Raw genomic sequence first — 223,108 nt, 5'->3', positions numbered from 1 at the left:
CCGGCACTTGGAACAGGGTCCCATCATCACCGGGGCGCGCAGAGACAACGTTTAGCACGCGGGGTTTGATCCCCGTCCGTATCCGCTTGGCGGTACCGCCATTCTTAACTCTGACCAGACGACATATTATCTACACTGATCATCAACAACGATGACAACCGACAGGCAGCGGCCTTGTCGGTGTGAACCCACGTGCTTTGCCATGTGGGGATTTCTTTGCTTGGGGTTTGGGGCGGTTTTGATCTAGGCTCAGTCAAACTCGGTTTAGAGGTCTGGGATGGATTACGAAAAACTGATTGATGCCGAAACCTGGGCCTTTATTCGCAGGACCTGCGAAAGCTACCCGGATGACGCGGTTGATCTGAGCATCGACGAGCAACGCGTGGTCTATGACGCCATGTGCCGCGACTTTCATGCTGCACACCCAGCCGGGGTGGAAACCGAAGACCTGTCAGCAAACGGCGTTCCGGTGCGTCATTACTGGGCAGGTGATCCCACCCGGACAATTATGTATTTTCATGGCGGCGGCCTGGTCGTTGGCGGATTGGAGAGCCACGATGATGTCTGCGCTGAAATTTGTGCGCAGACCGGTTATCGCGTGATCTCGGTTGATTACCGGTTGGTTCCCGAACACAAACACCCGGCCAACTTTAATGACTCCTGGACTGCAACCCAGTGGGCGCAGGATCGGTTTGAACAGGGCCTTGTTCTGGTTGGCGACAGTGGCGGCGGGAATTTGGCCGCAGCAGTTGCCCATCACGCACGTGGAAAACTCCAGCGGGTGATGGGAATGGTGCTGATTTATCCGGGATTGGGAAGTGACTGTAACACTGGATCCTTCATCGAGCATTCGCATGCTCCAATGCTGACCCGCGAAGAATGTCTGTATTACCATGAACTGAGATTTGAGGGCTCACCACCGGAAGCAGACCCAACCAGCGCGCCGTTGAAGGATCGCGATTTCTCAGATCTCCCACCCACGGTGCTGGTCACCGCCGACTGCGACCCGGTACGTGATGATTCAAAGGTCTATGCCGAGAAGATTCACGAGGCCGGAGGTCAGGCGCACTGGATCAATGAACCCGGATTGGTGCATGGCTATCTGCGCGCGCGTCACACGGTGACCCGTGCCAGAAACAGCTTTGAACGGATTTCGGTCGCAATCGAGGCGCTGGGGCAGGAGCTGTGGCCCTACGACTAACCGCTACTGATAATAGCTCTGCAGCCGTTTAAACACCACGGTCTGACCGTTTCGGGTATCGGTGCTGGTCAGCGGCCAGCCGTAAGGGTCATCGGTTCTGTAGGTCTGTGAAATCAGCGCACCATCATCGGTATATGTGGTGATTTGATAGCCTTGGTCCTGAGCCTGCATGCTCTGCACACGGTCTTCGCGTCGCCCATCCGAATAGACCACTGTATAGCTGCATTGCCCCATCACGTTGGTACAGCCATGAGGCTTGTACTTTTGACTTCCACCATTCGCCTTGGTGGCCTTGATCAACTGGCCATCGCGATTGAACTGAAACCGGGCAAACTCGGTTTTCTGCCCGTCGGCAACTTCGAACACCGTCACGATGTTCTTGCCCAACCGGCCCTTGCTGAACACATGTTCCAGCACCAGCCCGGTATCGCTGCCAACCACCACAAAGGATCCCGGCGCAATACTGTCAAAGCGGTAACCCGGTTCCTGAGCCTGCACCATCGAGGCACAGCCCAGCAAAAGGAGGGGAAGGCAATACTTCATGAAACGGCTCCGCACTGATGACAGCTAAGAGCAGGCTAGGGCGCGCTCACCCTCAGGTCCAGCAACGATTGAAAAGCAGACCCCTAGCGTTGGGGCCTGTTGTTCGCTGGTTTCACCACAAAAACGGCTCAGCCTTCATGGTATCGGCAATTGGCGCGCCCATTCGCGACAGGATAGTGGGGGCCAGTTGCAGCTGGTTGATCACGGTATCCGCATCCGGGCCTTCTGCCGCGCCAAAGTAATACAGCGCGGTTTCCTGCTGCAGCGGGCTGCGCCCGCCGTGGTGGCCGCGTTCGTCCTGACCGTGGTCGGCGGTGACAATCACCTCATACCCCATCTGCCGCCAGCGCGGAATAAACGGCGCCAGCATCTCGTCCATCACAAAACAGGCGTGATCCATTTCCTCGCAGTCGTGGTAGAACCGGTGCCCCATGCTGTCGAGCGTGCAGGTGTGCAGCATGCCATAATCCAGCCCATGTCGCAGGCACAGGTTGGTCAGACTGGCAAACAGATCCACATCCGATGGCGTCATCTGGTTGACCTTGCCATAGCCGGTCATGCTGTGGAACCGACCGTGGTTGATGGTGGCGCTGTCCGGCTCGTCATATTCCACATCGCGCACATGGTCGAAGGGGGAGCGGTTGAAGAATTCCGACCAGAAGCTGTGCGCCACACCACCGGTCACGCCGCCGCCCTTGCGGACTTGGCTGAACACGTCATCCTCTTTCAGCCGAAACACATTGGCATTGCCAGTGCAGCCATGTTCTTGCGGCGTCACGCCGGTGTGGATCGAGGCATAACAGCTGGCCGAGGTCGAGGGCAGCACGGCGCGGTGTTTCCACACCCGTGCCTCACCACTGTCGACCCAGCCTTCCAGATTGCCGAACAGGCGGCGGAAATTGCGATACGGTACGCCGTCCAGAATGATGAGGAGAAGTTTACGGTCCATCGCGAGCTCCATTTTTCGCGGTCATGGTTTTGGCCCAACCTAGGGGTTGGCAGCAAGTAGGCTGGTCAGTTTGCGGCCAAGATGTAAGAAACCCGACAGGAATACGCCTGCGGAATAAAAGCGTCCTAACTAGGCGGTCTGAAATTACAGCGATCTCTTGCTTCCCGGTGCCGAGCCTGAAAGATTGCGCGTAAATTCCGGCCGTTACAATGCCAAGCTGGGCTGGACCATAAGGGGCAGGGCATGAGCGATCAGAAAATGAAGTGGAAGCTGGGCGGTACCACCTATCTGCGTGAGGTGCCCGATGGTCAGGTGAAACGCGATGCCTGCCTGTATGTGATGTATACTAATTCTATAGAGGGGTTTATCGGGCCAAAAAAAGTAACCAAGACTAAAATGTTTGGCGCTGGCCGAACTGGCTGGGCGCAAGACGGAGCGTTTCGGAAACGCCAAGACATGCCGGAAATCCCGTTTTGGCACTACGAGCATTTTGACTGTGATGCCAATGGTGCGTCTGAAATGCTGACGGACTATTTGATCACCGATGAGCGTGCCGATTGGATGACCGATATTTTTGCATGGAATCCCTTTAGCATCGTGCGGGAGAAGGTGCGGGATTTTCTGGAGGACACGGATCCGGGTGGGAACCTGTTTTTTCCAGTCCAGTTGATCGCTGAGACTTCGGGCAAAAAACTACCCGGAACATTTTATCGCTGGCTATCAAAGCGACGGTTATTTTTGTCACTGGATTTCCCGACAGATCATCAGAAAGAACGGGCATGGACCCCCTTTAGCCTAGAATTCGGCACCCGTAATGTCACTGCGGAATTCACCCATAACCAGCGCCTTCGTGAGTTTGCAGGTAGCCTGCCTTCGTTTGGATTGATTTTTGGTTTTCAAACAGCCTTTAACCCGGCCATGTTCCGGGCGCTGAAGGCTGAAAAATTCACAGGATTGGTTGAGCGGGAACACTATGAGCAGTTCAAGAAAGACAACAAGAACTGGAACGTCGGACATTTTGCATAGGGCAGGCGGGCGACCGCACGAGCGCTATTTTCAGATGGGCTGAGAAATGAAAATCCCGACCTTGATCACGAAGATCGAGGCCGGGATGAAGAGTGTCTCGATCAGCCAATCTTGGGGCCGGTCGAAAGGCCGGGCCGCGCCTGACCTTCCCCCCGGGAAGGCGCATTCGCACCTCCCCAAGGTCAGGCGCGACCCTTGTTTGTATTAGGCGAAGATCAGTTCCCCGCGCTCTCCATTTTGCGGTGGGCGATCACCTCTTCCAGCCAGCCCAGTTTCATCTCGGGGACCGAGCTGAGCAGCAGGTCGGTGTAGTCGTCAAACGGCGGGGTCAACACCTCGGTCTTGCCGCCATAACGCTGCACCTTGCCCTGATACATCACCGCTATATTGTCCGAGATCGCTTTGACTGTGGCCAGATCGTGGGTGATGAACAGATAGGCCACATCCTCGATTTTTTGCAGATCCAGCAGCAGCTTCAGAATGCCATCCGCCACCAATGGGTCCAGCGCCGAGGTGACCTCGTCGCAGATGATCAGCTTTGGCTTAGCGGCCAGCGAGCGGGCAATACAAACACGCTGTTTTTGACCACCGGACAGTTCCGCCGGATAGCGATCCAGGAACTCTGGTCCCAGCTCGATTTCCTCTAGCAGTTCCAGAATACGCTTACGCTTCTCAGCGCCGCGCATACCAAAATAGAACTCCAGTGGGCGACCGATGATAGTACCAACGGTCTGACGTGGATTCATCGCTACATCTGCCATCTGATAGATCATCTGCAACTCGCGCAGATCCTCTAACGAGCGGCCATCTAGATCAGATGACAGCTTGCGCCCAGCAAAGGTGATCTCACCCTCACGTGGAGGCAGCAACCCGGTGATGACGCGGGCGAGGGTGGATTTGCCCGAGCCGGACTCGCCTACTACGGCCAGCGTTTGACCGGGGTACAGATCGACGCTCACGTCATGCAGAACATCAAATTTGGTGCCCTTGTAGCGAGCGGTGATGTTCTTGACGCTGAGCACTGGTTCAGCTGTAGGGGCCTTCTCCTCGTGCTCGATCGAGCGCACCGAAACTAGCGCCTTGGTGTAGTCTTCCTGCGGGTTGTTGATGATCTGGTCGACATTGCCGTATTCCACGGTGTCGCCCATCCGCAGCACCATGATGTCATCACTGACCTGTGCCACAACGGCCAGATCGTGGGTGATATACAGGGCTGCGACACCGGTGTCTTGAATGGCCTCTTTGATGGCTTTCAGAACGTCGATTTGCGTGGTCACATCCAGCGCGGTGGTCGGCTCGTCAAACACCACCAGATCCGGTTCAGGACACAGGGCCAGCGCTGTCATGCAGCGTTGCAACTGACCGCCCGACACCTGGTGCGGATAGCGTTCACCAATATTGTCCGGATCGGGCAGACCCAGCTTGGCAAACAATTCACGCGCGCGGGCCTCGGCCTCTTTGCGCGAGAATTTACCCTGCACAATGGCGGCTTCGGTCACCTGCTCCATGATCTTCTTGGCCGGGTTGAACGATGCGGCGGCGGATTGCGAGACATATGTCACCTCGCCACCGCGCAGCTTGCGCACATCACCAAGGCCAGACTTCAGGATATCGCGCCCGTTGATCCAGACCTCGCCACCGGTGATCCTGACACCACCGCGGCCATAGGCCATCGCGGCCAGACCGATGGTCGACTTACCAGCCCCGGATTCACCAATCAGACCCAGCACCTTGCCAGCCGCCAGATCAAAGCTGATCCCATGTACAATCTCGATGTCATGGGGCTTTTCACCGGGCGGATAGACGGTTGCGCCGATCTTGAGGTCGCGGACTTTTACAAGTGTCTCAGACATTATCCACGTCCTCCTTTCAGGCTGGTGGTGCGGTTCAACACCCAGTCAGCAACCAGGTTCACCGAGATCGCCAGCGTGGCGATGGCAAAGGCCGGGATCAGCGCGGCAGGGATGCCATAGATGATACCATCCTTGTTCTCTTTCACGATGCCACCCCAGTCAGCCTCGGGCGGTTGCACGCCTAGGCCCAGGAAGGACAGGGTCGAGACAAACAGCACCGCAAAGATAAACCGCAGGCCCATCTCGGCGACCAGTGGCGACAGCGCGTTGGGCAGGATTTCGCGGAACACGATCCAGGCAAGTTTTTCACCGCGAAGGCGGGCAGCCTCGACATAGTCCATCACCGAGATATCAACAGCAACGGCACGGGCGAGGCGATAAACCCGGGTTGAATCCAACAGACCCATAACCAGGATCAGGGTTGGGATTGTCACCGGCATCACCGACAAAACCACAAGGGCAAAGATCAGCGTTGGGATCGACATGATCAGATCAACAAACCGCGACATCACCTGATCAAACCAGCCACCCAGTACAGCGGCGACAAAGCCCAGGATCGAACCGGTTGTGAAGGAAATGATCGTCGCAGCGGTGGCGATAAAGATGGTGGTACGCCCACCATAGATCATCCGGCTTAGCAGATCGCGGCCGATATTGTCGGTGCCAAGCCAGTAGTCAGACTCGGTAAAACCTTCTGGCGCGATCCCAAGCATGATTTCAATCTTGGACGGCTCCCAGACATCACCGACAACTTCGGCCATGCCATAGGGGGCGAGCAACGGCGCAAACAGCGCGGTGAGGAAATACAGGGCAGTGAAGAACAGCCCGATCATTGCAGCAAGGGGAATGTTCTTCATTTTGGATGCCTCAGACGCGGATTGGCCAGAATGGCAATGATGTCAGCGGTCATGTTCAAGCCGATATAGACGGCGGCAAAGATCAAACCACAGGCCTGCACCACTGGCACGTCACGTTTGACCACGTGGTCCACCAGATATTGGCCCATGCCTGGATAAACAAACACCACCTCGACCACTACAACGCCGACAACCAGATAGGCCAGGTTCAGCATCACCACATTGACGATGGGCGAAATGGCATTGGGAAAGGCGTGTTTGCGGATCACGGTAAAGGTGCTCAGGCCCTTTAGCTCAGCCGTTTCGATATAGGCCGATTGCATCACGTTCAAGATTGCCGCACGGGTCATCCGCATCATGTGGGCGAGCACCACCAAGGTCAGCACGATAATGGGCAGGGCGATTGAGTGCAGTTTCTCCAACAGGGTCATCGAGTCTGAAATCATCGCAACGGATGGGAACCAGCCCAGTTTCACCGCCACAACATACATCAGCACATAGCCGATCAGAAATTCAGGGATCGAGATCGAGGCAAGGCTGACGGCCGAGATCATTTTGTCGGGCCAGCGGTCTTTGTAGCGGACTGATAACAGCCCAAGGAAAATAGAAAGGGGGACAGCGACCACTGCGGCCCAGAACGCCAGGAACAGGGTGTTGCCTAGTCGGCCCTTCAGGCTGTCGGCGATATCGCGGCCATTGGTCAGGGCAGTGCCCAGATCGCCTTGCAAGGCGTTGAACAGCCAGCTGAAATAGCGTTGAAGCGCGGGTTCGTTCAGGCCCAGCTCTTCTCGTAGGTTGGCAAGGTTCTCAGGCGTCGCAGCTTGGCCAAGAAGGGATTGTGCTACATCGCCGGGGAGGATCATGGTGCCTGCAAAGATCAAGCCCGAAGCGGCGAACAGCAGGAGGATGCCCAGCGCAAAGCGCTGAGCAACAAGTTTAACAATAGGGTGCATCTATGCTGCCCCTATGCGTCCAGCCAGCAACGTACGCCGGCCATGCAGTTCATCAAGGTCAGGTTTGGATCTTCGACCCAGCCACCAACACTCTTCGACACACCTTCGACAGAGTCGTTGAACATTGGACAGATCAGGCCGCCTTCGTCACGCAGGATATTGGCCATCTGCGAGTAGATCGCCTTGCGATTGCCTTGGTCCAGCTCGTCACGGCCCGCGTACAGCAGCTCGTCGAACTTCTCGTTCTTGAAGCGGGTGTCGTTCCAGTCTGCAGTCGACAGGTACGCTGTGGTGTACATCTGATCCTGAACAGGACGGCCACTCCAGTAGGACGCACAGAACGGCTGCTTGTTCCAGACTTCCGACCAGTAACCATCGTTTGGCTCACGCTTGATTTCCAGTGGAATGCCAGCCGCCTGGGCCGACTGCTGGAACAGCGCTGCTGCATCAACCGCACCTGGGAAGGCGCCATCTGCAACGCGCAGAATGATCGGGCTGCCGTCGTGGCCAGACTTCTTGTAGTACTCGGCAGCCATAGCGGCGTCATACTCACGCTGAGGAATGGTCTCGTCAAACAGCGGGTAGGCTTTGTTGATTGGGAAGTCGTTGCCAACCGAACCATAGCCACGCAGGATTTTTTCGACCATTTCCGAACGGTTGATCGACAGTTTCAGCGCCATGCGCAGATCGTTGTTGTCGAACGGGCCGGTGTCGGCGTGCATGATGAACACGTAGTGGCCGGGGCCAGATACGGTTTTGACGTCCAGGTTGGGCGCGCGTGCTAGCAGTTTGGCGATCTTTGGCTCAACACGGTCGATCATGTGCACCTGACCGGACTGCAGCGCAGCGGTACGTGCTGTGGAATCGTTCAGCGCAATCACTTCGATCTCATCGGCGTGGCCGCGCGAGTCATCCCAGTAGTTGGCAAACTTCTTGAAACCGTGGCGGATGCCAGGCTCGTTGACTTCTACAGTATAGGCACCTGTACCGATACCCGCTGCCGGATCGTCAAAGCCACCATCGGGCTGGATCTGCAGGTGATAGTCAGCCATCAGGTATGGAAGGTCAGCGTTGCCGCCTTTCAGAGTGACCGAGAAGTAATCGCCATCAACCTTCATCGACTCGATGCCCTGCATGATGCCCAGGGCACCCGAGGTTGCATCTTCGTTCGAGTGACGCTGCATGGTTTTTAGCACGTCTTCTGGTGTCAGCGATTTGCCGTTGTGGAATTCAACGCCTTTGCGGATCTTGAAGTTCCAGGTCTTGGCGTCAGCCGAGGCTTCAACGCTTTCCGCCAGGCGGTGCTCGATGCTGCCATCGGCGCCCACGTTGACCAGACAGTCACCATAGTTACGCAGGTTGACGGTTGGAACGGTCGATGCCGCCAGTGCCGGATCCAGCGAGTTGGTGCTTTCGCCGCCCTGAACACCCATCTTCAGCGTGCCACCTTTGACTGGGCCCGATGCGCGAGCCGCATCGGCAAACATGCTGCTGGCGACAACGGCGCTGACACCCAGTGCCGCGGCCTTGCCCATAAATTCGCGGCGGGTCATCTTGCCGGCCGTCACACGGCTGGTCATGTGATCAAGTTGGTTATTCATAAAGGTCTCCCAGTTGAGTGAAACGCTGTGCGCGTCTTATTTTTTTGTTTGATGGTACAAGATTTGCGTATTTCTGGCACCCGGGCAAGAAATTTCGAAGACAGGCCCAGCGTTGTTTCAGACGCTAACACGTACTCTATCGGTTTAAGAGTCGTGTTCGTGAGGTATGGAGTCGTTTTTTAAGCGCAAACCGGGGTTTAGGACGGTGGATACGACCTGTTTATCCACTATCTGATACTCAACTTTTTTCTGAGCCGACCGAAATTGCTAAGCTGAAAGACAGCAAACTGTCTGCTTTTGCCCAAAAAAGCAGCAGATCATGTGAATCGTCTGACATTTAATGCCATTGGACTTAACTGATGATCGGTCGAGCTGATTCAGCTTCCGCAGCGTTGCCTTCGAGGGTTTAAAAGCGACATCATGACAAGCTCGTGGTGGCTTGGATCAGCTGTCTTCGGTATCCATCCAGATGGTCACCGGGCCATCATTCAACAGTCGCACCTTCATATCCGCGCCAAATTGTCCGGTGGCGACTGGCAGCTCCAATGCACCCAGTTTGGCTGCGAAATACTGATAGAGTTCCTCGCCAAGCGCGGGGCTGGCTGCGGTGGAAAATCCTGGTCGATTGCCGCGCCGGGTGTCGGCCGCCAGCGTGAACTGGCTAACCACCAGCACGCTGCCGCCAATATCCGCGACCGAGCGGTTCATCTTGTCATTGTCATCCTTGAAGATCCGCAGCTTTGCGATCTTGGCAGCCAGGTAATCGGCTTTCGCTTCGGTATCACCCTCCATAGCGCAGATCAGCACTAACAGGCCGGCCTCAATCTCACCAAATAACTGTCCATCCACGGTGACCGAAGCTTCGCTGACCCGTTGAACCAATGCGCGCATTTTGAAGGCATCCCTGTTTGATGATAAATTGCTTTAGGAGCTAAAGCACTTATGGGCCTGCTGGGCAATGGCGCACGAACTTGCCGGGATAGGCCCAAGCTACGTGAGGCAGCTCGGGCCTTGGGGGTTATGCCGGGGTCAGAACCTTTTCCCAGCTTTTGATATGGTCCTCGACCGAGGTCAGCGTCACGCCAAAGGTCTCTTCGATCTTGGCCAGATCGATCACCATATCGTCGTCTCCCATCTGGGCCAGGGCCCCATACAGGTCGCTTAAAGCAAAACCCGCGCCGGGGTTGTGGATGGCCTGCGCCACACGGTCGCCAAAATCAGTTGGCGACATCGGCTGGTATGTGACCAGCTTGCCAACCCAGCCCGACAAGAGCTCTGCCAGTTCATCGCCTGTCAGCGCTGCCGGGGTGCCGATCTCATAGCTGTTGCCAGCCAGATCAGGGCGCGACAGGGCGGCAACGGCCACCTTGGCTTGATCCAGATGTGAGGTCCAGGTGACCTTGATCGAGTTTGGCAGCGGCGGATAGTCTAGAATCCCGTCACTCTTCAACTGCGGCAGGAACAGATCCGGCTGCAGGTTTTCCAGATAGACGGTTGGCTGCAACACGATGGATGGAATGCCGCTGCCCAGCACCGCCTGCATCCCGGCGGTAGACCCGTCAATCATCGCAGATGAGGGGTAGCGTGACCCGGCGGTGCCGCTGGTGGAATAGACCAGCAAGGGCAGGGACACCTTGTGTGCGGCTGTAAACAGGGCTGTCATCCACTTTTGCGGGTCGTCTGGCGACTGCGGCATGGGCAAGTGGACAAAGGCAGCCTCAACCCCGTTCAGCGCAGAAATCAGTGCGTCTTGATCGTCGAGAGTGGCCGCAACGGCTTGCGCCTCGGGGTGCATCGCTTGGATCTTGGCGGCATCGCGCGCCACGGCGCGTACGGTCAGCCCCTTGGCAATGGCTTCGCGGACAACGGGGGCGCCCTGTGCGCCGGTGGCTCCAAAAATGGCTACTGTCTGGCTCATCGTGGTTCCTCATGATATGATGGTTACTGTTAGGAACCACACATAGGAGACCTGCTTTGACCGCAAAAGGAGGCATGATTTCATCTGATGGGCACACCGAAGTAACCACCTGCTCGGTGGATCAGGTCATTGATGGCGCTAATCAGTGGATCAAGAACGAGTTCAGCGGACCATGCCCGGTGCGCGATGTGTTGGACCGGGTTGGCGACAAATGGAGCGCCCTGGTGGTGCTGCGGCTGGGCCGACAGCCCGAACGATTCCGCGCCTTGCTACGCGCCGTCGAAGGCATCTCGCAGCGTATGCTCACCGTGACCTTGCGTGGGCTGGAACGCGACGGGCTGGTGCACCGCGAGGTGTTTGGCACAAGACCGCCATCGGTTGAATACAGTCTGACACCACTGGGTGTTTCCTTGTTGGATCACATCTCGGGGTTGGCGCATTGGGCGATGGCACACACAGATGAGATCAAGATCGCGCAGGCCGATTATGAGCAGAGGAACGGACAGCGTTAGCTTGATGTACGTGGCCCGCCTTGGGCCTGTAATATGACCTGTTGTTCTATTAAATAAGACCTGTTCGGAGCAGGTCTTGCGTCAGATCAAGGCGCAAATTGCCAGTCTATCCTATAATCAAGCCTGTAACGAAAGGAGGATAGACCATGGTAGAAAAAACCGAAACCGGAGGCTTCTGGCCATCTCTCTACGATCCGTTTCGCGGGTTTGGTTCCCGACTGGCGGATTGGCTCAGCCCGGCGACCGAAGCTTCGTCAGGTGAGGAATCCTATGACATTGCGATGGAGTTGCCAGGGGTCGGGCAGGAGGATATCGACCTGTCAGTGGACAACGGCGTGTTGACCATTCGCGGCGAGAAAAAGACCCAGTCCGAGAAGTCAGGCGATACATGGTTCTTTAGCGAACGCCAGTATGGCGCTTTTCGGCGGTCGTTCCGCCTGCCGGACGACGCAGATGGAGCAGCGGCATCGGCGCAGATGACCGAGGGAGTTCTGCATGTGATGGTTCCCAAAAAGGCGCTTGAGACACCGGAAACAGCCAAGAAAATCGAAATCGCGCAGAACTAGGCCTTGAAGATCAAGGTTCGGTAGAGTGGCCCGTGTTTGCCTGCACGGGCCGTTTCTTATTGTTGCGCCGCCAGATAGCCGATGCCTGCGGCAACAATCAGCCCCACAACCACAGCCCCTGCAATCTTCCATGCGGAATAGGGGCGTTCCCCCTGCACCCGTCCAGATTGGCCGTTGACCACAAACCGATAGGTCTTGCCGCGGTATTTGTAGGCCGCCAGCCAGACCGGAAGCAGCACATGCTTGAACGTCACATCGGTCACCGTAGTGCTGATGTCATGAATGCGCTGTCGGTCTCCGCCGATGTCAAATCGCACATCCCGTTCGATTACCCTGTCCATCTTGGAGCGGGCCTCGGTGTATCCGTCCTCTAGCTCCACCGCATAGGCCTCGGCCCGGAACCCGGCCAGATACTGTGGCTGATAGGGTTCCATTGACGACAGATCCCAGGGCTCCAGCGCTTCGGTGTATTTTTTGGGCAGGCTTTTAGAAGCCAGCACCAGCACATCATCAAACCAGCGCTTCACCCGGCCTGAGGCGGGCGTCCAGCGCACCTTGGCGACCTGCTGGCTGACGGTCTTGCCATCCACCTGCCGGGTTTCGGTGACGTAATAGACGGTACCACGTTGGCCCGAGTAACTGGATTTTGTATCAGCATCAAAGGTCCAGTAGGGCACATAGATGCCCTGCATCTTGCGGCCCTTGCGCGCATATTCCTTTAGTCCGTTCGGGGCGAACCACAACCGCCCCAACCAACTGGCCATTTCTTTATGGGCGCTGCGTTCATCGACGCCAAAGGGCAGCACGCCTTTGGGTTTGATATGCCGGTTTTCACCAGTGTCCACCACTACAGGCGTCGCGCAGAACGGACATTCCTTGGCGTGGGTTTGCGGGTCAAACTCTACCTGTGCTGCACAGCTGGGACAGGCCGAAACTCTTGTAACTTCGATCTCAGCCTCAGGCAGCTGGTGGGCAATGGCCGCCTCGAAATCCAGCTCACGCAGGCCTGCGCCTTCCCACGGCCCGCCCCCAATCTGATCCGTATGCCCACAATGATCGCAGGTCAGAGTGCGGTTTTGGGGGTCATACCGGTAGTCGCTGCCGCACTGCTCGCAAGGGAAAAGATGCCGCTCATCCGGAGCGGCGGGGCTGTCTGGTGATGCGGGTGGCGGTGGAGGTGTGGTCACGGCAGGTCTCGGATTTGCAAAGGTTCAAAAAATGAGGGTCACCCGCCGCCAAATGGACGTCGGGTGCTGACGTGGTGTTATCCAGCCGGGGGGGGCGGAGGTGGTGGCATGATGGTGAACAGCTGCGCCAGTTCGGCGACATCACCAGCGCGTTTCCAACCGTCCTGACCGGGGGTCCAGACATGGGTTTCGCGGGTCAATCCACCCTCAACAGCCATACGCCCAAGCCGGGCTTTGGAAAACGGTCCGGTGGTCTGGCCGTTTTCTGCTAGGTGCCAGACATGTTCCACGGGAGGTGGTGGTGGGGCAATTGGCGCAGCCGCAGGTGCCGGTTGCGCTGCCGGTGCGGCAGCAGCTGGGGCAGAGCGGGCGCCCCATGGACCAGCGGCCTGACCCGCTGCCATCTGTTGCGCCATGCCCATACCCATGCCCATGCCAAGACCGGCACCCATGCCACCATTTGGGTTTTGCGCTGCGGCGGTCATCGCCTCGGCGGCTGAAAATTGCGTGTAGCGGCCCAGGTCGCCAACAATGCCCATCTGGGTGCGCTTATCCATCGCTGCCTCAACCGCAGGTGGCAGCGAGATATTTTCGATATACAGCTCGGGGATCGACAGCCCGTACTCGCTGATGGTGCTGGAAATCTCGGCGGCAACCAGCTTGCCCAGATCTGCGGTATTCGCAGCCATGTCCAGCACTGGTAGGCCAGAGCCCGCCACCACGCGTGAAAATTCCTGCACGATGATATTGCGCACCTGGAACGAGATTTCATCCATGGTGAACTCACCATCGGTGCCAACAATCTCGGTCAGGAAGCGGGCGGCGTCGGCCACCTTGACCGAATAGGTGCCAAAGGCACGCAGGCGGATCGGGCCAAACTCGGGGTCGCGGCAGATGATCGGGTTCTTGGTGCCCCATTTCAGATCATTAAACCGGGTGGTGTTGACGTAATAGATCTCGGATTTGAACGGTGACTGAAACCCGTGATCCCAGTGCTGCAGCGTGGTCATCACCGGCATATTGTTGGTCTCGAGCATATAGAGACCGGGGGTGAAGACATCGGCCAACTGACCTTCGTGGACAAACACAGCGGCCTGACCTTCGCGCACGGTTAGTTTGGCACCATATTTGATTTCATGGTCTTCGCGTTCAAACCGCCAGACCATGGTGTCGCGGGTGTCGTCGGTCCAATGGATGACGTCGATGAATTCACCGGTCAGAAAATCAAAAATTCCCATAGTCAGGTCCTCTTATTAATAGGCACGGGGCATCGCTTCTGCGGGCACCCCCATCAATTCATTTGCAATGATACGGGCGATTGGGCGGGCCTGCTCGGCGCTCATCCCCGGTTGCAGCCGTCTGTCATATAACATGGATAGCAGTTTTTCGTCATGGCTGGTCAGCAGCGCAAATTCGTCGTCGTCGTTAAAGATAGACGGACGCGCGCGCGGGCTGTCATTACGCAGGCCCAGCCCCTGCGCCACTTCCTCGTGCACGCAGCTTTGCCGGACCAGATCCGGGTGCTCATCCCGGATCAGCGCCACCCCACGGGTATAGGACAGTGGATCTTGTTGCGGACCACCAGCCAGCACCAGACAGTAAAAACTGCGTGGCGGATTGGCAAAGACCTCAAGGTTCTCGGCACTGATGTTGGGCAAAATTTCCCGCACCCGCTTGCGGATGAATTCACCGTCATCCTTGCCCGCATAGATAACGTGGAAATTGCCGCGGGTTGATGAGGTGCTGACCGAATGCTCGGTAATCCGTGCTAGGCGTGCGGCGTAATTGGTCAGGAACTCGCGGTCTTGTTGTCGTCGATCTGCGGCAACCGACGGCCCGAATTCTGCCTGCAGCCGCACCGGCCCCGGCCAGCGGCTTAGCCCACCTGCGCCACCACTGCCACTGCCGGCGTATTCGTCATAAAAGGCGATGGCCTCAAAATTGCGAACCAGCTTGTCAGAGTCATAAGGCGTATCCGGCCCGCCGCCATCAGTACGCAACAAGCCGCGGGTCAGTAGATCGCGTTGCAGCACAGAATAGTAGCTCACCAATTGCTCGCTCTCAGCCGAACGCGGCGGTGGTGCCAAATCCTCAGGCCGCTCGCGCGGTGTAAGTGGCGGATTGTCTTGGGGAAAGAACGGCGTGCAGGCCACCAGAGCTGTCAGTCCGATCAGACTAACAGCACTACGTGGCAGATTGCGCAGCGTATCCAGCCCCCCGGCCTTCATTGCTTAAGCAGGCACCGAAGAAGAAGCAGTATCGCCGACACCATCCTTGCGGGCCTTGGCCGAGGCCAAGGTGTCGCGCAGCTCGCTCTCCATCTTCTTCAGTTCTTCTTCGGCAGCCGCACGTTTGGCTTTGCCTTCGTCGGCGATGGCCAGACTGTCTTGGATGGTGCCAATCAGATCAGCATTGGCCTGTTTCACCGCTTCGATGTCGAACACACCGCGTTCCATTTCTTCGCGCACCATTTTGTTGCTGGACCGCAGGTTGGCGGCATTGGCGGTCAGCAGCTCGTTGGTCAGGTCGTTGGCTTCGCGCACGGCTTTGGCTGCCTCGGCGCTGCGCTGGATGGTCACCGCCTGGGCCAGCTGGGTTTCCCACAGCGGCACGGTATTCACCAGAGTCGAGTTGATCTTGGTGACCAGCGACTTGTCGTTTTCCTGCACCAAACGGATCGAGGGCAGCGACTGCATGGTGACCTGACGGGTCAGTTTCAGATCATGCATCCGGCGTTCCAGATCATCGCGAGCAGCGCGGATGTCGCGCAGTTCCTGCGCCTGCATCACCTGCTCGCCTTCTGGTGCGGCGTTTACTTCGGCCTCTTTGGCGGGGATGGTGGTGCCATCCAGCTCAGTAAGCTTTTCCTGACCAGCGGCAATATACAGGCCCAGCTCGTCATAGAATTCCAGCGTTTTGGCATAGAGCACATCCAGCGATTTGATGTCCTTTAGCAGCGTGTGTTCATGACCCAGCAGGTTGTCGGTGATCTTGTCGATCTGGCCCTGTACGGTTTCAAAGCGGGCAGTGAACTTGGCAAATGGGGCAGCCTTGCCAAGGATACGCTCCCAAAAACTTGGCTTGCGGCGCACATCCAGTTCCGAGACAGAAAAGCCGCGAATGGTGGTGACAATATCGCGCAAGCTATCGCCCGCAGGGCCCACATCCTTGTTGCGCACATCTGCCAGCATCGCCTGCGAGATAACCTGCAGCTCTGCCTGAGCAGCTGATCCGAACTCGATGATCGAGTTGGTGTCTGCCATGTTCAGCTGATCCATGCGAACACGGATTGCTTCGCTTTGTGGCGCGTCAGCCTGTTCCAGCGTCTGGATCTCGGCCACGGGCTCAGGCAGTACAATCGCGGTGGTTTCCTTGACCAGAGTTTCTGCTTCGACGGCTTTCTGTTTTACAATCTCGGACATAAAGTCATTCCTTATATTAATCAGGTCAGATCCAGATGGACCCCTTCGCGCTGCAAACGATCGCGCAGCACGTCAATTTCAATGGTCAGATCGCTGCGATCTTCGAGCAGCATCTTGCGGTTGCGGGCGGCAAAGTTCTGTTCCAGATCATCCAGCAGTGACAGATAGTCGGTACGGGCCTGAGCGTCACCGCTGCGGCCATAGATATCGGCAAATTTCACCGTCGCATCACGCGCACCCTGCAAATACACGGTCATGTACTTGCGCGCGGCGGTCAGGTCACGCGGGTCTTCCTCAACCGTACGGAACAGGTCGCGGGCGACGGATTGGAATTGCTCAATGCGGGCCTCGACCTGACGGTCCTGGGCGCGCAGGGCGGCGTCCTTCATTTCAGCCAGATACTCTTCGGCATCATCCACCACACGGGCCACGCGGGATTGCTGAAAATCGTCAATGCCCTCAACACCTTTGTCTTGCATTGGGTCCAGACCAAACGACGCCATATGCAAACCCAGAGCCGCAGCTCCATAGGTGGCGGCGATCAAAATGCCGGGTTCGGCTTTCCAGGCGGCAATTGCGCCGCCAAGTCCGGTTAGGACGGAGGCGATGATCTTACGCGGCAGGGCCGGGCGTTTGGCCACGCGTCGGGCGTTATAGGCCGTTTCGGCACGCAGGCCTTCGCGCAACATCCAGGCAGCGGCGGTCCAGACGCCAGCGCCAACCAAACCTAACGCAAGGCCGCTGGCCCCATCCAGCAGGGAAAACAGCAGCAACACCGCAGGTGGCACAAACATCAGATTTGAGCGCAGGCCAATTGGGTCTGTTTGCGCATTTTTATAAGAGTTCTGCACAGGTGAATTCGCCTCGGCAGAGGTTCCATCGGGGCTGAATTGTCCGCCAAATCGTTTGGCCATGTGATTAAGCTCCCACAATCCAGCCGGTGCTCAGACCGAACATCAAGATCAATAGGGCCACAAAGGCAATTTTCCGCACGCGGGTTCTCCCGAAGACACTGTTCTGCCAAAGAAACTAAGGGATAGCAGGTCGTGTTGCTAGGGGGAACTCGCGCGCAATGCGATCATCTGCGGGGATTCTTGCCGACGGGTGTTGTTCATTGGCTGCAAAGAAGCAGCAGCAAAAATGCTAGATGTCTTCGTGCCGAAGGCACGGAAAAGCGATGCTAAGCCCGTGTTGGTTTGGGTATCGCTCCACCAAGTGGTCACACTCCGCCAAAGACGTTTCGGCAGGGAGGCAGACTGAAAGAAGAAAATATTTGCGTAGCCCTTCGAAGGTGCAGCTGAGGTTGGTCAACTGTTTCGAAAGGCTGTCAAATGCAGCATCATCTTTTACAGCCATCCAAATTGTCGTGTTTCCTGAGTGGCTAACAGGGGTGTGTCCGACAACTTCGCCATCAGCACTTTTCTGCAATTTCACGGCATCCGAGATGGCAGCCCCTTTTATGAAAAAGGGCGATGACAGAACACGAAAGACATTTTCTGTGCCGGTGCTTTCAACCCAAACATGTTCAATGTTGATGGGAGGCCAGCCCTCATCAACATCCAGAAGAGACGGAATTTGCAGCACAGAAACGTCCTTGAATGGGGCCGATCAGCGCGTACGGGGATTCTTGCCAACGGGCTTGCCACCTGAGCGCCCGCCAGAACGCCCATCGGGGCGTCGGCCGGGTTTACCCGTAGGCTTTCCACCGGATCGGCCACTGGGTTTTCCGCCGTCAGACCGACCCTGACCCTTGTTGGCAAAACGACGACCATAGGGCCGTTCATCCTCTTCGGGTGGCTTGGGTCGGCCAGGTCTGCCTGCCATGGTGCTGGGCTTCTTGCGCACCACGCGTCTGGCGTTCTTGGGCTTTTCCGGTTCCGGCTCAGCCTCAAGCCCCAGTTGGTCGCGCATCACTTTGCGGCGGATTTCTTCAACCGCGCCCAGTTTCAGCTGGCCCAGCTGGAACGGACCATAAGACACCCGCAACAGCCGGTTCACGGTAAAGCCGATGTCTTCGATGGCGCGGCGGATCTCGCGGTTTTTGCCTTCGCGGATACCGATGGTCAGCCAAGCGTTCGCACCTTGCTGACGGTCTAGCGCCACTTCCATCGGCTGGAAGCGTTCTCCGTCAATCACCATGCCCTTTCGCAGCGGCTCGAAGTCTTTTTCTTGCGGGCGACCATTGATCCGCACCCGATACTTGCGCAACCACCCGGTTGAGGGCAGTTCCAGCTGGCGCTTGATGCCGCCATCGTTGGTCAGCAATAGCAGGCCTTCGGAATTCAAATCCAACCGGCCCACCGTCATCACCCGTGGCAGATCCTCGGGTAGCTCGTCAAAAATGGTTCGCCGACCTTTTTCGTCGCTGTTGGTTGTCACCAGACCCGAAGGCTTGTGATACAACCACAGCCGCGCTGGTTCCGGATCACCCACGGGTTTGCCGTCGACGGTGATTTTATCCTGAGGCGTGACGTTCAGCGCTGGGCTATCGATCTGCTTGCCATTGACGGTCACAAGGCCAGCATTGATCATGCGTTCCGCCTCACGGCGTGAGGCAATACCGGCACGGGCCAGCACTTTGGCGATACGATCACCAGTTGGGGTGGCGCCGGCGGGAGGGGTCTGAGATTGGGTCATAACCCGCCCTTAGACCATTCTGAGCGGTTGCGAAAGCATACTTTCCAAGGCAATTAGAGGCATGGTTTTCAAATCTCATATGGAACAGGCGCTTAGCGAGGCGCGCGCGGCGGCGGATCGGGGGGAAGTTCCGGTGGGGGCGGTGCTGATCGACCCGCAGGGGCAGGTGGTGGCCGTGGCGGGTAATCGGACCCGTGAGCACTGTGATCCCACCGCCCATGCCGAAATTCTAAGCATCCGCGAAGCTTGCGCTGCTACTGGCTCGGAAAGACTGACGGGCTATGACCTGTATGTGACGCTAGAGCCCTGCGCTATGTGCGCCGCCGCCATTGCCGCCGCGCGAATTGGGCGGGTGTATTACGGTGCGTCTGATCCCAAGTCTGGTGGCGTGGCCCATGGGGCGCGGGTGTTCTCACACCCGCAAGCACATCACTCTCCTGAAGTTTATGACGGCATTGCTGAAGATGAAGCAGAGAAAATGCTGAAGGATTTCTTTGCTGCCAAGCGCTGAATTGCCCCTTTTCTGATAAGCCTAAATCTAAGTCGAGATGCGCATTAGGTCGATTGTCCTAATTTTGCCTTTTCATGTTAGGTCAATTGTCCTAGTTTGCGTGGAATCACTTTGGAGGGACATCTGGTGCCCAAGACCAGTACGCGGGATAAAATCGTCGAAGCTGCCGACCTGCTGTTTTATCAGCGCGGGTTTGAGCATACATCATTTGCTGACATTTCTGGCTCGGTTGGGATTTCGCGGGGCAACTTTTATCACCACTTCAAAACCAAGGATGAGATCCTGACGGCGGTGATTGATCTGCGGTTGGCCAAGACGCGCGCGATGCTGCGGGACTGGCAAGCAGAGGGGCAGGGCCCGGCAGAGCGCATCGGCTGTTTTATCCAAATCCTGATTGCCAATCAGGCCAAGATTGTCTTGTACGGCTGCCCGGTTGGCACGTTGGTGTCCGAGCTGGCCAAGCTGGATCATGCCTCGCAAGATCACGCAAACGCCGTGTTCACCTTGTTTCGGGACTGGCTACGAGCGCAGTTTACGCAACTGGGGCAGGGCGAAGAGGCTGATGCCTTGGCGATGCAGCTCTTGGCACGCAGCCAAGGCGTTGCCACTATGGCGACGGCCTTTCGGGATGCCGACTTTATCGAAGCAGAAGTCAGCCAGATGCGGGGCTGGGTACAGTCTTTGGCTGCGGCATAGATCTACAGAACAACAAAAATATAAGGAGTGCACCGATGTTCATCGTGCTGTTGAGATTCTCAAACAACAAAGACCGCGCCAGCGAATTGATGGAGGGGCATAAGGCCTGGATCCAGCGTGGGTTTGAGGCCGGGGTGTTTTTGCTGGTCGGCAGCATGAAGCCCATGGCGGGTGGCGGTGTGCTGGCACATAACATCTCGCTGGAAGAGCTACAGGTTCTGGTTGCCGAAGATCCCTTTGTTGTTGAGGGTGTGGTAACGTCTGAGATCATCGAGATCTCACCAGCGCGCGCTGACGAGCGCCTGAAGTTTTTGATGGATTAAGCAGGGAAAGCGCATTTTATGAGCAATATTACCACAGGCCCCGATGGTCTGGATCGTTGCAGTTGGAGCGGTTCGGTGCCGGAGTTTCTGCCGTATCACGACAATGAATGGGGCTATCCGGTTAGCGACAATATCCGTTTGTTTGAGAAGGTGTGTCTGGAGAGTTTTCAGTCGGGCCTCAGCTGGCGGACAATCCTGAACAAGCGCGAGAATTTTCGCGCGGCGTTTGATGGGTTTGACTACGGCAAGGTGGCGAAATACACCGAGGATGACGTGGAGCGGTTGTTGCAAGATGCGGGCATCATCCGCCATCGCGGCAAAATCAATGCCGTGGTCAACAATGCCAAACGCGCGCTGGAGCTGGAGGCCGAGGCCGGTTCATTGGCGGCGTTTTTCTGGAGCTTTGAGCCGGATCCCAAAGATTTGCCAGAGCCACAGACCCAGACCACCAGCCCCGAATCTGTGTCGCTGTCGAAAGCACTGAAAAAACGCGGCTGGAAATTTGTCGGCCCCACCACCGCCTTTGCTTTCATGCAGGCGATGGGGCTTGTGAATGATCACGCCCGGGGTTGTGTGTGTCGAAATAAGGCCCAGAAGGCGCGGCAGGCGTTTGTGCGGCCTGAGTGAAATGAACTAGTTATCATTGATGATTTTCAATGCCTGTTCGTGAGCCTTTTCAGTCAGCTCATATGGGAATAGGCATTCGCTGAGAGCATCAATGATCTCTTTTTACGTGGTGGCCAGCCCGGCATCTTTTATGTCCTTGGCGGCGAGGATGGCGGGGAAGAGTGGTTCAAGCTCCCAGCGTTCGGGTTCCTTGAAGCGATTGAAGACGGATTTTACACCGGGATCAGTTACTGGGGCCTCAAGGCAATGTTTGATTACTTTGTTGATTACTTCTATCCCGCAGAGGTCTCGTGACTTCTCAGATTGAAATTTCGCAGTAAGTAAAGTTGAAACGAGTTGCCATCGTTCCAAGTCGTTCAATTCAAGCATTTTATCACTCTATTTGTGCTGAGGGCAGCATTTGTTTGTGTCTCAATCGTTCGGGCAATTGGCCCGGACCGCGCCTGAACTTCGCCCCGGGAAGGCGCTTTGCACCTCCCAAAGGTCAGGCGCGGTCCTGCTCTTTAGATCTCGATCGCTTGCATCACTTCTGGCTCGATCACGTCAACATCTGGCAGGGCTTTGGTAAGAGTCTCGGCGCTTTGCTCCAGAATGGGGAAGCTTTTGTAATGGCAGGGGATCACGGTTTTGAAGTTGAAATACTTCTTGGCGGCAAAGGCTGCGCCGCGCATATCCATGGTGAAATGACCGCCGGCACATAGGATGCCAATATCGGGCTGATAGTATTCGCCCATCCAATCCATATCCGCCATGATGTCGGTGTCACCTGAGACATAGATCATGTGCCCCTCGGCGGCGATCATATAGCCGCATTCGCTGCCGCCAGCGCGAGGACCGTCTTCGGTTGCAAAGGTAGATGAGTGTGTGGCGTTGACCATCGAAACCTTAACCCCACCCAGATCAACCGTGCCGCCCTTGTTGAAGCCAATTGTTTTGATCTCTTGGGTTTCGGACCAATAGCCAATCAGGTCGTACTGACCGACCACTGTAAGACCCAGCTTCTTGGCCAGCGGCAGAACATCCACCACATGGTCAAAATGCACATGGGTCAGCAGGATATGCGTAGCCCCTTCGATGGCCTTGTCATGGGCGACCTCGGGTAGCACCGGGTTACCGGTGAGCCAGGGGTCGATCAACAGCACCTTGTCGCCGGTCTCAATTCGGAAAGAGCCATGGCCGAGCCAGATGATTTTCATGTCTAATTCTCCCGTTCACCGCTCTGGGTGGTTTTGTCCCAAACAACTGAGTGTGTTTGAGATCAAAGTGACCGCAGATCCGGCTTCCCGACAAGCCATTTTTGCTCAAAGGTCGATATCCGTTCGACCTAGGCTTGCAGCAGCGCGCCCAGAGCGGTAAATGCCAAGGCAACGTATATGAGGTTCCCATGTCGATTGACCAAAGCACCGCCGCCAAAGTGGCCAAACTGGCCCGGATTAAGGTAGAAGATGACGCGCTGCCTGCGCTGGCAGACGAGTTCAACACCATCCTTGGCTTTATCGAGCAACTGAACGAAGTTGACGTCGAAGGCGTTGAGCCGATGACTTCGGTCACGCCGCAGCGTCTGAAACGCCGCGAGGATGTGGTCAACGATGGCAATCAACAGCCCAAAGTGCTGGCCAATGCCCCCGACGCCCGCGAGGGTTTCTTTGCTGTGCCTAAGGTAATGGAATAAGAGCATGACTGATCTGAACAAACTGGGCCTGGCCGAGGCCCGCGACCTGCTGCGTAAAGGCGAAACCACTTCTGTTGAGCTGACCCAGTCCTGCCTGACGGCCATTGATGCTGCTGGCGCACTGAATGCTTTTGTCCACAAAACACCTGAGCTGGCACTGGAACGCGCTAGAGCAGCAGATGAACGCCTGAAGGGCGACGATGCGCCTGCCATGTGTGGCCTGCCGATTGGCATCAAAGATCTGTTCTGCACCAAAGGTGTCGACACCCAGGCTGGCAGTCGCATTCTTGAAGGTTTCAAGCCCGAGTATGAATCGACTGTATCGCAGAACCTGATCGACAATGGCGCGGTGATGCTGGGCAAGCTGAACATGGACGAATTCGCCATGGGCTCGTCTAACGAGACCTCAGTTTACGGCAATGCTGTCAGCCCCTGGCGTCGTGACGGCAGTGAATCTGAGCTGACACCGGGTGGTTCATCCGGTGGGTCTGCTTCGGCTGTGGCCGCTGATTTGTGTTTGGCCGCAACCGGCACCGACACTGGTGGCTCGATCCGCCAGCCTGCAGCCTTCACCGGCACTGTTGGCATCAAACCCACCTATGGTCGTTGCTCGCGCTGGGGCACTGTTGCCTTTGCCTCGTCGCTGGATCAGGCTGGCCCGATGACCAAGTCGGTGCGTGATGCTGCCATCATGTTGGAAGCCATGTGTGGCCATGACGCCAAGGATTCGACTTCGGCTGATCTGGCGGTGCCGAATTTTGAGGCGATGCTGACTGGCGACATTAAGGGCAAGAAAATCGGTATCCCCAAGGAATACCGCATGGACGGTATGCCCGGTGAAATCGAACAGCTCTGGGCCGATGGCACCGCGATGCTGAAAGCTGCTGGCGCCGAGATCGTTGATATCTCGCTGCCGCACACCAAATACGCGTTGCCTGCCTATTATGTGATTGCGCCAGCTGAGGCCTCGTCCAATCTGGCCCGTTATGACGGCGTGCGCTATGGCCACCGTGCCACGCTTGAGGCGGGTGACGGCATTACCGAGATGTACGAGAAAACCCGCGCCGAGGGCTTTGGCCACGAGGTGCAGCGCCGGGTGATGATCGGGACTTATGTTCTGTCGGCTGGTTTCTATGACGCCTATTACAACCGCGCCCGTCGCGTGCGTACGCTGATCAAGAAAGATTTTGAGGATGTCTTTGCTGCGGGTGTGGATGCGATCCTGACCCCTGCGACACCTTCGGCGGCCTTTGGTCTGGGTGAGATGACAGATGCGGATCCGGTACAGATGTATCTGAACGATGTCTTCACCGTGACTGTGAACCTGGCAGGTCTGCCGGGGATCTCGGTTCCGACTGGTCTGGATGCGCAGGGTCTGCCGCTTGGTCTGCAGCTGATTGGTAAGCCATGGGACGAGGGTGATTTGCTGAACACCGCCTATGCGCTAGAGAACGCAGCCGGGTTTGTAGCCAAACCGGGCAAATGGTGGTAAGCATCCGCGCAAACACGAGCAGAACCGGCAGGTAATAAATATGCGTAACTTTGTATCCCTCATCACTGTGGGCAGTGTACTGGCCTTGGCTGCCTGTACGCCGCCTATTCCCGATAGCGGGGCCGAAGCCGGTTTTGACACCAGTCCCTTTGACGCGCCGCTGCCAGCGGGGAGCACCATCACGGGTGAACCGTTGGTGCCGCCGATCAAGGTGGACAGCACACCGCTGACCACACCCACGGCTGCACCACGTAGCCCAGCCACAACAACTTCGGCTGGTACTCTTAGCGGTGCGGATATCGCCAACGAAACCGCAGCGGCGCTGTCGGCTGCGCAATCCAATTCCGGTCAGGCTCCGGTTGAGGCCAGCCCATCAAATCCGGCGCCAGTTGTGGTCGGCAATGCTGGCATTTCGGATGAAAATAGTTTTGACGCTGTTTCAGCTCGGCAAACCATTGAAAGTGATGCCGACAGGATTGAGCAAAACCGTTCACAGTATCAAGTGATCGAACCGACACCGGTTCCTGTTCGTCAGGGCACTGCTGGCCCCAACGTTGTAAGTTACGCGCTGAGTGCGACCAATCCGCTGGGCAATCGTATTTATACGCGTGCGGGTATCAATCTGCGGACCAAGGCCGAGCGCAATTGTGCCGGTTATCGGTCAGCCGACATGGCGCAACAGGCGTTTCTTGAAAATGGCGGCCCGCGCCGGGATCGTCTGACCCTTGATCCCGATGGCGATGGCTATGCTTGTGGCTGGGATCCATTGTTGTTCCAGCACGCGGTGCAGAACTGAGCGGCGCGGCAGATACCGCTGCAGCTTGCTGGCATCCAAGTCCGAATTTCGGGCCGCGCCGCGATGGGCTGACGCCCAAACTGATCGTGATCCACTATACTGCGATGGACAGCGCCGAGGCGGCGTTGCAACGGCTGTGCGCCCCTTCTGTCGAGGTCTCGGCCCATTATCTGATTGGTGCTGACGGGACTTGCTGGCAGATGGTGGCCGAAGATCAGCGCGCCTGGCACGCCGGTGCCGGGGAGTGGTGTAGGCTGGACGACATTAACTCTCGCTCCATTGGCATTGAGTTGGACAATCGCGGCGATCATCCCTTTGCCGAGCCGCAGATGGCAATGCTGGAACAGCTGCTGTCAGAGATCATGACACGCTGGGCGATCCCAAGCCAGAATGTGATTGGTCATTCCGACATGGCACCGGGGCGCAAGTTTGATCCGGGGGCTCGGTTTGACTGGTCTCGGCTGGCGCGTCGCGGTCTGGCACGACCAACACCAGCTGGCATTTCCGGGGCAGACCTGCCGTTTGTAGATTTGGCTTTGGCAGCTGGATATAGCTGCGCAGCCAGCGAAACAGAGCTATTGCGTGCTATTCGTGATCGTTACCGGCCCTGGGCCAAAGGGGAACCGTGTGAGGCGGATAAGTCGCTGGCACGTGCGCTGGCCCTTGACCCGCCCATCACTTCGACCTAACCACGCCCTGCGCAGAGGGCTGGATGGCCGCGGGGGGCGTAAGCCCCGCGAGGAAAGTCCGGACTCCATAAGGCATTGGTGCCGGGTAACGCCCGGGCAGGGCAACCTGACGGATAGCGCCACAGAAAACAGACCGCCGCGGCGTGTCAGAGGTTCGCCTTTGGCAAAACGCGGTAAGGGTGAAACGGTGGAGTAAGAGACCACCGCGCTGCTGGCAACAGGAGCGGCACGGCAAGCCCCACCAGGAGCAATGCCAAATAGGACCCCCGCGTGGGCTGATCCCGGCAACGGGATATCGCCGCTAGGTACGCTTTAACCGAGAGGGGTCGGGTTGGCAGCTTGAGGTTCGCAGCAATGCGCGCCCTAGAGGAATGGTCATCGAAGGGGGTAACCCCGGAACAAAATCCGGCTTATAGGCCCTCTGCGCAAATATCCCCACCGAATCCTATTGACTTGGGGGCTGGGGAGGGTACAAGCCGACCTCGAATAGAGATTTACCGGAAGGCCCCTGCCTTTTCGGACGCAGGAGAAGCACAATGGCGAAGCCTACCACAATCAAAATCCGCCTGAACTCGACCGCGGGCACCGGCCACTTCTATGTGACCAAGAAGAACGCACGGACAATGACCGAGAAAATGGTCATCCGTAAGTATGACCCGGTTGTACGCAAGCACGTCGAGTACAAAGAAGGCAAAATCAAGTAAGCCTTTTTTGTCAGGATTGACAGACAACAGGGTCTCGCAATTGCGGGGCCCTGTTTCGTTTTGCAGGAGCCCATCATGAGTTTTACCGTTCGTGCCTCGACCAGAGCCGATTTTGCTGCGGTTGATGCGCTATTGGCCCGTAGCTATCCGATCCTTCTTAAGCCAGACTATCCACCATCGGTGCTGGTAACGGCGTTGCCTATCATTAGCCGGGCCCGGCCCGAGCTGATTGAATGTGGCAGCTATTACGTTGCCGTGGAGGACAGTGATATTCTGGGGGCTGGCGGATGGACTCGGGATCGCCAGAGGGCGGACAAGGGGCATATTCGCCATGTGGTAACCGATGACCGGGCGCTGCGCCGCGGGGTAGGACGTGCGATCCTTGGGCATAGTATCAAAACGGCGCGTCAGTCGGGGTTGCAAGAGTTGGAATGTGCTTCGACGCTGACCGCGGTTGCGTTTTACCAGTCGGTGGGATTTGAGGTTGAAAAGCAAATTGATATTCAACTAGCCCCTGGTATTCATTTTCCTGCCGTTACGATGCGGCAGTTCCTTAGCTGAGCCAATTGCCCCACTCATGCCCCATTTGTCGCGTAGGCCTGCTGCATATGCTTGCTGCCAAACAGGATCGCCATGACACGTATATTTGCTCTGACTTCGCTAACTGTTCTTGTTCTGACATCTTGCGGCCCGGCGCCGCAGGGGGCAGGATTTACCGGGATTGGCAGTGAACCTGTTGGTCTGTCCTCTTCTGCGCCAAGTGCTGACGCGCGGCTGATGGCCTCGCAGTCCGGCTCTGCATCGACGTCGCTACCGCGCTACCAGGTTAGCAGTTCCTCGTATAATCAGGCTGAGCTGGCAAATCTGGCGATGGCTGCAGGGGGGGGCAGTGCCTCGTCTGCCAATTCGGTGCAACTTGCCGGGCACAAAATTATGGTTAGCATTGCCGAAGTTGGAGGTGAAGCCTTTCTGGTGGGGCGTGGGCCAAGATCTCTGGGGGCGGATGTGCTGGAGCCGGGTGCTGACAAAGCCCTGCTGGGCGGCGTGACACAGCTGACCGGCTGTCACCATCAGGGCAAGGTCTATCGCACGGGCCGGTCACAGGTCCAGCCCGAGGCCTTGGCGATCCCTCTGTCCTGCGGTTAAGCAGAAACACGGTCCTGACTAGAGTCAATTCCAGCTAAATTGCTGATAGAAACAGCGTTACCGTTAAAAGAATGGCATGGTCTTGCCGCAATCATCGCACAGCCTATCCTTGAGATGGAGGTGCGAGATGCAAGTTTGTTTGCGAGTGATGCGTGTATTGGGGCTGGCGATGCTGGCCCTGGTGATTGGCGCAATGCGATTTGATCCGGCCAATGCGCCCCAGCATGTAAGCGCCCCGCCTGCTGTGATCACACAGGACTTGGGGCCGCAGGGGTAATTGGCTGAGCTGGCGACCTTGTCAGGCGCGCCATTCCGCTATGGTCAGAATCGGGGCAAGCCCCATGCCTGCCATCAGCGCTGCTGAGGCTGCGTTGAAGGGCGCATAGGTGGTGGCAATGATCTCGATCCCCTTAGCTCGGACCTGGGCTTTCATCTCTGTCATCAACGCTTTGCCCACACCCATGCGCTGCCAGGGGGCCTGTACACTAATTTGATGCAACATGGCCCGTGTCTCGGCGGCCCGTACGGGCAGGGCGGGGCGGTGTTCAACTTGATAGATCAGATATCCAAGCAGGGCGCCAGTGGGGCTTTCAGCACCAAGCGCATATGTCTCATCGCTGCTGAGCCGGTCCTGCAGCCAGCTTGCCAGTTCTGGGTCGCTGGGATTGGCAGCAAAGCGGTTGGGCTGGTGTTCCACGTGCAGGGAATGCACGTCTTGCAGCAAGGGCACCAGACGCGCGGCTTCGGTTGCGGGGATATCGATGATCTTCATGACAGGTCTCACTGGTTCTAAAACGAGAAGGGGCGGATCACTGTGATCCGCCCCTTGCTAAACTTGGTATGGGTGGTGCGGTTATTCGCGGTTACCAAACAGCTGGAGCAGGAACATGAACATGTTGATGAAGTCCAGATAGAGGTTCAACGCGCCCATGATCGCGGCCTTGCCCAACCACTCCTGATCTCCTGAGTGGGCCATCTGCAGGTAAGTGGTTTTGATTTTTTGGGTGTCATAGGCGGTCAGGCCAGCAAAGATCAGCACGCCGATCGCCGAGATGGCAAACATCACGGCTGTAGATTGCAAGAAGATGTTTACGATCATTGCAACGATCAGACCAATTAAACCCATGATCAAGAAAGTGCCCATAGCGGACAGGTCTTTCTTGGTTGTGTAGCCATACAGGGACAGGCCCGCAAAAGCGATTGAGGTGATCAGGAATACCTGAGCAATAGAGAAACCGGTGAAGGCGACAAAAATCCAGCTAAGTGACAGGCCCATTACCGAGGCGAATACATAGAAGAACGTTTGAGCGCCTGCCGCGGACAATTTATTGATCATGCCGCTAAACAGGAAGATCATGCCAAGGGGGGCAAACATCACGATATAACCCAGGATATTGGGCTGCAGCGTCATAGGATCGCGGAAGATGCTCAACAGCTGAGGGTTGGAGCCAACAGCCCAAGCAACCGCAAAGGTGATCAGCATGCCGACGGACATGGTGCCGTAGACTTTGTTCATGTGGGCGCGAAGGCCCGCGTCGATCTCGGCAGCGCGGGAACCCGCGGCGGATCGGATAGTGTCAAATTGTGACATTTGTCTTGGTCTCCGTTAAAATCACTTGCATCGCCACGAATGGCTGCGCTCCCGCTAAATATCGGGTGAACGCAGTATATATTCAAGTATTTCGTAGTCAATTTGACGGAAAAACGCGAAAGGACGGGGCCATTCTGGGCTCCCGTCCTTTTCATCATGTATTTAGGCGGTGTTTTACCGGCTTAGCAGCGCCATGTCTGTGGTGCATCCCAGAAGGCACGGCGGGCTTCAGTGTTGGCTTCGCGGCGAGTCAGGCCGATGTCTTCCAGCGCGCTGTCATCCAGAGCTTTCAGGGCACGACGCTGTTTCCAAGCGTCCAAACGCGCAGTCAGGCCTGAGATCAGGGATGGGCGAGTTGCTGTCGGGGCGCAGGTGTTTGTGATATAGGTCATTGTCTTTGTCCTTTCCGGCGATTTTGATGTTTAGCGATCTGTTGATCAATTCTGTTGATGTATATGGCGGAATGTGATTGATATTGGAAACGAATGTTTTTGAACTGACTCATCAAGGATTGTGATCATGCGGAATCTCGACATCACCACCCTGCGATCTTTTGTAGCCGTGGCCGACAATGGCGGTGTGACACGTGCAGCTGGATTTCTGCATTTGACCCAATCGGCGGTGTCGATGCAGCTGAAGCGGCTTGAGGAACTGCTGGGGCTACAGCTGCTGGATCGCTCGGGCCGGACCATTGCGCTGACGGCCTCGGGCGAGCAGTTGCTGGCCTATGCGCGCCGTATGGTAGCGCTGAATGACGAGGTGATTGGACGGCTGACCGACCAGGTCTATGAGGGGGAGATCGTGCTGGGGGTACCGTATGACATCGTCTATCCGGCGATCCCCAAGGTGCTGCAACGGTTCAATGCCGCCTATCCCCGCGTGCGGGTGCAGATGGTCGCCAGCAATACCCGGCAGCTGAAAGAGCAGTTTGCCAAGGGGGAGTGTGACCTGATCCTGACCACCGAAAGTACCAGCAATGATGAAAGCGAAACCCTGGCCGAGCGTCCGCTGCGCTGGATTGGCGCGCCCGGTGGGGCAGCCTGGCGACAGCGCCCACTGCCGATGGCGTTTTGCCGCTATTGCACCTTTCGCCCCAAGGCGGTGGAACGGCTGGATAAGGCGGGGATCTCGTGGGATATGGTTGTCGAGACCGAGAGCGACCGCACCATTGAGGTGACCGTTGCAGCGGATCTGGCGGTGCAAACGATGATTGATGGCACCGAACCACAGCACCTGGTGCAGATCGACCATGGTGGCAGCCTGCCGGACCTGCCGGTACAAAAGATCAACCTGTACGGCGCCGAAGTAACCGGTTCTCATATCGTGGGTGAGATGTCTGAGTTCCTGCGGCAGGCCTTTAGCAGTGTGTCTACGCCACTTGCGCCTGCCCAGTGGCATGCGGCCTAGGGGTGATGGTCACGGCTGGTAGAAAAGCTCTGATGATCAGGGGCTGTGTTGAATAGTTGATTATTGGTGAGGTTATCTAACGCGTGCATACAACGGCAGCATTTCGGACTTTGCTGATATTTGGATTTGTTATTCAGAGGTCCGTTTTTCGTCGGCATTTCAATTTTCAAGAATACAAACTGGTGGATCCCGGAGTACCTTGACTAAGTCAAATACCGGGCTTCTTTTAAGCCGTTTTTGATGTACAAAACTACAAGCCAGCTAAGTGCCGAATGGAAGCCAAACAGATCTTCGCTCCTCTCTATTTCGTCGTCGCTTAGCCAAACACCAAAGCGCCAGCGGTTTGCGAACCATCCTTCTAAGGAAAGTGATCCGCTTTTTAGGCTGGCTAGAACATGATTTTGGTCGGCTTGGGAAGCTGTTCGCCAAGTGTCTTCTGCAACCTCTTCCAAAAACGCCTTCACTTCGATGGATGGCTCGTTGGTCTCCCGATCAAAAAAGTGCCATCTATCGATTGCATCAAGAAGTAAGGGCCTAGTAGGCATACCATCTGAATCAAGCAACTCCAATTCTCGGAGAATGGGTTCTAGCCTCGGATCAAAGACCATTGGATCAGATAGTGTTTTGCGCCAATTCCGTGGAAATGGTTGTTCATACTAAGTGCCACATCCAAGAAGACTTCGATGGAAGGAAGCGAGGTCAAACTCATTACATCTATCGCATGCTGGGCTTGAGAACACGTCACTGTTGGGCTGTAGCCCAACTCTGTCTTGCCTTGCGGATCGAAATGCAAAAGAAATTGGCATGCATGTTCCCACGTCGAGTCGAAATGATGGTTTAACGTACCCGAGCTTTCTACCGCTTTGGAATGAATGTAGCCAAAAAGACTGTTCATCGACCTGCGTTCTTCGGTTTCGGTAAGTCGAAATAGGGCCACTTGGAAATCTCACATAGTTTTTTTGGGGCGTACAAAGAGCAAGGGTGGTATCCCTCACCTCAAAGTTCAACCAGTTAGAATGGACACTAGCTACGGCGCAGCGTGGGTGACTTTGGGCGCCAAGCAGACATTGGCCAGTTTTGGAGGTTGATGAGCATGAGCGCAATACAGCCCCGCTCGCCAACACTAAACCAAACCCACTATCCCCCCATCGTAATCACCACCTTGCCAGTCGATTTGCGGCTGCGCAGCAGCTCCATGCCCTGTTCTACCTGTTCCAATGGCAGGGAATGACTGATGTGAGGGGTGATCCGGCCCTGAGTATACCAATCGAGTAAGGTGCTCATAGATTTGTGCACCACGGCGGGGTGGGACTTCAGATAGCCGCCCAGATAGAAGCCGATCACCGACAGGTTTTTAACCAACAGATGATTGGCCGGGATTTTGGGGACTTCGCCACCGGCAAATCCAATGGGCAGCAACCGGCCGCCGGGATTGGTGGCGCGAAAGGCGGATTTCCAGACGTCCCCACCAATCACGTCATAGACCACATCCGCCCCACCTAGCGCCTTGACCGTCTCGCGGAGATCTTCGCTGGCGTCCACCAGATGATCCGCCCCGGCAGCCTGCGCGACCTCGAGTTTTTCCGGGCCGCGGGCCTGGGCAATGACCCGTGCCCCCATCAACTTGCCAATTTCAACCGCCGTAAGACCCACACCGCCAGCGGCGCCGGTGACCAAGAGGGTCTCGCCGGGTTGCAGCCTGGCGCAGTGATCCAGTGCCAAGTGGGCGGTGCCGTAGGTAATCTGAAAGGCGGCGGCATGCTCAAAACTCATGTGATCGGGGATTTTCATCACGCGGGCGACGTCAAAACAGCCGAACTCAGCCAGGCCACCTTGGCCGCCAAAAACAGCGACACGATCACCAACAGCGAAGGTCGAAACCTGCTCGCCCAGAGCGGTGACCACCCCGGCCGGTTCCATTCCGAGCGTAAAGGGAAGGGGCGGTGTGTCTTGGTAGGTCATATTTTGCATTAGTAGATCTGCAAAGTTCAATCCACAGGCGAGTATCTTTATCTGAATTTGCCCCTTCTGCGGGTCACTGCAATTAATTTTAGCAAGCTGGGCTGGAGAACCTGAGGCAGGCATATGATAGGCAAGCATATTATAAATCCATATTTTTTCTTAGTTAGGGGGAATTTAGCGTTTCCTGTCAAATGAGAATCACGCTAATTCTGCCCTCGCTATTTTTGGGGAGGAGCGAATGCGCCGAATCTCGCCAGAAACGTGAAAAAAAAGACTGTTCAAATCAGTTATTTGGAATATTGGCACCGGAAACCGGGTGGTCTTGGGCTTGAATTCAACCTCGAAGAGCGTAGAGTTAAGAACAGTGGTTGGGTTCGGTTGATTGGATGGGGATGAAGCAGAGACAGAACGGTTTAGAATAGACCGGTTTTTGTTTCGATTTGGTCTCCCGAACACAAGACCCATTGATTATTATAAGGAGAGAAGCATGGCTCATCCCGTGGACGTGCATGTGGGAAAGCGGATAAGACACCGCCGTTGGTTGACTGGCATGACGCAGCAGCAGCTCGCCGAGCAGGTTGGCATCAAGTTCCAGCAAATTCAGAAATATGAGACCGGTGCGAACCGTGTCAGCGCTTCTCGGTTGTGGGATATCGCCGACTCGTTAACAGTTCCGGTGAGTTTCTTCTTTGAAGGCCTGGATGGCGAAGACAAGGACAGCGCTGAGGCTTCGGCGGTTCCAGCTGATCTGATGGGTGACAAAGAAGCACTCGATCTGGTTCGGTCTTACTACGCAATTCCGGAAAACCAGCGCCGTCGCCTGTTTGAACTGGCACGCGTGCTGAGTGACGTCGCCTGATACGCGACCTGCCTTAGGGCTTGCAATAAGCGCGGTTGAGTGGCAACCGATGGGGATGACCTTAACCGCGTTTACTGATCTTGAGATTGCCCACAAGCTGGCGGATGCCGCCCGTAGTGCAATCCTGCCCCATTTCCGCCGTTCCGACCTGAGTGCCGAGAACAAACTGGCGGATGGATTTGACCCCGTAACAATCGCTGACCGCGCCGCTGAGCAGGCGATGCGAAGCGTTTTGGCAGAACACCGCCCAGATGATGGCATTTGGGGCGAAGAATTTGGCCAATCGTCAGGGGTATCGGGGCGCACTTGGGTTTTGGACCCAATCGACGGCACCCGTGGTTTTATCAGTGGCACCCCAACCTGGGGCGTATTGATTGCGCTGTCTGATGACAACGGCCCGTTTCTGGGCATCGTTGATCAGCCTTATACCGGTGAGCGGTTTGTTGGCAGTGAAGATGTTGCTGAAATGACGGGTCCACTGGGGCGTTGTGCATTGAAAACGCGTACAACGGCGGACTTGGGTCAGGCAGTGTTGTTTACGACATTCCCCGAAGTTGGCACGCCTTCGGATCGCGCTGGGTTTGAGCGGGTTTCCAAGCAGGTCAAGCTGACCCGCTATGGTATGGACTGTTATGCCTATGCCTTGCTGGCTGCCGGGCAGGTGGATCTGGTGATCGAAGCCGGGTTGAACGCCTATGATATCCAAGGACCAATTGCGGTGATCCAGGCGGCGGGTGGCATTGTTACCGATTGGCAAGGCGGCCCGGCACATGACGGTGGACGGGCGCTGGCAGCGGCCAATGCGCAGATACATGCCGCGGCACTCGATCTTTTGAAAGACGCTTGAGCGGATCAAGGCTCTGCGCTATTTTGAAATGGCGCCGAGTCCTTTGCCCCTTCTGTCGGCCATAATCACACTTCGTACCGAAGCGGGCCTAAATGAAGTGTGAGGGGCCTATGCCAGAAATCCTTATTCAAAACGCCGATACAATTCTGACCATGGATGATGATGGTCGGGTGTTGCACGGTGCTGACTTGTTGATCCGTGACGGGGTTGTTGCCCAAGTCGGGCAAGGGCTGCAAGCCACGGGCGAGGTGGTCTCGGGGGCGGGCTGTGTGGTCACGCCCGGCTTGGTCAACACCCACCACCATCTGTATCAGAACCTGACCCGCGCAGTGCCAGGGGCGCAAGACGCACTGCTATTTGGCTGGTTGCAGCGGCTGTATCCGATTTGGGGCCGTTTTGGCCCGGACGAGATGTTTGTCTCGGCCCAGTTGGGGCTGGTTGAGCTTGCATTGTCAGGCTGCACGCTGAGCTCGGATCACCTGTATCTGTATCCCAACGGATCGAGGCTGGAAGATACCATTCACGCGGCAGCTAGTGTTGGATTGCGCTTTCAACCGACACGCGGCGCCATGAGCATTGGCGAGAGTGAAGGAGGCCTGCCACCGGATGCGCTGGTGGAGCGGGAGGAATACATTCTGAACGATATGATCCGGGTGGTGGATGCGTTCCATGATCCAAGTGAAGGCTCGATGTGCCGGGTTGGCCTAGCGCCCTGTTCGCCGTTCTCGGTCAGCCGCGACTTGATGCGCGATGCGGCGCTACTGGCGCGGGACAAGGGTGTGATGCTGCACACCCATCTGGCTGAGAATGACGAGGACATCGCCTATTCGGAAGCGCAGTTTGGTTGCCGCCCCGGCCAATATGCCGAAGAGCTGGGATGGACCGGTGATGATGTCTGGCACGCGCACTGTGTGAAGCTGGATGTCACCGAGATTGACCTGTTTGCCCGCACCCGAACTGGTGTGTCCCATTGTCCCTGTTCCAATTGCCGACTTGGCAGTGGCATCGCCCCAGTGCGGCAGATGCGCGACGCTGGGGTGCCGGTGGGGCTGGGGGTTGATGGATCAGCCAGCAATGACTCCGCCAACCTGATATCCGAAGCGCGCCAGACCATGTTGCTGCAACGTGTGGCCAACGGGGCTGACGCGATGAGCGGCTATGAGGCGTTGGAAATTGCCACTCGGGGCGGGGCGGATATTCTGGGCCGTCCGGACTGTGGACGATTGGCCGCTGGCAAACGGGCAGATATCGCGGTTTGGGATACCACTGGGGTGGCTTCGAGTGGCAGCTGGGACCCGGCGGCGTTGTTGCTTTCCGGTCCTACTCAGGTGAAACATTTGTTCGTTGAAGGGCGCCAGATTGTGCGAAGTGGTGAAATCACTACGTTGGAGCTACCGCAATTGCTGCATCGCCATGCAGCGTTGGCGCGGCGTCTGATGGAGAACTGATACATGATGCAGTTGAAGGCCCTGGTGCTTGGAACAATAATCTGGGCACTGCCCCTTTCGGGTGCCTCTGCCTTTGACCGCACTGCTGCAATCAACAGCCTTAATGCGTTGCGCGCCGACAAGAGATTGTCGGCGCTCACCTATTCTCCGCAGCTTGAAAAAGTGGCCCAACGCCATGCAAATGACATGCTGCGCAATGATTTTCGTTCACATACCGGCAGTGATGGCTCGACCATCGGCTCCCGGTTGAACGAAGGCGGTTATGGCTGGTGCGCGGCTGCCGAGAATATTGCCTGGGGACAGCGAAACCTGAACGAGGTGATGAACGGCTGGAACCAGTCTCGGGGGCACCGCAAGAACCTGCTGAACCGAAAAGTCAGCGAGTTTGCGCTGGTGCGGGTGGCGGGAGATATCTGGGTTATGGTGCTGGCCAAACCCGGCTGCTAGGCCTTGGTTTGCGTCATGCGATCTGGATAGGATTTGCCAAAAGCTTCAAATTGTATCGGCTTTACAGATGAGAAATCGGGGCAAATTTGCTACATTGGCCCGGTTGCTCTGGCCGTGGTCGCAATGATCACCTTGGCGCATAGGGCAGAAAACCAAGGGATCGTTATATGAAGCTGTTTTGTAGTCTGGCACTCTCTCTGATCCTCACGGGTTTGCCTTTGTCTGCGGCAAGTGTGGACCGTTCTGCGGCGCTCAGCAGCCTTAATAACTTGCGGGAAGACCGCAATCTAGCCTCGCTGCGCTATTCGCGTGCGCTGGAAAAGACTGCACTTCGACACGCCGAAGATATGGCCCGAAACGGGTTTGTCTCGCATACGGGCAGCGATGGGTCTGACGTGCCGACCCGACTGGCGCGCAGCGGCTATAACTGGTGCGCCTATGCCGAGAATATCGCAGCAGGTATCGACAGCCAGCGTGAGGTTATGAAAGCTTGGTACAAATCCCGCGGCCATCGTAAGAACTTGCTCAACCGGCATGTCAGTGAATTTGCGCTGGTAAAGACGGCAGGGGACATCTGGGTGATGGTACTGGCGCGACCGGGTTGCTAACCGGCACGTAAAACGCGCCATCCAGCGGATGACGCGTTTGATTTTCTTGTCAAAACGACTTCGGCAGGCGTGTTACGCGGCTTTGTTACCACCAATCCAGACCTCGGAAATGGCGCGGTCGTCGCCCATCATGATGGTTGGGAACAGGGCCTCCCACAGATCCTTGGCGCGGGTTGACCGCTGGGCAATGGCCGGGGTGGAGGCCAGATCCAGCACTACCAGATCAGCCTCCATGCCCGGTGCGATGTTACCGATCTTATCGTCCATGCGTAGTGAAGCAGCGGAGCCTTGGGTCGCCAGCCAGATCAGTTGCGCCGCATGCAGAGGCGTGCCGCGCAGCTGGCCAACCTCGTAAGCCGCCGCCATGGTGCGCAGCATCGAAAAGGACGAACCACCACCGGTGTCGGTGGCCAGACCAATGCGATGACCCTCAGCCATCAGGCCCGCCATGTCGAACAGGCCAGAGCCGATAAAGGTGTTTGAGGTGGGGCAATGGATCAGCGAGGACCCGTGTTCGCGCAGCCGATCCCGTTCACGCTCTTCCAGATAGATCGCATGACCATAGAGGCCGCGCGCGCCAAGCAAGCCAAATTCCTCGTAGGTATCCAGATAGTCGCGCGCCTGTGGGAACAGGGATTTCACCCATACGATCTCATCCGTCTGCTCGCTGAGGTGGGTCTGCATCAGACAGTCAGGGTTTTCGGCCCAAAGCGCGCCCATCGCCTGAAGCTGTTCTGGGGTCGAGGTCGGCGAGAAGCGCGGGGTGATGGCGTAAGACAGGCGGTCCACCCCATGCCATTTCTCTAGCAGGCGCTTGCTGTCGTCATATCCCGATTGTGCGGTATCACGCAGGCCCTCGGGCGCGTTGCGGTCCATGCAGGTTTTACCGGCCACCACGCGCTGGCCACGAGATTGGGCAGCGGTGAAAAAGGCGTCGACGCTTTCGGGGTGGATGGTGCAGTAGCTGCACACAGAGGTGGTGCCATTGGCGATGGTCAGATCCAGATAGCGGTTGGCGATCTCATCCGCATAGGCGCGATCCCCAAACTGCATTTCCTCGGGGAAGGTATAGGAGTTGAGCCAGTCAATCAGCCGCTTGCCCCAGCTGGCGATCATTGCGGTCTGCGGATAGTGGACATGGGCGTCGACAAAGCCAGCGGTAATCAACTTGTCGCCGTGATCCACCACTTGGGACGTGGGTTGCAGGGCGCGCATCTCTTCAAGTGTTCCAGTGCCAGCGACTTTGCCGTCACAGATCGCCACAGCCTCGGACACTTGGGCCGCATCCTGTGGATCGCCTTCACCAAAAGGCGAGCGGCCAAAGGAGAGTATTTGCCCTTTGAGGATGATTTCTGTGGTCATGGCGCGCGTCCTTTTGTTGCCAAACTGCATGACACAGGATAGCGGCCACAACAGTTTCGGTAAATTCAACCATTGTCATTGTTTTCCGGTAGCAGCTTCTTCTAGTTTGCGAACAATCAAGCGGAGGCAGCCCATGAACCCAGGTAGCGACCAAAGGAGCGGTGATCTGACCCGCGACGATGGATATGAGCTGGACCGCAGTGCGGTTGCGGCGATCCTTTATGCTGTCGACGTGGAAGATAAGGATCAGCTGACCAAGCTGATGGAGCCTTTGCATGCGGCCGACATCGCTGACCTGTTGGAGCAGATCAACTCAAACGACCGGGAACGGCTGATCCATCTGTATGGGCGCGAGTTCGATGGCGAGATCCTGACCGAGCTGGAAGAATCCGTTCGTGAAGATGTGATCCCCATCCTCAACCCGCAAGTTTTGGCCGAAGCGGTGCGGGATTTGGAAACCGATGATGTGGTCGATCTGGTTGAAGACCTGGAAGAGCCGCAGCAGGAAGCCATTCTTGAGGTGCTGGAAGACGCTGACCGGGTCGCGGTCGAACAGTCGCTGGCTTATCCGGAAAGTTCCGCTGGGCGATTGATGCAGCGCGAGGTGGTGATGGCGCCCGAGCACTGGAATGTGGGTCAGACCATCGATTTCCTGCGCGAGTCTGATGACTTGCCCGAGCAGTTCTATCACGTCATCTTGGTTGATCCACGGATGAAGCCGATTGGCAATGTCACCCTGGGTAAACTGATGGGCGCGCGCCGCGAGGTGCCTTTGGTTGATCTGCAGGAAGAGGTGTTTGAGGTAATCCCTGCCGACCAGGACGAAGAAGAGGTGGCCTATGCGTTCAACCAGTACCATCTGATCTCCGCCCCTGTTGTGGACGGCGATGACCGGTTGGTTGGGGTCATTACCATTGATGATGCCATGGTGGTGTTGGATGAAGAACACGAAGAGGATATTCTGCGTCTGGCAGGGGTTGGGGAAAGTGCCCTGTCGGACAGTGTAGCAGAGACCTCGAAGAAACGTCTGCCGTGGTTGGGGGTGAACCTGTTCACCGCAATCTGTGCCTCGCTGGTGATTTCTCAGTTTGAGGCCACCATTGCCGAGCTGGTGTCGCTGGCCATTCTGATGCCCATTGTCGCCTCGATGGGTGGCAATGCAGGCACCCAGTCGCTGACCGTGGCTGTGCGGGCCCTGGCGACTAAGGATTTGACCGGGGCAAACGTCTGGCGGGTGATCCGGCGAGAGCTGATGGTGGGGATGCTGAATGGGTTGTGTTTTGCGGTGGTGCTGGGTTTGGTTGGCATGCTCTGGTTCAGTTCACCCATGTTGGGTGCGGTGATCGGCACCGCCTTAGTGTTCAACATGATTATCGCGGGCTTTGCTGGTACGGTGGTGCCGGTGACACTAGACAAGCTGGGGATTGACCCGGCGCTGGCTTCGGGCACTTTTGTGACCACCACAACCGATGTCATGGGCTTTTTCATTTTCCTTGGGTTGGCGTCAAAGGTGTTGCTATGAGTGAGATTGATCTGACTGCAATAAAGGCGCAGGCCCGCAAAGAGGGGTTTGCCCGCCGTAAAGAGGCGTACGCGATGCACAAACCGGGCGTTGCGGGGCATCTGTCCGAGGTGCTGGCCGGCTATCGCGGTGTGCCGCTGTCGGGCTATATGCCGATCCGAACCGAGATTGACCCGCTGCCCGCCATGGCCGAGGCGACGGCGCATGGCAGGGTTGGTGTGCCAGTGATCCAAAGCGCGGGGCTGCCGCTGAAGTTCAGCCGCTGGCTGCCGGAGGCACCGCTGCGCGATGGACCCTTCGGGGCCCAGGTACCGCAAGTGGATGATTTCTTTGAACCGGAGATCCTGATTGTGCCGCTGGTGGCCTTTGACGCCCGAGGTGGGCGGTTGGGCTATGGCGGCGGTTTTTATGATCGTACGCTAGAAGGCCTGCGCGCCAAGCGTTCGACGCTGGCCATTGGGTTTGCCTTTGATGCGCAAGAAGCGGAAGATCTGCCATTGGAGGAGACGGATCAGCCGCTGGATATGCTGATTACGGAAAGCCGGGTGTTGCAGTTTGAGCGCTGAGCGTGCGCTCCCGCCCGTCGTTGACCTGCCGAGGCAGGTCTGCCGCCCGTTGGGCGTGGCGCCGTGCTGACGCACGGCGAAGGGAAGAGTTGCTGAGAGGCTCTGAGGAGCAAGTTTGCCCCACAGGAGCCATGTCGAGTGTTCTGTCCGTCACTTTGGCCTCAAGGGCGAGCCGCGCTTGCGCGCGGTCGCTATGCGACCCTTGACCCCAATGTGACGAACGGTTTGCAGTAGGGGGTTGTCCTAGCCTCCTACAGTGGCCTAAGGACTGAGATATGAGAATTCTGTTTCTAGGCGATGTGATGGGCCGCGCTGGGCGTAAGGCCATCACCGAGAACCTGCCGCGTTTGCGTGACGAATGGCGGTTGGATTTTGTTGTGGTAAATGGTGAAAATGCCAGCAATGGCATGGGGCTAAGTGGTGATCACGCCAAGGCCCTGCTGGAGGCTGGGGTGGATTGTCTGACCCTGGGCGACCATGCGTTTGACCAAAAGGACATGCTGCAGTTCATCGAGAAAGAACCGCGCATCATCCGCCCCTTGAACTATGCCAAGGGTGCGCCGGGCAAGGGGTATCGTTTGTTCAACGCACCGGGTGGGCGCAAGGTTCTGGTGCTGCAGGCACTGGGGCAGGTGTTTATGAAGCGCGCCTTTGATGATCCGTTTTCGGCCGTTGAAACCGTGCTTAAGGCGCATCCGCGTGGCGGGCTGGCGCAGGCGGTGATTGTTGACATGCACTGCGAAGCCACATCCGAGAAAATGGCGATGGGCCATTTCTGTAATGGTAAGGCGTCTCTGGTGGTGGGAACCCACACCCATGTGCCCACCGGCGATGCGCAGATTCTGGAGGGTGGCACTGGCTATCTGACCGATGCGGGTATGTGTGGCGATTACAATTCGGTGATTGGTATGGAAAAGGCCGAACCGATGCGCCGGTTTATCACCGGTATGCCCAAAAGCCGATTTACCCCGGCCAATGGCGAGGCGACCCTGTCGGGCGTATTTGTGAATACCGATGATCGCACCGGTGCTGCGAAAGAGATCCGCATGATTCGGGCGGGCGGGTTGCTGCAGGCAGCAGCACCATAAACCACAGCGTTCCCGCTGTCTGGGCGCTTGCACCAATTGGCAAAGCGGGTCAGGATAAAGTGCAATGAAGATGACGGACGGTGGCATGAATTTATTGAGTTTTTCGGACACCGGCAGCGCGGTTGCGACCCTTGTCGTTGTTGTTGTTATGTTCATCCTGTTCATGCGCGAGTCCTATCCGGCCGAAGTGGTTGCGATTGGCGGTGCTGCGACGATGCTGGCATTGGGCCTGTTGCCCTATGACGATGCCCTGCATGTGTTGTCGAACCCGGCCCCCTGGACCATTGTGGCGATGTTCATTGTGATGGGCGCGCTGGTGCGCACCGGAGCCTTGCAATGGTTTACCCAATTGGCCGAAGCCCAGGCTGACGCAAGGCCGGCGGTTGCCATTGGCGCACTGATGCTGTTTGTGGTGATTGCCTCGGCTTTTGTGAATAACACGCCAGTTGTTGTGGTGATGATCCCGGTGTTTGTGCAGCTATCGCGAAAACTGAACATCTCGGCCAGTAAGATGCTGATCCCGCTAAGCTATGCGGCTATCTTGGGCGGGACACTGACCCTGATTGGCACCTCGACCAACCTGCTGGTGGATGGTGTGGCACGGGCGCAAGGTCTGCGACCTTTTACCATTTTTGAGATCACACCACTGGCGATCATCCTGGTGATCTGGGGCGCGATCTATCTGCGCTATGTTGCGCCACGCCTGCTGCCGGATCGTTCCAGCATGGCAACGATGTTGTCTGGCAAGCACTCGATGAAGTTTTTTACCGAGGCGGTGATCCCGCCCGAAAGCAACCTGATTGGCCGCGAGGTGACTGGGGTGCAGCTGTTCAAACGCGCTGGCGTGCGCCTTGTTGATGTGATCCGCGGTGATGCCTCGCTGCGGCGCAATCTTGAGGGCGTTGAATTGCAGGTTGGCGATCGGGTTGTTTTACGAACAAAAATGACCGAATTGCTGAGCCTGCAGCGCAACAAGGAATTGAAGCGGGTTGATCAGGTTTCCGCCGTGGAGACATCGACCGTTGAGGTGCTGATTACTCCGGGATGCCGCATGGTGGGCCGGTCGCTGGGCGCACTGCGTCTGCGTCGTCGTTATGGCGTGTATGTCTTGGCGGTACATCGGCGTAACCAAAATATTGGTCAACAGCTAGATGATCTGGTGGTGCGGGTTGGCGACACCCTGCTGCTGGAGGGAGCCGAAAGCGATATTCAACGGCTGGCGGCTGATATGGACATGGTTGATGTCACCAAGCCGTCGGAACGTGCTTATCGCCGCAGCCATGCGCCCATCGCCATTGCCGCGATTGCGGGCATTGTGATCTTGGCTGCACTTGGTGTTGCGCCAATCCTGTTGTTGGCGGTGCTGGCGATGGCGACCGTTTTCCTAACCCGTTGTATCGACAGTGAAGAGGCGTTCTCATTCATTGATGGACGTCTGTTGGCGTTGATCTTTGCCATGCTGGCGGTGGCCACGGCGCTTGAAACCTCGGGTGCAATTGAATTGATTGTGCATGCTTTGGCACCGCTGATTGGAGATTTGCCGCCGTTCTTTATTGTCTGGGCGGTTTACCTGCTGACCTCAGTCTTGTCCGAGCTGATCAACCACGCGGTGGCGGTGGTGCTGACACCGGTAGCGATTGGTCTGGCGTTATCGATGGGGGTTGATCCACGGCCGCTGGTAATTGCCGTGATGGTGGCGGCCAGTGCCACCTTTGCCACTCCGATCAGCTATCAGACCAATATGATGGTCTATGGTCCAGGCGGCTATCGCTTTACTGACTTCATGAGGGTTGGCATCCCATTGAACCTGAGTGTTGGATTGCTGGCATCAGCCCTGATCCCGGTGTTCTGGCCACTGAACTAGCGCGGTCACGCGGCGTATTTATGCCGATCAAATCCGGCGCCTGATGTAATCTCTAATTCAATCCTTAGATGTCTGGGGATTGAGTTTGTTACGAGGCACAGACAATGGATTTCAAAACCGGTTTCATGACCCTGGTGCTTGCGGCGTCCACGGCAATTGCAGGGGTTTCAATGGCTAAGGCTGGAACAGTGGACGGCAGCGTTACCTATTTGCAGCGCATTGCGGTTCCGCCGGGGGCCGATCTTGTGGTTGAGTTGCGCGACGTGTCTCTAGCTGATGTACCCTCCAGATTGCTCGCATCTCAGACCTATGACCTGTCGGGTGTGCCGACTGACTATTCGCTCAGCTTTGACGACGGTGATATCGTTGAAAATCACAGCTATGCTGTGTCGGCTCGGATCACGCTGGATGGAGAACTCCTCTATATTACCGACACCAACTATCCGGTGCTGACCCGGGGTGCCGATGATACCGCAGATATGATTGTCAGACCGATCTCTGCATTGGCACCTGAGAGTGCTGACATGAAACTGGACAATACCAGCTGGACCCTGTTCGAACTAAACGGCACTGCCGTTGAGCTGGGGCGTGATCCTGGGTTTTCTTTCTCAGAAAATGGACAGTTTTCTGCTTCGGGCGGATGTAACCGGTTCATGGGACAAGCCGAGCTGGACGGCAACAAGATCAGCTTCCCGGACAAGATGGCTGGCACAATGATGGCCTGTGTGCCGGGGTTGGATCAGCAGGAACAAGATTTCCTGGCGACCTTGCCATTGGTCAAAACGATTGAGCGACAGGGACCGGTGCTGAAATTGCTGGCTGAAGACGGAACTGTTTTGATAGGGCTGACGCTGAAAGCCTAGGCCCCGCACAAGCCGCAGTTGTTGCTACATGGATTAACCGCCCGCCAACAGGCTGGGCGGTTACTTTGTCTAAGCAATCTCAACTGAGCGCCCAGCGTTGCGCCCCGAGAATATGCACCCGCCCAGAAACGAGCCCTCGAGCGCGTTGTATCCATGATAACCACCGCCGCCAAACCCGGCGGCTTCGCCAACCGCAAACAGACCAGGCACCACTGCGCCATCTTCACCAACTATCTGGCTATCCAGATTGGTCTGCAAACCGCCTAGTGTTTTGCGGGTCAGGATGTTCAGGCGTACCGCGATTAGTGGGCCGTTTCGTGGATCAAGAATGCGGTGTGGCTTGGCGGTGCGGATCAGCCGGTCGCCGCGGTAATTGCGCGCAGCGTGAATGGCGATGATCTGGGCGTCTTTGGCAAAGGGATTGTCGACTTGGCTATCCCGCGCCTCAATCTGTTGGCGCAGGTGGGGCTCGTCCAATGGGACCTCGGCAATCTGATTCATGCCCGCCACCAGTTCGCTCAGGTTATTCGCCACCACAAAATCGGCACCATGCTCTTTGAAGGCCTCGACCGGGCCCGGTGCCCGCCCACGCGACAGCAGGCGCGAGCGGATCACCTCTAGCCATTTGCCCGAGGTCAGGTCCGGGTTTTGCTCGGATCCGGACAGGGCGAATTCCTTTTCGATGATCTTTTGGCTTAGCACAAACCAGCTGTAGCCATGTCCAGTTTTCAGGATCTCTTTAAGCGTCGCCAGCGTATCAAAGCCCGGCAGGCAAGGGGCGGGCAGGCGGTCGCCCTTGGCATCGAACCACATGGATGACGGACCGGGCAGAATGCGAATGCCGTGGTTGGGCCAGATCGGATCCCAGTTACGCAGGCCTTCGCAGTAATGCCACATGCGATCGCCATTGATGACATGGCCGCCGGCGTCTTCCGCGATGGGGATCATGCGGCCATCGACGTGGAACGGGACACCTGACACCATATCCTTGGGCGGGTCACCCAAACGGTCGCGCGGCCAGTTCTTGCGCACCCGCTCCAGATTGCCACCAATCCCGCCCGAGGCCACAATGACCGAGGGCGCATGGGCTTCGAACTCTCCAATGATGTCTCGGTTGGTCTTGGCACCCTGAACCGCATTGTCATCCGCAAGAACTTTCCCAGCTACTCCGGTGGCTGCTCCATTCTGCATCAGAATGCGACTGGCACGATGACGGCTGCGTAGTTCGATTAACCCTGCCTCGATATATGCGCGGACCCGGTTGGCAAAGGGAGAAACCACACCGGGGCCGGTGCCCCAGGTGATATGGAAACGCGGCACCGAGTTGCCGTGACCCTCGGCACTACTGCCGCCACGTTCGGCCCAGCCCACCACTGGGAACCAGCGAAATCCCATGTCATGCAGCCAGGGGCGCATGTCTCCGGCCGCAAATTGCAGATAAGCCTCGGCCCATTTGCGGGGGTAGTGGTCTTCGGGCCGGTCAAATTGCGCGCTGCCCATCCAGTCGCGCCGGGCCAGATCAAGGCTGTCGCGGATGCCCATGCGGCGTTGCTCGGGGGTGTCGACCATGAACAATCCACCCAGGCTCCAATGGGCTTGGCCACCTAGAAAATGCGTGGGCTCCTGGTCCAGCAGGATCACCCGTTTGCCCCGGTCGCCCAATTCAGCGGCGGCCGCCAGACCGGCTAACCCGCTGCCTATGATAATCACATCTGCGCTGTCGCCCATTTCGTGCCCCTCTGATCCGGTTTCAGCCAGCCTAGAGCTGGGCATGGCGTTGGGGCAATCGTTTCGCGAGGTGTCGTCGCGGCAACCGTGGCTACATTGGCCAAAACACCAGGATCGCTGGGATGCTGACTGCCACAATCAAAACCTCTAGGGGCAGGCCAATCCGCCAGTAGTCACCAAACTGATAGCCGCCGGGCCCCAGGATCAGGGTGTTGTTCTTGTGCCCGATGGGGGTGAGGAAGGCCGCCGAGGCCGCAACTGCCACTGCCATCAGAAACGGATCGGCCGAGACCTGCAACGTATTGGCCATCTGGATACCGACCGGTGCTGCCACAATTGTGGTGGCGGTGTTGTTCAGCACATCTGACAGGGACATGGTCACCACCATCAGTACCGTCAAAATGGCCCAGGCGGGCAGGCCCTGGGTCAGCCCGATCAGGGCATCGGCAATTAGCGCAGTACCACCAGAACTTTCCAGCGCGGCGCCCAGTGGGATCATGGACCCCAGCAAAACCACCACCGGCCACTCAATGTGATCATAGATCTCGGCCACCGGCAGGATTTTGGTCAGCACATAGCCTATCACCACCAGACCCAACGCCACAGGCAGATACAGCAGTCCAACCGAGGCCGCCAATACGGCGGCAGCAAACATGGCAATGGCCAGCCAAGTCTTGTCATTGGCGGTAACAGCGAGGCCACGTTGGGCCAAGGGCAGGCAACCCAGCCATTCGGTGACATCTGTCGCTTGGTTGCGGGGGCAGAGCAGCAGCAGGATATCACCTGCCTCAATCTCGGTCTGGCGGATGTGGTGGGTGATCTGGCGACCTTGGCGCGACAGGCCCATCAGCACCGTGCTTTGCCGCCAGGCCAGCCCCATGGATTGGGCTGTGCGCCCGGTAATGCGGGCGGTTTCTGGCACCACAACCTCGACAATTTCCAGGCCTTCTCCTTCAGCGGTTAGCTTTTCCTGCCGGGCTTGATCGGAAAAATCCAGCGACAGCGCGGTGCGGAACTCGTCTAGTGCTTCGGGGGTTGCTTCAAGAACCAGCGCGTCTCCGGCCAGCAGGTGAGAGCCTGCGGCCCGGCCATACCGCCGCCGCCCCTCACGGATCAGGCCAAGAATGGCCACATCCGCCTTCTCGGCTTCATCGTCCAGCTCTCCCAGCCGTTGACCGATCAGGGTCGAGCCGTCTGGCACTGTCAGCTCGGCAATGTACTGCGCCAGTTGCGCCTCGGCAGATCCTGCGTCATCGCGGGACGGGATCAAACGCCAGCCAACCAGCGCAACAAAGGCTAGCCCAGCAATCGCAGCGATACCGCCCACCGGGGCAAAATCGAACATGTGAAACGGCTCACCAAAATTTTCGGCACGGATGGCGGCGATGATGATATTGGGAGGCGTGCCGATCAGCGTCACCATGCCGCCCAGGATGGTGGCAAATGACAGCGGCATCAGGCTAAGCCCCGGTGAGCGGCCCGCCTTGCGGGCGGTTTGGATGTCCACCGGCATCAGCAGGGCCAGCGCAGCAACGTTGTTCATAAACGCCGACAACACCGCGCCGATCCCACCCATCAGTGCGATGTGGCTGCCCAGCCCGCGCGAGGCATCCACAAGTGTGCGGGTGATCAGGAACACGGCGCCGGACCGGACCAAGCCAGCCGAGACAATCAGCACCAGTGCCACCACCAGAGTGGCCGGGTGGCCAAAGCCCGAAAAGGCATCTTTGGTTGGCACCACGCCCAGCACCACGCCAGCCATCAGCGCAGCAAAGGCCACAAGATCATAGCGATACCGCCCCCAGACCAGCAGAGCAAATACGGTGGCGAAGAGCGAAAATAATATGGTTTGATCTAATGTCATAGGGGCACTTTAGACGCTGGAGGGGCTGGAACAAGCACGGATCGCCCAGCAGTGCTTGAAAGCCATGCCCTGTCGGGGCTATATGTGCGCCAAACATGTAATCAGCATAGGGATGGACCATGGCAGGCCACTCAAAATGGGCAAACATCCAGCACCGTAAAGGTCGCCAGGACGCCGTTCGCTCGAAACTGTTCTCGAAACTCTCGAAAGAAATCACCGTAGCCGCCAAAATGGGCGACCCGGATCCTGAGAAAAACCCACGTCTGCGTATGGCTGTCAAAGAAGCCAAGTCGCAATCCGTGCCCAAGGATGTGATCGACCGCGCGATCAAGAAATCAGCCGCCGGTGAAGGCGACGATTACGAAGAAGTGCGCTATGAGGGCTATGGCCCGAACGGCGTTGCTGTCATCGTTGAGGCAATGACCGACAATCGCAACCGCACCGCATCTACCGTGCGTTCCACCTTCTCTAAGAACGGTGGCAATCTGGGCGAAACCGGCTCGGTTGGTTTCATGTTCGACCGCAAGGGCGAAGTGACCTATGGCGCTTCGGTGGGCGATGCGGATGCTGTTTTTGAAGCCGCTATCGAAGCGGGTGCCGAAGATGTGGAAAGCTCGGACGAGGGCCACACCATCTATTGCGAAGACACCGATCTGAACGAGGTGTCAAACGCGCTGGAAGCAGCTTTGGGCGAATCTGAAAGCACCAAGCTGGTGTGGAAGCCAACCACCACCACCGAGATGGATCTGGTTGCGATGGAAAAGCTGATGAAGCTGGTGGATGCATTGGAAGATGACGATGACATTCAGCGTGTCACCACCAACTTCGAGGCCTCGGACGAGGTGATGGAGCAGCTGTAAAAGCCGCTTCATGTAAATGATTTAAGGCCTGCCAATTGGCGGGCCTTTTTTATGCGCAAGTGAGTTGCCTTTAGGGGCTGTATGCGGGCTGCGAGGCGGAACCGTCAAATCTCAGATACTCGGGCGAGATCAGTGCACGGGCGACTGGATCTGATATGGACTCCCCCTGAAACACCGGCCTATTGAAATCAAAGCCCTTCAATAGCCGAAACAGCATGCGCCGCCGCAAAGCGACCTCTTCGTACTCTAGTCCGTCTAGCATTGTGTCGGGTCCCCACGTCTTCGCAAGACGTTAAGGTGCCAGACAAGTGCAAAGATTAGGTTTCAGAATTCATCTGCATGGTTCTAAAAATTTACGATATTTTATTGGGAAAAATGGCGCGTTTGGCTCGGCTCGACAGCTATTGCGTTAGCAATCCGGCCTCTAAGGCCTCTTGGCGGCTGGGGTGCCACAGTTCATTGCTGGGTTCATCAAACATCTTTGCCAAAAAGGCTTCACTCACGCCTTGGCCGCGGAAGAAACTGCGGTCTTTGTCCTGTTCCTTTTGCAGGTCAAGGTTTGGCAGGGCTGATCCAAATTCAAGCGCATAGCTGTGGAAGCCTAGTTGGGCGCCAGCAGCCAGCTGTCTGTCTTGTCCGGCGATGAACAATAGGGTGCAGGCTGAACTGCAGTCCTCGGTTGCAATGGTGTTCAGGCCTGTGTTGCGGATCAACTGGGCAAAGCCGCGTGCCTCATAGATGTGGCCACCGGCACCGGCTAAGCTGACCGCGACCAATTGGGGATTTGTGGCTAGCAAGGCCTGTGTCCGTTTGGTCAGGCCAAAGGTGATGGTACCGCTGAAGTGCAGGATCTGTTTGTCTTCGGACAGTGAAAGCTCATAGCTGGCGGCGTGTTCGCGGTCCATGCGGTCGGTGAACAGTTCCGGGTTGTCAGGCTGGCTGGCAAATAGAAATGCCCCCCACCACAGCGAGAGCGACGCAAAGCCGCCAACAAGGACCGCCAGATAGCCGCCCCAAACCGGGGCCATATTGCCGGTGCTGCGCAGATGATCATCAGCGCTGGCCTGAAATCGCAGGAACTGCCAGATGAATAGCGCAGCATCTGCCGCCAGCAGGGTGTAGAGCAGCGGGACCGGGGTTTTGAGTAAAGAGCCGAGGGCCGCCAATAGCGCCAACACCATAAGGCGTGGCAGAACAAGGTGCAGACAGAAGCTGCTAAATAGGGGGCGCACGGTTTGGGTGGTCATGCCGCAGCTTGGCGGATCTGGTGCTGTGGATCAAGCCTGCACCAATTGCCGTCGCCCCGAGGCCAGTACCGCACGGGTGACTTCGGCCAGCGCCGGGGCCATGACCCGGCTGACTTGCCAGGTGAGCGGCACGGATAGCTCGGTTTTTGGTAGCAGCGGCACCAGTTCACCACTCTGCAACAAGGGGGCAACCAGATGCAGCGGGTTCATACCCCAGCCCATCCCAGCCAGCGCCGCATCCACAAAGGCATGGGTAGAGGGGATAAAATGCGCAGGCGGCGACAGGTTGGGCGCGACATTGAGATCCAGCCACCGACGTTGCAGAGCGTCCTTGGCATTGAAGACCAGACAGGGGGCTTGCCTAGCGGTGTTTGGTGTCACACCATCTGGGAAGTAGCGCGCCACGTAGGCCGGACTGGCGCAGGCGACATATTGAAAGGCTCCCAAGGTGTGGGCATCGCAGCCGGTGACAGGCCGGTCATGGGCGGTGATCGCCGCTGAAACCTCGCCGCGTTTCAACCAATTGGCGCTGTGGTCCTGATCGTCGATCACCAAATCGAACATGACGCCGTCCACCGCCGCCATCGCCTCGACAAACCAAGTGGCCAGACTGTCGGCGTTCACCGCCACCTTGAGCCGCGCAGTGCTGCCCGATGTGTCCAGCGACAGGGTTCGGGTCAGTTGCGCCTCAAGCAGGCCAATGTCCTCGGCATGTTTGGCAATACGGACCCCGGCCTCAGTCCCGGTACAGGGCGGGCCGCGCCGTATCAGTGTGGTGCCGGTTTGGTCCTCTAGTGCCTTGACCCGTTGCGATATGGCCGAAGGTGTCACCGACAGCGCCGCTGCGGCCCCCTCAAAACTGCCAAGGCGCAGAACCTGTGACAGGGCCTCTAGCTGATTGGGGTGAAAGTGCATTAGCAAAACTTAATCTGGGTTATGATCTTTAATTGGATTACGCTGATGCAGCGGTGTAGTCAAACCTCAACACGAAAAGAGGACCAGACATGCCGCCTAGTTTATTCGCCGGATTTGCCCTTGGCTTTAGCCTGATCATGGCCATCGGCTCACAAAATGCCTTTGTTCTGCGGCAGGGGCTGCGGCGGCAACATGTGTTCTGGATCTGTCTGACCTGCGCCACGTCGGACGCGATACTGATTACAGCGGGTGTGATGGGGTTTGGCGCGCTGATCTCGGCCAATGAATGGGTGTTGACCCTGGTGCTTTATGCCGGAGCAGCGTTCTTGTTTGTCTATGGTGCGATGAACTTCAAGGCGGCTTTTACAGGGGGCGGCAAGCTGGAGGATAAGGGGCGCACAGCAGGCAGCCTGGTAGCGGCCTTTACAACCTGTTTGCTGCTGACCTGGGCCAATCCGCATGTCTATTTGGATACGGTGATCCTGCTGGGCGGGATTTCGGCGCAATATGATCCGTCTTGGGCCTTTGGTCTTGGCGCGGCCATCGCAAGTTTTACATTTTTCTTCAGCCTCGGCTTTGGCGCGCAACTGTTGCAACCGTTGTTCACCAGCCCACGGGCCTGGCAGGCTCTGGACGGTTTGGTTGGCTTGACTATGTGGGCTATCGCGCTCAGTTTGTTGTTGAAAGTTTGATTGAGACGGGGCTGAGAATGCTAAAGAAATTACTGGCAACTATCGCCGCGATGACCCTTCCTGCAAGTGTTTGGGCAGATTGCACACCGTTTGAATCCGATGCGTCGATTGCGGAGAACCAATGGCTGGTCATCTGGCAGGATGACGAACCATATGCGGTGAGCAAAACGCACACCTCTGCAAAACTGCCTCTGTTCATGCACTCGCCGTCCAAGCCGCAGTTGCTGCATTTTGATCTACCCGTCGCAGGCAAGCCAAACGTGGCGAGGCTGGTCTATTACGCGGGCTCGCCTGGCACCTCGGTCTTGGTGCCGATTGTAGAGCAAGTGGTTTTTGATCTTGCCAATGGTGGCAAAGAGATCCTGCGCGGCATCTATAGTGAAGACTGCGAGCGCGTGGAGTGGAGCTGGAGCAAGGACATGATTGCGGTGGATGACCCTATTATGGGGTATCAGGAAGCCAAGCTTCCGTGAGCCTGCGCACATGAGATGTGATTGCGTGATGGGTTTGTGCATCAGCTAAAAGCTCATATCTTCTTGGTAGCAAAGCAAGGAGACCATCATGAGCTGGAACCCAAGCCTGGAACCGCAATGCCCGGATGCGGGCAATCTGGATGATATCGAGACGGTGATTATCCCACGCGCCCGCGATCTTGGCGGGTTTGAAGTGCGCCGCGCCCTGCCAGCGCCACGCAGACAAATGGTGGGGCCCTTTATCTTCTTTGATCAGGCGGGCCCGGCTGAATTTCTGACCGGGCAGGGGATTGATGTGCGACCGCACCCCCATATCGGGCTGGGCACTGTGACCTATCTATACGACGGCGAGTTTGAGCATCGCGACAGTCTGGGCACCCATCAGATGATCTATCCGGGTGAGGTGAACTGGATGGTGGCGGGCCAAGGTGTGACCCATTCCGAGCGTACTTCGGCGGCAACCCGGCGCGGTGAAAGCAAACTGTTTGGCATCCAGACCTGGATTGCGCTGCCCGACAGCCACGAGGACACACCGGCCAGCTTTGAACATCACGGCAAAGGAGCGCTGCCGCTGCTGGAAGGTGAAGGCAAAGAGGTGCGGCTGATCTTGGGCACGGCTTGGGGAGAGACAGCGCCTGCGACGATGTATTCGGAAACCTTCTATGCAGATGTGGTCTTACAGCCCGGCGCCAAGCTGCCGCTCCCTGATGATCACGAGGATCGCGGACTGTATATCACCCAGGGTTCGGTAGAAATTGCAGGGGACACCTTTGAAGCCGGTCGGATGATGGTGTTTCGCCCCGGTGATGCGATCACGGTGACGGCAGGACCACAGGGTGCGCGTTTGATGGCGCTGGGCGGTGAGACGATGAATGGGCCGCGCCATATCTGGTGGAACTTCGTTGCCTCCTCCAAGGAGAAGATCGAAGAGGCCAAAGCGGCCTGGGCTGCTGGAGACTGGGAGCAGGGGCGGTTTCAACTGCCGCCGGGTGACGATCAGGAGTTTATTCCACTGCCCTGAGCAAAAGGCTTTGCAGGGTAAAACAGCACCGCCGCCCACCCCTGTTCCGCCCTGCAAAGCCGGGTGGTGCGTGGTTTCGAAAATGATTGCCATGTGAAGGGTTGTCACGTCGGCTGTTTGGGTGTTGGGTCCGGATATGACACAGAATCCCCAATATCAGCCTGTGATGGGCGTTGTCTGGATGCTGCTGACGGGGTTGTGCTTTGTCGCGGTGACGGCCTTGGTGAAATATCTCGGTACCCGTATTCCGCCCGCTGAATCCGCCTTTTTGCGCTATCTGCTGGGGCTGGTTTTTCTGGTGCCGATGCTGGGCGCGGTGCGCCGCACCAATCTGACACCTAAACTGTGGGGGCTGTTTGCCGGTCGCGGCTTGGTGCACTCATTGGGTGTGATCTTGTGGTTTTACGCGATGACCCAGATCCCGTTGGCCGAGGTCACGGCGATGAATTACCTGTCACCGGTCTATGTGACGCTGGGTGCAGCCCTGTTTCTGGGCGAACGTCTGGCCCTGCGCCGGGTTGGTGCGATTGTGGCGGCTTTGATCGGCGCGCTGATCATCCTGCGGCCTGGATTTCGCGAAGTCTCACCGGGGCACATCGCCATGTTGTTTACTGCCATGGCCTTTGGTGCGTCATATCTGCTGGCCAAATTCACCGTGGATGGCACCAACCCCACGGTGGTGGTGGCGATGTTGTCGATCTGGGTGACGGTTGGGCTGACGCCTTTTGCCATTGCGGTCTGGGTGACGCCGACACTGGGTGAGGTTGCGATCCTGTTTGGCGTGGCCTGTTTTGCCACAGCGGGGCATTATGCGATGACGCTGGCCTTTGCTGCAGCCCCGATGACGGTGACCCAACCGGTGACGTTTCTGCAACTGGTCTGGGCTACGGCGCTGGGCGCACTGGTTTTTGCCGAGCCGGTGGATATCTGGGTTGTTTGTGGAGGCGGGCTAATTTTGGCGGCGGTGAGTTTTATAACCTGGCGCGAAGCTGTGCTGAAACGCCGTGCCATCACACCACCGGATATGGCGACCAAAGTTTAGAACCTGTTGAACAGGGCTTGAAACACTAAGGGCAGTGCCGGCCGAGGTGGGGGCAAAGCACCCGCCGTGGGGGCGGGCGGGTGCTGCCCGGCGTTCCGCCGGACGAAACAGTTCTAGGAAACGAACCAAGTCAAGATAACACCAGGTCCACAACCCGGTGCGCCGCCGTTCGTGCAATTCGTGGATCCAACGGGCGCTCAGACAAGGCGGCCTGCAACCAGGCCCCGTCCATATAGCTTTGCAGGGCTTGGCGCGCGGTTTCGATTTCTTCGGCAGGCAGTAGGCGACGCAATTCAGCGCGGAAATGGCTGCGTACGCGCGCGCGGTTCAGGTGGTGCAGACGGGCGAGATGCTTGGAGTAGGGCGCATTGGCCCAGAATTGCATCCAGATGCTGCATTGCTCGACCGTGAACAGCTGATCCGAAAAATTGGCATCCATCACCGCATAAAGACGCTCGGTTGGAGTTTCGGCCCGGCCATAGCCGTTGATCATTGCGGCCTGCAGTTTACGCAAAAGATGGCGCATGGTGGCTTCCATCAGGCCTTCTTTGGAGCCAAAATAATAATTGATTGAGGCCGCCGAAGCCCCGGCCACCTGGGCAATATCTGCCATGGTTACAGCGCCATAGCCGTGTTTATGCACGGCGATGATGGTGGCCTCAATCAGCTCTTCATTACGAATATCACGAATACGTTTTCTGCTCATGCCGCATGATTGCCGAGCTGGCCCGGGGTTGCAACTCTTGTTGTTTGGAACAAGAAAAACTTGTATAGCCATTTAAAAAACGGTTTTAGTAGTCAATAAGCGCTTCGAAGCGGGCATGATGGGCTGTCTGCGATTAGGCTGAGCGCGGCTGGAGAGACAAGATGAACGCGGATTATGTGGTTGTTGGGGCCGGTTCGGCTGGCTGTGCGCTGGCCTATCGGCTGAGCGAGGCTGGTCATCAGGTGCAGGTGATCGAGCACGGCGGCAGTGATGTCGGGCCGTTTATCCAAATGCCGGCGGCCCTGAGCTACCCGATGAATATGGGGATGTACGACTGGGGATACAAAACACTGCCCGAGCCACATCTGGGTGGGCGGCAACTGGTGACGCCGCGCGGCAAGGTGGTTGGCGGATCGTCTTCTATCAACGGCATGGTTTATGTGCGTGGTCACGCGGGCGACTATGACCACTGGGCCAAAAGCGGCGCGCAGGGCTGGAGCTATGCCGATGTACTGCCCTATTTCAAACGGATGGAAACCTGGCACGACGGCGGCCACGGGGGCGATTCTGACTGGCGCGGCGGCGACGGCCCGCTGCATGTGTCGCGTGGTCCGCGTAACAATCCGCTGCACAACGCCTTTGTCGAGGCTGGGCGTCAGGCCGGGTATCCGGTGACGGATGACTACAACGGTCACCAGCAAGAGGGTTTTGGCCCGATGGAGCAGACGGTCTACAAGGGCCGTCGTTGGTCTGCGGCCAATGCCTATTTGAAGCCCGCACTTAAACGGGAAAACTGCTCGCTGACCCGTGCCTTTGTGCGCCGCGTGGTGATCGAGGAAGGCCGTGCTGTTGGGGTTGAGGTTGAGAAGGGCGGTAAGATTGAGGTGATCCGTGCCAACCGCGAGGTCATTATCTCTGCCAGCTCGCTGAACTCGCCCAAGATCCTGATGCTTTCTGGTATTGGACCTGCGAAACATCTGGCGGAACATGGGATTGATGTAGTCGCAGACCGTCCCGGCGTGGGGCAGAACCTGCAAGATCATCTGGAACTTTATCTGCAAATGGCCTGTTCCCAGCCAATCACCCTGTTCAAACACTGGAACCTGTTCAGCAAGGCGATGATCGGGGCGCAGTGGCTGTTCACCAAGACCGGTCTTGGTGCGTCAAACCAATTTGAATCGGCTGCCTTTATCCGCTCGCAGGCGGGGGTGGATTACCCGGATATCCAATATCACTTCCTGCCAATGGCTGTGCGTTATGATGGCAAGGCCGCAGCCGAGGGGCACGGGTTCCAGGCGCATGTAGGGCCGATGCGCTCGCCCTCGCGCGGCGAGGTGACGCTGGCCAGCAGTGACCCCAAGGATGCGCCGAACATCCTGTTTAACTACATGTCGCACGAACAAGACTGGCAGGACTTCCGCCGCTGCATCCGCCTGACCCGCGAGATCTTTGAGCAGGATGCCTTCAAGCCATTTGTGAAAAGCGAGATCCAACCGGGTGTTGATATGCAAAGCGATGATGAGCTGGACAGTTTCATTCGCGAACATGTCGAAAGTGCGTTCCATCCCTGTGGCACCTGTAAGATGGGCGCAGCAGATGACAAGACCTCGGTGGTCGATCCCGAATGCCGTGTCATCGGGGTGGAGGGGCTGCGGGTTGCCGACAGCTCGATCTTCCCGCGCGTGACCAATGGCAACCTGAATGGGCCGTCGATCATGACTGGGGAAAAGGCTGCGGATCATATTTTGGGGCGCCAGTTGCCTGCCTCTAATGCCGAGCCGTGGTTCCACCCTGAATGGCAGGAAATGCAGCGGTGATTTGATCCCGGTCAAAGTGTCCGAGTCGTAGCTGAACTAGCCTGTGTTCGACCCAAGAAATAAGGAGCGAACACATGGCAAATACCCCGCATGAATTGGCCGAGGAATTCCCGGATAAGGTTGGTGAAATCAGCACGCTGAAGCAATCGGATGCGCATTTTGCCAAGCTGGCGGATGAGTATCACGAGGTGAACCGTGCGGTACACCGGGCTGAGACAAATGTGGAGCCGGTTGCAGATCTGGCCGAAGTGGACCTGCGCAAAACGCGGGCTGCTCTAAAGGATGAGATCTGGGGTATTTTGTCTAAGGCTTAGATAGGGACAACATGGGCTGTGGCGCATCGCGGCACGGCCCGCGCCAGACCTGGAAGGAGCTTTGCACCTCCCCAAGGTCAGGCACGTGCCTTGGCCGAACAGAAAATCGTCCGCGTTAACTCACTTCATAAGGCAAAACGCCACGTGTATTGGTGTTGATGGTCAGCCGCCGTTCCAGCGGTGGAACCGATCGTTGATGGCAATGCTGGCGTTCGCAAATGCGACAGGAAATCCCAATCGGTTCATAAGCGCTCTCGTTATCTACCCCCATGTTGTCGGCATAGACAATCGAATCCGCATGGCGCACCTCGCAGCCCAGAGCAATGGCGTAGCGCTGCACGGGGGAGCCAAAAGAGCCGCCGGGTTTTGAGACATCCCGCGCCAGTGAGATATAGCGCACGCCGTCTGGGGTTTCGGCCAGCTGGCGCAGAAATCGGCCTGGGGTTTCAAAGGCGCGGTGGACATTCCACAGCGGGCAGGCGCCACCAAAGCGGGCAAATTGCAGCCGCGTGGCCGAGTGGCGCTTGGTAATTGTCCCGGCCTGATCCACCCGCACAAAGAAAAACGGAATACCCTTGGCGCCGGGGCGTTGCAGTGTCGACAAACGGTGTGCGACCTGTTCGATCGAGGCGCCAAACCGGGTCGATAGCAGCTCCAGATCGTGGCGACACTCCTGTGCAGCGGCCAGAAACGCGCCATAGGGCATTAGGGCCGCTCCAGCGAAGTAATTCGCCAGGCCGATCTTGGCGATCGATCGGGCCTCGTCGCTGTTGAAGCGGGCAAAATCCAGCGTGGCCTCCAGGAGCTTGTTCTGGCGCAACAGAGCCACCTGCAGCAACAGTTGAAACACCTGCGTTTGCGGCACGGAGCGGTTTGACAGGTGCAAGGTGCGGCTGTCGCTGTCATAGTGGCGCAAGCTGTCCAGGTTGCTTTCCTGAACGGTGATGCCGGCGGCCTTGAGTGCTGAAATTGCAGCCTTGCGGCCATCGCCGACATTGGCGAACTTCTCAGCCGCGCGATCCACCGCATCAATGTAGTTGTCGCAATAGTGAAAAAAGTCACGCACCTCTTCCCAGGGGCTGGCCTGAATGCGTGAATCCTCGCGCCCCAAGGCCTCGTCGAGCGAGGCCAGACGTTCGTGGGTTTGGCGGTAGGCACGGTGCAGCTCGAGAAAGGCGCGGGCGAGCGCTGGGGCGTTTGACGCGGTTAGGCGCAGATCTGCCAGCGGCGGGGCATCATCGGCAAAGACCGGATCGGCCAAAGCCTCGCGCATGTCGCTGACCAGGCGTTCACTGTCGCCGGTGCTCAGCTCGGTGACATCCAGACCAAATTCCTGCGCCAGTGCCAGTACCACCGTGGTGCTGACGGGGCGATTGTTGTTCTCCATCTGGTTCAGATAGGGCAGCGACACGCCAAGTTTTGCGGCAAAGTCCTTTTGCGTCAGCGCCAGCCGGGTGCGCATCTCGCGCAGCTTGGCACCGGCATAGAGTTTTTGAGGGGCCATAAAGCTGCCTTTGCAAATCCGAGTTGTGCGAACTGTAGAATTGCAAAGTCGACGCCGCAAGGGGCAGGGCGTCGCACCCTTTGCGCGTTATTGCAGGGCCAACTTCTTCTCGCGTGAAATGACCAGCATGATTGAGGTGATGCCAAGGACCGCAGTGACAAGCATGATCACCAGCAGTGGCGTGGCAGTTGAACCTGCGCCCAGCACCCAGCCGGCAAAGGCGCTGAGTGCGGCGCCAAGGCCCAGCATCAGTGCGCCACTCAATCCCGAAGCCGTGCCGGCCAGATGTGGACGGACCGACAGGGCACCAGCGGTTGAGTTGGGAATTGCCATGCCGTTTCCAACGCCGACAAACGTCATAAAGCCAAAGAAGGTGTAGACGTTATCCAGACCAGCAAAGGCCAGTGCCAGCGATAGGGCAACGCCAATCCCATTAATCCAGCAGCCCCAGAACACCATGCGGTTGATGCCAATCCGCATCGAATATCGGCCAGACAGGAAGTTGCCTGCGAAATAGCCAATTGCTGGAGCCGAGAAGTAAAGGCCGAGTTGTGCGGTGCTCAAGCCATAAATCTCGGTGCCGACAAAAGGTGCGCCGCCAAGGTAGGCAAAGAACGAACCTGATGACAGCCCCGAGGCCAGTGAGTAGCCCCAAAAGCGAGGGGAGCGCAGAAGTTCCGGGTATTCGCGAAACTGCGCCACCAGTGTCTTGCCGCTTTTGTGGGCGGTTTCGCCAAAATCAAAATAGGTAAAGGCCAGGATCAGCAGGCCCATACCAAACAGCAGCCAGAAGTTGGCGGTCCAGCCAAAGGCCTGATCCAACGCGCCACCAATAGCGGGGCCAATCATCGGCACCACGGCCATACCCATGGTGACATAGCCAATCATGCTGGCCGCCTGGTCTGCATCATACAGATCGCGCACAGCGGCACGGCTGAGCACCATGGCGACGGCAACAACGGCCTGGGCCATGCGAAAGAGCAGGAAGATCTCGGCCGTTGGTGCCATAATGCAGCCCAGCGTTGCCAGAAGGAAAAACACGATCCCGGCCAGGATCACCGGCCGGCGCCCCACTTTGTCGGAAATCGGCCCGACAATGATCTGTACCACTGCATTCACAGCCAGATACAGTGCAACAGATAGCTGCATCAGGCGATAGTCAGCCTCAAAATACACCGCCATACCGGGCAGCGATGGCAGGAACACATTCATCCCTAGAGCAGATATGCCTGCTAGCAGGATCAGGGTTGAGATATGAGGTGGGCTGTTGCGTTTGAAAAAACGGCGCGATGAACTCTGCATGTGGTCTGGCTTAGGTCAGATGGGCACTCTTGTCCATTGCTCGGCACAAGAAAATCTAAGTACACCTATTAGCATATTTGCAGTTTGCGACGCTGCCTCTGTATTGAATTTGCAAATTTGCGAAAATTGCCTTGGGTCCGCCCGTTGCGCAAGATAAGGTCGCGCCAAATCAATAGGGGATATGGGCCATGAAAGATATTCTTGCTGAGTTGGAGAGCCGCCGTCAGGAAGCGCGATTGGGGGGCGGTCAGCGCCGTATCGACGCGCAACATGGTCGCGGCAAGCTGACAGCTCGCGAGCGTATCGAGTTGCTGTTGGACGAAGACAGTTTTGAAGAGTTTGACATGTTTGTCGCCCACCGCTGCACCGACTTCGGTATGGAAGAGCAGCGCCCAGCCGGTGACGGGGTTGTCACCGGTTGGGGCACCATCAATGGTCGCATGATCTATGTGTACTCTCAGGACTTCACCGTTTTTGGTGGATCGCTGTCGGAAACCCACGCGCAAAAGATCTGCAAGATCATGGATATGGCGATGCAGAACGGCGCGCCTGTCATCGGCATCAATGATTCCGGAGGGGCGCGTATCCAAGAGGGCGTTGCCTCGCTGGCTGGCTATGCCGAGGTGTTCCAGCGCAACGTGATGGCCTCGGGCGTGGTGCCGCAGATTTCGGTCATCATGGGGCCATGTGCCGGTGGCGCCGTGTACTCGCCAGCGATGACCGACTTTATTTTTATGGTCAAAGACACCTCATACATGTTTGTCACTGGCCCGGACGTGGTGAAAACCGTGACCAATGAGACGGTAACAGCCGAGGAACTGGGGGGCGCATCAACGCACACCAAGAAATCCAGCGTTGCCGATGGTGCCTTTGAAAACGATGTTGAGGCGCTGGCCGAAGTGCGCCGCTTGGTCGACTTCCTGCCGTTGAACAACAAAGAAAAGCCGCCCGTGCGCCCGTTCTTTGATGAGCCGGGCCGGATCGAAGCCAGCCTCGATACTCTGATCCCTGACAATCCCAACTCGCCCTATGACATGAAGGAGCTGATCCACAAGGTCGCGGACGAGGGGGATTTTTATGAAATCCAGGAAGACTTTGCCAAGAACATCCTAACCGGCTTTATCCGTCTTGAGGGGCAGACCGTGGGTGTGGTGGCCAACCAGCCAACTGTTCTGGCAGGCTGTCTGGACATCGACAGCTCGCGCAAGGCGGCACGGTTTGTGCGCTTCTGCGACTGTTTTGAAATTCCGATCCTGACCCTGGTCGATGTGCCCGGATTTCTGCCCGGTACATCCCAGGAATATGGCGGCGTTATCAAACACGGCGCCAAGCTGCTGTTTGCCTATGGCGAAGCCACGGTGCCCAAGGTCACTGTGATCACCCGCAAAGCATACGGTGGGGCCTATGACGTGATGTCGTCCAAACACCTGCGCGGCGATTTCAACTATGCTTGGCCCACGGCCGAGATCGCAGTGATGGGGGCCAAAGGCGCAACCGAGATCATCCACCGCGCGGATCTGGGCGATGCCGACAAGATCGCGCAGCATACGGCCGATTACGAAGACCGCTTTGCCAATCCGTTTGTCGCGGCCGAGCGAGGGTTTATTGATGAGGTGATCCAGCCCCATTCCACCCGCCGCCGTGTCAGCCGCGCCTTTGCCTCGTTGAGGGGTAAGTCGCTGAAGAACCCGTGGAAAAAGCACGATAATATTCCGTTGTAGGAGGCGTTCTGATGGTAGATGTCGTTTACGTTCTAACCAATCAAGCAATGCCGGGTTTGGTCAAAGTCGGGCTTACTTCGTCCAGCGTGGAGCGCCGGATGAAGGAGCTTGACACCACAGGGCTTCCTTTACCTTTTGAGTGTTTTTCAGCTTGGGAAGTGGAAAATGCTCTTGTCGCAGAGAAGGCCCTGCACGTTGCCTTTGGTGACCATCGAGTGAGAGAACGTAGAGAGTTTTTTCGAATTTCTCCTGATAAGCCCACAGCTATTCTCAAAGCCTTTGGTCTCAGAGATGTTACGCCTAGAGAAGACGTTATCGACGATCAAGACGATGCACGAGCGTTGGAACGTGCGCGCGCACGGCGTCCAAGATTCACGTTTGACATGGTGCCAATCGTTGAAGGCTCTCAATTGCACTCAGTCTTTGACGATGACACTACCTGTGTCGTCGGCCCTGCTAACAGCGTGATTTTCCGTGGCGAACAAATGAGTTTGAGCCAAAGCGCGATGATTGTTGCCCGAGAGACAGGGCGAAATTGGAAAACGCTTGCAGGCCCGGACTATTGGAAGTTTGAGGACGAAACTTTGACCAATCTGAGAAACGCTGAGGAATCAGCGGGATGATGCAGGTTTGGAAAGATCAGACGTTTGGGACCTCCCATGCGGGCTTTAGCAACCCCCTCGATCTCATATGGAAGTCGCTCAATCCAAACTCACTAATTGACATGTGCAGTAAATTCACATCATGATCCGCCGCAGCCGACATAGAACAGCGCGCGCCACTGGCGCAGCGCCAGCAGCCCTACCCGGAGGAGCCCACTTGTTTGGGGGGTGGGGCTGCGGATGTCTGGCCCTTTTGCTCAGTCTGACAGCCCCCGCGATGGCGGATGAACCCTTTCCTGTGCCCTCGGGCCAGGATGTCACTCTGACCGAGGTGCTGCTGGACGAAGCCCCGGGTGAGCTGTGGGCTCGGTTCCGCTTTATTGCGCCTGCGATCACCCGTGAAACCGGCAGTGTCAGCTATGATCTGGCCGGACCGGATATGGATCACTTGTGTGACGAACTGGCAATGCCCTATCTGGCCAGCCACCAGATTGCCCCTGTGCGCGTTGTGATCTCACTGATGGATCGACATGTGAGCTTTGGCGATCTTGACCCGGATGCCACCCAGTTTTTTGAGAGCTACACCCCTGACGGCAGTCGCTGTCTCTGGGAGGAGTTCTGATGTCTCCTCAATATCTTGCCAAACTTGGCTTATCTAGGCGGAATGTTGCGGCTTTGCGGCCACATGCCCCGCTGATGCCGCGATTTGGATGTAATCTGGCTGAAATACACGTTAACATGGCACCGAGCTGCAATTTCGCAACTCGTCATATGAGGTCGGAACCACTGGCAATCCAATGCCAGGTTGGTTTCTATATTTCAAACAGGAGACAGAAATGTCCAAGAGCATCAAACTATTCGCTATGGTTGGCCTGCTGGCCGCCGTCGCTGCCTGTGGGCAGCAAGAAGAAGAATTTGTCATTGTCGAACCCGAGCCCATCTCGGAAGAGCCAGTATACACCGGCAAATACAAGTAATACCAATTGGGGCCCGGCCCTGCGGTCGGTCCCCATATCTCCGCGCAGCGCCGGGCGAAAGGCGCTATCATGCTAAAACATCGCGGATTCCCCGGCCGACTGCCGGGCACAGATTTCCAATTCACAATTCGACGGCCAAACCCCAAAGGGGTCACTTCAATATCGCGACGCGAGCGGTACCATGACCGGCGCCCGGCTGATCGCCGTGCCGATGCCGGATTTATCAAGGCATTGTGGGAACAGTTCGGCGATCAGCCTTTTGAGCGTGGTAACCTAGACGCCGGCCGCATCAGCTGGCTGTTTGAGCGCGAAGTTCTGCCTGCCGAAGATCCATTTGATCCGGAAAGCTATGACGCACTGCTGGTGCTTGACCTGCGGGCGGCTGCGCTGTCGTTTCCGGACGTCTTTGGGGAGTGATTGGCCAGATGTTGCAGATGCGGTTTAATAACCACCCAGAGATGGCCCTGAAGATGGCGGTTTCTTGCGCGTGTGGCAATGTTAAGCCGACCTGCGATGTTGTGCGGCCATCATTGGCGAAAGGTTGCCAGCGTAAGTCTCTGTTTGGGCGTCATTTTGCGCATAATATTCAAGCTGCCCTGATGGTCTTGAATACCCAGTGCTGGCAAGCTTTGACCACCGTCAAAGCAATGTCTCAGCATAAGGGAAGACAGCAATGCGGGCAGTTAATATCACGATCACACTTGGCTTTTGCGCAGGTTTGGCCGCCTGTGGCAGCACCACAGGTGAACAGGTTGCATACGGCGCAGGGGCAGGGGCACTTGGCTCGATCCTACTTGATGGCAACCCGGTCACGGGTGCGGCCGTTGGCGTGGCGACCAACCTTATCTACTGCAAAGAAAAACCCCGTAACTGCTAGTTGGGTTAGCTGGCCTTTTGGGCTGGCTGTTCAGCCCGCAATTACCGCCTTGAACACATCGCAATCACCGCACCCGGCACCTGACCGGGATGCGGTGTTTTGCGTTCCGACATCCAGAAGACAAAGGACTGCCCATGTTTAACAAGATCCTGATCGCCAACCGCGGCGAGATTGCCTGCCGCGTTATCAAGTCCGCGCGCAAGATGGGTATCCAGACCGTCGCCATCTATTCGGATGCCGACCGCAACGCGCTACATGTGGAAATGGCAGACGAGGCCGTGCATATCGGCCCGCCACCCGCCAATCAGTCTTATATTGTCATCGACAAGGTCATGGATGCGATCCGCCAGACCGGCGCACAGGCGGTGCATCCCGGCTATGGTTTCCTGTCGGAAAACTCCAAATTCGCCAGTGCCCTGGCGGCCGAGGGCGTCGCCTTTGTAGGCCCGCCAGTGGGTGCGATTGAAAAGATGGGGGATAAGATCACCTCCAAAAAGATCGCTCAGGACGCTGGCGTGTCTACGGTTCCGGGCCACATGGGCCTGATCGAGGACGCTGACGAGGCAGTGAAAATCTCGAACGAAATCGGTTATCCGGTGATGCTCAAAGCTTCAGCCGGTGGCGGTGGCAAAGGTATGCGGATTGCCTGGAACGATGACGAGGCCCGCGAAGGCTATCAATCTTCCAAAAACGAAGCCGCCAATTCCTTTGGGGATGACAGGATTTTCATTGAAAAGTTCGTCACCCAACCGCGCCATATCGAAATTCAGGTTCTGTGTGACAGCCACGGCAACGGCATCTATCTGGGCGAGCGCGAATGCTCGATCCAGCGCCGTCAGCAAAAAGTTGTGGAAGAGGCGCCAAGTCCGTTCTTGGACGAAGCCACCCGCAAGGCGATGGGAGAACAGGCCGTCGCGCTAGCACAAGCGGTGGACTATGCCTCGGCTGGGACCGTGGAGTTCATCGTCGATGGCGACAAAAACTTCTATTTCTTGGAAATGAACACCCGCCTGCAGGTGGAACACCCGGTGACCGAGCTAATCACTGGTGTGGATCTGGTCGAACAGATGATCCGAGTTGCCAATGGCGAAGAACTGACCATCAAGCAGGAAGACGTAAAGCTGAACGGCTGGGCGATTGAAAACCGCCTGTACGCCGAAGACCCGTATCGTGGTTTCCTGCCCTCAATCGGGCGTCTGACCCGGTATCGCCCTCCATTCGAGGTGGTCGAGGAGAGCCACGTGGTACGCAACGACACTGGCGTTTATGAGGGCGGCGAGATTTCGATGTATTATGACCCGATGATTGCCAAGCTCTGCACATGGGCGCCAACCCGAGGGGAGGCCATTGAGCACATGCGCAATGCGCTGGACGGGTTCGAGGTCGAGGGCATTGGCCACAATCTGCCATTTCTGTCAGCAGTGATGGATCACCCGATCTTTATCGCGGGTGAAATGACCACTGCCTTTATCGAAGAGCAATACCCAGACGGCTTTGATGGTGTTGAGTTGCCGGAAAAGGCTCTGCGCCGCATTGCAGCGGCCTGTGCAGCCATGCACCGCGTTGCTGAAATTCGCCGTACCCGCGTGTCGGGGCGCATGGACAACCACGAGCGCCGGGTTGGTGTTGAATGGGTCGTGTCCTTGCAAGGTGAAGACTATGCGATGACTATTGATGCAGATCGTGACGGGTCGACTATTGTCTTCGCCGACGGCATCGAAAAACGCGTCACCAGCAGTTGGAGCCCCGGCGACCAACTGGCCGAGTTGGATGTGGACGGCGAGAAGCTGGTGCTGAAGGTTGGCAAAATCTCCGGTGGTTTCCGCATCCGGTCCCGCGGGGCAGATATGAAAGTGCATGTACGCACCCCGCGTCAGGCAGAACTGGCCAAGCTGATGCCTGAAAAGGTTGCGCCGGATACATCCAAACTGCTGCTCTGCCCAATGCCCGGCCTAATCGTCAATGTGGCTGTGCAGGTGGGCGACGAAGTGCAAGAGGGCCAGGCCCTGTGCACCGTTGAGGCGATGAAAATGGAAAACATCCTGCGTGCCGAGAAAAAGGGCGTGGTGTCCAAAATCAACGCCGCCGCGGGCGATAGCCTGGCGGTGGATGATGTGATCATGGAGTTCGAGTGAGCCTCTGGCGCTTCATAGTTGCACTCTGTGCTGCGGTCCCCGCCTTTGTGGGCGGGGTCTATTTGGCCGGGCGGGCGTGGAAGTTTGTTGTGGGTCAGCTGCCAACGTCCGTAGAGAAAATTTCTATTTTGATCTTCGTGGGTGGTTTTTTGTTTGCTTGGCTGGCGCTCTGGTTGGTTACTAAAAAACGCCCCAGTTTTGGTTTGTTTTTCGTGGGCGGAGCCATTTGGACTTTGGTTCTCTACATCATGGAAAAGTCCAATCTAATTTCGATACTGGAAACAGATCATTGGACCAGCTTGCTCCCTGTAATGCTGATCCTCTCAGCCTTTGCTGTGTTTTGGCTATCTGCGGTTGTCTACCGAACCCAGATTCGCCATGCAGTGAAGGTTTCGCTGGCATCTGGCGCAATTGTCCTGATGGGGGCCGGATCAATCGCAGCCAAAACCTATGCCTTTTATCATCCTCCGCTTCCCCGGCCTGATTGGAAAATACCCACCGGAGTACCCGACCATCTGTCTGTTACCTTGGCGAGCCTGAACGAACGGGCAGACCGGGTTCGAACGCCTTGCAGCTACCGATTTGGCTTCTATCCTCTGACCAAGATCAGCGGACAGCCTGACCTATTGTTTCTTGATGTGAGTGATCATGGAGAGGATCATATCAAATGGGCGGTTGATATAGCGGTTCTGACAACGAGCGGGGACTGGATCTGTAAGTCCACCCTTGGAGAAGAACTGACACTTGGGGGAGCTGATCAGGGATTCGACCCGCACGCAGTTTACGTCAGGACATCGGTCGAGGCATCTATGCCGGGTGCTGTTGGGACTTTACAGTTTGTGGCGTGTCCTACTGAAACCATCTGTTCTCTAAATGCGCAGACGTCTCAATGACTAGGGCGCAACCATACCTCCGGCTCGCAAAGGCACTATTGGCGGGGCTGCTCCTGACAGCTCTGACCGCTTGCGCCATGGACAAAGAGAGTGAGGTGCGCGCGCGTCTTGCTGATTGGGTGAACCTCGGTGATACCGCTTATTTCAAATCCTCGATGAGCTGTACCGCAGCCGTTTTTGAGGTTGAAGAGCTTCGCGTTAAGTCGCTGATTTCCAAAGCGCGTTCTATTGCTACCGGTATGGTCCTGTTGGATGACGGCAAGCCCGTTGCGTTTGACGTTAAGGGGCTTTCGCCCAATGCGGTGTCCGAACAAATCATGTCCAAGGACCTGCCGCAGGGATTGGGTGTGCTGTCCTCAGGTGTGGCGGGTAAAGATTGCATGAGTGACGAGATCAAGGAGGCCTACCTGCGGGCGCTACTCGATCCCAATTCGGTGCTGATGTTTGACCCCAACGGTAATGTGATGGCGGTGCTGGATCGGGCCAACGAACAACTCTTCTTTTCCCGGGGGACGGTGTGATGGCTCAGCTGCCGCGCCGTTCCTCGATCTCGCGTATCCGCGAGGGGAATTTATCGATGGTGCGGGTCAGCTCGCGCACCGTCCATGGGCTTGGCTTGCGTAATTTAACACCGCCATCCTTGCCCACCAGAACCAGCATGAACCCGCGTGGCCGCAGCTTTTGGCGCAGCGCGGAATTGGCGCTGGGATCAGTGTCGACCAGAACCACCACATCGCGTTCAAACAGCGCCTCGACCCCTTGCGACAGGCGGTCGATCTGCTCATGGAAACGCGGGTCATCCGGGCTGTCGGCAAAGACAACAATGGGCCGGTTTTTCCACAAAAACTCGCTCAGATCGCTGTCAGTTCCAGGCTGTATAAATGCTGGGATAACCGGATTGGCGGTTTCCTGTGCAGTAAGGGGTGCTGGGATTAATGTCGCCAGAACAAGGGCTAGGAATGGTTTCATTATGTCTCCTGTCCCGATGAATATATGCACCTCAGCGGAAATTGCGATGGGAGAATCGCCACTTAGCAGCAAAAAAACATTCAACGTTAATCGGTTTGAGAGGGTCTGTAGGTAATGATCTTGCAGTTTTCTTCAAATCGGCCGCTTTGTGTGGCCCGTGGCCATAGGACGGGCAAATCGATGAACGTGTTTTTGCATATTGGGGCACACCGCTGCGCCACCACTAGTTTTCAGGAATATCTACAGCTGAATTCTGACACATTGCGGATGCGCGGAATTGAGGCTTGGGGGCCAGATCGGACCCGAAATGGTCTGTTCAACGGGATCTTACCGGGGCCAGCTGCTGCCACGGGTCGTGATCCACAGCGCCGAGGCGAGGGCCGTGTACAGATGCATTTGGCCCAAGCTGCGGAGCAGGGGTTGGATCATCTGTTGATCAGCGATGAAAATATGATGGGCACCGTGCGCGAGAACCTGCGACTGGGTGAACTGTACTGTGGCGTTGGCGAACGGATGGCGCGCTTTGCTCAGGCTTTTGACGGGCAGGTTACGGATGTTGTCGTCAACTTGCGCAGCCTCGAGAGCTATTGGGCGTCGGCGCTGGCTTACGGTGTGTCACGTGGCCACCGGGTGCCAAGTGCCGCGATGCTCGATCGGTTGGTGACCAGTCCACGCAGTTGGCGCGATGTTTTGACCGATGTGGCCTGCGCAGTACCTGGCGCCCAGATCTGGGCGATGACGTTTGAAACATTCGGCGGCCGCCCCGAGGCGCAGCTGACTGCAATGGTCGGAGAAGAGATGCCAAGCAGCAATGCGCGCATCCGGCTGAATACGACGCCTCAACTGCCAGAGCTGCGCAACCAATTGCAAAGCTCAGTGGCCAGTCAACTGCCACAGGGCGAGGGGCGCTGGCAGCCCTTTGACGAGGTGCAGATTGCGGCGCTTCGCGAAGCCTATGCCGATGATTTGATGTGGCTCGCCGCCGGTGGCGACGGGTTGGTGCAGTTGAAACAAGATCCAGACAAAGCAGGGCAGGGCACGAACCCAGCTCGCACAGACCTGACAAGAGGAAGACCCCATGACGACCAAGACAGACGAATGGCGGGCGCTGGCTGAGAAAGAACTGCGCGGCCGCGCCGTTGAAGACCTGAACTGGCAAACCCTCGAAGGGATCGAGGTCAAGCCGCTCTATACTGAAGACGACACCGCAGAGCTGCCTCACATGGGCTCTGTCCCCGGGGTAGGCCCCTTCACCCGTGGGGTGAAAGCGACAATGTACGCAGGCCGCCCCTGGACCATCCGGCAATATGCCGGTTTCTCTACCGCCGAAGAGAGCAACGCCTTTTACCGCCGTAATCTGGCCGCGGGTCAGCAGGGTGTTTCTGTGGCGTTCGACCTTGCCACTCATCGCGGATACGACAGCGACCACCCCCGCGTGGTTGGTGATGTGGGCAAGGCTGGCGTGGCCATCGACAGCGTCGAGGATATGAAAATCCTGTTCGACGGCATCCCGCTCGACAAGGTCTCGGTTTCGATGACCATGAACGGTGCTGTTGTGCCAATTTTGGCCAGTTTCATCGTCGCCGGTGAAGAGCAGGGCCACGATAAGTCACTGTTGGCTGGCACCATTCAGAACGACGTTCTGAAAGAGTTCATGGTCCGCAACACCTATATCTACCCGCCGGAACCCTCGATGCGGATTGTGTCGGACATTATTGAATTTACCAGCAACGAGATGCCCAAGTTCAACTCGATCTCTATTTCCGGCTACCACATGCAAGAGGCCGGGGCGAACCTGGTGCAGGAGCTTGCCTATACGCTGGCCGATGGCCGCGAATATGTCCGCGCCGCGATCGAGGCCGGCATGGACGTCGATAAGTTCGCTGGCCGTCTGTCCTTCTTCTTTGCCATCGGCATGAACTTCTTTATGGAGGCTGCCAAACTGCGCGCCGCCCGCCTGTTGTGGCACCGCATCATGACGGAATTCGGCGCTAAATCCGAACGCTCCAAAATGCTGCGCACCCACTGCCAGACCTCGGGTGTTTCGCTGCAGGAACAGGACCCCTACAACAACGTTGTCCGGACCGCGTACGAGGCGATGGCGGCCGCCCTGGGTGGCACCCAGTCCCTGCACACCAACGCATTGGACGAGGCGATTGCCCTGCCAACTGATTTTTCGGCCCGCATCGCCCGCAACACCCAGCTGATCCTGCAAGAGGAAACCGGCATCACCAATGTGGTCGATCCTCTGGCCGGATCCTATTACGTCGAAAGTCTGACTGCCGAGCTGGCCGACAAAGCCTGGGCCTTGATCGAAGAGGTCGAGGAAATGGGCGGCATGACCAAGGCTGTGGCCTCAGGTATGCCAAAACTGCGTATCGAAGAAAGTGCCGCCAAGCGTCAGGCGATGGTCGACCGTGGCGACGAGGTGGTTGTGGGCGTCAACAAGTACAAACTGGACGAGCAAGACCCGATCGACATTCTGGATGTCGACAACGTGGCCGTACGCGAAAGCCAAGTTGCACGTCTGGAGCAAATCCGCGCGACGCGGGATGAGGATGCCTGTCAGGCCACATTGGATGCCCTGACAACCTGCGCCAAGGAAGGTGGCAACCTGTTGGCTGCCGCTGTTGAGGCCGCCCGCGCGCGGGCCACAGTTGGAGAGATCAGCATGGCGATGGAGAAAGAGTTTGGCCGTCACCGGGCTGAGGTGAAAACCCTGGCGGGTGTCTATGGTTCCGCATATGAAGGCGACGAAGGCTTTGCCGCCATTCAGCAGAGCATCAATGAGTTTGCCGAAGAAGAAGGCCGCCGCCCGCGTCTTCTGGTGGTAAAGATGGGCCAGGACGGTCACGACCGTGGCGCCAAAGTGATTGCCACTGCCTTTGCCGATATCGGCTTTGATGTCGATGTTGGTCCGCTGTTCCAAACCCCGGCCGAGGCGGCTCAGGATGCGGTGGACAACGATGTGCATGTGATTGGCATCTCGTCACAAGCGGCCGGGCATAAAACGCTGGCACCGCAGCTGGTGGCCGAGCTGAAAGAGCAGGGCGCCGAGGATATCATCGTGATCTGCGGTGGGGTGATCCCACAGCAGGATTATGATTTCCTCTATGACAATGGGGTAAAGGCGATCTTTGGCCCCGGTACCAACATCCCCGAAGCGGCGCAGAACATTCTGCAACTCATCCGCGACGCGCACGCCTAACGTTTGCAACAAACACAACGTCTGCCCTCCCACGATGTATGGGGAGGGCAGGTGTGGTGACCTTAAGGTCTTGGCGGATAGATGCCTTGGATTGCGACGCACCAGTTCATGGCGAGACGGGGGCCCTCAACATTAAAGGGTATCCCGCCCGCGTTATTGGCAATGACCCCCGGATCCATTTGACGGGTTGGCGGGCCGTCAGCATAAATGTTGAGTTCACTTCCATCGGCGTGGTATGGGGCGGCTAAATAATCAGCGCCTGGACCGTGTTTTGTTGCCGCTGCATTGGTTCCATTTACCAAGTGACTGTGCGCACCAACCTCCGCCGCCGTTTGGAGGTGATTTGCCTCTCCATATCTCTTGCCGATAGGATGGGTCCCTAGGCCAGGGCCGGTACCCATAGCGACCGGTGCCCTGCCGCGCAGGTCAGGCAAGGCAAATGTAGTGCGCCCATCCCCGCCATAGATTGAACCATAAAGAGAGAACAGGGCTTGGTAATCGCGGACAGCCATGAGGCGCCCATCCGCCGGGAACCAGCCCCCAGGGCAGAAATTGAAGCCAAATAGGCTCACCTGGCCAATGTAGGGGTCTGCTGACGCTTTTGTGGTGCCAAGGGTCAACGGCAAAGCCAATGCAAGTGCCGAGAATATGCCCGTTATAGATTTTAATTTCAAAGAAGCCTCCATAGGAAAGGGTAGTGGTATTCGCGGGTTAATGACCAAAGAAAATGGGCTGAGCCAATTGGTAGCAGAAATTCATGTTTTGTCAGAATACTTTTTAAGTTGTTATTCAAACTCATGGGAGTAATTATCTTGGGTTGATTTATAGTATTTAATATCCTCTTTTGGGCGTGCTGGGTCAGATGGTGTCACCTTTTTTCTATGTGGTTTGCAAATGGAACAATTAGCAAAGAGCCGTTGTTGAATTACTCCTAAAAATAATGAAAGTGGTTTTGACTTGTGGGCAAGAAACCTGGTTTTAGAGTGTGCTCTAGAAAAGGAATGTTTAACTGGATACTGGTTTTGACTTGCACGATGCGGCCCACCGGGGCACCTGTATTGCCATCATAAAGCGGAGGGTGTGTCTTGGGAAAACGCAATAAAATCGCGCTGGGAATGGTCGGCGGGGCCCTTTGGGGGGTACTGCTGGTTGGCGGACCGCAGTGGTTGGGGGTTAAATACATTCCAACTCCAATGGCCTTGCCCTTTGCCTTTGTTGCGCCGGGGCTGTTCCTGGCTGCGGTAATTGGGTTTCTGGCACAGCGGCGTTTCTTTGATGATGGCATCATCGACGGCGAAGCTTTTGCCCCCGGTTCCTCAAATGAGATCGCGCAACGGGTTTTGTCCAACACAGTTGAACAGCTGGTTCTTGCTTTGGCCATTTGGCCCCTTGCAGCCGTGTCACTAGGTGGCGCTGTGGCAATATCACTGGGGCTGGGTTTTGCCGCCATGCGTGTGCTGTTCTGGATTGGTTACTTGGTCTCGCCACCGTTGCGAGCATTGGGGTTTGCCGGAACGTTTTATCCGACACTGGTGGCTGCAGTCTGGTCCATTTGGGTTTGGGCATAACTGGTGATCTAACTGAGTTTAGGACGGGACATGTTTGTCAGCGGGCCTGTTAACGAGTTACATGTATTCAATAGCCCATGGCTGTCTGATCAAACTGGCAGCCCTGTGTCGGCGAAATGTCGTGGTGCTGTCGTGGCCGTTTTACTGGCCCAGTGGCAGTGAGTGTTTATGAACTGCAGGACGGTATTCAGTGATCATTAGAAAACTCCGCTTGGACAAAGGCTATTCGCAGGAACAACTGGCCAGCATGGCTGGTGTGAGCACGCGAACATTGCAACGCATCGAACGTGGCGCAAACGCCAGCCCCGAAACACTGAAATGTCTTGCTGCGGTTCTGGAAGTCGACTTCATGAGCTTGAGCAAGGAACACACCATGTCCGTAGAAGATACCCAAACAGTGCCGGAACTGGCTGCTGAGGAACGTGAGGCCATGGAATACGTGCGTGATATCAAGGCTTTTTACATGCACGCCATTCAATACGGCATTGTTATGACTGGGTTAACCATTTTGAATCTTGCCACAAGTCCCGACAACTTCTGGGTAGTCTGGCCTGCACTTGGCTGGGGGATTGGCCTTGCATCTCATGGGCTCAACGTCTTTGAGATCGTCAACTTCTTTGGCGGCGATTGGGAGAAACGCCAGATCGAACGCCGTCTGAAGCGCAAGTGACGACCGGGCGACACATCTACATCAACACCTATGGCCCAAGGCATTTAGCTCAGCACCAGCTCCATTTTGGGCAATACCCGCCCTTTGATTGATCCAGACGGGACCTCTCCAACAACTGCAAGCCCCATCGCGGTGTAGAATGGAACCGCAGCGGGTTCCGACGCCAGTGTGAGCGATTTTAGTCCAAGGCTGTGGGCCTGTGTCACAATCTCTTGCCACATAAGGCGACCAATGCCCTGGCGTTTTAAAGCCGGGTCAATAAAGAAAGAGGTCACTTCAGCAGTGCCCGTGTCTGGCTCAACGTCCAGTCCAATGAGGCCACACACCTGACCGCTCTCAGCCACCCAATAGTGTTTATGTTCAATGTCTTCTGGCTGGATCTTGAGCTCGTCTCGGCAGGCTTCCATGAAGGCATCATCATATCCGGCCGATTGTTTGGAGCGCATTGAGATGTCGGTTAGAATTTCAGCTTCGTCGGGCCTTGCTTTGCGAATTTGAATAGTCACCTAAAATTTCCCGTTTTCATTCTTCCACTCACTGCGTGGGGCGATCTTTTCGGTGGTGTCCCAATGCTCTACCAGCTTTCCGTTATCGATACGGAACAGATCATAAAAGGCACAATGATCCGTGCCCCGATATCCCTCGCTCACCGACAGGACAAAATTCCCCTGTGCTAGCACCCAGTACAGGGTCTGGTAATCAATGCGCTGATCGCTGCCCTGATTTCCTCCTAAACGGATCCGCAGAGCAGTTAGGCCATCCTCGGAATCTGGATTGTGCTCAATGAAATCCTCGGCAATGAAGTCAGGTAACTGATCCAGTTTTTCGCCCACCAACACTGTGCGTATAAAATCACGCACCAATGCCCGGTTGTCTTCGGTACGGTCCAGATCGGTAACCTCGGTGGCGCCATCCACCATGCTGCGCCCCGAGGGGTTTGGGGTTTGGCGTTCCTGGATGTTGTCCCAGTGCTCCACTGCTTGACCATCCTCAAACCGAAACACCTCGAAACAGATCTTGCGGCTGGAAAAATCGTATTCCATCTGGGCAAAGACAAAATCGCCATCTTCAAACCCGCGCACCATGTTCACCTTGGGGCCGGTTTTTGACAGGCGTGCAAAGAGTTGCGCCAGACCTTCGCTACCCTCATGGGTTTGGGGGTTGTGCTGGATATAGCGATCCTCGTTGACCACTGCGACTGCAGCCGCGTCGCCGGTCTCGATGCTTTTCAGCAAAGCGTTGATTTGTTCAACTTTTCTCATACAGGTGATGCCTCCTTAGTTTTTAATGTCAGGCAGGCAACTGAACTTGTTATTTCAGCAAATCACCAACAATTCCAACCGCATCGACGACTGTACTCAGATCATCAGAGACTTCAAGAATATCATCTCCGACACGAATGTAGCGGTTACCTTGCCCTGGTGGTTTGAGCTTCCACTTCGATAGATCTCCAATGTTTTCAAAGTTTAGATCGCCTGGGAGTTTTGCCCCGCGTGTATAGCGCCTGATCTGTCCTGGGGGTACGGCTTTGGGTCCATTCCCCGGCTTAACGATTTTTGCGTTGTTGGGCTTGTTGCCTCTGTCTTTGGCATAGGAATCAATTGGGAAACTTAGCGCCAGGGCCACTGCTGCGCCGATTGGAATGAAGCTCTTCATGTTGCACCTGTTCAAACGTTTACGGAACCAATGGCTTCATTAAAACTGTGAAAGGGTTCGAAGGCAAGAAATAGCGGAAAAGCGGGCGGGTCTGGGCATCGTTAGTCCAGAGCGATCACAACAGCCACCGCCTCACCATGCACAGGTCTGGCTCCATGGCCTTTGCCAGTGGTGTCTTCCATCAACAACCTGTCTCCCGGTCTGAAAATGCGGGTCTCGCCAGTGCTGGTCCAGCCTTCTACGGCTCCTTCCAGAACGATGAACAACTGCCGACGAGGCGACGGATGTGCGGCGTCTTCCCAATCTGCGGGAAAGCGAAACCAGAAGACCTGATTGGCTGCTGTTGGCGCCGAGACATCCAAAGCCGGAGCGGGTGGGGCGTATTGCACCGAGGCCATATCAATCTCGACATCCTCAAAATGACTCTCACCGGCGCTGTCGGCAAACAGCCGGGCGCATTTAACTGGGCTTGGCATGGAACTCCGATCACGGTTGGGATGTGTTCGACCAACCATCAAACCGGCAGGTCGATGTGTCAAGCGCCGCTTTCTCGGGCAATTGCAAGGGGTTTCATAGCTTTGACTGTGTTTGTTCTTGTACGCCAAGGACGCGGGGATAAGGTGGCCCCAAACAGAGGAGCGCGTGATGGAACTGGATCATCTGGCAGTGGCTGGCGAAAGCCTTGAGGCGGCGACGGCCCATGTAGAACAGGCCCTGGGGGTGCCGATGCAGGGTGGTGGACAACACGCGATGTTTGGCACCCACAACTATCTTCTGGGGTTGGCAGACGGTTTGTACCTAGAGGCCATTGCCATTGATCCTGACGCAGAACCGCAACGCAGCCCGCGCTGGTTTGATTTGGATCGCTTTTCTGGCTTGCCGCGGATCAGCAACTGGATTTGTCGTTGTGATGATATGGTCGGCGAGTTGACGGGCTTGCCAGATGGGGCAGGTCACCCGGTTGCCCTGACCCGTGGAGATTTGCGCTGGGATATGGCGGTGCCAGCCGGTGGTATCTTGCCCTATGACAATGTTTTCCCTGCACTGATCCAGTGGCATTGCCCACACCCAGCCCCAAAACTAACCCAACAGGGGGTACGTTTGGAGCGTTTGACCCTGTCGCATCCCAAGGCGGATGAATTGCAGTCCCTGTTATCCTTGCAGGATGATCGGGTGGCCTATGAAAGTGGCGAGGCTGGGTTCGAGGCTCGTTTCGCCACCCCACATGGGCGGCGGGTTCTAACGTGATCATCCGTCGTGCGCTGGCAACAGACGCCCAAGCTGTGGCGGGCATCCATGGTCACTATGTCCGCAACACGCTGATCACATTCACCACCGTTGAAAAACCGCTCAGCGATTGGGAGGACGTGATCCAAGCTGATCTCCCGGTCTTTGTGGCCGAGCAGGATGGCCTGATTTTGGGCTATGGCTTCTACGGCAGTTTTCGCGGTGGTCCCGGCTATGCGCATACAGCCGAGCATTCGATTTATCTTGCACCCGATGCGCAGGGAATTGGGGCAGGGCGCGCGCTGTTGGCAGCCGTCGAAGAGGCCGCGTGCGCAGGCGGCATTCATGTGCTGGTGGCCGGCATCAGCAACGCCAATCCTGTTGGTTTGAAGTTTCATGCCGCCATGGGCTACAGTGAAACCGGTCGGTTGCTTGAGGTTGGATTTAAGAACGGCCAGTGGTTAGATACGATATTCATGCAGAAATTTCTGTCGCCCAGGTCGCAAGTCGCGCCTGACGGCTCGGACAAAAAGGGTTAACCTCGTCATATGTCACTCTGGTCACGCATATCCGACGCGCTCGCCGCGCTTGCCAAAGGCGAAGGCCTGTCGCAGGTCTTTGAGCACCTGCGGGGCTCACCCGAGAAATCGGTGGGTTTTGCCATCGCGGTGATTGCGTTGGGGGCCAAGATGGCCAAGGCGGATGGGCATGTCACCCGAGACGAGGTCACAGCCTTTCGCGAGGTGTTCCAGATTGCCCAGAATGACGAGGCGGGTGCTGCGCGTGTGTTCAACATGGCCCGCACCGATGTGGCGGGCTTTCGCGAATATGCCCGCCGTATTCAGGCGATGTTTGCCGATGATCCCACCACCCTAAGCGACCTGATGGAAGGGTTGTTCCACATCGCCATGGCGGATGGGTTCTATCACCCCAATGAAAACGAGTTCCTGCGCGAAGTGTCGCAGATTTTTGGACTGGAATTAACGCAGTTCCGGGCTCTTCGCGCGCGTTTTGTGCCGGATGCGCCGCAGGATCCCTTTACCATCTTGGGTGTAAGCCCCGATATGCCGCGCGATGAAATCCGCAAACACTGGCGCCAGCTGGTGCGCGAAACCCACCCGGACGCGATGATCGCGCGTGGTGTTCCCGAAGAAGCGGTACGACTGGCGGAAAAGCGGATGATCGATATCAACCGGGCTTGGGACCAGATCAACGGATGTGCAAAATATGCGGCTGGTCAGCTATAATGTAGAGTGGTTTGCGTCCCTGTTTGACGAGCAGGACCACCTGATCCTGGATCAGGAACCCTCGGGGCGGCATGGCATTGACCGCTATACCCAAGGCCATGCCCTGGTCGAGGTGTTTCAGGCACTGGATGCCGATGCAGTCATGGTGGTCGAGGCCCCCAATTCAGGGCGCACCCAAAGCACAGTTAAGGCGCTTGAACATTTCGCCGAACGGGCTGGCGTGCGGGCGCGGACTGTGTTGATGGGCTTTGCCAATGACACCCAGCAGGAAATCGCGCTGATGTACGATCCGGACGTACTGAGCGTGCGCCATGATCCCTTGCAAACCACCGATGCGCCGCAGTTCGATGACGTGTTCAAGATCGACCTGGATATTGATGCCAAGCTGGACCATGTGAAGTTCTCCAAACCGCCACTAGAGCTGGCCATGACCACCAAGTCCGGGCGTGAACTTCGCCTGATTGGTGCACATCTTAAATCCAAGGCCCCACACGGTGCCCGCAATGACGCTGCGGTGATCCGGCTGTCGATTGCCAATCGGCGCAAGCAGTTGGCGCAGGCGATCTGGTTACGTCGACGGATAGAGCAACACCTTCAGCAGGGCCAGGATCTCATCGTGATGGGTGATCTGAACGATGGGCCGGGCCTGGATGAATACGAACGTCTGTTTGGCCGCTCTTCAGTCGAGATTGTAATGGGGACCGAATTGCTGGATCCAAATGCGCGGCAAGCATTTCAGCCTCGGACAACGGCCATGCCCAGCACGTCGCGGTTTTATAACGCGCAGACCAAACGTTATTTCCGCGCCTTGTTGGACTATGTGATGATATCACCCGGGCTGACAGGCCTGTCGCCAAATTGGCGGATCTGGCACCCGTTTGAAGACGCAGAAATTTACGAAAATATAGAACTGCGCGAGGCACTACTGGCGGCCTCGGACCATTTTCCAGTGTGTCTGGATATTGATTTGTCTTAAATTTCTAGTCCACAGGACCTATATCGATCTCATGAAACAGTTATTGCCCCTCACGTTTGTCACTTTTACCGCCATGCCCGCTATTGCTCAGGACACCGGCGAAGATCCCAGCCTGATGGAACAGGGGTTTGAGCTGTTCTTTGAAGGTCTGCGCGAGGAAATGGCGCCGGCACTGGATGATTTTCAGGCCATGGCCGAGCTGGTTGGGCCAGCCATGCAAGAGTTCCTGGCTGAAATGGGGCCTGCGCTGGCCGATATCGCCAGCCAGGTTGAGGATTGGAGTGTTTACGAGATGCCCGAGATCCTGCCCAACGGTGACATCATCATCCGCCGCAAACCCGCAGATGAAACTGAGGCGCAGCCCGAAGAGAGTGGCACCACCGACCTCTGATCAGTCTCGGAACTCAACGGTGGTTTCCGCCTTGAGCGATCGCGCCAGTGATTTGAACCGCGCCTCGGCGACCTCGCCGTAAAGCGGGGCAACGGATGCAGGCAGGCGTAGGCGCAGGTGCTTTTTGCGCGGTTGCCACTTCAGACTGCCTATGTCGCCATCTTTTGACACCATCAACATGGCCCCAAACCGCATCGCTTTGCCCAGAATCTCAGCTTCTTTTTTGCCGTTTTCGTCCAGCAATTCATACAGGTTTTCAAAGGCGGTGCCTTGGCGCTTGTTGCGGTAACGATGCAACAGCGCCAACCCCAGGAACACCCGCTCTGAATGCTTCAGCCCTCCCAGATTGGCGCGGGTGGCGTTGTCAAAACAGACCTCGGCCCGGTAGTCGGGATGCGCGCGCCAGCTGACATCATGCAGCAGGCAGGCGGCCTTGAGCAGGCGCTTGGTGGCGTCTGGGTTAGATTTGAACAGCGGCAAAACAAAATGATACAGCGTTTTGCCAAAGCCAGGCATGCGGGCATCCTTGGCCTCGGCAAAGCGGCAGGATTCCACCAGCGGATCCCGTTTGCGCAGACGTTGCGGCATTTGCTCATACAACATGCCCTCGCGGATACCATAGCTCGAGATCGCAATGTCTTTGGGTTTGAAGGTTCGTACCAGCCGGGCCAGCACATCAACAGCATAGGGCACCAGTGACATCCGAGCCGTGGACAGGCCGCAGGCGGTGCGGATCTCTTCGATGTCGTTGCTCTCGATGTATTTGATGGTGTCACGCACACTTTGCGCGGTCATCCGATATTCATGCAGCACCTTCAGTGGATAGCCACGCCGCTCCATGTCGACACGGGCAATGGCCCGCCAACTACCACCGACCAGGAACAGTCGGTCCTTTTGTGGGCCCATCTCATCCTTTAGCTGGGCGATGACTTCTTTGATATGCGCTTTGCGGCCCTTACGTCCGCCAGGGATATCCCGCAGTTTCAGCGGCCCGAGAGACGAGGTGACACGTTTGCCAACCCGGCCGTCTTGCAGCTCAGCCAGCTCCATTGAAGAGCCACCAATGTCGCAGATCAACCCATATGAGCCGGGCCATCCCAGCAACACACCCTGCGCCGAAAGGCGCGCCTCTTCACGGCCATCAATCACCCAGATTTTTAGCCCGGTTTCATTCAGAACTTCGGCACAGAAGTCCGGCCCGTCGCTGGCGTCGCGCACAGCAGCTGTGGCCACCACACTCAGCGGAGGTAGCCCCATGCCCTTGGCCAGATGTTGAAACCGCTTCAGTGCTGACAAGGCGCGCAGGCGTCCCTTGGGGTGCAGCTTGCCGGTTTCCGACAGGCCAGCGCCCAGGGCACACATGATTTTTTCGTTGTAGAAATAGGCCGGGCTGCGGGCTGCGCCGTCAAATACCACCATCCGGACCGAGTTTGACCCGACATCCACCACGCCAACCCGCGACAGCGCACGGGCTCCGGGATCTTCAAACAGCGGGCGCTCAAAGGGCCCCCACTCGGCAGCAGCAGGATCCGGTTTCACGTTCATGATCTTCCCCAGGTCGTCTTGGCGGTAGGATGTAAGATCAGCAGGCGCTGGTCAATCATCCTTTGGATCCGTTTCTAGGCTCATTTCATATTGATTTTGTGACAACAGTCGGATCGCCAGCGGCCGCGACAGGGTATGGCCCTCGGCCAACGAGATTTCATCCATCTGTTTAACAATCTGCGCTGCGGCTTCGAAGGAGCGATCCATATGGGCCACCAGATAGGGGATGACATCTGGCTTGGGCATAATTTGTCGATCATTGAACAGTTTTGCCAACACCACGGTGAGCAACGCATCGTCAGGTGCCTCAAGCGCCACATGGGTCGCTGCCTGCACCCGGCTTTGCAGGTCGAGCAGGGACAGGCCCCAGAGGTTTGGGGCTGCTCCACCGGTCAGCATCAGCGCATGACCATTGGCTAACACCATGTTGTGCAGGTGAAACAGGGCGTTCTGTTGATCAGGGCGGCGGGCAATCTCGGGGACGTCTTCGACGGCTATTGAGCCTTGCGCTAGCTCTGGCACCATGTCCTCGGTTAGGTCCTTGGCATTAATAATGCGCGCACCGGACTGGCTGGCCCAAACATGCACCAGGTGGGTTTTGCCCGCGCCGCGCGGGCCGCTTAGCACTAGCTTACCGCTAGGCCAGGTAAAGCTGCTGTCGAGCATCGCCACCGCCATAGCGTTTGAGGGGGCAACAAAGAAATCATCCCGTCCCAGCGCCGGTTTAGCGGGGAGATCAAAGCTTAGCTGTTTGGGCATGTTACTCGGCGTCCTGGTGGTCTTGGCCTTGGTATAGTCGGCTTTCCAGATACTGCTCGGTAAAGAAACGTGCAACCACACCTAGGGCTGCGGCCATGGGAACTGCTACCAACATGCCGACAAACCCGAATAGGGACCCAAAAACAGACAGCGCCAACAGCAGCCAAACCGGGTGCAAACCAACCGAATTGCCCACCAGTTTGGGCGTCAGCACGTTGCCTTCGATCACCTGACCAATGGCAAAGATGACCGCAACCGCGCCAATGGAATACCAATCCCCCCAGAACTGAAACAGCGCCAACCCGATGGCCAGTGCGCCGCCAATCAGCGCGCCCAGATAGGGGATGAATGTGACCAGGCCCGCAATGAAACCAACGGCCAGGCCAAAGTTCAGCCCCACCAGCATCAAGGAGACAGCGTAATAAGTGCCCAGGATCAAACAGACCGTGCCCATGCCGCGAATAAACGAGGCCAGCACCGCGTCGATCTCACCCGCCAACCGGCTGATGGTTTTTGCGTGATCGCGGGGCAGCAGCTCGCCAATACGTGCGGTCATCCGGTCCCAGTCTAACAGCAGGTATATCGACACCACCGGCACAATAACGATCAAGATCACCACGTTGAGAAGCGACACGGCCGAGCCAAGCACGGTTTCCAGCACCCCAACCCAATGGCTCTTGAGCGAGTCGAACAGGGTGGTAATAGTCTGGTGCATCTGGCTTTTCTCGTCAAACAGTGACGGGAACTTCTCAAAAGCAAAGGCGCGGGCATCCCGGAACAACTCAGGCAGCACCTGCACCAGTTCGATCAATTGAAAGATCAGCGTTGGCACCACCACCAACAGCAGCACCAGAAATACCACCACCGACCCCACCGTGATCACCGCCGTGGCTCCCGCGCGGCTTAGCCCCAACCGCTCAAGCCGGTCGGCAATGGGATCAATCAGATAGGCCACCGCGCCGCCCAATACAAAAGGCAGCAACACATCACCCAGCGCCCACAGCACAACTGCAAAGACAAGGGCCGCAATGCCCCAGTAACTCATCTGCTTTTTTGCCGGTAATGCCATGATGCAGCCTCATCTTGAGCGAACTATTTGTTTAAAACCAGTTTTTGTTGATGCAACAGCCGCATGCACCCTTGTCGTGTTGCCGGATTCCAGAAGAATAATCAACCAATCTTACGCAGATTAGTTGGTGGCAGCCGTGCGAAAAGGCGGAAATCTAGGAAATCGCGATTTCTATCATTTTCAGAAGTATATTAGCTTTCCTTTTAGTGTGTCCTTTACATTCAGGTTCCCTGAGTAAGGCTTGCACAACTGACCTCATCGAGAAGAAGGTCTCGGTTCCAGTTGCTCCGTTCTCCATGGCGGAAATCAGTTCTGAACCGAAGTTTTGAAGTTCGGTTCCTGCAAGTATTCGAGCAAGTTCCCGAGCTTCCTCATAATGGTTGAATTTTTCCGCCAAAAACTGATCGCTTTCACTAACAATGAGGTTGGGAATTCACTGACAGAACATGATATACAATGGCGGTCCAATCCCATCAACCAGCAGACGCAACCGATAAACGGAAAGGCGTTTCTTGGTTGCGCTAATGCTTCCGCCGTAATGATGCCGATTCAGCTTATGCCAGATGTCTTCGCCGCTAATTCACCGAGTTGTGCCATTTAAATGGGGTAAGGGTAATGCTTGATTGCCTGTGACGCAGCTATGGCTTAGAGGGTTTCGGAACCCTATCTGAGATTGAGACCGTCATGCGCCTGTCCCGCTATTTTCTGCCTGTTCTGAAAGAGACCCCATCCGAGGCCCAGATTGTCAGCCACCGGCTGATGCTGCGCGCCGGGATGATCAAGCAATCCTCGGCTGGGATTTATTCCTGGTTGCCGCTGGGCTTCAAGGTTCTGAAAAAGATCGAAACCATCGTGCATGACGAACAGATGCGCGCCGGTCACGTGCCAATGCTGATGCCAACTATTCAGTCGGCTGACCTGTGGAAAGAGTCCGGCCGGTATGATGACTATGGCAAGGAAATGCTGCGTATCAGTGACCGCCATGGCCGTGATATGCTCTATGGTCCCACCAACGAAGAGCTGATCACCGATATCTTCCGTGGCCACGTCAACAGCTACAAAGACCTGCCGCTGACGCTGTACCACATCCAGTGGAAATTCCGCGACGAGGTCCGTCCGCGTTTCGGCGTGATGCGTGGCCGTGAATTCTACATGAAAGATGGCTATAATTTCGACCTCACCAAAGAGGACGCGCTGCACGCCTATAACCGTCACCTAGTCAGCTACCTGCGGTCCTACGAACGTATGGGTTTGCAGGCGATACCGATGCGCGCTGACGGTGGCCCAATTGGCGGCGACTACACCCACGAATTCCTGGTGCTGGCCGATACCGGTGAATCCGAGGTCTTCTATGACAGCGACGTCACCGATCTGAGCTTTGGTGACCGTGACATCGACTATGACAGTGTCGAGCAGTGTCATGGGGTGCTGGAAGAGTTCACAACCAAATACGCCCGCACAGACGAAACCCATGATGAGGCGTTGTTCAACGAGGTTCCAGAAGAGCGCCGCCGCACTGCGCGGGGTATCGAGGTTGGCCAGATCTTCTATTTCGGTACCAAGTATTCCGAATCTATGGGCGCCACAGTGCAGGGGCCGGATGGCAGACCAACTCCGGTCCACATGGGCTCACACGGGATCGGCGTGTCGCGTCTGCTGGGTGCGATCATCGAGGCCAGCCACGACGACAAGGGTATTATCTGGCCCGAAGGCGTCACCCCATTCCACTGTGGTATCGTCAACCTGAAACAGGGCGACGACGAGGCCGATGCGGCCTGTAACCAGATCTATGCAGCAATGACCGCCGCGGGTCTGGAACCCCTGTATGACGACCGCAAAGAACGCGCGGGCGGCAAGTTTGCCACCATGGATCTGATCGGTCTGCCATGGCGCATCACCGTTGGCCCACGTGGCCTGAAAAATGGTGTGGTCGAACTCACCTCGCGCCGCACTGGCGAAAGCGTTGAGCTAAGCCCGGAAGAGGCCGTGAAGAAAGTCGTCGAGATCTACGCGCCGCACATGACCAGCCGCGGGTTTTAAGGCTTGGGATAATCTGAATTGAGAGAAGGGTAGATCGCAAGATCTGCCCTCTTTTATTCGCGTGGTGCAACGCCCATTGTCGACAGACACTGCGGAATTGGATCTTTCCGTTTGGATTGATTTCATCGGAGGGATGCATAGATAGGTGTTTGAAATAATAGGATTTGAATATGTTTTTGAAGAAAGCGCTTAGCGGGAATCTCCCGACAAAGTTACTTAGAATCGCATCTGTTGGTCTGACCTTGGGGTTGAGCTGTGCGGCGATCACCGCAGAGGCAAAGGATTCAAGGATCGTCATTGGGACCGGCGGTAAGGCCGGTGTCTACTACCGGGCAGGTGAAGCCCTGTGTGGCTTCGTCAACAGCGCGCCATCAGATATCAACTGCAAAGCAAAAAACACGATGGGTGCTCAAGAAAACTTCCCTAAAATCAGACAGGGGAAGTTCGATTTCATAGTCGCCAGATCAGATTGGGCTAAGGATGCATTGAACGGTGCTGCTGAGTTTGCTGCAGTGGGACCGGACAAAAACCTCAGGTCGGTGTTTGCACTTTACGGCGAGCCGGTCATTGTCGTCGCCAGACAAGATGCAGGGGTAACAAGCCCTGGGAGTTGGGCAGGCAAGCGGATTGAACCGGGGTGGGTGAGCCGCAGTTTGTTCGAAACACTTCTAAAAATGCACAACGTTCCCAAGGCTGAATTCCCCACCGGCAGATCGGTCAAATCTGGGCACTGGGGTAAGGCTCTGTGTGGGGGGCAGATTGACGCCTTGGTCCTCATCGGTGCCAGCCCGTCCGGTTTGGTTCAGAAGATCTCCAAAGGCTGTAGTGTTACGTTGGTGAGCATGAGTGGGAAACGCGTTGACAAGCTGGTAAAAGGCGCCAGAGAACTGAGCCATACAACCATTCCCGGTGGCATCTACGATGGCGTGGGAGCATCAACTGAGTCTTTTGGTTATAATGCCACGGTTTTGTCCAGCGCAGATGTGCCTGAACAGGTTGTCTATGAATTTGTCAAAGCGACATTCCAGAACGTAGATGAAATGCGCAATCAGAACCCAGTTTGGTATGATCTGCAGCCTTCGAGAATGATCCGCGATGGCCTAGTCGCACCGCTACATCCCGGCGCGATCAGGTACTACCGCGAGAGAGGCTGGCTCAACTAACCCGCCGCCGGAGCTGCGGGGAAGGGTCTTATCCCGTCCGGTGAAAACTCTTCCTGTAATCCGCCGGAGACACATCCAAAAAACTGCGAAAGTGATAGCGTAGCCTGTCGGCGCTGTCGAAACCCACGGTCTGACTGATCACGTCAACGGACTGGGTTGTGGTTTCCAGTAACTGAGAGGCCCGTGTCACGCGTTCACGTGCGAGCCATTGCATGGCGGGCAGGCCCACATGGTTCTGAAACTGGCGTTGAAAGGTGCGCGGTGACATGCCCGCCAACTGCGCCATGCTGGAAATGCGGTGCGGGTCCGCCAGAGTATTGCGGACCTGATCCATCATGTCAGACAGGCGGTGCGGAGCTCCAGATTTGGCGACAGGTTGTTCTATGAATTGCGCCTGTCCGCCGTGGCGGTGCCCGTGCATCACCAAACGTCGGGCCACTGAATTGGCAATCTCGGCCCCGTAATGGTTGCGTACAATATGCACCGAAGCGTCAATCCCGGCTGAGCTTCCAGCTGATGTGATGATGTTGCCTTCGTCTACGTATAGCTCGTTGGGGCGTAGGGTGACATCGGGGTATTTCCGCGCAAAATCATCAATATAGCGCCAGTGAGTGGTGGCGCTGTGCCCATTCAGCACGCCTGCCGCTGCCAGCACATAGATGCCTGAGCATATTGAAAACAGCGTTGCACCACGGGCATGGGCCTGTTGGATCAACTTACATGTCTCTACCGGAACAGGCGCATCCTTGCCACGCCATCCCGGCACCACAACAATGTCTGCCTGAGCCAGATCCTGCTGGCCTCCGGTGGCCTGAACGATCAATCCACCCGCCGCTGCGCTGTGTTTGCCCTCGGTTTGTACGGATGAAAACTGAAATAGCTCACCAGTCAACTCGGGACGGCTCAGACCAAACACCTCGGCGACAATGCCGTATTCAAATGTACATAACCCATCATAGATCAGCGCCACAACACGGGGGGGCGTAAGAGAGGTCCGGTCTGAGATTGGCGCTTTTTGCACGGGGTTTGGCATGATCTGATGTGGCATTATTTCACCGTATCGTCGAATTACGTCATATCATTAGAAGGATACCAAACATGGTTCAAGACCCAGATCTCTTTGCCGCCGTACAGACCTATTTTGACGGGCTGTACTACTGTGACCCGGACCGGCTGAACGCGGTGTTTCACGAAAAGTCGAGCCTGTTTGATGCAGAGAGTGGTGAGATTTTTGCCGAGCCGATTGCTCTGTTTATTCGGGACGTAGGATTGAACGAGCCAAACTCTCCGTCGAATTTGGGTCAATCGCCGGAAAGTGAGATCCTGTTGGTGGACTGGCTGTCGCCGAAATGCGCCACGGTCAAAATCCGCATCCGCGCCCGTGAGAAGATCTATCAGGACCATCTTGGCCTTGTAAAAGGTTCGGACGGCTGGAAAATTGTGTCCAAGATCTGGTTTTTGGAACGCACTATTGGGTGAGGATAATTTACGATCTAGGCCCGGATAGGCAGAACTGTCCGGGCCAGCTTTTGGGGGGAAGTTTACGCCACTGACACACGCCGGATCGGCAGCGATTGCAGCACGGCAAAGGTGAGCTCTAGCGCTAAGAAGATGCCGACCAGCGGGCTGGCACCGTTCAGCAGAGCGTTGACCATCCAGGCCGAAAACAGCCAACGGCCCACCGCGTCCCAGCGGGCCAATTGTGGATCATTCAGTTTCAATCGCAGCACCGACCACAGAATGACGATAGTGCCAAAGAAGTTGCCAAACACAATGGCATAGGGGCTGAGATCGGGCAGGGGGCTAAGACCTGAAATGGCATGGGCGCTCCCCATCATCTGCCACATCATCGCCAGCGTCAGTGGCGTAGCATAGGGCCAGGTGATCAGCAGGTCATACCAGGCTGAAATTCGATACAGGCGGTGAAATTGGGATTGGGAGAGCATTCGTCACTTCCTTGTTGATCTGCGAATGCGGATGCTTGTAAACCTTGGACTTAAGTCCAGGGTCAAGGAGAAATGTCATGCGGATTGGAGATTTGGCAAAACGCTGCAAGGTAAGCTGTGACACGCTGCGCATGTATGAAAAACAGGGGCTGATCCGGGCTGACCGCTGGCCCAATGGCTATCGAGACTTTCCCGAGGGCACCGAGGATGTGGTGAACCTGATCCGTCAGGGGCAGAGCATGGGGTTTTCACTGGCCGAGATTGGCGCGCTGATGCGGGATATGCAGGGCGCGATGAGCGGCGAACAGGTGGCCGAGATGTTGCAGGGCAAGCTGGATGAGATTGACGCTCGCATCGCTGCTATGCAGGACCTGCGCAATATGGTGGCCGACCGTTTGACCCAGGCCTGTCCATTGGGTTGGGGGTTTACCGCGCAAGACAGTTCGGCGGCCTAAACGTCCCAATCTGCAAGAGCTGAGCTGGGAAAAATCAATCGCCCACCGGAGGGACAGTCACTGTCTGCTCCTGCAAGTAACCTGGTAGCCGTTTATACGATTTAGCATCAAAGGGATCGAATTCTTCCCAGAATGTTGGCTCATGAAATTCAAGGTTCAAAAGGAAGGTATCAAGACAGGACTTGAGTGAAATGTCCTGTCCCATTGATGCTCTGTACACAATGACCTGAAAATTCCCCGTTTCACTTTCAGGATCAAACCTTGGTTGGCAGATGCTGTTTGCAACGACTTGCCGATAGTCGGCTACCAACATCGACAAGTCCTGCTCAATTTTTTGTTGCTCAGAAATGACCCTGACGAGATCTACTGACAGATCTTGGGGAAGAGGAGTGCAGCCACCAGCAAAAGCCTGATCTTCGGTCATAAAAAATACCGTCGGCCGATCCTGTTCAAATGTATGGCTATAGAGCTGGGGTCTAAATATGGTAAAAGCAGTTCCTTTGTCTGTTTCTTTTGGTGTTTGATTGATTTGGCTTATGAATGTTCTGTGATGGCGTTTTAGAATTTCGTCAAATAGCCCAGTGGCAAAGGGATCGATTTCATCTGAGCAGATAACAATCTGACTACTCGATGAAATTTTCACGTCGACAGTGAAGCGAGGTTCCGCAAAGGAAATCTTAGGGAGGACAAGCAGGCTGGCCCCTAAGATCAGGATGTGACGAAACAATTTCATTTATGGCATTCGCGCTCAAATTTGTGTTGCTGAGACCTAGCGCGGGTGATCTGGCTTGTCTACGTCACTGACAGAGGGAGGAAATCCGCCTGATTGCAACGCCTTGCCTTGACCCCACCGTTGCAACCCCTCATTTTGGCGGAAAATTTTCGGGCAGGAGCCAAAATGGCCAGCACACCACCACCCTTTGCACGTTTCGAATGGATGATTGCCTGGCGCTATTTACGCGCCCGCCGCGCCGATGGCGGTGTGTCGGTGATGACCTGGATCAGCCTGATCGGCATCACTCTGGCCGTTTTTGCGCTGGTGGCCACATTGGCGGTGCGCGAAGGGCTGCGGTCGGACATTGTGCAGACCATGCTGGGGGCCAATGCCCATGCGGAAATCCACTATCGTCGCGATTTTACGGCTGAAATTCCGGTGGATCATCTGATCCGCGACTATGACGAGTTGGTACAGCGGCTGAGCGAAATGCCCGGTGTGACGCTGGCCTCGCCGCTGATCCGCGGACAAGTGATGGGCAGTTATCGTGGCCGTAATGTGCCGGTGGATGTTTTTGGCATCGGAGCAGAGGACCTGCAGAACTACCCCAAAATTGCCGTCTCGGACGAGGCCATCGGTGATCTGGCTGACTTTGAGAAAGGTGCCGCCATCGGTGCGATGATGGCGCGTCAACTGGGGGTGACGGTGGGGGACAAGATCAAGCTGATCTCGCCCAATGGCGTCAAAACTGCCATGGGGACCTCACCCCGGGTCAAAGCCTATGAGGTGGTCTATATCTTTTCCTCCGGCCAAGGTTTTGTAGACCAAAGCCGCCTTTACCTGCCACTGGCTGAGGCACAGAGTTTCTTTAACCGCGAGGGCGCGGTGGATCAGGTGGATCTGCGGCTGGATCGCCCGCAAGAGGTGCGACAGATGGTGCTGCCCTTGCTGCGCAACAGCAATGAGCGCGCCTATGTCAGCACTTGGGAAGACCGCGCGGGCGGCATGATCCAGGCGCTGAAAATGCAGGACAATGCGATCTTTATCGTGCTGTCGATCCTGGTGTTGATTGCGGCGCTGAACATCGTGTCGGGCTTGATCATGCTGGTGAAAAACAAGGGCCGCGATATTGGCATCCTGCGTACCATGGGGCTAAGCCAGGGATCGGTGTTGCGGGTGTTTTTCCTGTGCGGGGCTTCGGTTGGCACCATGGGCACGCTGTTTGGCGTGATCCTGGGCGTGGTCTTTGCCGCCAATATCGACAGTGTCTATGGCTTTGTCGATTGGGTCACCGGCAGCGGTGTGCGCGATCTGGAGGCCAACGGCTTCTTCTTCCCCTCGGCGGTTGTGACCACCGGCGACGTCGTCGCCTCGGCCCTGATGAGCATGGGGCTGAGCTGGTTTATCACCTATTTCCCGGCGCGCCGTGCGGCCCGGATGAACCCGGTTGAGGCGCTGCGCTATGAGTAAGATGATGCTGGAACTGAACGGGATTGTGAAATCCTATAACCGGGGTAAGCCGGGGCAGGTGGATGTGCTGCGTGGCGCTGAACTGCAACTGAAAGCAGGCGAGGTGGTGGCACTAGTGGCGCCCTCGGGGGCGGGCAAATCCACCCTGCTGCATATCGCCGGGCTGCTGGATACCCCAAACGAGGGCACAGTGCAGCTGGGTGGAGCTGAGCTGACCGGCAAAAGCGACCGCCGCCGCACCGTGACCCGCCGCCGGGATGTGGGGTTTATCTACCAGTTCCACCACTTGCTGCCGGAATTTACCGCTGCCGAAAACATCATATTGCCGCAGCTGGCCAATGGGATTGGCGAGAGGGCAGCGATGGCACGGGCGATGGACCTGCTCACTCGGGTTGGTCTGGAGGCCCGTGCCGGGCATCGTCCCGCGGCGTTGTCAGGGGGCGAGCAGCAACGTGTCGCGTTCTGTCGGGCGATGGCGAACAGCCCCAAGGTGTTGTTGGCAGATGAGCCGACCGGCAACCTGGACCCGGGAACATCGGACCAGGTGTTTGGCGCGCTGATGGAGCTGGTGGCAGGCAATGGTATGTCAGCGTTGATTGCTACACATAATCTGGAGTTGGCGGCCCGGATGGACCGGATGGTGAAGCTGGAAAATGGGGTGTTGGTGACGGTTTGAGATCACCCGCCATTTGCGGATAAGTATTTTCAATGAAAGAATTTACGGATGTTTCGGATCCGAGAATACAGCCATTTGAGACCTGCCAATATCTGTTGACCGAGCAGATTGATAAAGTGGTAGGCCAGTATGTGGAAATTAGTGTTACGACTGCTGGGGTGGGCGATAAGACTTTTAACGTCGGGCCAATCGAGGATGTCAAAGCGATCGAGGCGACACCCGAAAGTGACATCGCAATCTTTGGGTTTGCAAATTATGTTGCCTATGCAGTCACGGCTGAGACCTTTGTTCAAAACAACGACGACGAAGTGTTTGTTGGCAATCGGATACGCATTTACAGTAAGTCCCACTTTTTGGATTTTGTGCGGCGGTCGACATGGGCAAGCGCCGCGTATCCCGGCCCGTTGGTTCATTATCAGATCAATACATTAGACCATTCAATAGATGTTGTTACGAGCCAGCCGCCAGAGCTGAAGATCAAGCAGGGGGCAGCCTAAGCGGGCCTTTTTGTTTAGATTACGCAATGCGTCAGGATCGAATGTTGAAGCAAGGACAATGGGGTGGAGATAAACTGACGTTCGCCACCAATGAACCAATGCAGCAGGTCACCCAGCTAGGGTGTTTCGTCCCCTCCATGCAGGCGCATGTAGAGGCCTGCGGCAAGCGGTAGGTCCCAATCGTCATGTGGTATGTTGCACCACTCGACTTGGTCCGACCATCCATCACCAGTCCAACGCGCAAACAAGAAACGTACAAATTCGGGTTGAAAGGTCTCCCCAGATAAGCGTTCTCTTAGTTCTGGGGGAATTTTGTCCAGCGCTGCGTCTATCTCGGCGTCTGGTGCAACTTCGAAGTCGGTCAGATGCCACGCACTATGCCGCACAAGCCACGGGCCCATATCATCCGTCCACTGATAGGTGTTTTTGGTTAGGGGGCTCATATAGTCGCACCGCACCATCGCGTCGCAGACCTGTTTCAAAGCTGGGGTGCTGGGGCTAATGATATCGCTATGTCGATACAGGTCTTCGACATAAGAAGCATGGCAAGCTACGGCATCCAGAAAGAGGTCCAGCCCCTTGCGGCCAAAATTAACAGGCAACTCCAGACCGTCGAAAGACCTTTTCACCACCCGCCAATAGTCGTCCTCGGGCGTGAGAATCCCCACAGTTTCAAGCGCATCACACCCCATTTCAAAATTGGTCTGGGCTTGATCACATAACAGATCAGGAGAGGGCGTATCGTGACCAAGCCGCGAGATCATTTCATGTGCGAGCCAGGGAATGATGGCTAGGGATAGCTCCCTTTCGCTTTCGGTAAGTGGCTGGCTCATCTAAATATGTTATCCCGTGGGTTGTATGATGACTTGGTTATTGCACCAATCTCAATACTCTGTCGAGGTGATCAGGTAATCGGTGGACTGGAGATGATCCCAAGTACACTTGCGGGATGACTTGTTGTGACGGATTGAATAGCCGTTACTGGTTAAAGTGAAAAAGAAAGGGACATCATGCTGTCTGGCGTTTGCATCGGCACCAATGACATCGAGGCGGCACAAGTGTTCTATGACGCGGTTCTGGCCACAATCGGCATGCGCTGCGTGTTGTCTGAGCCGCGCGAGCGGGGCTATGCGGGGGCGGATGGGCGGATCAGCCTGTTTGTTTTGCTGCCCTTTGATGGTGAACCCGCGACATGTGGCAATGGCACGCAAGTGATGTTTTATGCGCCGGATGCGGCCTCAGTCCGGGCCTTTCATGCGGCAGCGCTCGACTGTGGTGGTACGGATGAGGGCGCGCCTGGGCCACGGGCATATCACCCCGACTACTACGGTGCCTATGTGCGGGATCTGGATGGCAACAAGCTAAATGTTTCGGTGAGCTTAGAGGGCGACACCAGCGATTGAATGTGCGGATTTGGGTTCAGCTGGTTTGGGTTGTCCTCCCCCTCAATTGAACCGTGTCTATTGTCATAGCTCAATTTTCCAGGGTGCGAATTGCGCTACGATGTCGGCAAGAGAGATGTCGATAGAGGCTTTGCCATGAGTTCTGACCGTATCATTGCCGCTGATAATCAGGTGCAGGCGGCACCGACGCTGAAACGGGCGCTGACACTGCCTTTGCTGACCCTGTACGGATTGGGCGTCACCGTGGGGGCTGGCATCTATGTGCTGATCGGCGCGACGGTGGCACAGGCCGGGCCGCTGGCCTGGGTGGCCTTTTTATTGTCGGCCTTTGTGGTCAGTTTTACCGCCTTTTCCTATGCCGAGCTGGCGACACGGTTTCCGGTCAGCGCAGGCGAGGCGGCTTATGTCGAGGCGGGGTTCAAACGGCCTGAGATTGCGACGCTGGTGGGGGTGTTGGTGGCCTGTTCGGGTATGGTTTCGGCGGCTGCGATCTCGGTTGGGGCGTCGGGTTATCTGGGGGGATTGACGGGGCTGCCGTCCCCTACGCTGATTGTTGCCATTGTGACAGCCATGGGCTTGCTGGCTTGGTGGGGGATCACCCAGTCTGTGACGGCTGCGGCGGTGGTTACAGTAATTGAAATTCTGGGTCTTGTGTTTGTCATCGTCTGGGGGCTTGGCGTGGCTGAGAAACAGGGAGCTACGGCGGCGGAGCTGCTGCCGAGCCTTGAGACTGGCAACTGGGGCGGCGTCATCGGGGCCTCGCTGTTGGCCTTCTTTGCCTTCATCGGATTCGAGGACATGGTGAATGTCGCCGAGGAGGTTGAGGAACCACGCCGGGTTATTCCGCGGGCGATCCTGATCACGCTGGTGGTGGCCACAGCGCTGTATGTAGCGACCTGTATCGCAGTTCTGGTTGCAGTCCCGACTGACGTGCTGGCGGGATCATCCGCGCCGCTGACACTGGTTTTTGCCAATGCACCCAAGATGATACAGGTGGGCTTTGCAGCCGTTGCCATTGTTGCCACCGTTAATGGTGTGTTGATCCAGATGATCATGTCGTCACGGGTGCTTTATGGGATGGCGGACCGTGGGCAGTTCCCAGCTGCATTTGCCCATCTGACCGCCAAAACCCGCACCCCCAGTGTGGCAACCGGATTTGTGACCGTCTGCATCCTGAGCCTTGCGTTGTTTTTTCCAATCGAGCGGCTGGCAGAATGGACATCGCAGATTGTGCTGGGGGTATTTGTCTGCGTGAACCTGGCACTGATCATGCTGAAGCGGCGATCTGACGTCGCGGGTGATCATTTCACAGTGCCTGTTTTGGTACCGTATTGTGGAGTGATCTTTAGCCTTGTTTTACTGGCAACGCGTTAGCTGTGGCGATTGCCCTGAGGGCGGCATATTACCCGCCGGGATGCGCCGATATTCCGAGGGTAAAGGCTAGATATCGAGATCGGCACTGAAGCGTAGACAGTACAGGCACTGCGTGACAGGATTGGGGAATTCTGGATGCAGGTGCTTTCTGGCCTGACCCAAGCTCGATTTTATTTTGGTATTTCTTATGAACATTGAAATTTCGCCCATCACCAAGTCCCACATCGAAGGGTTTCATGCCTGTGTTGACGTGGTTGCGAAAGAGCGAAAATACCTCGCTACTACCGAGGCACCTTCGCTGGATTGTGTTCGTGCGTTTGTTGAAAACAACATTGTCGAGAACAAGCCGCATTTTGTGGCCATGGATGGAAGCCGTGTGGTGGGGTGGAGTGATATCATCCGCAAGGAAAGACCGATCAGTCGCCACGTTGGAGTTTTGGGGATGGGGCTGCTGCCGGACTATCGCTCAAAGGGGGTCGGGCGCAGGCTGTTGCACACTGTGATCCAAGAGGCCGTTCCGGCAAGAGATGATCAGAATAGAACTGCTGGTTCATGCCACGAACACAGTGGCGATTGGGCTGTACGAAAAAATGGGTTTCCAGCTGGAGGGCACGATGAAGGATGATATTTTCATCGACGGCCAGTTTGACAGCACCCATTGCATGGCGCTGTTTGCGGATAGGTTTGAGCAACACACAAAGGCTTAGCTCTCATGTGATTGATAGCATTTGTGTGATCTGATCTTTTGCAAAAGGCAGTACATCTGAGTGCAGTCGATCCAGACGGTTCACAGTCAGGCTGTTTTGGTAAAGGTTGCTGACGTCGTGATCGATGCCAATACCGGCGACAGAAAACCCCGGCGTGTTCTGCACATCTTGAATGACGGATTCGAGGTGGTTCCACAGGTAGCGTGGCCCGTTTTCATTGAGCGTTGAATCATCAACCGGTACCCCATCCGAAAGCATCAGAATTAGGTTCCTATCAGCATCAAGATGTTTAAGACGCTCGGATGCCCAGAATAGAGCCTCTCCGTCGATGTTCTCTTTCAAAACATCCTGTCTCAGCAGGTTATAAATGGCATGGGGCGCACCCGGGGATGTGGCCTGTGCTGCCCGGTATTCAATATGCAAGATATCATTGAGACGGCCCGGGTTTCGGGGGCGGCCCGCGTTCAACCACCGTCGCCTGGATGTCCCGCCCTGCCATTCAGCTGTGGTGAACCCCAAAATTTCATAGCGAACTCCAAGCCGCCCTAGAAAATCAGCCAGCAATTCAACCAACAGGCAGGCAAGGATTGCGCGTTGGCCTTTGAGAGACCCCGAGTGATCAACGACAATTGAAACGGCGGTTTTGGATGGGACAAAACTGTTGTTTTGGAGGGCGCTGTCTACAAGTTTCATGCCGTCGAATGATGCTTGGGTCCTGATCGCTCCCACTGCATTTTCATAGTTCCGAATTTGCTCGTCCCAGACTTTTCTATCTTCTGGCGGCAAAGACCGAGCAAGGGCATCTCCGGAAATTTCGATGTCATTTGCCGTGGTGTAAATTTTGTAGTCCGTGACTGGGTCCGGAGTGTTCCATGGCCATTTCATATAATGTACTCCGCGAAAATTGGGCTTGGGTTTAAATCTACGGTTTCTTGGGTGCCGTTGGGGCCAAATATGCCGAACTGGTTGGTGTTGAACTTTAGGCCAATTGGGTAATCCAGACCCCCACCGCCATCACTGATACCCCTGCAGCACGGGTTAGGGTCAGCGGGCTGACCTGGGCTCCGAACAGGCCAAAGTGATCAATCGCGGCGGCGCTAAACAATTGGCCAAGCAGCACAAAGAACACCGCGTTGCCGACGCCGAAATGTGGCGCAACATGGGTGATGGACAGCACGTAGAATGCAACCAGCAGCCCAGCCAGCAGCAGGTGCTTGGGCGCGCTGGTGACCTGCATCAGGGTATGCGGGCCAAGCAGGAAATAGGTCAAGAGTGCAGCAGTGAAAGCAACCGCAAAGAGCACCACGCCTGCGGCCATTGGCGAGCCGATGTATTGCCCTAGCCCCGCGTTAAGTGCGGCTAGAACCGGGATGCCGACACCTGCGGCAAGCATGATCAGGGCGTAGTGGGTCATTGTGCTCTCCGGCTTTTGGTGGTGGATTTCTGCGACAGGGGGCGGAAATGTGCAAGTGGTGTCAGCCGCTAATCACAGATCCCGCGCACTTGGAGGCCGTCCCAGGGCAGATACAGATCATCTTCGCGGCTTTGCGGCAGATCTGTCACCGGCATCACCGCACCGATCATGTCATGCAGGCGGCGGGTGCGTTGCGCTTTGGGGGCAAGTGCGCGGCAACAGACATATTCCTCGACAATTGAGCCCTGCTGTTCGTAGCCAAAACTGAGAAAATCAGCGTCCGACTGCAGGTCAAACAAATAAGGGTCAGTACGATTGCCATGTTCGGCAGCGGCGCGCAGGGGGTGGTACCCTGTGGTCTTGCGGTTTTGCCATTGCCAGACATGGGTCAGCTCGTGGGCGAGCAACATGGCCTCGACCAGATAGAGCTGCCCTGGGTAGTCCGGCGTGAAATCCTCGGCGTACCACTCTTTGGTGAAAAAGATTTTGTTGAAAACCGCCAAGGCGGCGGGGGAGGCGGTGACGATTTCGTCTTTGACTGGTGGCAGGATGCGTTCACGGCAGGCCAGGCGCGGGCGGGGTTGACGGCGAAAGGTGACCGATCCCACCGGGGCGCCGCGCACCAGGCGCACGCGGTCCATGTTCAGGGTGTCGCCGTGGATTTGGGCAGCAAAGGCCCGCTCGCTTTCGGTCAGGGGGCGCCCACAGGAGGCGACGAATATCAGGATCAGAAAAGCGCGCAGGATCATAAGGCTAGGTTAGCCGGGCTTGGCCGAGTGTGACAACCGATACTGCGCGGCAATGGTGAAAATATATCCACCAGGCGCATCAGCAGCTAAAGGCCAGCACCCGGCTGATTTCGGTCAAGCCGCGGCCAGATTGATCCATCCAGCTGTTAAACGCGCCCTGAACCGCGCGCATAGCGGTTTTAGTGGTGGCGGGTTTGTCGATCACCCCTTCGGAAATCAGCCTTGCGGTGACATCGCGTGACAGGATAAAGGCATCGCGCCCGGCAAAGCGCATGGCATATTGCCCGGTCATTGCCCCCAACCGGCTGCCGCGTTTCTTGAGCATCTCCAGTAGACCGATGTAATCGTCCGAGGGCCAGTCACCCAGCACCTGACCCACACCGCCCTCATCGCGCAGTTCCAGCAGGAATGCGGCGTTATCGCGCACTGTTGCAATCTTGGTGCCATTGCGGACGATGGATGTGTCGCCCAGCAGGGCGTCGAATTTCTCGTCATCCATAAAAGCGCAGCGGCCGACGTCGAATCCGTTGAATGCGGTTTCAAATCCGTCCCATTTGGCCTCGATCACCTTCCAGTTAAATCCAGCCTGAAAGATGCATTTGGTCATCACTGCCAGCCAGCGGTCCTCGGACAGGGCGGTGATGTTGGGGGTGGGCTTGATCAGCTTGGCCTCAAGCGCGTCGGCGCCGCCGTGGCGGTCGGCGGAAATGGCGTAGATATCGTCAAATGTGCGCATGGAGGCCCCCTGATTTTGCAACAGCTTAGCGGGCTGGCCGGTAGAGCTCTACCAGGGATTTGCCCAAACGAAAGGGTGCTGCAAAGCTGAGCAGGCAGAGGGCGAGGATCTGAAGGATCAGGATTGGCGCGTTGTCCTGCAGTACCTCCCATTCGCGTTTTAGCTGGGTGACATGGATGATCAGCTCGTCATAGGCGCGGGCTAGGATCAGGAAATCGCCAGCAATGGCGGGGACTTTGCGGCGCATATTGTCTACGGCGGTTTGGGTGGTGTCATCCAGCGCGGTGAAAACCAGAAATGCAGTGGGATCAAAGGCATCCGCCTTGGCGCTCATCTCTTTCATATCGTCCATCGAACTGCGCTGACCCAGCAGAAATCCTAGGCTGCGCAGTGGTGCGACCTCATCCGTCACGGCCAGAAACAGCGGTAGGTCGGCGTTGCTGGCGGTGGAGGCAGAGAGGAATTCGATCTTGTCGCACAGGGCGGCGATGTCGGCGTCATAGGCCGGATCACAGAACCGCAGGCGGAACCGTGCGGCGTCGCGGTCAAAGGCGGCGGTGGCGGCATAGGCGATGTCGATCTGGCGTTCCAGCCGCGAGCTGTCAGCGGCATAGATACCGGTGATCACCGCCACCAGCGCACCAAAGCCACCCAGCACCACCCAGACCAGATCTGCCAGTTTCCAGGCGCGATGGCCTGCAGGATGGCGGAACAGGAACAGGGTGCCCAGCCCGCCAAGCGCAAAGCAGAGCAGGATCAGCAGCAGTTGGTTGTCGGCAATGAACATCATAAAGGGCCCCGCGTTTGCTTGGTGTCAGCCTAGGGACAGGCGGGGCAGCGGGGCAAGCGGGCTCACGGGGTTGTCAGGTCATCGTGTTTTGGTGTTGGGCCTTAGGTAAAGAGGGCGGTACCGCCTGGGGCGGAGGATCGGGGCCGGTTGCCCCATTGCAGGGACGGCTGGCCATATGCGCCATGGGTCCCCCTGCACCTGGTTGGTGGTGGTCTGAGGGGGCCGAGGTCTCCTGGGTATTGGTCCGGATGCCAAACCGGGCCGGTGTCGCGACGGGAGGGTTATGGCATCACCGGGTTAAGATAGCCCAAGCAGGGCGTACGCTGGGTGCGCAACACCCCACTTTTGCCAATTTGGCGGCAACCTGCTTTGATGGCACTGTTTCTGTGTATGAGGTGATTTATGGGTTTGTTTGATTGGTTGACCGGAACAAAAAAGCCAGCCGACGGGGTGGCGGCGGCCTCTGCTGAGGATGTGCGGGCGGCTATATTGGCGGTGAACCGCGACACGGCGCCGTTTAGTGTGGCGGACTGCACAGATGGCAGTTGTGACATTGTAGCCGAGTGGAAGATTGTGGATACCAAATGGGTTGAGGTGTTTGCCAAGGCGGGATTGGAGCGGGCGGCGCAGATCAAGATGCGGCTGGACGTGGACAAGTGCGAGGTGCGGGCGGTGGATCAGGATTACACCATCAGCTGGCGTGCCGGGGTGCCGGAGCTGTCGTTTTCAGCCTCAGCCTTTCGCGGACAAAAGAAAGAGGTCTCATTCGGCCGCGCCTATGGGTTCACCGAGGAGCTGCGGCCCGGTGAGATCTACAACTATCACTTTGACAGCAAAGAGATGAAGGCGCCGCTGCAAGAGGCGGTGACCACATATGGTTGGGTCTGGCGCGGGGTGGCGTTTGGAAAGTTGTAGAGTTCGAACTGGTCCGCGCAGCGGCAAACAATCTGGGAGATTGTTTGAAGTGAGAACGGGCGGAGCCCCAGAAACCGGGCGGCGTAAATAAAATTCCAGATTTTCCGGGCATTCTCCTTTGGGGACGTAAGGCATAGCCTCACGGCCCGCGCCTGACCTTCCCCCCGGGAAGGCGCATTCGCACCTCCCCAAGGTCAGGCGTGGGCCTTATGTTGAGTGTGAACAAAAGGGGTTTTTTATCTGAAAAAAATGGTTCCCGTACTGGCCTTTTCCTGGCTGCCCTTTTAGTTGTTTAGGGAGGGGTACTAACAACAAAAAGCAGATCATGGACAATACAACTTTTATTATTGGGGCCGGAGCTAGTGTGGATTTTGGGATGCCTACTGGTGACCAATTGATTTCGGTCATTTCCGAACTTTGCCTTGGTGTGGACGCCGACAGTGGTATATTTGAATTTAGTGAATTTGATGAAGTAGTTCGAGAACTTCGCCATGCGTCTGAGATTTCTATCCAAAACCGGGACGCCGGCCTGTTTTATGACGACGAACCTGTAGATGATCATCTCTTTAAGATCGGGAGTTCTCTGTGGTTGTCAAAAAGCATTGATAACTTCCTAAGGGAGCAGAATGACGAAAGGTTAATCAAAATTGGAAAGAGGGCTATTGTTGCTTCAATTTTATATTATGAACGCAATCAATTAGCTGCAAAGGGGCAAGGTGATGAAGCTGGGGGAGTTCGAAATAATCCGCTGTATAGTCCTGAAAGCTCAAGGAGACGAAGCCTCAATTTTTCCGCTTTGAGAGAAACTTGGTTGGTCCCATTTTTCCGGTGCCTACGCGGTCAAATCGAGGTAGGGGAGTTGGAAGAAAGATTGTCTCGTACCAATTTGATAATCTTCAACTACGATCGTTGTGTAGAGCATTTTCTTTTTCACGCGTTTAGTGCTTTTGACGATCTTGGACACTCTGAAGCGGCAAAACTGCTGTCGAGAATGAATATTATCCATCCATATGGTAAGATCGGCGATCTTCCGTGGGAGGTTGAGACGGATCTAAACGTTGATTTTGGTGGTATAGAAAACTTAGAAAAAGCCCTTAGGAAGGCGGATCGTATTCGTACTTTCATGGAAAGCCGTGATGCAGAGGTGGAGTTCAGAATACAAGAAGCAGTGAAGCGCTCAAAATCACTAGTTTTCTTGGGCTTTGGGTTTGCTCAACAAAATATGGAACTCATAGGAGCTAACCAAAACTTGGGGGCTGATTACAATTTCAGACGGCAAGTTTTCGCAACTGGCTACGGCCTGAGTGCATATCAGTCTGAAAAAGCAAAGCGTAATTTAGCACCACTGCTTAACGGGGACTTACGACCGGAGTTGAGATCTTCCAACGCCGATCCGAATAGGGTCAAACTCCTAAAAGGAACTTGTAGTGATTTGTTCAGCGAATACGAAAGCGAATTTTTCCTCTAAACATCCAACTCCTCCACAAACCGCGCGTTCTCCTGAATATATTGGAACCGCAGCTCGGGCTTTTTGCCCATCAGCTGCTCGACCAAATCACCGGTCTCACCGGGTTCATCCTCGTCAATGGTGATGCGGATCAGTTTGCGGGTGGTGGGATCCATGGTGGTCTCTTTCAAGTCCTTGGCATCCATTTCACCAAGACCCTTGAAGCGGGAGACATCGATCTTGCCCTTGCCGCCCAGGCCTTTTTCCAGCCATTCGTCGCGTTCAGCCTCGTCCAGGCAATAAACCCGGCGCGCGCCCTGGGTCAGGCGGAACAGCGGGGGGCAGGCCAGGTACAAATGACCGCCGTCGATCAGCGGGCGCATCTGGGTAAAGAAGAAGGTCATCAACAGCGCGGCGATGTGGGCACCGTCGACATCCGCATCGGTCATAATGATGATCTTGTCATAGCGCAGATCGTCGGGGTTGAACTTGGTTCCCAGCCCGACGCCCAAGGCCTCGCACAGATCGCGAATTTCGGCGTTGGTGCCGAGTTTGGATGACGCCGCGCCCAGCACGTTGAGGATCTTACCCTTCAGTGGCAATAGCGCCTGATTTTTCCGGTTGCGGGCACCTTTGCCCGAGCCACCCGCCGAGTCCCCCTCGACGATGAACAGTTCGGTGCCAGCACGGTTTTTGGCGGTACAGTCGGTCAGCTTGCCGGGGAGGCGAAGTTTCTTGGTGGCTGACTTACGCTGGGTCTCTTTTTCTTGGCGGCGACGCAGGCGTTCCTCGGCCCGCAGCACCAGGAAATCAAGGATGGCGCCGGCGGATTTGGTATCCGAGGCCAGCCAGTTGTCGAAGTGGTCGCGGACTGAGTTTTCCACCATCTTGTTGGCGGCCTCGGTCGACAGGCGGTCCTTGGTCTGGCCCACGAATGCAGGGTCAGCGATGAAACAGGAAATCAGCGCACAGCCGCCCGCCATCAGGTCGTCGCGGTTGATCTGGCTGGCCTTCTTGTTGCCGACCAGTTCGCCGTAGGCCTTGATGCCCTTGAGGATCGCGGCCCAGAAGCCGGTGACATGGGTGCCGCCCTCGGGCGTGGGGACGGTGTTACAGTAGGACTGGGTGAAACCGTCACGCGACGGGGTCCAGTTGATCGCCCATTCGACGTATCCCGCCTCGCCAAATTTCTCGCGGAACTCGACCTTGCCTGCAAAGGGCTCGTCGGCATAGATCGAGGATTTTCCCAGCACCTCGGTCAGGTAGTCTTTGAGACCGCCGGGGAAGTGGAATGTGGCCTCGGTTGCGGTTTCACCGTCGTCGATGGCGGATTTCCAGCGGATTTCAACGCCCGAGTAGAGATAGGCCTTGGAACGGACCAGAGTGAACAGGCGCTTGGGCTTGAAGCGGTGGTGGCCAAAGATCTGCTCATCCGCGTGGAAGGTGACAAAGGTGCCGCGTTTGTTGGGGGCAGCGCCGACTTTTTCCACCGGTCCCTGTGGGATCCCGCGTGAAAACCGCTGTTCGAACAGCTCTTTGTTCTTGGCCACCTGCACCACCAGGCTATCAGACAGAGCGTTCACCACAGACGAACCCACGCCGTGCAGACCACCGGATGTCTGGTACGCCTTGCCCGAGAATTTACCACCGGCGTGAAGGGTACACAGGATCACCTCAAGCGCGGATTTGTCCGGGAACTTGGGGTGTGGGTCGATTGGGATACCACGGCCGTTGTCGGTGATGGTGACTGAGTAGTCCGCGTTTAGGATGACTTCGATGCGGTTGGCATGGCCGGCCACCGCTTCGTCCATCGAGTTGTCGAGGATTTCTGCCACCAGGTGGTGCAACGCGCGCTCATCGGTGCCGCCGATATACATGCCCGGTCTTTGGCGAACGGGTTCCAGTCCCTCCAGGACCTCGATCGAGGACGCATCATAGGTTTCCGTTTCGGAAGGGGAGAGGAGATCGTTGGCCATGTGGGGAGCTGCTCATTGGTCGTGGTGGTTGCGGGCAGTATGGCAGGTGTCGCTGTTCGGGGGAAGGGGCAGACTAGGTGTTGTGGATAAGTGGGGAGAAGGGGGCAGAGTTGGATGGATTGGGCTTTGGTCCTATCGGATGTGAAATTTGGCTGTACATGTGGCGGCGGCAGCGATGATCATCGGTAGCAGACCCAGCAGAAGGAAGAATGGTGTGACACAGAGCGATTTGAGCAAGGACACATTGGACCCTCTAAACTGGGACGATTTCAGGGCTGAGGCACGGCAGATGCTGGAGGCCTCGATAGATCAGTTGCAACAGGTGGCTGAGCGCCCCTGGCAAGAGGTGCCGGAGGATGTGAAGGCGGGCTATGCGGTGCAAGCAGAGGGCAGCGATGCCGGGGCTTTGGTTGAGCGGATCACCAAGGAGGTGCTGCCCTATCACGGAGGCAATATTCACCCGCGGTTCTGGGGCTGGGTGCAGGGCACGGGGCTGGCATCGGATCTGATTGCGGGCATGGCGGGGGCAGTGATCAACGCCAACACTGGCGGGCGTGATCATGGGGCCAATTACATGGAACGCGCGGTGATTGACTGGACGCGCCAAAAGATGGGGATGCCCGAGGGCAGCAGTGGGGTGCTGGTGGCCGGGACCTCACAGGCGACAGTGATAGCCTTTCAGGCGGCGCGGGTGCGGGTGCTGCCTGATGTGCGCAAGTCCGGGCAAGGGACGGCGCGGTTAACGGCTTATGCTGGCGAAGGTATTCACAATGCCAGCCGCAAGGCTTTGGAGCTGATGGGGGTCGGGTTTGAGAACCTGCGGCTGGTGCCTTTGGTTGACGGCCAAATGGATCTGGCGGCACTGCGGCAGCAAATCGTGCTCGACCGGGCTGCGGGAGCAAAGCCGTTTTTATTGGTGGGCATGGCTGGCTCGGTTGATCTGGGCACCTATGATGACCTGAACGGGTTGGCGGATGTGGCGGCGGATGAGGATCTGTGGCTGCATGTGGACGGGGCATTTGGCGCCTGGACGCGGATTGCCGAGGCACCTTGGCGAGGCCTGAGCGATGGCATTGGCCGGGCTGACAGTATTGCGCTGGATTTCCACAAGTGGATGTATGTGGGCTATGACTGCGGGCTGGTGCTGATCGCGGATGAAGCCGCGCACCGGGCAGCCTTTGCGGCGCGGCCCAGCTATCTGGAGGCGGCTGAAAGTGGGCTGGCCGGCGGCGATCCTTGGTTCTGTGACTATGGCATCGACTTATCGCGGGGCAATCGGGCGCTGAAAGTTTGGACCGCGTTGGAGATGTATGGCGAGGCGGCGCTGGGGGCAGCGATCTCTGATAACTGCCGCTTGGCGGCGCTGATGGCCCGGGAGGTGAAGGCACAGCCTAAGATGCGGCTGGTTGCGCCGGTGGTGTCCAATGTTTGTGTCTTTACAGCCCGAGAGGATTTATCGAGCGAGGCGCAGTCGGTGTTGAATTCGGAGATCGCGCAACGGCTGCAGGCAAGCGGCGAGGCGGTGTTGTCCACCACGCGGGTGAATGGAGTGGTGGTGCTGCGGGCTGCGATTACCAATCATCGCAGCCGCGACAGCGATGTGAAGGCGGCAATTGAGGCGGTGATGCGCTTGGCCACAGAACTTGGCGGTTGAACGCGCTACATCTGGGGGCTTTGCCCCCAGACCCCCAGGAAATTTTTAGCCAGATGAAGCAGGCGGGGCCAATTCGCCGCCTCGCACATAGGCGCGTTGGTAGGCGGGGCGGGCTTGGATGGCAGACACAAAACGGGTGAGGGCTGGATATTTTTGTGCGCCACCCAGGCCGATGGCAATTTCGGCTGGGAAGCTGAGCAGGATGTCGACGGCAGAAAGTTGATCCAGCACAAAATGTCCCGACGGGCGCAGTTGGTCGTTCATGTAAGAGAAATGGGCGTCGAGCTGTTGCTGGATGCGGGGGTGTAGTGGTGCACCAGCTTCGCCGAGACTGCCGACATAAAGGTTCAGCAGTATGGGCGCCATCGCCGATCCTTCGGCAAAATGCATCAGCTGGGTGTGGTGGATGAACTCGGGCATTGGACGCAGCGGGATCATCTGCGGCGCAAATCGGGTGCAGATCAGTTCAACAATAGCACCGGATTCAGCGATGGTATGGCCGTCCATTTCGACAACTGGGGATTTGCCCAGAGGATGGATTTTGCGTAGCTCGGGCGGTGCCAGATGGGTGCGGGGATCGCGTTCGTAGTGGATCACCTGATAATCCAGTTCCAACTCTTCGAATAGCCACAGGATCCGGTGGGAGCGGGATCGGTTGAGGTGGTGGACAGTGATCATGCGACGTGGTCCTGCGTTGCTGACCAGTCTACGATAATATGGGCGATCTCGGCGGGATATTCGTGGCAGAGCCAGTGGGAGGCTTTGGGGAGATTTGCACGGGTCAGGTTTGGCGCAAGATGTTCCAGATCATGCGTGGCCTCGGGCAACAAAGCGGTGTCCTGTTCGCCCCAGATCAGAAGATGGGGCTGCAGCACCATGAAGTTCTCAATAGGTAGGTCTGGAACATCAATGGGTTGACCGGGACGGGCCACCTGTATTTGCGAGGCGCGGTACCAGTTGAGCATGGCGGTCAGGCGACCGGGGCGAGACCATTCAGATTTGTAAGCGGCCTGTGTATCGGTGTCGAACCAGGTGGTCGCCGGTTTTTCTGAGAACATTGAGATCAATTTCCCAAAGTCATTCTCGGCCAGTTTTGCGTCGCTGCTGGGCTGGCGCAGCCAGTTGATATATTGCGAGGCGGCAGACTGAGCGCCCCCCGCTGCAAGCGCGCGTTGGAAGGGGATCGGATGAACGCCGTTGGCGATGACCAACCGCTTGACCAGGTTGGGATGTGAGATCGCCAGACCATAGGCAATAGCCGCGCCCCAGTCATGACCCAGAACTGTAACGGGGTGATCCAGCTGCTGGATCAGTGCGGCCATATCGCCAATAAGGGTGGTGGATGAATAGTGCTCAACCCCGTCCGGGCACCAGCTTTGGCCATAGCCGCGTTGGTCGGGGGCAATGCAGTGAAAATGGTGGGACAGATGCGTTGCCAGATCCTCCCATGCACCGCTGTATTCGGGGAAGCCATGTAGCATCAGCAATGGTGGCAGCGCGCGGTCGCCCCAGCGTCTGAGATAGAACGGCTGCCCTTGTAAGGAAACAAACTCATCTGTCATGGGTTGCCCGCTAAGATGTCGGACAGCAAAGCGTGCAGTGGGAGTAGCTGGGCAAAGGCGTTGTTGACGGTAGTCAGGGGCTGCGCCCACTGGGGGGCTGGCAGGTCAGTCCAAACTGACAGGGACTTGCGTCGCAGCAGCGGGGCTTGTGGGTTGTCCTTGGCATATGGGGAGGGGACGCGTTTTAGCTCGGGCTCTTCTGGGGTGAACGACTCTTGGCCCAATTTATCCAGGACAGTAGCTGCCGTTTGACCCTCACTGCCGCTGACGGCGTCGCGCCACTGTAACAGCTGGTTTTTGTCAAACCCCATAAGACCGCCGCCAACCCGGCAGTAGGTCGGAGAGATGCCAAGAAAGAACCCGGTTTTAACCTCTGCCTCGAGCTGCCAAAGCATATGCAGGTGGGTGTGATAGGGTGTTTTGTCCTTGGAGAACCGCACATCGCGGTGGGGGCGGAACAGTTTTGTAGTGACCCGTTGGCCAGAGGATTTTGTCAGATCTGCTGCGACCTGATCCAAAAACAGTTGCGCCGGAGACTTGAGCTGAGCGTCGTAGCGCGTTTTGTGGTCGGTAAACCAGTCACGCGTGTTGTTGGCAGCCAGCTCTGCAAGAAAGGCGCGGGCTTCAGGGATAAGCTCAGCAAAGGGATCGGTCATCAATGGCTCCAACGGGTAATATGTGCAGCCTAGCACAGGTTGGTCTCAGCCCAAGAGGGATAGTTTGTCTTGCCCCGGATGATAGCTCTGCTAAGGCTTGGTTATGAATAGTAAGTCCCCCTCATATTCGCCGATGACCCATTCCGGTCATGTCCGTGCCATTGCCACCCTAGGCCTGCCGTTGATTGGAGGTCACGTGGCGCAATTTGCCATTGGGTTGACCGATACAGCCATGCTGGGCTGGTACGGTGTTGATGCGCTTGCAGCGGTGACGATTGCCTCGACTTATTTCTTTGTATTGTTCCTGTTTGGCGCGGGCTTTGGTTTTGCGGTGATGCCGATGGTGGCAGCCGCTGCTGGCGCGGGCGAGGATCGCCAGATTCGACGCTGTACCCGCATGGGGCTGTGGCTGTCACTGGCCTATGGCGTGATTGCCCTGCCAGCCTTGGTCTATGCCCGCCCCATTTTGGATTTACTGGGGCAGGAGCCCAAGATTGCTGAGATGGCAGCAAGTTACCTGCAGGTGGCAGGTTGGGGTATTTTCCCTGCGCTGTTGGTGATGGTGTTGAAATCCTATTTGGCGGCATTGGAACGGACACAGATTGTGTTGTGGGTGACGTTGGGTGCAGCAGTGATGAATGCGCTGGTCAATTATGTGCTGATCTTTGGCAACTGGGGCGCGCCAGAGCTGGGTGTGCGGGGGGCGGCGATTGCCTCGTTCAGCACTCAGGTAGTGTCGTTTGTGGCGATCATCATCTATGCGCTGAAAGTTCTGCCCGAGCACGAGATCCTGAAAAACTTTTGGCGTCCTGACTGGGAGATGCTGCGCGAAGTGTTCCGGCTTGGCATTCCCATTGGATTGACCACCTTAAGCGAGGTGAGCCTGTTTGCCGCCTCGGCGACGATGATGGGTTGGCTGGGAGCTGTGGCACTGGCGGCCCATGGTATTGCCGTGTCGCTTGCGGGGTTGACGTTCATGGTACATTTGGGGTTGAGCAATGCCGCAACGATCCGGGCAGGCAACGCCTATGGACGTGGTGACCGGGATCATATGGCGCGTGGCGGTAAGGTAGTGACAGTGTTGTCGCTGGTGATGTCGGTGGTTGCCACGATATTGTTTGTGACCATGCCCGAGACTTTGATGTCACTGTTTATGGCGGGCGATGAACCGCAGAAACCCGAAATCCTGGCGGTTGGGGTTGTGCTGATGGCCATGGCGGCGCTGTTCCAACTGGTGGACGGGGTGCAGGCCATCGCGCTGGGCCTGTTGCGCGGCGTGCAGGATACCACGATGCCTATGATCATTGGCATGTTCAGCTATTGGGTAGTTGGGATCTCATCGTCATATGTTCTAGGGTTCGTGCTCGGCTATGGTGGCGTTGGAGTCTGGGCTGGGTTGGTCTTGGGATTGGGGTTCGCCGCGGTGCTGCTGACGTGGAGATTCTGGTTTGGGGTGATCAACAAGGTGGGCACTAAACCTTAACTGCATTCTAGAGCAATGGCGCCAGCAGGTTGGTGGCGTCACTCTGTCCCGCCAAAATCTGTGTTGAAACAAGTTGTGATGGCATGCCGAGTAGGTCGCCAAAATCCTGACTGTAGAGCAGGGGCTGCTTCAACGCTTTGCACTGGCCCTCGATCCGGGCGGCGGTGTTGACGGCTTGACCCATCACGGTGAAGTCAATCCGGGTTTGAGAGCCAATGTTGCCGTATAAAACCTGGCCAAAATGCAGGCCGATGCCAAAATCGACCTCGAGCGGTGGTTTGATTTGATTGGCCTGATAGAATGCATCCTGTGCGGCTGTCAGGGCACTGTGGCAGACGGATGTTGCCTGGGCACTGTCTTCAACGGCGAATACCGCCAGAACACCATCGCCGAGCAGTTTCAGAATCTCGCCGCCCTGTTCGGTGACGCTTTGGTCGATGACCTCGTAGTATCGGTTGGCCAGTCGTAGAGCCTCGGTTGCGCCATGGCGGGCGTTAATGCCGGTCCAGTCGCGGATGTCACTGACCAGAATGGCGGCCTCGATCATCTCGATGTCACCTCGTGTGATTTGCCCGTCCAACACCCGGCGGCCTGTGCGTTTGCCTAAATAGGCCTCGGTCACGGCACCGGCGATCGTGCGCAGGCTGATCACTTCGGCGATGGGGGCCAGCACGGCTGCAATTTTGGTGAAGCCGTCGATATCCTGGTTGGAAAACCCTGAAGGATGTTTGGAGACAAAGACCAGAATAAGGGCGCGGCCATCGGAAAATTCGGCAGGCAGGCCAAAGTAGTCAGTGGCACCACGTTCTTTCAATTCGTGCAGGACACCGTGGTCCTCAGAACCGAGTAGGGTGATCAGGGATTTGCGATAGGAGCGCCGGTTTTGCGAGATATAGGCCATCGGGCTGCCAACATAAGCAGCGCTGCGTTCCAGCCCATGCGGCGAAGAAATGGTTTCAGCCAGGCCGCTGTCGCGCTCCCAGATCGAAGAGATAGCTGTGGTCAAAGGATGCAGAGTGCGCATGGAGAGACGCAACCGCCAGAGGGGCGCACCGGCGTTATGAAGCTGCTCACCCAGCTGCTGAACCACGGTATCCAAATCCCGCAACATACGGCCCTTGGACAAAAGCCATTGAATGATTTGGTCGGGTTGCCAAGTTCGGAATGCAGAGGAGACAGATGTGGTCATTCTGCAAGGCTAGCTCAGGTTGTGGTTGATTTCAAAGGCTACGCGTGGGCGCTGTTATTGCTGTATGGATTGCATCCAGACGATCAGGTCTCCCACGGGACGGTTGGTTAGCATGGGTTGGCCTGTGGGCAGTTTCATTGCCACCACGTCATCCTCGAACAACCAGCCAAACACCGGCATGTCGCTTCCGTGGCTCACCAGCGGGTCGCGGCCATCAATGCGCGAGGCGACCCGTTCCAGCGGAAACTCACCGCCATGGCGCTGGGACAGTGTGGTGAGGTCAGCGGGGGGAACCAACAGAACCGGGGCCATGGGGCCGCTTCCTTTGGCGTCTTGTCCGTGGCAGCCAGCACAGAAATGTTGGAACAGATTTGCGCCTGTTTCGGCATCTTGGGCCGAGCAGACGGACGCAGAAATGGACAGCAAAGTTGCAAAAACCAGACGCATGGAAAATCTCCGAACCAACTAGAACACACGTAAAGACTAACAGGGAGGAGATAGTGCGTCCTTGATGCAAGTCAGGGTTTTAAGCCGGTTCCTTGGTTAGGTTCCGTCAGCCTGTTGATTTGCCAAGCGGTTCTGAGGAATTGATCTTGAAAGTGAGGGGGAGTAGGCGCGCAACTACCGCTAGCCGTTGCCCTTCATCAGCCGATCCGCTTTTTTGCGCACTAGCACCGTGCGTAGATCGTGCATGGCCAGCAGCAGGTCATCGGTGACCATCTCCAGCTGTTCCGGGCTGGCCTTGGACTGGACCCAGTGGGCGGTGGTGTTGAGGTAGTCCACGGCGCGGTGGATGTCGTCGATGTCGCGTGCGGCTAGCAGGGCCATGCGGTCGGCCATCCAGGTCTTGATCTCGGTTAGATCTTGATCCGATAGGGTGCGGCCGCCGTGGGGTTTGATCTCGCCGTTGCGAATGTTCACAACGGCAATCTGATCCATTTCGATGCGGCGCTGACGGTTTTCGGTGTCGACGCGGTACACAAAGGCCCCGTTGTCGCGCACGCGAAAATAGTAATCGGGTAATTCAGCGCTCATGTGTTCTGTGTGCCTTCCATGACTCGCCATAGGCTACCATCTGGATCCACAAGCGCAAACATGCGTGGTGCATCTCCACCCAGCTCAAACGGTGTGGTCATGCGCGGGACATTACCCTGTTCGCTGGGCAGGTTGAGGGCCGTCCATTCACCATGCAGGATATCAATGTCCGGAAGGCGCATGCTGGCTGAGAAATAGCTTTCCTCTGGGTTCAGATCGGGATGGGGAAAGAACTCGATTATCATGCTGTCACGTGACAGGATCATCCAGCCATCACCGCGGTAAACCGTGGCAAAGCCAAGATCGTGGTAGAACGTCTCGGTCTTGTCGAAATCTCGGCTCGGCAGGTTGGCCGTGATCTTTCCCTGTTCCGTCATACTTATGTCAACTCCGCACAGAAGCGCTGGATGCGCGTGCAGGCTTCGGTCAAAGCCTCGTCCGAGGTAGCGTAGCTGACCCGGAAGTTTGGCGAAAGACCAAAGGCTGCGCCAAAGACTACAGCCACATCTGCCTCGTCCAGCAGGGCGTTGGCAAAGGCCTCGTCATTTTCGATCACGGTGCCTTTGGGGGTGGTTTTGCCGATCAGCCCAGCGATCGAGGGGTAAACGTAAAAGGCGCCTTCGGGTGTTGGGACTGTCATGCCGTCGATTTTGGACAGCATCTTGATCACCAGATCACGGCGGCGCACGAACTTTTCGTTATTCGGGGGCAGGAACTCTTGGGTGCCGTTCAGCGCCTCGACCGCAGCCCATTGGCTGATGGTGCAGGGGTTCGAGGTCGACTGAGACTGAACTTTGCGCATGGCGGCGATCAGTTCCACCGGGCCAGCGGCGTAACCGATGCGCCAACCGGTCATGGCATAGGCTTTGGAGACGCCATTACAGGTCAGGGTGCGCTCATACAGGCCAGGCTCGATCTGGGCTGGTGTGCAGAACTCAAAGCCGTCATAGGCCAAGTGTTCATACATGTCGTCGCTCATCACCCAGACATGGGGGTGGCGCATCAGCACATCGGTCAGCGCCTTAAGCTCGTCCCGGCTGTAGCCCGCGCCAGTTGGGTTTGAGGGCGAGTTGAAGATGAACCACTTGGTGTTTGGCGTGATTGCGGCCTCTAGCTGTTCGGCGGTCAGTTTGAAGTTGTTTTCCAGCGTGGCCTCAACCGCAACCGGGGTACCACCAGCCAGTAGCACCATATCGGGATAGCTGACCCAATAGGGGGCGGGGATGATCACCTCGTCACTTTCGTTCAGGGTGGCCATCAGGGCGTTGTACAAGGTTTGCTTGCCGCCGGTGCCAACCGAGATTTGGGCTGGGGTATAGTCCAACCCGTTGTCGCGGCTCATCTTGGCGCAGATGGCTTTCTTGAGCTCGGGGATACCATCGGGGGCGGTGTATTTCGTTTTGCCCGCTGCGATGGCTGCAACTGCCGCGTCCTTGATATTCTGAGGGGTGTCAAAGTCAGGCTCGCCCGCGCTGAGACCAATCACATTGCGACCGGCGGCTTTCAGCTCAGCTGCTTTGGCGGTCATAGCAATGGTTGGTGATGGTTTGACGCGAGAAAGGGTTTTGGACAAGAACGGCATTGGGGCCTCGATTTGAATGTTGCGCCGGACTGTCATAGGGTGCGGCCAATGGTCGATCAAGCGTTTACGGTCGCCCTGGCACAGGAGATCAGACATGAGCGATATGGACTATGATTGGTACGGCCCCGATGCCGCAACCTTTGGCGATCGGGTGGCCGGGGCACGTGAGGTTGCCGGGATGACGCAGGCACATCTGGCACGCCGGTTGGGGATCAAAAAGGCCACGTTGTTGGGCTGGGAACAGGATCTGTCTGAGCCGCGCGCCAACAAACTATCGATGTTGTCCGGAGTGCTGAATGTCTCGATGACCTGGTTGATTACCGGCGAAGGTGAAGGCATGAGCCAGCCCGTGGACGACCTTATGGTTTCCGGAGACTTTACCGAGATCCTGAGCGAGTTGCGGGAAGTCCGCGCCGAGATGAAGGCCAATATGGATCGCACGGCACGATTGGAAAAGAAACTGCGGCTGGTGCTGGAACGCGGAGTAGAGGTGTGAGCGAGACCTATGAACACCGTCTGAAACGGATGCAGATGCGTTCGATGCGACGGGGAATCAAAGAGATGGATATCATCCTGTCAGCCTATGCTCAGACCAATCTTGCTAGCATGGATTCGGCCCAGTTGGACCTCTATGATCAGTTGCTGGAAGAGAATGATCAGGACCTGTATCAATGGGTCACTGGGCAGGCAATGGCGCCAGAGCCCTTAAAAATATTGGTGAACGAGATATCGCAAACTTTTCAAAAATAACACTAAAACGACTTAACTGATTCTTCGGAAATTTTCGTCAAACTCTGTCTCAGTTATTCGAGTCGGAGAAACGAATGAGTATGGAAATGCCAATTGGCCAGCAGGACCAAAAAGGGTTCATGACTGGTTATCTCGAAGCACTGGCGCTGGTCGAACGCCTGCACCGGTTGCTGTTGGATGTAATCAAGGACGAGTTCGAGCGTGTCGGCGTGTTGGAAATCAACGCTGTTCAGGCGCTGTTGCTGTTCAACATCGGTGACAACGAAGTAACTGCGGGCGAATTGAAAAGCCGCGGCTACTATCAGGGTAGCAACGTCAGCTACAATCTGAAGAAGCTTGTTGAGATGGGCTTTATGCACCATCAGCGCTGTGAGATTGACCGCCGTTCGGTGCGTGTCCGTCTGACCCAGAGCGGCCGTGAAGTGCGTGACATCGTAACCTCGCTGTTCTCGCGTCATGCGGAAGGCCTGGAAGGCAAGGGTGTGATCGGTCTGGACGGGATCGAAGATATCACCAACTCGCTGAAGCGTGTTGAGCGTTACTGGAGCGATCAGATTCGCTACATTTACTAAACACTCCGTTGGGGGCCGTAGTTCCCATTGGAGTAACCGATGCTTTAAGCAACCGGTGACTAAAACAAAGCGGGCTTTACTGGCCCGGGCCAAGCACCACAGGCTTGCCTCTCAGAACGAGACGGACACGCAGGTGGATACGGTTGCAGAAGTAACCGAGACATGGCTTAACAGTTCCCAGATATTCAGGTGGTGGTGCATCTCTTTGACTGCTCAAAGAGACGCACCACACTGACTTCTGGTGTTGGAACCTTACCAGTGACCAGAGTTTTCCATGCTTGCCCAAGGTTCTGCCGGGGCAAGGCGTTCGCCGTTTTGTAGTAGCTCTATCGAAATATTGTCGGGCGAGCGGACAAAGGCCATGTGACCGTCGCGGGGCGGGCGATTGATCTTCACGCCATTGGCCTGAAGATGCGCACAGGTCGCATAAATATCATCAACTCCGTAAGCCAAGTGGCCAAAATGACGGCCGTCGCTGGGCAGTCCTTCGTCCCCATCCCAGTTATAGGTCAGCTCGATCGGGCATTCCTCTTGTCCTGGCGCAGCCATGAAGATCAGTGAAAAACGGCCCCCCTCGCTGTCGTGGCGGCGGGTTTCTTTGAGCCCGAGCAGTTCAAAGAACGCAATGGATTTTTCCAGGTCTTTGACGCGAATCATAGTGTGCAGATAGGTGAGTGGCATTACGGTCTCCATTTGGTTTTTGCGCGAGCTTACTGCAGCGGGTGAAACACGCCAGAGGCAATGCAGGCCCTGGGCGAATTTTGACGCAATGTGAGATTGGCGAGATGTGACAGCTTGTAGCTTGGCGGCGGCGAGTGCAGACGTTATGACCAAGGCAAGGAATGCATGCTGGAGGGCCGCACCGTGAAGCAATACCATGATGCCTTGAGACAAATTTTGGACGAGGGCGAGCCGTCGGGTGATCGCACCGGCACCGGAACACTGTCTAGTTTTGGTATGCAAACACGGTATTCACTGGCGGATGGGTTTCCATTGATCACGACCAAGAAACTGCATCTGAAATCGATCATCCATGAACTGTTGTGGTTCCTGTCGGGCGATACCAATATCGGCTATCTCAAGGATAATGGGGTGCGGATCTGGGACGAATGGGCGGATGAAAACGGTGATCTGGGGCCGGTCTATGGCTACCAGTGGCGCCAATTCCCCAAGCTAGAGCTGGTTGAGGGCACCACTGGGGATGAGCCGCTGTATCGCGCTGGCAGCGTAGATCAGATTTCGGAACTGGTTGAAAATATTCGCAAGTCTCCGGATAGCCGTCGGCTGATTGTGACCGCATGGAACCCAGCGGATGTGCCGGATATGGCGCTGCCGCCGTGTCACAGCCTGTGGCAGGTGCGGGTGCTGAACGGCAAGATGCACCTGCAACTGTATCAGCGCTCGGCCGATATGTTCCTGGGCGTGCCGTTCAACATCGCGTCCTATTCACTGCTGCTGCTGATGTTGGCGCATGTCACTGGCCACGAGGCCGGGGATTTTGTGCATACTCTGGGCGACGCCCATATTTATAGCAACCATTTGGATCAGGTGCAGTTGCAATTGTCTCGCACCCCAAAACCTTTGCCAAAGGTGCAGATCAAACGGCAGGTCAGCTCGATCTTTGATTTCAAATTCGATGATTTTGAGGTTCTGGACTACGATCCAGACCCTATCATTCGCGCACCAGTGGCGGTTTAAACTATGATTACATTGATTGTTGGCCGAGACCGGAACGGAGCTATTGGCAAGGGAAACACTATTCCCTGGCATGCGCCCGAGGATTTGAAGGCGTTTCAGCGCGAAACTTTGGGTGGGGCGCTGATCATGGGGCGCAATACTTGGGACAGCCTACCGGTAAAGCCGTTGAAAAACCGTTTGAATTTGGTGGTGTCGTCGAACCCTAAAGCGGCGGATATCGTTTGCCCGTCGCTAGACGCCGCGATCAATGAAGCAAAAGCGCAGGGCTACCAGAGGATCTATGGGATTGGCGGTTTTGGCATCTACCGCGATATGTTGAAAGTGGCGGATCGTTTGCTGATCACTGAGATTGATCTGGCTGTCGAAGACGCCGATACGTTCTTCCCAGAGTTTGACGAGACGGATTGGAAAATCGTCAACAGGACAGAGCTAAGGTCTGAAGCGCCTGCATGTGTGATGGTTGAACATCTTCGCCGTGTAGACTGAAAAATCAGAGTAATACAGTCGCCCGAGCATAGGTTGTACTGCGCCCGGAGCGGATCTAGGCGCAGTAGAGTTTATTACAGGGAGGTTAGTTCGCCCGCCATTTGGCGTCCGTCTCGTCCTTCTTGGAGCTCGTAGCCGACTTTTTGATTGTCGCTCAGCCCAGTCATTCCTGATCGTTCTACAGCCGAGATGTGTACAAACACGTCTTTGCCGCCCTCATCGGGCTCAATGAACCCAAAGCCTTTAGTTGTATTAAACCACTTCACGGTACCGCTTGGCATGCCCCGTGTCTCCTTCTACCTTGCACTTCACTTTGAGTAATTTCAAAGTGGTCTCAATTCGCAAGCTGCCTGAGAATTGTTTCGCGCCTAAGCAACCAAACCCGTTTTCGGGCAACCATTGAACCGACACCAACTTTTGCATGGCTGCAAAAAAAATCAAGTAAAACAAGCGACTCAACTAAAAATTGTGCTTCTAGATGTATCTAAAAGGAAAAAGTGTTGAAATTATATGGCCTGAAAAACTGTGACACCTGCCGTAAGGCTTTGAAGTTGATTGATAAAGCTGAACTGGTGGATGTTCGGGGCGATGGCGTGCCCAAAGCCGTGTTAGAGCAAGCACTGGGGCAATTTGGCGACAGTTTGCTAAATACACGCTCTACAACTTGGCGAAATCTACCAGAGGGAGAACGATCAACGCCGCCGTTGGAGTTATTACAAGCTCATCCGGCGCTGATGAAGCGCCCATTGATCGAGTGTGACGGTGAGCTGTACCTGGGCTGGACAAAAGAGACCCAAGCTGCCCTTGGCGTTTGCTGATTGCTTCCTTATCTGGAGTAGGGACTTACACGGAGACGTCTGATGCGGAATGCAGCCTTGGTGCTGGGGATTATCGCCGGCTTGTTTGGCATGATTGTTGGCTTTTTTGGATATGGCTATTCAACTGCGGTCGAGCAGTTTGGTGAGATCGAGGGGATTGCCGAGCAGGTCCAGAACGTGAACCAGCTGCGGGTTCTAGCTGTGCTGTCACCAATGCTGGCCATCGCGGGCGGGGCAATGGCGAACGCGCGCGCCTTGTGGGGCGGTATCTTACTGCTTGGGTCCGCGGCCGGGATGTATGTGGGCTTTGGCTTTAACGTCTTTACGCTGTTTCCAATCTGCTTTGCCGGGCTGGCAGGCGTGCTGGCGATTGCGGCTGGTAAACCGGACGAGCCCAAAGCGCATTTCTAGGAATGCTGGGAACCAACCGGCGGCTTTCTGGCATACGCAAAACTTGGCAGCTGATTTGGCTGCCTTGTTTGATGAACCGAAACCCTTCGCAGTACTCAATGGCATACCCTCACTTGCGTGGTTGGCACCTGAAGACACATAAAAAAGGGCGCCAGAAGGCGCCCTGATACTTAATACAGCACAGTTTATTAGTCCACCGTCGCACCGATGCCACGTCGTATAATGGCATCTAATGAAATGGCTCCGGCGCCTTTGAAGACCAGGACCACAAGCAGGAAGCTCCACATTAGGCGCTGGTCGACAAGGCCGATGCTGGTGTCGAACAGACTGCCAAGTTTGACCCCATGGCCCATGACATCGACAATAGTTTGAACCCAGATAAAACCGATGGTGCCAAGGGCGGCCAGACGGGTGAACAGGCCCAGGATGATCAAAGCGGGGAGAACATATTCGGCTAGGGTTCCGGCAAAGATCACCAAACGTTGAAGGATGTTGAGCTGGGTAACATCATACAGAACCGCTTCGGCTGCCTTGGGAAAGATTTGTCCAAAGGCGCCTGCTGAGGGGGAAAAGATTGATCCGTCAATCTTTAGCCCGGCCGAATTCCAGTAGTAGAACAGCAAAACCGCGGCAAAGACCAATCTGGCCAGGGTGGGGACCAGCAAGCCTGACATCCTGTCGAGCCTGCCAGCGATTGAATTGTATGTGTAGATAAGCGCATGCATCGCCTTATCCTTTCGAACTTAGATTGCTAATGGCACCGCCTTGCAGCAGCAGTGAAAGGGTCGCCCCAAGGTCAAACTCGGGTGTTGTTGCCAGCGTGGTCTCATGGGCTTGGCCGATGGTTTTGCCCTGCATCTGGGCTGATATCCAGTCAGCGCCTCCGGGTGGCAGCGGATGTGGGGTGGGGTCGAACTCAGGTCGGGTGATCAATACGTCCTGTGCCACGGCTTGGGGTTTTGGAGCACCTTCTTGTGTGTTGAACCGCCAGATGTCGAAGATTGGCCAGGGGGATGGGATCAGCTGAACAGAAGGGACCAGTTTAACCTGTGTCTGCATCAGGGCTTCAGGAGCGATTTGCGCCAGCTTGTCCGGGGTAATCGGCGCGGCATCTGCCGCGTGGTAAGAACGGCGCAGGGCGAGCTCTAGCCGGGCGACATCGGGTAGGTAGCCTAGGTGGCTGAGCTGCTCCATATCGGCCAGAAACGCGGGGAAATGTTCGCCGTAGAACATCATCAGTGGCGAGGATGGCGGATGGGCGCTCAGGTAGAGGCCGGATAGTCCGTCCATGTTCTCTTTGCCCAGCAGCTTGGCAATCACCGGAAAGGCGCTGTGCATGGCCTCAGTCAGCGAGACCGAGATGTTGTTGCGGTAGACGTCGAACCGGCGACCAGCTGGGCGGCTGTGGCCATCAAACAGGCCATCGGGCACGGGTTGCGCAGCGTCCATCATGGCGCGGGTGAATGTGGTCTGGCTCATGCGGGGATCTTTTGCAGGGCTGTATCAGCGCGGGTGGCCTCAGCTGCTAGAATTGGCCATTCGGGGACATCGTTGTCCCATTCGATCAGCACAGGCTTGGGGCCTGACCGATCCAGCGTATGGTCCAGCAGCGCCCAGACCGGATCGGCTACCTCGCGCCCATGGCTATCGATCAGTAGCGGCGCGCCGTGGTCATCGTGATCATGGTCGTGGCCGCCAAGGTGGATTTCACCCACCTGATCCAGCGGGAAGGCATCGATATAGCCTTGCGGCGAAAAGTCGAGATTGGTGGCCGAGACAAAGACATTGTTGACGTCCAGCAACAACCCACAGCCGGTGCGGCGGGTGATTTCGGCTAGAAACTCAGGCTCGGACCAGGTGCTTTCTCCAAAAGCCAGATAGCTGGACGGGTTTTCCAGCAGGATGCGGCGGCGGATGGTTTCTTGCAATTGGTCGATGTGATCGCACACCCGGGTCAAGGTTGCGTCGGTATAGGGCAGGGGCAGCAGGTCATTGTAGAAATGACTGTCGTGGGTCGACCAGGCTAAATGTTCGGAGAAACTGGCTGGGTTCAGCCAATCAACCAGGTGTTTGAGCCGGGCCAGATGATCAGGGTCCAGTACAGCTTCACCACCGATACTAAGGCCGACGCCATGAACCGAAATTGGAAACTGCTCGGACAGACGGCGCAGTTGCGCCAGGGGTCGTCCACCATCCCCCATGTAATTCTCGGCATGGATTTCCAGCCAGCCGATCACACCGGGATCTTGGATGATCTGCGCAAAATGCTGCGGCTTATAACCCACACCTGCCGCAGCGGGGAGTTCGCTCTGGGAGAGGGGGCTGTCCAGCATGTCGGCTTTCGTGTGGTCTGTGGCTGAGTGGGCGTGGCAGAGGTTGCGGGGAAAAAAACTCATCCCCCGCAGAAAACAGTTTAGGCTGGCAGATCGCGATCCAGAGCTTCCAGAGAGCCTTTGCGATCGGTGCCGTCTGCCATTTTTGGCAGATCCATGCCTTCGCAGGTGCCCGCATCGACCAATGTCCACGCGTTGCCTTGGTAATCGGTGACAGAGGTGCCGGCGCAGGTGGTGCCGGGGCCTGCGGCACAGTCGTTTTGACCGGCTAGCGAGACGCCATAGCATTTCTCTTTGGACTGAGCGGCAACTGGTGTTGTGGCAGCAGCAGAAACAGCGGCGGCAACGGCGCTTGCGACGACCAGAGATTTAGCAGTATTCGACATTGGGAAGTCCTTTGTGTTGTTCATTCGGGTCGGTTTGATGTGACAAGAAAAACCTAGCCGAGGGTTTGATCAGTTTGAATACACGAGCTTGTGTGTCACGTCCGCGTCAGATTGTGTGACATAGCTGATGATCAGAAATGGTTTATTTTTAAGGGTTTGAGTGTTTTTAAATAAAACCGGCCCCACGTTGGGGGCCGGAAAAAGGTCTGGATTTCTGCAAATGTTACAGAAGATCAGGGGCTGTAGCTTCCAGCGCAAGAAGCTTTGTAACATTTTCGAGGCTGTCTACGCTGCTTTGCTTTTGACCCAGACGACGGATCGAAACGGTGCGCTCTTCGACTTCGCGTGCGCCAATGGCGAGGATAACCGGCACCTTGCCAACCGAGTGCTCGCGGACCTTATAGTTGATCTTCTCGTTACGGATGTCGGCCTCGGCACGGACGCCAACAGCTTTCAACGCCGCAACAACTTCGTGCACGTAGTCGTCAGCATCCGAGATGATCGAGGCAACCACGACCTGACGCGGTGCCAGCCAGAACGGCAATTTGCCAGCGTGGCTTTCGATCAGGATGCCAATGAAACGCTCAAACGAGCCCAGACAGGCGCGGTGCAGCATGTAGGGACGGTGCTTGGATCCGTCTTCACCGATATAGTTGGCGTCCAGACGTTCAGGCAGGTTGGGGTCGACTTGGAAGGTGCCACACTGCCAGACACGGCCAATGGCGTCGGTCAGTTTGAAGTCCAGCTTTGGTCCGTAGAACGCGCCTTCACCTTCGTCCAGCGTATAGGCGTGGCCAGTCTTCTTGATCGCGTTTTCCAGCGCGTTCTCGACGTGATCCCAGCTTTCCTCGGTGCCAACCCGTTTTTCAGGACGGGTGGCAAACATGATCTCGAACTTTTCAAAGCCGAGATCCTTATAGACCGAGGACAGGAAGTCGATGAACTTGGCACATTCTGCTTCAATCTGATCTTCTGTGCAGAAGATGTGGGCGTCATCCTGAGTGAAACCACGCACCCGCATGATGCCGTGCAGCGCGCCAGATGGTTCATAGCGGTTGCACGAGCCAAATTCGGCCATGCGCAGGGGCAGATCCCGGTATGATTTCAGGCCTTGATTATAAACCTGTACGTGGCAGGGGCAGTTCATGGGCTTCAGCGCGTTGATCGACTTTTCGCGTGCATGCTCCTCGTCCACTTCGACGATGAACATGTGCTCTTGGTATTTATCCCAGTGACCGGATGCTTCCCAAAGTTTGCGATCTACTACCTGTGGGGTATTCACCTCGACATAGCCATCGGCGCGCTGTTTGCGGCGCATGTAGTCTTGGAGCAGGGTGTAGATGGTCCAGCCGTTGGGGTGCCAGAAGATCTGACCGGGGGCCTCTTCCTGCATGTGGAACAGGTTCATCTCTTTGCCAAGCTTGCGGTGGTCGCGCTTGGCGGCTTCTTCCAGCATGTGCAGGTGAGCCTTGAGCTTTTCCTTGCCGGTGAAGGCCACGCCGTAAATCCGCTGCAACATGGCGCGGTCGCTGTCGCCGCGCCAATAGGCACCCGCGATGGACATCAGCTTGAAGCTGTCGCCTGGTACTTGACCTGTGTGCTGCAGGTGCGGGCCTCGGCACAGATCCTGCCAGTCACCATGCCAGTACATACGCAGCGGTTCATCGCCGGGGATGCTGTCGATCAGCTCAACCTTATAGGGCTCGTTGTTGTCGGTGTAATGCTGGATCGCCTTTTCACGCTCCCAGACCTCGGTGGTCACGGGCTCGCGCTTGTTGATGATTTCCTTCATCTTCTTTTCGATCACACCCAGATCTTCTGGGGTGAACGGCTCGGCGCGATCAAAGTCATAATACCAGCCGTTGTCGATGACGGGGCCGATGGTGACCTTGGTGTCAGGCCAGATTTCCTGAACGGCGCGGGCCATTATGTGTGCGAGATCGTGGCGAATCAGTTCGTTGGCCTGTTCCTCGTCCTTGAGGGTGTGCAGGGCGATGGTGCCGTCAGCTGTGATCGGCCATTGCAGATCCCAATGCTGATCATTGTAGGTCGCTGAGATGGATTTCTTTGCCAGCGATTTGGAAATGCTTGCGGCGACCTCGGCGGCGGTTACGCCTGCATCGTAAGATCGTGCATTACCATCGGGAAAGGTGAGAGAGACTTGGGCCATGTATCGGCACTCCTCGTCAGTTTGGCGCCCACTGAACGCCCGGTTGCGGGTATATGTGTTTGGCTGATTTGGCAGGCTGTGGCGCAGCTGTCAAGCGTTGAGGGGCGAGGGACTAGCCCCTTGCGCTGTTCTAGGTATTTCCAACAAGAAGAAGGGTTAAGGCTTTGGTACATTCTGACGGATAGCCGCGCTGAACCCTGTGGTCAGACCATGGGCCTGAGCGGCGGTGTTGATGTGCGAACGGTCGCGCAGGTCCTGCATGGTCAGGCGGCTGTCGAGCACACCCCGGTCATAGGCGTATTCAGGCAGATAACCGTTGGCGACCACGCGCCAGTCCAGCGGGACCTCGTCGACAATGGTGCGGATCATGGTAAGCACAACGGTGGTGCAATTGGTCATCAGCGAGTTGTACCAATGGGGATTGGCCGCCAGCCGGTTAGAGGCCTGAACATATTGCAGCAGCAGGGCACGGGCCTTTTCCGGGGTGGTGTTGATGCGGTAGAGCTGGACATCTTCGCCGCGCACATTGCTGCGGGTGCCAACTACGTCGCGCTCATCTGCCGCGACAATCACCAGAGTGTTGGATTTGAACAGGTCAGCAATGGGAGAGAAGCCCCCGCCTACTTGGCGGCGGACCTCGACCGACCAGGCGATTGGGTCGGCATCTGCAAAGTCAAAGCTGACGATCATATGGGCCATTTGTGGGCCTGCCCAATAGGACATGAACAGATCGACCCCTTGCAGGTTGGCAAGATCGTAGCTGCGGGTTTCCCAGTTCTCCGTGGCCTCGGTTTTTGTGTGCCAGTCAAAGTTGCGCACATTGGTCAGGGTTAGCTGGTCGCCGTTGAGCTCTCCGGTGACTTGGCGTGCGACGTCGGGGGCCCAGTTTGCCTCGGACGGGGGCGTGATGGTGGACCACCAGAAGATGACGCTGGCCAAGGCCAGACAATAGGTGGCCAGAGCGCGTAGGCGGCGGGGGCGGAACTGGGCGATAATCACAGCGAGGCCAAACAGGGCAAATCCCCCTGCAAAAACCGCGCGGATCGGGGTGCCAAAGGGGAGGCGATACCACATGGCGAGGGAGGCCCATGTGGTGACTAGGGCCAGCGCCAAAATTGCGATGGCGAACAGAATGATCTTAAAGAATTTTGACACGAAATACCTCGGGCTTTTTGTGACCTTATGGACCAGAACGGGCCCCATGCAAACTGTTTAGGGGGCAATCACCAATTGCAGGGCCGTGCCGGGCGTGTCACATCTTGGGCAAAAGCAGGAGAGTGGACATGGGTGCGGTTACATTTCTAGACAGCCCTGAGGGGCGCCGGATTGCCTATCATCGCAGCGAAGGCACAGGCCCCTGGATTGTATTTCTGGGTGGTTTGAAATCGGATATGGAGGGCACCAAGGCGGTGCATCTGGAAGCCTGGGCCAAAGCGCAGGGACGCGCGTTTTTGCGGTTTGACTATTCGGGACACGGCGAAAGCTCGGGCCAGTTTACCGAGGGCTGCATTGGCGATTGGCATCAGGACACGGTGGCCGCGATTTCCGAGCTGACCGAGGGTCGGATTGTTCCGGTTGGCTCGTCCATGGGGGGCTGGCAGGCGCTGTTGCTGGCCAAGGCGATGCCCGAGCGGGTGCATGGACTGGTGACCATCGCCGCAGCGCCTGATTTTACCGAGGATGGCTATTGGGCCAATTTCACCCCGATGCAGAAACTGGAGCTGGAGAAGGTGGGCCATGTGGAGCTGCCCAGCGATTACATGGAACCCTATATCATCACCAAGCGGATGATCGAGGATGGCCGGGAGCAACTGGTGCTGCGTGATCCGCTAAATCTGCCATTCCCGGTGCGCTGTTTGCAAGGAACGGCGGATACTGCTGTAAGTACTGAAACTGCGCTGCGGCTGATGGATCATGCGACCTGTGACGACATGCGGCTGAACCTGGTCAAGGATGCGGATCACCGGTTCTCGGACGGGCCCTGCCTACAAATGATTGAAGACGCTGTTGAGGACGTGCTGGGAGAGGTCTGATGCGGTGGATTGGTTGGCTGCTGGGACGCGTACTAATGGTTTTGGCGGTTTTGGCCGCTGTGTTGTGGGCGTTTGGTCCTTATGAACCTGTTGACCTAAAAGCCTCGTTTGAGCCGCGTCGGTTTGGCGAAGGCGTACAGGTTTATTTCGAAAGCGTTGAAAGCAATGTCGCGGACCTGAAACCGGGCACCGAGAAGCGGGTGATCTGGCAGGAGGGGTACAAGGAGCAGCGTACGCCCTATTCTGTGCTGTATGTGCACGGGTTTTCCGCGAGTTCCGAGGAAATTCGCCCGGTGCCTGACCGGGTGGCAGATGCACTGGGGGCCAATCTGGTGTTTGCTCGTCTGCGCGGGCACGGGCGGACAGGTGAAGCCATGGTAGAGGCCACGGTGAATGACTGGATGATGGATCTGGCCGAGGGATTGGCGGCAGCACGGCAGGTTGGCGAACAGGTGGTGGTGATTGCCTCGTCAACCGGGGCGACACTGGCGACGGCAGCGGCATTGGACCCGGAATTGTCGAGCGATATCGCTGCGATGATCTTTGTGTCGCCAAATTATGGGCTCAAAACCGCAATGGCACCTTTGCTGACCTGGCCTGCAGCGCGGTATTGGCTGCCACCACTGGCTGGGCGGCAATTGTCGCTTCCTGCGCGGAGCGAAGATCACGCCAGATTTTGGACACGGTCCTATCCCTCAGTTGCGGTTCTACCTATGGCGGCGCTGGTTGACAGGGTGGTGAAAATGGATGTAGGTCAGATAAAAGTTCCTGCTTTGTTCTATTTTGCCGACACGGACAAGATCGTACGTTCAGATCTGACTGACCAAGTTGCGCAGAACTGGGGCGGGGCGGGTGACGTATACAAGGTAACACCGGGCGAAGATGATGATCCAAATGCACATGTCTCTACCGGAGATATTCTGTCGCCGGGACAAACGGATAAAACGATCCAGGTTTTTCTGAGCTGGTTGAAAGACAAAGGAATTGAATGATGGAGCAACGGATTAGCCTGATCACGCTTGGGGTTTCCGATATGGAGGCGGCGGCCTCTTTTTATGAGACACTGGGCTGGAAGCGGGTGGAAAGTCAGGAAGGGATCATCGCCTTTGATATCATCGGCCAGACCCTGGGACTGTACCCGTTGCAAGCCCTTGCAGATGACATTGGTCTGCCGGTTTCGGAACTGGGCCAGGGCGCTGTGACCTTGGGGTATAACACGCGCAGCAAAGAAGAGGTCGATGATGTGTTGGCGCGGGCCAAGGCCGCCGGTGCCGAAATCCTGAAACCAGCGGCAGATGTGTTCTGGGGGGGATACCACGGCTATTTCCAGGCACCGGACGGATCGGTGTGGGAAGTTGCCCACAATCCGTTCTCGCCACTGGATGACAACGGCGCGTTCCGCTGGAACGGCTACTAAAATGCGCCGCCCGGGCAGCATGTGGAGCCTGGAAACCCTAGGCCGCGTGCGCCTGTCGAAACATTTCTATATGCGCGAGTTTCTGTATTCAGAGATCGCCAATTTTCACCAGCTCCAGAACATCCCCGATGATCCGGAGTTGGCGATTGAGACCGGCAGCGCCTTTTGCCGCGCGCTGCTGGACCCGCTGCAGGACACCTTTGGCCGTGTGGCAGTGCGGTCGGGCTATCGGTCGCGGGCGGTGAATGAATTTGGCAACCAAAACCAGCTGAACTGCGCGCGCAATGACAATCCGCTGGAATGTCACATCTGGGACTGGGCAACTGGTGATGCACAGGTGGCAGGGGCGTCGATTGTGATCCCGTGGTTCGCAGATCAGTATGATCAAGGGCGGGACTGGCGTGACCTGGCTTGGTGGCTGCACGATCATCTGGACTACTCCGAGATCTGGTTCTTTCCCAAGCTTTGTGCGTTCAATCTGGTGTGGCGCCCCAAGCCCATGCGCCGGATCGACAGCTATATCGCCCCACGTGGGCGGTTGTTGTTTGCCGGACAAGAACCTAGCGAGACATTGCCGCAACGGCAGGAGCGCTATGCGGACTTTCCAAAATTCCAAGGTTTGTTCGGGGCTTAAGTGACTTTCTCTGGCGTGACGCTAGAGCCAGTGTTAAGCTGCGCGCAGAAACGACCTTGGGGCGGGTAAGATGGAACAGGTTGGGCAGATTTCGCAGGATCCTTTGGTGCTGCTGCCAGGAATGATGTGTGACGCACGGATCTTCCAACCGCAAATTATGGCCTTGTCCGCACATGTGCCTGTAACCGTTGCCCCATTGATCGGAGGCGAGCGGATCGAAGACATCGCCGTCCACCTGCTACGTCAGTTGCCTCAGAGATTTGTTTTGGCGGGGCTGTCGATGGGCGGTATCGTGGCGATGGAGATCCTACGGCGTGCCCCGGAACGGGTTAGCAAACTCTGCCTGATCAGTACTAGTCCGCTAGCCGATACACCCGCCCAGGCTGCAACCCGCGAGCCACTGATCATCAACGCCCGTACGGGGCGGTTGGAAGATGTGCTGCGCAAATCAATGCTGCCTGAATACCTGGCGCCTGGGCCGCAGCGTATTGAGATCCTCAATTATGTGCAGCAGATGGGGATCGAGTTGGGGCAGGCGCTGTTTGTGAATCAGACACGGGCCTTGCAGCGGCGGCGGGACCAGCAGGGGACGCTGAGAAAATGCGCCGTGCCAACGCTGATCCTCTGTGGTGAGTATGACCAGCTGACACCAGTAAAGAGGCATGAATTTTTAGCGGAACTGATCCCCACAGCGACGTTGGAAGTGATCACGGCTGCCGGGCATTTGCCTACGTTAGAGCGGCCGGATGTGGTGAATCGGGTGCTGAAGGATTGGTTGGCGGTGTAGTCGTGCCTGAGGCCGAATTGCAAAGCGCCAGTAAGAGAAGAGCACGACAAAGGTTAGGGCGTTGGTTAGGCCGCTGACCTTTTAGGTAGGTTTCGAATCTAATGAGGCGCGGTGGTGGACTTTTGACAAGTCGAACGCCTCGTTCATACAGGTTAATTAATATTTAAAGTTGGACAGCCCTCATGTGTGCGTTTGGTGAGACAGCATGTGGGTAATCAGTCTGAACTAGGAAGCGAATGCGTTTTAACGAGTGGTGAGTTGGGTACTAGTATGAAGAGAACACGGGAAAAATCCAAAGTTGGGTCGGATCCAACCAACATCGCCAAAATACGGAAGGCTGAACCCGAGCTGGGGTTCATTCTGCTGAATGTGGCTATAATTTTCTGTCCTCCGATTGTTTCAATCCTGATGCTGATCAACGGATAACAAGATTTGGTCTAGATGAGACCTGCCAGTGGCCTAAAACTTGTTTCAGGGGCTTAAATCGGCCCCCACGGCACGATCGGTTTCTGCCAAAATTGGTTTCAACTGGACCAGTCTGAATTTGAATCGAGAAATGTCGTGTTTGCATTTGCCAAGGCCAGCGCAACTGGATGTGGTGAACCGGGCGTTGTTTGATTAGTTGGCGGGCTAGGGAAGCGGTTATGTGTCGGGTTTCCAATCCGGTTGCGTTGCAAAGGCCATGACGTTCTGCTCAAGTTGATCCCAGTGCTGCTTGTCACGCTCAAAAATCACAACCTGGATATTCAGTTCACTGGCATCGTCCATCGTGCCAAGTGAGAGTGTTAAATGATCTGGTGTTCGCGAGTTTGTGCCAAAGATTGGGCTGTTGCAATTTGTGCAGGAGGCTTTGGTAACTTCAGAGCCCTTGCTTGATTGATAGGCATAATTGCTCATTTCGCCATGCAAGATGACTTTATCCATGGGGAACATGGCGCCAATCGTATGGCCTGTGCCACTTAGTCTGCGACATTCTTCACAGTGACATTGAGCGACGATGATCGGCTCGCAATTCGCCTCGTAGGTGACTAATCCACAAAGGCATTTACCGGTATAATGATGTTTCATGGCCGGGAGGATATGGAGGTTGCGAATTGACGCAACTCACAACTCGGTGACATCGAGTATTGGCTGATAGGGTGCGAAGGCTTAGTAATATTTGGCCCGTTCTTCCTTGGAAGGGATCGTTGCCTCGGCCACCGGTTTGCCGGTTTCCACATCAAAGAACGGCGTTTCGCGCCAGCGGCCTGACATGCGGCTGGTGGCCATGCGGCTGATGATGCCAAGCGCCATGCCCGCAGCGCCCTTGGTTTTGGCGGGCTTGCCATGTTGGGGGATAAAGGCTTTGGCCTTGATCTTACCCAAAGCAGCCTTGTCTGCGAACATATTGGCGCACAGGCCTGCAAAGGGCAGGGTGGGTTTGGCCAGGGTATTGGCAAACGGCGTGCCGCAGCAGCCCGCATACCAGCGCAGGGTGCCTTTGGGGCTGAAGCGCATCAGCGCCAAGTGTTCGGTGCCCTTGGTTATAGTGATGGTATCAGGCGACAGTTGGAACAGGTCTACCGGCTCTGGGGCTGGGTCAGGTTGGCCATGATACAGCTCGTTGGCGCGGCAGTCAGGGCAATAGCAGACCACGCGGGTGCCGGATTTGACGCCATGGGCCGAGACATGGCCCTGAAACTCACCGCAGTTGCAGGCAAAACTCTGTTCACTTGCGGCCATGATCAGGCCGCCGCGTTTTTGTTGGCCGGTTTGCGCTTGGTCTTGGCTTTTGCCTTGGGCTTGGCGCTGCGGCTGTTGGCATCCATGAAGTCAATGACCAATGGGCGGATGTTGTTGCGCCAGCTGCGGCCTGCAAAAATGCCGTAGTGGCCCGCGCCGGGCTCGACATGGCTGGCCTTGCGGCTGTCATCCAGGCCGGTGCATAGGTCAAGTGCCGCGATACACTGGCCGGGGGCCGAGATGTCATCATTGGCACCTTCGACGGTTTTGACTGCAACATCGGTGATTTTGCTGAAATCAACCTTGTGGCCGTCGATGGTAAAATCGTTGCGGGCAATCTCGCGGGTCTTGAAGATACGTTCGACTGTCGACAAGTAAAACTCAGCCGTCATGTCCATCACCGCCAAGTATTCGTCATAGAAGCGGTTGTGGCTGTCGTGGTCCGAGCTTTCCCCCTGCGCGGCGCGCTGGATCTGGTCGGTAAAGGCCTTGGTGTGGCGCTCGCCATTCATGGAGATGAACGAAGAAAGCTGCAGCAGGCCGGGATATACCATGCGGCCAACGCCGGGATATTTGAAACCAACTTGCTGGATCATGGTTTCTTCGAGTTGGCCCATAGTTACACGGGCGCCAAAGTCGGTGACCTCGGTTGGGGCGGCGTCGGGATCGACTGGGCCGCCGATCAGGGTCAGGGAACTTGGTTGTGCAGCTGGGTCAAGTTCGGCCAGATAGGCGGTGGCCGCCAGGGCTAGTGGAACGGGTTGGCACACGGCGACAACATGGGTGTCAGGACCCATTTCGCGCATGAAATCGACGAGGTACAGGCTGTAGTCTTCGATGTCGAATTTACCAGCCGAGACCGGAATGTCGCGGGCATTGTGCCAGTCGGTGATATAGACTTCGCAATTGACCAGCAGGCTTTTGACGGTAGAGCGCAGCAGAGTGGCGTAGTGGCCGGACATTGGCGCCACCAGCAGAACTTTGCGGGGTTGTTCCTCGCGGCCCGAAACCTTGAAATGGATCAGATCGCCAAAGGGGCGCTCGATCACGGTGTCAATCTCAACCAAATGGTCTTTACCATCTTCGCAGGTAAAGGTGCGGATGCCCCAGTCGGGTTTCACGGCCATACGCTGGAAGGTACGCTCGGTGACTTCACCCCAGGCGGCCATCCAGTTCAGCGCGGGATTGGGTATCGCAGAGAACATCGGGTAGGATGCCATCGCTCTTGCGGTTGCGCCCAGCCACTGGTTGGTGTTGCGGGCGGTTTCCATCAAGTCGTATGTCATCATATAGCGCATGCTCGAGTCCCTCAGATTTTGTCCGATTTTTATGGTGGAGCAATATCTACCCATCGGACTTTTGGTCGCTTTGCCCTAACATGGGGACGACGTTATTCTGCATAGCAGAAAATTAAGGGGAATTCCTTAAAATGACAACTAGTGACGATTTTGGTTCCATTTGCGATCCGGAACATATTGAAAGACTTCAGAAAAATATGAATCATGTCGAGCAGCTTTCTAAGCGGTTGCTTGACGTTATGGCTAATAAAAAGTCGCATAACGAGGCATTGGATGGTCCGAATCAGGATCTCTTTGCGCGCGCAGCAACGGCATATTGGGCCGGGGTCGTGCAAAATCCGGCCAAACTGCTCGAACAACAGGTTGAATTCTGGGGCAAATCGGTGATGAATTTTGCTGAGGCGCAACAGATGCTCACAAATGAGGCATCTGACAAAGGGGCGCGGCCTGCCTCGACCGACCGGCGGTTTTCCAACCCTTTGTGGCAGAACAACCCTTATTTTAGTTTCGTCAAGCAACAGTACCAAACCAACGCCGAAGCCATCCGACAATCGGTAGCCGAGGTTGGTGATCTGGAAGGCACTGACAAACAGCGGCTCAGCTATTTCGCCGATCAGATCGTTGACATGATGGCACCGACCAACTTTTTGGCGACCAACCCGGATGCACTGGAAAAGGCGGTTGAGACCGAAGGGCAATCGCTGATTGATGGGCTGGAAAACCTGGTTGAGGATCTGGAGGCCAATAACGGCGAGTTAGTGGTTAAACTGGCGGACGAAAGGGCCTTTGAACTGGGGGAGAATATTGCCACCAGTGAGGGTGAAGTTGTCTATCGCAACCGGATGATGGAGCTGATCCAGTACAGCCCCAAGACTGACACTGTGTTTGATACGCCGATTGTGCTGTTCCCGCCCTGGATCAATAAGTTCTACATTCTGGACCTGAAGGCGCAGAACAGCCTGATCAAATGGGTGGTCGAGCAGGGGTACACCTTGTTTGTGGTGTCTTGGATCAACCCGGACGAAAGCTATGCCGAGGTCGGCATGGAGGACTACATTCAGGATGGGTTCCTGACTGTGATTGAGAAGGCCAAGGAGATCTGCAAGGTTAAGCAGGTGAACGCTGTGGGCTATTGTATCGCTGGCACCACGCTGAGCCTGACCCTATCGTTACTGAAACAACGTGGCGATAAATCGGTGAAGTCGGCCACTTTCTTTACAGCGTTGACGGATTTTGCTGAGCAGGGGGAGTTCACACCTTTCCTGCAAAACGACTTTATCGACGGGATCGAGGAAGAGGTGAACGAGGTTGGTATGTTGCGGTCCTACATCATGGCGCGCACCTTCTCGTTCCTGCGGTCCAACGACTTGATCTATGCCCCAGCTATTCGCAGCTACATGATGGGGCAGACTCCACCTGCGTTTGATCTGCTGTACTGGAACGGAGATGGGGCCAACCTGCCAGCCAAGATGGCGGTGCAATATCTGCGGGGCCTATGTCAGCGAAATGAGTTTGCCGGTGACGGGTTTGAGCTGATGGGCCACACCCTGCGTCTGAGTGAGGTGGATGTGCCCTTGATGGCCATCACCTGCGAGACGGATCATATTGCCGCCTGGAAAGACTGTTATCGCGGCGTTCAGCAGATGGGCTCGCGTAGCAAGAGTTTTATTGTGTCTGAATCCGGCCATATCGCTGGCATCGTCAATCCGCCAAGCAAAAAGAAATATGGCCACTATACCAATGATGATCTGAAGCAGGATGCAGACGGTTGGTTGCAAGGGGCCAAGTTCAACGACGGCTCGTGGTGGCCGCGTTGGCAGGCCTGGCTGAAAAAGCGGTCGGGCAAGCAGGTCGAGGCGCGACAACCGGGTGATTCTGAGCATCCACCGCTGTCACCGGCCCCTGGTACCTATGTAAAGCTAAGCGCAAGGCGCTGAAAATGCTGGAAAGTTGAAAATATTCTGCAGTGCAGCAAGAAATATCTTGAAATGCTGCGTTGCAGAAAGCATATTCTCACTATGCCAAGCAGCCGGGATGGTCCCGACGGCGGCATGATGAGGATTTGGAACTATGGCTTTGAACCAAGACTTTACCGCCGTCATGAAAGACATGATGGGTGCATTTCCTGTGGACACCACTGCTATGGAAGACGCAGTTAAGAACACTGCCGCTTTGAACGAAAAGCTGTCGAACGTTGCTCTGGACGCGGCTGAGAAATCCGCTGAAGTTTCCAGCAAGTGGACCAAAGAAACTCTGGCCAAGCTGGGCGGTATGTCCAAAGCTCAGGCTGATCCGGCTGACTACGCCAAAGCTGTCACTGATTTCGCCAGTGCCTCGGCTGAAGTTGCTGCTGAAAACATGGCTGCTTTTGCCGAAATCGCCAAGAAGGTCCAGATGGACACTGTTGAGCTGATGATGGCTGCTGGCAAAGAAATCAGCGAAGAGACAGCGACTGCAGTTAAGAAGGCCACTGATGATGTGACTTCGGCAGCCAAAAAAGCTGCAAAGAAATAAGATAGTCCACAAGCGACACCTGCTCCTCCCTCTAGGTGTTCTTGTGTTGACGGGCAGGTCGAAAGACCTGCCCTTTGTCGTTTCGGGTGCTTAGAACTGGGCGTTCTGAAATTGGGTATGGCGAGGCTGCCAACCACAGGCGCTGCGAATTTTATCGGCGCTCATCTGTTGGTCTAATGTCGGCCCCTCGGCCCAATCCCCGTGCTTGGCAACCACGTGTTTCAGGTTTCTCACCAGGTATCCTTCTTGATGGCTATGGCGCTGGGTGATTTCGGAGATGATGTCAGACACTGAAATCCCATGTTGTGCTGCGACATTGAAGCTACCGGTCAGGTCAGTGTTTTCCATCAGCAAGCGATAGGCCACGGCCAGATCATCGCGATGCACCAGTGGCCAGCGGGTAGTGATACTGCCCCAAACCTCGATCGGGTCACCGGCTTGTGCCTGTTGGATAAAGCGTGTGAACACACCGCCTTCTTGGTGGTAAACCATAGCAGGGTGGAGAATTGCGGGTGAGATTTGTGGCGCATCAAACAAGGTGTCACCATTTTCCGTCATCCAGGCAAAAGAGGAAATGGGGCGCAGAGGCCGGGTTTCGCAGGCAACCCGGTTGCCGGTTTCTCCGTAGAGCCAGCAACCGCCGGTATAGAGCAGCCGCAAAGGTGTGTGCCGTCGTGCGGCCTGTCGCAGTATCGCATCCATCGCATGGCTATCGACCTGGGCCATGTCGTCGTCAAACGTGGTTGCCAATTGGATCAAACCGTCAATTTCGGTCACCAGCTTGGCCCAGACTTCTGGGTGCCGCAGATCACCGCGGTGGGGCGTTGCCCCCAATTGTTTCAGCTTGTCGTCTGACCTTGTTGAGCGGCTAAGGCCGATTACGTCGTGCCCATGTTGGACCAATTCCTGTGTAACGGCTGTGCCTATCGAGCCAGTTCCGCCCAAGATAAGAATTTTCATGTGTTGCCCCATGTGTTGTTCTCTGGGGTAACTCTCTAAAAGCTCAAGCCCACTTTAGGTCAAGAAGAAAAAGTCGCCGGTGTCGTTAAAGGACCGGAACAATTTGTTTAGCGGGACCTACAGTGCTTTCTTTTTGTGCTGCGCTCGCATAGGCTTTGCTGCAATGCATCATATGCCGGGAGTATCGACATGGCGGAACAGGAAAAACCCTTGCTGATCAAGCGGTATGCCAGTCGTCGACTGTATAACACCGAGACCAGCGACTATGTCACACTGGAAGATATCGCTGGCTTTATTCGTGCGGGGCGCGAGGTTCAGATTATTGATCTGAAGTCGGGTGATGACCTGACCCGGCAATACCTGCTGCAAATCATTGCAGAACACGAAAGCCGGGGAGAGAATGTGCTGCCGGTGGATGTGCTGAACGATCTGGTACGTAGTTATATGGTGCCGGGTGGTGGGATGATGCCGCAGTTCCTGCAAAGCTCGTTTGAAATGTTGCGCGACAGTCAATCGCAGATGGCCGAAACGATGACGGCGATGAACCCAATGGCGCAAATACCCGGCTTTGAAGCGCTTAAAGCTCAGCAAGAGGCGTTCTTGAAGGCCATGACTGGCGGTATGGCAGGCGCAATGGGAAATGGTTGGGCTGGAGGATCTCGTGAAAGTTCCAAGCCTGAGAGCGATAGCGGCGAAGACCTGGATGATATCAAAAAGCAATTGGCAGAACTGCAGGACAAGCTTTCAAAACTGAAATAGCCCCCGCGCTGGTGGTGCGCGCAAGCACGCACTCTACACAGGCTGACAGGTGGCCTTAAACAAAACCCCGGAAAACTCCGGGGTTTTGTTGTGTTAGGCTGCGGCCCGGCCTTTTACTTCGGCGGCGGATTCGAGCAGAACATCGGCGATGACATCCAGCTCATCACGTGTCAGCCTGACTGGAAGGCGCACATCGCAGGCCTTCATCAGCATTGCGCGGGTTTGTGGCAGTTCTGGCAAGTCTTTGATGAACTGCCAATTCCAGAAGGCGCGTGCATTATCGTCGGACAGACCAAAAATCTGCACCTTGAGGCCGCGCGCTTCGGTTGCTGTGGCAAAAGACTTGATCTCTTGGGCAGACATATCAACCAGATTGAACTGGATGGAGTCCGGGGCGCGTTGTTCTGGTGGCAACGCGGTGGGGACGTGCAGAACAGGGGAACTGTTCAAGCGTTCGGCGACGTAGTCATGGTTGGCGCGCCCGTCCCGTACCCGGCGCATCAGCTCGGGAAGTTGCGGGCGGATGACCGCAGCCGACAGGTTGCTTAGCCGCAAGTTATACAGGGGCAGCTGGTTCTGCCATTTGACAAAAGCCTGCGCCAGATCGTCGGAGTTGTCGCCACGGGGGCCCTTGTGCTTTTGCCAATTGTGTTCGTAGGCGCCCGACATGACTACAGCACGGGCGACGAGTTCGGCGTCGTCGGTGATCAGGATCCCTCCTTCGCCAGCGTTGATCATCTTATACGACTGGAACGAGAAGCAGCCGATACGGCCAATGGTGCCGATGTTGCGATCATTCCAGGTTGTTCCCAGCGAATGCGCTGCGTCTTCGACCACCGGGATATCCCGGGCATCACAAAGCGCCATGATGGCATCCATGTCCGAGGTGTGACCGCGCATATGGCTGATGATCACAGCCTTGATATCCTGATCCAGCTTGGCCTCGAAGTCGGCCAGATTGATCCGGTAATTGTCGCCGACTTCACACAGAACGGGCACACATTCGGCATGTACCACCGATGAGGGCACCGCAGCAAAGGTAAAGCCGGGGATCATAACGCGGGAGTCGCGGGGCAAATCGAGGGCTTTGAGCGACAGGAACAAAGCGGCGGAACAGGAGGATACAGCCAGGGCATATTTGCATCCCAACAGCTCGGCAAACTCCTGTTCGAGCAGCGCAACTGGGGCGTCTTGTGGCGCGGTATAGCGGAACAAGTCACCGGATAACATCAATGCATCAATGGCTTCGCGCGCTGCTGCAGGGATGGATTCGGCTTGATGTACGTTGGGGAGGGTCCGCATATTTCAAATTCCTGAATTTAACCTTTGGAAAAGGTAAAACAAAGGGCGGGGCGTGCCAAGAGGAATCCGTACTTCACGCCGAAGATTTGGCAAGAAACTACTGATCTGTTGCAAGGATAACGAGTTTACAGGCCCAGGCGGTCGCGCATGGCGTACCATGTCATGGCCAAGACCAAGAGCGGTGAGCGCATGCCTGGCCCGCCGGGGAAGGAGGGGGCCGGAACGCGTGACATGGCGTCGAATCCTTCGCTTTGCCCTTGGATCGCCAAAGCCATCAGCTGGCCCGCATGGGTGGCCGTTCCAACGCCATGCCCGGAATAGCCCGAAGCCGACAACACATTTGGGCCAAGACGGGCCAGATAGGGCATTCGCTTCATGGTAATGCCAAGTGTGCCGCCCCAAGTATAATCCACCTTTACGTCACGCAGGTGTGGGAAAATCTGGCTCATGGGTTTGCGTACAACGGCGTCGATGTTGCTTGGGAACTTGTAGCCATAGCTTTCGCCGCCACCAAACAGCAGCCGTTTGTCAGCGCTGAGTCGGAAGTAATTGACGACAAACTTGCTGTCGGCCACCGCAACATCACGAGTTAGAACCTTGGCGGCGTCATCTCCCAGTGGTTCGGTTGCGGCGATGAAGTTGTTGATCGGCATGACCTTTGCGGCCACTTGACCATTCAATCCGCCAAGGTAGCCGTTGCAGGCCAGGACCAGGTGATCGGCGGTGACGCTGCCTGCGCCGGTGTTGACTTTGACCTGCGCGCCCGGCTCTAACTGAAGAACTTCGCTTTGCTCATGAAGAGCGGCGCCTGCGGCCGCCGCTGCCTTTGCCAGCCCAAGTGCATAGTTCAGCGGATGCAGATGCGCTGCGCCCATATCCAAAAAACCGCCCTGATAATCGGGCGAGGGGCACATCTCATGACAGGACTGCTTGTCCAGTATTTCAAGCTCGTCATAGCCATAACGGTCCTGCAGATGCGCGCCGTATTCATGTAGATGCGCCACGTCGCTCTTGCTGGAGCCGGTCCAGGCGACGCCGGGTTTCAGGTCGCAATCAATGTCGTGGCGCTTGATCAGATCCTTGACCAGATCCTTGGCATCTTCGCCCAGCTGCCACAGTTTTGCAGCCTCTGGATCTCCCATCAATGCCTCAAGACCATCTTGGTCCAGACGTTGACCACTGCCTAGTTGGCCTCCATTACGACCAGAAGCTCCAAAGCCAACGCGATGGGCTTCGAGCAGGACCACGCTCAATCCGGCCTCAGCCAGATGCAGCGCGGCCGAAAGGCCGGTGTAGCCACCACCAATGATACAGACATCGGCGCGCGCGTCGCCGTTTAAGGGGGCAAAAGGCTTTAGCGTATTTGCTGTCGCGGCATACCAGCTATTGGGATACTGGCCCTTGCGATCATTGCTGTGCAGCAGGTTCAAACCCATAGTGTGCCCCCGTGTGGTCGGGCCCGACCCGTTGGTCAGGCTCCAGATGTTTCTTTTTGCTTCAAATACTCAATTCGCAACCGCCGAACCTGGCCAGCGGTTGCGAATCTGCCTCAGACATTCAGCAGCAGATGTTCGCGTTCCCAAGGTGAGATGACCTGCAGGAACTCGTCATACTCGGCACGCTTCACGATGGAATAGACACGGGCAAAATCTTCACCCAGCACCTTATGAAGCGCCTCTGCACTGTCGAAAAGCTCCAGCGCCTCACCCATGACCTGAGGGATGTCTTCGTCGGCGGCATAGGCGTCGCCTTTGAACTCGGCACTTGGGCTGCGGTGTTCGGTCATGCCAAGATATCCGCAGGCCAGCGAGGCTGCAATGCCAAGGTATGGATTGCAATCCATGCCTGCCAGACGGTTTTCAACACGACGGGCCGAGGGACCAGACAGCGGCACACGAATACCTGTGGTCCGGTTGTCTTTGGCCCAACTCAGATTGATCGGCGCAGCTTGGTCTTTGACGTAGCGACGGTAGGAGTTCACATAGGGTGCCAGCACAGCGATTGCTGCGGGTAGGTGGGTTTGCAGACCTCCAATGAAGTGATGAAAGGCGTCGGTTTCCTCGCCATTCGGGCCGGAGAAAATGTTATCACCCGTAGCTGTATCGATGATCGAGTGGTGCACATGCATGGAGGAGCCAGGTTCGTTGGCGATCGGCTTAGCCATGAAGGTGGCATAGCAGTCGTGGCGCAGAGCGGCCTCGCGAATCAGGCGTTTGAAGTAGAACACTTCGTCGGCAAGTTTGATCGGATCGCCGTGGACCAGGTTGATTTCCAGCTGACCGGCGCCGCCTTCCTGGGTGATGCCATCAATTTCGAACCCCTGCGCCTCGGCAAAGTCATAGATGTCGTCGATCACCGGGCCAAACTCATCCACGGCCGTCATCGAATAGGCCTGACGGGCGGCGGCGGGGCGGCCCGAGCGGCCCATCATTGGTTTGATTTCTTGTAGCGGGTCGGTGTTGCGGGCCACCAGATAGAATTCCATTTCCGGCGCCACAACAGGCTTCCAGCCTTTGGCCGTATAGAGATCAACCACTCGTTTCAGCACATTGCGGGGTGAAAATGGGATTGGCTCGCCAGCGCTGTTAAAAGCGTCATGGATCACCTGAAGAGTCCAATCGCCGGTCCAGGGCGCAGCTGTGGCTGTGCTCATGTCCGGGCGCAGCACCATGTCCTTTTCGATGAAGCCATCTTCGCCTGCGGCCTCACCCCAACCACCAGTGATGGTCTGGTAGAACACGCTGTCGGGCAGGTGAAAATAGTCTTGCCGGGCGAACTTAGAGGCAGGAACCGCTTTGCCGCGGGCGATGCCGGGCAGGTCAGAGACGATGCATTCAACTTCGTCCAGGCGACGGCCATCCAGATAGGCCTTGGCAGCTTCGGGCAGGGTGGATTTCCAATCGGACATTAAGCCCTCTCTTTCTTCAAGAATGACGCCATGAAACTGGCGATTTCGTCGCTGTCGTTAGGCACTTCCAGTTTGGTCTGGGCCTTGTCCAGAATTGGGTCAGGCACCACACCGCGACCGCGTTTTTCGATCAAGCCGCCGACAAAGTCAGATTTGAATTCGGGGTGGGGCTGCACGGTCCAGATGGTGTCACCGTAGGCAAGGATGCCATTCGGACAGAAGTCGTTACCTGCCAGAACGCGGGCGTCCTTGGGCAGTTGCGTCACCTGATCCTGATGCCAAGCGTTCATCGACAGAGAGCGACCGTCTTGATTGTATTCAACCCGGCCAATTGCCCAGCCACCCTCGTATTTCTCGACCTTGCCGCCCAGAGCCTGTGCGATGATCTGATGGCCGAAGCAGATACCAAGCGTGGGCAGCCCCTTGGCGTGGATGTCGCGGATCAGCTCTTCGAGCGGGGGGATCCAGTCGTGATCTTCGTAGACCCCAAACCGGGATCCGGTGATCAGCCAGCCGTCGGCAGCGTCAGCACTTTCGGGAAAGACCCCGTCCAGCACCGCGTAAGTCTCAAATTCAAATCCGTGGCCATCCAGCAGGGTGCGAAACATCTGGTCGTAGTCACCCGAGGTTTCGATCAGCGCATCAGGGGCGCGGCCGGTTTGAAGTATTCCGATTCTCATGTGTCACCTAAATTTGATCAAATTCAGCCTAGCGGAGGCCGAACGGTCGGACAAGGGGGCTCAGACTGCTTCCAGCAAGGACAACCAGTGCGTCTCTTTAGGGCGCTCTGCAAAGAGGCGCATCTCTTGCCGTTTGGTCATCACCAGATTGCGGATTGTCATGTCTGGCAGGATCCGCGCGATCAGCGGATCGGTTTCAAAGGTATCAATGGCGGCGCCCCAGCTGTCTGCCAGCTGTGGCAGATCTGCGATCTCATACGCATTTCCCGTGATCGGGGCCGGGGGCATCATTTGATCTTCGATACCCACAAGGGCTGCGCCTAGAACAGTTGCGAGCATCAAATAGGGGTTGATGTCGCCACCGGCCACCCGGTGTTCGATACGTCGCGACACAGGGGGGCCACCGGGGATGCGAATAGCCGCTGTGCGGTTCTCATAGCCCCAGGCGGCGCTGGTGGGTGCATGGGCCCCTGGCACCAACCGTTCGTAGGAATTGCCATGCGGCGCAAAGATCAATGTGCTGGCAGGCATAGCTGCGAGACATCCGGCGACGGCATGTTTCAGCAGGTCAGACCCGGTGTCGCTGCCATCGTCAAAGACGTTGTTTCCATCGCTATCTACCACCGAGAAATGGACGTGCATTCCATTACCGGCTTCCTCGGCATAAGGCTTGGCCATGAACGTTGCAGCCAGCCCATGCTTGCGTGCGATGCCTTTGACCATGGCTTTGAATAACCAAGCATCATCCGCCGCACGCAGGGCATCCTGGTGGTTCAGGTTGATTTCGAACTGGCCCAAGCCACCTTCAGAAATGGCGGTTTGGGCGGGGATGCCCATAGCCTCGCACGCGTTGTAGAGGTCGGTGAAAAAGTCATCAAAGGCATCTAATTCGGCCAGAGATATTGTGGCGTGGCTGTCAAGCGCACGTCCTGTCACAGGGTTCTTAGGAGGGCAGGGCTGGTCACCGTTGGCATCAACCAGGTTGAATTCCATTTCGGTGGCTGCAATGACGGTCCAGCCGCGGTTGGAGTATTTTTCCAATACGGTTTCAAGCGCATGGCGAGGGTCACCCAAGAATGGTTTCCCATCATCATAGTGCAGGGTCATCGGCACCAGTGCTGAGGCATTGGCTAACCAGGGCATGGCAACAGGGCCGCGATCGGTTGGCAGCAAAACGCCATCTGCATCACCGGATTCAAACACCAGTGGGCTATCGTCGATATCGCTGCCCCAGAGATCTAGGTTCAGGGCGGACAGCGGCAAGCGTGCGCCACCCTTGTCGAACTTTGCGGCCATTGTGGAGGGCATGCGCTTGCCCCGCATCTGACCGTTCAGGTCGCAAGCGGCAATGCGAATGGTGCTGAGGCTAGACAGATCCATAGTGGGCTCCCTTAGTGATTAAGAGAGGTGTAGCGCAGGACTTTGCCCGCGCCAAGATAATTTGATCAAAAGTTTCAGTTGAAGGGGCTGCGTAAACAAAAATGGCTCCCGAAGGAGCCATTTGAACGAAAACCAATACGGTGATTAGCGCATGATATTTGGCTTGAACTTGATTTTTGCTCGCCGTGCCTGGGGCAAATGCCGGTTCAGGCGTTTGTTCACTATTCCAAACAGCGAGATGATCAACAGCGTCAGCATGATGAAGTAGAACGCCAGGATCGGGTAGGGGATAAACGGGTTGAACGTTTTATCCGCAAAGTAGCTGGCATAGTACAGCGCATCGCCTTTTTGACGCCAGGCCGGAAAGCCCGAGAAATAGACCAGCGTGGTGGCATGGAACAGGAAGATTGCCTCGTTTGTATAGGCAGGCCAGGCGAGGCGAAGCATGGTGGGCCAGACAATCCGTTTGAACCGGGGCCAGCCGGACAGGCCGTAGGCATCGGCAGCTTCTACGTCACCCTTGGGGATCGACTGAAGCGCGCCGTAGAAGATCTCGCCAGTATAGGCGGCGGTGTTCAGGAACAGCACGATCAAAGCACCCAGCCAGGCTGAGGTGAACGGATCAAAGATCGGTGAAACACCCTTGAGGCTAAGAAACAGGAAGTAGGCAAAGAAGAACTGGATGAACAGTGGCGAACCACGGAACAGGAAGATGAACCATTCAGCCGGTTTGCGGTATCTGGCGTGGCTAGAGTTCTTGGCCACGGCGAGTGCAGTTGCAAAAAAGAACCCGGTGACGACGGCCAGAACACCAAAGTAAACATTCCAGATCATGCCGGAACCGATCAGGGTGAACTGTTCACACAGGGTGAAATCACTGCGCGGCAGCAAACGTTCGCCGTAGCCAAGCGAACGGAATGCATAGTCTTGTACAGTCTGAAAGCAGCTCATGACGCTTTCCTTTGTGCTTCGCCACCCAGGGTGGCCTGCCCGTGAGAAAGTCGTGTCATTAGTTTCTCCAGGAAAACTTCGGAGACTTTGGTAAAGGCAAGATAGAAGACCAGAAGCGCCAGGAAGTACCACATGCGCCAGTCACCATGGGGATAGGCGGTGAATTTGGCGGTCTTAGATCCACCCATTTCGCGGGCCCAATAAACAATGTCTTCGACGCCCAACAAGAACAACAGCGGCGTGGCCTTAATCAGAACCATCCAAAGGTTCGACAAGCCGGGTAGGGCATAGACCCACATCTGCGGCACCAGAATGCGCCAAAACGTTTGGCGATGTGTCATGCCATATGCTTCGGCGGTTTCGATCTGGGCGTGGGGAACCGCGCGCATCGCCCCGTATAAAACATTGGCGGCAAAGGCGCCAAAAACGATGGCAAAGGTTATGACCGCGAGGGAAAAGCCATAGACCTCGTGCATCCACTGGGGAGAAGATCCCAATGGCATCTTGGCTATGTCGCAGACGACAAAGTCGCTGCCCTGGCGAATGGGTTCAGCCCAGTCTGGGCATTTTGCCTTGTGCAGCAGCCATTCAATGCCCTGGTCCAATGCAATGACAAAGAACATGAAGAAGGCGATGTCAGGTACACCACGGACGATGGCGATATATCCTTTGCCCAGCCAGCTAAGCGGAGCAAACCGTGCGCGAGCTGCCATGGCGCCACCAAAGCCAAAGGCCATTGCGGTGGGGGCCGTGATGGCCAAGAGCAACAAAACTGTCCCAAACGAGACATAGAAGGACATGTGCTTACCTGTGGTCAGGTAGCAGCTTAGCCACTTGATGCCCTCAAGGACGGCAGGATCAGAGCAATAGGAGAAGATGGTGAGCCTCGAATTCTAGAGCCGTTCAGGATCGCAACGGGAATAGTAAGGAGAGGGAGCAAAGCCCCCTCTCACAGGTCTTGATGTTAGATCAGGGCGATCAGAATTGGCCCTCGATCTCCCATTTTGCCAGCAGCTCGTTCAGCGAACCGTCTTCTTTCATCGAAGCGATCGCTGCGTCGAACTTACCGCGCAGTTCAGCATCGGACTTGCGGAACGCCATGCCGATGCCGCCACCCAGCAGGATGTCTTCGATCAGCATCAGATCGGTTTCTGCAACGATTGGGTTCAGGTAGTCTTTGTCAGACAGAACCGCGTCCGCTTCGCCTGATTTAACAGCAGCGATGGTTTCATCCGGTGTTGGGAATTCAACCAGAGTCGCACCTGATTCAGCAACGTGAGCCGACTGGATGGTCGAAGCCTGAGCTGCAATCACCGCTGTCTTCAGGTCAACGTCAGCAGACATTGCAGCGAAGGAAGATGGCGACGGCTGAGTGTAGCCCTGGGTGAAGTCAACAACTTCAGCGCGCTCAGCAGTGATCGACATGCCAGCGATGATGGCATCGTAGTTGCCCGAGGTCAGGTTAGGGATGATCGAATCCCAGTCGTTGGTGACCCACTCACAAGTCTGGCCAGCGCGTTTGCACAGCTCGTCGCCCAACTCGCGCTCAAAACCGTCAACTTCGCCTGAATCGTTCAGGAAGTTGTATGGAGGGTAGGCGCCTTCGGTGCCCAGGCGAACAGTGTCGGCCATTGCAAAGCTGGCGGTCAGTGCCAGAGCGGCGGTGCCCAAAAACAAGGATTTCATTGGATTACTCCCATTAAGGTTGGTTATTGATTATTGTTCTTATCAGTGACGTGTGGCGGACAAAAAGCCACGCAACCGTTCGGATCGGGTATTGCCGAACAATTCGTCCGGGCTGCCCTCTTCTTCGATCAGACCTTTGTGCAAGAACACAATATGGTCAGACACATCAGCGGCAAGCTTCATGTCGTGGGTCACGATCAGCATGGTGCGGCCTTCGGCTGCAAGGTCCTTGATCACTTTGACCACTTCCTGTTCCAGCTCTGGGTCCAAAGCCGAAGTAGGTTCGTCAAACAGCAGGGCTTCGGGTTCCATGCACAGGGCACGGGCAATGGCTGCGCGTTGCTGCTGGCCTCCAGAAAGCTGAGCGGGGTAGACGTCGCATTTGTCGCCAATACCCACTTTTTCCAAATACTTGCGCGCTGAGGCTTCGGCTTCGTCGCGGTCGCGCCCAAGAACGGTCACTGGGGCTTCCATTACGTTTTGCAGGATCGACATATGCGCCCACAGATTGAACTGTTGGAACACCATGCTGAGATTGGTGCGGATGCGAAGTATTTGTTTTGCATCTGACGGGCGGCGGTTCAGCCCATTTCCACCCCAGGAAATCGGCTCACCTTTGAACAGGATCTCGCCCTGTTGGCTGTCTTCCAAAAGATTGCAGCAACGCAATAAAGTAGATTTTCCCGAGCCCGAAGAGCCGATGAGGGAAACAACGTCGCCGCGTTTAGCAGTTATATCGACCCCTTTGATGACCTCAAGTTCACCATAAGATTTGTGTAAATCGCGGATTTGCAGAACAGGTGTTTCGTCGGTCAAGGGTCTTAGTATCCGCTTGTTGTGAAGTTAAAGACAGTATTGGACCTAAAAATGGCACTAATGCAATGTGCAAAACGGGTAATGCGTCGAGTTAGGTGGCGATTTGACCATAATATGCGTCGGAACGGAAGTGGGGGCTTCTTGGCTGCTGGTTTGGAAAACCACGATAAGTCACCGTCCGATTTATGATTTTATTCAGGATGCAGTTGCCGGTTGAAACTTGGCTGTACGAAGTCGTCGGAAAGGGCAGTTTTGTGATCAGGATTCTGGGGCACGCAAGCACTTCAAAATCCCAAGATCCAGATGCCTCGTCAGTTGAGAGCGCTTCGACCCTGCCGAACCATCAGGGTGGGTCCCAAAGGTGTTGGCACTGCCAGATATTCCGCAGGGGGAATTTCCATCATGCCTGTTAACTGCAGAGTTGCGCGATCACTGTCAGTTAGGTTTGCCACTGCCGAGGTTAGAGCCCCAAACAGCGACTGCCTATCCTTGTCAATTGACGTGATAAAGGGGAGGGCCGGAGTGGGACTGGTACGCGTGATCTCGGTGAGTTCTGATGAGAAATCATCGTAACGCTGAATCATTGCCCAGGTTACTGCGTCCAAAGAGGCAAAATCGGCGCGTCCTTCGGCAACGGCAAGAGCTGAGTTTTGGTGGCTGCCGGTTTCAACAAGTTCGCCAGGCATAAGCCGCTGCTCGCGCATGTGCATCACAGGGGCCGCCCAGCCTGACTGGGACAGCGCCTCGTTATAGGCAAAGCGCTGGCCATCAAATGCGGCCAGAGAGTCGCCTTCGCGGTTTTTGTGGGCGAGGATGACGCTGTTGTAATGCCCCGGAGGGCAGTCAGGCAGGCCGTAGTCGGGGGTTCCGACCAACTGAACATGACTGTAGAGCCGGGTTCGATAGGGCATACCGCAGGTCTGGGCGAGCAGCAGATCGGGTGATCTCCAGATGTCCCAGACATCTGCATCGCGTGACAGGTGATCGGGGCCTTGCCCCAGCTCCGTTCGGATTGCTTGCCAGAATGCATCGTTTGCCGCTGCGGTTTCAGGGCGGTCATACATTCCGAGATAAGCAATCACTGGGCTTTCTCCATCCGGCGCCGGGCCAAGGCGCTGTCCACATCACTAACGCCTAGCAGGTTGGCGGACAGACGCAAAATAGCATCTTCGCCTTCATCACGGTGGCCATCAGCCAGCACCACTTGCCACAGTGATTCGATCACGCCGATACGGTCTTCGTATGCGACCGCCTCTTTGATGGCGCGGGTAAAGCGAACCGTGTCTGGGGCCTCGGCCTCCATTGCCTCGGCCTGTTCGCGCAAAATGATCGCTTCGCCCATATCCAGACCGTAACGGGCTGAAATAATGCGATCAATGCGGTCCTGCTCGACGTCTGCATAGTTATGATCTGACCGTGCAATGCGAACCAGCAGCGCAGTCAGCGCAAGGCGCGCATCCTGAGGATCCAGCGCTGAAGGGGCCGGCTGTAGTAGTTTGTTCAGGAGGTCTTTGAACATTAGTTTTCCTCGGACTGAGTTGCGAGTTTGGCCTTGGCCTTGGTGCGGGCCGCTTGACTGTCGGCGTAAGACAGGCCCATTTCGCTGCGGATTTCTTCGATGATGCTGACTTCGCCGGGGTGTTCGCGGCCATCGGCCAGCACTACTTCCCAAAGGGCGTCCATTGCAGCCAAACGTTCGTCAATTCCTGTGGTTTCACGGATCAGGCGGCCAAAAGTATCGCTTTCGGGTGCTGCAGCCTGGAGCTTTTCGCAAGTAGCCCGCACTTTGGCGGCTTCGATTGCGTTGTGCTGGTAGAGCCGCGCAAGGGTGCGATCGATCAGGCTGATCTCTTCGAGCTGATATTCACGATCCGATTGCGCCACCCGCACCAACAGGGCTCCCAGGGCTAGTTCGGCATCTGGATCAGGTAGTTTGGTCTGGCCCTGCGGGCGAATGGCTTGAAATAGTTTTTTCAAAAGTGGCATGAAACTCTCCGGAACGAGTATCTTGTCAGTATGGGGTTACCCATCATAACCCTCAATGATCTCCATGTCGCCAGTTGAGACCGGATCGCGCAGAGATTTGGCATCTTGGTAGGAAACAGAGTCGTAACAGGCTTTGGCCGTTGCAAAATCTTTGAATTCGATGACCACAGTACGGGCGCGTGTTTGGCCTTCACGCACTTCTTTGTGTCCACCCCGGACAAGAAATTTCGCACCATATTCGGCAAAAGGCGCTGCATTTGCAGCGACGTAGTCCTTATAGCGGTCCATGTCATCCACATCGACATGGGCAACCCAATATCCCTTTGGCATCTGTCTCTCCCTAATTCTGGAGTGCAGGCTGGAGTAAAACTGTTCTTATATCAATGAGATGCTGGAACAATTTTTCCCCCTGTTACGATTGGCAAGGAGTGGTGCGTGCAAGCACACACCCTACACAGATAGGACTGGACCGGGTTTGGTGCAGCTAAAAGCAAAAACGCCCACCAAAGGGCGGGCGTTTTAATAACAAATCGGCGTGGGATCAGCCGATTTCAGACAGACGTGCCAGCGCCTCTTTGATCTTGGCTTCTTCCTCTTCGCGCAACTCCAGGTTAGCGCGGGTTTCGGCGACCACTTCGGCTGGGGCCGAATCCGCAAACTTGGGGTTTTTCAACCGGCCACGCAGGCCACCGAGCTCTTTCATCAACTTGCCAAGGTTCTTTTCCTGGCGGGCTTTTTCGGCTGCGACATCAATGATCTCGGCCAGTGGCAGCGCGAAGGACGCGCCGGGGGCACCGATGGAAATACAGCCCTTGGGCAGGGTGTCGGCCGCCTCAAGGCTTTCAATGCGAGCAAAGCGTTTGATCAGCTCGCCGTTGCGATCCCAATAAGCCTGACCAGCGGCGTCAATCTCGGTCACCAGCATCGGAACTTTGGCACCGGCGGGTACGTTTAGCTGTGCACGGGCTGAGCGGATGTTGTCGATTACTGCGATCACCCAGTTCATCTCGCGCTCGGCATCAGCGTCCACCAGATCGGCTGCCGAGTAGGTTGGCCATGTGCCATGTGCCAACATCTGCGAAGCGTCGCCAGCCTCGTAGCCACGGCCCTGGGTGACGTTCCAGATTTCCTCGGTCACAAATGGCATGATCGGGTGCATCAGGATCAGCGCCTGATCCACGGCCCAGGCATACACCGCCTGAGTTTCGTCCTTGGCGGGTTGATCGTCGGCAAAGAAGATCGGCTTGGTGAATTCTAGATAGCGCGCACAGAAGCTGTTCCAGAAGAAGGAATAAAGCGCATTGGCGGCGTCGTTAAAGCGATAGGCCTCAAACGCGCCATCCACCTCTTCACGCAGTTTGGCGATTTCACCAATGATCCAGCGGTTCAGGGGCAGGGTGGCTTTGGGTGGCTCGGCCCCACGCTCGGCACTGAAGGCATCAATCTGGCTGTCACCGTAAGAGGACGCTTGCCAGATCTTGGTGACAAAGTTGCGATAACCCTCGATCCGTTTCATGTCGAGCTTGAGCACACCGCCAAGGCTGGCCATGGCCGCATTGGTGAACCGCAGCGCGTCGGCGCCGTATTCATCAATGATTTCCAGAGGGTCAACAACGTTGCCGGTGGATTTCGACATCTTCTTGCCCTTGGCATCGCGCACAAGGCCATGCAGGTAGACTGTGTCGAACGGGATTTTTTCCGCAACTGGACGGTCCGACAGAACCGCCATTTGCATCATCATCATTCGCGCAACCCAGAAGAACAGGATGTCCTGACCGGTGACCAGGGTCGAGGTTGGGAAGTATTTTTGCAGCTCTTCGGTGTCTTCGGGCCAGCCGAGGGTGCCGATGGGCCAGAGGCCGGAGGAGAACCATGTGTCCAGCACGTCGGGGTCGCGGTCTAGCAATACCTTTTTGTTTGCCAAGAATTCGTCTGCAATTTCTTGATCGGTATATTCACCAGAATCTGTAACTGGTTCAAATCCTGTACCATTGTAGTACTTACCAGCGAGGGCAAGGGCTTCTTCAACAGAAGCAGCACAGAATGCCTTCATTTTGCCGTAAGTGATTCCTTCTTCATCGTCTGTAAGCGCTGGTCCATACCAAACCGGGATTTGGTGGCCCCACCACAGTTGGCGCGAGATGCACCAGGGCTCGATATTTTCCAGCCAGTGATAATAGACCTTTTCACCGCTTTCCGGCAGGATCTTTACATCGCCATTCTTCACCGCATCCAGCGCCGGGCCGACGATTTTGTCGGTCTCAACAAACCACTGGTCGGTTAGCATCGGCTCAATCACCACTTTGGAGCGATCGCCAAAGGGCTGCATGATCGGCTTGTTCTCGACATAAGGCACGGTTTCCGAAACCTCGGTCTCGTTGCCGTCCTCGTCCTTGACCGTCTTGGTGACGGTCTGCATCACGGCCAGACCTTCGGCGGTGATGTCGGCCACCACACGTTTGCGGGCCTCAAACCGGTCCAGGCCACGGTATTCCTCGGGCACCAGATTCATCGCGGCGATGGAGGCCTCGGTGAACTCAGCCTCACCATTGGCGATGGCCTGCGCGGTGGCGGCCTCGTCAACATAAGGCGCACCATCGGCGCGCATATTGGCCTTGGTGTCCATCAGGTTGTACATCGGAATGCCGCCGCGCTTGGCAACCTGATAGTCGTTGAAGTCATGCGCGCCGGTGATTTTCACCGCGCCCGAGCCAAAGTCTTTGTCCGGGTACTCATCGGTGATGATCGGGATCAGACGGCGCTGCGCCTTGGGGCCAACCGGAATTTCGCAGAGCATGCCTACGATGGGCGCATACCGCTCGTCCGACGGGTGTACCGCAACCGCGCCATCGCCCAGCATGGTTTCCGGGCGGGTGGTGGCGATGGAAATGTAATCGCGCTCTTCTTCGAGCACGACATTTCCGTCCTCGTCTTTTTCGACGTAGGTGTAGGTTGCGCCACCTGCCAGCGGGTATTTGAAGTGCCACATGTGGCCGGCAACTTCGATGTTTTCGACCTCAAGATCAGAAATCGCGGTTTCAAAGTGCGGGTCCCAGTTAACCAGCCGCTTGCCGCGATAGATCAGGCCCTTGTTGTACATGTCCACAAAGACCTTGATCACGGCATCATGGAAGTTGGGCGAGTTTTCGTGACCTGTGCGGGTATCACCCTGAGCGCCGGACATGGTGAATGCAGTGCGGTCAAAGTCGCACGACGCACCAAGGCGCTTCAGCTGCTCAACAATAGTGCCACCGGATTTCTCTTTCCATTCCCAGATCTTTTTCAGGAACTCTTCGCGGCCCAGTTCTGCGCGCGACGGCTGTTGGGTGCGGGCCAGTTCACGCTCGACAACCATCTGGGTGGCGATGCCTGCGTGGTCAGTGCCCGGCTGCCACAAGGTGTCAAACCCCTGCATGCGCTTCCAGCGGATCAGGATGTCCTGCAGGGTGTTGTTGAACGCATGGCCCATGTGCAGCACGCCGGTCACGTTGGGCGGTGGGATCATGATCGAATAGGAAGAGGCGCCGGGCTTGGCATTTGCCCCTGCCTTGAAACAGCCTGCTTCATCCCAGGCCTTGTACAGCCGGTCTTCGGCTTCGGCCGCGTTGAATGTCTTTTCCATCGCCATTGCGTTTGTCCTGCGTCGGTATCCTTGGTTGTGTCCCACTTACCCAATAGGCGCGCCAAGGGGAAGGGAGAAGGACATCGCTGGACCAACGGCAGTGAGAATGGACGAAACAGTTGTTCAGGTGCGGTCCAGCTTGGTGGCCAGGTGGATCAGGCTTTCAGAGGACTTCACGCCGCGCGCCTCGCCGATACTATCGATGGTTTCATCCAGCTCGGTTGTGGTTTGCGCGACCACTTGGGCGAGCAGATCAAACCGACCCGAGGTGGTATGGACCACCTGGACACCGGGCAGGATGCGCAACCGGGCGAGGACTTCGGGGCCGGAGCGAGGTTCGATTGAGATCAAGACCGTGGCCTGTAGTGGGGGGCGATCAGAAAGAGAGGCGCGCAGTGTGTAACCAGAAATGACGCCTGTGGTTTCAAGCCTGTCGATCCGGGCCTGTACAGTGGTGCGTGCCAGCCCAAGCAGGCGGGCCAGTTCGGCCACCGGTCTGCGTGCGTTCTCGCGCAGCAAATTCATCAGTTTTTGGTCGGTTTCGTCAGGTTGCATGGTCGCCTCGTCGATGTGACGTAAGTTTTGGTCAAAATAGTCGGAGTGTCGGGATATTTCGACGGGTCATTTTCCGAAACTGGGGAAAAACTACGAGGTGTATTCGAAATGCAGCAAATTTCTCCGCTTTGGCATGATCCTGAAACACATTTGGCGCGCCGTCAGCCGGATCATCCTGTGCTGTATTTCTCGCCTCGGGTTCTGCACCAGACCGCAGCGCGGTTTCAGTCCGGGTTTCCTGGCTTGGTAACCTATGCGGTTAAGGCCAATCCCCATCCTGCCGTGTTGTCTAATCTGGTGGCAGCTGGGATTGGTGCGTTTGATGTGGCGTCGCCTGCCGAGATGGCAGCGGTGCGTGCTGCTAGCCAAACCGCGGCTATGCATTACAACAATCCTGTTCGCTCGATTGAGGAAATCAAGGCCGGTATTGAGCATGGCATTGATAGCTGGTCGATCGACGAAATGAGCGAGCTGGAAAAACTGGCTGACGTTCCGCGTGACTGCGAAATTGCAGTGCGGTTTGCCATGCCGGTGGAAGGGGCGGCTTATGATTTTGGCAGCAAGTTTGGTGCCGAGCCGGAGCAAGCAATCGAGTTGCTGAAACGTGTCGCCGAAGAAGGCTGGACGCCGTCACTGTGTTTCCACCCCGGTACGCAATGCGAAGATGCAAATGCCTGGGTTGCTTACATCGCTGAGGCTGGTCGGATTTGTCAGGCCGCAGGTGTCAAGATTGACCGATTGAATGTAGGCGGTGGCTTTGCAGCAAATCGCGATGGTATTGCCCCCGACTTGGAGCATACGTTTTATGCAATTGCCGATGCTGTCGAGGCTGCGTTTGGCAAAGATCTGCCAACATTGATCTGCGAACCGGGGCGGGCAATGGTGTCCGAGGCCTTTACCCTGGCTGCACGGATCAAAGGGATCCGCGATGGAGGTGAGTTGGTGTTCCTGAATGACGGCATTTATGGCGGGCTCGTTGATATTCGTGATATGGGGCTGCCTGGGCGTGTTTTTGTTGTGGCTGGTGACGGCTCACATCGTACCGCTGCTGCGAAGCCGCGTGTGGTGTTTGGACCCACATGTGACAGCCTTGATCGCCTGCCCGATGGGTTGCCACTGGCGGCCGATGCCGAGGCTGGTGACTATGTTCTGCTACCGGGATTGGGTGCTTATTCTTCATCAATGAGCACCCAGTTTAATGGCTATGGCCTGTCTGATGTGGTGACGGTGATTGAACTGGAAGCACCAGCTTCGACTTAACACGAACTGAGGTCCGCAAAAGCGCGGGCAATGGCTATCTTGTGTAACAAAACGCGCTTGCCATCTGATTTCAGGGGGCAAGCAATTGCTATGGTCGCAAGAATGACTCCCAAAAGTTCCAAGGTGCGACCATGTGGAGCGGCACGGCGTTCTCAATCGTTACGATATAGAAAGAATTTTCGGCAATTCTGTTGCTAAGGCGCAGTAGAGTTTCTCGCGTCGACCCGGCTGTGAAACCGCGGTGAGAAACAGAACAGGGGCAAGGGGCCATAATAGCCCTACCTATATTCTTGTAGCTCAAGAAACTCGAAATAAAGAGCTGGGTGCTTTGCTACCTACATTTTTGCTTCTGGCATTCGAAGTGTCGAACCGATGCAGAAGCGTACCTTGGTTGCGCTACAACGCGCGATTAGCAGGGCTCAAGTGAAAGAAAGAAGTTGGAATGTTCCTGACGAAATTGAGTAGACGGGTTTTGGGGTGGCTTGGTCGCCCCCTTCGCTCAGAACATTCGGCAGAAACTAAACAACGCGGCCCAATGGCCCATGTGATTATTCTGGACGGGACTATGTCGACACTGGAACCTGGTCACGAAACTCATGCCGGGACAACTTATCAATTGTGCCAACAGATGAGCGGCCAGGTGTCAGTGTTCTATGAGGCCGGGGTGCAATGGCAAAACTGGCGCTCGACACTTGATGTCATGATGGGACGTGGAATCAATAGGCAGATCCGCCGCGCCTATGGCTATCTTGCGTCGCGCTACCGACCTGGTGATCGGATCTATCTGATGGGCTATTCGCGTGGCGCTTTTGCTGTCAGGTCACTTGCTGGAGTGATTGACCAAGTTGGATTACTAAAGGCTGAACATGCCACGGTGCGAAATATCCGCACCGCCTATCGGCACTACCAAGGGGAGGGGAGCGAAGCGTCGGATCAGTTTAAGCGAGCCTTTTGCCATGATGGTGCTGAGATAGAAATGATTGGCGTGTGGGAAACCGTTAAGGCGTTAGGGTTGCGTTTGCCAATTTTGTGGCGCTGGGCAGAAATGCAACATGACTTCCATGACCACCAACTGGGTCACAGCATTCGAAATGGATTTCATGCGTTGGCACTGGATGAAACCCGCCAAGTGTTTGAGCCAGTGTTATGGGAATGCCCTGCTGGATGGCGAGGACATGTGGAACAGGTTTGGTTTCGCGGTGCGCATGGTGATGTCGGCGGACAACTGGGCAATCACGAAGAGACACGTCCTTTGGCCAATATTCCGTTGGTTTGGATGCTGGAAAAAGCAGAAAACTGTGGACTGCCGCTGCCTCAGAACTGGCGGTTGCAGTTTCCGGTCGACCCCAAGGCACCCTCGGTTGGCACCTGGCGCGGCTGGGGTAAAATATTCCTGCTGCGCAGTCGCCGCCGGGTCGGCTTGGACAGTAGCGAACGACTGCATAGCAGTGTTGGTGCAGCTTCCGAAAGCAAAGCGACGGGGATGCAAGCCCTGCGTTCAAGAGCGGCGCGCTGAACTTTCACAATTGATCAGTTTGCGGCGCCTTTCAGATTCATCACGATGCACGTCGTCGAACCTGTGGCGTAAAGCTTGCCATCTTCGACACCGCGAATTTCAGCCCGCGCAACCCCGGTTGAGCGACCAACGTGTTCGGTCACTCCGATGCAGTCTATGATCATACCCAGTTTGATAGGGCGCAGGATGTTTATCTTGTATTCAAGCGTTGTATAAACGGATCCCTTGGGAACACGTGTCATCACCGCACAGGCCATCGCGCTATCCAACAAGGTTCCGTACCAGCCACCGTGCACAGTTCCCATTGGGTTGGTCACTCCAAACTCAGGCGTGCCGCGAAACACTACCTGTCCCGGCTCGACACTCAACAGATGATAACCAAGGGTTTGGGCAATGGGCGGACCAGGTAGCCGCCCTTCAAGCATGCCGGTCATAAACTCCAGTCCTGATATTTCAGAAATCTGGCTGGGCTTCAGCAAGTCGTCAAAAGACTGGGCATAGTACATGGCGCGTTCCTTTTGAGCGGACCCTAGGAACGCGCCGGAGCGCGGGCAAGTTTTACGCCACGTTCTCGAGCGAGACTTTTGGTGTCACGCCCAGAGCGTGGCACACATCACGGGTCAACTCGGGGCGGTTCAGCGTGTAAAAGTGCAGTTTCTCTACACCGCCATCCAGCAGATCCGAGCAGAGTTCGGTACACATTGCTGTGGCCAACAGATCTTCGCGATCATCGCGCTGGGCCTTTTCAAACGCCTCTTCGACCCAGGCCGGAATATGCGTGCCGCAACGGCGCGCAAAGTTGCGGGCACCTTTCCAGTTTTCAATAGGCAGGATGCCGGGGGTGATCAGGTGATCGATACCGGCCTTCACACATTTGTCGCGGAAGCGGAAAAACGTTTCGGCCTCAAAGAAAAACTGGGTCAGGGCTTCGGTTGCGCCTGCATCCATCTTGCGCTTGAGCCACTCTACATCAGCATCGCCATTGGCAGCCTCAGGGTGGGGGTCGGGATAGGCACCAACGCAGATATTGAACTTGCCGGTTTCGGCAAGGGCCTCGATCAGTTCAACTGAGTTTGCAAAGCCTTCTGGATGCGGTGTGAAACCGCCTGCGCCCTTTGGCGGATCGCCACGCAGGGCAACGATGTCCTTGACGCCAGCCATTGCAAACTGATCAGCAATGGCCAGGGTTTCTTCTTTGCTGGCGTTGACGCAGGTCAGGTGGGCCGCGACGTTTAGGCCAGATGACTTGTGCAATGTGGCAACCGCATCACGAGTTAGGTCTCGGGTTGTTCCACCGGCACCATAGGTCACCGACACAAAGCGCGGGTCCAGTGGAGAAAGCACCTGTACGGTATCCCAGAGCCGAAAGGAGGCCTCGAGGTTCTGCGGCGGAAAGAACTCGAAAGAAATCTCGGGCGTCGTCATTTGGGCATCTCCTATTCAACTCACCCCTTGTTGCATGTCACGTATTGTGAAACAAATTCATAATTCTCAAGAACAACATGAGTGAAACGACAGGATGCACATCGAATTTCGTCATCTGCGAACAATTAAGGCCATACATGAGGCCGGGGGGCTGGCGCGTGCAGCAGATCAGCTGAACATCACCCAAAGCGCACTAAGCCATCAGATCAAAGGGTTAGAGGATCAGGCCGGGGTCGAGCTGTTCATGCGTCGCACCAAACCGATGAAACTGTCGGCGGCTGGATTGCGGTTGTTGCGTTTGGCCGAGCAGGTGCTGCCGCAGGTCGAATCCATGCAGGCCGAGTTTACGGCGTTGCGCGATGGCCATACGGGCCGAATGCACATCGCCATCGAATGCCATGCCTGTTTTGAGTGGCTGTTTCCCGTGCTCGAAGGCTTTCGCAAAAGCTGGTCGGATGTGGATGTGGATATCAAGCCCGGTCTGGCTTTTGACGCGCTGACAGCGCTGCAAAAGGAGGAGGTGGACCTTGTTGTGTCATCAGACCCCGAAGATATTGCGGGTGTCGATTTCATCGAGCTGTTTGATTATGCCCCGGTATTTGTCGCCTCTGCTCAACACCCGTTGGCGGTTAAGCCTTATGTCGAGGCCGAGGATTTCTTGGGGCAGACGTTGATCACCTATCCGGTCGAGAAAACCAAACTGGATATCTTTAGCCAACTATTGATTCCAGCCGGGGTTGAGCCGACTGCTATTCGTCAGGTGGAGCTGACGGCGGTTATTTTGCTGCTCGTTGCATCTAATCGCGGCGTGTCGGTACTGCCGGATTGGGTTGTGCGCGAGGTGAAGTACTCGTCTGATTATGTCACCCGTCCGCTGACCGAAAAGGGTATAACCCGCAGTTTGTATGCAGCGATCCGCAGCGAGGATCGCGACAAGCCTTATATGCAGGAACTGATCCGCCTGGCGAAGGTCGAGGCGCGGAAACTGCAGCTGCAATAGTTGCGAATGGGACCAGCATTGGTGCGTGCTAGCACACACCCTACACAAAACGCAAAGCGTTGAGACAGGTGTAGGGGGCGTGCTTGCACGCACCACTGGCCTTCTGGCTCAGATCAGTTTTACCATTTGCTTACCCATATTGCCGCCTTTTAGCATCGACATGAAGGCCTCTGGGGCGTTCTCCAGGCCCTCAGCGATGTCTTCGATAAAGCGGATCTCACCTTTGGCGACCTTTGGTGCGACCTCCTTCAGGAACTCTGGATAGCGGTCGAAATGGTTTGAGATGATAAATCCGTTCACCGACAGAAATTTCACCAGAATGTTGCGCCAGATCCCCGGAGCCGACAGCCCGAGATCTGATGCGCCAGCACCCAGTCCGCCAGCATTGTACCAGCTGATCATGCCACAGATGGGAATGCGGCCGTTGCTGTTCATCAGCGGCATGACAGCCTCAAGCACCTTGCCGCCCACGTTTTCGAAGTAGACATCGATGCCATCGGGACATGCAGTCGCCAGATCTTTGCGTAGCGAGGCTGCGTTCGGATAGGCGCGGTGGTCCAGGCAGGCGTCAAAGCCAAAAGTTTCTGTTGCCAGTGCACATTTTTCGGCGCCACCAGCAATTCCAACTGTACGTAGGCCTGCCAGCTTGGCCAGCTGTCCAACCATGGATCCAACCGGACCAGTGGCCGCCGCGACAACCAGAGTTTCCCCCGCTTTGGGCTTGCCGTAAGCGTTCAAGCCATGCCAGCCGGTAAAACCCGGCATGCCCAGGACGCCTAGCGCGGCAGTGAGGGGGCCATGGGTTGGGTCGAGTTTTTGCAATTGATTGGCTGGCAGACAGCCATGGCTGGCCCAGCCAAACATCCCAAAGGCAAAGTCCCCGGGCTGAAACGCGGCGCTGTTAGAGGCGATCACCTCGCCAACGGCGCCGGCCTCCATTGTACCACCAAGGGGCACGGGGGCGGCATAGGATTTGGCGTCGTCCATCCGCCCACGCATATAAGGATCCAACGACATATAGTGGGTTCTGACCAAAACCTCGCCTGGGCCTGGAGCTGGTAGATCGCAGGTTTCGAGTTTGAAATTGTCGGGTGTTGGGGCGCCGGTGGGGCGACTGGCCAATACAATTCTTTGCATCTTATCTGACATGGTTTCTCCGGGGCTGACCTGTAATTTTCTGAACTGTGTAGTTTAGTTGCCGAAGGGGCAAGTGCGGCAATCGTTAACGTTGCGGAAAAGCTGAATGGGATTGCCCCTTGGCAAGGGAGGGAAGGCGGCGTATAGGCAGCTTTTGACCAACATCTCTGTGACCAGACAGGAGCCCGATATGATCGGCAGCGCGAATCTTAACATCATGCTCAAGGCCGCCCGCAAGGCTGGCAAGTCTTTGGTCAAGGATTTCCGTGAAGTGGAAAACCTGCAGGTGTCGGTGAAAGGCGCTGGGGACTTTGTGTCCAAGGCGGATATCGCGGCTGAGAAAATCCTGAAAGAAGAACTGCTGGGTGCGCGCCCAACCTATGGCTGGCTGGCTGAAGAGAGTGATGAGATTCCAGGACAGGATCCAACCCGGCGTTGGATTGTTGATCCGCTGGATGGCACCACAAACTTCCTGCACGGCCTGCCACACTGGGCAATCTCGATCGCGCTTGAGCACAAGGGCAAGATCGTTGCTGGCGTGATTTTTGATGCCGCCAAAGACGAGATGTATTTTGCCGAAAAAGGCACAGGCGCCTGGATGAACGAAAGCCGCATCCGCGCCTCCGGTCGGCACCGGATGATCGAGAGCATTTTTGCCACTGGTCTGCCTTTTGCTGGTCGCGCTGATCTGCCCGCGACATTGAAGGATCTGGCTCGACTGCTGCCTGCGACTGCAGGTGTGCGCCGTTGGGGGGCTGCGTCACTGGATATGGCTTACGTTGCGGCTGGCCGTTACGAGGGTTTCTGGGAACGCCGTTTGAAACCGTGGGATCTGGCTGCTGGTATCATTCTGGTGCAAGAGGCCGGCGGTCTGGTGCAGGGCATCGACCCCGAAGATAACATCGTTGAAGACGGCGAAATTATCTGCGCCAACGAGCCGATTTTTGAGACCTTTGCCAAAGTGATCCGCGGCTAACATCGCTAACAATTGAGTATCGAACGCGCGTCCGGGGTTCCTGACGCGCGTTTTTGTTTGCGCATTTAGATGCTATTCCCCATTTTTACCCCAAGGCGTCCGTGCTGTGCCTTTTCGCGGGATACGGGGTATACGGCTGGCGCTGTATGTTGTTTCGGGGTGGGGCGGGTGCCCCTGTGTTTTGCCCCAGAAATCCGGTCCTCCGCGTTTTAACCACAAAGGGATGGTCAACAGAAAGCCAACAGCGAAACCACCGGTGTGGGCCCAATAGGCGACACCGCCCTGACTACTGTCTGCATTGAGAGAGCCTAGGAATTGCATGCCAAGCCACACACCTAGCATCAGATAGGCAGGGATAGTGAAGATGCGGAAGAAGATGATAAGGATCAGCAAGATGTCGATACGCGCACGTGGGAACAGCAATAGGTAGCCCCCCATGACACCGGCAACTGCACCCGATGCGCCAATGGTTGGAATTTGCGACCAGGGGTTTGAAGCGACGTGGATCAACCCAGCCCCGATACCGCTGGCGAGGTAGAAAAACAGAAAGGGCAGGTGGCCCATTTCGTCTTCCATATTGTCGCCAAAGATCCACAGGAACAGCATATTGCCCACCAGATGCATAAAGCCGCCGTGTATAAACATAGAGCTAATAAGCGGCGAGAGGCGGCTGGAGCCGTCAATCTCGGTCGGGATGAGCGCATATGCGTCATAGAACCGCGCAAGTTCCACCTGAGTGTCAAAGGTGACAGAATAATAGCCAAAGGCCACAATGTTCAGTGCCATCAAAGTGTAGACGACGTAGGGGGTGCGGCCGGACGGATTGTGATCGCGTAAAGGAAACATAGGCCGACGCTGGGCCGAAAAAGACCCAGCGTCAAGAGGTTAAGCTTTACTCTTCACCACCAAGAAGAGCGGCGTTGCCGCCTGCCGCGGTGGTATCAACACAGACATGGCGCTCGCCAACCACGCGGGCGCGGTCTGGGTGACCGGGGATCATAGGGATAATCGGTCCGTCACGTTTGGCCAGGGCTTGCTCAATCGTCCGGCCTGTTTCTTCGTCACCCCACCACAGAACACCCGAGATACCCTGGATCTGTTTCAACTGCTCAGAGGACAGCATGCCGGTGGCTTGCATCACTGTGCCGCCATTTCGGACAACCTCTTTGATTTGAGCCGTCACAGTGTCTGGGCCAGGACCCATGCAAAGCAGCGGAGGACGTGCTTCTAGCGTAAGCCGGTTGCTCTCGCCAGTTGGGCCAGGCAGGCTTTGCGTGATTGGGCTGTCAGGGGAGCCGGTTGGGGTTGGCATATCGTCTTGGTTATGCCGCCAGTTGACGTCGCTGGCTTGGCGATCAGGGTCGCAGAACCGGGCCAGGTAGTTGGGGCCACCTGCTTTAGGACCGGTGCCCGACAAGCCTTCGCCGCCAAAGGGCTGGCTGCCAACCACCGCACCAATTTGGTTGCGGTTGACGTAGATGTTACCCGCCTCAATCCGGTCGGTGACATGTTGAACCCGGTCGTCAATTCGGCTGTGGAGGCCGAAGGTCAGCCCATAGCCAGTGGCGTTGATATCGTCGATCACCTGATCCAAGTGGCTGGCTTTAAAGCGGACGACGTGCAGAACTGGGCCAAAGATCTCTTTCTCTAGCGCCGCGATGCCCGAAATTTCGATCAAGGTCGGCGGAACAAAGGTGCCTTCGGTTGGGGCGGCGACCTGTTTCAGCAGGCGACCCTCGGAACGGGCTGTTTCAATATGCGCCAAGATACCTGCGCGTGCGGCCTCGTCAATGACGGGGCCACTGTCGGTGCTGAGCTGCCACGGGCTGCCAAGGCTTAGAATTTCCATAGCACCAGTCAACATGGTCAACACGTTGTCGGCAACATCATCCTGCACGTACAGACAACGCAGGGCCGAGCAACGCTGACCTGCGGATTGGAAAGCGCTTTCGACGATGGACTGCACGGCTTGTTCGGGCAGGGCAGTGCTGTCGACAATCATCGCGTTCAGACCGCCGGTTTCTGCAATCAACGGAGTGCCAGGGCGCAGGTTATCAGCCATGGAGGCGCGGATTTTCAGTGCGGTTGCAGTGGAACCGGTAAAGGCCACGCCATTCACACGGGCATCCGAGGTCAGAGCAGCCCCAACTGCACCACCACCGGGGAGCAGTTGAAGGGCCGAGCGGGGGACACCCGCCTCATGCATCAGCGAAACTGCGCGATAGGCAATAAGTGGGGTTTGTTCTGCTGGTTTGGCCAGAACGGCGTTGCCGGTTGCCAGCGCAGCAGCAATTTGTCCCGAGAAGATGGCCAGCGGAAAGTTCCACGGCGAGATGCATGTATACACGCCTGCGGGTTTACCTTCGGCCGGAATACGGGCGGCGTAATAGCGCAGAAAGTCTACGGCTTCGCGTAGTTCGGAAAGACAGTCGGGCAGGGTTTTTCCAGCTTCTCGAGCGAGTAGCGCAAACAACTCCCCAAAGTTTTCTTCATATAGATCAGCGGCTTTGTTCAATGCCGCAGCGCGAACCTCGGCAGGCGCGTCCCATGAAGTGGCAACTGTCAAAGCCGCTGCGGTGTCTGCCTCGCTAGCGGTAGTCACTTGACCTACCGATGTGAGGTCACTGGGGTTGGTGACATCTTCGGGGTCTCGTGGTGCGGCGTCCTGAGCGAGCAGCGGGGCAGCGTTCCAGCTGTGAGTGATCCACGGCGCGCGGGCCTGTTCAATGTGCTCCAGTGATGGCGCATGGGCCAGATCGAACCCTTTTGAATTGATGCGCTCAGGCGCAAACAGCTCTGGGCCAGTGGCAATAGTGCGGCTGACGTCTGCAATCATGTCAAACGGATCAGCGGCAACAACATCGGGCGAGACGTCTTCGTCGACGATCTGGTTCACGAATGAGCTGTTGGCTCCATTTTCCAGCAGGCGGCGTACCAAATAGGCTAGCAAATCATGGTGGGCGCCGACGGGTGCGTAGATGCGGCAGTTGGTTTTGTTCTGCTCCAACACCATCTGGTGCAGGGTTTCACCCATGCCGTGCAGGCGCTGGAACTCATACGGTTGACCATCTTGCGCCATGTGCAGAATGGCGCTGACGGTATGGGCGTTGTGGGTGGCGAACTGCGGATAGATACGATCTGTCATGCCCAGTAGCTTGCGGGCGTTTGCGATGTAAGACACGTCGGTCAATGGCTTAGAAGTAAATACCGGAAAACCGTCGATGCCCATTTCCTGCGCACGTTTGATCTCGGTATCCCAATAGGCGCCCTTGACCAGTCGCACCATGATCTTGCGGTCATGGCGTTCGGCAATATCGTACAGCGCATCCAGTGCCAGCCCAGCACGGGGGCCATAGGCCTGAACCACAACGCCAAAACCATCCCAGCCGGCCAGTGCGGGGGACGCCAACACGGTCTCGATCACCTCCAGCGACAGCGACAAGCGGTCGGCTTCTTCGGCGTCCACGTTCAGCCCCATGCCTGCGGCCTTAGCCAGCAGCGCCAGCGCCCGCAAGCGTGGCACCAGCTGTTCCATCACGCTGGTCTCTTGCGCCAACTCATAGCGTGGATGCAGCGCTGACAGCTTGACCGAAATACCTGGGTTTTCACGGATGTCATCGCTGGTGCAGCCATCCGCAATTGCGGATATTGCGCGGGAATAGCTCAGGTGATAGCGGGCTGCATCAGCCTCGGTGCGAGCAGCTTCGCCCAGCATGTCGTAAGAATAGGTATAACCTTTGGCTTCCATGCCGCTGGCGCGCTTCATGGCACCTTCGATGCTTTCCCCCAGCACAAATTGTCGGCCCATTTCCTTCATGGCACGACTAACGGCGGTGCGGATAACAGGCTCACCCATGCGCTTGATCGCACCGCGCAAGGCACCAACCGGGCTGCGCTCTTCGTCCAGCACCTTACCGGTCAGCATCAGTGCCCAGGTTGAGGCGTTGACCAGAGACGAGGATGACTTACCCAGGTGCTTGCCCCAATTTGATGGCGCGATTTTGTCTTCGATCAGCGCGTCGATGGTCTCGGCATCAGGCACCCGCAACAACGCCTCGGCCAGACACATCAAGGCGACGCCTTCGTCGGTGGACAGGCCGTACTCGGCCAGGAACACTTCCATCAATCCAGGGGCCGAATGCCCGCGGATGTCGCGCACCAGAGCGGCTGCATTAGAACAGATGCGAGCGCGGTCATCGTCGGACAGGGCGGCCGTTACCACCAACTGATCACGAACATCGGCCTGATCGGTATAGGTCATCGCGTCGATGGTGTGGCGAAGGGAAGTGGTGTGTGCCATCAGCGGGTCTCCAGTAACTCGGGTGTTTCAGTAAGGTTACTGACAATTCTGCGGGACATTCGCCTGAATATTTGAAATTATAGGGTGATCGTGTCGAAAATAGAGGGAATGGCAGTGCAAATGAACTCTTCAAAGCTGGATCAGTTTGATCAGGCGATTCTGAACGTTTTAGGTGGCGAGGGGCGGATATCGATTGCAGATTTGGCGCGCCGGATTGGCCTGTCGAAATCGCCCACACAAACGCGCCTGAAACGGTTAGAGGCGGAGGGGATCATTACCGGATATCGCGCCCTTGTAGACCCGATCCAGTTGGGGCTGGACCACGTTGCATTTGTCGAGGTGCGATTGAATGATACCAGAGAAACTGCGTTGAAGGCTTTCAATGCCGCTGTTGCCAAGGTGCCCGAGATTGAAGAGGCACACATGATTGCGTCAAACTTTGACTATCTCTTGAAAATTCGCACGCGGTCGATGGTGGCCTATCGTATGGTGTTGGCTGAAAAAATCTCGACCCTTCCGCATGTGTCATCAACATCAACCTATGTTGCAATGCAGGCCGTCAAAGAAGAAGGGGCGATTGCCTCCCTGTGATTGGCGCAACACCACCGCACGCTCAGTTGACTTGATAGTGACAATTCGCGGTGCAGATTATTATCTATGTTTGCAATGACGTCATGGCCAGCCGCCCCCCGCTTAGCGCTGTTGTGCTCTGTCTTGATGCTGCCTGCGAAGCACACGTGGGCCCAAGACTGTCCGCAGCCCCCGGATCACTCTGCCTTGCTGGAACAACTGATCGAACAGGTTCAGCAGGCACCAGATGAAGTTTCCGCTCTGAACTCGTTTCATCAGATGTGGGAGTATTGGGCGGATGCGCCGAATGAGCAAGCGCAGCAAGTTCTAGATAGGGGGATGTCGAGGCGGTCAACCTATGACTTTGCTGGCGCAATAGAGGACTTTGATACTCTAACGGCGTATTGTCCGACCTATGCCGAAGGCTACAATCAACGGGCTTTTGTCCACTTTATAAAAGAAGACTACGAATCGGCACTGACGGATCTGAACCGAGCACTTGAGCTGTCACCCAGACACGTCGCTGCATTAAGCGGGCGTGCGTTGGCATTATTCGGCCTGTCACGCACTGACGAAGCACGCGAGGCACTCAAAGCGGCCTTGGCGCTGAACCCTTGGTTGCCCGAACGGTCCCTGCTGGCTCCGGGCGGTCCTCTAGCACCGGTTCCGGTCGAAGAGATTGAGTTGTGAGAAAAATTTACAAGTCGCCATAAAACCGATTGTCCCCAGCGCAGAGCAAGGCTAGACCTGAACGGGTGATTTGCCTTGGCAGATCGCGCGCGGGCGTGATGGAATGGTAGACATACCAGACTTAAAATCTGAGGGGCGTATGCCCGTGTGGGTTCGAGTCCCACCGCCCGCACCACTTCCGCTCTTTAGTGAATTGTTTTTTAGCGGTTTTTTTGAAAAAGTATTCTACCCGCCACCTAGCCCGCCATCTGGACTTTGCTAGGCTGCCAGTCTTCAATGAGGCTTTTGAGCTTACATATTTTGGTCAATATGCAACCGCCCTCGTCTTGGACTGAAAGTGCGGAACTAGCTGCAGGATGGCTTCGTCACAGACTGCTGGGTAAATTTCTGCACCGAGGCTTACTGTTATGTCGTTAGTGTTTGGAACTTCTGTTAGGGCGAAAAGTGAGGTGTTCGGTCCGGCGGCAGTCTTCCCAACTTGGAATATGATGAAATACTGCGCAATAAATCGCCAGTTGTAGTGTACAGCTTGGTTGGTTCTTGAAACTGGCAGTGTAGCTAGCACTGAAGGTTGGCACTCTGACATGCATCTGCTTATCTCGGTCGAAACAACTCAGACAAGACATTAGACGAAGTCTTCGGGCAAGTGGTTGGAACCAATCAGAGATGGAACATTTTGAATTCGGGCCAAGGCAATCCCCATTGAGTAAGGTCAGCTTCGGTGGTTTCATGAATAGTGACTTTGTTTTGTGTTGCTCCTTGGTGTGAAATTTATTTCATCGATTGCGATTTTTTTACAGAGCCGTTGACCCGTCCCAACTTGGCTTTTACCCATCAGTGGTGAAGTTTCTTGCGGTATGTGAAATAAATACCGAAGTCCGGCGCATCCGTGCCATCGTGAAAAGAACCTTCAATTCAGATGCTCTAGGGAGGAGTAAGATGATGAAGCATAAAGTTACTGGAATTCTGGCGTCTCTCGCCATGACGGCCTCGGTTATTTCCGTTACCTCGGCACAGGCCGAAGGTGGATTGCGCTGTGAACCGGGAGAGACATATATCATGAACGTCATGGTCTCGGGACACCCCTATTGGGTTCCGGTCTACCAGGGGTTCAAGCAGGCCGCCGAGGCCTTTGGCTGTGAGACTGTGTTCTCGGGCACTCCGGATTACGACATCACCAAGCAGATCGCGTCGTTTGAACAGGATATGGTCAAACAACCGGCCGGCATTCTGGTGCATCCGATGCAGTCGGATCCGTTCATCGAACCGATCGACCGCGCAATCGACAGTGGTACTGAGGTTGCAACCTTTGCCGCGGATTCACCCAAGTCAAAGCGGACAGCCTATATCACGTCGGACAACCTGGCCGAGGCCAAGTTCGCCGCAGAAGAGATCGTGAGCCAGATTGGCGACAGTGCTGAATTTGCGGTGTTGGAAAACCCGGGTCAGTCAAACCACGATCTGCGGGTTACTGCGCTTCTATCCTATATGGAAAAGCACTATCCAAACATGAAGCTGGTCGGTCGTCAGGCCACCAATCAGGACAGCACCGCTGCCTACCGCGCCACCGCATCTATCTTGCAAGCCAACCCAAATCTGGGCGCTTTGTGGATCCCTGAAGCGGGCTCTGCAGAGGGTGCAGTCGCAGCCATTCTGGAAGCTAAGGCCGAAGTTCTGGTGATGCATGCCGATATTACTCCAACCACTCTGGAGCATATCAAAGCGGGCAACATCCACATGGCGTTGAACCCGAACCAGGCTATGCAGGGGTTCATGGGTTTCATGTCCACCTTCCTGGCAGCGCATTCAGAAGTCTTTGATCCGTTCAACGACTACAAGACCTCGGGCTACAACCCGATGCAGATCCCCTTTGTTGACAACGGGTTCTCCGTCATCACCAAGGCGAATGCAGATAGCTTTGATCTGAATGTTTACATGGACGGTCGCGATCCTAGCTGATTGCTAACCTGACCATTCTTGGCGGGCCGCTTGCCCAAATATGCAGCGGCCTGCCAATTTCTGAAACCCAACCAGACTGAACCCTGACCATGCCAGACGACGTGATCCTCAGAATTTCAAATGTCAGCAAATCCTTTGGCGCCATTCGCGCGCTTCGGGGTGTTGATTTTGAACTGCGTCGCGGTGAAATCCATGCATTGGCGGGCGAAAACGGGGCAGGGAAGTCCACCCTGATGAATGTCATCGACGGCATTCTAAAACCGGACAGCGGAGAGATTGTCTGGGATGGGAAACCTGTCCGGATCAGTTCTCCGACCAAGGCGCAGAAGCTGGGCATCGGATTTGTGCATCAAGAGATTGCGCTATGCCCGGATGTGTCTGTGGCTGAAAACATATACATGTCGACCACCAATATTAGTCGGTCGTTCCTGATGGATTACAAAGGTCTGGAAGCCAAGGCACGCAATGTGTTCCGGCAGTTGAGCGACATTGATCCATCTGTTCTGGTGCGAGACCTATCGATTTCGAACCAGCAGTTGGTTGAGATCGCCAAGGCGCTGACGCTGGATTGTAAGGTTTTGATCCTTGATGAGCCCACTGCGGCGCTGACCGAGAAAGAGGCGCAGGTGCTGTTTGGTATCATGCGGCGGCTGGCCGACAGTGGCATAGCTATCATCTACATCTCGCACCGTATGGTCGAGATTTTTGACAACTGTGATCGGGTAACGGTGTTCCGCGATGGTCAGTACATCACCACGTGCAATGTCGATGAAATTGAACCCGCCGATGTGGTGAACGCCATGGTTGGCCGGGTGATCGAGAACCTGTATCCGGACAAGCAGGCGCTGGCAGATAAATCAGAAGACATAATCCTCGATGTGCAGGGGCTGACGGATAACAAACGATTCAGCGATGTCTCGTTCCAGCTGAAAAAGGGTGAGATCCTCGGCATTGCCGGGTTGATCGGCTCTGGGCGCAGCGAGATCGTCAAAGGCATTTGCCGGTTGGACGGGGATGTTTCCGGAGACGTTAGCCTGAATGGCGAGCCGCTTGATCTGAAACATTATCAAGACAGTATTGCCGCTGGGATGGTCTATCTGTCCGAAGATCGAAAAGGCGATGGTATCTTTCTGGATATGCCGATCTCTAACAATGTGTCCGCCCTGAAACTGGAACAGGTGGCCAGTCCGTTGGGGCTGATCAATCGCGAGTTAGAGGACGGGCAAGCCGAAAGACTGGGCAACAAGCTGAACCTGAAATGCGGTCAGCTGTCAGACTCAGTTTCGTCGCTGTCGGGTGGCAATCAGCAAAAGGTCGCAATTGCCAAGATGCTGTCGGTGAACCCCAAACTCATCTTCTTGGATGAACCCACGCGCGGCGTTGACGTCGGCGCCAAGGCTGAAATCCACCGCATCCTGCGCGATCTGGCCCGCAGTGGCGTGGGCATCGTGGTGATCTCGTCTGAACTGCCCGAGCTGATCGGGGTTAGCGACCGGGTACTGGTGGTCCGCGAGGGACGCATCGGCGGGGTGGTCGAGGGCGACATGATTACCGAAGAAAACATTATGCATCTGGCTTCGGGCCTGGATGCCCAAGAACTGATGGCCTGAGGGAGAGCAAGGTGGACAACTCGATGGAAATAGCAGCTCCGGCACCCGCAGAGCCAACGACCAGTACGTTGCACAAACTGCTGCGGATGCGCGAAACCGGGTTGATTGCGATCATTCTGGTGATGTTTGTGATTATGTCCTTTGCCTCGCCCTATTTCCTGACCTGGGTGAATATGCGGGCCATGGTGATGGCCTTTGCGGTCGAGGGCATTGTGGTGGTTGGAATGACCATCTTGCTGATTTCGGGCGGGATCGACCTGTCGGTTGGCTCGGTCACCGCACTGTCGATGGTGATTGCTGGTTGGCTATTCCTGCAGGGTATTGACCCCTGGGTGGCCTCGGCCATTGCGATTGCGGCCTGTACCGCCATTGGGGCCTTTATGGGGTTCTTTGTCACCAGAGTTGGGCTGCATCACTTCATTGTATCACTGGCGATTATGGTGATCGCACGGGGGGCCTGTTTGCTGGGCACTGGCGGGCGACCGCTGGGGCTGTACACGCTGCCGCCTGAATTCAAATTCATTGGTCAGGGCACAATCGGGCCAATCCCGCTGGTGATTATCATCTTCCTGGTTGTGGTACTGGTGTTCGATTTCATGCTGCGCCGTACCACCGTGTTTCGCAAAGTTTTCTATACGGGCAGCAATGAAAAGGCCGCAGCCTATTCCGGTATCCGCACCAAGAAAGTGATCTTTCTGACCACCACACTGTGCTCGGCGCTAGCTGGGTTTGCAGGCATTATCTACATGGCACGGTTTGGTTCGGCGCAGCCCACCTTTGGGTTGGGGATGGAACTGAACGTGATCGCTGCAGCGGTAATTGGTGGCGCCAGCCTGACCGGTGGGTCCGGGACCATCTTTGGCGCCATCCTTGGTGTGGTGCTGCTGTCTGTAGTCTCCAGCTCGCTGGCTCTGTTGGATGTGTCGGTCTACTGGCAGGACATCATTCGCGGCTCGATCTTGTTGGCGGCGGTGTCGGTTGACCACTACCTGCACAAGAAACGCGGATAGGGGAGGGCAGAGAAATGTCAGAACGTATCCCAGATTTCGAACTCTCGCGGCAGATCCACACCGTGTTGGTGCTTCATTTCGTCGAAGGCCTAAAGCAGTCAGAGATTGCTAAACGGTTGAACCTGTCAACGTCCAAGGTGAACCGGTTGATTGCGCAGGGGCGCAAGCAGGGCATGGTCAAGATTGATGTCACAAGCCCGTTCCAGCGACTGGCAGATTTGGAAAACCGCTTGGTCGGGGCAACTGCGCTTAATGGCGCGATGGTTACACCAACAGTGTCGGGCAATCCGAACACCACGCTGCAACAGGTTGGTCGGGCCGCTGCAAATATGCTGCTGGAAACTGTCCGCGATGGTGATGTCATTGCGATCACCGGCGGTAAGGCGGTGAGTGCCGTGGTCGAGAACCTGTCACCTGAGCGTAACATAGACGTGACTGTTGTGCCGCTGACCGGCGGGGTTCAGGGCAAGTTCTATACGGATGTGAACCATCTTGCGACGCAAATGGCCGAACGGCTGGGTGGTACACCGATGCTGATCCACGCGCCGCTGTTTGCCGAAAGCCGTAACCAGAGGGATATGCTCAAAGGCATGGCTTCGACCAAAGAAGTGTTCGATCTGGCGCGCAGTGCCAATGTGGCGCTGGTCGGTGTGGGTTCCGTCGAGCCGAGCGGGTCCAGCTATTACGATCTGAACCCAGTGCCCGAAGCAGACCGCAAGATGCTGGTCGGCATGGGTGTTGCCGCTGAATTCATGGCGCATTTGATCGGCGAAAACGGGCGTCTTGCTGAATATGAACTGAACTCGCGTCTGGTGGCACTGGACCCGAGCGAGCTGGAAGCCTGCCGCACCGTGATCGGTATTGCCGCCGGGGAACAGAAAACACGGCCCATACGGGCAGTCCTTAATGGAAATTTCCTGGATTCACTGGTCCTGGACGAAGAGACCGTCAACGCGGTGCTAGAGACTATGGAAAGGTCAAAACATGTCGCATGAAATGCTAACACGCCCAATTGGGGCATCCGGGATCGAAGCCTCGGTGATTGGTCTGGGCACATGGGCCATTGGCGGCTGGATGTGGGGCGGCACTGACGAAGCGCAGTCGATCGAGGCTATTCATACGGCCGTAGACGAAGGTGTCACCCTGATCGACACTGCGCCTGCTTATGGTCAGGGACTGGCAGAAGAGATTGTCGGCAAAGCCTTGGTTGGGCGCCGTGATAAGGTTGTTTTGGCAACCAAATGTGGGCTGGTCTGGCATAGCCAGCAGGGCAATCACTTCTTTGATTATGACGGTCAGCCAGTGCACCGCTATCTAGGTAAAGATGCGATCATCTACGAGGTTGAGCAAAGCCTGACACGGCTGAAAACCGACTATATTGACCACTACATCACCCATTGGCAGGATCCGACTACCCCCATCGCCGAAACGATGGAGGCGCTGGAAGCCCTGAAGCAACAGGGCAAGATCCGCTCGATTGGGGCCAGCAACACCAGCGCAGATGATGTGGCTGCCTATGTTGCAGCGGGGCAGCTGGATGCAATCCAAGAAGAATACAGCATGGTCAAACGTGACATCGAGACCTCGCTACTGCCGCTCTGTGCGGAACACGGTGTTTCGGCGCTAAGTTATTCGTCGCTGGCACTGGGTCTGCTAAGTGGCAAGGTTGGACCGGACCGGGAATTCTCGGGCGATGATCAGCGCAAGGACAACCCGCGGTTTTCAATGGCAAACCGGCAAAAGATTGCGGCGCTGATGGTAGAGATCGCACCTGTTGCCGATGCCCATAACGCAACCTTGGCGCAGACGGTGATTGCCTGGACTGTGCAGCAACCCGGCATCACCTTTTCACTCTGCGGTGCCCGCAACGCAGACCAGGCCCGCGAGAATGCCGCTGCAGGACGCATCAGACTTTCACAACAGGACATCGAGCTTATTACCGCCGCCGCCGGGACTCATTTGACCAACCTCGACGGCTAACCAGAACTGAAAACCGACAACAAGAAAACGTCAGAGGCTACTCTGGCGAACGGAGAAGTTATGTCTGTGCAACGACGCAACAGCTTTCAGCGCATCCGCGATAACGGTGCCTTTGACGTCATCGTCATTGGCGGCGGTATCAATGGGCTGGGCGTCTACCGCGAACTGGCCCTGCAAGGGCTGCGGGTATTGCTGGTCGAGCGGAATGATTTCTGTTCGGGCTGTAGCGCGGCTCCGTCACGGATGATCCACGGAGGGCTGCGGTATCTGGAAAATGGCGAGTTTGATCTGGTACGCGAGTCACTGGCGGAACGGGATGCGCTGTTGCGCAACGCACCGCATATGGTGCGACCACTGCCAACCACGATCCCGATCACCTCTCTGTTCTCTGGCTTGTTTAATGCGGCGACCAGTTTCTTTGGCGGCTCGGGCAAGCCGTCGAACCGCGGTGCTTTGCCGATCAAGGCCGGTTTGACCCTATATGATTTGGTGACCCGCAAACGCCGGATCTTGCCGAAGCATAAGTTTCGCAGCGCCAAATCGACCTGGAGGCAGTGGCCAAACCTGACACGCAAGCTGCTGTTCTCGGCGACCTATTACGACGCCTGGATTTCACACCCAGAACGGTTAGGGCTGGAGCTGATTATAGACACCGAAAAGCTGGCACCGGATTCAATTGCAGTAAATTATGCTGAATTGAACCCAAAGGACGGGACGTTTTTGGTAACTGACCGAGAAGCGGGTGACCAATTCCCGGTGACGGCGCGGGCAGTGGTGAATGCGTCGGGGGCCTGGTTGGACGAGGTGATTGCGCAGCTATCCCCAACAGAGACCAAACCAACACCACTGGTGTCTGGCACCAAGGGGTCGCATCTGATCCTGGACAACCCGGCGCTGCTGAAGGCGTTGGATGGTCACATGATGTACTTTGAAAATACTGATGGCCGGGTTTGTATTGTATTTCCTTATCTGGGCAAGGTGCTGGCTGGCTCGACCGATATCCGGGTGACCGCAGCCTCGCGGACCCGCTGCGAGCCAGAGGAAATGGACTATATCCTGACGTCACTGCGTTTGATCTTTCCGCAGGTCCCGGTGAGCGAGGACGAGGTTATGTTTAGCTACAGTGGTATCCGGCCACTGCCGTCGAGCGATCATGATTTCACCGGTCGCATTTCACGCGGACATTTCACCCAAAAGATCGACGGCACGGTGCCGCAGTTCTGCATGGTCGGGGGCAAGTGGACGACGTTTCGCGCCTTTGCGCAACAGACAACGGACGAAGTGCTGGCCGAGTTGAGTAAGCCTCGCAAGCAGGATACAATTGACCTGCCCATCGGTGGTGGAGCTGATTTCCCGGCGGGCGATGGTGCGATGGCGCGGGCGCTGATGGTGGAGTTCTCACTGGCGGCAAACAGGGCCGAGCATCTGGTGCAGGTTTATGGCACCCGATCACGTGAGCTTATGCGATATAGCGTTGCCAGTGGCGATGATCAGACGCTGACGCAGGACTGTCACTATACGGCTGCAGAAATCAGGTTTCTGGTGCAACGGGAACATGTTGTGCACCTGTCCGACATCGTGCTTCGGCGCACAGATCTGGCCATTACGGGCCGGTTAAGCCTGCCCCTGATTGATGCCATCGCTGACCTGATGGCGCAGGACCTGGATTGGAGCCAAGATCAGTTGGTGGCCGAGCGGGCAACGTTGTTGAATGAGTTGGAAAAATTCCACGGTGTCTTGCTGTCAGAGCAAGAGCCGAATGCAAAATCAAGGAGAATGGAATGCGTGTAAGTACCAAAGCCCGCATGAACCGGATGTTCACCAATGGTGGCTGTCTGGATGTCGCGATTGATCACGGGGTCTGCAATGAACCCAGTTTTATGGTCGGGCTAGAGGACATGGGCGGTGTGGTGAACACTTTGATTGATGCCCGCCCGGATGCAATTCAGATGGCCTATGGTCAGGCTGATTTGCTGCAAGCCCGGCCCGAGAAAGACAAACCAGCGCTGGTGATGCGGATCGACATGGGCAACCCCTATAACGATCAGCGCCATCGGGTGATGTGGTCGCTGCTGCAAAATGCGGAAGAGCCGATTATCGGCGCGCTGGAAATGGATGCCGCTGCGGTGGTGGTCAACCTGTTCATGTTACCGGACGAGCCTGACCTGTTCCGCCAATGTGTCGAGAACATCTCAAAAGTGCGGGCTGCCTGTGAAAAATACGGCATGCCATTGATGATCGAGCCGCTGGTGATGCTGCCCAATGACATTCGCGGGGGCTATCAGGTGGATGGCAATGCCGACAAGATTGTCACTCTGACCCGGCTGGCCAGCGAAATGGGCGCGGACATCATTAAGGCCGATCCGACCGAGCACGCAGAGGATTTCCACCGCGTGGTTGAGGCTGCTCGGGTGCCTGTGTTGGTGCGGGGCGGCGGCAAGGAAAACCTGAAAACCGTGCTGATGAAATCAGCGGCGCTGATGGGGCAGGGCGCCAAAGGCATGGTCTATGGTCGCAATATCTATCAGCATGACAATCCTAAAGCGGTGGTCGCCTCACTGATGGCGATGATCCACGATGGCGCCAGTGGCGACGAAGCATGGGATATTTATAATCGTGAGTGATCAACAGACATATCTGCTGGGGCTGGATGCAGGCAACACTGTGATCAAGGCAGTGTTGTTTGATCTGCAGGGACGTCAGGTCGCGATGCATGCGCTGGATGGGCAATCCTCGACGCCGCAGCCGGGATATGTTGAGCGTGACCTGAACGAGTTGTGGGCCAATGCCAAAACGGCAATCCGTAGCTGTATTGATGCCGCCGGTATCGAGCCAAGCCAGATTGCAGCTGTTGGCTGTGCTGGTCATGGCAACGGGCTGTATCTGGTGGATCGCGATGGCGAACCACTGATTGGCATTCAGTCGCTAGACACCCGTGCGGCGGATTTAGCGACGGAACTGGCCGAGGCACACGGTGATGCTCTGCATGAGATTTGCCTGCAAAAACCTTGGCCCTCGCAAACGCCTGTGTTGCTGGCATGGATCAAACGGCACCGCCCTGAAATCTATGCGCAGGTTGGATCTGTGATGCTGTGCAAGGATTTCATCAACTTCAAACTGACAGGTCTTCGCACAAGCGACATTTCGGACATGTCAGGCTGTGGGCTGCTGCGAATGCCAGACTGCGTTTATGATGACGATCTGCTGGCGCTATATGGGCTGGAAGATGCACGCCCTATGTTGCCCTGGTTGTTTGATCCCGCGGATGTTGCGGGCACGGTCAGCGCCCAATCTGCCGAGGCCACAGGATTGGCGGAAGGTACACGCGTGGTGGGCGGGTATTTTGACGTGGTCTCTAGCGCGATGGGATCTGGCGTGGTTGAGGCAGAACAAGCCTCGATCATCTGTGGCACCTGGAGCATCAATCAGGTGTTTTCATCAGCGCCTGTGGTCGATCCGGGAGTGTTCATGGTTGCCGGTTTTGGTCGCGCTCGATTTGTGAATATTGAGGCCAGCGCCACCTCGGCAGCCAATCTGGAATGGTATGTTCGTGAGTTCATAGAACGCGGCGAACACCATGACGACCCGTTTGGATACTGCAACGTAAAGGTGGCAGAGGTCACGCCTGCGGCAGACGATCCGTACTTTCACCCCTTCCTATATGGGTCGGGGCGGGGGGCTGAATATCGCGCTGGGTTCTATGGCATTGCTGGCTGGCATGGCGAAGGCCACATGCTGCGCGCCCTGTTTGAGGGCGTGATGTTCGAACATCGCCGCCATATCGAAGTGCTGCGCAGTGCAGGGGTTGAGTTCAACTCAGCCGTGCTGTCCGGCGGTGGGTCCCGCAGTCCGGTCTGGCCACAGATGTTTGCTGACGGGCTAGGCGTACCTGTGACGGTCGCCGAAGCTCAGGAAACCGGTGCCTTAGGGGCTGCCATCGGCGCAGGCCTGGGGGCTGGGCTGTTTGCAAATTACGAGGCTGGCATCGCGGCAATGACCCGCAGTCGTGCCGCGTTCATGCCGGATGCCGGGATGCAGTCCCATTATGACAAACGCTACAGCCGCTATCTGCAGTTAAGCGAAGCCATGAAACCACTGTGGGCCCAGTCCTGACACGAACCAGTCCTGATACCAAGTTTTACAAGTAAGGAGTACAGCCATGCGCGCTGTTGGATTTTTGAACTCACTACCAATCGATGCCGCCGAGAGCCTGTTCGATGTGGATCTGCCGGATCCAAAACCCGAAGTGAATGATCTGTTGGTCGAGATCGAGGCCGTCTCGGTCAATCCGGCAGATGCAAAGCGGCGCATACGCACCGCGGTAGACGCACCACATGAGACACCGTTTATCCTTGGCTATGATGCGGTGGGCATCGTGGTCGAATGCGGAGCCAACGTGACCGGTTTCAAACCGGGCGACCGGGTGTGGTACGCAGGTGATGCAAATCGCCCCGGTTCTTACGCGTCGTTGCAATGTGTTGATCACCGCATCGCTGCCCATGCACCCAAAAATGTTTCACCCGAGGCGGCAGCGTCTTTGCCGCTGGTTTCTCTCACCGCTTGGGAAATCCTGTTTGAGCGGCTGCAAATACCACAGGGCGAAACACCGTTTTCGCTGCTGATCATTGGTGGCGCTGGCGGTGTTGGGTCAATCACCGCGCAGATTGCTCGAAAATTGACCAATGCAACAGTGATCGCCACAGCCTCGCGGCCTGAAACGGCCAAGTGGTGCCGTCAAATGGGGGCTCATCATGTGGTGAACCACCGCGATCTGGTCAAGGATATGAAGCAGGCCGGGCTTCATCAAGCAGGCTATATCGTGCAATACGCTGACACCGCCCAGCACTGGGATGCCATGTGTGAACTCATCGCTCCTCAGGGCCGGATCGGTACTATTGTTGAAACCTCAGAAAAGCTGGATGTCTCGGCGCTGCAAGGAAAATCTGCTGCGTTGATGTGGGAGCTGATGTTCACACGCTCATTGTTTGGGACGTCGGATATGTACAAGCAGGGACAGATATTGGCGCGGATGGCGCGGATGGTTGATGACGGGACTATTGCCACAACGGAAACTAAGGTCCTGCATGGATTGTCTTCGGACACCTTGAAAGAGGCCCACCAGATCATCGAAGGCGCTGCCATGATCGGCAAACTCGTGATCAAATACTAACCTCAAGACCCGGATCAATGACTATGGCGCAGGCGCAGCCCCTTGATGGGCAATATGACTATATTATCGTAGGGGCTGGCACCGCCGGCTGCGTGTTGGCCAATCGGCTAAGCGAAGATCCCACCACGCGGGTTCTGTTGTTAGAGGCCGGGGGTAAGGATAATTACCACTGGGTGCATATCCCAGTGGGGTATCTGTATTGCATCGGTAACCCACGCACCGACTGGATGATGAAAACCGCGCCTGAACCGGGGTTGAACGGACGCAGTTTGGTTTATCCGCGTGGTAAGGTATTGGGAGGCTGCTCGTCAGTTAATGGCATGATCTATATGCGTGGCCAGTCCACGGATTATGACCATTGGCGTCAGCTGGGTAATGTTGGCTGGGCCTGGGACGATGTACTGCCATATTTCCTTAAGTCCGAGGACCACCACGGCGGCAGCACTGATCTGCATAGGTCAGGTGGAGAATGGAAGGTCTCAAAGCAGCGATTAGAATGGGACATTCTGCGGGCGGTGCAAGAGGGGGCTAAGGAGTTCAACGTCCTGCCGCGCAAAGACTTTAACGATGGCAGTAACGAGGGCAGCGGCTTTTTTGAGGTCAACCAGAACAATGGCGTGCGCTGGAACACTGCTAAGGGTTTTCTACGTCCGGCAATGAAACGGCCCAACCTGCGTGTGATCACTAAGGCAGAGACTGAACGGCTTGTGATTGAAAATCACCGCGTCACCGGCGTTCTGTTCCGCCACAAGGGCAAGTTGCTGCAAGCCAATGCCAGTGCTGAGGTGCTGTTGGCCGCTGGTGCAATCAACTCACCCAAGGTGCTGGAACTGTCAGGCATCGGCAATCCAGACTTGCTGAGGGGGCTGGGGCTGGATGTGGAGCATAATTTGCCCGCAGTGGGAGAGAACCTGCAAGACCATCTGCAAATCCGCACTGTGTTCAAGGTAGAGAACGCCAAGACGCTGAACACGATGGCCAACAGTCTGTTTGGTAAGGCGAAGATTGCGATGCAATACGCGCTAAACCAAAGCGGTCCCATGTCGATGGCGCCCAGTCAGTTTGGTATGTTTACCAAATCGGATCCGTCGCTTGAGATGCCCGATCTGGAATACCACGTACAACCGCTGTCCACTGATAAACTGGGTGATCCGTTGCATCCGTTTCCAGCTATCACTGTGTCAGTGTGTAATCTGCGTCCTGAAAGCGTCGGTGATTGTCATATATCCAGCGCCCAAACGGGCACCCAGCCTAATATCCGCCTGAACTACCTGTCGGCGGAAAAAGACAGGCGCATTGCAGTGCAATCCATAAAACAGGCCCGTCAAATTATGACGGCAAAGGCGCTGCAACCCCACCTGCCACAAGAGATCCTGCCCGGCCCAGAGATCCAAACCGACGAGGAAATTCTGCAGCAAGCCGGTAATATTGCCACCACCATTTTCCACCCTGTCGGAACCTGTAGAATGGGCAGTGATGATCAGTCGGTGGTGGATCCGCAGTTGCGCCTACGCGGGCTTGACGGGTTGCGCATCGTTGATGCCTCGGTGATGCCAAAAATCGTTTCAGGCAATACGGCGTCTCCCGTGGTGATGATCGCCGAAAAAGCCGCCGACATGGTCCGTCATGAAGCTGGATAGTGGAGCTAAAACGCTGCCATAACACTGGAGTTTCTATAGCTAGATATCCGTAAAGGAGAACTTGGTGCGCAGGTCAGTGCGGATAAATATCCCTGCCGATCCAGTGGTGTCTGTCGGCACCCAAATGTGCAAACGGCCCTCACTCCCGGATCAGTTTTTGGCGGAACAGGGCAAATATGCGCGAGCCTTCTAAACAGCTGAAATCACTCGGCTGCCCGTTGTTTTTCTCAATGCGCTTGTTACGCCCACCCGAGCTGTTTCAGAGAGTGGCCATCATTCCAGATCTTGGTCATGTGTTTAATCTTGTCACCATCAAAATCCATCACATAAACATAATCGGCAGAGACTGACTTGCCCGTTGGCGCACCCGACCCAGCATCAACGGTATGGGTTCCGTGGAACACTGCCGCAGCTGTCACATTGCCTCGCTCATCGTCCACGGCAAAGGACTTTAGTTCGTAGTGACCATCGGGAATGGGAGTAAGCAAGCCTTTCATCCAATCTGCGTAATCCGCAAGCGTCGATACATCAGCTAGAGCATCTGCCTGTGCAGAGAAAGTTGCGCCATCATGGCACCACTGTTTGCAACTGTCCCAGCCTTTTCCAGTTTCACAGGCGTCAAAAAAGTCCCAGGCGGTTTGTTTGATTGTCATGATGTCCTCCGGTCTGAATAAACCGTCATTATGCGGTTTGATCGCGTTAAGGTAGCGCGCTTCAATCGGTTCGCCAGACAACATGGCGGAGATGCAATTTTGGGCCCTAAACCCTGCCGGTCTGACAAGAGCGAGAGGAACATGAACATCTGCTTAGGTGAGCTCATGCCCTTCCATCTACTTCACTTTGCTAAGCATGACCTCCATTTCATCAAAGCAAATTGGCCAGAACTCAGATAGAAAACCCACCGCCTCCTGTTCTGAAACCTCGGACCTGTTGCCATCGGCATCATATGCCTGACCAATGGTGTAGCGAAAATCGGTTCCAGTTTCGGTGGGTCTCAGACTGTAAGTCTCAGGCATGCTGATGCCCTCGCGTCCTGGATCGTGGATGCGGGTGGAGAAATACTCAAAGGGCTCCCAATCAGTGACCCAATACCGGAAATCAGCGGCCTGATGAGCACAATGATACCTTGAACCGGCGCCAATACGCCCCTTGGGACGATCAACCGTTACTGAAATCATTCCATCCATCCAGCGTTGTTTGAGTTCCGGGGCGGTCAGGGCGTCCCAGACTGCGACAATCGGCAGATCAAAATGGCGTCGGTAGGTCCAGACACCATCCTTTTCGTCCAAGAAAAAATGTTCGCAGCCGGCCCGGAAACTCTTCCAGGCTTTGGCCAAGTCATAAACCTGCATACTCACCTCACCGAAATGCTCGAAGGGTTGGGAGTAAGGGACCAGTGCGGCTTTGATCTCCATAGCGTTCACCGCCGCGTCACTGAACAGGGCGTAACTGCGGATGCCTGTGACAGTGCTCACATCGGTCTTTGTCATTCGATGAACCAATATCACATCCGCGCCCGAGATGTCTTTCATGGGGCCAACTTGCATCTCGTCGAATTCCCCGTGGTGGGCAATGATCTTCAGGTCCAACCCATTTACGTTGGCGCAGGCCTGGCAGGTGCAGATGGTGTTGGCGATGATGTTTTGCCGACGGGTTGCAAAAGCATTGTAGAGATTCTCACAGGTAGCCAAAAAGGTCTCGCCGGTGGGAAACCCCTGCTGGGTCGAATAGGCCAGTATTGCGTCACCTTCCATTTTCCAGAACTGCAGCGGTTCACCGACTTGTTCAACCATGGCACTCAGCAGTGATTGCAGGATTGGATTGGCATGCTCAAGTTCCGACGAAGTCAGAAACTGGGTGTAGCCTGAAATATCTGCGATCAATAAATATCCGGTGTGAGTGGTCATCAAATTGCATCCTCAAGCGATTGGCGCACTGCAGGTCTTACCTGAGGAAATGAACTGAATTGAAAGGAAGGAAAGGCCAGTATTTGCTGACAGAGCGAACCATTGCTTCGCGCTGGACTTTCCAAGATGTTTAGGAAACCCTGTTGGCAGTTCGTTTAATCAGTAGGGCCTGCTATGTATTGTCTTCGAAACATATCTGTTTTTTCCGTCGTGGTCCTAACTGCAGCCTGTGACAATTCAGGGGCGAACTACACTCCGGTCATAGATAATACGAGCAACCCAAACTACACCAATGACTTGGCCGAATGCCAAAGACTTGCGGCGTCAGGGGCCACGGTTGATGGACGATTGGTTGGTACTGCCGCAACTGGCGCGGTGGTCGCTGGCGCCTCATCGGTGATCTGGGAGGGGAACAGTAGCAATGCTGGTGAAGCGGCGGCAATAGGGGCGTTGGCGGGGTTAACGTCTGGTGCAATCCGTAAGAACGCTGAGCGCGAAAATATAGTGAAAAACTGTATGCGCGGACGAGGCTATAACGTCTTGGGCTAGACCCTTTTCGCAGCTTATCTCGGTGACAGGGCGTTGAGAGAAACACTGTTTGTCCCAACTGATGGTCAAAGCCTTCGTTAGGTGATCGTAATACGCTACATTCCGTGGTTGTTTCAGCAATGGGCGAGCATATCGATGAAGTGTGTTGCTGCTGCCTAAACAACTTTGTTCTGTGAATGGAGCGCAGGGTGGCATCTTTCGCGCCCGATTGACCTGATTTGCAAGGTGAATGATCTGAATGGGCGTACTGATTGGCATATGCTGCCAGTATTTTGGGATATTGTGGCATAATTGGCAATAATTTTTCGAACCGCGGGCCTATGCTTTCCAAAAGAATTCAGGAGAGACACATGCGCAACCAGTCCAGCAGCTTTGCAACCCGAGCCATTCATCACGGTTATGATCCGATGGAGAACGAGGGGTCTTTGGTCCCACCGTTACACCTGACATCGACCTTTGTTTTTGAAACGGCCGAAGCTGGCGGGGAAATGTTTGCTGGTGATCGTGAAGGACACATCTACTCGCGTATTTCTAACCCGACTTGCGCTTTGCTCGAGGCTCGCATTGCCGAGCTGGAAGGCGCAGAAGCCGGGTTGGCGCTGGCATCCGGCATGGGTGCAATCACCTCGGCAATCTGGACACTGGTTGCCCCCGGTGACGAGGTTATTCTGGATAAGACCCTGTATGGCTGCACCTTCTCGTTCATGCAGCATGGTTTGGCGAAGTTCGGGGTTACTGTAACCCATGTCGATCTGACCAACCCGGAAAATCTGCGCGCTGCGATGAGTGACAAGACTAAGGTTGTCTATTTCGAGACACCCGCCAACCCGAACATGCGTTTGGTAGATATCCGTGCAATTTCCGAGATTGCTCACCAAGGCGACGCCAAGGTGATTGTCGATAACACCTATGCAACACCTTATCTGACCCGCCCGATTGAGCTGGGCGCGGATTTGGCCCTGCACTCGGCCACCAAATACCTGGGCGGCCATGGCGACGTTGTTGCAGGCCTGCTGGTCGGCAGTGCCGAGCTGGTCTCGGAAATTCGCTTGTACGGTATGAAGGACATGACTGGCGCAGTGATGGCGCCGTTCAACGCGATGTTGATCCTGCGTGGTTTGAAAACCCTTGAGCTGCGGATGGATCGTCATTGCTCCAGTGCCCGGACCATTGCGGAAATGCTGGAAATGGCCCCAGGGGTTCAAAAAGTATGGTACCCAGGGCTTGAGAGTTTTGAACAGCATGATTTGGCTAAACGTCAGATGGCGCAGTTTGGTGGCATGATCGCTTTTGAACTAGAAGGCGGGCTGGATGCTGGCCGTGCCATGATGAACAAGCTGGAACTGATCACCCGCGCAGTGTCGCTGGGCGATGCGGAAACACTGATCCAGCACCCGGCCAGCATGACCCATTCCACCTATACCCCTGAAGAGCGAGCCGAGCATGGCATCAGCGAAGGCTTGGTGCGTTTGTCTGTTGGTTTGGAAGGTGTCGATGACATCCTTGCTGATTTGCGTCAGGCCTTGCCACAAACACCAATGTCCAAAGCGGCCTAAGCAGAACTAAAGGGGGGAGAGGCATGTCCGATCAAAACGCACATCTGAAAACCATCGAACAGCGGCTGCTGTGGCTGTCGCATTGGATGGTCCATAACGCCAACCATATCCGTCCTAAAGAGGACGGGATCAAGATTGGTGGGCATCAGGCGTCATCGGCGTCGATCGTGTCGATCATGACCGCACTGTATTTCTCGGCGCTGCGGCCCGAGGATCGGGTTGCGGTTAAACCGCATGCCTCTCCGATCTTTCACGCGATCCAGTACTTGATGGGCAACCAGACCCGCGAAAAAATGGAGAATTTTCGCAGTTTTGGTGGTGTTCAAAGTTACCCATCGCGGACCAAGGATATCGACGATGTGGATTTTTCCACCGGGTCGGTTGGGCTTGGTGTTGCAATCACCTCATTTGCGTCGATTGTGCAGGACTACATTCAGGCCAAGTCCTGGGGAAAAGAACAGGCTCTAGGCCGGATGGTTGCCTTGGTGGGTGACGCTGAACTGGACGAAGGCAACATATATGAAGCTCTGCAAGAGGGCTGGAAAAACGATCTGCGCAATTGCTGGTGGATTATCGACTATAACCGCCAGTCGCTGGACGGTGTGGTGCGAGAAGGCTTGTTCAAGCGGATTGAACAGATCTTTGACGCCTTTGGCTGGGACGTTGTGCGGGTGAAATACGGTGCGTTGCAACGCGCGGCCTTTGCCGAACCCGGTGGCGAGGCGTTGCGGGACTGGATCGACAATTGCCCGAACCAGGAATACTCGGCGCTGACCTTTATGGGCGGCGCAGTCTGGCGCAAACGCCTGCTGGATGATCTGGGCGATCAGGGTGACGTCACAGCGCTGATCGAGCGTCGTTCAGACGAACAGCTGGCTGCGCTGATGGAAAACCTCGGCGGCAACTGCGTCGACACCATGGCCGAGACCTTTGCCGCCATCGACCACGACCGCCCAACCTGTTTCCTGGCCTATACGGTCAAGGGCTGGGGCACGCCGATTGCAGGTCACAAGGACAACCACGGTGGTCTGATGAACAAAACCCAGATGGCTGCTTGGCAGTCCCATATGGGTGTGTCCGAAGGGCAAGAGTGGGAGCCCTTTGCCACCGTTGATGACCCGGCCGCGCTGCAAGGCTTCCTTGATCAGGCACCTTTCTTTGCCAAGGGCCGCCGCCGATATAATGATGATGTTTTACCGGTTCCGCCCGTATCGATTAGTGCCGAGCGAGACATCTCGACCCAGGCTGCATTTGGTAAGGTTCTGGATGACCTGTCCAAAGGCGATTCCGAACTGGCACAGCGTATTGTGACAACGTCACCCGATGTGACGGGCACCACGAACCTTGGCGCATGGGTCAATCGGCGCAAGCTGTTTGCGCGCAAAGCACAGGCCGACGCCTTTATCGATAACCGGATACCGTCAACAGCCAAATGGGAGTTTACCCCCAGCGGCCAACATATCGAACTAGGCATCGCCGAGATGAACCTGTTCTTGCTGTTGGGCGCAGCTGGACTGTCGCACAGCCTGTTCGGCAAGCGGTTGATCCCAATTGGCACGGTCTATGACCCCTTTGTCTGCCGTGGCTTGGATGCGTTGAACTATGCCTGTTATCAGGATGCGCGCTTCATGATCGTTGGCACCCCGTCTGGCGTGACACTTGCCCCCGAGGGCGGTGCGCACCAGTCGATTGGCACGCCACTGATCGGTATGAGCCAGGATGGGCTGGCAGCTTTTGAACCCGCCTTTGCGGATGAGCTGGCGGTGATCATGGAATGGGCGTTCGACTATCTTCAGCGAGACGGTGAGGGCGACCCTTGCGAGCGCACATGGCTGCGGGATGAAACCGGTGGGTCTGTGTACCTGCGCCTGTCTACCAACCCGGTCGAGCAGCCCGGCCAACGTGTTGATGATGACTTCCGACAGGGGGCCATTGACGGCGCATATTGGTTGCGTAAGCCTGGGCCAAACTGCGAGGCAGTGATCGCCTATCAGGGGGCAGTTGCGCCTGAGGCAATCAAGGCTGCGGGAATTGTTGGTGAGGGCCGCCGTGACATTGGTGTTCTGGCCGTGACATCGGCGGATCGCTTGAACGCTGGCTGGACCGCAGCGCAACGTGCGCGGTCAAACGGAAACCCGGCGGCAGAGTCCCATGTGGAAACCCTGCTCAAGGACCTGCCGCGTCATTGCAAGATCGTCACCGTGATCGACGGCCATCCGGCTACCCTGTCTTGGTTGGGCGGCGTTCATGGGCATCAAACGGTGTCTCATGGCGTTGAACACTTTGGTCAGACCGGGACGATTGGCGATCTCTACCGTCATTTCCGTATTGATGCGCAATCGCTGGTTCGCTCGGTTAGCGAGCTGATAGATGGTCGGAAAATACCCTATATTGCAGCGGCGTCTTGATCGCGATCAAAGTAGCTTAAGCGGCGCGGGGCTATCTGTTGGTCAGGATATGATCAACAGATAGGAGAGGCCAATGTTGCGCCTTGCGATGATACTTTATTCCCTGATTGCCACCAGCCTGGCCGGCATGGGCGTAATCGCGGTTTTGGTGGTTGGGCTTGTTTCAGTACCGGCCATATTTGGGGCTGCAGCAGTGGGCGCAATGCTGGCCCTTCCAGTGTCTTGGCTGGTTGCGCGTCAGATCGTAAACGCCTGAGCATAGTCAGGTCATGGCAAATGAAAAAGGGCGGGGATAATACTCCGCCCCATTGTCGTTCAGGAATGCCCAAGTTTAGGCGTTCAGGAAAATTCGCGCGGTGTCTTCAAAGGCGCGGGGCTTTTCGGCGTGAAGCCAGTGACCGGCATCCGGGATCTTGGCAAAACGAGCCTGCGGGAAACGGGCGCGGATGACGTCGCGATGCTCGGGCAAGACGTAGTCAGAATTTGCCCCAGACAGGAACAGCACCGAGCCAGGCCATGAGGCCTCAGTCTGCGGGAAAGACATGATGTTGGGCATCTGGTCTGCCAGTGTGTCCAGGTTCAGCCGCCAGCGTTTGTTGGGGATGTCGAGCGACTGGGTAAAGAAGCTCTGCAAAGCAGGTTCCACACCAGCTGCAGCCAGTTGCTGTTCCGCCTCGGGGCGGCGTTGCAAGTTGGCCAGATCGACGCTGCGCATAGCTTTGATAAACTGGATCTGACTGTGCGAATAAGCAACTGGTGCGATGTCAGCAACCAGCAGACGGTTTACGCGGTCGGGGTGGTTTAACGCCAGCATCATCGCTGCCTTGCCGCCCATCGAATGACCGATCACGTCCACTGGTCCGCCCTGCGCATCAATCACATCGGCCAGATCCTGTGCCAGCTCAGGGTAGGTATGGCTCGCCTCCCAAGCGCTGTGGCCGTGGTTGCGCATGTCGACGGCGATAACCTGTCGCTCGTTTGAAAGACGCTTGGCAATGACGCCCCAGTTGCGTGCAGAACCATAAAGGCCGTGCGCAATCAATAGGGCGGGTTTGTCGGTGGCTGTGCCATGAGTGATCGTGTTTAACATGCCCCTTTGATAACGACGCTGATGCCGCGCTGCCAGCCCCAATAGGGTGTATTGAGCCCTGCCACAGCAAGGGGTAGTGTGGCGCAGGTTTCACACAGGAGAGTGCCAGAATGGCCCAGACGATCGCCGAAGACATTGCCGAAGTTCGTGAACTGCTGAAAGCGCGTGAACATGCCGGTGGCGATCTGGTTGTGGCGTTAAAAAAAGCCCGTCGCAGGCTGCCGCGACGGGTGTTCAATCAAGGCATGCTGTTGGCCAAGGCTGTTCCTTTGATGGACCACCCCAAGCTAAGATTGACCCTGGATGAAACTGCTCTCCACAAAGCCGCGCGTGAAGTCCGGGACTATCTGAAATCGATCGACCTGGCGGATCGTCGCAAAGGGCGGGTTCTGGACATCCTGGGCAGCATAGCGTTTTCGATCCTTGCGGTCATTGTGCTGTTGCTGGTTGTTCTGCGCTGGCGCGGATTGATCTGATCCTATCTTTTCTTCTGCGACTGGCAAAGTTAACTTGAACCAAGTTCAAGACATGGGGAAGACATGACCACCAAAGCCCAGCAGCGCCGAGCAGATCTGCGTGAAAAACTGGTAGAAGCCGCCGAACAAAGAATAGATCGCGATGGCGCGGCTGCATTGCGGGCCCGTGATCTTGCCAAAGATGCTGGCTGCGCAGTGGGCGCAATTTACACCGCCTATGACGATCTCAATGCGTTGATCATGGCGGTGAACGGGCGGACGTTCAAAAAACTGGGGCAGGTGGTTGCCAGTTCGGTTGATGGGGCAGGGAAGGCGCCTGCGAACCACCGTCTGATATTGATGAGCAACGCCTACCTGGGCTTTGCTTCGGAGAACACCAACCTGTGGCGGGCGTTGTTTGATTTGCAGATGCGCGCAGATGATCAGGTGCCAGACTGGTATTTACAGGCGTTGAAAGCTCTGTTTTCCCACATTGCACGTCCGGTTTCTGAACTGTTCCCAGATCACAGCCACAAGGAATTGGACTTGATGGTGCGGGCGCTGTTCTCTTCGGTGCATGGGATCGTGCTGTTGGGGCTTGAGCAACGGATCTCGGCTGTACCGCTTGCGCAGGTTGAAGTGATGATTGCTCAGCTGCTGAATCAGATAGGCCAGAATAAAATTTGAACGCCGTTCATTTTTGCACTTGAACGCCGTTCAAGGATTCGCTATAGCTATTTTCATGAACGATGTTCACTGAATTGGAGGGCGAAATGTTTGGTACTTTGAGAACTTTATTTGTTGGTGCAAATGCCCGCGCCGAAGAGCAGTTGCGTGATACATTCTCGATTGAATTGATTGATCAGAAAATCCGAGAGTCAGAGGGGAGCCTGAAAGCTGCCAAGCTGACATTGGCCAGCTTGATCCAGCGCCAGCGTGCTGAAATTCGCCAGATCGAAACACTAGAGGCGCGCGTCGCGGATCTACTGTCGCGGGCCAAAGAGGCGCTGGACGGTGACCGCGAAGACCTGGCCCAAACCGCCGCCCAGGCCGTTGCCGAGATGGAAAACGAACTGACCGTACGCCGCCAGACATTGAAGCGATTGGAACGCCGGATCATGCAGCTGCGCCAATCGGTAGAAACTGCAAACCGTCGTATCGTGGATCTGAAGCAGGGCGCAATGTCGGCCCGTGCGACCAAGCGAGAGCAGAATATACAACGTAAGCTGAACAAACATCTGGGAGGAGACAGCCCAATGGAAGAAGCCGAAGCCTTGATTGCTCGGGTGATGGATCAGGATGATCCGTTCGAGCAGGGCGAAATTCTGCGAGAGATAGATGGTGATCTTGGTCACGCCACAATCGCCGAAGATCTGGCAGATGCTGGATTTGGCAAGCGTAGCGGCAGTTCGGCTGCCAGTGTGTTGGATCGCCTTAAGGCCGAAAAGTAACCCTAGCACAACCATAAATCAGTCACAGTTTCGGGCTATCAGAGGCCCATATTTTAGGAAGTGGAACAGAAAATGTATAATGAAAATAGCGATAATAAACTGATCATCATGCTGAACGGCGCCGGCGTTGCCCTGGCCTATGGATTGCTTGCAATCTCTCTGTGGTTGTCGACCGAGGTGCCATTGGCGACAAAAGGGTATTGGGCCATGGGTGTGCTGTTGCTGACCATCAGCCTGATCAATGTGGTGAAGTACCGTTTTGACCACCGCTCCAGCTCGGACCGTATCAGCCGTATCGAGGAGGCACGCAATGAAAAGCTTCTGGAAGAGGCACTGAGCGATCCCAAGTCCCAGATCTGATTGAATTGAACTCTACCAAAACGCCCGAGACATGTCTCGGGCGTTTTGTGTTGAAAATCGACAACCTGTCGTAAGGTGAAACTAAACGCGGGCTTTGGTCAGCTTGGTATCGTGTAAAGGCTTGACCGATAGGGCATCTCGCAACACCACGGTCACAGTGACAAAACTCACAAATAGCAGCAGATACCACGATCCCATTTTGACAAAGCTGACCATTTGGTGACTGTCTTGACCAGCATAAATCCAGGTCTTGGTTCTGGTGCCCACATTCTCGGCGACCCACAGAAAAAAGCTGGAAAAGAACGCCGCCAGTGGCAGAGGCATCCAGTAGCTGCTGTTGCCAATGTGAAACCAGATTCGGGTTCGGGCAAACAGAATGACCGTGGCCGCAAACAGTGCCAGCCGGATGTCGGGCAGATAGTGGTGGGCAAAGAAATTTCCGTAGATCGCTACTGCAAGAACCACCGTGATCCAGAATGGCGGGTAGGGGGCAAATCGCATGTCAAACAATCGGATCACCCGTGCCATGTAAGACCCAACTGCCGCATACATGAACCCCGAGAAAAGCGGAACACCCCAAAGCTTTAGCAGGCCATCGCCGGGATAGCCCCAGCTGCCCATATTGACCTTGAAAACCTCCATCACCGTACCCGTGATATGGAACAGCAGGATCACCCGTGCCTCACGCCAGCTTTCCATGCCTGTGGTCAGAAACAAGACCTGCAATGCCAGGGCGTAGGCGAGTAGGGCGTCATAGCGGGCAAGGGGCCAATCCGTCTGCCAGATCTGACTGCTGAAGATCATGCCGATCAACAACAGCATACCAAATAGCGCAGCCCACCCCTGTTTTAGGGTGAACATGACAAATTCACTGAGGGCGCGTGGCAATCTGGCCCGCATCCAGTCGCCAAGGCGGCGCTCAAGCTGGCGGGTGGAATTGGCTTGAGAGGTCATTGACGCAAAAACGCAGGCGGCACGTGATCGCAAAGCCAGACACCATTTTCAGACAACAGGAAGCTGTGACCCTGGGCATGCATCTTCGCCGCCTCGACAAGAAGTACGACTGGTTTGCCGTGTCGCATACCAACCTGGCGGGCTGTATCGGGATCGGGTGAAAGATGCACGTGGTGTCGGGATTGCCGGGTCAGGCCTTCGGTGCGGATGGCTGTTAGATTGGTCTCAGCGGTGCCATGAAACAAAACGTCCGGCGGTCGGCAGGCTGGCAAGCCCAGATCAATCGGAATGGAGTGCCCTTGATTGGCGCGGATCTTTTGACCATCGGTGGAAATGGCGAACCGTTGCTTGGCATTGGTTTGCACGACTTCCTCTATCTGTTCGCGCGACACGGGCTGTTCAGAATTGGCAATGATCTCATCGATGGAAACCCACCCCTGTTGGTCCATTGTTAATTGCAGGGTTTCTGGCTTGTGGCGAAGCAGATAACTTAGAAATTTGCTGCGGGCTTTTAATTCATTCTTATCCATGAGGGGCACTTAACCAGCGGATCGCATTGCGGTCCAGTACCGAGTGGGGCCGCTCCCGCCAGTTTTACCAGTCTACGACAGGCAGAACTGTTGGGCCGGGCGCCGCGCTGGGGCGCGGCGCGGCGCGGCTGCGAAACTCGGAGAACACAGCCCGCAGGGTTGCTGGGCCCAAGGCCTTTGGTCTGGCATCTTTGATGCCGGACCAGGGCGCGGGAGCATTTGGGCGCGAAAAAACCGCCGCAGCCAAGGGCCATGGCGGTTTCGATGTTTTTAATTCCGACGTTTACAGGTTCGGATACAGCGGGAACTTGGCGCAGAGATCAGCGACTTTGGCGCGCACTCCTGCTTCAACCTCGGCATTGCCTTCTTCGCCGTTGGCGGCCAGACCGTCGACAACTTCGACAATCAGATCGGCGATCTGGCGGAACTCATCCTCACCAAAGCCACGGGTGGTACCCGCCGGGGTGCCCAGACGCAGGCCTGAAGTGACCATTGGCTTTTCCGGGTCAAACGGGATGCCGTTTTTGTTGGTGGTGATGTACGCGCGGCCCAGGGCCTTGTCAGCAATGTTGCCGGTTACGCCTTTGGGGCGCAGGTCAACCAGCATGACGTGGGTGTCGGTGCCACCGGTGACGATGTCCAGACCACCTTTGATCAGCTGATCAGCAAGGGCCACGGCATTTGCGCGCACTTGCTTTTGGTACGTTTTGAATTCTGGTTGCAACGCCTCACCAAAGGCCACGGCCTTGGCCGCGATGACGTGCATCAGTGGGCCGCCCTGGATGCCGGGGAAGATTGCCGAGTTCAGTTTCTTGGCAATTTCAGCATCGTTGGTCAGGATCATGCCGCCACGTGGACCACGCAGGGTTTTGTGGGTTGTGGTAGTTGCGACATGGGCGTGTGGGAAAGGCGAGGGGTGCTCACCCGCAGCAACCAGACCTGCGATATGTGCCATGTCGACCAGCAGATAGGCGCCAACCATGTCTGCAATCTCGCGGAAACGAGCAAAGTCGATCTGGCGCGGAATAGCGGAACCACCAGCGATGATCATCTTGGGCTGGTGCTCCTTGGCCTGTGCTTCGACCTGGTCATAATCGATCAGGTTGTCATCACGACGCACGCCATAGGATACTGCGTTGAACCATTTGCCCGATTGGTTGGGGCGTGCACCGTGGGTCAGGTGACCACCCGAGGCCAGATCCATGCCAAGGATGGTGTCGCCGGGCTTGATCAGAGCCTGGAAAGTGCCCTGGTTGGCTTGGCTGCCAGAGTTCGGCTGAACGTTGACAAATTCACAGCCAAACAGCTGTTTGGCGCGATCAATGGCCAAATCTTCAACCACATCAACATGTTGGCAGCCGCCATAATAGCGGCGACCTGGGTAACCTTCGGCGTATTTGTTGGTCAGAACAGTGCCCTGTGCCTGCATCACCGCTGCGGAAACGATGTTCTCGCTGGCGATCAGTTCAATCTCGTCGCGCTGGCGGGTCAGCTCGTCTGTGATCGATGCAAAAATGTCAGGGTCGCGTTCGGCGAGCGACTGGGTGAAAAAACCGGGGTCACGGGAGGATTGGGACATGAGGGCACCGTTTTTGTTAGACTGGATTTGGCGATTTCCTATAGGAAACTTTGCAGGTCGGAAAGCCTGTAAAGCGACGAATCCCTGCGTCAGAGCGGCAAGTCTGGCTATCTGGGGAAAGGTGTGATTGTTTCGGAACCAATTGCGCAACACCGGAAACTGTTTTTGTGGATATGAGAATCACCTTTTTAGCCAGTCAGGTACCTGTCGCTCAGAATGCGCTTGATGTTCTGACGGCCCGTTACGGCAACGTTGATCCTGATCAAGCTGATGTGATCGTAGCCTTGGGCGGCGATGGGTTCATGCTTCATACCCTGCATGCCACCGTCGACTTACCGGCCCCGGTATATGGTATGAACCGCGGAACAATTGGCTTTCTGATGAACGTCTACGATGAAAACGGGTTGATCGAGCGGTTGCATGCGGCTGAAGAGGAAATCATCAACCCACTTTCCATGCGTGCGATGGACCGTAAGGGCGTTTTGCATCAGGCGCTGGCCATCAACGAAGTGTCTTTGCTGCGCGCCGGTCCTCAGGCGGCCAAGCTGAAAATTTCAGTAGATGGGCGCGAGCGATTGGACGAGTTGGTTTGTGATGGGGCGCTGGTTGCAACACCAGCCGGGTCAACTGCGTATAACTACTCTGCACATGGTCCGATTGTCCCTATTGGCTCGGATGTGCTTGCTCTGACACCGGTTGCTGCCTTTCGACCACGGCGTTGGCGTGGCGCATTGTTGCCCAGCAATGCCAGTGTACGATTCGATGTTTTGGATGCCGAAAAACGCCCTGTAAATGCAGATGCGGACTCTATTTCTAAGTCTATTGCTAATATAGACTGGGTGGAGATCAGCACCGAAACCAATGTGCAGCATAAAATTCTGTTCGACCCCGGCCACGGGTTGGAAGAGCGGCTAATCTCCGAGCAGTTTTCCTAAGAAGTGAGGTTCACGGAAACGTGAATATAGCATCGGCGACATGGTTCACTTTAGCCCTACCTCAAACTGGCTGGAAGCAGCACCGACCTCTTTGTCTAGGTTGGTTTGTTGTGAACGAGTATGTTTGGTAGAAAAGCGTTGGGCGTGAGGCTTTGAACTCACGCCCGCGCATTTTGCTGTGCCCGCAAAACTTGCTGCTTTTGTCTCAAGAGGTTGCGTGTTCCATCCGCTTCCACAACAGATCACACATGCGCCCCACCCGTGCTTCGATTGCGGCGCAGGCGTCCACAGCCAGGTCTTCGCGCCAGCGCTGCGCGACAATCTGAACATTGATTGGTTGCGGTCCTTGCGGCAAGTTGGCCAGTCTTGACGGAACGCAGGCAGCCGGAAGGCCGATATAGTTCATTGCATAGGAATAAACCGCACAGCCCAGCACCTCGTGCACGCCTTCGGCGCCTTCGGTGTCGCGGTTTGGTCTGAAAAACGGCTGTGGTAAAAACGGAGTCAGCACCAGCGGGTACTGTTCTAGGAACAAAGACCATTCGCGCGCATAAAATGTCCGCTTGGCCATCATCTGCAAAAGTTCATTTTCCAGAAATGGCGGGAATTCCTGAAAATAGACCGAAAAAATATCTCGCACGGTCTGAGACCCTGCGGCGTCAACGTCTTTCTTCATCAGCGACCAGACCTCACCCATCAGGGCGCGATAGCCGGCGCGGCCTGCATCAAACACATTGGGCGGCTCCACCTCTTCTACGACGTATCCCGCATCAATCAATGCATCGCGGGCCGTGTCCAGTGCGGCCTCGACTTCAGGGTGTAGATCATACCCAAAGGTGTTCTTGGTAAAGGCAACCTTGATCGGCCCCTCCATCGGAGCGCCGCGCCAGGGCAGGGGGACATGAAACGGATCGCGTGGGTCACGCGCGATCATGGTTGGCATCGACAGATGGAGATCTGCAGCGCAACGGGTCAGCAAACCCTGCACCGACATGGATTGCGCCAGCATGCCCCGTTCAGCAGATTGACTGGGGTTATAAGCGGGCACGCGTCCTAACCCCGGCTTTACAGTCACCGCGCCGTTGGCCGCCGCGGGGAAACGTAAACTTCCGCCAATATCGTTCCCATGCGCCAGAGCACCAATACCGGCCATGACCGAGGCCCCAGCTCCTCCGGAGGAGCCACCGGGGGAGATATGTCGCCCCCAGGGGTTATGGGTGCGGCCATGCAGTGGATTGTCGGTATCCGCGCGAAACGAGAACTCAGGCGTATTGGTGCGCCCGATTACAACGGCCCCGGCTTTTTGCAGGTTTTCGACGATGGGTGCGTCAGCGGAGGCGATCAGATCCTTGAGCGCCGCCACCCCGTTTGATGTCGCATGTCCTGCTTGGTCGACGTTGATCTTAATGGTCACAGGTACGCCGTGCAGTGGTCCAGAAGGCGTGCCAGATGAGCGCGCCTTATCCAAGTTCCTTGCCCGTTCTAAGGCCTCGTCGCTTAGGTCTTCGACCACGGCGTTTAGGGCAGGGTTAACCGCATTCATACGATCGATCGAGGCGGCGATGCTGTCCTCTGCGCTCAGATCACCAGCGCGGGTGCGGGTGGCAATTTCGCTGGCGCTAAGACGCCAAATGTCGTTGCTTGTCATATCACTAATCTCCTGAGCTGCAGGTTAGGCTGGTGTCGGAGAGTTGCAAGCGAATCCGGGCTGTTGAGTAAAGTGACGGAGTGTTCCCTTGCCAATAGAGCGATTTCAGGTCTCTATTCGAAATATTCACATTTGAGATATGACATATGACCAGAACTGCATTCTTCAGCCTTTTCCTTATTGCTCTTTCCAGTGCCACCTTTGCGCAGGGAGAGTTCGTACCGATTGAACAGGTTTTAGGGGAAACCACCTCTAAGCCCTACGAGTGTGGTCAGTACGACCGAAAGAGCAAAACCTGTACATCAATCGCGAAAATGGAGATTTCAAACGGATTTCTAGTCAACGATTCACAGTTCAATCTGGGGACTGCGCCGGTCATCCGTTTTAATGCAAACGCGCGTTATGAGATAAGAAATGGCTGGATCTGCGGCGATCAAGAGAAGGCACAACTGACCGCGACAGGAACGCGTGCACAGCATGAATTGGATGCGGCAACACAATTTGTGCGCAAGGAATACTTGAATATGGGTCAGGTTTGCGTCGGTTACTTCAAACTAGGTAGATCGCGGTTTGAAGTTCGATTTCATGACGCGGCTGGGAAAGTGCTGCCCAACCGAACGACAGAGGTCCGGTTCTTTGCTCAGCCACCAAAGTTACGTCCTTAACGGCTTGGGCGGCGCCTGAGACGCCGCCCGCTTTTTCACGTTGCGTAGCCAATTGTTTGGAGCGCTGTCTTGATTTCATCCAGGATTGCCGGATCATCAATGGTTGCGGGCATCTTGTATTCGGTACCATCAGCAATGCTCACCATGGTGCCACGCAGGATTTTGCCTGACCGCGTCTTTGGCAGGCGATCTACAACAACGGCCAGTTTGAATGCAGCGACCGGGCCGATCTTTTCACGCACCAGCTTGACCACTTCGGCAACCACCTCGTCGTTGTCCCGGGTTGTATTGGCGTTCAGGCACAGGAAGCCCACCGGCATTTGACCTTTGAGCTGGTCGGTTACGCCGATCACGGCACATTCGGCAACGTCCGGGTGTCCGGCCAGTACCTCTTCCATGCCACCGGTAGACAGCCGGTGGCCAGCGACGTTGATGACGTCATCGGTGCGCGCCATGATATAAAGATAGCCGTCGTCGTCCTTCATCCCGGCATCGCCAGTCTCATAGTAGCCGGGAAAGGCGTTAAGATAGCTGGATTGGAAGCGCTCGGGCGCGTTCCAAAGGGTCGGGAGGGTCCCCGGAGGCAGCGGCAATTTGATTGCAATAGCCCCCAACTCTCCATTGGCGACAGGGTGGCCGCCTTCATCCAGGATCTCGACCTCGTAACCGGGCATTGGAACCGCGGGCGAGCCAAGTTTGGTGGGCAGTTCCTCGACCCCCAGCGGGTTGGCGGCAATCGACCAGCCGGTTTCTGTTTGCCACCAATGATCCACCACCGGCACACCAAGGTGTTCTTGGGCCCAAAGGATTGTATCCGGATCGGCACGTTCACCGGCTAAATAGACCTGGCCCAGGTTCGATAGGTCGTATTTCTTTACAAACTCTCCGGTTGGATCCTCACGTTTGACAGCCCGGAACGCGGTTGGCGCGGTGAAGAAACTCTTAACCTTATGTTCGGAGATCACCCGCCAGAAAGTGCCCGCATCTGGGGTGCCGATGGGTTTGCCCTCGAACACAATTGTGGTGTTGCCCGCAATCAATGGCGCATAGCAGATGTAGCTGTGGCCCACGACCCAGCCCACATCTGACGCAGCCCAGAACACATCGCCGGGATCAACGTTATAGATGCTCTTCATGGTCCAGTTCAGCGCGACCAGTTGGCCAGCTGTATGACGGATCACGCCCTTGGGCTGCCCGGTGGTGCCGGATGTATAGAGGATATAGGCCGGGTGGTTGCCCTCAACTGGGACACAGTCGGCAGGTTCAACGCCGTACTGGAACCCATGCCAGTTGACGTCGCGGCCTTCGACCAGCAGCGCAACATCTTGCTCGCGCTGAAAAATTACACAAAAGTCCGGCTTATGCTCGGCCAGATCAATGGCTCCATCCAACAAGGGCTTGTAATGCACCACGCGGTTTGGTTCTAACCCGCAAGACGCGGCAATGATCGCCTTGGGTTTGGCGTCGTCAATGCGAATGGCCAGCTCGTTGGCAGCAAAGCCGCCAAACACCACCGAGTGGATGGCGCCAATTCGGGCGCAGGCTAGCATGGCCTCTAGGGCTTCGGGGATCATCGGCATGTAAATGATGACACGATCCCCTTTTTCCACGCCTTTGGCCCGCAACGCCCCAGCCAGGCTGGCAACCCGGTTGCGCAGCTCAACATAGGAAATCTCGCGTTTGGTCTGGGTAATCGGGCTATCGTAGATAATCGCCGTCTGCTCGCCACGGCCGTTCTCGACGTGGCGGTCAACGGCATTGTAACAGGTGTTCACCTTGGCATCGGCAAACCATTCGTAGTGGGGAGCGTCATCGCCAAACAGGGCTTTGCTTGGAGGCTGGTCCCAGCTTATGGATTCGGCAGCCTGCATCCAGAACCCCTCGGGGTCGGTTTTCCAGCCTTCATAGAGCTCTTTGTATGACATGGGGTGCTCCTCCTAACACGTTGCAATGAGTTAGAAGTAAGTTGCACATCCGAGCAAGGGATCAGCGCCAAACAGCGTCAGATTATCGCGATTTATTTGCAGTTTGCCTGGGGGAGTGGCTGCAAATTTTTGCAAACACCTAAGGTTCGCAGAGTTTTACAGTTCAGAGTGGAGGTTTTGCAAATCTGCTAACCTGCCGATGCAAAGGGGTAACGAATCTTTGCACCCCGCCAAGAGTCGGCGGAGCACAGTTTTTAGACCGGCCTGTTAGCCGTAATGCGTCACCGGGGTACCAGCGATGGCAGCCATATTCAGCAAGCCGCGGGCGGTGATCGATGGGGAGACAATATGGGCGCGGTTGCCCATGCCCATCAGGATTGGACCAACCTCAAGACCATCTGCACGCATTTTCAGGATGTTGCGCACGCCGCTTGCCGCGTCAGCATGGGCAAAAATCAGCACATTGGCTGCGCCTTCCATACGTGAGTTGGGGAAAATCCGCGTGCGCAGGTCGGCATCCAGCGCGGTGTCAATGTTCATCTCACCTTCGTAGACAAAATCGCGCTGTTTCCCATCCAGTATTTCTATTGCCGCGCGCAAGCGGGCACCGGTATCGCAGCTTGTGTTGCCAAACTGTGATTGTGAGCAAAGCGCGATCTTAGGCTCGATGCCAAAACGGCGCACGTGACGTGCCGCACCAATTACAGATTGGGCAATTTGCTCTGGTGTCGGCTCAATCCGGACATGGGTGTCGGCAATGAACAGTGGGCCGTCTTCGAGGATCATCATCGACAGGGCGCCGTGGGGTTCATAGCTGTTGCCGCTCAGCATCTGGTTCACATAGTTCAGGTGCCAACGGTACTCGCCAAATGTCCCACAGATCAGGCTGTCGGCCTCGCCACGATGCACCATGATGCCGCCAATGGCGGTGGTGTTGGTGCGCATGACTGCCTTGGCAATATCAGGGGTCACGCCCTGACGCTGCAGCAGGCGGTGATAGCTGTTCCAGTAGTCGTAATACCGTGGATCGTTCTCGGGGTTGACGATTTGAAAATCGTTGCCGGGGCGGATATCCAGGCCCAGCTTTTCACAACGTGCGTCGATAACCTCGGGGCGGCCAATCAGGATTGGGGTTTCTGTGGTTTCCTCCAAAATCGCCTGGGCAGCGCGCAATACCCGCTCGTCCTCACCCTCGGCAAAGACAATCCGGCGTGACGCCACGCGGGCCGCGTCAAATACCGGCCGCATGAGGAGGGCAGATTTGAACACCGACTGGTTCAGCTTTTGCTGATAGGCATCCATGTCATCAATTTGTCGGGTGGCAGTGCCGGTTTCCATTGCAGCCTTGGCCACGGCTGAAGACACCACAGCGACCAAACGCGGGTCAAACGGCTTGGGGATCAGGTAGTCGGCGCCAAACGTCAGCTGTTCACCTTTATAGGCTGCGGCTGCCTCGGCCGATGTAGTGGCGCGGGCCAGTTCGGCAATACCTTCGACACAGGCAATCTGCATGGCGTCGTTGATTTCGGTGGCGCCAACATCCAGAGCACCGCGGAAAATGAACGGAAAGCACAGGACGTTGTTGACCTGGTTCGGGAAGTCGCTGCGGCCGGTGGCGATGATCGCGTCCGGTTTCACTTTGCGCGCTTCGTCCGGCATGATTTCTGGCGTGGGGTTGGCCAGGGCAAAAATGATTGGGCGTTCACCCATCTTGGCAACCATCTCTGGCTTCAAGACATTGGGACCAGACAGGCCGAGGAACAGGTCGGCATCGTCAATGACATCGTCCAGAGTGCGTTTGTCTGATGCTTGGGCAAACGCAGCTTTTTGCGGGTTCATATCCTCGGTCCGGCCCTCATAGACCAACCCGTGAATGTCACACAGCCAGATGTTCTCGCGTTTAACGCCTAGTTTCAGCAGCATGTTCAGGCAGGCAATGCCCGCAGCGCCACCACCTGTGGAAACGATCTTGATGTCCTCAAAGGATTTTCCGGCCACATGCAATGCGTTCCTGGCAGCCGCCCCAACCACAATGGCAGTGCCGTGCTGGTCGTCGTGGAACACCGGGATGTTCATCCGCTCGCGACACAGTTTTTCAACGATGAAACAATCTGGGGCTTTGATGTCTTCTAGATTGATGGCGCCAAAGGTTGGTTCTAGCGCGCAGACGATATCCGCCAGTTTTTCCGGGTCGCTTTCATTCACTTCGATATCAAAGCAGTCGATGCCGGCAAAGTTCTTGAACAGTACAGCCTTGCCTTCCATCACCGGTTTTGAGGCCAGCGCGCCAATATTACCCAGCCCAAGAACAGCGGATCCGTTGGTGACAACAGCTACAAGATTGCCACGCGTTGTATAGCGGGCAGCGTTTGCAGCGTCCGCTTTGATCTCAAGGCAAGCCTCGGCAACACCGGGAGAGTAGGCGCGCGCCAGGTCACGACCATTGGCCATTGGCTTGGTGGCACGGATCTCAAGCTTACCGGGCTGTGGATGCTCGTGATAATGAAGCGCCGCTTGACGCAGGTTCTGAGTGTCGGACATAGGGCGCTCCAAAAGATGTAGTTTAGTGTTAAACTAATTTGTACGTCTGGGAAACAGCGGATTTTAGCACCACAATATGGGATGGCTTCTTGAAATGTGAACACAAACTTTGCAGTATCAAACTTGATTGTTTTATGTTTGAAATATTTAGGGGTGAAGGATGACTGATACGATTGCCGAAATGCGTTTGCCAACGGATGAGCTGCGCAAGGATATTCCCTTTTATACCAAGGTTCTGGGGATGCGGATGGATATGATATATCCGGCTGACGATCCAAGTGTTGCCGTTTTCTCGGGTCACGGGTTACGGCTGCGTATTGAACGAGGGGCCCCAGAAGCGCCGGGTACATTGAGGGTTTTGACCGAAGATCCTGACGGTTTTGCCAATGGGCAGCGGACACTGACCGCGCCAAATGGGACAAAAATCGAAATCGTAGAGCGCCATCCGCCGATGGTGATGCCTGAAACGGTGCATTCATTTGTGGTGCGTCGACTCAAGGATCAGGCGCCCTGGATCATCGGGCGTGCCGGGATGCACTATCGCGACTTGGTTCCAGATCGGCTGGGAGGTTCAATCATTGCCAGCCACATCCGCATTCCAGATGGCGGACCGGTGCCGGATATGGTGCATTTCCACCGTGTTGGTTTTCAGTTGATCTTCTGCATCCACGGTTGGGTTGACGTGGTGTACGAGGATCAGGGCGAGAAGATGCGCCTGACCGCTGGCGATTGCTTTATCCAGCCTCCTGAAATTCGTCATCGGGTGCTCGAGGCCAGCGATAATGTGCAGGTGATCGAGATCGGCGTGCCGGCCGAACATATCACTGAGATTGATCACGATATGACGCTGCCAACTCCACATCTGCGCCCTGACCGGGAGTGGCAGGGGCAGCGGTTTGTTTACAACAAGGCCGAAGGTGCCGACTGGGTTCCCTTCCGGTTGCCGGGTTATATCTGCCGCGATACCTCGATTGCCGAAAACACAAAGGGCGTGGCTGGGGTGCAAGTGGTTCACCGTGGCGAAGGCGAGCCGCAATGGGCAACGCATGATACCGATATCCACTTTACCTTTGTGATGGGCGGAACGGTCACTCTTGAAGGAGAAGGGAGAGAGTCATACCCGCTAGAGCAGGGCGATGCCTTTGTCATCCCACCGGGAATGAAGACCCGTCTTAGCGATCCTTCGGATGATGTTGAACTGCTTGAAGTGACTTTGCCAGGGACATTCAACACAGCAGTTGGCTAATGACTGTTGATCCGCAACGAAGAAACAGCCTGCTTATGCGGGCTGTTTTTCCATGAGAACAGGCGTTTTTTGGCTGAGGGCTTTAAATCCCCATTGATGTTACCGTAAGCTGCGGCATTCTGACCAGATGATCAAAAATCGGGGAATCGCCATGAGCCTGAAAACCGCCGCCACCGCAGTACGTGAAAACGCCCATGCGCCTTACTCTAATTTTAAAGTGGGCGCGGCGATCCGGTCTGCTTCGGGGGAGACCTATGTTGGCTGCAATGTCGAAAACGTCGCTTATCCAGAAGGCACCTGTGCCGAGGCCGGGGCTATCGCGGCTATGGTTGCTGCAGGTGAAACCAAATTGGCCGAGGTCTTTGTCATTGCCGATTGCCCATCACCAATCCCACCATGTGGAGGGTGCCGCCAAAAGCTGGCCGAATTTGGGGCAGGGGACGTGACCGTAACGCTGGCGACAACAGATGGCGCAGAGCAGGTCACGACAATTGGTGATCTGTTGCCCGGCAAGTTCGATGCTGGCCACATGGAGCGGAGCTAAGCCAATGGACGCGCGCGCCATTATTGCGACATTGCGTCGAGGCGAAACGCCAACCGAAGAACAATTGCGTTGGTTCGCCCAAGGTTTGGCAGATGAGAGCGTCAGTGATGCTCAGGCCGGTGCTTTTGCCATGGCTGTGTGTTTGCGTGGGCTTGGGGCCGAAGGCCGACGGGCTCTGACCCTGGCCATGCGAGACAGTGGCGATGTGCTGGCTTGGGATCTGGACGGCCCGGTGCTGGACAAACACTCGACCGGGGGCGTCGGCGACTGCGTATCGCTTTTGCTGGCACCCGCCTTGGCTGAATGTGGTGCCTATGTGCCGATGATTTCGGGGCGTGGGCTGGGCCATACCGGTGGAACTCTGGACAAAATGGAGGCGATCCCGGGGGTGACGACACAGGTCCCGCAGGAGCGTCTGGAGCAGATCATGCGGGACGCTGGCTGTGCCATTGTCAGTGCAACAGCTCAAATTGCTCCTGCTGACAAACGGCTCTATGCCATCCGAGATGTGACATCGACTGTTGAAAGCCTCGATCTGATCACCGCGTCGATCCTGTCGAAAAAGCTTGCGGCCAGCCCGGACGGATTGGTGCTAGACGTCAAAGTGGGCTCAGGCGCTTTTATGAAAACCGTTGAGGAGGCCCGGACACTGGCCCAAGCGCTCAGCGAGACCGCCAATGCCGCTGGCTGTCGAACCACGGCAGTGATCACAGATATGAACCAACCGCTGGCCCCTGCATTGGGCAACGCGCTGGAAGTGGCCGAGGTCATGAAGGTGCTGACAGGCAAAGCGCATGGCCCTCTGGCTGAGATTACGGCAGCTCTGGGTGGGGTTTTACTGGCAGATGCCGGTCTTGCCAAAGATGAACAGGATGGGGCGACCCGCATTTCCGATATGTTGTCTGGCGGGCAGGTGGCTGAACGCTTTGGGCGCATGATCGCCGCTGTTGGTGGGCCATTGGGTTTTGTCGACAACTGGCAGCGTTTCCTGCCCGAGGCCACAGTGATCCGAGAGGTTCAGGCCAAAGAAACAGGTTACATCACCGCGATAGATGGCGAGGCTTTGGGGCTGGCAGTTGTTCGGCTTGGTGGGGGGCGGATGGTTGAAAGCGATCAAGTCAACCCGTCTGTTGGACTGGCGGGGTTGGTCCAACTTGGGCAAAAAGTTGAAAAAGGTCAGCAGATTGCGGTTGTCCATGCCGCGCGCGAGGACGCGGCCAATTTGGCTGAAACCACGGTTCACTCGGCGATTTCAATTTCGTCCAAGGCTCAGCCCGTGCCTGACTTGATTCACGAAAGGATCTCCTGATGCCGCGCGCGTTTTTGGTGGTGATGGATTCCGTCGGCATTGGCGGTGCTCCAGACGCCGACAGTTTCTACAATGGTGACCTGCCAGACCTTGGGGCCAACACATTGGGGCACATCGCCCAAGCCTGCGCCGAGGGGCGGGCCGAGGAGGGGCGTAGTGGTCCGCTGGCCTTGCCTAATCTAGAGCGTCTGGGGCTGGGTGCCGCGATGCGCTTGGCCTCTTCGGTGCCTGTGCCGGGGCTGGATGCTGAGCCCGAGGGGCGCTGGGGATGTGCTGCGGAAATAAGCCGGGGCAAGGATACGCCATCAGGCCATTGGGAGCTGGCAGGCCTGCCGGTGCCCTGGGATTGGTGCTTTTTCCCGGACACGGTGCCGTCCTTTCCATCTGACCTAAGCCAATATGTGGCCGAGGCGGCAGGTGTGGACGGTGTTCTGGGTGACTGCCACGCACCGGGCACTGCCATTATTGAACGACTTGGCGAAGAGCACATGAACACGGGTAAGCCGATTGTCTATACTTCGGCCGACAGCGTGATGCAGATTGCCGCCCACGAAGAGAGCTTTGGGTTGGATCGTCTGATTGATTTGTGTGAGGCGGTTGCGCCACGTCTCCACGAGATGAAGGTTGGCAGGGTGATTGCGCGCCCCTTTATCGGCAATGCTCAGGATGGGTTTACCCGCACCACCAACCGTCGGGATTTTGCCATTAAGCCTCCGGCTCCGATCCTGACCAACTGGGTGCAAAACGCCGGTGGTGCTGTTCACGCAATCGGTAAAATCGGTGACATCTTTTCCATGCAGGGTATTGATACCCTTGAAAAAGGTGCGGATGCCAAGTTGATGAGTGATCTGGCTGAGCGGATGCAGGATGCCAAAGATGGCAGCCTGACCTTTGCCAACTTTGTCGAGTTCGACAGCGTTTGCGGTCACCGCCGCGATATTTCTGGATATGCGCGCGCGCTCGAATGGTTTGACGGTGAAATTGGAAAAATACTTAGCATGCTGAAAGAAGGCGACATGTTGTTGCTGACAGCTGATCACGGCAATGACCCAAGCTGGCCGGGAACCGACCATACCCGTGAACAGGTGCCGGTGTTGATTGCTGGCCTTGGTACTGGATCGATTGGTCCTATCGCCTTTGCCGACGTCGCGGCCAGCGTTGCAGAGCATCTGGGTGTTGTGTCAGAAGGCCCGGGAAGGAGTTTCTTATGACTGTAGCTGATCTGCCGAAAATCGAATTGCACCTGCATCACGAGGGCGCTGCCCCTCCGAAATTCATTCGTCAGCTGGCGCATGAGAAAAAAATGGATCTGAGCGGAATTTTCCGCCCGGACGGAAGTTATGACTTCCGCGATTTCGCTCACTTCCTATCGGTATATGAAGCCGCAAGTGAGGTTCTGACCGGCCCAGAAGAATTTCGCCGTTTGACCCTCGCTATTCTTGAGGAAAGTGCTGCAAACGGAGTGGTTTACACCGAAAGCTTCATTAGCCCGGATTTCTGCGGTGGCGGTGATATGGTGGCGTGGAAGGATTATCTGGCTGCAATCCAAGATGCGGCTGAAGAAGCTGAAACCAAGTTTGGCATCACATTGCGAGGGGTCGTGACTTGTGTGCGCCATTTTGGCGCTGAGACTGCCAAAAAAGCCGCACGTTGCGCATCGCATACTGCGGGCGACTGGGTTGTTGGCTTCGGCATGGGGGGCAACGAGGGCATGTATACGCAGGGCGATTTTGCCTGGAGTTTTGATTGCGCGCGCGAGGCAGGCTTGCGTTTGACCACGCACGCCGGTGAATTTGGTGGCCCCGAAAGTGTTCGTGACGCGGTGCGTGTTCTGGGCGTTGAACGAATTGGCCACGGTGTGCGTTGCATTGAAGATGCCGACCTGGTGCACGAGCTAGTAGATCGCGGCACAGTGCTCGAGGTTTGCCCAGGCTCTAACGTGGTATTGGGACTGTTCCCCAATTTTGCCTCGCATCCAATTGCCAAGCTGCGCAATGTAGGCGTTCCTGTCACCGTTTCAACTGACGATCCGCCGTTTTTCCACACAACCATGCGCCGCGAGTATGAGATGCTGAACCAGGCCTTTGGCTGGGGCGCTGATGACTTTGCAGCAATAAATGAAACTGCGCTGTCGGCGGCATTTTGTGACGACACCACCCGAGACCGGGTGAAGAAAAGACTGGAGAGCTAAATGAGTGAACATCTGACCGTTGTTGACCACCCACTGGTGCAACACAAATTGACCCTGATGCGGGACAAAGGCACCTCGACCGCTGGTTTTCGGCGCTTGCTGCACGAGATCACGCAGCTACTGGCCTACGAGATCACCCGTGAGATGCCGCTGACCACCACCACCATCGAGACCCCGATGGAGGATATGGAGGCACCGATCCTTGCCGGTAAGAAGCTGGCGTTGGTATCGATCCTGCGTGCAGGTAACGGGATGCTGGACGGTGTGCTTGAGCTGATCCCCTCCGCCCGTGTTGGTTTTGTCGGTCTTTATCGTGACGAGGAAACGCTGCAGCCGGTTCAATATTATTTTAAGGTGCCCAAAGGGCTGGAAGATCGTTTGGTTATCGCAGTGGATCCGATGTTGGCGACTGGAAACAGTTCAGCCGCGGCCATTGATCTGCTGAAAGAAGCAGGGGCGACCAACATCCGCTTCCTGTGTTTGCTGGCTGCTCCCGAAGGCGTTGCCCGGATGAAAGAAGCTCATCCGGATGTCCCAATTGTGACCGCTTCTCTGGACCGTGAGTTGAACGAAAAAGGCTATATTATGCCAGGTTTGGGGGACGCTGGCGACCGTATGTTCGGAACCCAATAGAAACCTGGTCTTCTGGTTGAAAAATTATGGGGCGATTGCGCAACTATTTGCGTGATTGCCACATTATTGTCCACAAACCGTGCTTGCCACTGATTCGATTTTCAGGCATCTTCAATCCATATTTTGTGGGGCGCAGATATGAAAATCACTAGAGTTATTGCCATGAGCATAGTCGTAGGGGCGATTGGCGTACCTGGGGCGCAGGCCCAGTCAAAGCCACCGGCGGAATATCCGCCTGCCTCTTATACGGGTAAACAATACGTCGACAGCAAGGGCTGTGTTTATATCCGCGCTGGGGTAGACGGCAATGTAAACTGGGTTCCACGTGTGAGCCGGTCTCGCAAACAGCTATGTGGCTATAAGCCAACTGCTGTCGCAGGTGCGACCAGTGCCCCAAGCCAAAGTGCTGCACCCGAGCTGATCACCATCCCCACCGCGCAACAGCCTGCTGCAACAACACCAACTCCGGCAAAACCGGCCGCTTCGGTGGCCAGCTCTACGCCACCTGCAACGCCAGCACCAACCAAACCTCAGCGACCTTCGACAACTTCAACCCAAACCAGCGCCGCTCCGGCTGCGGTTCCTATTAAGGTCACACCAACGCCTCCAAAACCGGCCCAGCATCCTGTCGCAACGGCTCCGGTCCCCCGAGCTCCCGCGCCAGCAGTTTCGGACGACTGTGCCGGTGTGTCCGAGATTAGTCGACAGTATATGAACGACGGCGCGCGCTGTGGTCCACAAGCCGTGTCGCCAGTGACCTACGGCAATGGGTCTGGAATTAGCCCACAATCCTCGTTGCGCCTGACACCCAATACGCGGGTTGTGCCCACTCATGTTTATCAGGATCGACGCCATAGTCAGGGGCTATCAGCACCTGCGGGGTATCGCACGGTCTGGACCGATGACCGCCTGAACCTTCAACGTGCCGAGCGAACTTTGAAACCTGCGGTGATTACAGGTCGCGTAGAGGTGCCAGCGGGCTATGTACTGGCTACACGGGACGATAATCGTCTGAATACCCAGCGTGCGTTGCGAACAGCCCAAGGTGATGCGCAGACAGATTTGATCTGGACGCGTACTGTGCCTCGTGAATTGGTGCCACTGCCTGTTGATCGGCCCGTTGTCACTTTGCCTTCGGAAGTGGCACAAGGCCCGGCAGAAGCAGACGAGGGGCTGGTCCTGCGCCTTTCAACACGATCTGCACCGGATGCCCCACAGCCCAGTGCTGCGGTTTCCACGCGCCGCTATGTCCGCGCGGGCACCTATGCTGATCCCACCGTTGCGCAGGCCGCAGCACAGGGGCTCGCTGCCCAAGGGCTTCCGGTAAGGCTTGGCAGTGTCACACGTAGGGGCCAAGTTTATAAGGTTGTCCTAGCCGGACCGTATAATGCAGATTCTGCAGCGCAGACTGCGCTGGTCCAGGTGCGGGATGCAGGTTTTTCAGGTGCGCGACTTAGCAAGTAGTTCATGCACAATTCTCTGCGCACAAATAGTGCAGGGGGGGATGTGTTGGCTGAGCCATTGGTCCCAAAGCCCAGCTGATTTGCAAAGAGTGCCGCGCTAAGTGCCGCAAATATTTTGCAGTTGAACCCAATCGCGATCGTTTAAAACAGGTTCCAGACTGCGCCCCGCCATGGGGTCGGCTTCGATCAAGCCCAACACCTTTTCTCCGGAGACGTCTTGCGAATAGGCGTACGGGGTAGTGGGGATTGCTGCTTGGGCAAATATAGCCAGGATTTTGTCTTCAGGAACGTCCGGGCGTGGGGTGTTCACCACTGATTCTGCGTATTGATCAAGATTGTTGCGGTCCAGCTTCCCAGTTGTAAGGAGCCGGAACGTCGACAGCATTCCACCAGCATTTAGAACTTCTTCCAAAGAGTCACTGGCCTCGGCTCTGGCACGTTCCACCAAAACGGCACCGGCCGCGACCGCGGGATCTTCGTGATCTTCGATCAGCGAACTGCTCAGCAAAATGATGCCGCCGGGTAAGTGAAGACTTGGAGCCACACCTTCGCGCAAGATGACGATCTGCCGTGCGCCGGTCCGCTCGGCTAAGCGGGCAAGGATTGGGGCTGATTCCTGGGTTGAGCACGCCTGTCCGGACACTCTTTCGATGCGTCCCAGTAAGGCTTGGCCAATGGCCTTGCGTTTGATTTCGGGAACAACGCTAACCGTATGACGCATCATTGCGCCTGGTAGCCAGACAACCAGCAATGCGGCGACCAATCCCAGACCGCCAAGGACACTGACGGTGCGCAATCGTCCCGGATGGGCACGTGCACCTTCAATTGCGTTGCGAAGCTTGTCGATGGCGTCGAGCATCGCGGTTTCATCCTGGTCCAGCTCTAGTGTTTCACCCGGATCCCCATCCGGGTGGAAAATTGCGGGGAATTGTCCAGGGTTTAGGCGTTCCAATGCGGCCAGCGACCAATGTGCTAATGGCTGATCTTGCATGTTAGAAATGGTCAACGTGGCATCGCCAATGGAGACAACCACATCACGGCGTTGATCTTCGGGCTTCGCACGCCACAATCCCGCAGCCTCAAGCCGTTGGTATTCTTTCAGTGCCGTCATATGCCCGTTCGTGCCATTTCCTCAATCTTGGTTGACGCTAACACGGCAAAGCAAGGCCGGCAAATGCCTTTGCGCCCACGCCTAGATATCCTTGGCAAGCTTGCGCAGCTCGAACTTTTGGATTTTCCCGGTCGAGGTTTTGGGGAGTTCTTGGAAAACGATGTGTTTTGGAGCCTTGAACCCGGCCAGTGTTTGACGGCTAAAGGCAATCAGCCCACGTTCGTTTATGTCTGCTCCAGGCTTTAGTTCAACAAAAGCACAGGGGACTTCGCCCCATTTGTCGTCCGGTTTTGCTACCACCGCAGCCAGGTTAACGTCTGGGTGCTCCATCAAAACGCCTTCAACTTCGACAGAAGATATGTTCTCTCCGCCCGAGATAATGATGTCTTTGGCCCGGTCAGCGATCTGCACATAGCTGTCGGGGTGCTGCACCGCAATGTCGCCGGAATTGAAATACCCTCCAGCAAAGGCTTCTGCCGTTGCCTCTGGGTTCTTCAGGTATCCTTTCATGACCGAATTGCCACGAATGGCAATCTCGCCCTGGCTAACACCATCCATTGGCACCGGAGTGTGATTACTATCGCGCACCACCACGTGTTCCATCATTGGCATGGCAACGCCTTGCCGTGCTTTGATGGCGGCTACGCCAGATTTTTCCAGTTCATCCCAGTCACCACCTTTCCAGTAGCATTCGGTGATGTGACCATAGGTTTCAGTCAGCCCATAAACTTGCGTGACGTTGAACCCCAGATCCTCGATCTTGGCCAATGTGGCTGGGGCAGGGGGCGCACCTGCGGTAAAGACTTCCACCTTGTGGTCAAAGTCCCGCCGGTCCTCGTCAGCTGCGTTGACGATCATGTTCAACACAATGGGGGCCCCGCCGAAATGAGTGACGCCTTCGTCATGGATGGCGTTGTAAACGGCCTGCGCGGTGACATCTCGGCAGCATACCAATGTTCCACCAATCAGCGGCATCATCCAGGTGTGGTTCCAGCCATTACAGTGAAACAGTGGAACAATGGTCAGATAAACCGGATGCAGCACCATGCGCCACGACACCACTGTCCCCATGGTCATGAGATAAGCACCACGGTGATGATAGACGACCCCCTTGGGACGGCCTGTAGTGCCCGAGGTGTAGTTGAGTGCCAAGCTCTCCCATTCGTCGTCGGGCGTGATCCAGTCAAAATCCGGTTCGCCTCCGCTGAGGAGGTCCTCATAACTCTTGTACCGGCCGCTGGCAGGCCAACCGGCATGCTCATCGGCAACCTCGATTAGGGTCGGGGCCGGGCCTTGCATCTCTGCTATTGCGGATTCGGCGAGCGCGATGAACTGGGGATCGACCAACACCACCTTGGCGCCGCCATGGTCAAAAATATAAGCCACTGTTGAGACATCAAGCCGCGTGTTGATAGTATTCAGCACCGCACCACAGGCGGGCACACCAAAATGGGCTTCGGCTTGGGCAGGCAGGTTTGGGATGAGTGTCGCAACAACATCGCCGGATTTCACGCCCATCTGCACAAGCCCCGAGGCCAGCTGGCTGCACCGTTGGTAGTATTCCCCATAGGTTTTGCGATGGGGGCCATAGCTGACAGCAAGATGATCCTTGAATACAGTTGCCGCGCGCCGAAGATGTGACAGCGGCGTAAGCGCCACATGGTTTGCCGCAGTCTTCTCCAGCCCTGCCTCGTCAGCCATCCAACCCATAGCAATCCTCCGCTTAGTCCATTGTGTTTGAGTAACCAGAAGATACTGCGCAATCTTATTTCACTTGGGAAGGGGTAGAGTGATTTCATTACGCTTTGAAACACTTGTGTGAGACCATGGGTTCCAAGACCGCACCTGAAAAGTCTACTTTCTGGGGTACCCACGCAGAAATTGACAATCAGTTTGGGCTGCATACTACTCCTTTAAAACGCTTGAACGCTCTTTATTAATTAGACTTGGGGAGAAGAAGAATATGTCAGATCACGGTTATGCATCCGGCCGCCTGAACCTGCCTTTTGTCGGCATCTCAACCTTTGCCAAAAAAGAGTATGTCTCGGATTGGGACAGGATTGACGCTGACGTGGCAATCCTTGGGGCACCTTATGATTTTGGCTGTCAGTTTCGCCCTGGGGCGCGTTTTGGTCCGCGTGCGGTGCGCGAGGCCTCGACCCTGTTCAGCTTTGGTCATGCCGGGGCCTATGATCACGAGGACGACGCAACCTATCTGGGCAGCGATGTACGGATTGTTGACATCGGTGATGCAGATATCATTCACACCAAAACCCAAGAAAGCCACGCCAACATTGAGTATGGGGTCAAAAAGATCTTGGATGCAGGCGCGCTGCCTGTGACCATTGGTGGTGATCATTCCATCAACATTCCCTGCATCAACGCCTTTGCCGAGAACTGCGCTGAACAGGGCCCGATCCACGTGGTCCAGATCGATGCGCATCTGGATTTTGTAGATGAACGTCACGGCGTAACAGTGGGGCACGGAAACCCGATGCGCCGGGCGATTGAAAAAGACTATGTCTCGGGGATGACACAGCTTGGCATTCGCAATGTGTCGTCGACTGCCAAAGAGGGCTATGACGACGCCCGCGCCCGAGGCTCTGACATCCTGTCAGTTCGGCAAGTACGTGAGCTGGGAACCGAAGGGGTTCTGGACAGGATCCCACAAGGGGCCCGGTACTATGTGACCATCGATATCGATGCTTTTTGCCCATCCATCGCTGCAGGTACAGGAACCCCCAGCCATGGTGGCTTCATGTATTACGATGTGTTGGAAATCTTACAGGGACTGAGCGCGCGTGGCGATGTGGTGGGTATAGATCTAGTCGAAGTCGCACCGGCCTATGATCCAACCGAAAGCACACAGGTCCTGGCAGCCCAATTGCTGTTGAACTTCTTAGGGTTCATTTTTCATAACAAAGTGCCAGCCGAGTGATCCCGGCTGTGTCAGGTGGTTGTAAAGCCGTGGTTTCCTTTTTTGAACCAATGGCATAGCCTTCGAATATGATCCTCTCTCTTGGCCGTTCTTATGTTTTTATTCACATCCCGAAAACGGGAGGGACGGCCTTGGCTTTGGCGCTTGAAGACCGGGCCATGGCCGATGACATCATGCTGGGCGACACACCCAAATCATCGCGCAGACGACATCGGGTCAAAGATATCACCACCCGCGGACGCAAGTGGAAGCATTCCACAATGGCTGACATCGAAGGGTTGATTCCCGGTGACCAACTGCGAGGCCTGTTTGCCTTTACCTTGGTGCGTAATCCATGGGATCGGGCTGTAAGTTATTATCACTGGCTAATAGACCAGAGCTTTGAACATCCGTCGGTCGATTTGGCCAAGCATCTGAATTTTACCGACTTTGTCTGTCATCCCCAAACGATGGCATCCTTTAGGACCTCAACAGCCTCTTCATATATGCGTCATGCCGATGGGAGTGAACAATGCCAGCTATTTATCCGGCTCGAACACTTCGAAGTTGATGCCCAACCGTTGTTTGATCACTTGGGGTTCGAGCTGAAATTACCGCTTAGCAATACCTCTGTTCGGTCACGCGACTGGCGGAAATACTATGATGATCAAAGCGCCGAGGCCGTGGCCCAAAGCTGCGCAGAAGATATCAAACGATTTGAATACTATTTTAACGATTCACCGTTACCCCTCTGATTAGAAGTTGAGCTGTTGTCATCCAAACGGGGCCCAATTCGTTGCTTTTGAATGCATTGAGCTTTGGATGCCGACAATGACTCCGAGATGCCTTTATTCGGCCCATTTACGGCCCGAAGTTCGGGCTTTTTGGATAGATGAAATTGCGCGCGCTTTTGCCATCGGGCAGGGCCGTCTTTTTAGAAGGAAAAGACGATGTTTGATTGGATCACCAAGCGTAGGGCACCAAGAGTGGCGTCTCGGTTGAGCAGTACTTATCAGATGATGCCAACTGGCCTGGGTGGATTTTTTGCAGGTACCCACGTCGCCTCAAACCTAGGCTGGCGCCCAGTTGAAGCGTTGAGTGTTGGCGACAGAGTTTTGACCTTTGATCATGGTATGCAGCTGATTACCGAGATGCACCGTGAAACGTTTTTGGTAACTGAAGGGGCAATGGATGCAGCTCATAGCCCTATGATGGTGCCAAAGGATGCATTGAACAATCGTGCACCTATGTGGGTCATGCCGGATCAAGGCATACTGTTGGAAAGCGACCTTGCCATTGATGCACAGGGTGATCCATTTGTGGTGGTGCCTGCCTGTACTTTGGAAGGGTATCGCGGCATCGAACGTGCACCAGTGGGTCAGCGGTTGGAAATCATTGTGCCGCGTTTTGCACGGGATGAGGTGATATATCTGGAAGCAGGACTGTTAGGTTTTAGCCCGACACGAAGCAATATTCTGGAAATGGCTGGTATCGAAGAGAGCCTGTATCGTGTGTTGCCGCCCAATGAAGCACGGGAATTGGTCAGCAACATCGTTGCTGAAGAAGAGTTTTGGTCAGGGGACATGACGCTGGGGGCAGCTACGCCTGATACGCAACAGTTCTCTTCGGCGCGCCATTAAACGGTCATCGTAAGATAAACTTGAGTAAACAAAAAGCCACTGCAGAATACCTGCAGTGGCTTCTTTCTTTTGTAAACTTACGCGGCCTGTTTGCTTGGATCAAACCGCCCGTAAAAGCTCTGACCCTTGGCTGCCATTTCACGCAACAATGGCGGGCAAGCAAAGCGTTCGCCAAACTTCGCTTCCAACGCATCGCAGCGTTCAGCGGCATAAGGCGTGCCCAGAATATCCAACCAACTCAGCGGCCCGCCAGACCAGGGCGCAAAGCCCCAGGCCAGAACGGCACCAACGTCACCTTCGCGGATGTCTTCCAACACACCTTCTTCCAGTGCTTTCACGGCTTCCAGAACTTGAGAGAACATCAACCGTTCTTGAACTTCGATCAGGTCGGGCTGATCTTCGGCCAGCGGGTACTTGTCGTGCACGCCCTTCCAATACTCAACACGCTTTCCTTTTTCGTCGTAGTCAAAGAAACCAGCGTTTGCTTTGCGGCCCAAACGGCCCTGTTCTTCGAGCCAGAAGATAAGATCATCCGCCGCACTTTCCGGGTAGGCATCGCCCATGGCTGCCTTGGTGGCGCGGGCAATTTTGGCCCCCAGATCAATCGAAGTTTCATCGGTCAATTGGACTGGGCCCACAGGAAAACCAAGCTGGCGTGCTGCGTTGTCGATCAATACAGGTGATACACCCTCGGTGATCATCCGCGCACCTTCGTTTACATAAGGGATGATGCAGCGGTTGCAGTAGAAGAACCGCGCGTCATTGACCACGATTGGTGTCTTGCGGATCTGACGCACATAGTCGAGCGCCTTGGCCACAGCACGATCACCGGTTTTCTCACCCTTGATGATTTCCACCAGGAACATCTTTTCAACAGGTGAGAAGAAGTGGATGCCAATGAACTGTTCAGGACGAACCGATGCCTCGGCCAAACCGGTGATCGGCAGGGTCGAGGTGTTAGAGGCAAAGATGCAATCCCCGGGAATGATCGCCTCAACCTTCTTGGTCATCTCGGCCTTGACTCCTGGGTCTTCGAACACCGCTTCGATGATCAAGTCACAGCCTTTCAGCTGCTCCAAGTCTGGCGTTGCGGTGATCCGCTCCAGCAGCGCCTCTTTCTTCTCGGGTGTGGCCTTGCCGCGCTTGATGCCCTTGTCCATGTAGGTCGCGGAATAGGCCTTGCCCTTGTCGGCGGCCTCTTGATCGCGGTCAACCAGTACCACTTCCATGCCTGCCTGCGCTGAAACCAGCGCAATTCCTGCGCCCATCATGCCTGCGCCCAAAACGCCAATCTTCTTGACCGACTGGTCCTCGACGCCCTCGGGACGGACCGCGCCTTTCTCCAAAGCCTGCTTGTTGATGAACAGGCTGCGGATCATTGCGGATGACGATGGGTTCATCAGAACATGGGTGAACCAGCGCGCCTCGATCTTCAGCGCATTGTCAAAATCAACCAGCGCGCCCTCATAGATAGCGCTCAGCAGAGCTTTAGCCGCAGGAAAGGCACCCTGTGTCTTACCATTGATCATGGCGCTGGCACCAACAAAGGTCATGAAGCCAGCAGGGTGATACGGGGCACCACCGGGCATTTTATAGCCCTTGGCGTCCCAGGGTTTAACGATGTCCACAGGCTTAGCATTCAGCACCCACTGACGAGCAGCCTCAAGCGGGTTGACATCAACCGCGTCGATCAACTTTGCACCCTTGGCCTTTTTCGGATCCAGCATCTTACCTTCCAGCAAGACCGGAGCCGCCGCCATCGCACCAACCATGCGCGAATAGCGGATGGTGCCGCCGCCGCCGGGGAAGATTCCTAGCATGATTTCCGGTAGGCCAATTTTGGATTTTGGATTGTCGGTCATCACCCGGTGATGACAGGCCAGCGCAATCTCGGTGCCAATGCCAGCGCAGGTGCCGTTGATAGCACAGGCCACCGGCTTGCCGCCCTTGTTGGTCTTGGGTTCCATCCCGGCGCGCTCTAGCTTGCGCAGAATACGGTGGCCGTTCATGGTGAAATCAAACAGGCCCTGGGCTGGCTCGTCGCCAGACTCTTCGCGGATGCTGGCAAGCACGTTCAGGTCCATGCCTCCGGCAAAGTCTTTCTTGCCGCTGGTGATCACCACGCCTTTGACAGCATCATCTGCCAGTGCGCGGTCGATGTAGTCCTCGACCAGACCAAAGGCCTTGCGGGTCAGCACATTCATGGACTTGCCAACGGCATCCCAGGTGATGATGGCCACGCCATCTGCGTCGACGTCATATGTAAAATCGGTCATGTCTCATCTCCGATCTGGTCAGCCGTCAATGGGCTGCCGTCCTTGCGGGTAAAGGCGTAACCGTCCGGGTCAACCTTCACCATCATGTCAATATCGCTGTAAAAAGCAGTTTCAGTTTCGGTGCGCGTACCCACCACCAAAAAAGCGGCGGGCGCATCTGTTTTATTCACCAAGTGGTGGCCATTGGCGTCGCCAGCGGGGAAGCTGGCACAATCACCGGGCAGCATCTCGTGTTCGCCGTCGTCATCGATCAGCGCCAGCTTGCCTTCGGTCATCATCAGGAACTCGTCCTGCTGCATATGGTAGTGGCGCAGCGACGACAGGCCGCCGGGTTCCAGCCGCACAATATTCACGCCGTATTGGGTGATGCCACTGGCATCGCCCAACCGTTGGCTACTGCGGCCTTTGACCTCGGCATCCAGCTTGCCGGGATAAACCGAGCCACTGCGAAACGGGATTTGGGAAAGATCTAGCTTTGGCATCAGATATTTCTCCAGCTCTTTGAAAGCGAGGGTGCCGTTTTTGTTAGGTTATTCATTAACTTCCTCCGTATTCGTTGGAGCACATGCGTGCGCCTCTTCCGGATAGGTCTTTGCGAGTTCGTCTCGAACCTGCATGAGGATTTGACCAAGCAGGTTTTGCCCTGGCCAAAGGTCAGGTGGTGTTTCCTCGGCGGCAGCCCTGTCCAAGCCAATACCCCAAATGGTGTCGACAGGGCTTGCCTCGACCAATTGTAGTGGGATTGTCTGAAACAACTTCCGCCGAAGCCCCTTGTTTTGCCCGTATTTCGACCTGTTGATTTCAGTAACGATCCGGGCCTTAGCTTCGTCCCATTGAGCTTCTTCAAATCCACGCACCCGTCGGCCAAGCGCTTTTTGACGCCCAGGTTCAGGCTCTGCAAGGATCTGCGCGGCAACGTCTTGATCACCAAACAGAATTGCTTTCTCATACATCATTGCTTGTTCAGCAGTTTCAAACTGCTGCCCGGCATGTTCAAATCCGCTACGTTGCCATTGGCTAAACGGGCCCGACCAAAAGAAATGATATTTTTTCGCGTGGTTGCTCATGGCTCTTTAGACGCGTTCAATGATTGTGGCGGCACCCATGCCGGATGCAATACACAGTGTGGCCAGACCCATTTCCTTGTCCTGACGTTCCAGCTCATCCAACAATGTGCCGATGATGATCGCTCCTGTTGCGCCCAGCGGGTGGCCCATGGCGATGGAACCGCCATTGACGTTTACAACTCCGGGATCAACGTCAAACGCCTGCTGGAAGCGCATCACGACAGAGGCAAAGGCCTCGTTGACCTCGAACAGGTCGATGTCACCGATCACCATGCCATTGTCGGCCAGGATCTTCTGGGTGACAGGAACCGGGCCAGTCAACATGATGGTCGGGTCGGTGCCGATCTTGCCGGTAGCCTTGATCTTGGCACGAGGGGTCAGGCCATATTCTTCGCCGAACTCTTTGTTGCCAATCAAAACAGCGGCTGCGCCATCGACGATTCCGGACGAGTTGCCCGCGTGGTGGATGTGATTGATCCGCTCCAGATGCGGGTATTTCATCATCGCGACCTTATCAAATCCGGGCATCTGCTCACCCATCATCTGGAACGCAGGGTTTAACGCGCCCAGTGACTGCATATCAGTCTGAGGCCGCATGTATTCATCGCGGTCCAGCATCGGTAACCCGTTCTGGTCGCGAACAGTAATGACAGACTTGTCAAAGCGGCCTTCTGCCCAGGCCTGCGATGCGCGCCGTTGGGATTCCACTGCCAATGCGTCGGCTTGTTCACGGGTGAAACCATACTCAGTCGCAATAATATCGGCCGAGATGCCCTGCGGCACAAAGTACTGATCCATCGCCAGTGTTGGATCCACGGCAATGGCCGCACCGTCCGAGCCCATCGCCACGCGGCCCATCATTTCAACGCCACCGGCGATATAGGCATTGCCTGCGCCGCCTTTGACCTGGTTTGCGGCCAGATTGACGGCCTCCATACCCGAGGCACAGAACCGGTTGATCGCTAAGCCGGGGATGCGTTCATCCAGATCGGATGCCAACACGGCCGAGCGCGCCAGACAGCCGCCCTGTTCCTTGACCTGGGTGACATTGCCCCAGATCACGTCCTCAACCGCGTGGCCGTCCAGATTGTTGCGTTCTTTGACCGCATTCAGGGTCAGCGCCGACAGGCGCAGCGAGGTCACTTCGTGCAGGCTGCCATCTTTGCGGCCTTTGCCACGCGGTGTGCGCAGCGCGTCATAGATATAAGCTTCGGTCATGATGCTCTCCTCAAACTCGGTCCGACGGGTTGCCGGGCATCAATTCATAAGGGTGTTTCCAGCCGGGCAGGGCGCTGATGCGGTTCAGCCAGGCGTCGATATTGGGGTAGTCCTTGCGGTCAAAGCCAAAGGGCTCTTCGTAGAACAGATAGCCGCAGCAGGTCAGATCCGCGTTGGTCAGGCTGTCGCCAACCATCCACTCGCGGCCCTCTAGGTGCATGTTTAACGTGGTGAACGCTGCCCGCAGGCGTCCCTTCATAAAGGCGATCACATCAGCCGGGCGTTTCTCTTCCGGTAGGAAGTTGATCAAAAAACGGGTCATTCCGATTTGGCTGGACAGTTTGTGGTTGTCCCACAGCACCCAGCGCAGAACTTCGTATTTGTCCTCTGGCGCGCCACCGAACTTGCCAGTCTTGTCGGTGATATACTGCTGGATGACACCAGACTGCGACAGGCGGACATCGCCGTCGATCATCACCGGGGCTTCAGCCATCACATTCAGGTCGCGGTATTCGCTGCTGCGATGAACGCCGCTGAAAAAGTCTACGAACACCGGTTCCCAATCCAAACCCGCCAGTTCCAGCGCCAATGCCGCCTTATAAGAATGGCCACTTTCGCCAAAGCAGTGCAGTTTAATGGTCATGGTCTTCTCCCAATTTATTCTTGTCACAGGTCCAGGACCTGCGTTGATGTCAGAGACTGCGTGAAATCAGCTCTTTCATGATCTCATTTGTGCCGCCATAGATCCGCTGCACCCGTGCATCAGTCCACATTTCAGCAACGGCGTATTCCTGCATAAAGCCATAACCGCCGTGCATTTGCAGGCATTCATCCAGCACTTCGCCCTGGGTGTCGGTGATCCAGTATTTCGCCATCGCGGCTTTCTCGACCGTCAGTTCACCGCGCAGATGGTCCGCCATGCATTCGTCAAAAAACGCTCGCGCAACCTTGGTTTTGGTCAGGCATTCCACCAGCTTGAACCGGGTGTTCTGGAACTGTGTCAGCGGCCCGCCAAAGGCCTCGCGCTCTTTGCAATAGGCGATGGTGCGTTCAACCGCGCCTTCCATTGCGCCGATGGCACCTGCTGCAATGATCAGCCGTTCCTGTGGCAACTGCTTCATCATCTGGTAGAACCCCTGGCCCTCGGTCTGGCCAAGGATGTTTTCAGGTGGGATTTCCACATTGTCAAAGAACAGCTCGGACGTATCGGCCGCATGCAGCCCAATTTTGTCGAGGTTGCGACCACGTTGAAACCCACTGGCCCCATCGGTTTCAACCACCACCAGCGACACACCTTTAGATCCAAGCGACGGATCGGTCTTGGCGGCCACAATGATCAGGTTAGCGTGCTGGCCATTGGTGATGAATGTTTTCTGCCCTGACAAGCGATAGGCGTTGCCTTCGCGGATGGCCTTGGTCTTGATGTTTTGAACATCCGATCCGGTTGATGGCTCAGTCATCGCCAGCGCACCAACGAACTCCCCAGATACCATCTTGGGCAACCAGCGCTGTTTTTGCTCTTCGCTGCCATAGGCAAGGATGTAGTGGGCGACGATGCCTGAATGGATGCCGTTGCCCCAGCTGGCCAAATTGGCGCGGCTGGCCTCAAGAAGGATGGCGGCCTCGTGACCAAAGTCCCCCCCCGCACCGCCGAACTCCTCGGGGATTGAGGGGCACAGCAGACCCAATTCACCGGCTTGGCCCCAAGTGTCGCGGTCCATCATGCCTTGGTCGCGCCACTTGTCATATAGTGGCATCCATTCGTTGGTGATGAACTGAGCGGTCATATCCGCCAGCATTTGGTGTTCGTCCGTCATCCAGGCAGATTGGGTGGTGCTAAATGTCATATCTCTCCCCTAGGCACGCTCGTTCCGGCGCTTATCTATCGTTTCCTGACGTCCAGATCGGCATTGAACAAGCGCAACCGATGAGGCAGATTTTCGGCGTCGGTGACACTGTCAAAATTTTCAAACAAAAACGACAGCGCCTCGCCTTCGTCCAGCCCAGCCTCAGTTGCAAAGCGTTTCAGGCGGCGATAGCCGTCTTCGGTCATGGCAACTGGAAAGCGTCGGGTCAGGCGAAATCGTTTAGGCATATCAGATCCTTGAAACAGGGTGGAAAGGCGGGAATTCCCGCCATCCCTATCTTAGAATTGGTCAGCCTGCAGCGCCATCACAGTATCTGCGCCGCTTTGAATACGGGTCAGATGCATCGAAGTGGCAGGCAGGCGACGTGCCATATAATACCGGCCAGTTGTCAGCTTTGTCTCATAGAACGCAGCGTCAGAGGCCCCAGCTTCAAGCGCGCCTTGGGCTGCCTTACCCATCTGCGCCCACATCAGGCCCAGGCAGACATGGCCAAACATGTGCATGAAGTCATAAGACCCGGCCAGCGCGTTGTTCGGGTTCTTCATCCCGTTCTGCATGAAGTACATGCCAGCGGCTTGCAGGTCCTTGCTCGCAGCTTTCAGCGGCTCAACGAAATCGGCAGTGAAGGCTTCGGAAATGTCGCCATTGTCCTTGCAGAAGGTTTTGACCATCTCAAAGAAGGCCATCACGTGCTTGCCGCCATCGGCACCCAGTTTGCGACCCACCAGATCCAGCGCCTGCACACCGTTGGCCCCCTCATAGATCTGCGCAATACGGGCGTCGCGGGTGAACTGGCTCATGCCGTGTTCTTCGATGTAGCCGTGACCGCCATAAACCTGCTGGGCACGCACGGTCATGTCATAGCCTTCATCCGTCAGGAAGCCCTTGATCACAGGGGTCAGCAATGAAACCAGCCCGTCGGCATCCTTGTCTTCATTGCGATGCGCAGCGTCGATCATCGACGCGCCCCAAAGCAGAAACGCGCGACCGCCTTCGGTGAAACTTTTCTGATCCATCAAAGAACGGCGTATATCCGGGTGCACGATCAGCGGATCAGCTGGCCCATCCGGGTTCTTCGGTCCAGTTACATCGCGGCCCTGTAGGCGATCCTTGGCGTATTCCACCGCATTCTGATAGGCGGCTTCGGCCTGAGATACGCCCTGCATGCCAACACCCAAACGGGCTTCGTTCATCATGGTGAACATGGCGCGCATACCCTTGTGCATGTCACCAAGCAGATAGCCCGTGGCTTCGTCATAGTTCATCACGCAGGTTGAATTGCCGTGGATGCCCATTTTCTTTTCGATGTTGCCAACGGACACGCCGTTACGGTTGCCCAGGCTGCCGTCTTCGTTGACGTGGAACTTGGGCACGATGAACAGGGACACACCCTTGATGCCATCGGGGCCGCCAGGGATCTTGGCCAATACAAGGTGAATGATGTTATCGGCCATGTCGTGTTCGCCAGCCGAGATAAAGATCTTTTGTCCCGAAATCTTGTAGCTGCCATCGTCTTGTGGCTCGGCTTTGGTGCGCATCAGGCCCAAATCGGTGCCACAATGGGGCTCGGTCAGGTTCATGGTACCGGTCCACTCACAAGACACCATGTTGGGCAGATAGGTATCTTTCTGCTGGTCGGTGCCATGTGCCAAAATGGCGGATGCCGCGCCATGGGTCAGGCCCTGATACATCACAAACGCTTGGTTTGCGCCCGAGAACATTTCACCCACAGCAGTGCCCATGACATAGGGCATGTTCTGGCCGCCATATTGCTCGGGCATATCCAACCCGGTCCAGCCGCCTACTTTCATCTGGTCAAAGGCTGCCTTGAAACCAGTAGGGGTGCGAACCACGCCATTTTCCAGCGAACAACCTTCGGTGTCACCGACAACATTCAAGGGTTGAAGAACTTCACCCGCAATTTTACCGGCTTCTTCCAGGATCGCGCTGGTGAACTCAGGGTCCAGCTCGTCATAGCCGGGGACATCTGATGCGGTAACCTTGAGAACATCGTGCAACAGAAACTGCATGTCTTTGGTCGGGGCGGAATAAACTGGCATCGGGGGCTCTCTGATATCTTGGAACTACGGGTGTGCAACAACAGCAACGCAAGGGCGCTATTGGAGCTATTCAGCGGCTTTCTGACCGGACTTGACCGAGGCGATAACTTTCTCGCCCCACTTTAGCTGTTGCTTCAGGTCGTCAATGGCCTCGTTCAGCTCATCTCGTTGACGCTCCATGTCGGCCAGCCGATCACAAGCAATGTCATATGTGCGCGACAGCTGCGTGTGCTGCTGGTCACCCATATGGTAGAGATCCAGAAGCTGACGAATTTCTTCCAGGCTAAAGCCAAACCGTTTGCCGCGCAGAATCAGCTTCAGGCGTGCCCGGTCTCGCTTGGTAAACAGCCGTTTCTGACCCTCTCGGATTGGAAACAACAGTTCTTTGGCTTCGTAAAATCGCAAGGTGCGCGGCGTAACCTCATAGGTGTCGCACATTTCGCGGATCGTTAGGGTTTCTTCATCAGTCATCTCGGATACTCTTGCTACGGGTTGCAGTCATAAGCTGAGCTGTACAGATCTAGCTTACAACATTTTCTTGACGTTTACGTAAGTTGTACGCTGCGTCAATTCTGGATGTGACGTAGGGTCTAAATGAATACGTGCTCGGAAATTGAAAAAATTATGCTGCCCGTTACAGAGTAAGTAACGTGTCAAAAAAGAAAAAACCCTGCACAAGGCAGGGTTTATGGTGCGATATCTCGTAACTTTCTTGCTCAGGCCAAATCTTTTTCGGCCACTTTGCGGAGGCTGCTCAATTCGGCCATGGCCTCATCAATTTGCTCACGCTGAGACTGTAGCTCGATCATTTGCCGGTCAGCCATCTCCAGAAAGGCCTGCGCCTGCGCCTGATCGCCTTCGTTTTCATAGATCAATAGCCACTGGCGGATTTCCTCCAACTGAAACCCAAACCTGCGTCCACGCATGATCAATTTCATTCGGGCACGTTCACGAGCCGTATAAAACCTTGAGCGACCTTCACGATCCGGCTTCAACAACTCTATGTACTCATAGTACCGCAATGTCCGTGGCGTCACATCAAACGCCGCGCACATCTCTTTGAATGACAATCTCGTTTCGGTCATCCATGATCCTCCCTTGAGGGCAAACTAGGCACTTGCTTTGCGTTGTGCAACAGGTTGGGGTTGCTCATTGGTAAGTCGGCTGCGCATAAAGTCGCTCAAATCATAGGGACATCACAATGGTTGAAAAGTCGCAATTGGCCCGCCAGTTCATTCAGGCAATTCCCCATGCCCAAGAACTGGGGATGGTGCTCACCCAAATTGGTGACGGTATGGCAGAGATCACCATGCCCTATGATGTCAAACTTATCGGTGACCCAAGTACCGGTGTCGTTCACGGTGGGGCGGTTTCTGCCCTGATGGACACCTGTTGCGGTGCCGCTGTGATGAGCCATCCCGAAGCCCCCGGCGGCACAGCCACAATTGACTTGCGGATCGAATACATGCGCTCGGCCACCCCTGGGCAGACCATTACAACCAAGGCCACTTGCCATCACATAAGCCGTAACGTGGCCTTTGTGCGTGCGGTTGCACTGGATGATGACAAGGACCGCCCGGTTGCCACCGCAACAGCTGCCTTTTCTGTGGAGGCCACGTTTTGAGCCGTCCTCGTCCCGAGCCCATGCAGGTTGTCAAACAACGTCGCGATGCTGCCTTGTCCGCGCTGGTGTCCTCGGTGCCCTATATCCGGTTTCTGAACATCAGTTTTGACCGGCGTGGGGACGAGTTGACCGGCCAGATGAATTTTGATGAGAAACTGATCGGCAATCCGTTTCTGCCCGCGCTTCATGGCGGCGCAACAGCGGCCTTTCTGGAAATGACCGCGATGATGGCGCTGAACTGGCAGCATCTCTGGCCCAAGATCGAAGCGGGCGAGATCGACCCAGACGATCTGGCGGCAGGTAAACTGCCCCGACAGCCCAAGACTATCGATTTTACTGTTGATTACCTGCGGTCTGGATTGCCGCGTGATGCCTATGCTCGCGCAGTTGTCGCCCGCTCGGGTCGCCGCTTTGCCAGCGTGAGGGTCGAGGCCTGGCAGGACAACAAGGACCGCCCTTTTGCCCAGGCTGTCGGCCACTTCCTGATGCCGCAAGGCGTGGATAAACGCGATGCAGCAAAAAACTGATACGTTTCTGGGGCACCGGAGGGTGCTCAAGATTGCACTGCCGATTGTGCTGTCCAATGCCACCGTGCCGATTCTGGGGGCGGTGGATACCGGCGTGGTTGGGCAAATGGGAGCGGCTGCTCCGATTGGGGCCGTCGGCATCGGGGCGATAATTCTCTCTGCTCTATACTGGGTGTTTGGTTTCCTGCGGATGGGGACTGTTGGTCTGACCAGTCAGGCATTGGGAGCGGGCGAACGCGGTGAAGTGGCAGCGTTGTTAACACGCGCATTGCTGATCGGGTTTGGTGCTGGTCTGGCTTTGATCTTGCTGCAAGCGCCGTTGTTCTATCTGTCTTTCCAGCTGGCACCGGCCACACCCGAGGTCGAAGGACTGGCCAAAGACTATCTGCGCATTCGGGTTTGGTCTGCACCGGCAGCTATTGGGTTGTATGGCATTACTGGCTGGTTGATTGCACAGGAACGCACCCGCGCTGTTCTGGTGCTGCAGTTGTGGATGAATGGCATCAATATCCTGCTGGACTTGTGGTTCGTCTTGCAGTTGGGCTGGGGCGTGAACGGGGTTGCCTATGCGACTTTCATTGCCGAATGGTCGGCGCTGGCGTTGGGCATATGGTTTTGTCGCGGCGTCCTTCGGATGCCGGACTGGCACAACTGGGTACAGGTCTTTGATCGTGACCGCCTACGCAATATGGCCATGGTCAATGGCGATATCCTGATCCGTTCGTTGTTGTTGCAGGCAATGTTTGTAGCTTTTTTATTTTTTGGCGCAGGGTTTGGGGATGTGGTCCTGGCAGCCAATCAGGTGTTGTTACAGTTCCTGCTTATCACTGCCTATGCGATGGACGGGTTTGCCTTTGCGGCAGAATCGCTGGTGGGGCAGGCGGTTGGGTCCCGTCAAAGCCAACTTTTGCGGCGAAGCGCCTGGCTGACCAGTTTTTGGGGGCTGGTTGTAGTGGTTGTCCTGGCAATTATTTTTGCGCTGGCCGGGGGGACGATCATCAACATCATGGCGACATCAGAAGAGGTTCGCGAGACGGCGCGAATTTATCTGCCCTACATGGTTCTAGCGCCACCTCTGGGTTGGGCTGCTTGGATGCTTGATGGGATTTTCATTGGTGCAACAGCAACACGTGACATGCGAAACATGATGATAGTCAGCTTTGCAGTCTATGCCGCTGCCGTTGCTGCGCTTGTCCCATTGCTGGGCAACCATGGTCTGTGGATGGCTCTTTTGATCTCATTTGTGGCGCGCGGGATCAGTTTGGGGCTCCGCTATCCAGCTCTTGAAGCCCGCGCAACGTAACCCGGAGTTTTGAAAAAATCCGGGACGTTTTCTGCGCAGAAAACGGCTTGCTGATCAGAGTAGGGCCTCAAGCGCCTCGGTTGGGCGACCTATTGCGGCCGTGTCACCTGAAATGGCAATCGGGCGCTCAATCAGAGCCGGATTACTAACCATGGCAGCCAACAGCTCCGCCTCCGAGCTGTCTTTGCCAAGACCCAGTTCTTTGAACAGGGCATCCTTGCAGCGCATCATTTCAATAGCCGAAACGCCAAGTGCGGCTTGAACCTGTTTGATCTCTTCCAGTGATGGCGCATCTGTCAGGTAAAGCCGGGTCTGAACCTCAACGCCTTTCCCCTCAAACAGCGCCAGACCGGCGCGCGATTTGGAACAGCGTGGGTTGTGCCAATAACTTATCATAGCCAGTCCTCTCGTTTACTGCCGACAGCCTCGGCCACGGTGTTGAACCCGTCACGGGCCAGCAAGTCGTCCAAGCCGCGGGCAACGTCACCAGCGAGGGACAGACCCTGATAGATCATCGCTGTGTACAGCTGTACTGCACTGGCCCCGGCGCAGATCTTGGCATAGGCTTGCTCAGGTGAACTGATGCCACCAACGCCGACCAGTGGAACCTGTCCGTCCAGCAATTTCGACAGCTGCGCCAGAACGCGGGTGGATTTCTCATAGACCGGCGCACCAGATAACCCACCCATCTCGCCTTTATGGGGGCTGTTCAGCCCTTCACGCGACAGGGTGGTATTGGTAGCAATCACCGCGTCAATTCCGGTTTCCACAGCGACCTCGGCAATGTCCTGTAGCTCTTCAACGGTCAGATCCGGTGCAATTTTCAAAAACACCGGCACCCTGCGCGACAACCCATCACGGGTTTCGATCACGCCAGACAACAGCGCCGACAGCGCAGCCTTGCCCTGCAGATCCCGCAATTTTTCAGTATTGGGAGAGGACACATTCACCGTCGCAAAGTCCAGATGTGCGCCACAGTGCTCCAACACACGGGCAAAATCACCGGCGCGGTCGTCACTGTCCTTGTTGGCCCCCAGGTTCAGACCAATCACAGCATCCTTGGGGCGCTGTGCAAGCCGCTGGCCGATTAGCTCCATGCCCTCGTTGTTGAACCCAAAGCGATTGATTGCCGCCTTGTCTTCGGTCAGGCGGAACAGGCGGGGTTTGGGATTGCCGGGCTGTGGGCGAGGGGTGGCGGCACCGACCTCGATAAAGCCAAAGCCAGATTGGCTCAGCGGCGTCAGCGCCTCGGCGTTCTTATCAAATCCCGCAGCAAGGCCCACGGGATTGGGCAGATCAATCCCAGCCAGTGTTGTTTTTAGCCGAGAAGAGGTGACCGCACCCGGTGTTGGGGTCATCCTCATCTTCAAGGCTTTAATGGCTAGACCATGGGCTGCTTCTGGGTCCATTCGGTGCAGGGCTGTGAGGCCGATTTTCTCGATCAGTTTCATGCCATCTCCGCCGGGAATTGATGTGCGCCGTCAACCAGCGGCAGGGGTTTTACCCACAGCAACTCGGACAGTTTGAGCGTGCGAAACAGATGCGGGAATAATGCATCACCGCGGGACACTTCCCATTTCAGGGCGTCTCCCATGTCGTCGGCTTCAAAGGCCAGCAGCATCAGGCCCTCGGCCCCGGCAAAATGCTTGGCGGCCGTTTCTGCGGCCTGTTTGGCGGTTGAGAAATGAATGAAACCATCGCTTAGGTCGATCGGAGCGCCCAAAGTTTCACCCTGTGAGTCGAACGCGGCCCATTCG

236 protein-coding genes, 1 tRNA gene and 1 other RNA gene (1 of these 238 running past the window's edge) are annotated in these 223,108 nt (G+C 56.2%); 124 read left to right on the top strand and 114 right to left on the bottom strand.

Annotated elements, in window-relative coordinates:
• The first annotated feature begins 277 nt into the window (after positions 1-277).
• Positions 278-1,201 (top strand): alpha/beta hydrolase, encoded by a 924-nt coding sequence (locus tag AC2T28_RS10475; protein WP_486748914.1) that lies wholly within the window; start codon positions 278-280, stop codon positions 1,199-1,201.
• Positions 1,202-1,204: 3 nt separating this feature from the next.
• Here AC2T28_RS10475 and AC2T28_RS10470 read toward each other — a convergent pair whose 3' ends face one another.
• Both AC2T28_RS10470 and AC2T28_RS10465 read right to left on the bottom strand, forming a co-directional pair.
• Positions 1,205-1,744 carry a hypothetical protein gene (locus AC2T28_RS10470; RefSeq protein WP_486748913.1) on the bottom strand — a complete coding sequence of 180 codons (540 nt, stop codon included), beginning with the start codon at positions 1,742-1,744 and terminating at the stop codon, positions 1,205-1,207.
• 112 nt (positions 1,745-1,856) lie between these two features.
• Entirely contained in the window at positions 1,857-2,693 is an 837-nt protein-coding gene (locus AC2T28_RS10465) for an alkaline phosphatase family protein (RefSeq protein ID WP_486748912.1), read from the bottom strand.
• Between the two features lie 243 nt (positions 2,694-2,936).
• Between AC2T28_RS10465 and AC2T28_RS10460 the strand changes: the two genes are divergently transcribed.
• Positions 2,937-3,719, top strand: coding sequence for a hypothetical protein (locus AC2T28_RS10460; RefSeq protein ID WP_486748911.1), 783 nt, complete (start codon positions 2,937-2,939; stop codon positions 3,717-3,719).
• A gap of 215 nt (positions 3,720-3,934) precedes the next feature.
• On the opposite strand, the gene AC2T28_RS10455 is transcribed toward AC2T28_RS10460, so the two are convergent.
• The 6 genes from AC2T28_RS10455 to AC2T28_RS10430 form a co-directional block, all read right to left on the bottom strand.
• Complete coding sequence (locus tag AC2T28_RS10455) at positions 3,935-5,572, bottom strand: ABC transporter ATP-binding protein (RefSeq protein WP_486748910.1); 1,638 nt, start codon at positions 5,570-5,572, stop codon at positions 3,935-3,937.
• The gene (locus AC2T28_RS10450; protein ID WP_486748909.1) at positions 5,572-6,429 is read right to left on the bottom strand and encodes an ABC transporter permease; all 858 of its coding nucleotides are present in this window, start codon (positions 6,427-6,429) and stop codon (positions 5,572-5,574) included. Before AC2T28_RS10450 ends, AC2T28_RS10455 begins: the two co-directional genes overlap by 1 nt.
• The gene (locus AC2T28_RS10445) at positions 6,426-7,382 is read right to left on the bottom strand and encodes an ABC transporter permease (protein WP_486748908.1); all 957 of its coding nucleotides are present in this window, start codon (positions 7,380-7,382) and stop codon (positions 6,426-6,428) included. The genes AC2T28_RS10450 and AC2T28_RS10445 overlap by 4 nt, the downstream gene beginning before the upstream one ends.
• An 11-nt stretch (positions 7,383-7,393) precedes the next feature.
• A complete protein-coding gene (locus tag AC2T28_RS10440) occupies positions 7,394-8,983 on the bottom strand; it encodes an ABC transporter substrate-binding protein (RefSeq protein WP_486748907.1) in 1,590 nt (529 codons plus the stop codon).
• 444 nt (positions 8,984-9,427) lie between these two features.
• Positions 9,428-9,874 carry a D-aminoacyl-tRNA deacylase gene (dtd, locus tag AC2T28_RS10435; protein ID WP_486748906.1) on the bottom strand — a complete coding sequence of 149 codons (447 nt, stop codon included), beginning with the start codon at positions 9,872-9,874 and terminating at the stop codon, positions 9,428-9,430.
• 127 nt (positions 9,875-10,001) lie between these two features.
• Positions 10,002-10,901: an SDR family oxidoreductase gene (locus AC2T28_RS10430; protein WP_486748905.1), complete on the bottom strand. Its 900-nt coding sequence runs from the start codon at positions 10,899-10,901 to the stop codon at positions 10,002-10,004.
• Between the two features lie 56 nt (positions 10,902-10,957).
• On the opposite strand from AC2T28_RS10430, the gene AC2T28_RS10425 reads away from it, so the two are divergent.
• Together AC2T28_RS10425 and AC2T28_RS10420 are read left to right on the top strand one after the other, a co-directional pair.
• Complete coding sequence (locus AC2T28_RS10425; RefSeq protein ID WP_486748904.1) at positions 10,958-11,413, top strand: winged helix-turn-helix transcriptional regulator; 456 nt, start codon at positions 10,958-10,960, stop codon at positions 11,411-11,413.
• 146 nt (positions 11,414-11,559) lie between these two features.
• Positions 11,560-11,979: an Hsp20/alpha crystallin family protein gene (locus AC2T28_RS10420; RefSeq protein WP_486748903.1), complete on the top strand. Its 420-nt coding sequence runs from the start codon at positions 11,560-11,562 to the stop codon at positions 11,977-11,979.
• A gap of 56 nt (positions 11,980-12,035) precedes the next feature.
• Here AC2T28_RS10420 and AC2T28_RS10415 read toward each other — a convergent pair whose 3' ends face one another.
• From AC2T28_RS10415 to AC2T28_RS10385, 7 genes are all read right to left on the bottom strand, one after another.
• Positions 12,036-13,166: a TFIIB-type zinc ribbon-containing protein gene (locus AC2T28_RS10415; protein WP_486748902.1), complete on the bottom strand. Its 1,131-nt coding sequence runs from the start codon at positions 13,164-13,166 to the stop codon at positions 12,036-12,038.
• Positions 13,167-13,243: 77 nt separating this feature from the next.
• Positions 13,244-14,404, bottom strand: coding sequence for an SPFH domain-containing protein (locus tag AC2T28_RS10410; protein WP_486748901.1), 1,161 nt, complete (start codon positions 14,402-14,404; stop codon positions 13,244-13,246).
• A gap of 15 nt (positions 14,405-14,419) precedes the next feature.
• The gene (locus AC2T28_RS10405) at positions 14,420-15,394 is read right to left on the bottom strand and encodes a DUF2927 domain-containing protein (RefSeq protein WP_486748900.1); all 975 of its coding nucleotides are present in this window, start codon (positions 15,392-15,394) and stop codon (positions 14,420-14,422) included.
• Between the two features lie 3 nt (positions 15,395-15,397).
• Positions 15,398-16,588, bottom strand: coding sequence for a toxic anion resistance protein (locus AC2T28_RS10400; RefSeq protein WP_486748899.1), 1,191 nt, complete (start codon positions 16,586-16,588; stop codon positions 15,398-15,400).
• Between the two features lie 20 nt (positions 16,589-16,608).
• Positions 16,609-17,502: a 5-bromo-4-chloroindolyl phosphate hydrolysis family protein gene (locus AC2T28_RS10395; RefSeq protein ID WP_486748898.1), complete on the bottom strand. Its 894-nt coding sequence runs from the start codon at positions 17,500-17,502 to the stop codon at positions 16,609-16,611.
• Positions 17,503-17,731: 229 nt separating this feature from the next.
• Positions 17,732-18,172, bottom strand: a complete 441-nt coding sequence (locus tag AC2T28_RS10390; protein WP_486748897.1) for a DUF4265 domain-containing protein — start codon at positions 18,170-18,172, stop codon at positions 17,732-17,734.
• 24 nt (positions 18,173-18,196) lie between these two features.
• On the bottom strand, positions 18,197-19,225 hold the full coding sequence (locus AC2T28_RS10385; protein WP_486748896.1) for a pseudouridine synthase: 1,029 nt from the start codon (positions 19,223-19,225) through the stop codon (positions 18,197-18,199).
• 61 nt (positions 19,226-19,286) lie between these two features.
• Between AC2T28_RS10385 and AC2T28_RS10380 the strand changes: the two genes are divergently transcribed.
• From AC2T28_RS10380 to AC2T28_RS10365, 4 genes are all read left to right on the top strand, one after another.
• The gene (locus tag AC2T28_RS10380; RefSeq protein ID WP_486748895.1) at positions 19,287-19,736 is read left to right on the top strand and encodes a nucleoside deaminase; all 450 of its coding nucleotides are present in this window, start codon (positions 19,287-19,289) and stop codon (positions 19,734-19,736) included.
• A gap of 126 nt (positions 19,737-19,862) precedes the next feature.
• Complete coding sequence (locus tag AC2T28_RS10375; protein ID WP_486748894.1) at positions 19,863-20,432, top strand: TetR/AcrR family transcriptional regulator; 570 nt, start codon at positions 19,863-19,865, stop codon at positions 20,430-20,432.
• 35 nt (positions 20,433-20,467) lie between these two features.
• Positions 20,468-20,755 carry a YciI family protein gene (locus tag AC2T28_RS10370; protein WP_486748893.1) on the top strand — a complete coding sequence of 96 codons (288 nt, stop codon included), beginning with the start codon at positions 20,468-20,470 and terminating at the stop codon, positions 20,753-20,755.
• 18 nt (positions 20,756-20,773) lie between these two features.
• The gene (locus tag AC2T28_RS10365) at positions 20,774-21,382 is read left to right on the top strand and encodes a DNA-3-methyladenine glycosylase I (RefSeq protein ID WP_486748892.1); all 609 of its coding nucleotides are present in this window, start codon (positions 20,774-20,776) and stop codon (positions 21,380-21,382) included.
• A gap of 102 nt (positions 21,383-21,484) precedes the next feature.
• On the opposite strand, the gene AC2T28_RS10360 is transcribed toward AC2T28_RS10365, so the two are convergent.
• The gene (locus tag AC2T28_RS10360) at positions 21,485-21,751 is read right to left on the bottom strand and encodes a hypothetical protein (protein WP_486748891.1); all 267 of its coding nucleotides are present in this window, start codon (positions 21,749-21,751) and stop codon (positions 21,485-21,487) included.
• Between the two features lie 134 nt (positions 21,752-21,885).
• A complete protein-coding gene (locus tag AC2T28_RS10355) occupies positions 21,886-22,578 on the bottom strand; it encodes a metal-dependent hydrolase (protein ID WP_486748890.1) in 693 nt (230 codons plus the stop codon).
• Between the two features lie 188 nt (positions 22,579-22,766).
• On the opposite strand from AC2T28_RS10355, the gene gatC reads away from it, so the two are divergent.
• The 9 genes from gatC to AC2T28_RS10310 all read left to right on the top strand — a co-directional run bounded on the left by gatC (position 22,767) and on the right by AC2T28_RS10310 (position 28,158).
• Positions 22,767-23,054 (top strand): Asp-tRNA(Asn)/Glu-tRNA(Gln) amidotransferase subunit GatC, encoded by a 288-nt coding sequence (gatC, locus tag AC2T28_RS10350; RefSeq protein ID WP_167682559.1) that lies wholly within the window; start codon positions 22,767-22,769, stop codon positions 23,052-23,054.
• Positions 23,055-23,058: 4 nt separating this feature from the next.
• On the top strand, positions 23,059-24,546 hold the full coding sequence (gene gatA, locus AC2T28_RS10345) for an Asp-tRNA(Asn)/Glu-tRNA(Gln) amidotransferase subunit GatA (RefSeq protein WP_486748889.1): 1,488 nt from the start codon (positions 23,059-23,061) through the stop codon (positions 24,544-24,546).
• A 40-nt stretch (positions 24,547-24,586) separates the two neighbouring features.
• Positions 24,587-25,342 carry a hypothetical protein gene (locus AC2T28_RS10340; protein ID WP_486748888.1) on the top strand — a complete coding sequence of 252 codons (756 nt, stop codon included), beginning with the start codon at positions 24,587-24,589 and terminating at the stop codon, positions 25,340-25,342.
• Positions 25,339-26,031 carry an N-acetylmuramoyl-L-alanine amidase gene (locus tag AC2T28_RS10335; RefSeq protein ID WP_486748971.1) on the top strand — a complete coding sequence of 231 codons (693 nt, stop codon included), beginning with the start codon at positions 25,339-25,341 and terminating at the stop codon, positions 26,029-26,031. Before AC2T28_RS10340 ends, AC2T28_RS10335 begins: the two co-directional genes overlap by 4 nt.
• 11 nt (positions 26,032-26,042) lie before the next feature.
• Positions 26,043-26,460: RNase P RNA component class A (gene rnpB, locus AC2T28_RS10330), an RNA gene on the top strand.
• Positions 26,461-26,567: 107 nt separating this feature from the next.
• Positions 26,568-26,735, top strand: coding sequence for a 50S ribosomal protein L33 (rpmG, locus tag AC2T28_RS10325; RefSeq protein ID WP_008206879.1), 168 nt, complete (start codon positions 26,568-26,570; stop codon positions 26,733-26,735).
• 75 nt (positions 26,736-26,810) lie between these two features.
• The gene (locus AC2T28_RS10320; RefSeq protein ID WP_486748887.1) at positions 26,811-27,296 is read left to right on the top strand and encodes a GNAT family N-acetyltransferase; all 486 of its coding nucleotides are present in this window, start codon (positions 26,811-26,813) and stop codon (positions 27,294-27,296) included.
• 72 nt (positions 27,297-27,368) lie between these two features.
• Positions 27,369-27,881 carry a hypothetical protein gene (locus AC2T28_RS10315; protein WP_486748886.1) on the top strand — a complete coding sequence of 171 codons (513 nt, stop codon included), beginning with the start codon at positions 27,369-27,371 and terminating at the stop codon, positions 27,879-27,881.
• Positions 27,882-28,008: 127 nt separating this feature from the next.
• Complete coding sequence (locus AC2T28_RS10310) at positions 28,009-28,158, top strand: hypothetical protein (RefSeq protein WP_486748885.1); 150 nt, start codon at positions 28,009-28,011, stop codon at positions 28,156-28,158.
• A gap of 21 nt (positions 28,159-28,179) precedes the next feature.
• On the opposite strand, the gene AC2T28_RS10305 is transcribed toward AC2T28_RS10310, so the two are convergent.
• The 3 genes from AC2T28_RS10305 to AC2T28_RS10295 all read right to left on the bottom strand — a co-directional run bounded on the left by AC2T28_RS10305 (position 28,180) and on the right by AC2T28_RS10295 (position 29,864).
• Positions 28,180-28,653: a GNAT family N-acetyltransferase gene (locus AC2T28_RS10305; protein ID WP_486748884.1), complete on the bottom strand. Its 474-nt coding sequence runs from the start codon at positions 28,651-28,653 to the stop codon at positions 28,180-28,182.
• Between the two features lie 81 nt (positions 28,654-28,734).
• A complete protein-coding gene (locus AC2T28_RS10300; protein ID WP_486748883.1) occupies positions 28,735-29,472 on the bottom strand; it encodes a Bax inhibitor-1/YccA family protein in 738 nt (245 codons plus the stop codon).
• A 182-nt stretch (positions 29,473-29,654) separates the two neighbouring features.
• The gene (locus AC2T28_RS10295) at positions 29,655-29,864 is read right to left on the bottom strand and encodes a DUF1127 domain-containing protein (RefSeq protein WP_486748882.1); all 210 of its coding nucleotides are present in this window, start codon (positions 29,862-29,864) and stop codon (positions 29,655-29,657) included.
• A gap of 127 nt (positions 29,865-29,991) precedes the next feature.
• Here AC2T28_RS10295 and AC2T28_RS10290 point away from each other — a divergent pair, with 127 nt between their 5' ends.
• The gene (locus tag AC2T28_RS10290; protein WP_486748881.1) at positions 29,992-30,879 is read left to right on the top strand and encodes a LysR family transcriptional regulator; all 888 of its coding nucleotides are present in this window, start codon (positions 29,992-29,994) and stop codon (positions 30,877-30,879) included.
• A 203-nt stretch (positions 30,880-31,082) separates the two neighbouring features.
• Here AC2T28_RS10290 and AC2T28_RS10285 read toward each other — a convergent pair whose 3' ends face one another.
• Together AC2T28_RS10285 and AC2T28_RS10280 are read right to left on the bottom strand one after the other, a co-directional pair.
• Positions 31,083-31,487: a hypothetical protein gene (locus AC2T28_RS10285; protein ID WP_486748880.1), complete on the bottom strand. Its 405-nt coding sequence runs from the start codon at positions 31,485-31,487 to the stop codon at positions 31,083-31,085.
• A 529-nt stretch (positions 31,488-32,016) separates the two neighbouring features.
• Complete coding sequence (locus tag AC2T28_RS10280) at positions 32,017-32,964, bottom strand: NADPH:quinone oxidoreductase family protein (protein WP_486748970.1); 948 nt, start codon at positions 32,962-32,964, stop codon at positions 32,017-32,019.
• A 364-nt stretch (positions 32,965-33,328) separates the two neighbouring features.
• Between AC2T28_RS10280 and AC2T28_RS10275 the strand changes: the two genes are divergently transcribed.
• The 5 genes from AC2T28_RS10275 (at position 33,329) to AC2T28_RS10255 (ending at position 37,050) form a co-directional block, all read left to right on the top strand.
• A complete protein-coding gene (locus tag AC2T28_RS10275) occupies positions 33,329-33,700 on the top strand; it encodes a helix-turn-helix domain-containing protein (protein WP_486748879.1) in 372 nt (123 codons plus the stop codon).
• A gap of 55 nt (positions 33,701-33,755) precedes the next feature.
• Positions 33,756-34,547 carry a histidinol-phosphatase gene (gene hisN, locus AC2T28_RS10270; RefSeq protein ID WP_486748878.1) on the top strand — a complete coding sequence of 264 codons (792 nt, stop codon included), beginning with the start codon at positions 33,756-33,758 and terminating at the stop codon, positions 34,545-34,547.
• A gap of 110 nt (positions 34,548-34,657) precedes the next feature.
• The gene (locus AC2T28_RS10265; protein ID WP_486748877.1) at positions 34,658-35,995 is read left to right on the top strand and encodes an 8-oxoguanine deaminase; all 1,338 of its coding nucleotides are present in this window, start codon (positions 34,658-34,660) and stop codon (positions 35,993-35,995) included.
• A gap of 3 nt (positions 35,996-35,998) precedes the next feature.
• The gene (locus AC2T28_RS10260) at positions 35,999-36,442 is read left to right on the top strand and encodes a CAP domain-containing protein (RefSeq protein ID WP_486748876.1); all 444 of its coding nucleotides are present in this window, start codon (positions 35,999-36,001) and stop codon (positions 36,440-36,442) included.
• 167 nt (positions 36,443-36,609) lie between these two features.
• Entirely contained in the window at positions 36,610-37,050 is a 441-nt protein-coding gene (locus AC2T28_RS10255) for a CAP domain-containing protein (RefSeq protein WP_486748875.1), read from the top strand.
• A 72-nt stretch (positions 37,051-37,122) separates the two neighbouring features.
• Here AC2T28_RS10255 and guaD read toward each other — a convergent pair whose 3' ends face one another.
• A complete protein-coding gene (gene guaD, locus AC2T28_RS10250) occupies positions 37,123-38,412 on the bottom strand; it encodes a guanine deaminase (RefSeq protein WP_486748874.1) in 1,290 nt (429 codons plus the stop codon).
• Positions 38,413-38,545: 133 nt separating this feature from the next.
• Between guaD and mgtE the strand changes: the two genes are divergently transcribed.
• From mgtE to AC2T28_RS10225, 5 genes are all read left to right on the top strand, one after another.
• Positions 38,546-39,934 carry a magnesium transporter gene (mgtE, locus tag AC2T28_RS10245; protein WP_486748873.1) on the top strand — a complete coding sequence of 463 codons (1,389 nt, stop codon included), beginning with the start codon at positions 38,546-38,548 and terminating at the stop codon, positions 39,932-39,934.
• Positions 39,931-40,500 carry a 5-formyltetrahydrofolate cyclo-ligase gene (locus tag AC2T28_RS10240; RefSeq protein ID WP_486748872.1) on the top strand — a complete coding sequence of 190 codons (570 nt, stop codon included), beginning with the start codon at positions 39,931-39,933 and terminating at the stop codon, positions 40,498-40,500. The genes mgtE and AC2T28_RS10240 overlap by 4 nt, the downstream gene beginning before the upstream one ends.
• A 275-nt stretch (positions 40,501-40,775) precedes the next feature.
• A complete protein-coding gene (locus AC2T28_RS10235) occupies positions 40,776-41,588 on the top strand; it encodes a TIGR00282 family metallophosphoesterase (protein WP_486748871.1) in 813 nt (270 codons plus the stop codon).
• A gap of 85 nt (positions 41,589-41,673) precedes the next feature.
• A complete protein-coding gene (locus AC2T28_RS10230; RefSeq protein WP_486748969.1) occupies positions 41,674-43,452 on the top strand; it encodes an SLC13 family permease in 1,779 nt (592 codons plus the stop codon).
• Between the two features lie 104 nt (positions 43,453-43,556).
• Positions 43,557-44,315 (top strand): YbaY family lipoprotein, encoded by a 759-nt coding sequence (locus AC2T28_RS10225; protein ID WP_486748870.1) that lies wholly within the window; start codon positions 43,557-43,559, stop codon positions 44,313-44,315.
• Between the two features lie 69 nt (positions 44,316-44,384).
• Here AC2T28_RS10225 and AC2T28_RS10220 read toward each other — a convergent pair whose 3' ends face one another.
• Together AC2T28_RS10220 and AC2T28_RS10215 are read right to left on the bottom strand one after the other, a co-directional pair.
• Positions 44,385-46,088, bottom strand: a complete 1,704-nt coding sequence (locus AC2T28_RS10220; protein WP_486748869.1) for an FAD-binding dehydrogenase — start codon at positions 46,086-46,088, stop codon at positions 44,385-44,387.
• A 46-nt stretch (positions 46,089-46,134) separates the two neighbouring features.
• Positions 46,135-47,907, bottom strand: coding sequence for an SLC13 family permease (locus AC2T28_RS10215; RefSeq protein WP_486748868.1), 1,773 nt, complete (start codon positions 47,905-47,907; stop codon positions 46,135-46,137).
• Between the two features lie 119 nt (positions 47,908-48,026).
• On the opposite strand from AC2T28_RS10215, the gene AC2T28_RS10210 reads away from it, so the two are divergent.
• The gene (locus AC2T28_RS10210) at positions 48,027-48,767 is read left to right on the top strand and encodes a YebC/PmpR family DNA-binding transcriptional regulator (protein WP_486748867.1); all 741 of its coding nucleotides are present in this window, start codon (positions 48,027-48,029) and stop codon (positions 48,765-48,767) included.
• 70 nt (positions 48,768-48,837) lie between these two features.
• Here AC2T28_RS10210 and AC2T28_RS10205 read toward each other — a convergent pair whose 3' ends face one another.
• From AC2T28_RS10205 to AC2T28_RS10195, 3 genes are all read right to left on the bottom strand, one after another.
• On the bottom strand, positions 48,838-49,029 hold the full coding sequence (locus AC2T28_RS10205) for a peptidyl-tRNA hydrolase (RefSeq protein WP_486748866.1): 192 nt from the start codon (positions 49,027-49,029) through the stop codon (positions 48,838-48,840).
• A 139-nt stretch (positions 49,030-49,168) separates the two neighbouring features.
• Positions 49,169-50,014, bottom strand: a complete 846-nt coding sequence (locus AC2T28_RS10200; RefSeq protein WP_486748865.1) for a COG3904 family protein — start codon at positions 50,012-50,014, stop codon at positions 49,169-49,171.
• Between the two features lie 30 nt (positions 50,015-50,044).
• On the bottom strand, positions 50,045-50,929 hold the full coding sequence (locus AC2T28_RS10195; protein ID WP_486748864.1) for a LysR family transcriptional regulator ArgP: 885 nt from the start codon (positions 50,927-50,929) through the stop codon (positions 50,045-50,047).
• Between the two features lie 89 nt (positions 50,930-51,018).
• On the opposite strand from AC2T28_RS10195, the gene AC2T28_RS10190 reads away from it, so the two are divergent.
• From AC2T28_RS10190 to AC2T28_RS10175, 4 genes are all read left to right on the top strand, one after another.
• Positions 51,019-51,621, top strand: a complete 603-nt coding sequence (locus AC2T28_RS10190; protein WP_486748863.1) for a LysE/ArgO family amino acid transporter — start codon at positions 51,019-51,021, stop codon at positions 51,619-51,621.
• Positions 51,622-51,638: 17 nt separating this feature from the next.
• Positions 51,639-52,094, top strand: a complete 456-nt coding sequence (locus tag AC2T28_RS10185) for a hypothetical protein (protein ID WP_486748862.1) — start codon at positions 51,639-51,641, stop codon at positions 52,092-52,094.
• A gap of 88 nt (positions 52,095-52,182) precedes the next feature.
• A complete protein-coding gene (locus tag AC2T28_RS10180; RefSeq protein ID WP_486748861.1) occupies positions 52,183-53,115 on the top strand; it encodes a pirin family protein in 933 nt (310 codons plus the stop codon).
• Between the two features lie 136 nt (positions 53,116-53,251).
• Entirely contained in the window at positions 53,252-54,157 is a 906-nt protein-coding gene (locus AC2T28_RS10175; protein WP_486748860.1) for a DMT family transporter, read from the top strand.
• Positions 54,158-54,287: 130 nt separating this feature from the next.
• Here AC2T28_RS10175 and betI read toward each other — a convergent pair whose 3' ends face one another.
• Positions 54,288-54,863, bottom strand: coding sequence for a choline-binding transcriptional repressor BetI (gene betI, locus AC2T28_RS10170; RefSeq protein WP_486748859.1), 576 nt, complete (start codon positions 54,861-54,863; stop codon positions 54,288-54,290).
• Positions 54,864-55,024: 161 nt separating this feature from the next.
• On the opposite strand from betI, the gene betA reads away from it, so the two are divergent.
• The gene (gene betA / locus AC2T28_RS10165; RefSeq protein ID WP_486748858.1) at positions 55,025-56,680 is read left to right on the top strand and encodes a choline dehydrogenase; all 1,656 of its coding nucleotides are present in this window, start codon (positions 55,025-55,027) and stop codon (positions 56,678-56,680) included.
• 74 nt (positions 56,681-56,754) lie between these two features.
• Positions 56,755-56,994 carry an HP1242/YdcH family protein gene (locus AC2T28_RS10160; RefSeq protein WP_486748857.1) on the top strand — a complete coding sequence of 80 codons (240 nt, stop codon included), beginning with the start codon at positions 56,755-56,757 and terminating at the stop codon, positions 56,992-56,994.
• A 115-nt stretch (positions 56,995-57,109) separates the two neighbouring features.
• Here AC2T28_RS10160 and AC2T28_RS10155 read toward each other — a convergent pair whose 3' ends face one another.
• Positions 57,110-58,498, bottom strand: coding sequence for a helix-turn-helix domain-containing protein (locus tag AC2T28_RS10155; RefSeq protein WP_486748856.1), 1,389 nt, complete (start codon positions 58,496-58,498; stop codon positions 57,110-57,112).
• Between the two features lie 87 nt (positions 58,499-58,585).
• A complete protein-coding gene (locus AC2T28_RS10150) occupies positions 58,586-59,800 on the bottom strand; it encodes a multidrug effflux MFS transporter (protein ID WP_486748855.1) in 1,215 nt (404 codons plus the stop codon).
• A 188-nt stretch (positions 59,801-59,988) separates the two neighbouring features.
• Between AC2T28_RS10150 and AC2T28_RS10145 the strand changes: the two genes are divergently transcribed.
• The 9 genes from AC2T28_RS10145 (at position 59,989) to AC2T28_RS10105 (ending at position 67,526) form a co-directional block, all read left to right on the top strand.
• The gene (locus AC2T28_RS10145) at positions 59,989-61,521 is read left to right on the top strand and encodes an acyl-CoA carboxylase subunit beta (RefSeq protein ID WP_486748854.1); all 1,533 of its coding nucleotides are present in this window, start codon (positions 59,989-59,991) and stop codon (positions 61,519-61,521) included.
• Between the two features lie 11 nt (positions 61,522-61,532).
• Positions 61,533-62,144, top strand: coding sequence for a GIY-YIG nuclease family protein (locus tag AC2T28_RS10140; RefSeq protein ID WP_486748853.1), 612 nt, complete (start codon positions 61,533-61,535; stop codon positions 62,142-62,144).
• 121 nt (positions 62,145-62,265) lie between these two features.
• Positions 62,266-62,745, top strand: coding sequence for a DUF6497 family protein (locus tag AC2T28_RS10135; RefSeq protein ID WP_486748852.1), 480 nt, complete (start codon positions 62,266-62,268; stop codon positions 62,743-62,745).
• A 214-nt stretch (positions 62,746-62,959) separates the two neighbouring features.
• Positions 62,960-63,100, top strand: coding sequence for a hypothetical protein (locus AC2T28_RS10130; RefSeq protein ID WP_486748851.1), 141 nt, complete (start codon positions 62,960-62,962; stop codon positions 63,098-63,100).
• A gap of 69 nt (positions 63,101-63,169) precedes the next feature.
• The gene (locus tag AC2T28_RS10125; RefSeq protein WP_486748850.1) at positions 63,170-63,517 is read left to right on the top strand and encodes a hypothetical protein; all 348 of its coding nucleotides are present in this window, start codon (positions 63,170-63,172) and stop codon (positions 63,515-63,517) included.
• A gap of 256 nt (positions 63,518-63,773) precedes the next feature.
• Complete coding sequence (locus AC2T28_RS10120) at positions 63,774-63,977, top strand: hypothetical protein (RefSeq protein ID WP_486748849.1); 204 nt, start codon at positions 63,774-63,776, stop codon at positions 63,975-63,977.
• A gap of 134 nt (positions 63,978-64,111) precedes the next feature.
• The gene (locus tag AC2T28_RS10115) at positions 64,112-66,112 is read left to right on the top strand and encodes an acetyl-CoA carboxylase biotin carboxylase subunit (RefSeq protein WP_486748848.1); all 2,001 of its coding nucleotides are present in this window, start codon (positions 64,112-64,114) and stop codon (positions 66,110-66,112) included.
• 311 nt (positions 66,113-66,423) lie between these two features.
• Positions 66,424-67,005, top strand: coding sequence for a hypothetical protein (locus tag AC2T28_RS10110; protein ID WP_486748847.1), 582 nt, complete (start codon positions 66,424-66,426; stop codon positions 67,003-67,005).
• A 77-nt stretch (positions 67,006-67,082) separates the two neighbouring features.
• Complete coding sequence (locus AC2T28_RS10105) at positions 67,083-67,526, top strand: hypothetical protein (RefSeq protein ID WP_486748846.1); 444 nt, start codon at positions 67,083-67,085, stop codon at positions 67,524-67,526.
• Positions 67,527-67,530: 4 nt separating this feature from the next.
• Here AC2T28_RS10105 and AC2T28_RS10100 read toward each other — a convergent pair whose 3' ends face one another.
• Positions 67,531-67,974 (bottom strand): DUF4174 domain-containing protein, encoded by a 444-nt coding sequence (locus tag AC2T28_RS10100; protein ID WP_486748845.1) that lies wholly within the window; start codon positions 67,972-67,974, stop codon positions 67,531-67,533.
• A 180-nt stretch (positions 67,975-68,154) separates the two neighbouring features.
• On the opposite strand from AC2T28_RS10100, the gene AC2T28_RS10095 reads away from it, so the two are divergent.
• A complete protein-coding gene (locus tag AC2T28_RS10095) occupies positions 68,155-69,090 on the top strand; it encodes a hypothetical protein (RefSeq protein WP_486748844.1) in 936 nt (311 codons plus the stop codon).
• Positions 69,053-71,182, top strand: coding sequence for a methylmalonyl-CoA mutase (gene scpA / locus AC2T28_RS10090; protein WP_486748843.1), 2,130 nt, complete (start codon positions 69,053-69,055; stop codon positions 71,180-71,182). The genes AC2T28_RS10095 and scpA overlap by 38 nt, the downstream gene beginning before the upstream one ends.
• A gap of 62 nt (positions 71,183-71,244) precedes the next feature.
• Here the strand turns inward: scpA and AC2T28_RS10085 are convergent, their stop codons facing one another.
• Positions 71,245-71,856, bottom strand: coding sequence for a phage tail protein (locus AC2T28_RS10085; protein ID WP_486748842.1), 612 nt, complete (start codon positions 71,854-71,856; stop codon positions 71,245-71,247).
• 411 nt (positions 71,857-72,267) lie between these two features.
• Here AC2T28_RS10085 and AC2T28_RS10080 point away from each other — a divergent pair, with 411 nt between their 5' ends.
• Entirely contained in the window at positions 72,268-72,750 is a 483-nt protein-coding gene (locus tag AC2T28_RS10080; RefSeq protein ID WP_486748841.1) for an MAPEG family protein, read from the top strand.
• Positions 72,751-72,940: 190 nt separating this feature from the next.
• Complete coding sequence (locus tag AC2T28_RS10075; protein ID WP_486748840.1) at positions 72,941-73,420, top strand: 2TM domain-containing protein; 480 nt, start codon at positions 72,941-72,943, stop codon at positions 73,418-73,420.
• A gap of 44 nt (positions 73,421-73,464) precedes the next feature.
• Here AC2T28_RS10075 and AC2T28_RS10070 read toward each other — a convergent pair whose 3' ends face one another.
• From AC2T28_RS10070 to AC2T28_RS10055, 4 genes are all read right to left on the bottom strand, one after another.
• Positions 73,465-73,926 (bottom strand): GNAT family N-acetyltransferase, encoded by a 462-nt coding sequence (locus tag AC2T28_RS10070; RefSeq protein ID WP_486748839.1) that lies wholly within the window; start codon positions 73,924-73,926, stop codon positions 73,465-73,467.
• A complete protein-coding gene (locus AC2T28_RS10065) occupies positions 73,927-74,682 on the bottom strand; it encodes a nuclear transport factor 2 family protein (protein WP_486748838.1) in 756 nt (251 codons plus the stop codon).
• A 49-nt stretch (positions 74,683-74,731) separates the two neighbouring features.
• Entirely contained in the window at positions 74,732-75,076 is a 345-nt protein-coding gene (locus tag AC2T28_RS10060; protein WP_486748837.1) for a hypothetical protein, read from the bottom strand.
• Between the two features lie 101 nt (positions 75,077-75,177).
• Positions 75,178-75,552 (bottom strand): cupin domain-containing protein, encoded by a 375-nt coding sequence (locus tag AC2T28_RS10055; RefSeq protein WP_486748836.1) that lies wholly within the window; start codon positions 75,550-75,552, stop codon positions 75,178-75,180.
• 169 nt (positions 75,553-75,721) lie between these two features.
• Between AC2T28_RS10055 and AC2T28_RS10050 the strand changes: the two genes are divergently transcribed.
• The 5 genes from AC2T28_RS10050 to AC2T28_RS10030 are packed head-to-tail and all read left to right on the top strand — an operon-like array spanning position 75,722 to position 78,917.
• Positions 75,722-76,324: a VOC family protein gene (locus tag AC2T28_RS10050; protein ID WP_486748835.1), complete on the top strand. Its 603-nt coding sequence runs from the start codon at positions 75,722-75,724 to the stop codon at positions 76,322-76,324.
• On the top strand, positions 76,321-76,842 hold the full coding sequence (locus tag AC2T28_RS10045; protein WP_486748834.1) for a GNAT family N-acetyltransferase: 522 nt from the start codon (positions 76,321-76,323) through the stop codon (positions 76,840-76,842). The genes AC2T28_RS10050 and AC2T28_RS10045 overlap by 4 nt, the downstream gene beginning before the upstream one ends.
• Positions 76,843-76,851: 9 nt before the next feature.
• Positions 76,852-77,550 (top strand): TerB family tellurite resistance protein, encoded by a 699-nt coding sequence (locus AC2T28_RS10040; protein WP_486748833.1) that lies wholly within the window; start codon positions 76,852-76,854, stop codon positions 77,548-77,550.
• Positions 77,531-78,526 carry an endonuclease/exonuclease/phosphatase family protein gene (locus AC2T28_RS10035; RefSeq protein ID WP_486748832.1) on the top strand — a complete coding sequence of 332 codons (996 nt, stop codon included), beginning with the start codon at positions 77,531-77,533 and terminating at the stop codon, positions 78,524-78,526. The genes AC2T28_RS10040 and AC2T28_RS10035 overlap by 20 nt, the downstream gene beginning before the upstream one ends.
• Positions 78,527-78,557: 31 nt before the next feature.
• Complete coding sequence (locus tag AC2T28_RS10030) at positions 78,558-78,917, top strand: hypothetical protein (RefSeq protein WP_486748831.1); 360 nt, start codon at positions 78,558-78,560, stop codon at positions 78,915-78,917.
• On the opposite strand, the gene AC2T28_RS10025 is transcribed toward AC2T28_RS10030, so the two are convergent.
• Genes AC2T28_RS10025 through AC2T28_RS10015 form a run of 3 tightly spaced genes read right to left on the bottom strand, consistent with a single transcriptional unit; the run spans position 78,918 to position 82,290 of the window.
• Positions 78,918-80,462 (bottom strand): Ppx/GppA family phosphatase, encoded by a 1,545-nt coding sequence (locus AC2T28_RS10025; RefSeq protein ID WP_486748830.1) that lies wholly within the window; start codon positions 80,460-80,462, stop codon positions 78,918-78,920.
• Positions 80,463-80,513: 51 nt separating this feature from the next.
• Positions 80,514-81,221 (bottom strand): P-loop NTPase family protein, encoded by a 708-nt coding sequence (locus AC2T28_RS10020; protein ID WP_486748829.1) that lies wholly within the window; start codon positions 81,219-81,221, stop codon positions 80,514-80,516.
• A gap of 1 nt (position 81,222) precedes the next feature.
• On the bottom strand, positions 81,223-82,290 hold the full coding sequence (locus AC2T28_RS10015; RefSeq protein WP_486748828.1) for an AI-2E family transporter: 1,068 nt from the start codon (positions 82,288-82,290) through the stop codon (positions 81,223-81,225).
• A 684-nt stretch (positions 82,291-82,974) separates the two neighbouring features.
• On the opposite strand from AC2T28_RS10015, the gene proS reads away from it, so the two are divergent.
• Entirely contained in the window at positions 82,975-84,330 is a 1,356-nt protein-coding gene (proS, locus tag AC2T28_RS10010) for a proline--tRNA ligase (protein ID WP_486748827.1), read from the top strand.
• Positions 84,331-84,500: 170 nt separating this feature from the next.
• Positions 84,501-85,493, top strand: coding sequence for a TAXI family TRAP transporter solute-binding subunit (locus tag AC2T28_RS10005; RefSeq protein WP_486748826.1), 993 nt, complete (start codon positions 84,501-84,503; stop codon positions 85,491-85,493).
• 28 nt (positions 85,494-85,521) lie between these two features.
• Here AC2T28_RS10005 and ftrA read toward each other — a convergent pair whose 3' ends face one another.
• Complete coding sequence (gene ftrA / locus AC2T28_RS10000; protein WP_486748825.1) at positions 85,522-86,541, bottom strand: transcriptional regulator FtrA; 1,020 nt, start codon at positions 86,539-86,541, stop codon at positions 85,522-85,524.
• A 50-nt stretch (positions 86,542-86,591) separates the two neighbouring features.
• Here ftrA and AC2T28_RS09995 point away from each other — a divergent pair, with 50 nt between their 5' ends.
• The gene (locus AC2T28_RS09995; RefSeq protein ID WP_486748824.1) at positions 86,592-86,972 is read left to right on the top strand and encodes a nuclear transport factor 2 family protein; all 381 of its coding nucleotides are present in this window, start codon (positions 86,592-86,594) and stop codon (positions 86,970-86,972) included.
• A 62-nt stretch (positions 86,973-87,034) separates the two neighbouring features.
• On the opposite strand, the gene AC2T28_RS09990 is transcribed toward AC2T28_RS09995, so the two are convergent.
• Positions 87,035-87,439, bottom strand: a complete 405-nt coding sequence (locus tag AC2T28_RS09990) for a hypothetical protein (protein WP_486748823.1) — start codon at positions 87,437-87,439, stop codon at positions 87,035-87,037.
• Positions 87,440-87,516: 77 nt separating this feature from the next.
• On the opposite strand from AC2T28_RS09990, the gene AC2T28_RS09985 reads away from it, so the two are divergent.
• Positions 87,517-87,894, top strand: a complete 378-nt coding sequence (locus AC2T28_RS09985; RefSeq protein WP_486748822.1) for a MerR family DNA-binding protein — start codon at positions 87,517-87,519, stop codon at positions 87,892-87,894.
• A gap of 34 nt (positions 87,895-87,928) precedes the next feature.
• On the opposite strand, the gene AC2T28_RS09980 is transcribed toward AC2T28_RS09985, so the two are convergent.
• On the bottom strand, positions 87,929-88,627 hold the full coding sequence (locus tag AC2T28_RS09980; protein ID WP_486748821.1) for a hypothetical protein: 699 nt from the start codon (positions 88,625-88,627) through the stop codon (positions 87,929-87,931).
• A gap of 165 nt (positions 88,628-88,792) precedes the next feature.
• On the opposite strand from AC2T28_RS09980, the gene AC2T28_RS09975 reads away from it, so the two are divergent.
• Genes AC2T28_RS09975 through AC2T28_RS09965 form a run of 3 tightly spaced genes read left to right on the top strand, consistent with a single transcriptional unit; the run spans position 88,793 to position 91,252 of the window.
• Positions 88,793-90,079, top strand: a complete 1,287-nt coding sequence (locus AC2T28_RS09975) for an ABC transporter permease (RefSeq protein ID WP_486748820.1) — start codon at positions 88,793-88,795, stop codon at positions 90,077-90,079.
• Positions 90,072-90,755 carry an ABC transporter ATP-binding protein gene (locus AC2T28_RS09970; RefSeq protein ID WP_486748819.1) on the top strand — a complete coding sequence of 228 codons (684 nt, stop codon included), beginning with the start codon at positions 90,072-90,074 and terminating at the stop codon, positions 90,753-90,755. The genes AC2T28_RS09975 and AC2T28_RS09970 overlap by 8 nt, the downstream gene beginning before the upstream one ends.
• Before the next feature lie 32 nt (positions 90,756-90,787).
• On the top strand, positions 90,788-91,252 hold the full coding sequence (locus tag AC2T28_RS09965; protein WP_486748818.1) for a hypothetical protein: 465 nt from the start codon (positions 90,788-90,790) through the stop codon (positions 91,250-91,252).
• Between the two features lie 116 nt (positions 91,253-91,368).
• Here AC2T28_RS09965 and AC2T28_RS09960 read toward each other — a convergent pair whose 3' ends face one another.
• On the bottom strand, positions 91,369-92,085 hold the full coding sequence (locus AC2T28_RS09960; protein ID WP_486748817.1) for a hypothetical protein: 717 nt from the start codon (positions 92,083-92,085) through the stop codon (positions 91,369-91,371).
• 177 nt (positions 92,086-92,262) lie between these two features.
• On the opposite strand from AC2T28_RS09960, the gene AC2T28_RS09955 reads away from it, so the two are divergent.
• From AC2T28_RS09955 to AC2T28_RS09945, 3 genes are all read left to right on the top strand, one after another.
• Positions 92,263-92,655: a VOC family protein gene (locus tag AC2T28_RS09955; RefSeq protein ID WP_486748816.1), complete on the top strand. Its 393-nt coding sequence runs from the start codon at positions 92,263-92,265 to the stop codon at positions 92,653-92,655.
• A gap of 135 nt (positions 92,656-92,790) precedes the next feature.
• Entirely contained in the window at positions 92,791-94,029 is a 1,239-nt protein-coding gene (locus AC2T28_RS09950; protein ID WP_486748815.1) for an APC family permease, read from the top strand.
• A gap of 187 nt (positions 94,030-94,216) precedes the next feature.
• Entirely contained in the window at positions 94,217-94,654 is a 438-nt protein-coding gene (locus AC2T28_RS09945) for a GNAT family N-acetyltransferase (protein WP_486748814.1), read from the top strand.
• A gap of 85 nt (positions 94,655-94,739) precedes the next feature.
• Here the strand turns inward: AC2T28_RS09945 and AC2T28_RS09940 are convergent, their stop codons facing one another.
• From AC2T28_RS09940 to AC2T28_RS09920, 5 genes are all read right to left on the bottom strand, one after another.
• The gene (locus AC2T28_RS09940) at positions 94,740-95,621 is read right to left on the bottom strand and encodes a cobaltochelatase CobT-related protein (protein WP_486748813.1); all 882 of its coding nucleotides are present in this window, start codon (positions 95,619-95,621) and stop codon (positions 94,740-94,742) included.
• A 94-nt stretch (positions 95,622-95,715) separates the two neighbouring features.
• On the bottom strand, positions 95,716-96,150 hold the full coding sequence (locus AC2T28_RS09935) for a DMT family transporter (RefSeq protein ID WP_486748812.1): 435 nt from the start codon (positions 96,148-96,150) through the stop codon (positions 95,716-95,718).
• A gap of 68 nt (positions 96,151-96,218) precedes the next feature.
• The gene (locus tag AC2T28_RS09930; protein WP_486748811.1) at positions 96,219-96,899 is read right to left on the bottom strand and encodes a hypothetical protein; all 681 of its coding nucleotides are present in this window, start codon (positions 96,897-96,899) and stop codon (positions 96,219-96,221) included.
• Between the two features lie 79 nt (positions 96,900-96,978).
• Positions 96,979-97,635 carry a DNA-3-methyladenine glycosylase I gene (locus AC2T28_RS09925; protein WP_486748810.1) on the bottom strand — a complete coding sequence of 219 codons (657 nt, stop codon included), beginning with the start codon at positions 97,633-97,635 and terminating at the stop codon, positions 96,979-96,981.
• 25 nt (positions 97,636-97,660) lie between these two features.
• Positions 97,661-98,425, bottom strand: a complete 765-nt coding sequence (locus AC2T28_RS09920) for a hypothetical protein (RefSeq protein WP_486748809.1) — start codon at positions 98,423-98,425, stop codon at positions 97,661-97,663.
• A 182-nt stretch (positions 98,426-98,607) separates the two neighbouring features.
• Here AC2T28_RS09920 and AC2T28_RS09915 point away from each other — a divergent pair, with 182 nt between their 5' ends.
• The 3 genes from AC2T28_RS09915 to AC2T28_RS09905 all read left to right on the top strand — a co-directional run bounded on the left by AC2T28_RS09915 (position 98,608) and on the right by AC2T28_RS09905 (position 100,808).
• Positions 98,608-98,841, top strand: coding sequence for a hypothetical protein (locus AC2T28_RS09915; protein WP_486748808.1), 234 nt, complete (start codon positions 98,608-98,610; stop codon positions 98,839-98,841).
• The gene (locus AC2T28_RS09910) at positions 98,828-99,340 is read left to right on the top strand and encodes a hypothetical protein (protein ID WP_486748807.1); all 513 of its coding nucleotides are present in this window, start codon (positions 98,828-98,830) and stop codon (positions 99,338-99,340) included. The genes AC2T28_RS09915 and AC2T28_RS09910 overlap by 14 nt, the downstream gene beginning before the upstream one ends.
• Before the next feature lie 325 nt (positions 99,341-99,665).
• Positions 99,666-100,808, top strand: a complete 1,143-nt coding sequence (locus AC2T28_RS09905) for a hypothetical protein (protein ID WP_486748806.1) — start codon at positions 99,666-99,668, stop codon at positions 100,806-100,808.
• Here AC2T28_RS09905 and parE read toward each other — a convergent pair.
• Positions 100,805-102,763, bottom strand: a complete 1,959-nt coding sequence (gene parE / locus AC2T28_RS09900) for a DNA topoisomerase IV subunit B (RefSeq protein WP_486748805.1) — start codon at positions 102,761-102,763, stop codon at positions 100,805-100,807. The genes AC2T28_RS09905 and parE overlap by 4 nt on opposite strands.
• A gap of 214 nt (positions 102,764-102,977) precedes the next feature.
• Between parE and AC2T28_RS09895 the strand changes: the two genes are divergently transcribed.
• Entirely contained in the window at positions 102,978-104,417 is a 1,440-nt protein-coding gene (locus tag AC2T28_RS09895; RefSeq protein ID WP_486748804.1) for a pyridoxal phosphate-dependent decarboxylase family protein, read from the top strand.
• 45 nt (positions 104,418-104,462) lie between these two features.
• On the opposite strand, the gene AC2T28_RS09890 is transcribed toward AC2T28_RS09895, so the two are convergent.
• The 3 genes from AC2T28_RS09890 to AC2T28_RS09880 are packed head-to-tail and all read right to left on the bottom strand — an operon-like array spanning position 104,463 to position 106,635.
• On the bottom strand, positions 104,463-105,095 hold the full coding sequence (locus AC2T28_RS09890; protein ID WP_486748803.1) for a glutathione S-transferase family protein: 633 nt from the start codon (positions 105,093-105,095) through the stop codon (positions 104,463-104,465).
• On the bottom strand, positions 105,092-105,979 hold the full coding sequence (locus AC2T28_RS09885) for an alpha/beta fold hydrolase (protein WP_486748802.1): 888 nt from the start codon (positions 105,977-105,979) through the stop codon (positions 105,092-105,094). Before AC2T28_RS09885 ends, AC2T28_RS09890 begins: the two co-directional genes overlap by 4 nt.
• Positions 105,976-106,635 (bottom strand): TIGR02453 family protein, encoded by a 660-nt coding sequence (locus tag AC2T28_RS09880; protein ID WP_486748801.1) that lies wholly within the window; start codon positions 106,633-106,635, stop codon positions 105,976-105,978. The genes AC2T28_RS09885 and AC2T28_RS09880 overlap by 4 nt, the downstream gene beginning before the upstream one ends.
• Before the next feature lie 103 nt (positions 106,636-106,738).
• On the opposite strand from AC2T28_RS09880, the gene AC2T28_RS09875 reads away from it, so the two are divergent.
• Positions 106,739-108,118 carry an MATE family efflux transporter gene (locus AC2T28_RS09875; protein WP_486748800.1) on the top strand — a complete coding sequence of 460 codons (1,380 nt, stop codon included), beginning with the start codon at positions 106,739-106,741 and terminating at the stop codon, positions 108,116-108,118.
• Between the two features lie 7 nt (positions 108,119-108,125).
• Here AC2T28_RS09875 and AC2T28_RS09870 read toward each other — a convergent pair whose 3' ends face one another.
• From AC2T28_RS09870 to AC2T28_RS09850, 5 genes are all read right to left on the bottom strand, one after another.
• The gene (locus AC2T28_RS09870) at positions 108,126-109,307 is read right to left on the bottom strand and encodes an adenylate/guanylate cyclase domain-containing protein (RefSeq protein WP_486748799.1); all 1,182 of its coding nucleotides are present in this window, start codon (positions 109,305-109,307) and stop codon (positions 108,126-108,128) included.
• 54 nt (positions 109,308-109,361) lie between these two features.
• Positions 109,362-109,754, bottom strand: coding sequence for a c-type cytochrome (locus AC2T28_RS09865; protein WP_486748798.1), 393 nt, complete (start codon positions 109,752-109,754; stop codon positions 109,362-109,364).
• A 180-nt stretch (positions 109,755-109,934) separates the two neighbouring features.
• Positions 109,935-110,342, bottom strand: coding sequence for a hypothetical protein (locus AC2T28_RS09860; protein ID WP_486748797.1), 408 nt, complete (start codon positions 110,340-110,342; stop codon positions 109,935-109,937).
• Positions 110,339-110,719 carry a VOC family protein gene (locus tag AC2T28_RS09855; RefSeq protein WP_486748796.1) on the bottom strand — a complete coding sequence of 127 codons (381 nt, stop codon included), beginning with the start codon at positions 110,717-110,719 and terminating at the stop codon, positions 110,339-110,341. The genes AC2T28_RS09860 and AC2T28_RS09855 overlap by 4 nt, the downstream gene beginning before the upstream one ends.
• A gap of 2 nt (positions 110,720-110,721) precedes the next feature.
• Positions 110,722-111,924, bottom strand: coding sequence for a pyridoxal phosphate-dependent aminotransferase (locus tag AC2T28_RS09850; protein ID WP_486748968.1), 1,203 nt, complete (start codon positions 111,922-111,924; stop codon positions 110,722-110,724).
• A 94-nt stretch (positions 111,925-112,018) separates the two neighbouring features.
• Here AC2T28_RS09850 and AC2T28_RS09845 point away from each other — a divergent pair, with 94 nt between their 5' ends.
• From AC2T28_RS09845 to AC2T28_RS09835, 3 genes are all read left to right on the top strand, one after another.
• A complete protein-coding gene (locus AC2T28_RS09845; protein ID WP_486748795.1) occupies positions 112,019-112,420 on the top strand; it encodes a helix-turn-helix domain-containing protein in 402 nt (133 codons plus the stop codon).
• On the top strand, positions 112,417-112,674 hold the full coding sequence (locus tag AC2T28_RS09840) for a succinate dehydrogenase assembly factor 2 (RefSeq protein ID WP_486748794.1): 258 nt from the start codon (positions 112,417-112,419) through the stop codon (positions 112,672-112,674). Before AC2T28_RS09845 ends, AC2T28_RS09840 begins: the two co-directional genes overlap by 4 nt.
• 74 nt (positions 112,675-112,748) lie before the next feature.
• Positions 112,749-113,246: a MarR family winged helix-turn-helix transcriptional regulator gene (locus AC2T28_RS09835; RefSeq protein ID WP_486748793.1), complete on the top strand. Its 498-nt coding sequence runs from the start codon at positions 112,749-112,751 to the stop codon at positions 113,244-113,246.
• A 252-nt stretch (positions 113,247-113,498) separates the two neighbouring features.
• On the opposite strand, the gene AC2T28_RS09830 is transcribed toward AC2T28_RS09835, so the two are convergent.
• Complete coding sequence (locus AC2T28_RS09830; RefSeq protein WP_486748792.1) at positions 113,499-113,927, bottom strand: VOC family protein; 429 nt, start codon at positions 113,925-113,927, stop codon at positions 113,499-113,501.
• A 183-nt stretch (positions 113,928-114,110) separates the two neighbouring features.
• Between AC2T28_RS09830 and AC2T28_RS09825 the strand changes: the two genes are divergently transcribed.
• Both AC2T28_RS09825 and AC2T28_RS09820 read left to right on the top strand, forming a co-directional pair.
• Positions 114,111-114,944, top strand: coding sequence for a thymidylate synthase (locus AC2T28_RS09825; protein WP_486748967.1), 834 nt, complete (start codon positions 114,111-114,113; stop codon positions 114,942-114,944).
• 3 nt (positions 114,945-114,947) lie between these two features.
• Entirely contained in the window at positions 114,948-115,430 is a 483-nt protein-coding gene (locus AC2T28_RS09820) for a dihydrofolate reductase (protein ID WP_486748791.1), read from the top strand.
• Positions 115,431-115,504: 74 nt separating this feature from the next.
• On the opposite strand, the gene AC2T28_RS09815 is transcribed toward AC2T28_RS09820, so the two are convergent.
• Positions 115,505-115,711, bottom strand: a complete 207-nt coding sequence (locus AC2T28_RS09815; RefSeq protein WP_486748790.1) for a cold-shock protein — start codon at positions 115,709-115,711, stop codon at positions 115,505-115,507.
• 219 nt (positions 115,712-115,930) lie between these two features.
• Between AC2T28_RS09815 and AC2T28_RS09810 the strand changes: the two genes are divergently transcribed.
• Together AC2T28_RS09810 and AC2T28_RS09805 are read left to right on the top strand one after the other, a co-directional pair.
• Entirely contained in the window at positions 115,931-116,248 is a 318-nt protein-coding gene (locus tag AC2T28_RS09810; protein ID WP_486748789.1) for an ArsC/Spx/MgsR family protein, read from the top strand.
• A 42-nt stretch (positions 116,249-116,290) separates the two neighbouring features.
• Positions 116,291-116,659 carry a hypothetical protein gene (locus AC2T28_RS09805; protein ID WP_486748788.1) on the top strand — a complete coding sequence of 123 codons (369 nt, stop codon included), beginning with the start codon at positions 116,291-116,293 and terminating at the stop codon, positions 116,657-116,659.
• Between the two features lie 188 nt (positions 116,660-116,847).
• Here AC2T28_RS09805 and AC2T28_RS09800 read toward each other — a convergent pair whose 3' ends face one another.
• The 6 genes from AC2T28_RS09800 to AC2T28_RS09775 all read right to left on the bottom strand — a co-directional run bounded on the left by AC2T28_RS09800 (position 116,848) and on the right by AC2T28_RS09775 (position 122,703).
• A complete protein-coding gene (locus AC2T28_RS09800; RefSeq protein ID WP_486748787.1) occupies positions 116,848-117,384 on the bottom strand; it encodes a DoxX family protein in 537 nt (178 codons plus the stop codon).
• A gap of 4 nt (positions 117,385-117,388) precedes the next feature.
• Positions 117,389-118,138: an HvfC/BufC family peptide modification chaperone gene (locus tag AC2T28_RS09795; RefSeq protein WP_486748786.1), complete on the bottom strand. Its 750-nt coding sequence runs from the start codon at positions 118,136-118,138 to the stop codon at positions 117,389-117,391.
• Positions 118,135-118,992 carry an MNIO family bufferin maturase gene (gene bufB / locus AC2T28_RS09790; RefSeq protein WP_486748966.1) on the bottom strand — a complete coding sequence of 286 codons (858 nt, stop codon included), beginning with the start codon at positions 118,990-118,992 and terminating at the stop codon, positions 118,135-118,137. The genes AC2T28_RS09795 and bufB overlap by 4 nt, the downstream gene beginning before the upstream one ends.
• An 80-nt stretch (positions 118,993-119,072) precedes the next feature.
• The gene (locus tag AC2T28_RS09785) at positions 119,073-119,378 is read right to left on the bottom strand and encodes a BufA1 family periplasmic bufferin-type metallophore (protein WP_486748785.1); all 306 of its coding nucleotides are present in this window, start codon (positions 119,376-119,378) and stop codon (positions 119,073-119,075) included.
• Between the two features lie 223 nt (positions 119,379-119,601).
• Positions 119,602-121,548, bottom strand: coding sequence for a threonine--tRNA ligase (thrS, locus tag AC2T28_RS09780; protein WP_486748784.1), 1,947 nt, complete (start codon positions 121,546-121,548; stop codon positions 119,602-119,604).
• 156 nt (positions 121,549-121,704) lie between these two features.
• Entirely contained in the window at positions 121,705-122,703 is a 999-nt protein-coding gene (locus AC2T28_RS09775; protein WP_486748783.1) for a lipoprotein N-acyltransferase Lnb domain-containing protein, read from the bottom strand.
• Between the two features lie 128 nt (positions 122,704-122,831).
• Between AC2T28_RS09775 and AC2T28_RS09770 the strand changes: the two genes are divergently transcribed.
• The 6 genes from AC2T28_RS09770 (at position 122,832) to AC2T28_RS09745 (ending at position 126,845) form a co-directional block, all read left to right on the top strand.
• Positions 122,832-123,581 carry an alpha/beta hydrolase gene (locus tag AC2T28_RS09770; protein WP_486748782.1) on the top strand — a complete coding sequence of 250 codons (750 nt, stop codon included), beginning with the start codon at positions 122,832-122,834 and terminating at the stop codon, positions 123,579-123,581.
• A complete protein-coding gene (locus AC2T28_RS09765; RefSeq protein WP_486748781.1) occupies positions 123,581-124,573 on the top strand; it encodes an alpha/beta hydrolase in 993 nt (330 codons plus the stop codon). Before AC2T28_RS09770 ends, AC2T28_RS09765 begins: the two co-directional genes overlap by 1 nt.
• On the top strand, positions 124,573-124,998 hold the full coding sequence (locus AC2T28_RS09760) for a VOC family protein (RefSeq protein WP_486748780.1): 426 nt from the start codon (positions 124,573-124,575) through the stop codon (positions 124,996-124,998). Before AC2T28_RS09765 ends, AC2T28_RS09760 begins: the two co-directional genes overlap by 1 nt.
• A 19-nt stretch (positions 124,999-125,017) precedes the next feature.
• Positions 125,018-125,632 (top strand): hypothetical protein, encoded by a 615-nt coding sequence (locus tag AC2T28_RS09755; RefSeq protein ID WP_486748965.1) that lies wholly within the window; start codon positions 125,018-125,020, stop codon positions 125,630-125,632.
• A gap of 70 nt (positions 125,633-125,702) precedes the next feature.
• The gene (locus tag AC2T28_RS09750) at positions 125,703-126,419 is read left to right on the top strand and encodes an alpha/beta fold hydrolase (RefSeq protein ID WP_486748779.1); all 717 of its coding nucleotides are present in this window, start codon (positions 125,703-125,705) and stop codon (positions 126,417-126,419) included.
• 270 nt (positions 126,420-126,689) lie between these two features.
• Positions 126,690-126,845 (top strand): hypothetical protein, encoded by a 156-nt coding sequence (locus tag AC2T28_RS09745; RefSeq protein ID WP_486748778.1) that lies wholly within the window; start codon positions 126,690-126,692, stop codon positions 126,843-126,845.
• A 216-nt stretch (positions 126,846-127,061) separates the two neighbouring features.
• On the opposite strand, the gene AC2T28_RS09740 is transcribed toward AC2T28_RS09745, so the two are convergent.
• The 3 genes from AC2T28_RS09740 to phaZ all read right to left on the bottom strand — a co-directional run bounded on the left by AC2T28_RS09740 (position 127,062) and on the right by phaZ (position 129,439).
• The gene (locus tag AC2T28_RS09740) at positions 127,062-127,487 is read right to left on the bottom strand and encodes a GFA family protein (protein ID WP_486748777.1); all 426 of its coding nucleotides are present in this window, start codon (positions 127,485-127,487) and stop codon (positions 127,062-127,064) included.
• Between the two features lie 81 nt (positions 127,488-127,568).
• Positions 127,569-128,141, bottom strand: a complete 573-nt coding sequence (locus tag AC2T28_RS09735; protein WP_486748776.1) for a DUF6151 family protein — start codon at positions 128,139-128,141, stop codon at positions 127,569-127,571.
• Positions 128,142-128,143: 2 nt separating this feature from the next.
• Positions 128,144-129,439: a polyhydroxyalkanoate depolymerase gene (gene phaZ / locus AC2T28_RS09730; protein ID WP_486748775.1), complete on the bottom strand. Its 1,296-nt coding sequence runs from the start codon at positions 129,437-129,439 to the stop codon at positions 128,144-128,146.
• A 131-nt stretch (positions 129,440-129,570) separates the two neighbouring features.
• Here phaZ and AC2T28_RS09725 point away from each other — a divergent pair, with 131 nt between their 5' ends.
• Both AC2T28_RS09725 and AC2T28_RS09720 read left to right on the top strand, forming a co-directional pair.
• The gene (locus tag AC2T28_RS09725) at positions 129,571-131,376 is read left to right on the top strand and encodes a PHA/PHB synthase family protein (protein ID WP_486748774.1); all 1,806 of its coding nucleotides are present in this window, start codon (positions 129,571-129,573) and stop codon (positions 131,374-131,376) included.
• 133 nt (positions 131,377-131,509) lie between these two features.
• Positions 131,510-131,953 (top strand): phasin, PhaP, encoded by a 444-nt coding sequence (locus AC2T28_RS09720; RefSeq protein WP_486748773.1) that lies wholly within the window; start codon positions 131,510-131,512, stop codon positions 131,951-131,953.
• A 90-nt stretch (positions 131,954-132,043) separates the two neighbouring features.
• On the opposite strand, the gene AC2T28_RS09715 is transcribed toward AC2T28_RS09720, so the two are convergent.
• The gene (locus AC2T28_RS09715; RefSeq protein WP_486748772.1) at positions 132,044-132,913 is read right to left on the bottom strand and encodes an NAD-dependent epimerase/dehydratase family protein; all 870 of its coding nucleotides are present in this window, start codon (positions 132,911-132,913) and stop codon (positions 132,044-132,046) included.
• Between the two features lie 189 nt (positions 132,914-133,102).
• On the opposite strand from AC2T28_RS09715, the gene phaR reads away from it, so the two are divergent.
• Positions 133,103-133,672 (top strand): polyhydroxyalkanoate synthesis repressor PhaR, encoded by a 570-nt coding sequence (phaR, locus tag AC2T28_RS09710; protein WP_486748771.1) that lies wholly within the window; start codon positions 133,103-133,105, stop codon positions 133,670-133,672.
• A gap of 93 nt (positions 133,673-133,765) precedes the next feature.
• Here the strand turns inward: phaR and AC2T28_RS09705 are convergent, their stop codons facing one another.
• From AC2T28_RS09705 to AC2T28_RS09635, 15 genes are all read right to left on the bottom strand, one after another.
• Positions 133,766-134,974 (bottom strand): DegT/DnrJ/EryC1/StrS family aminotransferase, encoded by a 1,209-nt coding sequence (locus tag AC2T28_RS09705; RefSeq protein ID WP_486748770.1) that lies wholly within the window; start codon positions 134,972-134,974, stop codon positions 133,766-133,768.
• A gap of 125 nt (positions 134,975-135,099) precedes the next feature.
• Positions 135,100-136,410 carry an NAD(P)/FAD-dependent oxidoreductase gene (locus AC2T28_RS09700; RefSeq protein ID WP_486748769.1) on the bottom strand — a complete coding sequence of 437 codons (1,311 nt, stop codon included), beginning with the start codon at positions 136,408-136,410 and terminating at the stop codon, positions 135,100-135,102.
• 113 nt (positions 136,411-136,523) lie between these two features.
• Positions 136,524-137,882, bottom strand: coding sequence for a glutamine synthetase family protein (locus AC2T28_RS09695; RefSeq protein WP_486748768.1), 1,359 nt, complete (start codon positions 137,880-137,882; stop codon positions 136,524-136,526).
• Positions 137,882-138,562, bottom strand: coding sequence for a type 1 glutamine amidotransferase (locus AC2T28_RS09690; protein WP_486748767.1), 681 nt, complete (start codon positions 138,560-138,562; stop codon positions 137,882-137,884). The genes AC2T28_RS09695 and AC2T28_RS09690 overlap by 1 nt, the downstream gene beginning before the upstream one ends.
• A gap of 60 nt (positions 138,563-138,622) precedes the next feature.
• Positions 138,623-139,942 (bottom strand): glutamine synthetase family protein, encoded by a 1,320-nt coding sequence (locus tag AC2T28_RS09685; RefSeq protein ID WP_486748766.1) that lies wholly within the window; start codon positions 139,940-139,942, stop codon positions 138,623-138,625.
• A gap of 144 nt (positions 139,943-140,086) precedes the next feature.
• On the bottom strand, positions 140,087-140,893 hold the full coding sequence (locus AC2T28_RS09680) for an ABC transporter permease (RefSeq protein ID WP_486748765.1): 807 nt from the start codon (positions 140,891-140,893) through the stop codon (positions 140,087-140,089).
• Positions 140,890-141,771: an ABC transporter permease gene (locus tag AC2T28_RS09675; protein WP_486748964.1), complete on the bottom strand. Its 882-nt coding sequence runs from the start codon at positions 141,769-141,771 to the stop codon at positions 140,890-140,892. Before AC2T28_RS09675 ends, AC2T28_RS09680 begins: the two co-directional genes overlap by 4 nt.
• Before the next feature lie 100 nt (positions 141,772-141,871).
• Positions 141,872-142,579: a transporter substrate-binding domain-containing protein gene (locus AC2T28_RS09670; protein WP_486748764.1), complete on the bottom strand. Its 708-nt coding sequence runs from the start codon at positions 142,577-142,579 to the stop codon at positions 141,872-141,874.
• Positions 142,580-142,621: 42 nt separating this feature from the next.
• Positions 142,622-143,395 (bottom strand): ABC transporter ATP-binding protein, encoded by a 774-nt coding sequence (locus AC2T28_RS09665; protein WP_486748763.1) that lies wholly within the window; start codon positions 143,393-143,395, stop codon positions 142,622-142,624.
• Positions 143,396-143,706: 311 nt separating this feature from the next.
• Complete coding sequence (locus tag AC2T28_RS09660; protein WP_486748762.1) at positions 143,707-144,477, bottom strand: phosphate/phosphite/phosphonate ABC transporter substrate-binding protein; 771 nt, start codon at positions 144,475-144,477, stop codon at positions 143,707-143,709.
• Positions 144,474-144,914 carry a tellurite resistance TerB family protein gene (locus AC2T28_RS09655; protein ID WP_486748761.1) on the bottom strand — a complete coding sequence of 147 codons (441 nt, stop codon included), beginning with the start codon at positions 144,912-144,914 and terminating at the stop codon, positions 144,474-144,476. The genes AC2T28_RS09660 and AC2T28_RS09655 overlap by 4 nt, the downstream gene beginning before the upstream one ends.
• A complete protein-coding gene (locus AC2T28_RS09650) occupies positions 144,914-145,381 on the bottom strand; it encodes a tellurite resistance TerB family protein (RefSeq protein ID WP_486748760.1) in 468 nt (155 codons plus the stop codon). The genes AC2T28_RS09655 and AC2T28_RS09650 overlap by 1 nt, the downstream gene beginning before the upstream one ends.
• A gap of 36 nt (positions 145,382-145,417) precedes the next feature.
• Positions 145,418-145,711 (bottom strand): DUF1330 domain-containing protein, encoded by a 294-nt coding sequence (locus AC2T28_RS09645; RefSeq protein ID WP_486748759.1) that lies wholly within the window; start codon positions 145,709-145,711, stop codon positions 145,418-145,420.
• Between the two features lie 211 nt (positions 145,712-145,922).
• Positions 145,923-149,009, bottom strand: coding sequence for a valine--tRNA ligase (locus AC2T28_RS09640; protein WP_486748758.1), 3,087 nt, complete (start codon positions 149,007-149,009; stop codon positions 145,923-145,925).
• A 117-nt stretch (positions 149,010-149,126) separates the two neighbouring features.
• The gene (locus tag AC2T28_RS09635) at positions 149,127-149,558 is read right to left on the bottom strand and encodes an Lrp/AsnC family transcriptional regulator (protein ID WP_486748757.1); all 432 of its coding nucleotides are present in this window, start codon (positions 149,556-149,558) and stop codon (positions 149,127-149,129) included.
• Between the two features lie 108 nt (positions 149,559-149,666).
• On the opposite strand from AC2T28_RS09635, the gene AC2T28_RS09630 reads away from it, so the two are divergent.
• Together AC2T28_RS09630 and AC2T28_RS09625 are read left to right on the top strand one after the other, a co-directional pair.
• On the top strand, positions 149,667-150,818 hold the full coding sequence (locus tag AC2T28_RS09630; protein ID WP_486748756.1) for a type III PLP-dependent enzyme: 1,152 nt from the start codon (positions 149,667-149,669) through the stop codon (positions 150,816-150,818).
• Positions 150,819-151,260: 442 nt separating this feature from the next.
• A complete protein-coding gene (locus tag AC2T28_RS09625) occupies positions 151,261-152,334 on the top strand; it encodes a DUF2235 domain-containing protein (RefSeq protein WP_486748755.1) in 1,074 nt (357 codons plus the stop codon).
• Between the two features lie 14 nt (positions 152,335-152,348).
• Here the strand turns inward: AC2T28_RS09625 and AC2T28_RS09620 are convergent, their stop codons facing one another.
• Both AC2T28_RS09620 and metF read right to left on the bottom strand, forming a co-directional pair.
• Positions 152,349-152,840, bottom strand: a complete 492-nt coding sequence (locus AC2T28_RS09620) for a PaaI family thioesterase (protein ID WP_486748754.1) — start codon at positions 152,838-152,840, stop codon at positions 152,349-152,351.
• 52 nt (positions 152,841-152,892) lie between these two features.
• The gene (metF, locus tag AC2T28_RS09615) at positions 152,893-153,759 is read right to left on the bottom strand and encodes a methylenetetrahydrofolate reductase [NAD(P)H] (protein WP_486748753.1); all 867 of its coding nucleotides are present in this window, start codon (positions 153,757-153,759) and stop codon (positions 152,893-152,895) included.
• Positions 153,760-153,853: 94 nt separating this feature from the next.
• Here metF and AC2T28_RS09610 point away from each other — a divergent pair, with 94 nt between their 5' ends.
• Positions 153,854-154,759, top strand: a complete 906-nt coding sequence (locus AC2T28_RS09610; RefSeq protein ID WP_486748752.1) for a LysR family transcriptional regulator — start codon at positions 153,854-153,856, stop codon at positions 154,757-154,759.
• A 108-nt stretch (positions 154,760-154,867) separates the two neighbouring features.
• Here the strand turns inward: AC2T28_RS09610 and AC2T28_RS09605 are convergent, their stop codons facing one another.
• Positions 154,868-155,908, bottom strand: coding sequence for an NADP-dependent oxidoreductase (locus tag AC2T28_RS09605; protein ID WP_486748751.1), 1,041 nt, complete (start codon positions 155,906-155,908; stop codon positions 154,868-154,870).
• A 178-nt stretch (positions 155,909-156,086) separates the two neighbouring features.
• Here AC2T28_RS09605 and AC2T28_RS09600 point away from each other — a divergent pair, with 178 nt between their 5' ends.
• Complete coding sequence (locus AC2T28_RS09600; RefSeq protein WP_486748750.1) at positions 156,087-156,872, top strand: inositol monophosphatase family protein; 786 nt, start codon at positions 156,087-156,089, stop codon at positions 156,870-156,872.
• Between the two features lie 72 nt (positions 156,873-156,944).
• Here AC2T28_RS09600 and AC2T28_RS09595 read toward each other — a convergent pair whose 3' ends face one another.
• Positions 156,945-157,718, bottom strand: coding sequence for a rhomboid family intramembrane serine protease (locus AC2T28_RS09595; RefSeq protein ID WP_486748749.1), 774 nt, complete (start codon positions 157,716-157,718; stop codon positions 156,945-156,947).
• 46 nt (positions 157,719-157,764) lie between these two features.
• Positions 157,765-161,172: a bifunctional proline dehydrogenase/L-glutamate gamma-semialdehyde dehydrogenase PutA gene (gene putA, locus AC2T28_RS09590; protein ID WP_486748748.1), complete on the bottom strand. Its 3,408-nt coding sequence runs from the start codon at positions 161,170-161,172 to the stop codon at positions 157,765-157,767.
• Between the two features lie 120 nt (positions 161,173-161,292).
• Between putA and AC2T28_RS09585 the strand changes: the two genes are divergently transcribed.
• From AC2T28_RS09585 to AC2T28_RS09525, 13 genes are all read left to right on the top strand, one after another.
• Positions 161,293-161,763, top strand: a complete 471-nt coding sequence (locus AC2T28_RS09585) for an Lrp/AsnC family transcriptional regulator (RefSeq protein WP_486748747.1) — start codon at positions 161,293-161,295, stop codon at positions 161,761-161,763.
• A 126-nt stretch (positions 161,764-161,889) separates the two neighbouring features.
• Positions 161,890-162,432, top strand: coding sequence for a tetratricopeptide repeat protein (locus AC2T28_RS09580; protein ID WP_486748746.1), 543 nt, complete (start codon positions 161,890-161,892; stop codon positions 162,430-162,432).
• A gap of 89 nt (positions 162,433-162,521) precedes the next feature.
• Positions 162,522-162,607: transfer RNA gene (locus AC2T28_RS09575), tRNA-Leu, on the top strand.
• Positions 162,608-163,374: 767 nt separating this feature from the next.
• Positions 163,375-164,391, top strand: coding sequence for a substrate-binding domain-containing protein (locus AC2T28_RS09570; protein WP_486748745.1), 1,017 nt, complete (start codon positions 163,375-163,377; stop codon positions 164,389-164,391).
• 89 nt (positions 164,392-164,480) lie between these two features.
• Complete coding sequence (locus AC2T28_RS09565; RefSeq protein ID WP_167681816.1) at positions 164,481-166,001, top strand: sugar ABC transporter ATP-binding protein; 1,521 nt, start codon at positions 164,481-164,483, stop codon at positions 165,999-166,001.
• An 11-nt stretch (positions 166,002-166,012) separates the two neighbouring features.
• Positions 166,013-167,011 (top strand): ABC transporter permease, encoded by a 999-nt coding sequence (locus tag AC2T28_RS09560; protein WP_369410526.1) that lies wholly within the window; start codon positions 166,013-166,015, stop codon positions 167,009-167,011.
• A gap of 14 nt (positions 167,012-167,025) precedes the next feature.
• Positions 167,026-168,006 (top strand): sugar-binding transcriptional regulator, encoded by a 981-nt coding sequence (locus tag AC2T28_RS09555; protein ID WP_486748744.1) that lies wholly within the window; start codon positions 167,026-167,028, stop codon positions 168,004-168,006.
• Positions 167,996-168,991 carry an aldo/keto reductase gene (locus tag AC2T28_RS09550; protein WP_486748743.1) on the top strand — a complete coding sequence of 332 codons (996 nt, stop codon included), beginning with the start codon at positions 167,996-167,998 and terminating at the stop codon, positions 168,989-168,991. Before AC2T28_RS09555 ends, AC2T28_RS09550 begins: the two co-directional genes overlap by 11 nt.
• A gap of 60 nt (positions 168,992-169,051) precedes the next feature.
• Positions 169,052-170,782 carry a glycerol-3-phosphate dehydrogenase/oxidase gene (locus tag AC2T28_RS09545; protein WP_486748742.1) on the top strand — a complete coding sequence of 577 codons (1,731 nt, stop codon included), beginning with the start codon at positions 169,052-169,054 and terminating at the stop codon, positions 170,780-170,782.
• Positions 170,773-171,615 carry a class I fructose-bisphosphate aldolase gene (locus AC2T28_RS09540; RefSeq protein ID WP_486748741.1) on the top strand — a complete coding sequence of 281 codons (843 nt, stop codon included), beginning with the start codon at positions 170,773-170,775 and terminating at the stop codon, positions 171,613-171,615. Before AC2T28_RS09545 ends, AC2T28_RS09540 begins: the two co-directional genes overlap by 10 nt.
• The gene (locus AC2T28_RS09535) at positions 171,608-173,104 is read left to right on the top strand and encodes an FGGY-family carbohydrate kinase (protein WP_486748740.1); all 1,497 of its coding nucleotides are present in this window, start codon (positions 171,608-171,610) and stop codon (positions 173,102-173,104) included. The genes AC2T28_RS09540 and AC2T28_RS09535 overlap by 8 nt, the downstream gene beginning before the upstream one ends.
• Positions 173,105-173,150: 46 nt before the next feature.
• Positions 173,151-174,161: a zinc-binding alcohol dehydrogenase family protein gene (locus AC2T28_RS09530; RefSeq protein WP_486748739.1), complete on the top strand. Its 1,011-nt coding sequence runs from the start codon at positions 173,151-173,153 to the stop codon at positions 174,159-174,161.
• Between the two features lie 23 nt (positions 174,162-174,184).
• A complete protein-coding gene (locus AC2T28_RS09525) occupies positions 174,185-175,801 on the top strand; it encodes a GMC family oxidoreductase (protein WP_486748963.1) in 1,617 nt (538 codons plus the stop codon).
• 239 nt (positions 175,802-176,040) lie between these two features.
• Here AC2T28_RS09525 and AC2T28_RS09520 read toward each other — a convergent pair whose 3' ends face one another.
• Both AC2T28_RS09520 and AC2T28_RS09515 read right to left on the bottom strand, forming a co-directional pair.
• Positions 176,041-176,454 carry an ester cyclase gene (locus AC2T28_RS09520; RefSeq protein ID WP_486748738.1) on the bottom strand — a complete coding sequence of 138 codons (414 nt, stop codon included), beginning with the start codon at positions 176,452-176,454 and terminating at the stop codon, positions 176,041-176,043.
• A gap of 177 nt (positions 176,455-176,631) precedes the next feature.
• Complete coding sequence (locus tag AC2T28_RS09515) at positions 176,632-177,708, bottom strand: DUF2652 domain-containing protein (RefSeq protein WP_486748737.1); 1,077 nt, start codon at positions 177,706-177,708, stop codon at positions 176,632-176,634.
• 210 nt (positions 177,709-177,918) lie between these two features.
• Between AC2T28_RS09515 and AC2T28_RS09510 the strand changes: the two genes are divergently transcribed.
• The 4 genes from AC2T28_RS09510 to AC2T28_RS09495 all read left to right on the top strand — a co-directional run bounded on the left by AC2T28_RS09510 (position 177,919) and on the right by AC2T28_RS09495 (position 182,477).
• The gene (locus tag AC2T28_RS09510; protein WP_486748736.1) at positions 177,919-178,257 is read left to right on the top strand and encodes a glycine zipper family protein; all 339 of its coding nucleotides are present in this window, start codon (positions 177,919-177,921) and stop codon (positions 178,255-178,257) included.
• Between the two features lie 350 nt (positions 178,258-178,607).
• Positions 178,608-179,813 carry a methionine gamma-lyase gene (locus AC2T28_RS09505; protein ID WP_486748735.1) on the top strand — a complete coding sequence of 402 codons (1,206 nt, stop codon included), beginning with the start codon at positions 178,608-178,610 and terminating at the stop codon, positions 179,811-179,813.
• 23 nt (positions 179,814-179,836) lie between these two features.
• The gene (locus AC2T28_RS09500; protein WP_486748734.1) at positions 179,837-182,221 is read left to right on the top strand and encodes a 1-deoxy-D-xylulose-5-phosphate synthase N-terminal domain-containing protein; all 2,385 of its coding nucleotides are present in this window, start codon (positions 179,837-179,839) and stop codon (positions 182,219-182,221) included.
• 73 nt (positions 182,222-182,294) lie between these two features.
• Complete coding sequence (locus AC2T28_RS09495) at positions 182,295-182,477, top strand: hypothetical protein (protein ID WP_486748733.1); 183 nt, start codon at positions 182,295-182,297, stop codon at positions 182,475-182,477.
• Between the two features lie 75 nt (positions 182,478-182,552).
• Here AC2T28_RS09495 and AC2T28_RS09490 read toward each other — a convergent pair whose 3' ends face one another.
• Positions 182,553-183,311 carry an alpha/beta fold hydrolase gene (locus AC2T28_RS09490; protein ID WP_486748732.1) on the bottom strand — a complete coding sequence of 253 codons (759 nt, stop codon included), beginning with the start codon at positions 183,309-183,311 and terminating at the stop codon, positions 182,553-182,555.
• Between the two features lie 110 nt (positions 183,312-183,421).
• On the opposite strand from AC2T28_RS09490, the gene AC2T28_RS09485 reads away from it, so the two are divergent.
• The 4 genes from AC2T28_RS09485 (at position 183,422) to AC2T28_RS09470 (ending at position 185,577) form a co-directional block, all read left to right on the top strand.
• Positions 183,422-183,787, top strand: coding sequence for a hypothetical protein (locus AC2T28_RS09485; RefSeq protein WP_486748731.1), 366 nt, complete (start codon positions 183,422-183,424; stop codon positions 183,785-183,787).
• Between the two features lie 63 nt (positions 183,788-183,850).
• Positions 183,851-184,453, top strand: coding sequence for a TetR/AcrR family transcriptional regulator (locus AC2T28_RS09480; protein ID WP_486748730.1), 603 nt, complete (start codon positions 183,851-183,853; stop codon positions 184,451-184,453).
• Positions 184,454-184,539: 86 nt separating this feature from the next.
• Positions 184,540-185,217 carry a PspA/IM30 family protein gene (locus tag AC2T28_RS09475; protein ID WP_486748729.1) on the top strand — a complete coding sequence of 226 codons (678 nt, stop codon included), beginning with the start codon at positions 184,540-184,542 and terminating at the stop codon, positions 185,215-185,217.
• A gap of 72 nt (positions 185,218-185,289) precedes the next feature.
• Positions 185,290-185,577 (top strand): YiaA/YiaB family inner membrane protein, encoded by a 288-nt coding sequence (locus AC2T28_RS09470; protein WP_486748728.1) that lies wholly within the window; start codon positions 185,290-185,292, stop codon positions 185,575-185,577.
• 81 nt (positions 185,578-185,658) lie between these two features.
• Here the strand turns inward: AC2T28_RS09470 and AC2T28_RS09465 are convergent, their stop codons facing one another.
• The 3 genes from AC2T28_RS09465 to glyA all read right to left on the bottom strand — a co-directional run bounded on the left by AC2T28_RS09465 (position 185,659) and on the right by glyA (position 188,640).
• Positions 185,659-186,531, bottom strand: coding sequence for a DUF817 domain-containing protein (locus AC2T28_RS09465; RefSeq protein ID WP_486748727.1), 873 nt, complete (start codon positions 186,529-186,531; stop codon positions 185,659-185,661).
• The gene (locus tag AC2T28_RS09460; RefSeq protein ID WP_486748726.1) at positions 186,528-187,061 is read right to left on the bottom strand and encodes an RNA 2'-phosphotransferase; all 534 of its coding nucleotides are present in this window, start codon (positions 187,059-187,061) and stop codon (positions 186,528-186,530) included. Before AC2T28_RS09460 ends, AC2T28_RS09465 begins: the two co-directional genes overlap by 4 nt.
• Before the next feature lie 283 nt (positions 187,062-187,344).
• Positions 187,345-188,640 carry a serine hydroxymethyltransferase gene (gene glyA, locus AC2T28_RS09455; protein WP_486748725.1) on the bottom strand — a complete coding sequence of 432 codons (1,296 nt, stop codon included), beginning with the start codon at positions 188,638-188,640 and terminating at the stop codon, positions 187,345-187,347.
• A gap of 173 nt (positions 188,641-188,813) precedes the next feature.
• Here glyA and AC2T28_RS09450 point away from each other — a divergent pair, with 173 nt between their 5' ends.
• On the top strand, positions 188,814-189,575 hold the full coding sequence (locus AC2T28_RS09450) for an NAD kinase (protein ID WP_486748724.1): 762 nt from the start codon (positions 188,814-188,816) through the stop codon (positions 189,573-189,575).
• 205 nt (positions 189,576-189,780) lie between these two features.
• Here AC2T28_RS09450 and AC2T28_RS09445 read toward each other — a convergent pair whose 3' ends face one another.
• The gene (locus AC2T28_RS09445; protein WP_486748723.1) at positions 189,781-191,223 is read right to left on the bottom strand and encodes an amidase family protein; all 1,443 of its coding nucleotides are present in this window, start codon (positions 191,221-191,223) and stop codon (positions 189,781-189,783) included.
• A 146-nt stretch (positions 191,224-191,369) separates the two neighbouring features.
• On the opposite strand from AC2T28_RS09445, the gene AC2T28_RS09440 reads away from it, so the two are divergent.
• Entirely contained in the window at positions 191,370-191,888 is a 519-nt protein-coding gene (locus AC2T28_RS09440) for a hypothetical protein (protein ID WP_486748722.1), read from the top strand.
• Positions 191,889-191,923: 35 nt separating this feature from the next.
• Here AC2T28_RS09440 and prpE read toward each other — a convergent pair whose 3' ends face one another.
• Both prpE and AC2T28_RS09430 read right to left on the bottom strand, forming a co-directional pair.
• On the bottom strand, positions 191,924-193,813 hold the full coding sequence (gene prpE / locus AC2T28_RS09435) for a propionate-CoA ligase PrpE (protein WP_486748721.1): 1,890 nt from the start codon (positions 193,811-193,813) through the stop codon (positions 191,924-191,926).
• A 267-nt stretch (positions 193,814-194,080) separates the two neighbouring features.
• The gene (locus tag AC2T28_RS09430; RefSeq protein ID WP_486748720.1) at positions 194,081-196,354 is read right to left on the bottom strand and encodes an NADP-dependent malic enzyme; all 2,274 of its coding nucleotides are present in this window, start codon (positions 196,352-196,354) and stop codon (positions 194,081-194,083) included.
• 160 nt (positions 196,355-196,514) lie between these two features.
• Between AC2T28_RS09430 and AC2T28_RS09425 the strand changes: the two genes are divergently transcribed.
• The 7 genes from AC2T28_RS09425 (at position 196,515) to AC2T28_RS09395 (ending at position 203,741) form a co-directional block, all read left to right on the top strand.
• A complete protein-coding gene (locus AC2T28_RS09425; RefSeq protein WP_486748719.1) occupies positions 196,515-197,600 on the top strand; it encodes a cupin domain-containing protein in 1,086 nt (361 codons plus the stop codon).
• 127 nt (positions 197,601-197,727) lie between these two features.
• Positions 197,728-198,144 (top strand): cytidine deaminase, encoded by a 417-nt coding sequence (locus tag AC2T28_RS09420; protein WP_486748718.1) that lies wholly within the window; start codon positions 197,728-197,730, stop codon positions 198,142-198,144.
• Between the two features lie 4 nt (positions 198,145-198,148).
• On the top strand, positions 198,149-199,453 hold the full coding sequence (locus AC2T28_RS09415; protein WP_486748717.1) for a thymidine phosphorylase: 1,305 nt from the start codon (positions 198,149-198,151) through the stop codon (positions 199,451-199,453).
• The gene (locus tag AC2T28_RS09410) at positions 199,453-200,664 is read left to right on the top strand and encodes a phosphopentomutase (RefSeq protein WP_486748716.1); all 1,212 of its coding nucleotides are present in this window, start codon (positions 199,453-199,455) and stop codon (positions 200,662-200,664) included. The genes AC2T28_RS09415 and AC2T28_RS09410 overlap by 1 nt, the downstream gene beginning before the upstream one ends.
• On the top strand, positions 200,661-201,644 hold the full coding sequence (locus AC2T28_RS09405; RefSeq protein WP_486748715.1) for an adenosine deaminase: 984 nt from the start codon (positions 200,661-200,663) through the stop codon (positions 201,642-201,644). Before AC2T28_RS09410 ends, AC2T28_RS09405 begins: the two co-directional genes overlap by 4 nt.
• Entirely contained in the window at positions 201,645-202,277 is a 633-nt protein-coding gene (gene upp / locus AC2T28_RS09400) for a uracil phosphoribosyltransferase (protein WP_486748714.1), read from the top strand. It begins immediately after the preceding gene.
• Positions 202,278-202,415: 138 nt separating this feature from the next.
• On the top strand, positions 202,416-203,741 hold the full coding sequence (locus tag AC2T28_RS09395) for an SPOR domain-containing protein (protein WP_486748713.1): 1,326 nt from the start codon (positions 202,416-202,418) through the stop codon (positions 203,739-203,741).
• Positions 203,742-203,837: 96 nt separating this feature from the next.
• On the opposite strand, the gene AC2T28_RS09390 is transcribed toward AC2T28_RS09395, so the two are convergent.
• Positions 203,838-204,851: a hypothetical protein gene (locus tag AC2T28_RS09390; RefSeq protein WP_486748712.1), complete on the bottom strand. Its 1,014-nt coding sequence runs from the start codon at positions 204,849-204,851 to the stop codon at positions 203,838-203,840.
• An 81-nt stretch (positions 204,852-204,932) separates the two neighbouring features.
• Positions 204,933-206,561 (bottom strand): AMP-binding protein, encoded by a 1,629-nt coding sequence (locus AC2T28_RS09385; RefSeq protein WP_486748711.1) that lies wholly within the window; start codon positions 206,559-206,561, stop codon positions 204,933-204,935.
• Positions 206,562-206,814: 253 nt separating this feature from the next.
• Between AC2T28_RS09385 and speB the strand changes: the two genes are divergently transcribed.
• The 3 genes from speB to AC2T28_RS09370 all read left to right on the top strand — a co-directional run bounded on the left by speB (position 206,815) and on the right by AC2T28_RS09370 (position 209,408).
• Complete coding sequence (speB, locus tag AC2T28_RS09380) at positions 206,815-207,789, top strand: agmatinase (RefSeq protein ID WP_486748710.1); 975 nt, start codon at positions 206,815-206,817, stop codon at positions 207,787-207,789.
• Positions 207,790-207,857: 68 nt separating this feature from the next.
• A complete protein-coding gene (locus AC2T28_RS09375) occupies positions 207,858-208,523 on the top strand; it encodes a sulfotransferase family 2 domain-containing protein (RefSeq protein WP_486748709.1) in 666 nt (221 codons plus the stop codon).
• Positions 208,524-208,718: 195 nt separating this feature from the next.
• On the top strand, positions 208,719-209,408 hold the full coding sequence (locus AC2T28_RS09370) for a Hint domain-containing protein (protein ID WP_486748708.1): 690 nt from the start codon (positions 208,719-208,721) through the stop codon (positions 209,406-209,408).
• Between the two features lie 77 nt (positions 209,409-209,485).
• On the opposite strand, the gene AC2T28_RS09365 is transcribed toward AC2T28_RS09370, so the two are convergent.
• From AC2T28_RS09365 to AC2T28_RS09320, 10 genes are all read right to left on the bottom strand, one after another.
• On the bottom strand, positions 209,486-211,684 hold the full coding sequence (locus AC2T28_RS09365) for a 3-hydroxyacyl-CoA dehydrogenase NAD-binding domain-containing protein (protein ID WP_486748707.1): 2,199 nt from the start codon (positions 211,682-211,684) through the stop codon (positions 209,486-209,488).
• Positions 211,681-212,166, bottom strand: a complete 486-nt coding sequence (locus tag AC2T28_RS09360; protein WP_486748706.1) for a cupin domain-containing protein — start codon at positions 212,164-212,166, stop codon at positions 211,681-211,683. The genes AC2T28_RS09365 and AC2T28_RS09360 overlap by 4 nt, the downstream gene beginning before the upstream one ends.
• Before the next feature lie 48 nt (positions 212,167-212,214).
• On the bottom strand, positions 212,215-212,751 hold the full coding sequence (gene ybiA, locus AC2T28_RS09355) for a riboflavin biosynthesis intermediates N-glycosidase (protein ID WP_486748705.1): 537 nt from the start codon (positions 212,749-212,751) through the stop codon (positions 212,215-212,217).
• A 6-nt stretch (positions 212,752-212,757) separates the two neighbouring features.
• Positions 212,758-213,969, bottom strand: a complete 1,212-nt coding sequence (locus tag AC2T28_RS09350) for an acetyl-CoA C-acetyltransferase (protein WP_486748704.1) — start codon at positions 213,967-213,969, stop codon at positions 212,758-212,760.
• 10 nt (positions 213,970-213,979) lie between these two features.
• Positions 213,980-214,612, bottom strand: coding sequence for a glutathione S-transferase family protein (locus AC2T28_RS09345; RefSeq protein ID WP_486748703.1), 633 nt, complete (start codon positions 214,610-214,612; stop codon positions 213,980-213,982).
• A 49-nt stretch (positions 214,613-214,661) separates the two neighbouring features.
• Entirely contained in the window at positions 214,662-215,816 is a 1,155-nt protein-coding gene (locus AC2T28_RS09340; RefSeq protein WP_486748702.1) for an acyl-CoA dehydrogenase family protein, read from the bottom strand.
• 35 nt (positions 215,817-215,851) lie between these two features.
• Positions 215,852-216,064 (bottom strand): hypothetical protein, encoded by a 213-nt coding sequence (locus AC2T28_RS09335; protein ID WP_486748701.1) that lies wholly within the window; start codon positions 216,062-216,064, stop codon positions 215,852-215,854.
• 51 nt (positions 216,065-216,115) lie between these two features.
• Positions 216,116-217,897 carry an acyl-CoA dehydrogenase C-terminal domain-containing protein gene (locus tag AC2T28_RS09330; protein WP_486748700.1) on the bottom strand — a complete coding sequence of 594 codons (1,782 nt, stop codon included), beginning with the start codon at positions 217,895-217,897 and terminating at the stop codon, positions 216,116-216,118.
• Positions 217,898-217,963: 66 nt separating this feature from the next.
• Positions 217,964-218,368 carry a MerR family transcriptional regulator gene (locus AC2T28_RS09325; RefSeq protein ID WP_486748699.1) on the bottom strand — a complete coding sequence of 135 codons (405 nt, stop codon included), beginning with the start codon at positions 218,366-218,368 and terminating at the stop codon, positions 217,964-217,966.
• Between the two features lie 245 nt (positions 218,369-218,613).
• On the bottom strand, positions 218,614-218,982 hold the full coding sequence (locus AC2T28_RS09320) for a MerR family transcriptional regulator (protein ID WP_486748698.1): 369 nt from the start codon (positions 218,980-218,982) through the stop codon (positions 218,614-218,616).
• Between the two features lie 116 nt (positions 218,983-219,098).
• On the opposite strand from AC2T28_RS09320, the gene AC2T28_RS09315 reads away from it, so the two are divergent.
• From AC2T28_RS09315 to AC2T28_RS09305, 3 genes are read left to right on the top strand one after another with little or no spacing between them, the layout of a single operon-like run.
• Positions 219,099-219,521 (top strand): PaaI family thioesterase, encoded by a 423-nt coding sequence (locus tag AC2T28_RS09315; protein ID WP_486748697.1) that lies wholly within the window; start codon positions 219,099-219,101, stop codon positions 219,519-219,521.
• Entirely contained in the window at positions 219,518-220,048 is a 531-nt protein-coding gene (locus AC2T28_RS09310) for a PaaI family thioesterase (protein WP_486748696.1), read from the top strand. The genes AC2T28_RS09315 and AC2T28_RS09310 overlap by 4 nt, the downstream gene beginning before the upstream one ends.
• Positions 220,032-221,351, top strand: a complete 1,320-nt coding sequence (locus AC2T28_RS09305; protein ID WP_486748695.1) for an MATE family efflux transporter — start codon at positions 220,032-220,034, stop codon at positions 221,349-221,351. The genes AC2T28_RS09310 and AC2T28_RS09305 overlap by 17 nt, the downstream gene beginning before the upstream one ends.
• Before the next feature lie 54 nt (positions 221,352-221,405).
• Here the strand turns inward: AC2T28_RS09305 and arsC are convergent, their stop codons facing one another.
• The 3 genes in view from arsC to AC2T28_RS09290 are tightly spaced (each overlapping or abutting the next) and all read right to left on the bottom strand, a layout consistent with a single transcriptional unit that may run on beyond the window.
• Entirely contained in the window at positions 221,406-221,747 is a 342-nt protein-coding gene (arsC, locus tag AC2T28_RS09300; protein ID WP_486748694.1) for an arsenate reductase (glutaredoxin), read from the bottom strand.
• The gene (locus tag AC2T28_RS09295; protein ID WP_486748693.1) at positions 221,744-222,802 is read right to left on the bottom strand and encodes a quinone-dependent dihydroorotate dehydrogenase; all 1,059 of its coding nucleotides are present in this window, start codon (positions 222,800-222,802) and stop codon (positions 221,744-221,746) included. The genes arsC and AC2T28_RS09295 overlap by 4 nt, the downstream gene beginning before the upstream one ends.
• Positions 222,799-223,108: the 3' portion of a DUF952 domain-containing protein gene (locus tag AC2T28_RS09290; RefSeq protein WP_486748962.1), read on the bottom strand. 29 nt of this gene lie beyond the right edge of the window; 310 of the gene's 339 nt are visible here — the last part of the coding sequence; the start codon falls outside the window, past its right edge — the gene reads right to left on this strand; its stop codon occupies positions 222,799-222,801. The genes AC2T28_RS09295 and AC2T28_RS09290 overlap by 4 nt, the downstream gene beginning before the upstream one ends.

Source organism: Parasedimentitalea nitratireducens (assembly GCF_057444295.1).
The sequence above is the reverse complement of the archived record's forward strand: the minus strand, read 5'-3'. Positions and strand labels throughout refer to the sequence as shown.

Bases quoted from the DNA above. Each gene is read 5' to 3' on its own strand.
- AC2T28_RS10475 (WP_486748914.1), top strand. From the start codon at position 278: ATGGATTACGAAAAACTGATTGATGCCGAAACCTGGGCCTTTATTCGC.
- AC2T28_RS10470 (WP_486748913.1), bottom strand. From the start codon at position 1,744: ATGAAGTATTGCCTTCCCCTCCTTTTGCTGGGCTGTGCCTCGATGGTG.
- AC2T28_RS10465 (WP_486748912.1), bottom strand. From the start codon at position 2,693: ATGGACCGTAAACTTCTCCTCATCATTCTGGACGGCGTACCGTATCGC.
- AC2T28_RS10460 (WP_486748911.1), top strand. From the start codon at position 2,937: ATGAGCGATCAGAAAATGAAGTGGAAGCTGGGCGGTACCACCTATCTG.
- AC2T28_RS10455 (WP_486748910.1), bottom strand. From the start codon at position 5,572: ATGTCTGAGACACTTGTAAAAGTCCGCGACCTCAAGATCGGCGCAACC.
- AC2T28_RS10450 (WP_486748909.1), bottom strand. From the start codon at position 6,429: ATGAAGAACATTCCCCTTGCTGCAATGATCGGGCTGTTCTTCACTGCC.
- AC2T28_RS10445 (WP_486748908.1), bottom strand. From the start codon at position 7,382: ATGCACCCTATTGTTAAACTTGTTGCTCAGCGCTTTGCGCTGGGCATC.
- AC2T28_RS10440 (WP_486748907.1), bottom strand. From the start codon at position 8,983: ATGAATAACCAACTTGATCACATGACCAGCCGTGTGACGGCCGGCAAG.
- dtd (WP_486748906.1), bottom strand. From the start codon at position 9,874: ATGCGCGCATTGGTTCAACGGGTCAGCGAAGCTTCGGTCACCGTGGAT.
- AC2T28_RS10430 (WP_486748905.1), bottom strand. From the start codon at position 10,901: ATGAGCCAGACAGTAGCCATTTTTGGAGCCACCGGCGCACAGGGCGCC.
- AC2T28_RS10420 (WP_486748903.1), top strand. From the start codon at position 11,560: ATGGTAGAAAAAACCGAAACCGGAGGCTTCTGGCCATCTCTCTACGAT.
- AC2T28_RS10410 (WP_486748901.1), bottom strand. From the start codon at position 14,404: ATGGGAATTTTTGATTTTCTGACCGGTGAATTCATCGACGTCATCCAT.
- AC2T28_RS10405 (WP_486748900.1), bottom strand. From the start codon at position 15,394: ATGAAGGCCGGGGGGCTGGATACGCTGCGCAATCTGCCACGTAGTGCT.
- AC2T28_RS10400 (WP_486748899.1), bottom strand. From the start codon at position 16,588: ATGTCCGAGATTGTAAAACAGAAAGCCGTCGAAGCAGAAACTCTGGTC.
- AC2T28_RS10395 (WP_486748898.1), bottom strand. From the start codon at position 17,502: ATGGCCAAACGATTTGGCGGACAATTCAGCCCCGATGGAACCTCTGCC.
- AC2T28_RS10385 (WP_486748896.1), bottom strand. From the start codon at position 19,225: ATGACCCAATCTCAGACCCCTCCCGCCGGCGCCACCCCAACTGGTGAT.
- AC2T28_RS10380 (WP_486748895.1), top strand. From the start codon at position 19,287: ATGGTTTTCAAATCTCATATGGAACAGGCGCTTAGCGAGGCGCGCGCG.
- AC2T28_RS10370 (WP_486748893.1), top strand. From the start codon at position 20,468: ATGTTCATCGTGCTGTTGAGATTCTCAAACAACAAAGACCGCGCCAGC.
- AC2T28_RS10365 (WP_486748892.1), top strand. From the start codon at position 20,774: ATGAGCAATATTACCACAGGCCCCGATGGTCTGGATCGTTGCAGTTGG.
- AC2T28_RS10360 (WP_486748891.1), bottom strand. From the start codon at position 21,751: ATGCTTGAATTGAACGACTTGGAACGATGGCAACTCGTTTCAACTTTA.
- AC2T28_RS10355 (WP_486748890.1), bottom strand. From the start codon at position 22,578: ATGAAAATCATCTGGCTCGGCCATGGCTCTTTCCGAATTGAGACCGGC.
- gatC (WP_167682559.1), top strand. From the start codon at position 22,767: ATGTCGATTGACCAAAGCACCGCCGCCAAAGTGGCCAAACTGGCCCGG.
- gatA (WP_486748889.1), top strand. From the start codon at position 23,059: ATGACTGATCTGAACAAACTGGGCCTGGCCGAGGCCCGCGACCTGCTG.
- AC2T28_RS10340 (WP_486748888.1), top strand. From the start codon at position 24,587: ATGCGTAACTTTGTATCCCTCATCACTGTGGGCAGTGTACTGGCCTTG.
- rpmG (WP_008206879.1), top strand. From the start codon at position 26,568: ATGGCGAAGCCTACCACAATCAAAATCCGCCTGAACTCGACCGCGGGC.
- AC2T28_RS10320 (WP_486748887.1), top strand. From the start codon at position 26,811: ATGAGTTTTACCGTTCGTGCCTCGACCAGAGCCGATTTTGCTGCGGTT.
- AC2T28_RS10315 (WP_486748886.1), top strand. From the start codon at position 27,369: ATGACACGTATATTTGCTCTGACTTCGCTAACTGTTCTTGTTCTGACA.
- AC2T28_RS10310 (WP_486748885.1), top strand. From the start codon at position 28,009: ATGCAAGTTTGTTTGCGAGTGATGCGTGTATTGGGGCTGGCGATGCTG.
- AC2T28_RS10305 (WP_486748884.1), bottom strand. From the start codon at position 28,653: ATGAAGATCATCGATATCCCCGCAACCGAAGCCGCGCGTCTGGTGCCC.
- AC2T28_RS10300 (WP_486748883.1), bottom strand. From the start codon at position 29,472: ATGTCACAATTTGACACTATCCGATCCGCCGCGGGTTCCCGCGCTGCC.
- AC2T28_RS10295 (WP_486748882.1), bottom strand. From the start codon at position 29,864: ATGACCTATATCACAAACACCTGCGCCCCGACAGCAACTCGCCCATCC.
- AC2T28_RS10290 (WP_486748881.1), top strand. From the start codon at position 29,992: ATGCGGAATCTCGACATCACCACCCTGCGATCTTTTGTAGCCGTGGCC.
- AC2T28_RS10285 (WP_486748880.1), bottom strand. From the start codon at position 31,487: ATGGTCTTTGATCCGAGGCTAGAACCCATTCTCCGAGAATTGGAGTTG.
- AC2T28_RS10280 (WP_486748970.1), bottom strand. From the start codon at position 32,964: ATGCCTGCCTCAGGTTCTCCAGCCCAGCTTGCTAAAATTAATTGCAGT.
- AC2T28_RS10275 (WP_486748879.1), top strand. From the start codon at position 33,329: ATGGCTCATCCCGTGGACGTGCATGTGGGAAAGCGGATAAGACACCGC.
- hisN (WP_486748878.1), top strand. From the start codon at position 33,756: ATGACCTTAACCGCGTTTACTGATCTTGAGATTGCCCACAAGCTGGCG.
- AC2T28_RS10265 (WP_486748877.1), top strand. From the start codon at position 34,658: ATGCCAGAAATCCTTATTCAAAACGCCGATACAATTCTGACCATGGAT.
- AC2T28_RS10260 (WP_486748876.1), top strand. From the start codon at position 35,999: ATGATGCAGTTGAAGGCCCTGGTGCTTGGAACAATAATCTGGGCACTG.
- AC2T28_RS10255 (WP_486748875.1), top strand. From the start codon at position 36,610: ATGAAGCTGTTTTGTAGTCTGGCACTCTCTCTGATCCTCACGGGTTTG.
- guaD (WP_486748874.1), bottom strand. From the start codon at position 38,412: ATGACCACAGAAATCATCCTCAAAGGGCAAATACTCTCCTTTGGCCGC.
- mgtE (WP_486748873.1), top strand. From the start codon at position 38,546: ATGAACCCAGGTAGCGACCAAAGGAGCGGTGATCTGACCCGCGACGAT.
- AC2T28_RS10240 (WP_486748872.1), top strand. From the start codon at position 39,931: ATGAGTGAGATTGATCTGACTGCAATAAAGGCGCAGGCCCGCAAAGAG.
- AC2T28_RS10235 (WP_486748871.1), top strand. From the start codon at position 40,776: ATGAGAATTCTGTTTCTAGGCGATGTGATGGGCCGCGCTGGGCGTAAG.
- AC2T28_RS10230 (WP_486748969.1), top strand. From the start codon at position 41,674: ATGAATTTATTGAGTTTTTCGGACACCGGCAGCGCGGTTGCGACCCTT.
- AC2T28_RS10225 (WP_486748870.1), top strand. From the start codon at position 43,557: ATGGATTTCAAAACCGGTTTCATGACCCTGGTGCTTGCGGCGTCCACG.
- AC2T28_RS10220 (WP_486748869.1), bottom strand. From the start codon at position 46,088: ATGCCCAGCTCTAGGCTGGCTGAAACCGGATCAGAGGGGCACGAAATG.
- AC2T28_RS10215 (WP_486748868.1), bottom strand. From the start codon at position 47,907: ATGACATTAGATCAAACCATATTATTTTCGCTCTTCGCCACCGTATTT.
- AC2T28_RS10210 (WP_486748867.1), top strand. From the start codon at position 48,027: ATGGCAGGCCACTCAAAATGGGCAAACATCCAGCACCGTAAAGGTCGC.
- AC2T28_RS10205 (WP_486748866.1), bottom strand. From the start codon at position 49,029: ATGCTAGACGGACTAGAGTACGAAGAGGTCGCTTTGCGGCGGCGCATG.
- AC2T28_RS10200 (WP_486748865.1), bottom strand. From the start codon at position 50,014: ATGACCACCCAAACCGTGCGCCCCCTATTTAGCAGCTTCTGTCTGCAC.
- AC2T28_RS10195 (WP_486748864.1), bottom strand. From the start codon at position 50,929: ATGCACTTTCACCCCAATCAGCTAGAGGCCCTGTCACAGGTTCTGCGC.
- AC2T28_RS10190 (WP_486748863.1), top strand. From the start codon at position 51,019: ATGCCGCCTAGTTTATTCGCCGGATTTGCCCTTGGCTTTAGCCTGATC.
- AC2T28_RS10185 (WP_486748862.1), top strand. From the start codon at position 51,639: ATGCTAAAGAAATTACTGGCAACTATCGCCGCGATGACCCTTCCTGCA.
- AC2T28_RS10180 (WP_486748861.1), top strand. From the start codon at position 52,183: ATGAGCTGGAACCCAAGCCTGGAACCGCAATGCCCGGATGCGGGCAAT.
- AC2T28_RS10175 (WP_486748860.1), top strand. From the start codon at position 53,252: ATGACACAGAATCCCCAATATCAGCCTGTGATGGGCGTTGTCTGGATG.
- betI (WP_486748859.1), bottom strand. From the start codon at position 54,863: ATGAGCAGAAAACGTATTCGTGATATTCGTAATGAAGAGCTGATTGAG.
- betA (WP_486748858.1), top strand. From the start codon at position 55,025: ATGAACGCGGATTATGTGGTTGTTGGGGCCGGTTCGGCTGGCTGTGCG.
- AC2T28_RS10160 (WP_486748857.1), top strand. From the start codon at position 56,755: ATGGCAAATACCCCGCATGAATTGGCCGAGGAATTCCCGGATAAGGTT.
- AC2T28_RS10155 (WP_486748856.1), bottom strand. From the start codon at position 58,498: ATGGCCCCTCAAAAACTCTATGCCGGTGCCAAGCTGCGCGAGATGCGC.
- AC2T28_RS10150 (WP_486748855.1), bottom strand. From the start codon at position 59,800: ATGCAGAGTTCATCGCGCCGTTTTTTCAAACGCAACAGCCCACCTCAT.
- AC2T28_RS10145 (WP_486748854.1), top strand. From the start codon at position 59,989: ATGAAAGATATTCTTGCTGAGTTGGAGAGCCGCCGTCAGGAAGCGCGA.
- AC2T28_RS10140 (WP_486748853.1), top strand. From the start codon at position 61,533: ATGGTAGATGTCGTTTACGTTCTAACCAATCAAGCAATGCCGGGTTTG.
- AC2T28_RS10135 (WP_486748852.1), top strand. From the start codon at position 62,266: ATGATCCGCCGCAGCCGACATAGAACAGCGCGCGCCACTGGCGCAGCG.
- AC2T28_RS10130 (WP_486748851.1), top strand. From the start codon at position 62,960: ATGTCCAAGAGCATCAAACTATTCGCTATGGTTGGCCTGCTGGCCGCC.
- AC2T28_RS10125 (WP_486748850.1), top strand. From the start codon at position 63,170: ATGCTAAAACATCGCGGATTCCCCGGCCGACTGCCGGGCACAGATTTC.
- AC2T28_RS10120 (WP_486748849.1), top strand. From the start codon at position 63,774: ATGCGGGCAGTTAATATCACGATCACACTTGGCTTTTGCGCAGGTTTG.
- AC2T28_RS10115 (WP_486748848.1), top strand. From the start codon at position 64,112: ATGTTTAACAAGATCCTGATCGCCAACCGCGGCGAGATTGCCTGCCGC.
- AC2T28_RS10110 (WP_486748847.1), top strand. From the start codon at position 66,424: ATGCTGATCCTCTCAGCCTTTGCTGTGTTTTGGCTATCTGCGGTTGTC.
- AC2T28_RS10105 (WP_486748846.1), top strand. From the start codon at position 67,083: ATGGACAAAGAGAGTGAGGTGCGCGCGCGTCTTGCTGATTGGGTGAAC.
- AC2T28_RS10100 (WP_486748845.1), bottom strand. From the start codon at position 67,974: ATGAAACCATTCCTAGCCCTTGTTCTGGCGACATTAATCCCAGCACCC.
- AC2T28_RS10095 (WP_486748844.1), top strand. From the start codon at position 68,155: ATGAACGTGTTTTTGCATATTGGGGCACACCGCTGCGCCACCACTAGT.
- scpA (WP_486748843.1), top strand. From the start codon at position 69,053: ATGACGACCAAGACAGACGAATGGCGGGCGCTGGCTGAGAAAGAACTG.
- AC2T28_RS10065 (WP_486748838.1), bottom strand. From the start codon at position 74,682: ATGAGAAAAGTTGAACAAATCAACGCTTTGCTGAAAAGCATCGAGACC.
- AC2T28_RS10060 (WP_486748837.1), bottom strand. From the start codon at position 75,076: ATGAAGAGCTTCATTCCAATCGGCGCAGCAGTGGCCCTGGCGCTAAGT.
- AC2T28_RS10055 (WP_486748836.1), bottom strand. From the start codon at position 75,552: ATGCCAAGCCCAGTTAAATGCGCCCGGCTGTTTGCCGACAGCGCCGGT.
- AC2T28_RS10050 (WP_486748835.1), top strand. From the start codon at position 75,722: ATGGAACTGGATCATCTGGCAGTGGCTGGCGAAAGCCTTGAGGCGGCG.
- AC2T28_RS10040 (WP_486748833.1), top strand. From the start codon at position 76,852: ATGTCACTCTGGTCACGCATATCCGACGCGCTCGCCGCGCTTGCCAAA.
- AC2T28_RS10035 (WP_486748832.1), top strand. From the start codon at position 77,531: ATGCGGCTGGTCAGCTATAATGTAGAGTGGTTTGCGTCCCTGTTTGAC.
- AC2T28_RS10030 (WP_486748831.1), top strand. From the start codon at position 78,558: ATGAAACAGTTATTGCCCCTCACGTTTGTCACTTTTACCGCCATGCCC.
- AC2T28_RS10025 (WP_486748830.1), bottom strand. From the start codon at position 80,462: ATGAACGTGAAACCGGATCCTGCTGCTGCCGAGTGGGGGCCCTTTGAG.
- AC2T28_RS10020 (WP_486748829.1), bottom strand. From the start codon at position 81,221: ATGCCCAAACAGCTAAGCTTTGATCTCCCCGCTAAACCGGCGCTGGGA.
- AC2T28_RS10015 (WP_486748828.1), bottom strand. From the start codon at position 82,290: ATGGCATTACCGGCAAAAAAGCAGATGAGTTACTGGGGCATTGCGGCC.
- proS (WP_486748827.1), top strand. From the start codon at position 82,975: ATGCGCCTGTCCCGCTATTTTCTGCCTGTTCTGAAAGAGACCCCATCC.
- AC2T28_RS10005 (WP_486748826.1), top strand. From the start codon at position 84,501: ATGTTTTTGAAGAAAGCGCTTAGCGGGAATCTCCCGACAAAGTTACTT.
- ftrA (WP_486748825.1), bottom strand. From the start codon at position 86,541: ATGCCACATCAGATCATGCCAAACCCCGTGCAAAAAGCGCCAATCTCA.
- AC2T28_RS09995 (WP_486748824.1), top strand. From the start codon at position 86,592: ATGGTTCAAGACCCAGATCTCTTTGCCGCCGTACAGACCTATTTTGAC.
- AC2T28_RS09990 (WP_486748823.1), bottom strand. From the start codon at position 87,439: ATGCTCTCCCAATCCCAATTTCACCGCCTGTATCGAATTTCAGCCTGG.
- AC2T28_RS09985 (WP_486748822.1), top strand. From the start codon at position 87,517: ATGCGGATTGGAGATTTGGCAAAACGCTGCAAGGTAAGCTGTGACACG.
- AC2T28_RS09980 (WP_486748821.1), bottom strand. From the start codon at position 88,627: ATGAAATTGTTTCGTCACATCCTGATCTTAGGGGCCAGCCTGCTTGTC.
- AC2T28_RS09975 (WP_486748820.1), top strand. From the start codon at position 88,793: ATGGCCAGCACACCACCACCCTTTGCACGTTTCGAATGGATGATTGCC.
- AC2T28_RS09970 (WP_486748819.1), top strand. From the start codon at position 90,072: ATGAGTAAGATGATGCTGGAACTGAACGGGATTGTGAAATCCTATAAC.
- AC2T28_RS09965 (WP_486748818.1), top strand. From the start codon at position 90,788: ATGAAAGAATTTACGGATGTTTCGGATCCGAGAATACAGCCATTTGAG.
- AC2T28_RS09960 (WP_486748817.1), bottom strand. From the start codon at position 92,085: ATGAGCCAGCCACTTACCGAAAGCGAAAGGGAGCTATCCCTAGCCATC.
- AC2T28_RS09955 (WP_486748816.1), top strand. From the start codon at position 92,263: ATGCTGTCTGGCGTTTGCATCGGCACCAATGACATCGAGGCGGCACAA.
- AC2T28_RS09950 (WP_486748815.1), top strand. From the start codon at position 92,791: ATGAGTTCTGACCGTATCATTGCCGCTGATAATCAGGTGCAGGCGGCA.
- AC2T28_RS09945 (WP_486748814.1), top strand. From the start codon at position 94,217: ATGAACATTGAAATTTCGCCCATCACCAAGTCCCACATCGAAGGGTTT.
- AC2T28_RS09940 (WP_486748813.1), bottom strand. From the start codon at position 95,621: ATGAAATGGCCATGGAACACTCCGGACCCAGTCACGGACTACAAAATT.
- AC2T28_RS09935 (WP_486748812.1), bottom strand. From the start codon at position 96,150: ATGACCCACTACGCCCTGATCATGCTTGCCGCAGGTGTCGGCATCCCG.
- AC2T28_RS09930 (WP_486748811.1), bottom strand. From the start codon at position 96,899: ATGATCCTGCGCGCTTTTCTGATCCTGATATTCGTCGCCTCCTGTGGG.
- AC2T28_RS09925 (WP_486748810.1), bottom strand. From the start codon at position 97,635: ATGCGCACATTTGACGATATCTACGCCATTTCCGCCGACCGCCACGGC.
- AC2T28_RS09920 (WP_486748809.1), bottom strand. From the start codon at position 98,425: ATGATGTTCATTGCCGACAACCAACTGCTGCTGATCCTGCTCTGCTTT.
- AC2T28_RS09915 (WP_486748808.1), top strand. From the start codon at position 98,608: ATGGGTCCCCCTGCACCTGGTTGGTGGTGGTCTGAGGGGGCCGAGGTC.
- AC2T28_RS09910 (WP_486748807.1), top strand. From the start codon at position 98,828: ATGGGTTTGTTTGATTGGTTGACCGGAACAAAAAAGCCAGCCGACGGG.
- AC2T28_RS09905 (WP_486748806.1), top strand. From the start codon at position 99,666: ATGGACAATACAACTTTTATTATTGGGGCCGGAGCTAGTGTGGATTTT.
- parE (WP_486748805.1), bottom strand. From the start codon at position 102,763: ATGGCCAACGATCTCCTCTCCCCTTCCGAAACGGAAACCTATGATGCG.
- AC2T28_RS09890 (WP_486748803.1), bottom strand. From the start codon at position 105,095: ATGATCACTGTCCACCACCTCAACCGATCCCGCTCCCACCGGATCCTG.
- AC2T28_RS09885 (WP_486748802.1), bottom strand. From the start codon at position 105,979: ATGACAGATGAGTTTGTTTCCTTACAAGGGCAGCCGTTCTATCTCAGA.
- AC2T28_RS09880 (WP_486748801.1), bottom strand. From the start codon at position 106,635: ATGACCGATCCCTTTGCTGAGCTTATCCCTGAAGCCCGCGCCTTTCTT.
- AC2T28_RS09875 (WP_486748800.1), top strand. From the start codon at position 106,739: ATGAATAGTAAGTCCCCCTCATATTCGCCGATGACCCATTCCGGTCAT.
- AC2T28_RS09870 (WP_486748799.1), bottom strand. From the start codon at position 109,307: ATGACCACATCTGTCTCCTCTGCATTCCGAACTTGGCAACCCGACCAA.
- AC2T28_RS09865 (WP_486748798.1), bottom strand. From the start codon at position 109,754: ATGCGTCTGGTTTTTGCAACTTTGCTGTCCATTTCTGCGTCCGTCTGC.
- AC2T28_RS09860 (WP_486748797.1), bottom strand. From the start codon at position 110,342: ATGAGCGCTGAATTACCCGATTACTATTTTCGCGTGCGCGACAACGGG.
- AC2T28_RS09855 (WP_486748796.1), bottom strand. From the start codon at position 110,719: ATGACGGAACAGGGAAAGATCACGGCCAACCTGCCGAGCCGAGATTTC.
- AC2T28_RS09850 (WP_486748968.1), bottom strand. From the start codon at position 111,924: ATGCCGTTCTTGTCCAAAACCCTTTCTCGCGTCAAACCATCACCAACC.
- AC2T28_RS09845 (WP_486748795.1), top strand. From the start codon at position 112,019: ATGAGCGATATGGACTATGATTGGTACGGCCCCGATGCCGCAACCTTT.
- AC2T28_RS09835 (WP_486748793.1), top strand. From the start codon at position 112,749: ATGAGTATGGAAATGCCAATTGGCCAGCAGGACCAAAAAGGGTTCATG.
- AC2T28_RS09830 (WP_486748792.1), bottom strand. From the start codon at position 113,927: ATGCCACTCACCTATCTGCACACTATGATTCGCGTCAAAGACCTGGAA.
- AC2T28_RS09820 (WP_486748791.1), top strand. From the start codon at position 114,948: ATGATTACATTGATTGTTGGCCGAGACCGGAACGGAGCTATTGGCAAG.
- AC2T28_RS09815 (WP_486748790.1), bottom strand. From the start codon at position 115,711: ATGCCAAGCGGTACCGTGAAGTGGTTTAATACAACTAAAGGCTTTGGG.
- AC2T28_RS09805 (WP_486748788.1), top strand. From the start codon at position 116,291: ATGCGGAATGCAGCCTTGGTGCTGGGGATTATCGCCGGCTTGTTTGGC.
- AC2T28_RS09800 (WP_486748787.1), bottom strand. From the start codon at position 117,384: ATGCATGCGCTTATCTACACATACAATTCAATCGCTGGCAGGCTCGAC.
- AC2T28_RS09795 (WP_486748786.1), bottom strand. From the start codon at position 118,138: ATGAGCCAGACCACATTCACCCGCGCCATGATGGACGCTGCGCAACCC.
- bufB (WP_486748966.1), bottom strand. From the start codon at position 118,992: ATGCTGGACAGCCCCCTCTCCCAGAGCGAACTCCCCGCTGCGGCAGGT.
- AC2T28_RS09785 (WP_486748785.1), bottom strand. From the start codon at position 119,378: ATGTCGAATACTGCTAAATCTCTGGTCGTCGCAAGCGCCGTTGCCGCC.
- thrS (WP_486748784.1), bottom strand. From the start codon at position 121,548: ATGGCCCAAGTCTCTCTCACCTTTCCCGATGGTAATGCACGATCTTAC.
- AC2T28_RS09770 (WP_486748782.1), top strand. From the start codon at position 122,832: ATGGGTGCGGTTACATTTCTAGACAGCCCTGAGGGGCGCCGGATTGCC.
- AC2T28_RS09765 (WP_486748781.1), top strand. From the start codon at position 123,581: ATGCGGTGGATTGGTTGGCTGCTGGGACGCGTACTAATGGTTTTGGCG.
- AC2T28_RS09760 (WP_486748780.1), top strand. From the start codon at position 124,573: ATGGAGCAACGGATTAGCCTGATCACGCTTGGGGTTTCCGATATGGAG.
- AC2T28_RS09755 (WP_486748965.1), top strand. From the start codon at position 125,018: ATGTGGAGCCTGGAAACCCTAGGCCGCGTGCGCCTGTCGAAACATTTC.
- AC2T28_RS09750 (WP_486748779.1), top strand. From the start codon at position 125,703: ATGGAACAGGTTGGGCAGATTTCGCAGGATCCTTTGGTGCTGCTGCCA.
- AC2T28_RS09745 (WP_486748778.1), top strand. From the start codon at position 126,690: ATGAAGAGAACACGGGAAAAATCCAAAGTTGGGTCGGATCCAACCAAC.
- AC2T28_RS09740 (WP_486748777.1), bottom strand. From the start codon at position 127,487: ATGAAACATCATTATACCGGTAAATGCCTTTGTGGATTAGTCACCTAC.
- AC2T28_RS09735 (WP_486748776.1), bottom strand. From the start codon at position 128,141: ATGGCCGCAAGTGAACAGAGTTTTGCCTGCAACTGCGGTGAGTTTCAG.
- phaZ (WP_486748775.1), bottom strand. From the start codon at position 129,439: ATGCGCTATATGATGACATACGACTTGATGGAAACCGCCCGCAACACC.
- AC2T28_RS09725 (WP_486748774.1), top strand. From the start codon at position 129,571: ATGACAACTAGTGACGATTTTGGTTCCATTTGCGATCCGGAACATATT.
- AC2T28_RS09720 (WP_486748773.1), top strand. From the start codon at position 131,510: ATGGCTTTGAACCAAGACTTTACCGCCGTCATGAAAGACATGATGGGT.
- AC2T28_RS09715 (WP_486748772.1), bottom strand. From the start codon at position 132,913: ATGAAAATTCTTATCTTGGGCGGAACTGGCTCGATAGGCACAGCCGTT.
- phaR (WP_486748771.1), top strand. From the start codon at position 133,103: ATGGCGGAACAGGAAAAACCCTTGCTGATCAAGCGGTATGCCAGTCGT.
- AC2T28_RS09705 (WP_486748770.1), bottom strand. From the start codon at position 134,974: ATGCGGACCCTCCCCAACGTACATCAAGCCGAATCCATCCCTGCAGCA.
- AC2T28_RS09700 (WP_486748769.1), bottom strand. From the start codon at position 136,410: ATGGGTTTGAACCTGCTGCACAGCAATGATCGCAAGGGCCAGTATCCC.
- AC2T28_RS09695 (WP_486748768.1), bottom strand. From the start codon at position 137,882: ATGTCCGATTGGAAATCCACCCTGCCCGAAGCTGCCAAGGCCTATCTG.
- AC2T28_RS09690 (WP_486748767.1), bottom strand. From the start codon at position 138,562: ATGAGAATCGGAATACTTCAAACCGGCCGCGCCCCTGATGCGCTGATC.
- AC2T28_RS09685 (WP_486748766.1), bottom strand. From the start codon at position 139,942: ATGGATCTGTCTAGCCTCAGCACCATTCGCATTGCCGCTTGCGACCTG.
- AC2T28_RS09680 (WP_486748765.1), bottom strand. From the start codon at position 140,893: ATGAGCTGCTTTCAGACTGTACAAGACTATGCATTCCGTTCGCTTGGC.
- AC2T28_RS09670 (WP_486748764.1), bottom strand. From the start codon at position 142,579: ATGAAATCCTTGTTTTTGGGCACCGCCGCTCTGGCACTGACCGCCAGC.
- AC2T28_RS09655 (WP_486748761.1), bottom strand. From the start codon at position 144,914: ATGTTCAAAGACCTCCTGAACAAACTACTACAGCCGGCCCCTTCAGCG.
- AC2T28_RS09650 (WP_486748760.1), bottom strand. From the start codon at position 145,381: ATGCCACTTTTGAAAAAACTATTTCAAGCCATTCGCCCGCAGGGCCAG.
- AC2T28_RS09645 (WP_486748759.1), bottom strand. From the start codon at position 145,711: ATGCCAAAGGGATATTGGGTTGCCCATGTCGATGTGGATGACATGGAC.
- AC2T28_RS09640 (WP_486748758.1), bottom strand. From the start codon at position 149,009: ATGGCGATGGAAAAGACATTCAACGCGGCCGAAGCCGAAGACCGGCTG.
- AC2T28_RS09635 (WP_486748757.1), bottom strand. From the start codon at position 149,558: ATGCAACCTGACGAAACCGACCAAAAACTGATGAATTTGCTGCGCGAG.
- AC2T28_RS09630 (WP_486748756.1), top strand. From the start codon at position 149,667: ATGCAGCAAATTTCTCCGCTTTGGCATGATCCTGAAACACATTTGGCG.
- AC2T28_RS09625 (WP_486748755.1), top strand. From the start codon at position 151,261: ATGTTCCTGACGAAATTGAGTAGACGGGTTTTGGGGTGGCTTGGTCGC.
- AC2T28_RS09620 (WP_486748754.1), bottom strand. From the start codon at position 152,840: ATGTACTATGCCCAGTCTTTTGACGACTTGCTGAAGCCCAGCCAGATT.
- metF (WP_486748753.1), bottom strand. From the start codon at position 153,759: ATGACGACGCCCGAGATTTCTTTCGAGTTCTTTCCGCCGCAGAACCTC.
- AC2T28_RS09610 (WP_486748752.1), top strand. From the start codon at position 153,854: ATGCACATCGAATTTCGTCATCTGCGAACAATTAAGGCCATACATGAG.
- AC2T28_RS09605 (WP_486748751.1), bottom strand. From the start codon at position 155,908: ATGTCAGATAAGATGCAAAGAATTGTATTGGCCAGTCGCCCCACCGGC.
- AC2T28_RS09600 (WP_486748750.1), top strand. From the start codon at position 156,087: ATGATCGGCAGCGCGAATCTTAACATCATGCTCAAGGCCGCCCGCAAG.
- AC2T28_RS09595 (WP_486748749.1), bottom strand. From the start codon at position 157,718: ATGTTTCCTTTACGCGATCACAATCCGTCCGGCCGCACCCCCTACGTC.
- putA (WP_486748748.1), bottom strand. From the start codon at position 161,172: ATGGCACACACCACTTCCCTTCGCCACACCATCGACGCGATGACCTAT.
- AC2T28_RS09585 (WP_486748747.1), top strand. From the start codon at position 161,293: ATGAACTCTTCAAAGCTGGATCAGTTTGATCAGGCGATTCTGAACGTT.
- AC2T28_RS09580 (WP_486748746.1), top strand. From the start codon at position 161,890: ATGCTGCCTGCGAAGCACACGTGGGCCCAAGACTGTCCGCAGCCCCCG.
- AC2T28_RS09570 (WP_486748745.1), top strand. From the start codon at position 163,375: ATGAAGCATAAAGTTACTGGAATTCTGGCGTCTCTCGCCATGACGGCC.
- AC2T28_RS09565 (WP_167681816.1), top strand. From the start codon at position 164,481: ATGCCAGACGACGTGATCCTCAGAATTTCAAATGTCAGCAAATCCTTT.
- AC2T28_RS09555 (WP_486748744.1), top strand. From the start codon at position 167,026: ATGTCAGAACGTATCCCAGATTTCGAACTCTCGCGGCAGATCCACACC.
- AC2T28_RS09550 (WP_486748743.1), top strand. From the start codon at position 167,996: ATGTCGCATGAAATGCTAACACGCCCAATTGGGGCATCCGGGATCGAA.
- AC2T28_RS09545 (WP_486748742.1), top strand. From the start codon at position 169,052: ATGTCTGTGCAACGACGCAACAGCTTTCAGCGCATCCGCGATAACGGT.
- AC2T28_RS09540 (WP_486748741.1), top strand. From the start codon at position 170,773: ATGCGTGTAAGTACCAAAGCCCGCATGAACCGGATGTTCACCAATGGT.
- AC2T28_RS09530 (WP_486748739.1), top strand. From the start codon at position 173,151: ATGCGCGCTGTTGGATTTTTGAACTCACTACCAATCGATGCCGCCGAG.
- AC2T28_RS09525 (WP_486748963.1), top strand. From the start codon at position 174,185: ATGGCGCAGGCGCAGCCCCTTGATGGGCAATATGACTATATTATCGTA.
- AC2T28_RS09520 (WP_486748738.1), bottom strand. From the start codon at position 176,454: ATGACAATCAAACAAACCGCCTGGGACTTTTTTGACGCCTGTGAAACT.
- AC2T28_RS09515 (WP_486748737.1), bottom strand. From the start codon at position 177,708: ATGACCACTCACACCGGATATTTATTGATCGCAGATATTTCAGGCTAC.
- AC2T28_RS09505 (WP_486748735.1), top strand. From the start codon at position 178,608: ATGCGCAACCAGTCCAGCAGCTTTGCAACCCGAGCCATTCATCACGGT.
- AC2T28_RS09500 (WP_486748734.1), top strand. From the start codon at position 179,837: ATGTCCGATCAAAACGCACATCTGAAAACCATCGAACAGCGGCTGCTG.
- AC2T28_RS09495 (WP_486748733.1), top strand. From the start codon at position 182,295: ATGTTGCGCCTTGCGATGATACTTTATTCCCTGATTGCCACCAGCCTG.
- AC2T28_RS09490 (WP_486748732.1), bottom strand. From the start codon at position 183,311: ATGTTAAACACGATCACTCATGGCACAGCCACCGACAAACCCGCCCTA.
- AC2T28_RS09485 (WP_486748731.1), top strand. From the start codon at position 183,422: ATGGCCCAGACGATCGCCGAAGACATTGCCGAAGTTCGTGAACTGCTG.
- AC2T28_RS09480 (WP_486748730.1), top strand. From the start codon at position 183,851: ATGACCACCAAAGCCCAGCAGCGCCGAGCAGATCTGCGTGAAAAACTG.
- AC2T28_RS09475 (WP_486748729.1), top strand. From the start codon at position 184,540: ATGTTTGGTACTTTGAGAACTTTATTTGTTGGTGCAAATGCCCGCGCC.
- AC2T28_RS09470 (WP_486748728.1), top strand. From the start codon at position 185,290: ATGTATAATGAAAATAGCGATAATAAACTGATCATCATGCTGAACGGC.
- AC2T28_RS09465 (WP_486748727.1), bottom strand. From the start codon at position 186,531: ATGACCTCTCAAGCCAATTCCACCCGCCAGCTTGAGCGCCGCCTTGGC.
- AC2T28_RS09460 (WP_486748726.1), bottom strand. From the start codon at position 187,061: ATGGATAAGAATGAATTAAAAGCCCGCAGCAAATTTCTAAGTTATCTG.
- glyA (WP_486748725.1), bottom strand. From the start codon at position 188,640: ATGTCCCAATCCTCCCGTGACCCCGGTTTTTTCACCCAGTCGCTCGCC.
- AC2T28_RS09450 (WP_486748724.1), top strand. From the start codon at position 188,814: ATGAGAATCACCTTTTTAGCCAGTCAGGTACCTGTCGCTCAGAATGCG.
- AC2T28_RS09445 (WP_486748723.1), bottom strand. From the start codon at position 191,223: ATGACAAGCAACGACATTTGGCGTCTTAGCGCCAGCGAAATTGCCACC.
- AC2T28_RS09440 (WP_486748722.1), top strand. From the start codon at position 191,370: ATGACCAGAACTGCATTCTTCAGCCTTTTCCTTATTGCTCTTTCCAGT.
- prpE (WP_486748721.1), bottom strand. From the start codon at position 193,813: ATGTCATACAAAGAGCTCTATGAAGGCTGGAAAACCGACCCCGAGGGG.
- AC2T28_RS09430 (WP_486748720.1), bottom strand. From the start codon at position 196,354: ATGTCCGACACTCAGAACCTGCGTCAAGCGGCGCTTCATTATCACGAG.
- AC2T28_RS09425 (WP_486748719.1), top strand. From the start codon at position 196,515: ATGACTGATACGATTGCCGAAATGCGTTTGCCAACGGATGAGCTGCGC.
- AC2T28_RS09420 (WP_486748718.1), top strand. From the start codon at position 197,728: ATGATCAAAAATCGGGGAATCGCCATGAGCCTGAAAACCGCCGCCACC.
- AC2T28_RS09415 (WP_486748717.1), top strand. From the start codon at position 198,149: ATGGACGCGCGCGCCATTATTGCGACATTGCGTCGAGGCGAAACGCCA.
- AC2T28_RS09410 (WP_486748716.1), top strand. From the start codon at position 199,453: ATGCCGCGCGCGTTTTTGGTGGTGATGGATTCCGTCGGCATTGGCGGT.
- AC2T28_RS09405 (WP_486748715.1), top strand. From the start codon at position 200,661: ATGACTGTAGCTGATCTGCCGAAAATCGAATTGCACCTGCATCACGAG.
- upp (WP_486748714.1), top strand. From the start codon at position 201,645: ATGAGTGAACATCTGACCGTTGTTGACCACCCACTGGTGCAACACAAA.
- AC2T28_RS09395 (WP_486748713.1), top strand. From the start codon at position 202,416: ATGAAAATCACTAGAGTTATTGCCATGAGCATAGTCGTAGGGGCGATT.
- AC2T28_RS09390 (WP_486748712.1), bottom strand. From the start codon at position 204,851: ATGACGGCACTGAAAGAATACCAACGGCTTGAGGCTGCGGGATTGTGG.
- AC2T28_RS09385 (WP_486748711.1), bottom strand. From the start codon at position 206,561: ATGGGTTGGATGGCTGACGAGGCAGGGCTGGAGAAGACTGCGGCAAAC.
- speB (WP_486748710.1), top strand. From the start codon at position 206,815: ATGTCAGATCACGGTTATGCATCCGGCCGCCTGAACCTGCCTTTTGTC.
- AC2T28_RS09375 (WP_486748709.1), top strand. From the start codon at position 207,858: ATGATCCTCTCTCTTGGCCGTTCTTATGTTTTTATTCACATCCCGAAA.
- AC2T28_RS09370 (WP_486748708.1), top strand. From the start codon at position 208,719: ATGTTTGATTGGATCACCAAGCGTAGGGCACCAAGAGTGGCGTCTCGG.
- AC2T28_RS09365 (WP_486748707.1), bottom strand. From the start codon at position 211,684: ATGACCGATTTTACATATGACGTCGACGCAGATGGCGTGGCCATCATC.
- AC2T28_RS09360 (WP_486748706.1), bottom strand. From the start codon at position 212,166: ATGCCAAAGCTAGATCTTTCCCAAATCCCGTTTCGCAGTGGCTCGGTT.
- ybiA (WP_486748705.1), bottom strand. From the start codon at position 212,751: ATGAGCAACCACGCGAAAAAATATCATTTCTTTTGGTCGGGCCCGTTT.
- AC2T28_RS09350 (WP_486748704.1), bottom strand. From the start codon at position 213,969: ATGACCGAAGCTTATATCTATGACGCGCTGCGCACACCGCGTGGCAAA.
- AC2T28_RS09345 (WP_486748703.1), bottom strand. From the start codon at position 214,612: ATGACCATTAAACTGCACTGCTTTGGCGAAAGTGGCCATTCTTATAAG.
- AC2T28_RS09340 (WP_486748702.1), bottom strand. From the start codon at position 215,816: ATGACATTTAGCACCACCCAATCTGCCTGGATGACGGACGAACACCAA.
- AC2T28_RS09335 (WP_486748701.1), bottom strand. From the start codon at position 216,064: ATGCCTAAACGATTTCGCCTGACCCGACGCTTTCCAGTTGCCATGACC.
- AC2T28_RS09330 (WP_486748700.1), bottom strand. From the start codon at position 217,897: ATGCCAGTTTATTCCGCCCCGACCAAAGACATGCAGTTTCTGTTGCAC.
- AC2T28_RS09325 (WP_486748699.1), bottom strand. From the start codon at position 218,368: ATGACTGATGAAGAAACCCTAACGATCCGCGAAATGTGCGACACCTAT.
- AC2T28_RS09320 (WP_486748698.1), bottom strand. From the start codon at position 218,982: ATGACCGAAACGAGATTGTCATTCAAAGAGATGTGCGCGGCGTTTGAT.
- AC2T28_RS09315 (WP_486748697.1), top strand. From the start codon at position 219,099: ATGGTTGAAAAGTCGCAATTGGCCCGCCAGTTCATTCAGGCAATTCCC.
- AC2T28_RS09305 (WP_486748695.1), top strand. From the start codon at position 220,032: ATGCAGCAAAAAACTGATACGTTTCTGGGGCACCGGAGGGTGCTCAAG.
- arsC (WP_486748694.1), bottom strand. From the start codon at position 221,747: ATGATAAGTTATTGGCACAACCCACGCTGTTCCAAATCGCGCGCCGGT.
- AC2T28_RS09295 (WP_486748693.1), bottom strand. From the start codon at position 222,802: ATGAAACTGATCGAGAAAATCGGCCTCACAGCCCTGCACCGAATGGAC.